189 protein-coding genes, 6 pseudogenes and 2 riboswitches (2 of these 197 only partly in view) are annotated in these 230686 nt (G+C 38.2%); of the genes and pseudogenes, 160 read left to right on the forward strand and 35 right to left on the reverse strand.

Going from position 1 to position 230686, the window contains the following annotated elements; all coding sequences use genetic code 11:
* The 8 genes from V179_RS0122185 to V179_RS0122220 all read left to right on the forward strand — a co-directional run.
* Positions 1-319, forward strand: the end of a protein-coding gene (locus V179_RS0122185; protein WP_028393409.1) for an acetyl-CoA C-acetyltransferase. It extends 866 nt beyond the left edge of the window; only the last 319 of its 1185 coding nucleotides appear in the window; its start codon lies beyond the left edge, outside the window; the stop codon is at positions 317-319.
* 39 nt (positions 320-358) lie between these two features.
* On the forward strand, positions 359-1210 hold the full coding sequence (locus V179_RS0122190) for a 3-hydroxybutyryl-CoA dehydrogenase (RefSeq protein WP_028393410.1): 852 nt from the start codon (positions 359-361) through the stop codon (positions 1208-1210).
* Positions 1211-1242: 32 nt separating this feature from the next.
* Complete coding sequence (locus tag V179_RS0122195; protein ID WP_028393411.1) at positions 1243-2373, forward strand: acyl-CoA dehydrogenase; 1131 nt, start codon at positions 1243-1245, stop codon at positions 2371-2373.
* An 11-nt stretch (positions 2374-2384) separates the two neighbouring features.
* The gene (locus tag V179_RS0122200; protein ID WP_028393412.1) at positions 2385-3524 is read left to right on the forward strand and encodes an acyl-CoA dehydrogenase; all 1140 of its coding nucleotides are present in this window, start codon (positions 2385-2387) and stop codon (positions 3522-3524) included.
* A 112-nt stretch (positions 3525-3636) separates the two neighbouring features.
* Entirely contained in the window at positions 3637-4287 is a 651-nt protein-coding gene (locus V179_RS0122205; protein WP_028393413.1) for a TetR/AcrR family transcriptional regulator, read from the forward strand.
* Between the two features lie 133 nt (positions 4288-4420).
* Positions 4421-7687, forward strand: coding sequence for a fused isobutyryl-CoA mutase/GTPase IcmF (icmF, locus tag V179_RS0122210; RefSeq protein ID WP_028393414.1), 3267 nt, complete (start codon positions 4421-4423; stop codon positions 7685-7687).
* Positions 7688-7925: 238 nt separating this feature from the next.
* Entirely contained in the window at positions 7926-8489 is a 564-nt protein-coding gene (rpoE, locus tag V179_RS0122215; RefSeq protein WP_028393415.1) for a DNA-directed RNA polymerase subunit delta, read from the forward strand.
* Between the two features lie 400 nt (positions 8490-8889).
* Positions 8890-10491, forward strand: coding sequence for a CTP synthase (locus V179_RS0122220; protein WP_028393416.1), 1602 nt, complete (start codon positions 8890-8892; stop codon positions 10489-10491).
* Between the two features lie 478 nt (positions 10492-10969).
* Here V179_RS0122220 and V179_RS0122225 read toward each other — a convergent pair whose 3' ends face one another.
* Positions 10970-11497 carry a DUF2529 domain-containing protein gene (locus V179_RS0122225; RefSeq protein WP_028393417.1) on the reverse strand — a complete coding sequence of 176 codons (528 nt, stop codon included), beginning with the start codon at positions 11495-11497 and terminating at the stop codon, positions 10970-10972.
* Positions 11498-12056: 559 nt separating this feature from the next.
* Here V179_RS0122225 and V179_RS0122235 point away from each other — a divergent pair.
* The 35 genes from V179_RS0122235 (at position 12057) to spoIID (ending at position 48657) form a co-directional block, all read left to right on the forward strand.
* Positions 12057-12428 carry a response regulator gene (locus V179_RS0122235; protein ID WP_028393418.1) on the forward strand — a complete coding sequence of 124 codons (372 nt, stop codon included), beginning with the start codon at positions 12057-12059 and terminating at the stop codon, positions 12426-12428.
* 277 nt (positions 12429-12705) lie between these two features.
* Positions 12706-13563: a class II fructose-bisphosphate aldolase gene (locus tag V179_RS0122240; RefSeq protein ID WP_028393419.1), complete on the forward strand. Its 858-nt coding sequence runs from the start codon at positions 12706-12708 to the stop codon at positions 13561-13563.
* 507 nt (positions 13564-14070) lie between these two features.
* Positions 14071-15357 carry a UDP-N-acetylglucosamine 1-carboxyvinyltransferase gene (locus V179_RS0122245; protein ID WP_028393420.1) on the forward strand — a complete coding sequence of 429 codons (1287 nt, stop codon included), beginning with the start codon at positions 14071-14073 and terminating at the stop codon, positions 15355-15357.
* 95 nt (positions 15358-15452) lie between these two features.
* Entirely contained in the window at positions 15453-16415 is a 963-nt protein-coding gene (gene glpX / locus V179_RS0122250; protein WP_028393421.1) for a class II fructose-bisphosphatase, read from the forward strand.
* A gap of 333 nt (positions 16416-16748) precedes the next feature.
* Positions 16749-18029: a transcription termination factor Rho gene (gene rho / locus V179_RS0122255; protein ID WP_028393422.1), complete on the forward strand. Its 1281-nt coding sequence runs from the start codon at positions 16749-16751 to the stop codon at positions 18027-18029.
* Positions 18030-18390: 361 nt separating this feature from the next.
* Positions 18391-18600 carry a 50S ribosomal protein L31 gene (rpmE, locus tag V179_RS0122260; RefSeq protein WP_028393423.1) on the forward strand — a complete coding sequence of 70 codons (210 nt, stop codon included), beginning with the start codon at positions 18391-18393 and terminating at the stop codon, positions 18598-18600.
* A gap of 219 nt (positions 18601-18819) precedes the next feature.
* Positions 18820-19437 (forward strand): thymidine kinase, encoded by a 618-nt coding sequence (locus tag V179_RS0122265; protein WP_028393424.1) that lies wholly within the window; start codon positions 18820-18822, stop codon positions 19435-19437.
* A 194-nt stretch (positions 19438-19631) separates the two neighbouring features.
* Entirely contained in the window at positions 19632-20054 is a 423-nt protein-coding gene (locus V179_RS0122270) for a hypothetical protein (protein ID WP_028393425.1), read from the forward strand.
* A 189-nt stretch (positions 20055-20243) separates the two neighbouring features.
* Positions 20244-21314 carry a peptide chain release factor 1 gene (gene prfA / locus V179_RS0122275; protein WP_028393426.1) on the forward strand — a complete coding sequence of 357 codons (1071 nt, stop codon included), beginning with the start codon at positions 20244-20246 and terminating at the stop codon, positions 21312-21314.
* The gene (gene prmC / locus V179_RS0122280; protein ID WP_028393427.1) at positions 21307-22170 is read left to right on the forward strand and encodes a peptide chain release factor N(5)-glutamine methyltransferase; all 864 of its coding nucleotides are present in this window, start codon (positions 21307-21309) and stop codon (positions 22168-22170) included. Before prfA ends, prmC begins: the two co-directional genes overlap by 8 nt.
* Positions 22171-22649: 479 nt before the next feature.
* Positions 22650-23669 (forward strand): stage II sporulation protein R, encoded by a 1020-nt coding sequence (gene spoIIR, locus V179_RS30275; RefSeq protein WP_028393428.1) that lies wholly within the window; start codon positions 22650-22652, stop codon positions 23667-23669.
* A gap of 459 nt (positions 23670-24128) precedes the next feature.
* Positions 24129-24563 (forward strand): GNAT family N-acetyltransferase, encoded by a 435-nt coding sequence (locus tag V179_RS0122290; protein WP_028393429.1) that lies wholly within the window; start codon positions 24129-24131, stop codon positions 24561-24563.
* 185 nt (positions 24564-24748) lie between these two features.
* Positions 24749-25795 (forward strand): L-threonylcarbamoyladenylate synthase, encoded by a 1047-nt coding sequence (locus tag V179_RS0122295; protein WP_028393430.1) that lies wholly within the window; start codon positions 24749-24751, stop codon positions 25793-25795.
* Between the two features lie 392 nt (positions 25796-26187).
* Positions 26188-26742 carry a manganese efflux pump MntP gene (locus V179_RS0122300; protein ID WP_028393431.1) on the forward strand — a complete coding sequence of 185 codons (555 nt, stop codon included), beginning with the start codon at positions 26188-26190 and terminating at the stop codon, positions 26740-26742.
* Between the two features lie 269 nt (positions 26743-27011).
* Positions 27012-27455 carry a low molecular weight protein arginine phosphatase gene (locus V179_RS0122305; RefSeq protein ID WP_028393432.1) on the forward strand — a complete coding sequence of 148 codons (444 nt, stop codon included), beginning with the start codon at positions 27012-27014 and terminating at the stop codon, positions 27453-27455.
* A 26-nt stretch (positions 27456-27481) separates the two neighbouring features.
* Positions 27482-28780, forward strand: coding sequence for a methyl-accepting chemotaxis protein (locus tag V179_RS0122310; RefSeq protein WP_028393433.1), 1299 nt, complete (start codon positions 27482-27484; stop codon positions 28778-28780).
* 79 nt (positions 28781-28859) lie between these two features.
* Complete coding sequence (rpiB, locus tag V179_RS0122315) at positions 28860-29306, forward strand: ribose 5-phosphate isomerase B (protein ID WP_028393434.1); 447 nt, start codon at positions 28860-28862, stop codon at positions 29304-29306.
* 21 nt (positions 29307-29327) lie between these two features.
* Positions 29328-29906, forward strand: coding sequence for a TIGR01440 family protein (locus V179_RS0122320; RefSeq protein WP_028393435.1), 579 nt, complete (start codon positions 29328-29330; stop codon positions 29904-29906).
* Between the two features lie 430 nt (positions 29907-30336).
* On the forward strand, positions 30337-31578 hold the full coding sequence (locus V179_RS0122325; RefSeq protein ID WP_028393436.1) for a serine hydroxymethyltransferase: 1242 nt from the start codon (positions 30337-30339) through the stop codon (positions 31576-31578).
* A 435-nt stretch (positions 31579-32013) separates the two neighbouring features.
* Entirely contained in the window at positions 32014-32643 is a 630-nt protein-coding gene (gene upp / locus V179_RS0122330) for a uracil phosphoribosyltransferase (RefSeq protein ID WP_028393437.1), read from the forward strand.
* A 20-nt stretch (positions 32644-32663) separates the two neighbouring features.
* The gene (gene wecB / locus V179_RS0122335; protein WP_028393438.1) at positions 32664-33818 is read left to right on the forward strand and encodes a non-hydrolyzing UDP-N-acetylglucosamine 2-epimerase; all 1155 of its coding nucleotides are present in this window, start codon (positions 32664-32666) and stop codon (positions 33816-33818) included.
* A 181-nt stretch (positions 33819-33999) separates the two neighbouring features.
* Positions 34000-36219, forward strand: a complete 2220-nt coding sequence (locus V179_RS0122340; protein ID WP_326929560.1) for a S8 family serine peptidase — start codon at positions 34000-34002, stop codon at positions 36217-36219.
* Between the two features lie 468 nt (positions 36220-36687).
* A complete protein-coding gene (locus tag V179_RS0122345; protein ID WP_028393440.1) occupies positions 36688-37056 on the forward strand; it encodes an ATP synthase subunit I in 369 nt (122 codons plus the stop codon).
* Positions 37057-37078: 22 nt separating this feature from the next.
* Positions 37079-37774 (forward strand): F0F1 ATP synthase subunit A, encoded by a 696-nt coding sequence (atpB, locus tag V179_RS0122350; RefSeq protein WP_028393441.1) that lies wholly within the window; start codon positions 37079-37081, stop codon positions 37772-37774.
* Between the two features lie 58 nt (positions 37775-37832).
* On the forward strand, positions 37833-38057 hold the full coding sequence (gene atpE / locus V179_RS0122355; protein WP_028393442.1) for a F0F1 ATP synthase subunit C: 225 nt from the start codon (positions 37833-37835) through the stop codon (positions 38055-38057).
* A gap of 197 nt (positions 38058-38254) precedes the next feature.
* Positions 38255-38776, forward strand: coding sequence for a F0F1 ATP synthase subunit B (gene atpF, locus V179_RS0122360; RefSeq protein ID WP_028393443.1), 522 nt, complete (start codon positions 38255-38257; stop codon positions 38774-38776).
* The gene (locus V179_RS0122365) at positions 38773-39309 is read left to right on the forward strand and encodes a F0F1 ATP synthase subunit delta (protein ID WP_028393444.1); all 537 of its coding nucleotides are present in this window, start codon (positions 38773-38775) and stop codon (positions 39307-39309) included. Before atpF ends, V179_RS0122365 begins: the two co-directional genes overlap by 4 nt.
* Before the next feature lie 24 nt (positions 39310-39333).
* Positions 39334-40842, forward strand: coding sequence for a F0F1 ATP synthase subunit alpha (gene atpA / locus V179_RS0122370; protein WP_028393445.1), 1509 nt, complete (start codon positions 39334-39336; stop codon positions 40840-40842).
* A 37-nt stretch (positions 40843-40879) separates the two neighbouring features.
* Positions 40880-41737, forward strand: a complete 858-nt coding sequence (locus tag V179_RS0122375) for a F0F1 ATP synthase subunit gamma (protein ID WP_028393446.1) — start codon at positions 40880-40882, stop codon at positions 41735-41737.
* Positions 41738-41910: 173 nt separating this feature from the next.
* Positions 41911-43308, forward strand: coding sequence for a F0F1 ATP synthase subunit beta (gene atpD / locus V179_RS0122380; RefSeq protein WP_028393447.1), 1398 nt, complete (start codon positions 41911-41913; stop codon positions 43306-43308).
* A gap of 24 nt (positions 43309-43332) precedes the next feature.
* Positions 43333-43734 (forward strand): F0F1 ATP synthase subunit epsilon, encoded by a 402-nt coding sequence (locus V179_RS0122385; RefSeq protein ID WP_028393448.1) that lies wholly within the window; start codon positions 43333-43335, stop codon positions 43732-43734.
* A gap of 712 nt (positions 43735-44446) precedes the next feature.
* On the forward strand, positions 44447-44686 hold the full coding sequence (locus tag V179_RS0122390) for a DUF1146 family protein (RefSeq protein ID WP_028393449.1): 240 nt from the start codon (positions 44447-44449) through the stop codon (positions 44684-44686).
* 106 nt (positions 44687-44792) lie between these two features.
* Positions 44793-45521 (forward strand): YwmB family TATA-box binding protein, encoded by a 729-nt coding sequence (locus tag V179_RS0122395; protein WP_034302421.1) that lies wholly within the window; start codon positions 44793-44795, stop codon positions 45519-45521.
* 32 nt (positions 45522-45553) lie between these two features.
* A complete protein-coding gene (murA, locus tag V179_RS0122400) occupies positions 45554-46858 on the forward strand; it encodes a UDP-N-acetylglucosamine 1-carboxyvinyltransferase (protein WP_028393451.1) in 1305 nt (434 codons plus the stop codon).
* A 776-nt stretch (positions 46859-47634) separates the two neighbouring features.
* Positions 47635-48657, forward strand: a complete 1023-nt coding sequence (gene spoIID / locus V179_RS0122405; RefSeq protein WP_220478593.1) for a stage II sporulation protein D — start codon at positions 47635-47637, stop codon at positions 48655-48657.
* Between the two features lie 100 nt (positions 48658-48757).
* On the opposite strand, the gene V179_RS0122410 is transcribed toward spoIID, so the two are convergent.
* Positions 48758-49195 carry a VanZ family protein gene (locus V179_RS0122410; RefSeq protein ID WP_028393453.1) on the reverse strand — a complete coding sequence of 146 codons (438 nt, stop codon included), beginning with the start codon at positions 49193-49195 and terminating at the stop codon, positions 48758-48760.
* A 392-nt stretch (positions 49196-49587) separates the two neighbouring features.
* Between V179_RS0122410 and V179_RS28515 the strand changes: the two genes are divergently transcribed.
* The 9 genes from V179_RS28515 to V179_RS0122455 all read left to right on the forward strand — a co-directional run bounded on the left by V179_RS28515 (position 49588) and on the right by V179_RS0122455 (position 57215).
* Entirely contained in the window at positions 49588-50442 is an 855-nt protein-coding gene (locus V179_RS28515; protein ID WP_034302324.1) for a M23 family metallopeptidase, read from the forward strand.
* A gap of 743 nt (positions 50443-51185) precedes the next feature.
* Positions 51186-51461, forward strand: coding sequence for a sporulation transcriptional regulator SpoIIID (gene spoIIID / locus V179_RS0122420; RefSeq protein WP_028393454.1), 276 nt, complete (start codon positions 51186-51188; stop codon positions 51459-51461).
* 342 nt (positions 51462-51803) lie between these two features.
* Positions 51804-52805: a rod shape-determining protein gene (gene mreB / locus V179_RS0122425; RefSeq protein ID WP_028393455.1), complete on the forward strand. Its 1002-nt coding sequence runs from the start codon at positions 51804-51806 to the stop codon at positions 52803-52805.
* Positions 52806-53171: 366 nt separating this feature from the next.
* Entirely contained in the window at positions 53172-54005 is an 834-nt protein-coding gene (locus V179_RS0122430) for a flagellar hook-basal body protein (RefSeq protein WP_028393456.1), read from the forward strand.
* Between the two features lie 28 nt (positions 54006-54033).
* Complete coding sequence (locus V179_RS0122435) at positions 54034-54873, forward strand: flagellar hook-basal body protein (RefSeq protein WP_220478596.1); 840 nt, start codon at positions 54034-54036, stop codon at positions 54871-54873.
* Positions 54874-55239: 366 nt separating this feature from the next.
* On the forward strand, positions 55240-55533 hold the full coding sequence (locus V179_RS0122440) for a DNA-directed RNA polymerase subunit beta (RefSeq protein ID WP_235179212.1): 294 nt from the start codon (positions 55240-55242) through the stop codon (positions 55531-55533).
* Between the two features lie 88 nt (positions 55534-55621).
* A complete protein-coding gene (gene fabZ / locus V179_RS0122445; protein WP_028393459.1) occupies positions 55622-56053 on the forward strand; it encodes a 3-hydroxyacyl-ACP dehydratase FabZ in 432 nt (143 codons plus the stop codon).
* Positions 56054-56220: 167 nt separating this feature from the next.
* Entirely contained in the window at positions 56221-56520 is a 300-nt protein-coding gene (locus tag V179_RS29310) for a hypothetical protein (protein ID WP_051405090.1), read from the forward strand.
* Positions 56521-56771: 251 nt separating this feature from the next.
* Complete coding sequence (locus V179_RS0122455; RefSeq protein ID WP_235179215.1) at positions 56772-57215, forward strand: hypothetical protein; 444 nt, start codon at positions 56772-56774, stop codon at positions 57213-57215.
* Between the two features lie 155 nt (positions 57216-57370).
* On the opposite strand, the gene V179_RS0122460 is transcribed toward V179_RS0122455, so the two are convergent.
* Positions 57371-57811 carry a YwpF family protein gene (locus V179_RS0122460; RefSeq protein ID WP_028393461.1) on the reverse strand — a complete coding sequence of 147 codons (441 nt, stop codon included), beginning with the start codon at positions 57809-57811 and terminating at the stop codon, positions 57371-57373.
* A gap of 277 nt (positions 57812-58088) precedes the next feature.
* Between V179_RS0122460 and ssb the strand changes: the two genes are divergently transcribed.
* The 7 genes from ssb to nikC all read left to right on the forward strand — a co-directional run bounded on the left by ssb (position 58089) and on the right by nikC (position 64809).
* The gene (ssb, locus tag V179_RS0122465) at positions 58089-58451 is read left to right on the forward strand and encodes a single-stranded DNA-binding protein (RefSeq protein WP_028393462.1); all 363 of its coding nucleotides are present in this window, start codon (positions 58089-58091) and stop codon (positions 58449-58451) included.
* A gap of 18 nt (positions 58452-58469) precedes the next feature.
* On the forward strand, positions 58470-58760 hold the full coding sequence (locus tag V179_RS0122470) for a hypothetical protein (RefSeq protein ID WP_028393463.1): 291 nt from the start codon (positions 58470-58472) through the stop codon (positions 58758-58760).
* Between the two features lie 308 nt (positions 58761-59068).
* Positions 59069-60079 carry an ABC transporter ATP-binding protein gene (locus V179_RS0122475; protein WP_028393464.1) on the forward strand — a complete coding sequence of 337 codons (1011 nt, stop codon included), beginning with the start codon at positions 59069-59071 and terminating at the stop codon, positions 60077-60079.
* A complete protein-coding gene (locus tag V179_RS0122480) occupies positions 60054-61022 on the forward strand; it encodes an ABC transporter ATP-binding protein (protein WP_028393465.1) in 969 nt (322 codons plus the stop codon). The genes V179_RS0122475 and V179_RS0122480 overlap by 26 nt, the downstream gene beginning before the upstream one ends.
* A 47-nt stretch (positions 61023-61069) precedes the next feature.
* Positions 61070-62674 (forward strand): ABC transporter substrate-binding protein, encoded by a 1605-nt coding sequence (locus tag V179_RS0122485; RefSeq protein ID WP_028393466.1) that lies wholly within the window; start codon positions 61070-61072, stop codon positions 62672-62674.
* A gap of 218 nt (positions 62675-62892) precedes the next feature.
* Positions 62893-63897, forward strand: a complete 1005-nt coding sequence (locus tag V179_RS0122490) for an ABC transporter permease (protein WP_028393467.1) — start codon at positions 62893-62895, stop codon at positions 63895-63897.
* Between the two features lie 12 nt (positions 63898-63909).
* Positions 63910-64809, forward strand: a complete 900-nt coding sequence (gene nikC, locus V179_RS0122495; protein ID WP_028393468.1) for a nickel transporter permease — start codon at positions 63910-63912, stop codon at positions 64807-64809.
* Between the two features lie 917 nt (positions 64810-65726).
* Here nikC and V179_RS31835 read toward each other — a convergent pair.
* Positions 65727-68711, reverse strand: a complete 2985-nt coding sequence (locus tag V179_RS31835; protein ID WP_028393470.1) for a DEAD/DEAH box helicase — start codon at positions 68709-68711, stop codon at positions 65727-65729.
* Positions 68704-70314, reverse strand: a complete 1611-nt coding sequence (locus tag V179_RS0122510) for an SWIM zinc finger family protein (protein WP_028393471.1) — start codon at positions 70312-70314, stop codon at positions 68704-68706. Before V179_RS0122510 ends, V179_RS31835 begins: the two co-directional genes overlap by 8 nt.
* A 205-nt stretch (positions 70315-70519) precedes the next feature.
* On the opposite strand from V179_RS0122510, the gene V179_RS28525 reads away from it, so the two are divergent.
* On the forward strand, positions 70520-71041 hold the full coding sequence (locus tag V179_RS28525; protein ID WP_051405091.1) for a transposase: 522 nt from the start codon (positions 70520-70522) through the stop codon (positions 71039-71041).
* 188 nt (positions 71042-71229) lie between these two features.
* Here V179_RS28525 and V179_RS0122520 read toward each other — a convergent pair whose 3' ends face one another.
* Positions 71230-72111 carry a helix-turn-helix domain-containing protein gene (locus V179_RS0122520; protein ID WP_028393472.1) on the reverse strand — a complete coding sequence of 294 codons (882 nt, stop codon included), beginning with the start codon at positions 72109-72111 and terminating at the stop codon, positions 71230-71232.
* A 197-nt stretch (positions 72112-72308) separates the two neighbouring features.
* On the opposite strand from V179_RS0122520, the gene V179_RS32095 reads away from it, so the two are divergent.
* From V179_RS32095 to V179_RS0122560, 9 genes are all read left to right on the forward strand, one after another.
* Entirely contained in the window at positions 72309-72434 is a 126-nt protein-coding gene (locus V179_RS32095; protein ID WP_268745213.1) for a hypothetical protein, read from the forward strand.
* 658 nt (positions 72435-73092) lie between these two features.
* Entirely contained in the window at positions 73093-73515 is a 423-nt protein-coding gene (locus tag V179_RS29315) for a hypothetical protein (RefSeq protein ID WP_051405092.1), read from the forward strand.
* Positions 73516-73545: 30 nt separating this feature from the next.
* Positions 73546-74532, forward strand: a complete 987-nt coding sequence (locus V179_RS28530; RefSeq protein ID WP_051405093.1) for a magnesium transporter CorA family protein — start codon at positions 73546-73548, stop codon at positions 74530-74532.
* 143 nt (positions 74533-74675) lie between these two features.
* Positions 74676-76685, forward strand: coding sequence for a penicillin-binding transpeptidase domain-containing protein (locus tag V179_RS0122535; RefSeq protein WP_028393473.1), 2010 nt, complete (start codon positions 74676-74678; stop codon positions 76683-76685).
* Positions 76686-76921: 236 nt separating this feature from the next.
* Positions 76922-78166, forward strand: coding sequence for a C40 family peptidase (locus tag V179_RS0122540; protein ID WP_051405094.1), 1245 nt, complete (start codon positions 76922-76924; stop codon positions 78164-78166).
* Between the two features lie 563 nt (positions 78167-78729).
* The gene (locus V179_RS0122545) at positions 78730-80154 is read left to right on the forward strand and encodes an N-acetylmuramoyl-L-alanine amidase (RefSeq protein ID WP_028393475.1); all 1425 of its coding nucleotides are present in this window, start codon (positions 78730-78732) and stop codon (positions 80152-80154) included.
* A 53-nt stretch (positions 80155-80207) separates the two neighbouring features.
* A complete protein-coding gene (locus V179_RS0122550; RefSeq protein ID WP_028393476.1) occupies positions 80208-82139 on the forward strand; it encodes a S8 family peptidase in 1932 nt (643 codons plus the stop codon).
* Positions 82140-82364: 225 nt separating this feature from the next.
* Positions 82365-83363 carry a C40 family peptidase gene (locus V179_RS0122555; protein ID WP_028393477.1) on the forward strand — a complete coding sequence of 333 codons (999 nt, stop codon included), beginning with the start codon at positions 82365-82367 and terminating at the stop codon, positions 83361-83363.
* A 256-nt stretch (positions 83364-83619) separates the two neighbouring features.
* Positions 83620-85644, forward strand: coding sequence for an S-layer homology domain-containing protein (locus V179_RS0122560; RefSeq protein WP_051405095.1), 2025 nt, complete (start codon positions 83620-83622; stop codon positions 85642-85644).
* Between the two features lie 317 nt (positions 85645-85961).
* Here V179_RS0122560 and murJ read toward each other — a convergent pair whose 3' ends face one another.
* From murJ to csaB, 3 genes are all read right to left on the reverse strand, one after another.
* Positions 85962-87485, reverse strand: coding sequence for a murein biosynthesis integral membrane protein MurJ (murJ, locus tag V179_RS0122565; RefSeq protein ID WP_028393479.1), 1524 nt, complete (start codon positions 87483-87485; stop codon positions 85962-85964).
* Between the two features lie 201 nt (positions 87486-87686).
* Positions 87687-88856 carry a glycosyltransferase family 4 protein gene (locus V179_RS0122575; RefSeq protein ID WP_028393481.1) on the reverse strand — a complete coding sequence of 390 codons (1170 nt, stop codon included), beginning with the start codon at positions 88854-88856 and terminating at the stop codon, positions 87687-87689.
* A gap of 18 nt (positions 88857-88874) precedes the next feature.
* A complete protein-coding gene (gene csaB / locus V179_RS0122580; protein WP_028393482.1) occupies positions 88875-89981 on the reverse strand; it encodes a polysaccharide pyruvyl transferase CsaB in 1107 nt (368 codons plus the stop codon).
* Between the two features lie 392 nt (positions 89982-90373).
* Here csaB and V179_RS0122585 point away from each other — a divergent pair, with 392 nt between their 5' ends.
* From V179_RS0122585 to V179_RS32560, 16 genes and pseudogenes are all read left to right on the forward strand, one after another.
* Positions 90374-91669, forward strand: coding sequence for a nucleotide sugar dehydrogenase (locus tag V179_RS0122585; RefSeq protein WP_028393483.1), 1296 nt, complete (start codon positions 90374-90376; stop codon positions 91667-91669).
* 14 nt (positions 91670-91683) lie between these two features.
* Positions 91684-92397, forward strand: coding sequence for a WecB/TagA/CpsF family glycosyltransferase (locus tag V179_RS0122590; RefSeq protein WP_028393484.1), 714 nt, complete (start codon positions 91684-91686; stop codon positions 92395-92397).
* A 99-nt stretch (positions 92398-92496) separates the two neighbouring features.
* Positions 92497-93618, forward strand: a complete 1122-nt coding sequence (locus tag V179_RS0122595; RefSeq protein ID WP_028393485.1) for a glycosyltransferase — start codon at positions 92497-92499, stop codon at positions 93616-93618.
* 200 nt (positions 93619-93818) lie between these two features.
* Positions 93819-95207 (forward strand): O-antigen ligase family protein, encoded by a 1389-nt coding sequence (locus V179_RS0122600; protein ID WP_028393486.1) that lies wholly within the window; start codon positions 93819-93821, stop codon positions 95205-95207.
* Positions 95208-95415: 208 nt separating this feature from the next.
* A pseudogene (locus V179_RS28540) lies at positions 95416-96426 on the forward strand (IS3 family transposase); the annotation flags it as partial.
* 524 nt (positions 96427-96950) lie between these two features.
* Positions 96951-99389, forward strand: coding sequence for an S-layer homology domain-containing protein (locus V179_RS0122615; protein WP_028393487.1), 2439 nt, complete (start codon positions 96951-96953; stop codon positions 99387-99389).
* A gap of 1357 nt (positions 99390-100746) precedes the next feature.
* Entirely contained in the window at positions 100747-102786 is a 2040-nt protein-coding gene (locus tag V179_RS0122625; protein ID WP_028393489.1) for an AAA family ATPase, read from the forward strand.
* Complete coding sequence (locus V179_RS0122630) at positions 102773-103699, forward strand: HNH endonuclease (RefSeq protein ID WP_028393490.1); 927 nt, start codon at positions 102773-102775, stop codon at positions 103697-103699. The genes V179_RS0122625 and V179_RS0122630 overlap by 14 nt, the downstream gene beginning before the upstream one ends.
* 655 nt (positions 103700-104354) lie before the next feature.
* Positions 104355-104702, forward strand: a complete 348-nt coding sequence (locus V179_RS0122635) for a DUF559 domain-containing protein (protein ID WP_161632357.1) — start codon at positions 104355-104357, stop codon at positions 104700-104702.
* A 337-nt stretch (positions 104703-105039) separates the two neighbouring features.
* Entirely contained in the window at positions 105040-105276 is a 237-nt protein-coding gene (locus tag V179_RS0122640) for a hypothetical protein (RefSeq protein ID WP_028393492.1), read from the forward strand.
* Between the two features lie 62 nt (positions 105277-105338).
* Positions 105339-107594 carry a transglycosylase domain-containing protein gene (locus V179_RS28545; RefSeq protein ID WP_034302430.1) on the forward strand — a complete coding sequence of 752 codons (2256 nt, stop codon included), beginning with the start codon at positions 105339-105341 and terminating at the stop codon, positions 107592-107594.
* Positions 107595-108274: 680 nt separating this feature from the next.
* Entirely contained in the window at positions 108275-108622 is a 348-nt protein-coding gene (locus V179_RS0122650) for a DUF485 domain-containing protein (RefSeq protein WP_028393493.1), read from the forward strand.
* Positions 108619-110145 carry a solute symporter family protein gene (locus V179_RS0122655; protein ID WP_028393494.1) on the forward strand — a complete coding sequence of 509 codons (1527 nt, stop codon included), beginning with the start codon at positions 108619-108621 and terminating at the stop codon, positions 110143-110145. The genes V179_RS0122650 and V179_RS0122655 overlap by 4 nt, the downstream gene beginning before the upstream one ends.
* Positions 110146-110631: 486 nt before the next feature.
* Entirely contained in the window at positions 110632-110880 is a 249-nt protein-coding gene (locus V179_RS32550; protein WP_407637273.1) for a YolD-like family protein, read from the forward strand.
* Positions 110881-111196: 316 nt separating this feature from the next.
* Positions 111197-111580, forward strand: a pseudogene (locus V179_RS32555) (PAS domain-containing protein); the annotation flags it as partial.
* A 207-nt stretch (positions 111581-111787) separates the two neighbouring features.
* A pseudogene (locus tag V179_RS32560) lies at positions 111788-112126 on the forward strand (methyl-accepting chemotaxis protein); the annotation flags it as partial.
* 640 nt (positions 112127-112766) lie between these two features.
* Here V179_RS32560 and V179_RS0122675 read toward each other — a convergent pair.
* Positions 112767-112979 (reverse strand): annotated as a pseudogene (locus tag V179_RS0122675) (IS110 family transposase); the annotation flags it as partial.
* A 302-nt stretch (positions 112980-113281) separates the two neighbouring features.
* On the opposite strand from V179_RS0122675, the gene V179_RS32100 reads away from it, so the two are divergent.
* Positions 113282-113416, forward strand: coding sequence for a hypothetical protein (locus V179_RS32100; RefSeq protein ID WP_268745215.1), 135 nt, complete (start codon positions 113282-113284; stop codon positions 113414-113416).
* 342 nt (positions 113417-113758) lie between these two features.
* On the opposite strand, the gene V179_RS0122685 is transcribed toward V179_RS32100, so the two are convergent.
* Positions 113759-114283 (reverse strand): tubby C-terminal domain-like protein, encoded by a 525-nt coding sequence (locus tag V179_RS0122685; protein WP_028393498.1) that lies wholly within the window; start codon positions 114281-114283, stop codon positions 113759-113761.
* 257 nt (positions 114284-114540) lie between these two features.
* Here V179_RS0122685 and V179_RS0122690 point away from each other — a divergent pair, with 257 nt between their 5' ends.
* Both V179_RS0122690 and V179_RS0122695 read left to right on the forward strand, forming a co-directional pair.
* The gene (locus tag V179_RS0122690) at positions 114541-114810 is read left to right on the forward strand and encodes a hypothetical protein (RefSeq protein WP_028393499.1); all 270 of its coding nucleotides are present in this window, start codon (positions 114541-114543) and stop codon (positions 114808-114810) included.
* 342 nt (positions 114811-115152) lie between these two features.
* Positions 115153-116757 carry an APC family permease gene (locus V179_RS0122695; protein WP_028393500.1) on the forward strand — a complete coding sequence of 535 codons (1605 nt, stop codon included), beginning with the start codon at positions 115153-115155 and terminating at the stop codon, positions 116755-116757.
* Between the two features lie 355 nt (positions 116758-117112).
* Here V179_RS0122695 and V179_RS28555 read toward each other — a convergent pair whose 3' ends face one another.
* Complete coding sequence (locus tag V179_RS28555; RefSeq protein WP_051405097.1) at positions 117113-117814, reverse strand: SGNH/GDSL hydrolase family protein; 702 nt, start codon at positions 117812-117814, stop codon at positions 117113-117115.
* 341 nt (positions 117815-118155) lie between these two features.
* On the opposite strand from V179_RS28555, the gene V179_RS29320 reads away from it, so the two are divergent.
* The 5 genes from V179_RS29320 (at position 118156) to V179_RS0122735 (ending at position 127204) form a co-directional block, all read left to right on the forward strand.
* Entirely contained in the window at positions 118156-119436 is a 1281-nt protein-coding gene (locus V179_RS29320; RefSeq protein WP_051405098.1) for an S-layer homology domain-containing protein, read from the forward strand.
* An 866-nt stretch (positions 119437-120302) separates the two neighbouring features.
* The gene (locus tag V179_RS0122715; RefSeq protein WP_028393501.1) at positions 120303-121568 is read left to right on the forward strand and encodes a polysaccharide deacetylase family protein; all 1266 of its coding nucleotides are present in this window, start codon (positions 120303-120305) and stop codon (positions 121566-121568) included.
* Positions 121569-121975: 407 nt separating this feature from the next.
* A complete protein-coding gene (locus V179_RS0122720) occupies positions 121976-124108 on the forward strand; it encodes a choice-of-anchor I family protein (RefSeq protein ID WP_028393502.1) in 2133 nt (710 codons plus the stop codon).
* Between the two features lie 262 nt (positions 124109-124370).
* On the forward strand, positions 124371-126038 hold the full coding sequence (locus tag V179_RS0122730; RefSeq protein ID WP_028393503.1) for a hypothetical protein: 1668 nt from the start codon (positions 124371-124373) through the stop codon (positions 126036-126038).
* A 260-nt stretch (positions 126039-126298) separates the two neighbouring features.
* Complete coding sequence (locus V179_RS0122735; protein ID WP_028393504.1) at positions 126299-127204, forward strand: S-layer homology domain-containing protein; 906 nt, start codon at positions 126299-126301, stop codon at positions 127202-127204.
* A gap of 151 nt (positions 127205-127355) precedes the next feature.
* Here V179_RS0122735 and V179_RS0122740 read toward each other — a convergent pair whose 3' ends face one another.
* A complete protein-coding gene (locus V179_RS0122740; RefSeq protein ID WP_161632358.1) occupies positions 127356-128366 on the reverse strand; it encodes a nuclease-related domain-containing protein in 1011 nt (336 codons plus the stop codon).
* 49 nt (positions 128367-128415) lie between these two features.
* Positions 128416-130569 carry a 5'-nucleotidase C-terminal domain-containing protein gene (locus tag V179_RS0122745; protein ID WP_034302333.1) on the reverse strand — a complete coding sequence of 718 codons (2154 nt, stop codon included), beginning with the start codon at positions 130567-130569 and terminating at the stop codon, positions 128416-128418.
* 274 nt (positions 130570-130843) lie between these two features.
* On the opposite strand from V179_RS0122745, the gene V179_RS0122750 reads away from it, so the two are divergent.
* Positions 130844-134359 (forward strand): S8 family peptidase, encoded by a 3516-nt coding sequence (locus V179_RS0122750; RefSeq protein ID WP_034302336.1) that lies wholly within the window; start codon positions 130844-130846, stop codon positions 134357-134359.
* Between the two features lie 449 nt (positions 134360-134808).
* Here V179_RS0122750 and V179_RS0122755 read toward each other — a convergent pair whose 3' ends face one another.
* The 3 genes from V179_RS0122755 to V179_RS0122765 all read right to left on the reverse strand — a co-directional run bounded on the left by V179_RS0122755 (position 134809) and on the right by V179_RS0122765 (position 139163).
* Positions 134809-136392 carry an S-layer homology domain-containing protein gene (locus V179_RS0122755; protein ID WP_028393508.1) on the reverse strand — a complete coding sequence of 528 codons (1584 nt, stop codon included), beginning with the start codon at positions 136390-136392 and terminating at the stop codon, positions 134809-134811.
* Positions 136393-136653: 261 nt separating this feature from the next.
* A complete protein-coding gene (locus V179_RS28565) occupies positions 136654-137709 on the reverse strand; it encodes a hypothetical protein (protein ID WP_051405099.1) in 1056 nt (351 codons plus the stop codon).
* Between the two features lie 11 nt (positions 137710-137720).
* The gene (locus V179_RS0122765; protein WP_028393509.1) at positions 137721-139163 is read right to left on the reverse strand and encodes an MBOAT family O-acyltransferase; all 1443 of its coding nucleotides are present in this window, start codon (positions 139161-139163) and stop codon (positions 137721-137723) included.
* Positions 139164-139619: 456 nt separating this feature from the next.
* Here V179_RS0122765 and V179_RS0122770 point away from each other — a divergent pair, with 456 nt between their 5' ends.
* Positions 139620-141119, forward strand: coding sequence for a phosphodiester glycosidase family protein (locus V179_RS0122770; protein ID WP_028393510.1), 1500 nt, complete (start codon positions 139620-139622; stop codon positions 141117-141119).
* Positions 141120-141227: 108 nt separating this feature from the next.
* Here the strand turns inward: V179_RS0122770 and V179_RS0122775 are convergent, their stop codons facing one another.
* Both V179_RS0122775 and secA2 read right to left on the reverse strand, forming a co-directional pair.
* Positions 141228-142115 carry an accessory Sec system S-layer assembly protein gene (locus V179_RS0122775; protein ID WP_028393511.1) on the reverse strand — a complete coding sequence of 296 codons (888 nt, stop codon included), beginning with the start codon at positions 142113-142115 and terminating at the stop codon, positions 141228-141230.
* 100 nt (positions 142116-142215) lie between these two features.
* Positions 142216-144570 (reverse strand): accessory Sec system translocase SecA2, encoded by a 2355-nt coding sequence (secA2, locus tag V179_RS0122780; RefSeq protein WP_028393512.1) that lies wholly within the window; start codon positions 144568-144570, stop codon positions 142216-142218.
* Positions 144571-144909: 339 nt separating this feature from the next.
* Between secA2 and V179_RS0122785 the strand changes: the two genes are divergently transcribed.
* Entirely contained in the window at positions 144910-145968 is a 1059-nt protein-coding gene (locus V179_RS0122785) for a glycosyltransferase family 4 protein (RefSeq protein WP_028393513.1), read from the forward strand.
* 268 nt (positions 145969-146236) lie between these two features.
* Here the strand turns inward: V179_RS0122785 and V179_RS0122790 are convergent, their stop codons facing one another.
* The gene (locus V179_RS0122790) at positions 146237-147253 is read right to left on the reverse strand and encodes an LCP family protein (protein ID WP_028393514.1); all 1017 of its coding nucleotides are present in this window, start codon (positions 147251-147253) and stop codon (positions 146237-146239) included.
* Between the two features lie 132 nt (positions 147254-147385).
* The gene (locus V179_RS0122795; protein WP_028393515.1) at positions 147386-148018 is read right to left on the reverse strand and encodes a YigZ family protein; all 633 of its coding nucleotides are present in this window, start codon (positions 148016-148018) and stop codon (positions 147386-147388) included.
* A 673-nt stretch (positions 148019-148691) separates the two neighbouring features.
* Between V179_RS0122795 and V179_RS0122800 the strand changes: the two genes are divergently transcribed.
* The 18 genes and pseudogenes from V179_RS0122800 (at position 148692) to V179_RS0122885 (ending at position 167441) form a co-directional block, all read left to right on the forward strand.
* The gene (locus tag V179_RS0122800; protein ID WP_028393516.1) at positions 148692-149831 is read left to right on the forward strand and encodes a sensor histidine kinase; all 1140 of its coding nucleotides are present in this window, start codon (positions 148692-148694) and stop codon (positions 149829-149831) included.
* Between the two features lie 53 nt (positions 149832-149884).
* The gene (locus V179_RS0122805) at positions 149885-150571 is read left to right on the forward strand and encodes a response regulator (RefSeq protein ID WP_028393517.1); all 687 of its coding nucleotides are present in this window, start codon (positions 149885-149887) and stop codon (positions 150569-150571) included.
* A 553-nt stretch (positions 150572-151124) separates the two neighbouring features.
* A complete protein-coding gene (locus V179_RS0122815) occupies positions 151125-151967 on the forward strand; it encodes a DegV family protein (protein WP_028393518.1) in 843 nt (280 codons plus the stop codon).
* Positions 151968-152420: 453 nt separating this feature from the next.
* Positions 152421-152509: riboswitch (cyclic di-GMP riboswitch) on the forward strand.
* A gap of 128 nt (positions 152510-152637) precedes the next feature.
* Positions 152638-154350, forward strand: coding sequence for a methyl-accepting chemotaxis protein (locus V179_RS0122820; RefSeq protein WP_051405100.1), 1713 nt, complete (start codon positions 152638-152640; stop codon positions 154348-154350).
* Between the two features lie 301 nt (positions 154351-154651).
* Positions 154652-157138 carry a sensor domain-containing protein gene (locus tag V179_RS28570; protein ID WP_051405101.1) on the forward strand — a complete coding sequence of 829 codons (2487 nt, stop codon included), beginning with the start codon at positions 154652-154654 and terminating at the stop codon, positions 157136-157138.
* Between the two features lie 155 nt (positions 157139-157293).
* The gene (locus V179_RS0122830; protein ID WP_034302340.1) at positions 157294-158694 is read left to right on the forward strand and encodes a DEAD/DEAH box helicase; all 1401 of its coding nucleotides are present in this window, start codon (positions 157294-157296) and stop codon (positions 158692-158694) included.
* Positions 158687-159403: a ComF family protein gene (locus V179_RS0122835; protein ID WP_028393521.1), complete on the forward strand. Its 717-nt coding sequence runs from the start codon at positions 158687-158689 to the stop codon at positions 159401-159403. Before V179_RS0122830 ends, V179_RS0122835 begins: the two co-directional genes overlap by 8 nt.
* 163 nt (positions 159404-159566) lie before the next feature.
* Positions 159567-159980, forward strand: coding sequence for a TIGR03826 family flagellar region protein (locus V179_RS0122840; RefSeq protein ID WP_028393522.1), 414 nt, complete (start codon positions 159567-159569; stop codon positions 159978-159980).
* 134 nt (positions 159981-160114) lie between these two features.
* Positions 160115-160381, forward strand: a complete 267-nt coding sequence (flgM, locus tag V179_RS0122845; protein WP_028393523.1) for a flagellar biosynthesis anti-sigma factor FlgM — start codon at positions 160115-160117, stop codon at positions 160379-160381.
* 21 nt (positions 160382-160402) lie between these two features.
* Positions 160403-160891 (forward strand): flagellar protein FlgN, encoded by a 489-nt coding sequence (locus V179_RS0122850; RefSeq protein WP_028393524.1) that lies wholly within the window; start codon positions 160403-160405, stop codon positions 160889-160891.
* A gap of 36 nt (positions 160892-160927) precedes the next feature.
* On the forward strand, positions 160928-162568 hold the full coding sequence (gene flgK / locus V179_RS0122855) for a flagellar hook-associated protein FlgK (protein WP_028393525.1): 1641 nt from the start codon (positions 160928-160930) through the stop codon (positions 162566-162568).
* 14 nt (positions 162569-162582) lie between these two features.
* Positions 162583-163485, forward strand: a complete 903-nt coding sequence (gene flgL, locus V179_RS0122860; RefSeq protein ID WP_028393526.1) for a flagellar hook-associated protein FlgL — start codon at positions 162583-162585, stop codon at positions 163483-163485.
* Positions 163486-163628: 143 nt separating this feature from the next.
* Positions 163629-164210 carry a DUF6470 family protein gene (locus tag V179_RS0122865; protein ID WP_028393527.1) on the forward strand — a complete coding sequence of 194 codons (582 nt, stop codon included), beginning with the start codon at positions 163629-163631 and terminating at the stop codon, positions 164208-164210.
* Complete coding sequence (gene fliW, locus V179_RS0122870; RefSeq protein WP_028393528.1) at positions 164211-164651, forward strand: flagellar assembly protein FliW; 441 nt, start codon at positions 164211-164213, stop codon at positions 164649-164651.
* Complete coding sequence (csrA, locus tag V179_RS0122875) at positions 164651-164881, forward strand: carbon storage regulator CsrA (protein WP_028393529.1); 231 nt, start codon at positions 164651-164653, stop codon at positions 164879-164881. The genes fliW and csrA overlap by 1 nt, the downstream gene beginning before the upstream one ends.
* A gap of 151 nt (positions 164882-165032) precedes the next feature.
* Positions 165033-165437: pseudogene (locus V179_RS32565) on the forward strand (flagellin N-terminal helical domain-containing protein); the annotation flags it as partial.
* 1020 nt (positions 165438-166457) lie between these two features.
* Positions 166458-166757: pseudogene (locus V179_RS32570) on the forward strand (flagellin); the annotation flags it as partial.
* A 444-nt stretch (positions 166758-167201) separates the two neighbouring features.
* The gene (locus tag V179_RS0122885) at positions 167202-167441 is read left to right on the forward strand and encodes a hypothetical protein (RefSeq protein ID WP_028393531.1); all 240 of its coding nucleotides are present in this window, start codon (positions 167202-167204) and stop codon (positions 167439-167441) included.
* A 224-nt stretch (positions 167442-167665) separates the two neighbouring features.
* Here V179_RS0122885 and V179_RS0122890 read toward each other — a convergent pair whose 3' ends face one another.
* From V179_RS0122890 to V179_RS0122925, 8 genes are all read right to left on the reverse strand, one after another.
* Entirely contained in the window at positions 167666-168592 is a 927-nt protein-coding gene (locus tag V179_RS0122890) for an aminopeptidase (RefSeq protein ID WP_028393532.1), read from the reverse strand.
* A gap of 62 nt (positions 168593-168654) precedes the next feature.
* On the reverse strand, positions 168655-169422 hold the full coding sequence (locus V179_RS0122895) for an IclR family transcriptional regulator (protein ID WP_028393533.1): 768 nt from the start codon (positions 169420-169422) through the stop codon (positions 168655-168657).
* A gap of 99 nt (positions 169423-169521) precedes the next feature.
* The gene (locus V179_RS0122900) at positions 169522-170790 is read right to left on the reverse strand and encodes a M20 family metallopeptidase (protein WP_028393534.1); all 1269 of its coding nucleotides are present in this window, start codon (positions 170788-170790) and stop codon (positions 169522-169524) included.
* Entirely contained in the window at positions 170791-171741 is a 951-nt protein-coding gene (locus V179_RS0122905) for a DUF1177 domain-containing protein (protein WP_028393535.1), read from the reverse strand.
* Between the two features lie 12 nt (positions 171742-171753).
* A complete protein-coding gene (locus V179_RS0122910) occupies positions 171754-172731 on the reverse strand; it encodes an ABC transporter ATP-binding protein (protein WP_028393536.1) in 978 nt (325 codons plus the stop codon).
* Positions 172706-173737: an ABC transporter ATP-binding protein gene (locus V179_RS0122915; protein WP_028393537.1), complete on the reverse strand. Its 1032-nt coding sequence runs from the start codon at positions 173735-173737 to the stop codon at positions 172706-172708. Before V179_RS0122915 ends, V179_RS0122910 begins: the two co-directional genes overlap by 26 nt.
* A gap of 18 nt (positions 173738-173755) precedes the next feature.
* The gene (locus V179_RS0122920; RefSeq protein ID WP_051405102.1) at positions 173756-174640 is read right to left on the reverse strand and encodes an ABC transporter permease; all 885 of its coding nucleotides are present in this window, start codon (positions 174638-174640) and stop codon (positions 173756-173758) included.
* Positions 174640-175599, reverse strand: coding sequence for an ABC transporter permease (locus tag V179_RS0122925; protein WP_028393539.1), 960 nt, complete (start codon positions 175597-175599; stop codon positions 174640-174642). The genes V179_RS0122920 and V179_RS0122925 overlap by 1 nt, the downstream gene beginning before the upstream one ends.
* A gap of 416 nt (positions 175600-176015) precedes the next feature.
* Here V179_RS0122925 and V179_RS0122930 point away from each other — a divergent pair, with 416 nt between their 5' ends.
* Positions 176016-177608: an ABC transporter substrate-binding protein gene (locus tag V179_RS0122930; protein WP_152534812.1), complete on the forward strand. Its 1593-nt coding sequence runs from the start codon at positions 176016-176018 to the stop codon at positions 177606-177608.
* Between the two features lie 190 nt (positions 177609-177798).
* On the opposite strand, the gene V179_RS0122935 is transcribed toward V179_RS0122930, so the two are convergent.
* Both V179_RS0122935 and V179_RS0122940 read right to left on the reverse strand, forming a co-directional pair.
* Positions 177799-178026 (reverse strand): hypothetical protein, encoded by a 228-nt coding sequence (locus tag V179_RS0122935; protein ID WP_028393541.1) that lies wholly within the window; start codon positions 178024-178026, stop codon positions 177799-177801.
* Positions 178027-178031: 5 nt separating this feature from the next.
* Complete coding sequence (locus V179_RS0122940) at positions 178032-178352, reverse strand: YbjQ family protein (protein ID WP_028393542.1); 321 nt, start codon at positions 178350-178352, stop codon at positions 178032-178034.
* A gap of 274 nt (positions 178353-178626) precedes the next feature.
* Here V179_RS0122940 and V179_RS0122945 point away from each other — a divergent pair, with 274 nt between their 5' ends.
* A complete protein-coding gene (locus V179_RS0122945; protein WP_028393543.1) occupies positions 178627-179007 on the forward strand; it encodes a hypothetical protein in 381 nt (126 codons plus the stop codon).
* 167 nt (positions 179008-179174) lie between these two features.
* Here V179_RS0122945 and mscL read toward each other — a convergent pair whose 3' ends face one another.
* On the reverse strand, positions 179175-179552 hold the full coding sequence (gene mscL / locus V179_RS0122950) for a large-conductance mechanosensitive channel protein MscL (RefSeq protein ID WP_028393544.1): 378 nt from the start codon (positions 179550-179552) through the stop codon (positions 179175-179177).
* Between the two features lie 227 nt (positions 179553-179779).
* Between mscL and V179_RS0122955 the strand changes: the two genes are divergently transcribed.
* From V179_RS0122955 to V179_RS30285, 11 genes are all read left to right on the forward strand, one after another.
* A complete protein-coding gene (locus V179_RS0122955; RefSeq protein WP_028393545.1) occupies positions 179780-181738 on the forward strand; it encodes a hypothetical protein in 1959 nt (652 codons plus the stop codon).
* On the forward strand, positions 181735-182034 hold the full coding sequence (locus V179_RS0122960; protein ID WP_028393546.1) for an EscU/YscU/HrcU family type III secretion system export apparatus switch protein: 300 nt from the start codon (positions 181735-181737) through the stop codon (positions 182032-182034). The genes V179_RS0122955 and V179_RS0122960 overlap by 4 nt, the downstream gene beginning before the upstream one ends.
* Before the next feature lie 27 nt (positions 182035-182061).
* Positions 182062-182499, forward strand: a complete 438-nt coding sequence (locus V179_RS0122965) for a YaaR family protein (protein ID WP_028393547.1) — start codon at positions 182062-182064, stop codon at positions 182497-182499.
* A 174-nt stretch (positions 182500-182673) separates the two neighbouring features.
* A complete protein-coding gene (gene flaG / locus V179_RS0122970; RefSeq protein WP_028393548.1) occupies positions 182674-183030 on the forward strand; it encodes a flagellar protein FlaG in 357 nt (118 codons plus the stop codon).
* Positions 183031-183042: 12 nt separating this feature from the next.
* On the forward strand, positions 183043-184494 hold the full coding sequence (locus V179_RS0122975) for a flagellar hook-associated protein 2 (protein ID WP_028393549.1): 1452 nt from the start codon (positions 183043-183045) through the stop codon (positions 184492-184494).
* Positions 184495-184521: 27 nt separating this feature from the next.
* The gene (gene fliS, locus V179_RS0122980; RefSeq protein WP_028393550.1) at positions 184522-184923 is read left to right on the forward strand and encodes a flagellar export chaperone FliS; all 402 of its coding nucleotides are present in this window, start codon (positions 184522-184524) and stop codon (positions 184921-184923) included.
* The gene (locus tag V179_RS28575; RefSeq protein ID WP_051405103.1) at positions 184923-185267 is read left to right on the forward strand and encodes a flagellar protein FliT; all 345 of its coding nucleotides are present in this window, start codon (positions 184923-184925) and stop codon (positions 185265-185267) included. Before fliS ends, V179_RS28575 begins: the two co-directional genes overlap by 1 nt.
* Before the next feature lie 802 nt (positions 185268-186069).
* Positions 186070-186624 carry a ribosome hibernation-promoting factor, HPF/YfiA family gene (gene hpf, locus V179_RS0123000; protein WP_028393552.1) on the forward strand — a complete coding sequence of 185 codons (555 nt, stop codon included), beginning with the start codon at positions 186070-186072 and terminating at the stop codon, positions 186622-186624.
* 720 nt (positions 186625-187344) lie between these two features.
* Entirely contained in the window at positions 187345-187914 is a 570-nt protein-coding gene (locus V179_RS0123005; protein ID WP_028393553.1) for a chromate transporter, read from the forward strand.
* Positions 187911-188441: a chromate transporter gene (locus tag V179_RS0123010; protein WP_028393554.1), complete on the forward strand. Its 531-nt coding sequence runs from the start codon at positions 187911-187913 to the stop codon at positions 188439-188441. Before V179_RS0123005 ends, V179_RS0123010 begins: the two co-directional genes overlap by 4 nt.
* Positions 188442-188973: 532 nt before the next feature.
* Positions 188974-189062, forward strand: a riboswitch (cyclic di-GMP riboswitch).
* Positions 189063-189090: 28 nt separating this feature from the next.
* Positions 189091-189237, forward strand: coding sequence for an anti-repressor SinI family protein (locus V179_RS30285; RefSeq protein WP_084552469.1), 147 nt, complete (start codon positions 189091-189093; stop codon positions 189235-189237).
* A 482-nt stretch (positions 189238-189719) separates the two neighbouring features.
* On the opposite strand, the gene V179_RS0123020 is transcribed toward V179_RS30285, so the two are convergent.
* Positions 189720-190043: a helix-turn-helix domain-containing protein gene (locus V179_RS0123020; protein ID WP_028393555.1), complete on the reverse strand. Its 324-nt coding sequence runs from the start codon at positions 190041-190043 to the stop codon at positions 189720-189722.
* Positions 190044-190305: 262 nt separating this feature from the next.
* On the opposite strand from V179_RS0123020, the gene secA reads away from it, so the two are divergent.
* The 12 genes from secA to V179_RS0123090 all read left to right on the forward strand — a co-directional run bounded on the left by secA (position 190306) and on the right by V179_RS0123090 (position 205635).
* Positions 190306-192816, forward strand: coding sequence for a preprotein translocase subunit SecA (secA, locus tag V179_RS0123025; protein WP_028393556.1), 2511 nt, complete (start codon positions 190306-190308; stop codon positions 192814-192816).
* A 357-nt stretch (positions 192817-193173) separates the two neighbouring features.
* A protein-coding gene (gene prfB / locus V179_RS0123030; protein ID WP_235179217.1) for a peptide chain release factor 2 occupies positions 193174-194272 on the forward strand; the annotation gives its coding sequence in 2 pieces (ribosomal slippage) (positions 193174-193236 and positions 193238-194272; 1098 coding nt in all).
* A gap of 847 nt (positions 194273-195119) precedes the next feature.
* On the forward strand, positions 195120-195983 hold the full coding sequence (locus V179_RS0123035) for a YitT family protein (protein ID WP_028393558.1): 864 nt from the start codon (positions 195120-195122) through the stop codon (positions 195981-195983).
* 50 nt (positions 195984-196033) lie between these two features.
* Positions 196034-196366 carry a cytochrome c551 gene (cccB, locus tag V179_RS0123040; protein WP_028393559.1) on the forward strand — a complete coding sequence of 111 codons (333 nt, stop codon included), beginning with the start codon at positions 196034-196036 and terminating at the stop codon, positions 196364-196366.
* Positions 196367-196649: 283 nt separating this feature from the next.
* Entirely contained in the window at positions 196650-197336 is a 687-nt protein-coding gene (gene ftsE, locus V179_RS0123045; protein WP_028393560.1) for a cell division ATP-binding protein FtsE, read from the forward strand.
* On the forward strand, positions 197326-198219 hold the full coding sequence (gene ftsX / locus V179_RS0123050; protein ID WP_028393561.1) for a permease-like cell division protein FtsX: 894 nt from the start codon (positions 197326-197328) through the stop codon (positions 198217-198219). The genes ftsE and ftsX overlap by 11 nt, the downstream gene beginning before the upstream one ends.
* Before the next feature lie 219 nt (positions 198220-198438).
* Positions 198439-199773 carry a murein hydrolase activator EnvC family protein gene (locus V179_RS0123055; RefSeq protein WP_028393562.1) on the forward strand — a complete coding sequence of 445 codons (1335 nt, stop codon included), beginning with the start codon at positions 198439-198441 and terminating at the stop codon, positions 199771-199773.
* A 348-nt stretch (positions 199774-200121) separates the two neighbouring features.
* On the forward strand, positions 200122-201591 hold the full coding sequence (locus V179_RS0123060; protein ID WP_034302347.1) for a S41 family peptidase: 1470 nt from the start codon (positions 200122-200124) through the stop codon (positions 201589-201591).
* 514 nt (positions 201592-202105) lie between these two features.
* A complete protein-coding gene (locus V179_RS0123075; protein WP_028393565.1) occupies positions 202106-203299 on the forward strand; it encodes a PDZ domain-containing protein in 1194 nt (397 codons plus the stop codon).
* A gap of 399 nt (positions 203300-203698) precedes the next feature.
* Positions 203699-204322: a bifunctional transcriptional activator/DNA repair enzyme AdaA gene (locus V179_RS0123080; RefSeq protein WP_028393566.1), complete on the forward strand. Its 624-nt coding sequence runs from the start codon at positions 203699-203701 to the stop codon at positions 204320-204322.
* A 1-nt stretch (position 204323) separates the two neighbouring features.
* Positions 204324-204857 carry a methylated-DNA--[protein]-cysteine S-methyltransferase gene (locus tag V179_RS0123085; protein ID WP_028393567.1) on the forward strand — a complete coding sequence of 178 codons (534 nt, stop codon included), beginning with the start codon at positions 204324-204326 and terminating at the stop codon, positions 204855-204857.
* Positions 204858-205230: 373 nt separating this feature from the next.
* The gene (locus V179_RS0123090; RefSeq protein ID WP_028393568.1) at positions 205231-205635 is read left to right on the forward strand and encodes a DUF1761 domain-containing protein; all 405 of its coding nucleotides are present in this window, start codon (positions 205231-205233) and stop codon (positions 205633-205635) included.
* Positions 205636-205868: 233 nt separating this feature from the next.
* Here the strand turns inward: V179_RS0123090 and V179_RS0123095 are convergent, their stop codons facing one another.
* Positions 205869-206537: an FHA domain-containing protein gene (locus tag V179_RS0123095; protein WP_028393569.1), complete on the reverse strand. Its 669-nt coding sequence runs from the start codon at positions 206535-206537 to the stop codon at positions 205869-205871.
* A gap of 390 nt (positions 206538-206927) precedes the next feature.
* Between V179_RS0123095 and V179_RS31210 the strand changes: the two genes are divergently transcribed.
* The 4 genes from V179_RS31210 to V179_RS28580 all read left to right on the forward strand — a co-directional run bounded on the left by V179_RS31210 (position 206928) and on the right by V179_RS28580 (position 209469).
* Positions 206928-207098: a hypothetical protein gene (locus V179_RS31210; protein ID WP_161632359.1), complete on the forward strand. Its 171-nt coding sequence runs from the start codon at positions 206928-206930 to the stop codon at positions 207096-207098.
* A 280-nt stretch (positions 207099-207378) separates the two neighbouring features.
* A complete protein-coding gene (locus V179_RS0123105; RefSeq protein WP_028393570.1) occupies positions 207379-208107 on the forward strand; it encodes a hypothetical protein in 729 nt (242 codons plus the stop codon).
* Between the two features lie 27 nt (positions 208108-208134).
* Positions 208135-208536 (forward strand): GntR family transcriptional regulator, encoded by a 402-nt coding sequence (locus V179_RS0123110; protein ID WP_028393571.1) that lies wholly within the window; start codon positions 208135-208137, stop codon positions 208534-208536.
* 3 nt (positions 208537-208539) lie between these two features.
* Complete coding sequence (locus V179_RS28580) at positions 208540-209469, forward strand: ABC transporter ATP-binding protein (RefSeq protein WP_051405104.1); 930 nt, start codon at positions 208540-208542, stop codon at positions 209467-209469.
* A gap of 75 nt (positions 209470-209544) precedes the next feature.
* Here the strand turns inward: V179_RS28580 and V179_RS0123120 are convergent, their stop codons facing one another.
* A complete protein-coding gene (locus tag V179_RS0123120; RefSeq protein ID WP_028393572.1) occupies positions 209545-210078 on the reverse strand; it encodes a YceI family protein in 534 nt (177 codons plus the stop codon).
* A gap of 247 nt (positions 210079-210325) precedes the next feature.
* On the opposite strand from V179_RS0123120, the gene V179_RS0123125 reads away from it, so the two are divergent.
* The 17 genes from V179_RS0123125 to hisF form a co-directional block, all read left to right on the forward strand.
* Positions 210326-211915 carry a catalase gene (locus V179_RS0123125; RefSeq protein ID WP_028393573.1) on the forward strand — a complete coding sequence of 530 codons (1590 nt, stop codon included), beginning with the start codon at positions 210326-210328 and terminating at the stop codon, positions 211913-211915.
* Positions 211916-212471: 556 nt separating this feature from the next.
* Positions 212472-212690 carry a CsbA family protein gene (locus V179_RS0123130; protein ID WP_028393574.1) on the forward strand — a complete coding sequence of 73 codons (219 nt, stop codon included), beginning with the start codon at positions 212472-212474 and terminating at the stop codon, positions 212688-212690.
* Positions 212691-213366: 676 nt separating this feature from the next.
* Entirely contained in the window at positions 213367-215346 is a 1980-nt protein-coding gene (gene uvrB, locus V179_RS0123135) for an excinuclease ABC subunit UvrB (RefSeq protein ID WP_028393575.1), read from the forward strand.
* A 7-nt stretch (positions 215347-215353) separates the two neighbouring features.
* On the forward strand, positions 215354-218227 hold the full coding sequence (gene uvrA, locus V179_RS0123140; protein ID WP_028393576.1) for an excinuclease ABC subunit UvrA: 2874 nt from the start codon (positions 215354-215356) through the stop codon (positions 218225-218227).
* Between the two features lie 909 nt (positions 218228-219136).
* Positions 219137-220237 (forward strand): DUF4097 family beta strand repeat-containing protein, encoded by a 1101-nt coding sequence (locus V179_RS0123145; RefSeq protein WP_028393577.1) that lies wholly within the window; start codon positions 219137-219139, stop codon positions 220235-220237.
* A 459-nt stretch (positions 220238-220696) separates the two neighbouring features.
* The gene (gene hprK, locus V179_RS0123150; RefSeq protein ID WP_028393578.1) at positions 220697-221632 is read left to right on the forward strand and encodes an HPr(Ser) kinase/phosphatase; all 936 of its coding nucleotides are present in this window, start codon (positions 220697-220699) and stop codon (positions 221630-221632) included.
* 83 nt (positions 221633-221715) lie between these two features.
* Complete coding sequence (gene lgt / locus V179_RS0123155) at positions 221716-222528, forward strand: prolipoprotein diacylglyceryl transferase (RefSeq protein ID WP_028393579.1); 813 nt, start codon at positions 221716-221718, stop codon at positions 222526-222528.
* A gap of 25 nt (positions 222529-222553) precedes the next feature.
* Positions 222554-223498 carry a nucleoside recognition domain-containing protein gene (locus V179_RS0123160; protein ID WP_028393580.1) on the forward strand — a complete coding sequence of 315 codons (945 nt, stop codon included), beginning with the start codon at positions 222554-222556 and terminating at the stop codon, positions 223496-223498.
* Positions 223488-224132: a pyrophosphatase PpaX gene (ppaX, locus tag V179_RS0123165; protein WP_028393581.1), complete on the forward strand. Its 645-nt coding sequence runs from the start codon at positions 223488-223490 to the stop codon at positions 224130-224132. Before V179_RS0123160 ends, ppaX begins: the two co-directional genes overlap by 11 nt.
* 5 nt (positions 224133-224137) lie before the next feature.
* Positions 224138-224647, forward strand: a complete 510-nt coding sequence (locus tag V179_RS0123170; protein ID WP_028393582.1) for an acyltransferase — start codon at positions 224138-224140, stop codon at positions 224645-224647.
* Positions 224648-225035: 388 nt separating this feature from the next.
* Entirely contained in the window at positions 225036-226217 is a 1182-nt protein-coding gene (locus tag V179_RS0123175) for an ATP phosphoribosyltransferase regulatory subunit (protein ID WP_028393583.1), read from the forward strand.
* 16 nt (positions 226218-226233) lie between these two features.
* Positions 226234-226839 carry an ATP phosphoribosyltransferase gene (gene hisG, locus V179_RS0123180; RefSeq protein ID WP_220478554.1) on the forward strand — a complete coding sequence of 202 codons (606 nt, stop codon included), beginning with the start codon at positions 226234-226236 and terminating at the stop codon, positions 226837-226839.
* Between the two features lie 12 nt (positions 226840-226851).
* Positions 226852-228117 (forward strand): histidinol dehydrogenase, encoded by a 1266-nt coding sequence (gene hisD / locus V179_RS0123185; protein ID WP_028393585.1) that lies wholly within the window; start codon positions 226852-226854, stop codon positions 228115-228117.
* Positions 228118-228219: 102 nt separating this feature from the next.
* Positions 228220-228807, forward strand: a complete 588-nt coding sequence (hisB, locus tag V179_RS0123190; RefSeq protein ID WP_028393586.1) for an imidazoleglycerol-phosphate dehydratase HisB — start codon at positions 228220-228222, stop codon at positions 228805-228807.
* Entirely contained in the window at positions 228808-229437 is a 630-nt protein-coding gene (gene hisH / locus V179_RS0123195; protein ID WP_028393587.1) for an imidazole glycerol phosphate synthase subunit HisH, read from the forward strand. It abuts the gene before it with no gap.
* Position 229438: 1 nt separating this feature from the next.
* Positions 229439-230173, forward strand: a complete 735-nt coding sequence (gene hisA / locus V179_RS0123200; RefSeq protein ID WP_028393588.1) for a 1-(5-phosphoribosyl)-5-[(5-phosphoribosylamino)methylideneamino]imidazole-4-carboxamide isomerase — start codon at positions 229439-229441, stop codon at positions 230171-230173.
* Positions 230174-230686: the 5' portion of an imidazole glycerol phosphate synthase subunit HisF gene (gene hisF / locus V179_RS0123205; RefSeq protein WP_028393589.1), read on the forward strand. It continues 246 nt past the right edge of the window; only the first 513 of its 759 coding nucleotides appear in the window; the start codon lies at positions 230174-230176; its stop codon lies off the right edge, out of view. It abuts the gene before it with no gap.

The following is a 230686-nucleotide window of genomic DNA, read 5'->3' on the forward strand; positions in this document are numbered from 1 at the left end:
TCCGAAAACCCCAGGTATCGTAATTAATGAATTATTGAGAAAAACTGGGAAATCACTTGATGAAATTGCATTGTTTGAAATTAATGAAGCATTTGCAGCGGTGGCGCTTGCTAGTAAGGAAATCGCCAAGGTGGATCCAACCAAAGTGAATGTAAATGGAGGGGCGATAGCACTTGGTCATCCTATAGGGGCAAGTGGTGCACGCATCGTCATTACACTTATGCATGAACTGAAACGACGCGGTGGTGGTCTAGGAATTGCTGCAATCTGCAGCGGCGGCGGTCAAGGAGATGCCATTTTAATAGAAGTGCCAAGATAAACGTGATGGAGTTTTCAATCGAGAAGAGGAGGAATAGCTGTGGACATTAACAAGGTAATGATCATTGGAGCTGGACAAATGGGCTCAGGAATTGCTCAAGTATGTGCGATGAACGGATATGAAGTGATCCTACATGATCTAAAACAGGACTTCGTGAATCGTGGAATTAAGGCGATCACGCAGAACTTGACTAAACAGGTGAAGAAAGAAAGGCTTACCGAGCAGGAAAAAACAGATACGCTTAAAAGACTAACCCCCTCCATTGATTTACAAAGCGCGGCTTCGGTTGATTTAGTCATAGAAGCAGCTGTTGAAAACATGGCAATTAAAGCATTGTTATTTGCTGAGCTTGATCAGATTGCACCTGTTCATACAATTCTAGCTAGCAACACATCCTCACTCCCCATTACCGAAATTGCAGCAGCGACCAGACGTCCCGAAAAAGTGATTGGCATGCATTTTATGAACCCTGTTCCAGTTATGAAACTTGTTGAAATCATCCGCGGCATAGCTACAGATGATGAAGTATATAGAACGATTGAAAAACTGGCTGTATCGCTAAAAAAGGTCCCAGTTGAAGTGAATGATTTTCCTGGATTCGTATCTAATCGAATTTTGATGCCGATGATCAATGAAGCCATTTATACATTATTTGAAGGAGTGGCCTCTAAGGAAGCGATTGATGATGTTATGAAATTAGGTATGAACCATCCGATGGGACCACTTACTCTCGCTGATTTTATCGGTTTAGATACATGTTTATCTATCATGGAGACGCTCCATAGTGGCTTCGGTGATGACAAATACCGCCCATGCCCCCTGCTTCGTAAGTATGTAAAAGCAGGATGGCTTGGTAAAAAGGCAGGACGTGGCTTTTATGAATATAGCTAACAAGTATTTAGTGATAGCTAGGAGGTGTGCGGATGAATTTTCTTTTTAATGAAGAGCAAGAAATGATGCGTAAAATGGTTCGTGATTTTACGGTAGCAGAGATTGCTCCCATTGTAGAAAGGATGGAGAGTGGTGAATTTCCCAGACAAGTGCTTCAAAAAATGGGGGAGCTTGGATTAATGGGGATTCCGATACCTGAACAATATGGCGGAGCTGAAATGGATTTTATTTCTTATATTATCGCCATTCATGAAATTTCCAAAGTAAGCCCAGCCTTAGGTGTTATTCTCTCTGTTCATACATCTGTTGGAACAAATCCAATCGTCTATTTTGGGAGCGAAGAGCAAAAGCAAAAATACGTTCCTATGCTTGCAACTGGAAAATATTTAGGCGCTTTTTGCTTATCAGAATCTAGTGCTGGATCTGATGCCGCCAACTTGAAATCAAAGGCAATAAGAGATGGTGATTTTTATAGATTGAATGGGTCGAAAGCATTTATCACAAATGGCGGAGAAGCAGATGTGTATATTGTTTTTGCTTCCACTAACCTAAAAGAGAGGAGTAAAGGGATTTCTGCTTTCATTGTGGAGAAAGACACACCAGGTTTAGTCATTGGCAAAGATGAACATAAAATGGGTCTCATGGGTTCACGAACCGTACAGCTTACATTTGAGGATATGAAGGTACCTGTTGCAAACCTATTAGGTAAGGAAGGGGATGGATTCAAAATTGCCTTGGCCAATTTAGAAGTAGGTCGAATTGGTATTGCAGCACAAGCACTAGGAATTGCTGAAGGGGCATTCGGTCATGCTTATGAATACGCCAAGGAACGTGTTCAATTCGGAAAATCAATTGCTGTACATCAAGGAGTCGGTTTCAAGCTTGCTGAAATGGGGACAGCAATTGAAGCGGCCAAATTATTAGTCTATCAAGCAGCCTATCTTCGTTCACACCGTTTATCTTGTGGCAAAGAAGCATCGATGGCTAAGCTATTCGCTTCAAAAACAGCAGTAGATGTGACGACGGAAGCCATTCAAGTGTTCGGTGGCTACGGCTATACGAAAGACTATCCGGTTGAGCGCTATTTTCGCGATGCAAAAGTGACAGAAATTTACGAAGGTACGAGTGAAATTCAAAAAATCGTCATTCACAAACATTTGTAGGGGGGAGTGGCATGCAGTTTAAATTAACTGATGAACATGAAATGATCAGAAAAATGGTTCGTGATTTTGCAAAAAAAGAAGTAGAACCGACTGCTGCAGAACGTGATGAAGAAGAAAGATTCGATCGAGAGTTGTTTGATAAAATGGCTGAATTAGGTTTGACCGGTATTCCATGGCCCGAAGAATATGGTGGAATCGGTAGCGATTATTTAGCCTATTGTATCGCAATTGAAGAACTTTCAAGAGTTTGTGCATCTACAGGTGTTACGTTATCCGCCCATACATCTCTTGCAGGATGGCCCATCTATTCATTCGGTACGGAAGAGCAAAAGCAGAAATATCTTCGTCCAATGGCAGAAGGAAAGAAAATTGGCGCATATGGTCTGACGGAACCTGGTGCTGGTTCGGATGCTGGAGGAATGCGCACGCAGGCTAGATTAGATGGGGATTATTATGTGTTAAATGGGTCCAAAATCTTCATCACAAATGGTGGGATTGCGGATACGTATATTGTCTTTGCTTTAACGGATCCTAAATCCAAACAAAAAGGTACGAGTGCGTTCATTATTGAAAAAGACTTTTCTGGTTTTAGCATAGGAAAAAAAGAGAGAAAATTAGGGATTCGTTCGTCACCAACTACTGAAATAATTTTTGAAGACTGCAAGGTTCCAAAAGATAACTTGCTAGGAAAAGAAGGGGAAGGGTTCAAAATTGCGATGATGACGCTAGATGGTGGTAGAAATGGAATAGCGGCACAAGCTGTCGGGATTGCTCAAGGAGCGCTCGATGCAGCTGTTGAATATGCAAAAGGGCGTGTCCAATTCGGAAAACCGATTGCAGCCCAACAAGGAGTTGGCTTTAAGCTTGCGGAAATGGCCACTAGTGTTGAGGCTGCTCGTCTCCTTACGTACCAGGCGGCTTGGCTTGAATCTGAAGGGTTTCCGTATGGAAAAGAATCTGCCATGTCGAAATTATTTGCAGGGGATACTGCAATGAAAGTTACAACCGAAGCAGTGCAAGTATTTGGTGGTTACGGCTATATGAAAGACTATCCTGTTGAACGCTATATGAGAGATGCGAAAATTACCCAGATTTATGAAGGTACTCAAGAAATTCAAAAACTTGTAATCTCAAGAATGCTCACAAAATAGAAGAAATACAAGGAGAATTCGGTTGAACACCGGACTTTTGGCATGAATTCAAAATCTGTTCTTAAGTTAACTTTTAACAATGGCCGGTGATGGTTTTTTAATGAGGTGAATTATGAAGAAAAGAGAAGTTCATGCATCTGTTAAAGATGAACAACTAATTATTATGAGGCGCAATCAAATTATTAAAGGAGCTGCCATACTTTTTAAAGAAAAGGGTTTTCACCGAACCACAACGAGAGAAATTGCTAAAGCTGCGGGGTTCAGCATTGGGACTCTTTATGAATATATTCGAACAAAAGAAGATGTGTTATATCTTGTTTGCGATTTCATCTATGATGAAGTGAAAGCTCGTCTACAAAAAGAGGTCAAACTAAATAATGGAACGATTGAAAGCTTGAAACTAACCATTGCTTATTTTTTTCAAGTAATGAATGATATGCAGGATGAAGTTCTTGTGATGTATCAAGAAGCGAAATCCTTATCAAAAGATGCTCTTGCCTATGTATTAAATAAAGAAATTGAAATGGTAAGGATGATTGAACTTGTCATTGAGCGTTGTGTGGAAAATGGTGAATTCAACTTACCAAAAGCACAAATCACTCTTTGTGCCCACAATATTTTCGTCCAAGGTCAAATGTGGGGTTTCAGAAGATGGGCATTACAACGATTATTTACATTGGAAGAATATATTGAATATCAGACAACGCTGGTTACTCAAGGATTCGCACAAAAAACGTCCATGAGTGTTTGCTCTAAAACCTAACGATGAAAAGGTTCAGGTTTTCAAACTGTATCACCTTATGAAGGTGGTGGTGCGGAGCTGATTTTGCGAAGCCCCGCCCCTTTTCAGCAAAATAAAGATGGATTACAACCTATTGCGATGAGGGGGAAGGCAAATGGGTACAATAGAGATTTATAGAGCAAAACATCCGATTCGTTTAGTGACAGCTTCAAGTTTGTTTGATGGACACGATGCAACGATTAATATCATGAGAAGAATTATGCAATCAAGCGGTGCGGAGGTTATTCATCTCGGTCATAATCGTTCGGTCGAGGAAGTAGTCAATGCAGCGATACAGGAGGATGTTCAGGGGATTGCTGTTACATCCTATCAAGGTGGTCATTTAGAATACTTTAAATACATGTATGATTTGTTGAAGGAAAAGGGGGCACCACATATTCGAATTTACGGTGGTGGAGGCGGAGTCATTATTCCCCGAGAAATCAAAGAACTTCATGATTATGGAATTTGTCATATATTTTCACCTGAAGACGGGAGAAGCCAAGGGCTTCAAGGAATGATTAATAAAATACTTAAAGAATGTGATTTTTCAACGATTCATTCTTCTTTGCCAGATCAATTTGACGAATTACTATCAGGGAACCCAGTAGCTGTTGCCAAGTACATTACACTTGCTGAGAACAGGATTGCAATGGATGATGAAGCAGCGGCATCGACAGACCGTGTTTTTGAACAAATTAAGACATCTAATAAACAGACGCCGGTTATTGGAATGACAGGAACAGGGGGAGCGGGGAAAAGCTCCTTAACCGATGAATTAATTCGTCGGTTCCTTAATGAAATACCTGAAAAGAGAGTAGCTGTTCTTTCTATTGACCCAACTAAACAGAAAACAGGTGGGGCCTTACTTGGTGATCGTATACGGATGAATGCAATATTCTCTAATCGCGTGTATATGCGAAGCCTTGCAACACGCCACTCCAAGACAGAGCTTTCTTTAGCCATCCGTGATGCTATTTCTGTAGTCAAGGCGGCTGGTTTTGATCTAGTCATCGTGGAAACGAGCGGAATTGGCCAAGGTGATGCAGAAATCGCTGAGGTTAGTGATGTTTCCCTTTATGTAATGACAAGTGAATTTGGAGCACCATCACAATTGGAGAAAATCGATATGATCGATTACGCTGATTTGGTCGTTATTAATAAATTTGAACGTAAAGGTTCAGAAGATGCCAAAAATCAGGTGCAAAAGCAATATCAACGAAGCCGGCTTCTTTTTGACCGCGACACGGAAGAGATGCCTGTTTATGGAACCATTGCTTCTCAATTTAATGACGTTGGGACAAATGCCTTATTTGCCGAATTAGTAGAAAAGGTAAATGAAAAAACAGGAACCTCATGGTCTACTACTTTCGCAAAACAGGCTAACGTGAAAAAGCAAAATATGATTATTCCAAACAATCGCCGTTATTATTTACGTGAAATCACAGATACAGTCCGGAATTACCACCGTCATACGGAAAAACAGGTGAAAGTAGCCCGTCGTTTATTTCAACTCGAGGGAGCTATGGATGCAGTGAGTCAAAAAGGGACAGAACAAACTGCTTGGAACATTCTTGAGGCATTGCGTGTGGAAACACAAGCTAAATTAACGGCAGAATCTAGAGAAATTCTTGCCGAATGGGATGATTTAAAAGAACATTATTCAGGAGAAAAGCTGACAACAAAAATACGAGATAAGGAAATTGTCACTGAACTACGCTCAAGAAGTTTATCAGGTTTATCGATTCCGAAAGTCTCATTACCTAAGTTTGTTGACTATGGAGAAATCCTTCGTTGGGTTTATTTAGAGAATATTCCTGGGAAGTTCCCCTATACTGCCGGAGTTTTCCCATTCAAACGACAGGGAGAGGATCCGAAACGTCAATTTGCCGGAGAAGGATCGCCTGATCGAACGAATCGCCGTTTTCACTATTTATCTAAAGATGATGACGCTAAAAGACTTAGCACAGCTTTTGATTCCGTTACTTTATATGGTGAAGACCCTGATCACCGCCCAGATATTTATGGGAAAGTAGGGGAGAGTGGGGTTAGCATTTGTACGTTAGATGATATGGTAAAGCTTTATCAAGGCTTTGATTTATGCCATCCATCTACATCGGTATCAATGACCATCAATGGTCCGGCTCCGATTATTTTAGCGATGTATTTAAACACAGCTATTGAACAACAAATTGCTTTAAAAGAAATCCAACTAAAAAGAATAGTAACGCAAGAAGAAATGGAACAGATCAAAGCATATACACTGCAAACGGTACGTGGAACAGTTCAAGCTGATATTTTAAAAGAAGATCAAGGTCAAAACACATGCATTTTCTCTACGGAATTTGCTTTAAGAATGATGGGAGATATCCAGGAATACTTTATTCGTCACAAAGTGAGAAATTATTATTCTGTCTCGATTTCCGGTTACCATATTGCAGAAGCTGGCGCCAATCCCATTTCACAATTAGCTTTTACATTGGCGAATGGCTTTACGTATGTAGAATACTATTTAAGCAGAGGCATGAAGATCGATGATTTTGCTCCGAATTTATCCTTTTTCTTCTCAAATGGATTGGATCCGGAATATACAGTAATCGGCAGGGTAGCAAGAAGAATCTGGGCGACGGTTATGCGTGATAAGTATGGAGCGAATGAACGAAGTCAGAAATTGAAATACCACGTCCAAACATCCGGTCGCTCTCTACATGCACAGGAAATTGATTTTAATGATATTCGCACGACTTTACAAGCACTGATGGCGCTCCAGGATAATTGCAATTCTTTACACACAAATGCCTATGATGAAGCGATTACAACACCTACTGAGGAATCGGTCCGCCGCGCTATGGCGATTCAAATGATTATTACTAGAGAATTTGGGCTGTCAAAAAGTGAAAATCCTCTTCAAGGGTCGTATATTATTGAAGAACTTACCGATTTAGTGGAAGAGGCCGTTCTTTTGGAATTTGACCGAATCGATGATCGTGGTGGTGTTCTTGGTGCGATGGAAACCCAATATCAACGTGGAAAAATTCAAGATGAATCGATGTATTATGAAATGAAGAAACATTCAGGTGAACTGCCGATTATTGGAGTGAATACCTATTTGAATCCTAATCCAAAAAGTGCAGAAGATCTTGATACAATGGAGCTAGCACGAGCTACTAAAGAAGAGAAAGAAGGGCAAATTGAGAATCTTCGAACTTTCCAAAAGCGCAACATCGATCGATATGCTGAGTCGATTCAACGATTGAAAGATTCGGCAATGAATGGAGAAAACATTTTTGCTGAACTGATGGAATGTGTGAAATATGCAAGTCTTGGACAAATAACCCGTGCCTTGTACGAGGTGGGTGGCCAATATCGAAGGAATATGTAAATCCTTCTTCAACTGAATTTAGTAGTTGCGGGGTCTGTCTCTTCGTTTTGGGACGTCCTCTTTTTTTTACAGACTTAAACATAGAATCTAAGATTCACTAGCATAAACGTCCTGATATTGTTTATAATGGATAGTATGTTTAGCAGGAATAGCAATGAAAGATGCAGAATCCTGTATGGATGTGTTTTGTTTGAAAAGACACTTACGGAGTGTTTGATATAGAAAGGAAGTGCCGAACTTGAGTTTACAATCATACTCAAAAGAAGAATTATTAGAAATGTCTTTGCTTGAACTCGCATATGAATTGCTTGTAGAAAAGAACGCACCTTTGTTATTTGATGATTTAGTAAATGAAATAGCTGCTTTGCAAGGCGTATCGAAAGAAGAAATTAGAAGTAAAATTCCGCAATTTTATACAGATTTAAATGTTAACGGTCGTTTTACTTGTCTAGGTGAAAATCGCTGGGGGTTAAAAACTTGGTATCCGGTTGATCAAATCGAAGATGAGGTTGTCCATGTCGTTAAGCCGAAAAAGAAAAAAGCTAAGAAAGCGTCAATCGTCGAGGATGATTTTGATGAGCTGGATGAGGAAGATTTGGACTTTGAAGATGATATAGAAGATCTAGATGAAGACGAGGATGATCTCCTTGATGATCCACTTGATGAGGATATTGATGATGACCTAGTCGAAGACGAGGATGAAGATGAGGACGACCTTAAAGACGCATTAATAGACGATGATGAATTTGAGTTGGATGAAGAAGAAGAAGAAGATTTTGACGATGAAGTAGAAAAAGAATAGGGATTCTCTTGACTTTTTCTAGCAGAATTTGTAGAATCATTTTGGGCTCCTTAAAAAAGGACAGGATGATAAAATATATCGCTCCCTTACATTCGTAAGCGGAGCGTTTTGTATTTATATTAGGAAAACGGAAGAGCTTTGTTAAAATTCAGGCTTAATTTGCTTGGAGGATTTAGGCTGCTTGCGTTCGACACAATGACAGGTTGAAAAATATAAAATTACTACCTGTGAAAAACAATGCTGCGTAAAATGATGGATTGCTGAATGAATCATTCAAATAAACATCATTTTTTTATTTTTTCATGGATTCATATAAATGGTCCTGTAATTAAAAGGAAATCTAAAAGAATGAGTTTTAGGATTTAAAAGAAAAATGGAAGAACTTGAAGGAGGATACAACATGACAAAGTATATTTTCGTAACAGGCGGTGTCGTTTCTTCGCTGGGTAAAGGGATTACGGCAGCTTCATTGGGACGATTATTGAAAAACAGAGGACTAAGTGTAACGATTCAAAAATTCGATCCGTATATCAATGTGGATCCAGGAACAATGAGCCCGTACCAACACGGTGAAGTATATGTAACGGATGATGGTGCGGAGGCTGATCTTGACTTAGGGCATTATGAGCGTTTTATTGATATAAATGTTGGTAAACACAGTAATGTGACAACAGGTAAAGTATATTCGACTGTTATTAGAAAAGAGCGTCGTGGCGATTATGAGGGTGGTACCGTACAAGTAATACCCCATATTACGAATGAAATCAAAGAACGTGCATTTTTAGCAGGAAAAGAATCAAATGCAGATGTAGTCATAACAGAAATCGGCGGAACTGTGGGCGATATCGAATCGCTGCCATTCCTTGAAGCTATTCGTCAAATCAAAAGTGACATCGGTCGTGATAATGTGATGTATATTCACTGCACGCTTGTTCCGTTTATTAAAGCAGCAGGAGAATTAAAAACAAAGCCAACTCAACATAGCGTAAAAGAATTACGTAGCCTTGGCATTCAACCAAACCTCATTGTGTGTCGTACGGAAATGCCGATTTCTCAAGATATGAAAGATAAGATTGCCTTATTTTGTGATATTGATAAAAAAGCAGTTATTGAATGTCAAGATGCGGACACTCTTTACTCCATTCCTTTATCGCTTCAAGCACAAAACATGGACCAAATTGTTTGTGACCACTTGAAATTAGATTGCAAAGAAGCTGACATGACCGAGTGGAAAGAGCTTGTTAAAAAAGTTACGTCACTATCAAAAACTACGAAGATCGCTCTTGTTGGGAAATACGTCGAGCTTCAAGATGCATATCTTTCAGTTGTTGAAGCATTAAAACATGCAGGATATGCGCATGATGCAGATGTTGAAATTGATTGGGTTAATGCTGAACATGTTACAAGAGAAAATGTAAAAGAACTATTAGGACATGCTGATGGGATACTTGTTCCTGGCGGGTTTGGTGATCGTGGTATTGAAGGGAAAATTGCGGCTACTGAATTTGCTCGTAATCAGAAAAAACCTTTCCTTGGTATTTGTTTAGGTATGCAGCTAGCTTCTGTTGAATTTGCTCGTAATGTGCTTGGTCTAAAAGGAGCACACTCAGCAGAAATTAATCAGGATACAGAGTATCCGATCATCGACCTATTGCCTGAACAAAAAGATGTGGAAGATTTAGGTGGTACATTACGTCTAGGGCTGTATCCATGTAAATTAGTAGAAGGTACAAAAGCCTTTGAAGCATATGGACAACAAGTGGTTTATGAACGTCACCGTCATCGTTATGAATTCAATAACCATTATCGCCAAGCTATGGAAGAGGCAGGTTTTGTCTTCTCAGGAACTAGCCCAGATGGTCGTCTTGTTGAAATCATTGAATTGAAAGATCACCCATGGTTTGTGGCTTCTCAATTCCATCCAGAATTCATTTCTCGTCCAAATCGTCCACAACCACTATTCCGTGATTTTGTGGAAATGTCATTAAAGCCTAATAAATAATACAAATAAACGAGGGTACCCATAATGTAAGGTTAGCAACGCCTCATACAGTTCAAATTAAACGTAAGAACCTTTGAACTGTGTGCGCGTGGACAGACCTTTTTGGGGTACCCTCGTTTTACTTATTGACTATGTTAAACCTCGTTGTTGATGTTGGCACTATGTTGGGAGCGGAAGGCGGCGTGAGGCTCCTGTTTAGAAAAGCGAATCACAGGGAAGATCTCACAGGCACACAGCACCGAGGAGGCTTCCGTCCGCAGGTTGAAAGAGAACGCCATACGTTCCAATCAACAGGCAAGTTTAACAGAGCCTACTTATTAAGAACCAACTTGCCGCAGCACGGCGCGTACTTAGACTGTGATTCATTGAACCTTAGTTCGTAGAGTCGATTGATCTATTCTGCACGGAGATATTATCGACTCTAGAACGGCTAACAATCAGTGGGGGATGAAGAAACCTCACTGATTGAAGTTTCACTTTATTCTTCGCTGTATTCCAAAAGAATTTCTTCCAGTGTTGTTTTAATTCCATAATAGGCAAATAAAGCGATCATTAAATGTGGAAAACCGACACGGTTTCCTGTTTCATCTGGGATTAACCCTCTTAGCAAACGTAAATTAATATGCACATCAGAATATTGTTCGATGGATTCTTCATCACAAACCAGAGAAGAAGCAATCGTTACAAAAGGAATCTGTTGGTCACGCAGCTTTTTAGCAAGCTGTAAAGCTGATTGGTCTGTGGTGTAACGCGTAAATAAGATCACGCGATCCGCCACGTTTAATGATGCATTATCAACAAAGGGCTTGGCGCATGGGAAAGGCTCTGCTCCGTGAAAAGCTTCTGAAAGAATGCCCTCCATCTCTTTGAAACCTTTGAGATAAATCGCACCATCACTAATAGCTGCTTGAGCGAGAAGTCTTCCTCCATCTTCAAAATTGAAGCTCTCTTCATCCATCATCTTTTTATATAATCCAGTTAACTGGGTGGAGAATATTTTTAACATGGATATTACTCCTTTCATTCACTATCTATACCTACTGAATGCATTTAATTATAAGGGAAAGCATTTTGATTGGAAAGGAAGCCGCTTTAGTAAATGGCGCTTTTCATTTAAGATATCCATGAGGACCCGTTTTAAAGCCAAACGAAGAATAGTTCTGGTTCTATAAACTGTATCACCTTATGAAGGTGGTGGTACAGAGCTGATTGTGCGAAACCCCGCCCCTTTTCCACAGAAATGTGGTATCAAGTACTTTAGGAGGATTGAATTATTCACTTTTTTAATTTACCATTTTTTTAAAATATAGTATTTTAATTTTGATGAATAGTTTACAATTGTAAAGTAAGAACCATATTTAGCATTAACTAACTTTAAACGAATCCTTCGAAGCTTTTGAATAGTGAAAAGGTAGCGATTGTAAATACTAAGATATAACTAGTCGAATCTACAGTAACAATAAAATGAAACTTCTATCATTGGAGTTCTTCAGACGATGGCTACTTTACATGTTGTGCGTTAGTCAAATAAGCATAAAAAATTTGTTTGAGAAAGAAGTGAGAGAATGGCAGGAAAGGTTCTTATTGTCGATGATCAATTTGGTATTAGGATATTATTGAATGAAGTGTTACATAAGGAAGGGTATGATACATTTCAGGCGGCGAATGGTTTACAAGCACTTGATATTGTTACGAATCATTCACCTGATTTGGTTCTTTTGGATATGAAAATCCCCGGGATGGACGGAATCGAAATACTAAAGCGCATGAAGCAAATAGATGCTGACATCCGTGTCATTATCATGACCGCTTATGGGGAGCTTGATATGATACAGGAGGCAAAGGACTTAGGGGCAATTACTCATTTTGCAAAACCATTTGATATAGACGATATTCGTAAAGCGGTACGTGAAAATATAATCATTCAATCTAATTAAAAAAATTCTTGGTTAATCATATGTTATTGCAGATTTTAAGTAAAAAAGCGATAAAATTGTAGTGATTTAACATCTAATAATTTGTGGAACCGCTTAATTTTTTGTAATAAAACTGAATATTCTACCGCACGCGGAATTTGTTGCTGTTTTTTGATTGTCTTGATATGCTTATAAAGGAAAAAGAGACATTCACATTCTTGAATATCTAGAAAAGTTTGTGGAAACCTCTAAGGAGTATTAGTAGTTAGAAGAACATTTACTGTAGGAGGAAATGATTATGCCTTTAGTTTCGATGAAAGAAATGCTTAACAAAGCTCTTGAAGGTAAATATGCAGTTGGGCAGTTTAATATTAATAACTTAGAATGGACTCAAGCTATTTTAGGTGCTGCTGAACAAGAAAAATCACCTGTTATTCTTGGAGTATCAGAAGGTGCTGCTCGTCACATGGGCGGATTTAAAACAGTCGTTATGATGGTTCAGGGCCTATTAGAAGATATGAAAATTACAGTACCAGTTGCAATCCATTTAGACCATGGTTCAAGTTTTGATAAATGTAAAGAAGCAATTGATGCTGGCTTTACATCTGTAATGATTGACGCTTCACACCACCCAATTGAAGAAAATATTGAAACAACGAAGAAAGTTGTTGAATATGCTCATTCTAAAAATGCTTCTGTTGAAGCAGAAGTTGGAACAGTTGGCGGTCAAGAAGATGACGTGATTGCAGAAGGTGTTATTTATGCTGATCCTAAAGAATGTGAAGATCTAGTTAAACAAACAGGTGTTGACTGCTTTGCTCCAGCTTTAGGTTCTGTACACGGTGAATACAAAGGTGAGCCAAACCTAGGATTCAAAGAAATGGGAGAAGTACGTGACTTAACACAAATTCCTTTAGTTCTTCATGGTGGAACTGGAATCCCAACAAAAGATATCCAACAAGCGATCTCTCTAGGAACATCTAAAATCAATGTAAATACAGAAAACCAAATTGCTTTTACAAAAGCTGTTCGTGAAGTATTGAACAACGATTCAAAAGTATATGATCCACGTAAATACATTGTACCTGGACGTGACGCAATTAAAGAAGTAGTTATTGGAAAAATTCGCGAATTCGGTTCTGCTGGACAAGCGTAAGTTATACTTTGAAGTAAACAAGGGTTTCTCTTCTATTTTACATTTTATGTGAAGTGGAAGAGAAACTCTTATTTTATTATTGGTGCTAAAAAAGTATGGATTGGTATTTAATGTTATTATTCCTGAATTTTAATAGGACTTTTTAGACGATCTCTTTTTAAAGAGTTGGAATTTTTTCCACTATCATATAAACTAGAGTGACAATGAAATTACACTTTAGGAGGGTTATTTCAGGAACGTAAAATATTGAAGTGCTAGGAACGATTCTTATATAAAAGGAGATCCGAAGCAAAATATCGGAATGAAAAGCAAAGGTGTAAACGCTTTCTAATAATGAAGCATTTTCGTTCTGGACTAGATCTATCCTTACAAAAAATTAATAAAATTTTGTACATGACTTTTGAATTTTTGTGCAAACTAGTAAAGTGAAAAATATATGTCTATAATGGTAAAATAACCCATTGTTCCTTTGGGTGAGATCTTCACCAGTTTAGAAGGGAGTTCGTTATGGAAAAACTTAAGATTGCGGGTGGGTACCCTTTACAAGGGAGCATTCGAGTAAGCGGAGCTAAGAATAGTGCCGTAGCCCTCATTCCTGCAACAATATTAGCTGATTCTACTGTTACCATTGAAGGGTTACCAGATATATCGGATGTACAAATGTTGAAAGCGCTCCTCGAGGAAATAGGAGGAGAGATTGATTTTCGCGATGGAGAGATGACTGTAGACCCATCAAGAATGGTTTCAATGCCATTGCCAAATGGTAGAGTAAAGAAATTACGTGCTTCTTATTATTTGATGGGGGCCATGCTTGGTAAATTCAAGAAGGCTGTTATCGGTTTGCCAGGTGGGTGTCATCTAGGGCCTCGTCCAATAGACCAGCATATTAAAGGATTTGAAGCACTCGGTGCCCAAGTTACAAATGAGCAAGGGGCGATTTATTTACGAGCGGATGAACTTCGTGGCGCAAAAATTTACTTGGATGTTGTGAGTGTAGGGGCAACGATTAATATTATGCTTGCAGCAGTGCTTGCGAAAGGTCGCACAACCATTGAAAATGCAGCTAAAGAGCCGGAAATCATTGATGTAGCGACATTATTGACAAATATGGGTGCGAAGATTAAAGGGGCAGGTACAGACGTTATTCGAATTGATGGCGTTGAAAAGCTAAACGGGTGCAGACATACCATTATTCCTGATCGAATTGAAGCAGGCACGTTTATGATAATGGCTGCAGCGGTTGGAAAAGGTATAATAATTGATAATGTCATAGCACAACATGTAGAATCTTTGATTGCTAAATTACGGGAAATGGGTGTAAATATAGAAACAGGAGATGATCAAATCTTCGTGTCCCCTGGATCATTTCCATTAAAGTCTGTCGATATTAAAACGCTCGTCTATCCTGGATTCCCCACAGACCTTCAACAGCCTTTTACTTCATTATTAACGAAAACAACTGGCTCAAGTATGGTTACAGACACGATTTACGGTGCGCGCTTTAAACATATTGATGAACTCCGTAGAATGAATGCAACCATTAAAGTTGAGGGACGTGCGGCCATAATTAACGGACCTGTTCAACTTCAAGGTGCGAAAGTAAAGGCAAGTGATTTGCGCGCTGGAGCAGCTCTTGTTATTGCTGGTCTTATGGCAGAAGGTATCACGGAAATAACAGGTCTTGAACATATCGACCGAGGCTACAGCCACCTTGTTGAGAAGTTATCAGGACTTGGTGCAACGATTTGGCGTGAGGAAATGACTATGGAAGAAATTGAACAGTTTAAAGAGTAACTACTTCCTTAATTTTCAATGTGTTACATCACTTGAATAATGTGTTATACTATTTTAAATAAATAACATGTTAGTAACACTAAGGGGGAAACGCAATGGAAAGAAGCTTATCAATGGAACTCGTTCGCGTGACAGAAGGAGCGGCATTGGAATCAGCCCGCTGGATGGGTAGAGGCTTGAAAATGGAAGCGGATGATGCAGCCACAACTGCGATGCGAGATGTATTTGATACCGTTCCGATGAAAGGGACAGTTGTCATCGGTGAAGGAGAGATGGATGAAGCTCCTATGCTATACATCGGGGAGAAGCTTGGGACAGGCTATGGACCTCGAGTAGATGTAGCGGTAGACCCTTTAGAAGGAACGAATATTGTTGCATCTGGTGGCTGGAATGCTCTTGCCGTTTTAGCAGTCGCAGATCATGGTAATTTACTACACGCGCCTGATATGTATATGGAAAAAATCGCTGTTGGTCCAGAAGCGGTTGGATTAATTGATATCAATGCCTCGGTTCTTGATAACTTAAAGGCTGTCGCAAAAGCGAAGAATAAAAACATTGAAGATGTTGTAGCAACGGTGTTAAACCGAGAGCGACATAGAAGAATTATTCAAGAATTACGTGATGCGGGAGCGAGAATTAAGTTAATTAATGATGGCGATGTAGCTGGAGCTATCAATACAGCATTTGATCATACTGGCGTTGATATTTTATTTGGAAGCGGTGGAGCACCTGAAGGCGTCATTTCAGCTGTTGCCTTAAAATGCCTTGGTGGAGAAATTCAAGGGAAACTGCTTCCGCAAAATGATGAAGAAGCTGAACGCTGTATGAAAATGGGGATTGATGTCAAAGCTGTGTTAAGAATGGAAGACCTTGTTCGTGGTGACGATGCAATATTTGCTGCAACAGGAGTCACGGATGGAGAATTATTAAAAGGTGTCCAATTCAAAGGAAATTATGGCGAAACTCATTCAGTTGTCATGCGAGCAAAATCCGGAACAGTCCGCTTTGTTGAAGGGCGTCATAGCTTGAAAAAGAAACCAAACTTAGTCATGCGTTAACCCATTCTACCTCGTGGATTTTAGAAATTCTTCAATAAAAGCGGGCGGTATTCACTGCTCGCTTTCTCTGTAAAAAAATTTAAGTTGATTAATTAAAATAAAGAAAGTACAATAAGGGTTGTTTTTATAAATAAAAATATTTTAGATTAAATCAACTGCTTTTTTAATACTCCTAATTTATGAGCCTTCTATATTATTCTTCTTTACAAGTAAAGATGTCATTCATTATCTTCTAGCAAAAAGGATACTCTCCCTATTGCCATTTATTAACCATTCATGTTATCTATGTATGATATGGATGTAACCGTTAATTATATAAAGTGTGGTGCCAAAATGAATTTAACTATTTCGAATTTAGAAAACATGAAATTAAAAGATTTGTACGAGCATGCTCGTGAGTACAAAGTATCGTATTACAGCAAGCTTTCCAAAAAAGAACTAATCTTTGCGATATTAAAAGCACAGGCTGAGCAAGATGGATTATTATTCATGGAAGGTGTGCTTGAAATTATCCCATCTGAGGGATTTGGCTTCTTACGTCCGATTAACTACTCACCAAGTTCTGAAGATATTTACATTTCCGCTTCACAAATTCGTCGGTTTGATCTAAGAAATGGTGATAAAGTATCAGGTAAAGTACGACCTCCAAAAGAAAATGAGCGTTATTATGGTTTGCTTCATGTTGAAGCAGTCAACGGTGACAACCCAGAATCAGCAAAAGAACGTGTGCATTTCCCTGGCTTGACTCCGTTGTATCCAGATCGCCAAGTCAAACTGGAAACGGTTCCGAAATACTTATCTACTCGAATTATGGATGTGCTTGCTCCTGTGGGGTTTGGTCAACGTGGTTTGATAGTTGCTCCGCCAAAAGCGGGTAAAACGATGCTAATTAAAGAAATTGCAAATTCAATTACAACGAATCACCCAGAAGCAGAATTAATTGTGCTTTTAATTGATGAGCGACCAGAAGAGGTAACTGATATTGAACGTTCAGTTGCTGGTGATGTAGTAAGCTCAACGTTTGATGAAGTACCTGAAAACCACATAAAAGTGGCAGAATTAGTTCTTGAACGCGCAATGCGACTTGTGGAACATAAACGCGATGTAATCATCCTGATGGATAGTATTACCCGTCTTGCCCGAGCTTATAACCTGGTGATTCCACCGAGTGGACGTACTCTTTCAGGTGGTATTGATCCGGCGGCATTCCATCGACCAAAGCGATTCTTCGGTGCAGCGCGTAATATTGAAGAAGGTGGAAGTTTGACCATTCTTGCAACGGCGCTTGTTGATACAGGTTCGCGTATGGATGATGTCATTTATGAAGAATTTAAAGGTACAGGAAATATGGAGCTTCATCTGGATCGTACTTTAGCTGAGAGAAGAATCTTCCCTGCGATTGATATTAGACGTTCTGGAACACGGAAGGAAGAATTGTTAATTCCGAAAGATCGCCTTGATAAGTTATGGGCAATCCGCAAAACAATGTCAGACTCACCGGATTTCGTAGAGAAATTCCTGAGACGTTTAAAGCAAACGAAGAGCAATGAAGAATTTTTTGGTAAGTTGGAAGAAGAAATGAAAAAAGGTTTGGCAGCATCTAAGCGTTCTTAAAAACTAGGCTATGTTAAATTTAGTTGTTGATTTTGGCACTATGTTGATGGAGCGGAAAGCGAACGCTTCTCGTTGCAATCAACAGGCAAGTTTAACAGAGCCAAATATTAAGCAGTGATTCAAATCGTCTAGGGGTTGCTAACTAGATGGGATACGTTAACATCAACGTTCCTAGGCGGATGTCTTGTTTTAGATGCAGATTACGTTGCTTTTAGTAAAATGTAACAAGTAGTTGCATATCTCGACTACAGTTGTTATAATAAGTGCATGTGTTTTTACAATTTATGTGAGGGTTACTTCTCTTCGCATTGAAGTTATAACTCTGTTTCAGAATGATTCAGGGCAGAAGGAGCTGAAAAGAATGAAAGCTGGAATCCATCCAAATTATAAACTTGCAAAAGTTATTTGCTCTTGCGGGAATACATTTGAAACTGGTTCAATCAAAGAAGAAATTAAAGTTGAGACTTGTTCAGAATGTCATCCATTCTACACTGGTCGTCAAAAATTCGCTGAAGCTGGCGGACGTGTTGACCGTTTCAACAAAAAATACGGTCTTAAATCACAACAATAGTAATAATGAAAACTTCCGAAACAGGCAAGTGCATGTCCTTGCCTGTTTTTTTTATCGTAAATTAATGGTATTTTTACTAAGATTGCCTGAAATAAGGCGTTATTATAAGAGTTGTTCAAGAAAGTAAATTAGGTTTTTAGACCAAGGATCAGGACGAATTGATAATGAGAAATTGGTCGGAAGAAAGGGTAATAGCTGGAAAGGGGAGTGACTGTTTCAATGTATGAAATGAAACAATCTGGCTGGATTGAGATGATTTGCGGTAGTATGTTTTCAGGGAAATCGGAGGAATTAATTAAAAGAGTCAGCCGAGCTCAATTTGCGAAACAGAGCATTGCTGTTTTCAAACCTGTTATTGATAATCGCTATGCGGAAGAAGCTGTTGTGTCTCATAATGGATCGTCTGTTATGGCAAAACCGATTTCGCATTCTACTGAGATTTTTAATTATCTCAATAAAAAAATAGATATTATTGCGATTGATGAGGTACAATTTTTTGATGAAGAAATTGTAGAAGTTGCCCAGCATCTTGCGGATAGCGGTTATCGGGTCATTTTAGCTGGATTGGATCAGGACTTTCGTGGCGAGCCATTCGGGTCTGTACCGGTTTTAATGGCATTAGCAGAGTCAGTCACGAAGCTTCAAGCTGTTTGCGCGGTTTGCGGATCAGCAGCAAGTAGAACTCAAAGGCTTGTCAATGGACTTCCAGCTGCCTATGATCAGCCGATCATACTCGTTGGAGCATCGGAAGCATATGAGCCTAGATGTAGACATCATCACATGGTGCCTGGAAAGTCAGAGAAGATGAAACGAATCGTCAAGAATTATGCAGAATAATGAAGAAATAATCCGAAGGGTCTGACCTTACACTCTATAGATCGTTTAAGTGCCATCTTCACGCCATAAACGATCTATAGTAGTTGTTTTTAGTCTGGCCCTTTTTCGTCATTTATTTTCGCCTATTTTTTGCGTTTAATATGGGAAGCCTATTATTAAGCCTTATAAGGGCGTGATTAAAAGGAGGGTTCCATATGAAAACAGTTTGGTCTTTCGTAATTATTGCGTTATTAACAGGGTGTAATGGTTTGACAAACAACGCAGGTGACAAAAATAATGTGAATGAAGATGCTTCAAGTAATCTGAAAAAGGTAACGAGTGATAGGGGGCACTATAGTAATCAGCCTGCTGATCAGTTGTTGAATACCCCATACAGTGTATCGAATACAGCCACTTCTGATGGCGCTGACATTGAGCATGCTCGTAAAACCGTTGAGGTAGAGACAGGTTATGAGGCAACGGGTGTCCAGGTAAATGGACTTTCAATGGTTGTGACCATTGAAGATCATGGGAAAATAAAAACAGAATCGGAATGGAAGAAGGAGAAGAAACGTATTTATCGTCTATTGAGTCAAGCTTTGCCGCGTTATCATATCGATGTAAAGCGAGAACATTAATGTAAGATTTCCGATTCAAGCATCCTTCATCCGATTGTCTTTGACGTTGATTATTATCCTATACTATAATTAACATGAAATGGATAGGCTGAAAGTTAAAGAGATAAATCAATGGATGGTGTGCTCCGTAACGAAAGGGTCAAATCCTTTTGTGGAACATCCTTCTTATGAAATTATGAGGTGAACAGAGTGTTTGATCGACTACAGGCAGTTGAGGATAGATATGAACGATTAAATGAATTATTAAGTGATCCTGCAGTGATCAATGATTCCAATAAGCTTAGAGAATACTCGAAGGAACAATCGGATATTCAAGATACCGCTATTACGTATAAGGAATATAAAGTAATTCGGGAACAATATCAAGAAGCGAAAGCGATGCTTGAGGAAAAGCTTGATGCAGATATGAAAGAAATGGTTAAAGAAGAGTTGAACGAACTTGAATCCAATATTGAGGAGTTGGAAGCTCGATTAAAAATTCTTCTTATTCCTAAAGATCCAAACGACAATAAGAACGTAATCATGGAAATTCGCGGTGCAGCTGGTGGGGATGAAGCAGCGTTATTTGCTGGAAGTCTATATCGGATGTATAGCCGTTATGCTGAGATGCAAGGTTGGAAAACGGAAGTTATTGAAGCGAATGCAACGGGGTTAGGCGGTTATAAGGAAATCATCTTTATGATTAATGGGAACGGTGCATATTCTAAATTGAAATTTGAAAATGGTGCACACCGTGTTCAACGAGTTCCTGAAACAGAGTCAGGTGGTCGAATTCATACGTCAACAGCTACGGTAGCTGTATTGCCTGAAACTGAAGAAGTTGAAATTGAAATCCATGAAAAAGATATACGGGTTGACACTTTTGCTTCTAGTGGACCTGGTGGACAAAGTGTAAATACAACGATGTCTGCTGTTCGATTAACGCATCTTCCTACCAATACGGTTGTTTCGTGTCAGGACGAAAAATCACAGATTAAAAATAAAGAAAAAGCTATGAAGGTTTTGCGTGCTCGTGTGTATGATAAAATTAATCGGGAAATTCAAGCTGAATACGATCAAAACCGTAAGTTGGCAGTTGGAACGGGCGACCGATCAGAGCGAATTCGAACATATAACTTCCCGCAAAATCGTGTGACAGATCATCGAATTGGTTTGACAATTCAGAAGCTTGATCAAATAGTAGAAGGTAAGCTTGATGATATAATTGATGCATTAATTGTAGAGGATCAATCCTCCAAGCTGCAAAATGCGGATGATTAAGTCGTTCAAAGTATATGAAGCCCTGAATTGGGCTTCTTCTTTTCTGATGGAGCATAATCGGGATAGGAATGCAGGGGAGATTTTACTGCAACATTACCTTGGAGTAAATCGATCACAGCTGCTTGCGAGATTACATGACGAACTTCCTGAACAAATAAGCTCGACATTCATACAATCTGTGGAAAAACATGCGAAGGGAACACCGGTTCAATATATGACTGGGTCTGAGGAGTTTTACGGCAGAACGTTTACGGTGAATGAAGAAGTTCTGATCCCTAGACCGGAAACAGAAGAATTAATTGAACATGCACTTTTGAAAATAAAAAAACTCTTTCCTGTAGAGCGACCGCTTGAGCTTGTGGATATTGGAACAGGAAGCGGTGCAATTGCTATTACGATGAAGCTTGAATGTCCCAAATTGCTTGTGACGGCTACAGATATCGCAAATCCATCATTGGAAGTTGCTAAGGCGAATGGAAAGGCTTTAGTGGCAGAGGTTGAGTGGGTCCAAGGAGATTTATTAAAGCCGTTTATTGCAAAGGGACAAACGTTTGATATTCTACTTTCCAACCCACCCTATATTCCAATTGCCGACAAAGCCACGATGTCAGTCGTTGTAACCGAGCATGAACCACATCGTGCCTTATTTGCGGGGGAGGATGGTTTAGAATTTTATCGTCGGTTTATGGAGGAGCTTCCTCTTGCTATGAAAAAACCAGGACTGATCGGCTTTGAATTTGGTGCAGGACAAGGAAGTGCTGTTGCTGAAATGTTGCAGAAAGCTTTCCCTGAAGCGTTGGTCAGTGTTGAATACGATATTAATGGCAAGGATCGTATGGTTTTTGCTGAACTTTAAGAAAAACAAAAGTAATGACTTTAAGTAGGAGGGCTCTAAAAGCGAGGATTCGAAGCGTCAGCCCCTTATCTATTCCTACCAATTTAAGACCAGCTTAGCGCCGTTTGGGTGTGAACTGGTCTTTTTTTGTATGAAGGACTGGGGGCGGGGCTTCGCGACTTACTAATATAGCCAATCTATTTATCCCGCATTAACGGGCAGTAACCCCTAACCTCAAGGCTGGGAGGAATCCGAGGAGCATGGGTGGGGGATGAAGAAAGCCCCGCTGATTTTATTGAGAAAGCATCCAAAATTCCGGTTCTGCACCGCCACCATTGAGATTAGGCGAGTGTAGCGTGCTACAGGATGTAACGTTATGTAGGACTATGATTCTAGTATACTTCTAAAATATTTAATAAAGGAATGCTTATTTTTTTAGATATATAGTTTAAGACAGCCCCTTTCTGGCGACACTATTTTTGTGAGGGGAGAGGAAGAAGATGAGAAAAAATTTAGCAATTATCTATCTTTTAATTTTAACAATTGGAACAATCGTTAGTTTATATATGCCTAAAGTGGCGGCAACAGTTGAGGAAACTGAAATGATACCTGATGAAGCGATTCGATTAAGGATTCTTGCTAACAGTGATTTAGAGGCAGATCAAGCAGTTAAGCGACTCATTCGTGATGAAGTAAATAAGGAAATAACGTTATGGGTTGAAGATTTAACATCCTTGGACGAAGCAAGAGCAATCATTTCGTCTAACATTCCAAAAATCGAGGAAATTGCAGAAAGAATAATAGCTGAAAAAGGTTTGGATCAAGCAGTTTCGGTGAAATTCGGTAAAGCTGAATTCCCAACAAAGTTGTATGGCCAATATTTATATCCGGCTGGCGAATACGAGGCAATTGTCGTTACACTTGGAGAGGGTGAAGGAGCTAATTGGTGGTGTGTATTATTTCCTCCCTTATGCTTTCTTGATTTTTCAAATGGAACAGCGGTAAGTCAGACGCCTTTTGAAGAGGGGATAGAAGAACCAGATGGTCCTGTTGAAAAAGAAATAGAGAGTTCAGTTAAGGAGAAAGAAGTAATAAAGGTTCCTGTTAAAGAGAAGGAAGAAACTGAGATTTCTTTTGAAGAGAAAAAAGGAATAGAGAGTTCAGTTAAGGAGAAAGAAGTAATAAAGGTTCCTGTTAAAGAGAAGGAAGAAACTGAGATTTCTTTTGAAGAGAAAAAAGAAACAGAGAGTTCAGTCGAGGAGAAAGAAGTAATAGAGAATCCTGTTGAAGAGAAAAAGGAAGCGGTGAGTTCGGTTGAGAAGAAAGAAGAAATCCAAACTCCGATCGATGTTCAAGTGGAATCACAGAGTCTTCTGGATGATAGAAAAGAATTAGAGGAGCGGTCTGTTTTAAATCGAGATCAAGTAGCTGTACAGCAGGAATCTGTCTACAATGGACAAGAAGAAGAGCCGATTATCGTAAAATCTTTTTTTGCAGAGCTATTCTCTCAGCTGTTTTGATAAATGAAGGACATGGGGACGGGGCTTTGCGACTTACTAATATAGCCAATCTACTTAGCGGGATATTACTGATTTTATCGAGAAAACATCCAAAATTCCGGCTCCGCCCCGCTACCATTGAAATTGGGCGAGTGTAGCATGCTTCATGATAGATCCTTCATGGTGAATGGTGGCGTTTTGTATGAAAGGATAGAGATGGTGCTTCCATAGCGTAAACAGTGTTGGTAATGAAACTACGCTAAACTCTTCTGTTATGGAAGTAGGTTTTGTTGCATATGAAATATCTATCTCGCATTAATGCTTATCTCTCCACTGATGGAAGTTTCATTTAATGTGGATAACTTGATTTTCTGACTGTATTTTGCGCAAATGGCCAAGTCGTTTTTGATTTTGTTCTTAATCGAAGTTCTAGTTTAGGTTTTCTATCATATACCTAGTAAAAACTAGAGGAGCGATTATATGGTAGCATTCTATCAAGTAAGTGAAATGGATATTCCAGAATTGGCACGGTTTTTATCGGAAGCTGATGTAGGAGAAGTAGATTTACAAATGTACTATCAGTATTTTATAGTCGCTAGACACGAAGAAGGTGAGATTGTAGGAACGATTGGATTAATCCCTATTAAGAATTCTGGCTTGCTAAGATCTTTTGTGGTTACACCTGATTTTCCTGCAGAAAAAATATCCGAGCTCATCCAATATATGTTGCTTGCGGCTAAAAGTCGCGAATTAGCGTCGATCTATCTTGTGACAGAGAAACAAAGTTCGCTCGCGTTTTTTGAAGCGTTTGGTTTTGAAAGAAAAGTGGACATCGAAGAAGAAATAAAAAGTTCTCCACATGTGGAAAAGTTAATCCAACAGAAAAATCGTTGGTTAATGCAGAAAATTCTTTGAATTCATCAACATATTCACAAAGTTATTCACAAATAAGCAAGCGTTATCCACAAATTGTGGATAACGCTTGTTTTATTTACAGTCATCTTTTATACTTTCAAAGTAACTTTTTAATAAAAGGTGAAATAATAAGAGTTTTTTTAAGAAAAATAGAACATAATGTAAAAAAGGCGAAGGTGTTAATGATGGAAACTAATTTGTGGGTAGTGGATAAAGATGTGGATAAGAAAAAGGGTTATCCACAGTTAGCAGAAGCAGCCCGTTTACTGGCAAATAATGAGGTTGTGGCTTTCCCAACTGAGACTGTTTATGGTTTAGGAGGAAATGCTAAAAGTGATGAAGCGGTGAAGAGAATATTTGAAGCGAAAGGCCGCCCTAATGATAACCCGTTAATCGTTCATGTCGCATCAATGGAACAGTTAAATGAAATCACGACAGAGATTTCTGAATTAGCAAAGACTTTAATTAAGAAATTCTGGCCAGGTCCTCTCACACTCATTCTTGAAAAAAAAGAAGGAGCTTTACCAAATAGTGTGACAGCGGGTTTGCGAACTGTAGGGGTCAGAATGCCAGATCATCCCGTTGCACTTGAAGTAATCCGTATGAGTGGTGTGCCGATTGCGGCTCCAAGTGCTAATACATCAGGAAAACCGAGCCCAACAACGGCGAAACACGTTTCGGATGACTTAAATGGGAGGATTGCTGGAATAGTCGATGGCGGCTCTACGGGTGTAGGAGTTGAATCGACTGTACTTGATTGTACAGTACCGGTACCTGTCATTCTTAGACCTGGTGGTGTAACAAAAGAAGAACTAGAAGCTGTTATTGGACCTATTAAGGAAGATGCATCGCTTAAAAATCAAGCAGTTACACCGAAGTCACCTGGAATGAAGTATACTCATTATGCGCCGGATGCACCGCTTATTTTAATCGATGGTAAACAGGGATTTTTCCAACAGATAATCGAGCAGTACCAAGCAGTAGGCAAGAAGGTTGCTGTTATGGTGCCAGAAGAGCACGAGCATGATTATCAAGCGGATTATCTCGTGTGTTCAGGTTCTCTGGCTAATTTACATTCAATTGCAGCGAAATTATATGATACATTACGGACATTCAACGATCTAGATGTAGATATTATTTTAGCTGAAGTGTATCCAGAGGCAGGTATAGGCCATGCTATTATGAACCGCTTGCTTAAAGCAGCAGGGCATCAACTAATCAAGGAAGAATAAAGTGAAACTTCAATTAGTGGGGTTTATCCCCACTGATTGTTAGTCTCGTTCTACTGTTACTAAGATCAAATGAATCACAGACTAAGTGTGCCGCGTCTATGTGTGTAAACTTTACGTCTGCTCGTGCATCGGTAAGTTCCACTGTATCTCACCAATCGGGCTTTTACGGGCGGTTGTCCCCTACCTACACTTCTTCGATTCTTCTAAGCCTCTCTTGACTTTCCGTTAATCCGGGATAATGGATTTGTACAGAAAGTGGTAACTACTTTGTTGTCTTATAAGATGTATAGTAGCTGTTCATTCTCTTTTCAACCCGCTTTCAGCTTTTGTGCTTCTAAGTTCTCTTGGACATGCATAACATGAAGTAGGCACGTCCGGGGGGGTAGGGGAAAGTGAGTATTGTTACGGGAGAGCTGGTCACTTTAATGCTAATGGCATTTGCATTGGGAATGGATGCCTTTTCTGTCGGGCTTGGCATGGGAATGTTTAAGTTAAGGCTTAAACAAATCTTATTCATTGGTTTGACAGTAGGTTTTTTTCATATATGGATGCCTCTGGCAGGTATGACAGCCGGTCGGTTTATTTCAGGACATTTTGGTGTGTTTGCTGTTTACGCTGGCGGAATATTACTTATCGTCCTCGGAATTCAGATGTGTATATCGGGAATACGAGGAGGAGATACCCCACTTCTTGCTCCAGTAGGGAAAGGGTTATTCATCTTTGCGATTAGTGTGAGCTTGGATAGCTTTTCTGTCGGTCTAACTTTAGGAATTTATGGAGCGAAAACACTACTGACGATTCTATGCTTTGGTATTGCGGCTACCTTGCTTACTTGGCTGGGGTTGTTAACAGGAAGGAAAATTCAAGGATTGCTCGGAGTTTACAGTGAAGTGCTGGGCGGAAGCATATTATGTGCTTTCGGTATAAAGCTTCTGCTTTCTTTTTAATCATGAATGATTGTACCGAAGTCAGAAAGGGTTGTTGAAATCTGGCTTTTTTTTGTTACCTCTTCTTTAATGAGACGACTTTTTGTGTAAGACTGTTCGCAATAGATATTAAATATCCCTTTGTCATCTCGAATAAAATGTCAAAATATTGTTCGAATTATCATGGACGTTGATAAGGAAGAAATGGTACTTTTATCATAGAGAATGCAGGAACAAGGTTTTAGAATTAAGAGTGGATCTCTATAATGAATTGGAGGAGGCGGAATTTAATGATTCGAATATTATTTGTTTGTACCGGGAATACATGCAGAAGCCCTATTGCGGAAGCGATACTAAAAGCCAAGCGACTGTCTGGGGTTGAAGTGAAATCGGCTGGTATATATGCTTCGGTAGGCCATCCAGCCTCATACCATGTACAAAATGTTTTATCTGATCAAAATATTCAACAAAATCATTCATCTACTCTATTAACGAAAACTGAATTGGATTGGGCTACATATATTTTTACGATGACAGAAGGACATAAAGCTATGATAGCATCTTCCTATCCACAATCTTCGGAAAAGACTTTTACATTGAAAGAATTTGTACTTGATGACCCGAATAACATGGATGTTTACGATCCATACGGGGGTTCGAGAGAAATGTACGAGGAAACTTTCATTGAGCTTCAAAGATTAATTGAAGGATTGATTGAGAGAATTGGTAGATAACCGAGGAGGAAGAGGGGGACAGGAAATTGGTTGAAAAAAGGAGATATAAGTTTGGCTTGCGAAAGAAAATTGTTATATTCATTACGATTTTAGCTCTTATTACCTATTCTACTAGCGGCGTTTTTCTTTATGGTCTGTACCCGCTCTTTTTTGATGAACAGTTCAACCGAACAACCTTTACGATTTTAACTCTGGCTGGCGGGATTTTTTGGTCGGCTCTACTCGGTTTTTTTGCAGCTGGATTTATAACGAAATCTCTGCAAAAACTTGAACAAGTTGCTTTAAAAGCGGCACACGGAGATATTTGTGAAGATGTTGAAATATCAAAAACGGATGATGAGATTCGTTCACTAGGCATTGCGTTTAACTATATGCTCTACAATTTAAGAGATATGGTAAAGAAAATTGATGAAAATTTTAAAGAAACGAATGCTAAAGTAGTTTCCATCTCAGCTGAATCATCGAAAGCTGCAGAACAGGCAGAAGCAATTGTAAGAACAATAGAAGAAATTTCACAAGGGGCGGAGAGTTCTGCCGTATCTATTCAGAATACAGCTGAAGCTATGGAAGACATTACTTTAATCGCTGAAGAAGTTCAAAATAAAGCAAACTCTTCTTCAGAAATAGCGCATATTATGGTAGCTGAGCTGACGAAAAGTAAAGATGTGATTCATTCGCTGGTGACAGGTATACAACAGCTCGCCGAAGAAAACCAAGAATCACTCAAAGGAGTAAAACGATTAGAGGAACATGCAAAAAAGGTGGAAAAAATCATTCAGCTTGTTGGGGATATAGCTGCCCAAACGAATTTACTTGCATTAAATGCTTCTATTGAGGCAGCTCGTGCTGGAGAGCAGGGCTTAGGCTTTGCGGTAGTAGCTGAGGAAGTTCGTCTATTGGCTGATCAAAGTGCCGAAGCTGTTCAAGGGATATCTGTTTTAATTCAGAATATCCAACTTGAGGTGCAGAGTGTTGTAAAACAAATAGACGTGCAGGTTATCTCTGCTAATAGAGGAGCACAAAAAGGAACAGAATCGAACGAGGCAATTGAAGAAATGACTAGAACAATTCATAATGTCGTAGAAGCTGTTCAAGATATTACAATACTCGTAAGCCGTCAAATGGAAGGTATCCAAGACACATCACACCAATCTCAAGAAGTAGCGGCCATTGCTGAAGAAACATCTGCTGGTGCAGAGGAGGTAACAGCCGCTACCCAAGATCAAACGAAAGTAATCGAAAATGTGGACCGGCTAGCGATTGAATTAAAAGAACAAGCAGAACAACTCAAACAGACGATCACTCGCTTTCGCGTAAGGGTCTGACCCCTCCGTTTCTTAAAGATTCTTTATCTTTTCATTCATTTGTGACACAATAAAATAAAAAATCCTGGGGAGGGTTACAATGAAAATAGCAATCACATCAGACCACGGTGGAACAGTAATCCGCGAAGAAATAAAAAAGTTAATGGACGAGCTTGGCATTCCTTATGATGATTTTGGCTGTACGTGTCAATCGTCTGTAGATTACCCGGATTACGCACTCCCTGTAGCGGAAAAGGTAGCAAATGGAGAATATGATAAAGGTATTTTGATTTGCGGAACTGGAATTGGTATGAGTATCGCTGCAAACAAGGTAAAGGGGATTCGTTGTGCGCTTGTGCATGACGTATATAGCGCGAAGTTGACTCGTCAGCACAATGATAGCAATATGCTTGCGATGGGAGAACGTGTCATTGGCCCAGGTCTTGCCCGTTCTATTGCTCAAGCATGGTTGACTGAAGAATTCGAAGGTGGTCGTCATGCGAATCGAATCGGAAAAATTTCTGAGTATGAGAACAAAAACGTATAATTCTGAAAGGAAGCGTATTTCATGGCATATGAAGAATTAGAGTTGATCAGAAGTCAATTCAGAACTTTGCTTGCAGAATTTCAACAAGTGGTAGGATTGTCAGAAAAGCAGATGCTTGTCATAGGTTGTAGCACAAGCGAAGTTATCGGCAAAAAGATTGGAACAGAAGGTACGCTAGATGTAGCAAATATGCTCTTCGCTGAATTACAATTATTTCAGAAAAAAACGGGAGTTCAACTTGCTTTTCAATGCTGTGAGCATCTAAATAGAGCACTCGTTTTAGATAAAGAGTATGCAGATTCACGAAGATATGAGGAAGTAGCAGTAGTTCCAATTAGAAAAGCTGGTGGAGCAATGGCTACAGCTGCATATCAGAAACTAGCAAATCCTGTGGTTGTTGAATATATTCAGGCAGATGCTGGCATTGATATTGGAGATACTTTTATCGGAATGCATCTTAAACATGTAGTAGTCCCGATTCGCTCCTCGGTAAAGGAAATTGGAAATGCACATGTCACACTCGCTACAACTCGACCAAAACTAATTGGCGGCGAACGTGCTGTCTATACTAATACTTCAGAAAACCAAAGCTGTTTATAAATTGAAACTTCCATCAGTGGGGGTTTTTTTCATCACCCACTGATGGTTAGCCCCGTTCTACTGTCGCTAAATCTTCGATAAAGCGACAGTACGAACCCGATAGGTTTAACTATACCTCTGCTTACGCATTGGTAAGTTTCACTTTATCTCACCAATCGGGGATTTACAGGCTGTTAAACCGGGATAAACCGAGTAAAGCTTCTCTTAAATGAGAAGTGTTTTTTTGTTAGAAATACGAATTACACGAACAATTTCCGAAAAAAAATACTTAATGTTCGATAAATCTAAATAGTTACACTTCCGCTTACTTATTGAACATGGTAAAATGAAAGAGATATTTTTCGAATTAGTAGTTAAGTAGATTAGATGTTGGTATCAACCATTAATCTGCGATACATACTGAAAATCACGTATTAAGAGGAGGATTACGATGAACCGTTTAGCGAATCAAGATGAGCAGGTTTTTAAAGCTATTCAAGAAGAATTAGGTCGCCAAAGAAGCAAGATTGAACTGATTGCTTCAGAGAACTTTGTCAGTGAAGCTGTTATGGAAGCCCAAGGCTCTGTACTCACGAATAAATATGCAGAAGGGTACCCGGGTAAACGCTACTATGGTGGATGTGAACATGTGGATGTTGTCGAAGATTTAGCTCGTGATCGCGCGAAAGAAATCTTTGGTGCCGAACATGTAAACGTTCAGCCGCATTCTGGTGCGCAAGCGAACATGGCTGTTTATTTCACGATTCTTGAGCCTGGAGACACGGTGCTTGGTATGAATCTTTCTCACGGAGGCCATTTAACGCACGGAAGCCCCGTGAACTTTAGTGGTGTTCAATACAATTTTGTTGAGTATGGTGTAGATCAAGAAAGCCATTTGATTAATTATGAAGATGTGCGTGAGAAGGCTCGTCAACACAAGCCGAAATTAATCGTCGCTGGAGCGAGCGCCTATCCGCGTGCTATTGATTTCAAACGCTTTAAAGAAATTGCTGATGAAGTTGGTGCGTATTTGATGGTCGACATGGCTCATATTGCTGGGCTAGTTGCAGCTGGGTTACATGAAAGTCCGGTCCCTTACGCTGATTTTGTTACAACAACGACTCATAAAACATTACGTGGACCTCGCGGTGGGATGATTCTTTGTAAAGAAGAATTTGCGAAAAAGATTGATAAATCAATCTTCCCAGGAATTCAAGGTGGGCCGTTAATGCATGTGATTGCGGCGAAAGCTGTTGCTTTTGGAGAAGCACTGCAAGCCGAATTCAAGGAATACGGAAAGCGAATTATTGAAAATGCACAACGCCTCGGTGACGCTTTGAAAAAAGAAGGAATCCAGCTTGTGTCAGATGGAACGGATAACCATTTACTATTGATTGATGTCCGTTCAGTTGGATTGACTGGTAAAGTGGCTGAAAAAGCGTTGGATGATATTGGAATCACAGTAAATAAAAATACAATTCCGTTCGATCCTGAAAGCCCATTTGTAACAAGTGGAGTTCGAATTGGGACTGCGGCAGTGACTTCCCGTGGATTTAGCTTAGAAGACATGGATGAAATTGCTTCAATTATTGGATTGGTTCTAAAAAATGTAGAAAACGAAGCAAAATTGGAAGAAGCGAAACAACGAGTGGAAGCTCTTTCTGGAAAATATACTTTATATCCATCTTTATAATCAATAAAGAGGCAGTCTAAAAGGGTCTGCCCTCACATGCTATACATCGTTTATCGTGTTCTCACGTCTACTAAACGATGTATAGCAGATGTGGGGGGAGGCCCTTCGTTATGACAGCTTCTTTTTTTAGCTTTGAACCATTTGCTAAAATCAGCTTGTGTGTATAAAGGATAAAGATCGCTTCACGGTACATGTTAAGAAATATGTCGACTTTAAAAATATGAACATGTGATTTCTTGATTCATAATTGCAGTTAGATATATTTTTCTGTAAAATGGTTAGAAGTGTGTTTTTTGTCGGAAAGACTTGCCGGCAAAAAGAAAAAAACGTCACTAGTCCTTAGTGCAGTGATCTATTAATTAAATGCAACATGATTACACTTCTATACTTTCAAAGTATAGAAAAATCCAGGAATAGAAATGGAGAGAACCTTTAATGGCAAAGGTATATGTATTCGATCATCCACTTATTCAACACAAGTTGGCTTTTATACGAGATGTTCAAACAGGAACGAAGGAATTTCGTGAGCTAGTAGATGAGGTAGCAACTTTAATGGCATTCGAAATTACTCGCGATATGCCGTTAAAAGAAGTAGAAATTGAAACGCCAGTAAGCAAGGCGAAAGTAAAAGTATTATCAGGTAAAAAACTTGGTATTATTCCTATTCTACGTGCAGGCATTGGTATGGTAGATGGAATCTTGAATTTGATTCCAGCTGCTAAAGTAGGACATGTTGGTCTATACCGTGATCCTGAAACATTGAAACCTGTAGAATATTATGTAAAACTCCCAAGCGATTTAGCGGAAAGAGAGTGCATAGTTGTTGATCCGATGTTGGCAACAGGTGGATCTGCAATTGAAGCGATTACGTCTATTAAGAAGCGAGGAGCAGTTAATATTAAATTTATGTGTTTAATTGCAGCTCCTGAAGGCGTTGAATTATTGAAGGAAGCACATCCGGATGTAGATATATACATTGCTGGACTTGATGAAAAGCTAAATGACCATGGTTATATCGTTCCTGGACTTGGAGATGCAGGAGATCGATTGTTCGGAACAAAATAAGATAAAACGAGGTGGTAATCATGTCAAAACCGATTAAGGTTATGACGATTTTTGGTACAAGGCCTGAAGCGATCAAGATGGCTCCATTAGTTCTTGAATTACAAAAACAACCGGAACATTTTGAATCGATTGTTACGGTTACAGCACAGCATCGACAAATGCTTGACCAAGTACTGGAAATTTTCTCGATTCAACCAGATCACGATTTGAATATTATGAAGGATCGCCAAACACTCATCGATGTAACGACAAGGGGACTCGAGGGTCTTGATGGAGTGATGAGGGAAGTGAAACCAGATATCGTTTTAGTCCACGGTGACACGACAACAACATTTGTGGCGAGCTTAGCTGCGTTTTATAATCAAATACCGGTTGGTCATGTGGAAGCAGGACTGCGGACATGGAACAAGTATTCACCTTTTCCTGAAGAAGCAAATCGTCAGCTAACAGGAGTGATTGCTGACTTGCATTTTTCTCCAACTGCAAAAGCAGCTGAGAATTTAACTAATGAAGGAAAAAGTGATGAATTCATATTCATTACAGGAAATACAGCCATTGATGCGCTAAAAACAACAGTGAGTGAGACGTATTCTCATCCAGTATTAGATAAAATTGGAGATAGTCGTCTCATCTTATTAACGGCTCATCGTCGTGAAAATCTAGGTGAACCGATGCGGAATATGTTCCGTGCAATTAAAAGGCTTATAGATGAACATGATGATGTACAGGTAATCTACCCTGTACACCTCAATCCAGTTGTCAGAGAGTTAGCAGCTGAAGTTCTTGGAAACGATCCACGCATTCATTTAATTGAACCATTAGATGTATTTGATTTTCACAACTTTGCTGCGAAATCATATTTAATCATGACCGATTCAGGTGGGGTACAAGAAGAAGCCCCTTCACTCGGTGTTCCAGTTCTAGTTTTACGAGATACAACAGAACGCCCTGAAGGAATTGAAGCAGGCACTCTTAAACTTGCTGGAACAGATGAAGATACGATCTATCATCTAGCAACTGAATTGTTAACGAATGAAGAAGCCTATCAACAAATGGCGAAGGCTCACAATCCTTATGGTGATGGACATACATCAGCAAGGATCGCGGAAGCCATTCGTTTTTACTTCAAACGGACTAATAAAGCTCCGGAAACATTTATTCCTGGAGGAAATTAGAACCTCAGAAAGATCTGATCTTGAACTCTATATACAGTATGAAATATTCACTGTGTATAGTAGTTGCGGGAACAGATCTTTTTTGATTCTACTATCTTAATCCCACTGCTAATAAAAAGGATTTCCCTCATATGCATAGACTTGAGCTTAAGTGAAACCATATGTGAAAGGGGTGTCGCTTTTGCTGAAAAAATACTTTTCTTTACTAATCATACTTATCCTTTTGTGTACAAGTGTAACGTCAGTAGCGGCAACAGAGCTACCGCCATTGCCAAAACAAACTGAATCCAAAAATATGACAGCAATTGTACTGTTGGAAAAACCTGTTTCTACTATTGATATTCAGACAATTTTAGCAAAATATTCATCGCTACAACTTAGGAAAATATATAAACACGCTATCGTCGGTTTTTCCGTCAAAGGTAAAAGAGAGGAGATTATGCAACTGAAAAAAGAGTATGCAATTTCTGCGATATCAGAAGTGTCGGTTTATCGTGTTCAAGCCGATTCAAGCATTCCTTTTATTGGGGCTGATCAAGCGAGGTCTTTTTTTGACGGCAAAAAACAAAGAATTACTGGAAAAGGGATCACGGTTGGAATTATTGATACTGGTATTGACTACACACATCCTGATTTACAAAAAGCGTATAAAGGAGGTCGTGATTTAGTTGATGGAGATCGAGATCCGATGGAAACAAAAGGACAAGGTGACCAATCGACCATACATGGTACCCATGTAGCAGGAATTATCGCAGCTAATGGAAAAATGAAAGGTGTAGCTCCAGAAGCTGATGTGATCGCATACCGTGCGCTTGGTCCAGGAGGGGCTGGCAATACTGAACAAGTATTAGGAGCAATCGAAGCTGCGATTGAAGATAAAGTGGATGTGCTTAATTTGTCATTAGGGAATGATGTAAATGGACCAGATTTGCCCATCTCAATAGCTTTGAATAAAGCGGTGGAGAGTGGAATCGTTGCGGTTACTTCAAATGGAAACTCAGGTCCAGCGGTCTGGACGGTTGGATCACCCGGTACAGCAGATAGAGCCATTTCTGTTGGAGCGTCGACACCTCCAATGATTATCCCATATATGAAAGTAGGGCTAGGGGCGAGGAAGAAAATGATTCAATTAATGCCTATGCAAGGTGCGAAACCTTGGGATCTTCACTTTACAGAAGAATTAATAGATGGAGGAATAGGTAGGATACATGATCTAAAACAAGTGAAAGGGAAAATAGCTCTGATTGAGAGAGGGAGTATATCATTTACTGAGAAAGTCATAAATGCCAAGAAATCAGGAGCGGTTGCCGTTATTATTTTTAACAATACTGAAGGGAACTTTAGCGGTAGCGTGACAAAAGGCTTGGGTATACCAGTCGTCTCTATATCGAAAAAGTCGGGAGAGTTGGTAAAAAGGCAGATTCGGTCTAAGCAGCGAAATGTGCATTTCATATATAAGAAGGAACAAGATCAGTTAGCGGATTTTAGTTCTAGAGGACCAGTTACAGTAAGTTGGAGTATTAAACCAGATCTATTAGCTCCAGGGGTGGCGATCAATAGTACAATCCCTTCAGGCTATTTAGAAATGCAAGGGACAAGTATGGCTTCTCCACATGTAGCTGGAGCAAGTGCACTCATCCTACAAGCTCATCCGGAATGGACACCGGAACAAGTGAAATCTGCCTTAATGAGTACATCTAAACCATTGCTAGATAAAGACGGGAAACTATATCGTACATTCGAACAAGGAGCGGGTCGCTTACGGATTGATCAGGCGTTAAAGGCAGATACGCTTCTCTACCCAAGTTCTCTTTCGTTTGGGATGTTCTCAAAGAAAGAAGGCATTCATGAACATGAAGAGAAGCTTGTCATTGAAAACACTAGCAAGGAGAAGAAGAATTACTCATTTCAGATTCCGATGAAAGAGAAGGGAATCACATGGGATTTACCAGCTTCCTTTTCGATTAATCCAGGAGAAAAGAAACAAGTCCACTTAGGATTACAAATAAACCCTGCACTTATGGAAACGGGAATTTATGATGGTTATTTAACACTGGTTGAAGGGGTAAAAGAAATTAGTCTGCCGTTTCTCTATGTGAAAGAGGAACCAAATTATCCAAGGGTAATGGGATTTGAATTTAGCGCTGGGGACCAAGAAGGAATGTATCGGTATGAAATGTATTTACCTCGTGGTGCTGATGAAGTCGGGATTGCTCTTTATGATCCAGACAATTTTCGTTTTATTGGATTTTTGGATTGGGCGAAACACGCTCCGCCGGGTTTACTAAAAAAGGAGTTAGCTAAAGATGAACTTCCTGTGCCAGGAATTTATACAGCAATTATCTTTGCAAGAAAATTTGGGAAGGAAGATCAAATAGAAACGACCATCATTATTGATTGAAAAAGGTGTTTTTTTAAAAGTCAACAAAAAGGTAAAATACAAATGTGAACAATTCGTTAACTATTACCGTTCTGTGACAAAATTCACGAACCACACATTGACATAACATGTTAGGCTATTGTATGCTAACTAAGGATGTAATTGGTAGGGGTTTCAATGTCTCAAGACGGTTTTTTTGTCTTGTTCTATCGGAGTATTAATCACATCCTCCACAAATTTCGACCGCAAGGATGCACAATATGCGTCAAAAATCGCAGCCGTATACGGCAGTGGCATAATTGTCAGCGATTCTTTCACAATTTGTCGGTTCATTGTATATTAGCATTTTTAATAAGAAGATGCCAAACCGAACGCCTGACACCAAGCCGTATTTTTTTCACAATCGGTTCTTCTCACTGGACATGCAATACATACGTTTGCGATGCTCCAAAAAAGTAAGGAAAATTTTCTCAGGAGATTAACGAAAAGATGCCAGAAATAAACATAGTTTTTAAAAGGCAGAGTAAATACATGGTCTATCTCTTGGCGGCTTTTGTATTAGGCTGGGGATTTACAAATTATCAAACTGTGTTTGGGGGGCTTTTGTTAGGAACTAGCCTAAGTTTGTACAATTTATGGCTAGTAAATCAAAAGATGAAAAAATTTGATCAAGCAATAACGGAAGGAAGAAAGGTTAAATCTCTCGGAACAATGACCAGATTTGCTTCAGCTGGTTTGGCCGTTATTATTGCACTTGAATACCCAGAACATTTTCATTTGATTAGTGTAGTATTGGGATTGATGACAGCTTATCTTGTCATTATTATAGATTTTATTATCCACATAAAACGTCGGTAGCAGGGAAGAGAGGTGAATATAGTTGAATCATGGGTCACCAACGGCTGATTTATTTGGCTTAACCTTTAACTTAAGTAATGTATTAATGATAACTGTAGCAAGTGTTATTGTTTTCATTATCGCTACACTTGGCTCTCGTAAACTTGCAATGAAGCCAACTGGTATGCAAAATTTTATGGAGTGGGTCATGGACTTTATAAAGAACATGATTAATAGTTCAATGGACTGGAAAACGGGCGGCCGTTTCCAACTGCTTGGAATGACATTGATTATGTATTTATTCGTATCGAATATGCTTGGTCTTCCATTTGCGATCACATATGATCATGAACTTTGGTGGAAATCACCGACAGCCGATCCTGTTGTAACTTTGACTTTAGCAGTCTTAGTTCTAAGTTTAGCGCACTATTATGGTATACAAATGAAAGGCTTCAAAGGATACTTGAAGGCATACAAAAACCCAATGACATTAATCGAAGAGTTCTCAAATACTCTGACACTCGGTTTACGTTTGTATGGTAATATATTTGCTGGTGAAGTATTGCTTGGTTTATTAGCAGGAACACTTGCTATGAGTAGTATTTGGGGTGCTCTTGGAGCCATCATTCCAACATTGGTATGGCAAGGATATAGTATTTTCGTAGGTGCAATTCAATCGTTTATTTTCGTTACGTTAACAATGGTTTATCTGTCTCATAAAGTCAGTTCAGACCATTAATTATAAGTTCATTAAGAACTAATTTGAAAAAACATATATCTCGAGGAGGAAATTAATAATGGTAGGTTCAGTAGGTCTTCTTGCAGCAGCAATCGCAATTGGTTTAGCAGCACTAGGTGCAGGTATTGGTAACGGTCTCATTGTTTCAAGAACAGTAGAAGGTATCGCTCGTCAACCGGAAGCTCGTGGAATGCTACAAACTACAATGTTTATCGGTGTAGGTCTAGTAGAAGCGATGCCAATTATTGCCGTAGTTATCGCGTTCATGGTATTAGGCCAATAATAGAATCATTAAAAAGTTCAAAAGTGGCGAAGTTCGTTTCATGTGAACCTTCGCCTTTCCTTTATGCCCATATTCAGTATGTATCATACAGCTAAAAGAAACTTTGTAAAAGTAAACATGGCTGTCTTAATTTAGGGTCTAACTCTTTTAAAGACAACTTTATTATAAGTGAAACTCGTGAAGGGAGTGAACCAAGCGTGTTAACAAGCGGTTTAGTATTGGGATTATCTATAAGCAAGTTTAACGGTGGAGATGCATTGTTCCAATTGATCATGTTTGTCATCTTGTTATTTTTGCTTAAAAAATATGCATTTGGTCCTCTAATGGGCATAATGACTCAACGTGAAGAGCATGTTGCATCTGAAATCAATGCTGCAGAAGCAAGCAGGTTAGAAGCAAGCAAATATTTAGAAGAGCAACGTGAATTATTAAAGCAATCGCGCGTAGAAGCTTCAAAGCTTATTGAAAACGCGAAACAACAAGGTGAGGCTCAACGTGAGGATATTATTATCCAAGCACGTACAGAAGCTGAACGCCTAAAAGAATCAGCAAAACGAGAAATCGTCCAAGAAAGGGAGAAGGCTATCGTTGCATTGCGCGAACAAGTCGCATCCTTATCTGTTTTAATTGCTTCTAAAGTTATTGAAAAAGAACTATCAGAAGCAGATCAAGAGAAACTAATTAATCATTATATTCAAGAGGCAGGAGAAGAGCGATGAGTGATGTTGCGGTAGCAAAGCGTTATTCTAGAGCTCTTTTCCAAATTGCACAAGAGCAAAACCTTCTTGATCAATTAGAAGAAGAGCTCACAGCAGTTAGAGAGGTCTTCAATTCTGATAAAGAACTTTTAGCCTTTCTAACACAGCCAAAAATTCCAGTTAAATCAAAGAAAGACGTAATTACACAAGCTTTTTCTAGTGTTTCTCTTCATGTTCAGAATACATTGCTCATTATGGTTGAACGTCATCGTACCGATTCAATCGCACAAATGGCGCTTGAATTTATCGAACTGGCTAATGAAGCGAAATCAGTAGCAGAAGCGACTGTATACACAGTTCGCCCACTGTCTGATCATGAGAGTGAAGCTGTGTCATCCGTATTCGCAGCCAAAGTGGGAAAACGGACACTGAAAATTACTAATATTGCGGACAAAAGCATTCTTGGCGGCATCAAACTCCGTGTTGGCAACCGTATTTTTGACGGAAGTGTTAATGGGAAGCTTGAGCGCCTTAGTAGACAACTATTAAGCTAATATTCACAGTTAGGGGTGAAATTCATGAGCATTAAAGCTGAAGAAATCAGTGCGCTGATAAAGGCGCAAATTGAAAACTATCAGTCTGAAATTAAAGTAAGCGACGTTGGTACTGTTATCTCTGTTGGGGACGGGATTGCACGCGTTCACGGTTTAGATAACGTTATGGCAGGAGAGCTCGTTGAATTCGCAAACGGTTCAATGGGACTATCTCAAAACCTTGAAGAGAACAACGTTGGTGTCGTTATTCTTGGACCATTTAAAGATATTCAAGAAGGCAGTGAAGTTCGTCGTACAGGACGAATTATGGAAGTACCAGTAGGTGAAGAATTAATTGGTCGTGTCGTGAATCCTTTAGGACAACCAGTCGATGGATTAGGTCCGATCAATACGACGCAAACTCGTCCAATTGAAAGCCCAGCTACAGGTGTAATGGATCGTAAATCTGTTCATGAACCGTTACAAACAGGTATTAAAGCGATTGATGCACTTGTACCGATTGGTCGTGGACAACGTGAGTTAATTATCGGAGATCGCCAAACAGGTAAAACAACTGTTGCAATTGATACGATTTTGAACCAAGCTGACCAAGATATGATTTGTATCTATGTAGCAATCGGCCAAAAAGAATCAACGGTACGTAATACAGTTGAAACATTCCGTAAGCATGGTGCGTTAGATTATACAATCGTTGTAACAGCATCTGCTTCACAGCCGGCTCCGTTATTATACTTGGCTCCTTATGCAGGTGTATCAATGGGTGAACATTTCATGTTCCAAGGCAAGCATGTGTTAATTGTATATGATGATCTTTCAAAACAAGCATCAGCTTACCGTGAACTGTCCTTGCTACTTCGCCGTCCACCAGGTCGTGAAGCATTCCCAGGAGACGTATTCTATTTGCACTCACGTTTACTTGAGCGTGCGGCGAAATTAAACGATACGTTAGGTGCTGGTTCTATTACTGCACTTCCATTTGTTGAAACTCAAGCAGGTGATATTTCTGCTTACATCCCAACAAACGTAATCTCTATTACGGATGGACAAATTTTCTTGCAGTCTGATTTATTCTTCTCTGGTGTACGCCCGGCAATTAACGCAGGTCTTTCTGTTTCTCGTGTTGGTGGATCCGCTCAAATTAAAGCGATGAAAAAGGTTGCTGGAACATTGCGTCTTGACCTTGCTTCTTACCGTGAGTTGGAAGCATTCACTCAATTCGGTTCTGATCTTGATAAATCAACGCAAGCTAAACTAAATCGTGGTGTACGTACAGTAGAGGTACTTAAACAAGATCTTAACAAGCCAATCAAAGTTGAAAAGCAAGTTATGATTCTGTTTGCTCTAACTCGTGGACACTTAGATGATATTCCTGTAAAAGATATTCTTCGTTTCGAAGAGGAGTACTATTTATTCTTAGATCGTTCTCACTCTGATTTATTAGATCACATCCGTACGACAGGTAATCTTCCTGAAGAGGATGCAATCGCAGCTGCTATCAAAGAATTCAAAAAGAATTTCGTAGCATCTGAATAATCGGTCTAATTAAATTTTACAAGGGTGGTGAGAATAAATGGCCTCTTTACGCGATATAAAGTCTCGTATTAACTCGACTAAAAAGACTAGCCAAATTACGAAAGCGATGCAAATGGTTTCTGCATCAAAATGGAACCGTGCTGAATCCAATGCGAAGAAGTATGTTCCATATATGGAGAAGATCCAGGAAGTCGTCATGAGTATTGCTAGCGGAAGCACTGACGCATCACATCCGATGCTTATGTCTAGACCAATTAAGAAAACTGGTTATATTGTCATTACCGCGGACAAAGGTTTGGCGGGTGCATACAACAGTAGTGTGCTTCGTCATGTCCTTAAAACGATTCAACAGCGCCACAAATCATCCGACGAATATGTCATCATTGCCATCGGGAAAGTTGGCCGTGATTTCTTTATCAATCGGAAAATGCATGTGGAGCTTGAAGTAACTGGCGTGCCTGACCAACCATCGTTTTCAGACATTAGTGATATTGCGAAATCAGCAGTGAATTTATTTCAAAATGAATTGTGTGACGAGTTATACATGTACTACAATCACTATGTTAGTGCCATCTCTCAAGAGGTAACTGAAAAGAAAATTCTGCCGCTTACAGATATTGAAACTTCAGGGACGTTAACTTCATATGAGTATGAACCAGACCCTGAAGCAATTCTTGAGGTTTTGCTACCTCAGTATGCAGAAAGTCTAATTTACGGTGCCTTACTAGATGGAAAAGCGAGTGAGCACTCAGCACGTATGACTGCAATGAAAAATGCTACAGATAATGCGAAAGAGATTATCGATTCTTTATCTTTGCAGTACAATCGTGCACGTCAAGCAGCGATCACGCAAGAAATTACCGAAATTGTCGGCGGAGCCGCTGCATTAGAATAACAAAAAAGTGTAAGGCGCCTATTTATCAGCTTATAACTTCTTAGCTGATGGCGCCTGAAGCTAGACTTCAAGAATGTTTAAAATAATAGACTTCGGGACCAGGTAAGCTAGACGATTGCTTCCTGTTCTATAATCATAGATAGTCGTCAAAAGTAATGACAGGAGGGAAAACGATGAATATTGGACGCGTTATTCAAGTTATGGGTCCGGTAGTTGACGTGAAGTTTGAAAACGGTCAATTGCCTAAGATCTATAATGCGTTAAGAATTGAAAACACATCATCTGGTACTGGTCTGACTCTTGAAGTTGCCTTACATTTAGGTGATGATTCAGTTCGTACCATTGCGATGTCTTCCACAGATGGATTGACACGTGGAGCAGAAGCTGTTGATACTGGAGCTCCGATTTCCGTACCTGTAGGAGATGCGACTTTGGGACGTGTTTTCAACGTATTAGGAGAGAACATTGATCTTGATGCACCAATATCTGCAGAGGTACGAAGAGATCCAATCCATAGACAAGCACCTACATTTGACCAACTTTCTACAGAGGTAGAAATTTTGGAAACGGGTATTAAAGTAGTAGATCTTCTTGCGCCTTATGTTAAGGGTGGAAAAATTGGTCTATTCGGTGGTGCTGGTGTAGGTAAAACCGTATTAATTCAAGAATTGATTAACAACATTGCCCAAGAGCATGGCGGTATTTCTGTATTCGCCGGCGTTGGTGAGCGTACTCGTGAAGGAAATGACCTTTTCCATGAAATGAGCGACTCTGGCGTTATTAAGAAAACAGCGATGGTATTCGGACAAATGAATGAGCCTCCTGGTGCACGTATGCGTGTTGCTTTATCTGGTTTAACTATGGCTGAATACTTCCGTGATGAACAAGGACAAGACGTATTGTTATTCATCGATAACATTTTCCGTTTTACTCAAGCAGGTTCTGAGGTTTCCGCCCTTCTTGGCCGTATGCCTTCAGCGGTTGGTTACCAGCCGACACTTGCAACGGAAATGGGTCAATTACAAGAACGTATTACATCAACAAACGTAGGATCAGTTACATCGATTCAAGCGATCTATGTACCTGCGGATGACTATACCGATCCAGCCCCAGCTACAACATTTGCTCACTTAGATTCAACAACGAATCTTGAGCGTAAATTGTCTGAAATGGGAATTTATCCAGCGGTTGATCCATTGGCATCTTCTTCTCGTGCTCTTAGCCCTGACATTGTAGGTGCTGAGCATTATGGTATAGCACGCCAAGTTCAAACTACATTGCAAAAATATAAAGAATTACAAGATATCATCGCCATCTTGGGGATGGATGAGCTGAACGAGGATGAGAAATTAGTTGTTGCTCGTGCTCGTAGAATTCAAAACTTCTTATCTCAGAACTTCCACGTGGCAGAACAATTCACTGGACAAAAGGGATCTTATGTACCGGTTAAAGAAACGGTTAAAGGCTTCAAGGAGATCCTTGAAGGGAAGTATGATGATCTTCCAGAAGATGCATTCCGTTTAGTAGGAAGAATTGAAGAAGTAGTTGAAAAAGCAAAACAAATGGCGTAATAAAGGGACCGAGGAGGGAATGAAATGAAGACGATAAAAGTCAGTGTTGTTACTCCCGATGGCCCAGTATATGATGCAGAAGTAGAAATGGTAAGCGCAAAGGCAAAAAGCGGGGAACTAGGAATCATGGCCGGCCATGTTCCTATGGTAGCTCCTCTTGATATAGCAGCTGTTCGTCTGAAAAACGAAGGTCGTACAGACTATATTGCCATTAATGGAGGCTTCTTGGAAGTTCGTCCAGACGTGGTTACGATTCTTGCTCAATCTGCAGAAAGAGCTGAAACTATCGATCTTGTCCGGGCACAATCAGCTAAAGAGCGTGCAGAAAAAAGATTGCGGGAAAACCCTGATTCAATCGATATCAAACGAGCTGAATTAGCTTTAAAGCGTGCAATCAACCGGATTAATATTGCAGAAACGAAATAAGACTGAATTAGAGGTTGTCTCAAGGATAGGGTCTGACTTCACACACGCTATACACCGTTTATTGTGTCCTGTACACGCCCTTTAAACGTTGTATAGGAAATGTGGGGTTTTGACCCTTTCGTCTTGGGACGGCTCTTTATTTTTAGAGCCTCAACATTATTATTTTTTTCTCTAGTATAATTTGGAGCTTATCTTTCTGAATTACCCATTCTTTAATAGGTAAAGAAGTGTAAGCGTTTTTTGACGAGCTTTGATTTAGAGAAATGGGTCTGCATTATCACCGTTTTGAAGGTATTGAGGTACGCATAACGACGAACAGGAACTAATTAATGACTCTAATAGGAATTTGTACTCCATAAATGGTAGGAAAGTAACTTTTTTTTAGGAGTACGAGAGTCTACGATTATATCAGTCATATTTTGTAAAAATCAAGATTTCTATCAAGGAGTTAATAGTGAACTATTTAAATTGATCTCCACATGAAGGAAAACCAGTTTTCTAGGTTGTTTTTGATGTCCTTAACTCGAAAAATAGAACTTGTTTTTGTAGCCATCGTTCTTAATAGAGCAAACCTTTCTTCTAAAAATAGAATGCTAGCTCCCACTTTTCTTTGAAGAATTAGAATTTTTTTGAGAATATTCCCTTTTAAATTCCAAGTTCCGAGCAGTTATGTGATATAATATGGATTGGGTGTTTTTAAGGAGGATTATGAATGTTTTCAGCATTTAGCCAACAGGCGTTGATTGGGATTGTTTCACACCTGTTTTTTATTGCCGTTACGTGGTGGGCTCTCCAAGCCTTAAATTTCGAGAAGATGTTAAAAGCAAATTCGGTACTAAAGGCAAGAGTTCTATATACACTTTTAACGGTTGCAATTGGATCAGCTGTAAGCAATTTCTTCTTAGATTACCTCTTTTATTCGCAACAACTCCCATATATGTTCAATCAGTAACACAACTGAATTAAGATATTGTCAATAACTGACGATACATTATAAGTATGTTCAACCTCCCAACCGGAAATGATGAAACTTAAGGGAGGGTTTCAAAGTGAAAAAGATGATAACATACATAATGTTTGTTGGTTTGATACTGATTGTACTTGGGAATAGTACAAGTGTAGCTAAGAACAAGCAAGATATAGAAAAAATAATCGAGCTGCTAGAAGCGAACATAAATATAGAAATTAGTGATTGGTCTGTATATGTAAGGGAAAAAACGTTGATGATTGACACTAGGAAAGATTTCAATAAAGAAGTGAAGAAACTTCAAAAAATATTTCCCGACTTTACTTGGACAATCACCACAGAAGATAAGAAATGGACAGCCACTGCGACATATGTGGATCCAAAAACTAATTTAACAGAATCGCTTCATTTAATGTCTTCACAAGAACAGTCTCATATTGTAAGCTATATGATTTATGAGGCTAAAGGGCATAGTTGGAATGCAAATTATTCCTCTTTTATTGAAGGAGATTTTCAAGACAGGAAAAAAGTCATATTTCGCGGGAAACCGTCAACTTTCACTTGTATTAAAGGGACATTCAATGATAATATTGATACGGTTTTATCCTCGAAATCTATTAGGCTACTAGATTTATTTCAGGCAGAGGAAATAGAAAGTGTAAAAGAGCCTCATTTTATTTCTATGTCTGCAAGATCTAACATGTTTACCGAAACATTGACACACGAATCTTTGAACTTGCAATTTGCTTTAAGAACAGATGGATTGGGCAAAAAAACAACCTTTGTAGTTGGCACACCCATCATTACGTTTGAATATTAATATAGAGAAATTGGACGCGGAGGGGAATACTCTTGGAAAAAATCATCGTCCGCGGCGGTAGAAAGCTTAGCGGGATTGTAAAAGTAGAGGGAGCAAAAAATGCCGTTTTGCCGGTTATCGCCGCAACACTATTGGCTAGTGATGGAAAAAGTATCATTAAGGACGTTCCAACGCTCTCCGATGTATATACAATTAATGAAGTATTGCGCAACTTGAATGCAGAGGTTGCCTTTGGTAATAATGAAGTTACTGTAGATGCATCTAGAGCACTATTAGATGAAGCACCTTTCGAATATGTTCGAAAAATGCGTGCTTCTGTATTGGTTATGGGTTCTTTACTAGCAAGAAATGGGCGTGCTCGTGTAGCGTTACCTGGTGGATGTGCAATCGGTTCGCGTCCTATCGACCAGCACCTAAAAGGCTTTGAAGCAATGGGTGCGAAAGTGAAAGTTGGAAATGGCTTTATAGAAGCAGAAGTGAATGGCCGACTCAAGGGGGCAAGAGTGTATCTTGATTTCCCAAGCGTAGGCGCAACTGAAAACATTATGATGGCTGCAACACTTGCAAAAGGTACAACTGTGCTTGAAAACGTTGCTAAAGAACCAGAAATTGTGGACCTTGCTAACTTCCTTAATAAAATGGGAGCAAAAGTTAAAGGGGCAGGAACAGGTACATTGAAAATTGAAGGTGTAGATAAGTTATACGGTGCTGAACATTCAATCATTCCAGACCGCGTTGAAGCAGGTACATTCATGGTAGCTGCTGCAATTACGGGTGGTAATGTCCTTGTCAAAGGAGCGGTTCCTGAACATCTCACCTCTTTGATTGCCAAGATGGAAGAAATGGGTGTTGAAATTTACGAAGAAAATGAAGGACTACGTGTAATTGGTCCCGATACTTTAAAGGCTGTTGATGTAAAAACAATGCCTCACCCAGGATTCCCGACTGACATGCAATCGCAAATGATGGCATTATTGTTGCGTGCAAAAGGAACAAGTATGATTACGGAAACGGTATTTGAAAATCGTTTCATGCATGTTGAAGAATTCCGCCGCATGAATGCTAATATCAAAATAGAAGGCAGATCGGTAATCATGAATGGACCATCTGATCTTCAAGGAGCAGAAGTAGCGGCAACAGATTTACGTGCTGCAGCAGCTCTTATTTTGACAGGCTTAGTTGCTGAAGGTGTAACACGTGTAACCGAACTGAAGCATCTTGATCGAGGCTATGTGGACTTCCACGGAAAATTAGCAGCTCTAGGAGCAGATGTAGAACGTGTAAACGACGAACATACAATTATAATTAATAATATTGCAGCAGATTTGAATGCATAATATATTATAGTGACTGGACTTTTAATATGAAGTCCAGTTTCTTTTTTGTTTTAGGCTCTTTTCGTAAAGATTGTTGTTTTTAGCAAGAAACCAATTCGAACAGATGTTGATCTTCGTTACAGGTGCGAGACTCCTGCGGGAAAAGCGTGTTGAGGGAGACCCCGCAAGTGCAAAGCACTGAGGAGGCTTCTGAGACCGCCCGCGGAAAGCGAGAACCTGCAACGGAAATCAACCCGGGTTATTAGTGTAAAAATGATTGAAAAGCAACAAAGTATGTGAAAACAGCCTTGTTTTAAGACTTGTGTTAAATATTGATCTACAGATGTATGATTCTCCCTACTTCTCTTGGGTTTCATCTACCTCATCCACCTAGTTGGTTTATTAGCTAAGTTACAAGATCAACTCCCCAATTTGATCAAAAAATCGATAGAAATTGAATAAAATGAAATTTCTATGTGAGGTCTTACTGTCGGTTTAGCGAGGAATAAAAGGACAAATTGTTTTTCCGTGTAAGAAGAAAAACAGTAAATAACTACGTGGTATCAGCAATTAACTAACTCCTGATAGTTTCAAATAAAGGTCATAATTGCTTGTCCAAACCCATATATTTGTCTTGAGAGAAGGGGAGGTGTGGGAACGGAGGAATCTCCCATTCGAAAGTTCTATCAGTGGGATCTAAGTTCCCGCTAATGGTTAGTTGAACCGGGATAAAGTGATTGAAGACTCGTTTCTACTCAATTCCCCTTTAAGAGCAGACAAAGGGAGGCCCAGAAATATTGAGAGCATGCAAACCGATTATCGCCCTATTTTTAACTGTAGCATTTGTTACACTTATGATTCCTGCATTACTTGTGCTTCCATTTTCCAAAGAAGACAAGGATGGTAAATTATCTGAGACCGTAGAGGAACCTATAGAAAATGTTAATACAACAGAGGTGCCAAGTGTGGATGTCGCTGTGTATCGATCTGTCGAACAAAAGATCCAAACGATTCCGTTAGAATCATACGTTGTCGGTGTGGTGGCTACAGAAATGTATGCAGATTTTGAATTAGAAGCATTGAAAGCTCAGTCACTGGCAGCGAGGACGTATATTGTGGATTTGTTGCTTGCTGATAATGTTGTGGGGGTACCGAAAGGAGCAGATGTTACAGATACGGAATTGCATCAGGTGTATTTAAATGATGCTGAGTTGAAAAAATCGTGGGGGTCAGATTATTCATGGAAAATTAAGAAGATAAAAGAAGCGGTAAATGCTACAAAAGGACAAATTTTAACGTATGGTGGAAAGCCAATCACTGCGACTTTCTTTTCAACTAGCAACGGATATACCGAGAATTCTGAGGATTATTGGAAAAGTTCTTACCCTTATTTAAAAAGTGTAGCAAGCCCTTGGGATAAGTCATCACCGAAGTTTTATAATAATGAAATGATATCAGTCGCTGATTTTCAAAAAAAATTAGGTGTAAAACTGCCTGCGGGAAATGAGATAGCCACGGTAAAGGCCCGGACAAAGGGGAACCGTATAAGCAAGGTGGTCATTGCAGGAAAAGAGCTAACTGGTAAGGAAGTTCGTGAAAGTTTAGGCCTCAAATCATCAGACTTTACCTTGAAGCGACAAGGTAAGAACATCATCGTTACAACGAAGGGTTCCGGTCATGGAGTAGGAATGAGCCAGTACGGTGCGAATGGTATGGCGATGGAAGGGAAAAAATATGATGAAATTGTAAAATACTATTATCAGGGTGTTCAGATTCAGACTTCAAACACGATATTGAATACAATCACAGCAAAAAAATGATGCTGTATTAATGCGGTTTTCCATGAAACAAGAGATGAGTTGAGCCAAAAATTAACATTGTCCATCACTACTATAAAAGAAGGTTGTCTCAAAGGTGAAGTCACCTTGATGAGACAGCCTTTCTTGTCATGTTTTCAATGATGGTCAGAAAACCGCGATGATGCTTGAAATAGTGATAGCGTACATGGAAATAAGCAGCTAACACGCCGATTACATCTTTAATTACATCAATAAGGCTTGCTGAGCGGGCAGGTATGAAGGATTGGTGTATTTCATCACAAATGCCATACAAACTCGCTAAAATGGCAGCAAGGATGCTCCAGGTGCTAGTTAATTTACCGTGGGCAGCAAGAGCGGCAGCAAACAACATATAAAGAATTGCAAATTCCACTAAATGAAGAGCTTCCTTGATGAAGTGATCGACAGAAGAGGATGGAAGATCGAGAATTAAATCATCAGGCTGACTAGACATATACCAAATAGCTCCCATATAAATAAACGGCAGAACCGTTAACAATACTTTCAAAGATTTTCGCATGTATTCAACTTCCTTTAGTATGTGCTTGTTGCCATTGTATCAAGAATTATCTTATTGGGAAAGAACAAAGCGCGAGCAACTTTAAAAATGCTGAATTGTGAGATTGCTACGCCCTTAATTTTACAAAACGGCACCACGCACCATGAAGGATCAATTCTAATTACAATGGTGGCGGTACGGGGCAGGATTTTGGGGTACTTTCTATAATATAATAAGTATAGTTGCTTATTAGACTTGCTCTATTAGAAAGTGTCAAAGCCCCGGATTTTATAACTTAAAAATTCCCATGCATAAAATAATCAAGTTAAACAAAAAATAAATCTAAAAAATAATTTGTAGCAGATGTATATAATTTCAGCAATCTGTTCAGAATGATTGCTGAGGTGATTAATATGAGAGAGGAAGAAAACAAACCAACTTCCAAAAAGTCCATTATCCGACGTATTCTGAATAAACGTTGGGCATTACCAGCAATTTATATCGCAAGTGCTGCATTGATTTTGGCGGGAGCCATCTGGGCACAGAACAGTTTTAATGATTCAGCTGACAAAACACCAGATAAAGAAGAGGCAGCTGGAATAGGCAATAACATGGAAGAGCCAGCCGTTGAAGTAAACAGCCATCTTGAAATCATCAACATGCCAGTCACGGATTCCCAACTCGCAGTCATTAAAAAAGAATTCTATGACAAAGACGCTGACAAAGAAAAACGTGCTGCTGCATTAGTCTTTTATAATAATCGTGTAATGCAAAACAAAGGACTGGATATCGCAGCTAAAGACGGTGGAGCATTTGATGTTGTAGCATCTTTAAGCGGGAAAGTAAGTAAAGTGAAAGAAGATTCATTGCTTGGTAATGAAGTAGAAATTGAACATGAAAATGGTGTAATTACTCGTTACCAATCCATTACAGACATTACAGTTGAGGTTGGAGACAAAGTGAAACAAGGTGCTGTAATTGCTAAAGCAGGTAGAAGTCTCTTGAATGAAGAGGCTGGAACGCATGTTCACTTTGAAATTCGCCAAAATGATGTTGCTTTAAATCCAAACGCTGTTTTCGGAAGTCAGTTGACATCCCTTGAAACAAAGGATGAAGCAGCTGATAAAAATCCAAGTAGTGTAAGTGAAGAAGAAGATGCATCGAATTCAGATTCTGAAGCAATTGAAAATCCAGCTGATTCAAAATCAAGTGACGATGATCATACTAAAGAAGATCCATCTGATTCTGAAAACACTGAAGAAGGCTGATAAAGTGAATGTTTTCATTGATTTTTAGTATGATTACTTATAAATGACTGAAGAAAATAATCAAAACAAAATGATACGCCCGTAAACAACTGAAAATTTGGTAAGAGAGATTGTCCTATAATAAAGGGTTAGCTCCACTTCTACTATATATTGTGTAAATAATAAACGATGTATAGAGATTGTGAAGTCAAGACTCAATTGGGCCAATCTCTTTTTGTATGTAGGACATGGGACGGGGCTTCGCGACTTACTAATATAGACAATCTAATTTGCAGATATACTTCCCCTTATTAAGAAAATACTTCAATATCCCGTAAGCACCGCCACTCTTAAGATTAGATGGGTGTAGCGTGCTTCATAATAAATCCTTCAAGGTAATGGTGACGTTTTACGCATTGCAGGATTTGTATGAACATCAACCTCGAAAAGTCACCTTTGATTTACAAAATCCCTTTGTTTTTGACAAATTTCTCGGGAAATAATTTTAGTAACAAGAATTAAATGTTAGAAAATTTAGATAAATATTTCCGGAAGCTGTTGAAATTGTGCATATATCCATTTCAATGCTAATAAACTGATACAAACCATACAAAGAGAGTGTTTGAGGTGAGTAGTCGTTTAAATCCAATGATAAATCCAGTTGAAGATATATGTATTGATAATTTCCGGGGCAACGGTTTTTTTAAACCAAAAGCGAATCTCATTTCACACTTCTCACATCCAATTTAGGGAGGTCGAGTGGTGTGCACGATTACATCAAAGAAAGAACTATCAAGATAGGAAAGTATATCGTGGAAACAAGAAAGACTGTTCGTGTCATTGCGAAGGAGTTTGGAGTATCCAAAAGTACAGTTCATAAAGATTTAACCGAGCGATTGCCTGAAATTAATCCTGAATTGGCCAATGAGGTGAAGGATATTTTGGATTATCATAAATCAATCCGTCATCTTCGAGGTGGAGAAGCAACAAAGTTGAAATATAAGCGGTCAGAGCGTGAAGAGGAAATATTGAAAAGATAGTTGTAAAAATAAAGTGAAACTTCAATCAGTGGGGGCTTCATCCCCCCTCCCTACATCTCTTTGATTTTTCTAAACCTCGAGGTGAGGGTACTGAGTTAATGCGGGATAAACCGGTATTTGTTAAATGATTCAGTTTCGGTGGTTTAAAAGGGAAATGCTGAGTAAAAAGTGTTACCTTTTAAGAACCATAGGAAGTGGAGATGATAACAAATACCGGTTTTTTGTTTTGTAAAAAAAATTCCCATTTCAAGGATATAGACCTACCTTCCACCTTGTCAATATGTTAAAATAAACAATTAGGAGTAAGTAGGCTTTTATGAGGATTCAAGGAGGATTTAAATCATGTTTGCTAGGGATATTGGAATAGATCTTGGAACAGCTAATGTGCTGATTCATGTCAAAGGTAAAGGAATTGTGTTAAATGAGCCATCGGTACTGGCAATCGATAAAAATACAAACCGTGTTTTGGCAGTCGGTGAAGAAGCTAGAAAGATGGTTGGTCGTACACCAGGAAACATCGTTGCGATTCGTCCATTAAAGGATGGAGTTATTGCTGATTTTGATGTAACAGAGTCGATGCTTAAGCATTTTATAAATAAGTTAAATGTTAAAGGGTTTTTATCGAAACCAAGAATTTTGATTTGCTGTCCAACAAATATCACGAGTGTTGAGCAAAAGGCAATTAAAGAGGCAGCTGAAAAAAGCGGTGGTAAGAAAATTTACCTAGAAGAAGAGCCAAAGGTGGCGGCAATTGGAGCTGGTATGGACATTTTTCAGCCGAGCGGAAATATGGTCGTTGATATTGGTGGGGGTACAACGGACATCGCAGTCCTGTCTATGGGAGATATTGTAACCTCCTCGTCCATCAAAATGGCTGGCGACAAATTTGATAATGAAATTTTAAATTACATAAAACGTAAATATAAGCTGCTAATTGGTGAAAGAACATCAGAAGACATCAAGATCCAAGTTGCAACTGTTTTTCCTGGATCTCGGAAGGAAGAAATTGATATCCGTGGACGTGATATGGTTTCTGGATTACCTAGAACCATTACTGTTTATTCTGAAGAAATTGAAGAGGCTTTACATGAACAAGTTTCTGTAATTGTCCAAGCCGCTAAGAGCGTTTTAGAACGTACACCACCTGAATTATCAGCAGATATCATTGACCGCGGTGTTATTCTTACAGGTGGCGGGGCCCTTCTGCATGGAATTGACTTATTACTTGCCGAAGAATTGAAAGTTCCAGTATTGGTCGCAGAGAATCCTATGGACTGTGTAGCAATTGGGACAGGAATTATGCTGGATAATATGGATAAATTACCACGCCATAAATTTGGTTAAACATAGAAGCGCACAAAAATGCGTCTCTGCACTTTGACAGGACTGAGATTTCTCGGTTCCTGTTTCTTATTCGAAATCCAGTTATAAAGCTACGAAGATTTTTTAACCAATTCCTTTACAATTGACAATTCTAAAGCCTCAAACAGTCCTACTATTAAGATACCTAGAAACTTTCCGATATATGAAATAGACATAAGAAGGACCAACTATTTAGAAAATTTATTTAGAGGGGATGTCCCAAGTAAAGAGTCAGACCCGCAACAACTAAATCCAGTATAAGATACGTGTATGAAATACTGCATACTGCCTTAGAGTGCGAGGTTAGACCCTTATGAGACACCCCCTTTCGTAATAGAGGTGATCAAGGTGTTCAGAGGATTTTACACAGCGGCATCTGGAATGCTTACTCAACAAAGACGTGCAGAAATGTTGACGAATAATTTATCCAATGCGAACACGCCTGGTTTTAAAACAGACCAAGCAAGCGTTAGGTCGTTCCCTGAAATGCTCATGCAAAGAATGGGCCAAAAGGCGACAACGCCAAACGGAAATATCAGTTTACCGATTCATTCACAGATAGGCACTCTTAGTACAGGTGTGTATATGCAAGAGGCAACGCCCCTGTATAAGCAAGGTGATATCCAAGAAACTGAACTATCGACTGATTTGGCTATTGTGAACGGGAACCTACCATTGAACCAGGAGAGTGGCAAGCCAGGCTCGCTTCTCTTTATTATCGAAAATAGTGAGGGAGAAGCGCGCTATACGAGAAATGGGAACTTTACATTGGATGGCGCGGGATACTTAACGACTGCAAGTGGAAATTATGTGCTAGATGATAATAGTAGCAGGATTCGCTTGAATAGCGAAAACTTCTCCATAAATGAAGAAGGCATGATCGTAGAAAACAACCAGACAGTGGCTCGCGTTGGCATTGCATTTGCTAGGGATCCATTCGAGCTGATTAAAGAGGGAGACGGATTATTCCGAACAGAAGGAGCAATGCTTGCTAGTGCTTATAACACTGCGGGTGTATCTTTTAATTTGAAACAGGGCTATTTGGAAGGGTCTAACGTCGACCAGGCGCAAACAATGACAGACATGCTTACTGCATATCGTACGTTTGAAGCGAATCAGAAAATTTTACAGGCATACGATAAAAGTATGGACAAGGCTGTCAATGAAATTGGTAGGCTCTAAAGAATAAGGGGGAAATCTAGTGAATCGCATGATGATTACATCAACTAACACACTCTCTCAGCTTCAGCTAAAATTGGATACGATTAGCAGTAATATTGCAAATGTGGATACTACAGGATATAAACGGAAAGAAGCGAATTTTACGGATTTACTTGTACAGCAATTCAATAATCAACCAGACGTATCTCGGGAAATCGGCCGATTGACACCAAACGGAATCCGCCAAGGAACGGGAGCTAAGCTAGGTCAAACACAGCTTAGCTTAACACAAGGTTCATTAAAAACGACGAATCGCAGCCTTGATGTCGCCCTTACAAAGCCGGATTTGTTTTTTAGTGTACGTGTTTCAGATCAAAGTGGAGAAAACATTCGTTACACACGTGATGGAGCCTTTTTTATGACACCTGTAAATGGAAATGATCAGCAAGTTATGCTTGTTACAGGTGCAGGAAATCCTGTTCTTGATGAGTTCAACCGTCCAATAGTGGTAAACGGGAATGTTACAGATGTTAGTATTTCTGAAAATGGACAGATTAAGGTAGAAACGAGCAATCGGGGAACACAATTTTTTGAGATGGGGATTGTGTCTGTTAAGAAACCGCAATTTATGGAACAGCTAGGCGGTAATTTATTAGCACTCCCTGCAAACTTTAACGAACTGAATGTGAATGTAGAAGATATTTTGACATCATTAACAGGTGGTTTACGCAACGAAATTTCTGTAACACAAGGAGCGTTGGAAAGCTCCAATGTAAATCTTTCTAAAGAAATGTCCAACCTAATAATGGTCCAGCGACAATATCAATTCCAATCTAGAGCGATTACAATGGCTGATCAAATGCAAGGATTAGTGAACAGTATTAGATAGAGAACAACCAACAATGAAAAAACCAACCTGCTGATAAATGAAACGACGATCATCATGACGTAAAGTGAAACTTCAATCAGTGGGAGGGCTACACCCACACTGATTGTTAGTCCGGTTCTAGTGTCGCTATCGCCAATACCTCCGCGCAGCGTAGGTAAGGCGACACTACGAACCCGATTCAACGAACTCAGACTAAAGTACGCCGCTTCCTGCAGAAACGTCTGAGTGACCCACATCCTGTGGGCCTCAACTAAACCTCTGCTCACGCATCGGTAAGTTTCACTGTATCTCACCAATCAGGCTTTAACGGGCATTATCCCCCACCTAAGCTTCTTCGATACCTCTTAGCCTTGAGGTGGGGATCTATTGCCCGATAAAGCGGGAAAAAAGGAGCTATTGTACACAAGCATGGAAGAAAAAACTTTAACCAGAGAAGATTTTAAACAGGAACAAGAAAATAAGGAACAGGCGAAACCGAAAATTCGTATTAGACTGTTACCACTTTGGTTCAGGGTATTACTTGTTACATTCTTGATTGTTGTATCAGTAGTCTCCGGAACCATTGTCGGTTACAGTATAATGGGTGGTGGAGAAATGGTTGATGTATTTAGCAAATCAACCTGGACTCACATTTTTGATTTAGTATACAGCGAAAAGTAGGAGGTTGATTTAGATCAACCATAAGGCACCACTGGCATGTAAAAATCGCCGTAAACCCTTAAGCTTTTCTTATAAGGAGGAACAAAGAATGCTTGATGTTAATCAAATCAAAGAAATTATTGCGCACCGCTATCCGTTTTTATTAGTGGATCGCATTATTGAAGTGGAAGATGGAAAACGTGCAGTAGGCTTAAAAAACGTTTCAGCGAATGAATCATTCTTTAATGGTCATTTTCCTGAGTACCCTGTTATGCCTGGTGTATTAATAGTAGAAGCACTTGCGCAAGTAGGAGCAGTGGCGATGCTTAAGCAGGAAGAGTATAGAGGAAGACTCGCCTTTTTTGCAGGAATTGATAATTGCCGTTTTAAGAGACAGGTCGTTCCAGGAGATCAATTAAAACTTGAAGTTGAAATCACTAGAATGCGTGGCTCCGTAGGCAAAGGAAGAGCAGTAGCTACTGTAGATGGCGAAATTGCCTGTGAAACAGATATCATGTTTGCTTTTGGGGATAAATCATAATTCTCGGGTAAAAAAGAGTACGGATAAACATTCCGTGCTCTTTTTTTATCCGCGAGAGGGTAACATGGAAAACTTTACCGTTTTAACGAACGAGAGAAATTCCCTTTTTCGGGTATTCTAAATAAGGACCATTAGAATATGGCTCACATCATAAGGAGGAATACAATATGATAAAAAAACGAATATTAGCATTACTAGGGTGCTCATTTTTATCAATAATGATGTTAGCAGGTTGTGCGACGAACGACAATAACAAACCTGCTCCTGAAAATGATAATACTCCTACGGATAACAATGTAAATAAACCCGGGAATAATGGTACTCCAGATTTGAACAAAGATGTAAACCCAAACGACAATAATCTTAAGAACGATGTGAAAGACGGAGTAGATCAAAATGACTTAAATGGAACAGATACGAATATCAATGGTAATACAGATATGAATAAGCATAAAGATAACAAATAGTTTTTATCCCGGTTTAACAGGCTGTAATACCCCCACCTCTATTATTGTGAGAGAATTAAGTAATAATAGGTGAGGGTAAATAGCCTGAAAATCTGATTGGTTCAACTAACCATCAGTGGGGTAAAAAGAAACCTACTAATAGAAGTTTCACTTTATTAAAACAGGCAGAAATTTCTGCCTGTTTTGTTTCGATTCTGTAATGAAAATAATTTAATTGTTATAAATCATTCCTTTTACCGGTGATATTTGATATGATTTTAGAAAGAGCAGAGGAGCTAAATGTAGGAGGTCCATTTTATAAAATGTTAAAAGATCTTTCACCAGGAGTAAAAATAAGTATAACTCGCTCTATTTCAATTGCTTTTGAGCAATATATGAACAAAATCAACTGGAATGAAAATCACTTTGATTATGAAGTTTTCATGGGTGAATGGAAAGAATACTTAAATAAATCAGCTACTTGGTATGATAAGGTAAGTGACGAAGTAAAAGCGAATTCGGAGTTTCATGAGGAATTAGCGGTGAAAATTACTGAGACGATTAATAAAATCCTTTCCGAAAAACCGAAGAAGGAACAAATGGAAGAGATAGAACGACTTCAAAAACTTACGAAAAACGAATATGATTATTCTTGCCGCGCGGAAGCTCGTTTTGTTATCGAGAAACTCTCAAAGGAATTGAAAAATTCCAAATAAGAAGTCATATTAACGCATCTTAATATCCTTTCGTAAATTCCCTCTGCCAACTTGAACGAGCCATAATGATACTTTGTATATGAAAAAAAGCAAAAGCAAAGAACTCTTCGCTTTTGCTTTTTTTCATTGACTTTTTTATAAGGGAAGTTTCATTTTTATGATTTCTTTGTAGTGATAAATGGGGGCTGAGAAATGATTTTTTCTTTGAATTGTTCAAGTAATTCCTCGCCGGAAATGCCTTTATCGATTAAATTTTCAAGTAATAGCTCGGCGTACTTACTGCGGGTTCTTTGCAGATGTCCTTCAAATACGATACTGACATGTCCTTCAACCTCTTTGATTGAACGGAGCACTGTGTCAAAAGCAGCAGGACCATTCTCTTTTTTTGTAATGACCGCTTGAACATTCACTTCTCCATTCAATAAAGGTAGTACATGCTGAATTTTATCGAAGTATGTTTTAGATAAAAAGGCTTCGAGGATCCACGTATTTAAATCATCTTCTTTATTAATAATCAATCCGTCTGTAAGTTCCACATTAAACAGTTCATTTCTTTCAGTTACAATTTGTAGTGAAATTAATTTGAATGATTTCATGTCATTCCTCCTTCTTGTGCGAAACTTTCCTTATTTTTGCTAATTATAACATACCTGAAAATGAGGAACGAATCATATCCTAAATTGAATTGCTTATAAAAAAATAAATAAATGTTGAAAAAATAAAGAAATTGCTGTGGAAGTACGTCGAAAATTGAATTATTGAAGGAGATATCAATAAGGATCAACAAAAAAGTATATCAAAATGCAATTTTCGTAATTTTTCTTTTACAATAATTTTACGTATGATGGTATCAAATAGAAAGGAGATGAGAAAGTGATTAATCAAGTAACTTTAGTCGGCCGATTAACCCGAGATCCTGATCTCCGCTATACAGCGGAAGGGAAGGCAGTCTCTACTATTGTATTAGCGGTAAACCGAAATTATCGTAATCAAGCCGGGGATTTCGATGCCGACTTTGTTCAATGTACGCTATGGCAAAAGACGGCCGAGAATACAGCGAATTATTGCCAAAAGGGTTCAGTTATCGGTATTACAGGAAGAATTCAAACAAGAAAATATGATAACCAAGAAGGAAAGAAAGTTTATGTAACAGAGGTAGTCGCAGAATCAGTAAGATTCCTTGGTCCAAAACCAGCAGCGAAACAGCAACCTGAATTTGAACATATTAAAGCATAATGGGTATTGAGGTGAAATATGACAATAAATAGCTTGCCATTTAGTGAGTTTTTAAAGGAAGACGATCAGACGATTTATCCATTTACAACTGCAACCCCGCACAACAACCATCAGCAAATAGAACGCATCGAACAGATTATGGGCGATTTAATTCGCTACATAGCAAAAACTCAAGCTAAAACTTCAAAAAATGAAAGTCATCTCACAGAAATAGAATCGCGCTTAAATCATTTTACCATGCAATATATCTATTTATCGGAACAATATGCAGTTCTACACCAACGGCTTGCTATTCTCGAGAATAAATAAACAATCCATGCTTAATTATATAGAAAAACCTTTTTTCATATATGTAAAAGGGCTACCAGTTTAGTAATCCCCGTAAGACAAACCCCTACTCTCCTCAAGAAATATGATAGATTCCTCTATTGAGCCTCGAAGATGGACTGCGATTTGCAGTCTTTTTTGTATTTTAGATCAGATTATTAAATTTCAAGTCGAAATATACGAATAATTAAAAATATTCTAAAATAAAGATTGTTATTTTTCAGAAAAAATGCAATAATTCAATTAATTGACTGGAAAAAATGTAATTTATTTATAAAGGAGGTAAATTGGTGGAATCTCCAATAATTGAAGTAACCAGTTTGCAGACAAGTTTTCAGACGGATGATGGGGAAGTTCCTGTCGTAAACTCCGTCAGTTTTCACATCAATCGAGGAGAAGTATTGGGGATTGTCGGCGAGTCAGGATGTGGAAAAAGCGTAACTTCCTTATCGATCATGGGACTTGTTCCCGCTAATACTAGTAAAGTCCAGGGGCAGATTCGATTTAAAGGAGAAAATCTTGCGACTGCATCTGAAGCGCGAATGAGGAAGATTCGTGGGAATGAAATCGCCATGATTTTTCAAGAGCCAATGACCAGTTTAAATCCATTATTTACGATAGGTGAACAATTAACTGAGTCGTTAAGAATACATAGGAAATGGAACAAAAAACAAGCAAGAGCGAGAGCCATAGAAATGATGAAACTGGTTGGTCTAGGAAGGGCAGAATCCTTAATGGATGAATATCCGCATCAACTCTCTGGAGGAATGAGACAAAGGGTTATGATTGCTATGGCGATGATTTGTGAGCCAGAACTTTTGATTGCGGATGAACCAACTACTGCACTTGATGTTACGATTCAAGCCCAGATTCTAGAATTAATGAAGAAATTGAATCAAGAAACGAAAACGGCAATTATGATGATTACTCATGATTTGGGTGTCGTTGCAGAAATGTGTCAACGAATGGTTGTCATGTACGCTGGGAAGATCGTCGAAGAAGGTGATGTTTCTGCTATTTTCCAAAATCCGAAGCATCCTTATACGGTTGGATTGATACAATCTGTTCCTGACATGCGTGAAAAAAAGGAAAGACTGTATTCAATACCAGGGCAGGTGCCTAAGCCAGGCAGCCAAAAGCTAGGTTGTCCATTTGCTCCGCGATGTTCGCATGTAATGGACCGTTGTCTAAGTGAAGCTCCTCCACTACAGCTATTCAATACTGGTCAAAAAGTGCGTTGTTGGCTATATGAAGACGGGAAAGGGGGAGACATCTATGACGCAGCCATTAGTTCAAGTTGAAAATCTGAAAATGCATTTTCCGATCAAAGGTGGAATTTTAGGAAAAACAATAGGCTCTGTGAAAGCCGTTGACGGCATTTCTTTTTCAATTAAAAAAGGGGAGACACTTGGACTCGTTGGTGAAAGCGGTTGCGGAAAATCGACGACGGGTCGGATGATTCTCAGACTCCTTGAGCCTAGTGAAGGAAGTATTTATTTTGAAGGAAAAGATCTTACAAAGCTTTCTACGAATGAAATGAGGAAAACGCGCAGTGAAATACAAATGGTTTTTCAAGATCCATTTGCTTCGTTAAATCCTCGTCATACCATTGGCAAAATATTAGAAGAACCGTTGATTGTTCATGGTGTGAAGAATAAGCAAGAAAGAAAACAACGGGTGCAAAAATTGTTAGAGGTCGTTGGTCTTAGTAGTTATCATGCCTCACGATATCCTCACCAATTTAGCGGTGGGCAACGTCAACGGATTGGAATAGCTAGGGCTCTTGCTATCAATCCCAAGCTGATTATCGCAGATGAGCCAGTTTCTGCTTTAGATGTATCCATTCAGTCACAAGTGTTGAATCTACTCCAAGACTTACAAAAGGAATATGGATTAACGTACCTATTCATTGCCCATGACCTTGGTGTTGTTCGACATATTAGTGATCGTGTAGGTGTCATGTACTTAGGGCAGTTAGTGGAAATATCAGAAAGTGAAGATCTATACCAAAATCCGCTCCACCCGTATACACAGGCGTTATTATCGGCGGTGCCTATTCCAGATGTAACGTACAAACAAGAGCGGGTCATTTTACAAGGCGATGTTCCGAGTCCTGTAAATCCGCCTAAGGGCTGCCCATTCCATACAAGATGTCCAAAAGCAATGGAGCAGTGTTCACATAAAAGGCCTGAATTAAAGGAACAAAAACAAGGTCATCACGTAGCTTGTCATCTTTATGACTAAGTTTACGTAGACATAAATGAGTAACAAAAATTAATGGGGGGAAAGTCATGAAAAAGACAAGCTGGATTGTATTCATTTGTATTCTTGCTCTTTCAACTGTGCTAGCTGGTTGTGGTAGCTCGAAAGAAAGCAGCTCAGGAAAAGGGAAGGAAGAAAGCGGAGGTACGCTTATTTATGGTCGAGGCGCAGACTCTACAGCACTTGACCCTGCGATAACGACAGAAGGGGAGTCGTTTATCGTTACAGAACAAATTTTTGAAACACTTGTCAAATACAAAGAAGATAGTACAGAAATTGAAGCAGGACTTGCTGAAACATGGGATGTTTCTGAAGATGGATTGACGTATACCTTCCATCTCCGTGACGGAATTAAGTTTCATGATGATACTGATTTTAATGCAGAAGCCGTTGTAAAGAACTTTCAACGCTGGGCGCAGAGTAAAGATGAGGCAAAATTTGCTTATTATGCATCGATGTTTGGCGGTTTTGAAGGGGACGAAGGGCATGTAATTAAAGAAGTGAAAGCGCAAGATGATCATACCGTTGTGTTTACACTAAACCGTCCGCAGGCTCCTTTCTTGAAAAACTTAGCCATGGGTATGTTTGCGATTGCAAGTCCCGAAGCTCTGGAGAAACATGGCGATGATTTTACGAAAAATCCTGTAGGAACTGGACCATTCGCCTTTAAATCATGGAAACCAGGCGATATGATTGAAGTTGTAAAAAATGATGATTACTGGCAAGATGGCCTTCCGAAATTAGATGGCGTTAAATTTAAAGTCATTAAAGATAACTCCGCTCGACTCAATGCATTAATTAAAGGGGAAATTGACTTAATGGACGGGCTTAACCCTAGTGATCTTGGCCAGGTAGAGGGAGACAGCAAGTTGCAGTTGTTCGAAAGACCATCTATGAACGTCGGTTACCTTGGTTTTAATGTGGAAAAAGCACCATTTGATAAAAAAGAAGTTCGTCAAGCTATCAGTCATTTAATTAATAAAGAAGAATTAATTAAGAGTTTCTATGAGGGTACTGCAGAGCCTGCAAAAAATCCATTGCCACCATCTGTTAGTGGCTATAACGATGACATTGTCGATTATGAATATAATGTGGACAAGGCAAAGGAATTATTAAAAGCTGCAGGGCTTGAAAATGGATTTGAAATGGATCTATGGGCAATGCCAGTTGCAAGACCGTACATGCCTGATGGGCAAAAAGTAGCGGTAGCGATTCAAGCTGCTTTGAAAGAGGTTAATATTACAGCAAATATCGTTACATTTGACTGGGGAACGTATATTGAAAAAGTACAAGCCGGCGAGGCTCCTGTCTTCATGCTTGGATGGAATGGAGATAACGGTGACGCGGATAACTTTATTTATACGCTTTTAGATAAAGATAACATCGGATCAAACAACTATTCACGGTACAGCAACGATGAATTGCATGAAATTTTAATCAAGGCCCAATCTAATCCTAATGAAGATGAGCGTATTGTGCTTTATAAACAAGCACAAGAAATTATTCATGAAGATGCACCTTGGGTTCCACTTGCACACTCTAAGCCACAGTTGGCAGGTATCAAAGAAGTGGAAGGATTTATTCCGCATCCAACCGGAACACAATCATTTATCAATGTATCTTTAGGAGAATAATAAGAGTTTAAAAGAATATGAGAAGTACGTTAAACAAGTGGGTGTCTCATAAGGGTCTAACCTCGCACTCTAAATCAGTATAGTGTTTCAAACACGTATCTTATACTGGTATTTATTTGTTGCGGGGCCTGACCCTTGCTTTGGGGACGCCTCCTTGTTTGTTGAAAGAAATATGAACGAGACGAATAGTCAGATGCCCAAAAGTTGAGGTGGTCATTTTGTTTTCTTTTACAGTTCGGCGTCTAGGTGCGTTAATTCCAGTCCTATTAGGTATGGCGTTTATTGTTTTCATGATGGTCCGTGCGATCCCGGGGAATCCAGCCCAGCTAATCTTAGGTCAACAGGCTTCGAAGGAAGCTGTTGCTGCTTTGACAAAGGAACTTGGATTGGATCAACCGTGGTACATACAATTTTTTGATTATTTAGGTGGCTTATTGAGCGGTGATTTAGGTGTTTCTTTAAAGACAAATACACCAATCGCAGAGGAAGTCTGGCCATATCTAGCCGCAACCATTGAACTTGCTGTCATTGCTATGATCATAGCGGTCGTTATCGGTGTGAACGCTGGAATCATATCAGCGTGGTTTCAAAATTCTTGGTTTGATTATATCGCAATGATTATCGCACTTATTGGGGTCTCTATGCCAATCTTTTGGTTAGGGTTAATGGAGCAATATATCGTGGCGATTAAATGGGATCTCTTACCTACTACAGGTCGAGATAATATCCGAGATCCGGTTGAAGCAATCACGAACTTATATTTACTTGACACCCTCCTACAAGGAAGATTCGATCAATTCTTTGAAGTGGTTCGCCATTTAATACTTCCAAGTATCGCGTTAGCAACCATTCCAATGGCCATTATAGCGAGGATGACACGTTCATCCATGCTAGAAGTGATGCGTTCAGACTTTATTCGAACAGCTCGAGCAAAAGGAATGAGAATGTTCTGGGTAGTGTATAAGCATTCTTTTAAAAATGCATTAATCCCGGTTGTGACGGTTATTGGTTTGCAGACAGGCTTGCTTCTTGGTGGGGCAATTTTGACAGAAACAATCTTCGGTTGGCCTGGTATTGGCACCTATATTTACGATGCTATTAACTATCGGGATTATCCAGTCGTTCAATCTGGGATTCTAGTGATTGCCTTTATCTTTGTGATCATAAATTTATGTGTCGATTTATTATATGCAGCAATCGATCCGAGAATTAAGTATAAGTAGGAGGGACGTGACATGGCAGAACTAATAAACAACAAAACTCCGCTCACGAGGCCACCGGTAGAAGATTCAGCCATTTCTCCATGGAAAGAAGGGTGGAGAAGCTTTAAAAAGAATAAGGTTGCTGTTATAGGATTGTTTATCGTTGTTTTTTTCATCTTGATGGCTCTGTTTGCAGATTTACTTGCACCTTATTCATATGAGACACAGAAACTAGCAGATAAGCATTTAGCCCCTTCCGCTGAGCATTGGTTTGGCACAGATGAATATGGGCGAGACATTCTCAGCCGAATTATTTTTGGAGCACGTCTATCGCTTTGGGTCGGTTTTATCTCTGTCGCCGGCTCCGTGATTGTAGGTCTCGTACTAGGTCTTCTTGCCGGCTATTATGGAAAATGGGTAGATATGATAATCTCGCGAATTTTTGATATTCTACTAGCATTTCCTAGTATCTTGTTGGCAATCGCGATTGTTGCCGCACTTGGGCCATCTCTTAGAAACGCTCTAATAGCCATTGCTATTATTAATGTGCCAACGTTCGGTAGGCTCGTTCGTTCAAGGGTGCTTTCGGTAAAAGAAGAAGAATACATCTCAGCAGCCAAGGCAATCGGTATGAAAGATGGTCGGATAATCTTTCAACATGTTCTTCCAAATTGTCTGGCGCCGATTATTGTACAAGGCACACTAGCGATTGCATCAGCGATCATCGAATGTGCAGCACTCGGATTTTTAGGATTAGGAGCTCAACCTCCAACTCCAGAATGGGGCCAAATGTTGGCGGAATCTCGAGCATATATTCTTCAAGCACCTTGGACCGTCCTGTTTCCAGGATTGGCCATCATGCTAACCGTGCTAGGCTTCAATTTAATGGGAGATGGATTACGAGACGCACTTGATCCACGAATGAAGAACTAAGTAGAAAGGTCAGCTAAATACGGCTGACTTTTTCTTTTCTCCATGTCGACTGGAATTCGAACTGAAACTTATTTTTGCACGTAATTTTTACCCTGGCGCACAAGTGAAGAACCCGGGCACGAAAAGAGTGTGTTCTGGCACGCAAATCACGAATTCGGCACGAAAAGAGTGTGTTCTGGCACGCAAATCACGAATCCGGCATGAAAAGGGTGTGTTTTGGCACGCAAATCACAATCCGGCATGAAAAGAGTTGTTCTGGCACGCAAATCACGAATCCGGTAGGAAAAGAGTGTGTTCTGGCACGCAAATCACGAATCCGGCACGAAAAGAGTGTGTTCTGGCCCGCAAATCACGAATCCGGCATGAAAAGGGTGTGTTTTGGCACGCAAATCACAATCCGGCATGAAAAGAGTGTGTTTTGGCCCGCAAATCACGAATCCGGCATGAAAGGAGTGTGTTCCGGCACGCAAATCACGAATCCGGCACGAAAAGAGTGTGTTCTGGCCCGCAAATCACGAATCCGGCATGAAAAGAGTGTGTTTTGGCACGAAAATCACGAATCCGGCATGAAAAGAGTGTTTTGGCTCGAAAATCACGAATCCGGCATGAAAAGAGGGTGTTCTGGCACGAAAATCTCGAATCTGGCATGAAAAGTGCACATATTGCGCGTAAATCTTAAGTTCCCGATCGTAATCAGGAAATGCAGTACCGGATGTTCTTTCTTTTTCTGGAGAATAGGGAAGATTTCTCTGACTTTAGTCAAAATGTTACATGAAAAAGAAGTGATTTAATCAGTAAAAGCAGCCTCAGAGTTTAAAAAGAGGCTGCTTTTTTAATAATAGGGTTAGAACCAGCAATTCGTAAATGCGTGCACTACGATATCCTGGTGAAATATGGAGTTCGTACCTATCAACACTTTAATGCAAGGAAACAAGATCTCGGATTTCATCTGTTGATAATTCGGTGATCCAATTGTCACTATTGATGATTTCATCGTTCAAAGCTTGCTTTTTATCAATCATCATATCAATCTTCTCTTCAAGAGTTCCAGTGCAAATGAGCTTATGAACATGGACGAAACGTTTTTGACCAATCCGGTATGCGCGATCGGTTGCCTGGTTCTCAACGGCAGGATTCCACCAGCGATCATAGTGAATCACATGATTAGCTGTGGTCAAGTTCAATCCAGTTCCACCCGCTTTTAGCGAAAGGATGAATATCGGAAATTCACCTGCTTGGAATCTGGCAATCATCGTGTCTCGCTGCGCTTTACTGGCACTGCCATTTAGGAAAGGTACTTCGATGTTATATCGCTTTTCTAGCAATTCTTTCATCATATTTCCCATTCCAATATATTGTGTGAAGATAAGACAGCTTTCCTGGTTTTCTTGAACTGCATCAACTAGCTCGGTTAGTTTTTCGAGTTTACCTGATCGTTTGCTTTTGGCCATGATTTCTGATGTAGCATCCTCTTTTAAGTACAAAGCAGGGTGGTTGCATAATTGCTTCAATTTGTTCAGCATCTTAAGAATAATACCCTTTTTCTCAAACGCTGATAACTTCTCAATGTCTGTAAAGGTATCTTTAATGAGTTGCTCATAGAGTGAAGCTTGTTCTGTTGTTAAAGGAACATATTCCTTTTGTTCCTGTTTATCAGGGAGATTGAGGGCAACATCTTTATCCTTTTTCGTTCTTCTTAATAGGAATGGTGAAATCAGGCGTTGCAACTCCTTCACTTTGTCTTTTTGATCTTCTCGTTCAATTGTCGCTACATATTTATCCGAGAATTGTTTGAGTGACCCGAGATACCCTTTGTTGATAAAATCAAAAATCGCCCATAATTCGCTTAAACGATTTTCCATTGGAGTACCGGTAAGAGCGATATGGTGGTTACCTTTAAACTTCCGAACAGAACGAGATTGTTTTGTTTGGGCATTTTTAATATTTTGCGCTTCATCAAGAATAATTGTATTCCAATAAATGGCTGCGAGTGCATCAAAATCATGATGAGTAATGCCGTATGAAGTTAACACGATATCGTATTTTGCGATTGTTTGAGCAAAGGTCTCGCCTTTCACACGATTTGCCCCATAATGCAGATACACCTTTAAATTTGGCGCGAACCGTTCAAGTTCCCGCTGCCAGTTTCCAAGCACGGATGTTGGACAAATAATGAGAGAGGCTTGAACAGGAATCGTTTCTTTTAAGGAATCCTGAATATCTTCAGTGGTGCTTCCTTCAACATCTTCATCATTTTCTTGTGTTTCAACAATAGCTTGAGGGACTGCAGCTACTTCTTGATCCGCCACTTCAATTGCAGAGTTGCTCTCCTTGTGTTGCTGTTCTTTTACATGCTGTAAGTAGGTGATCATTTGTACGGTTTTCCCAAGGCCCATATCATCTGCTAGACAGGCGCCAAAACCATGCTCCCTTAAGAATAGCAGCCAGCTCATACCTAGAGATTGATACGGTCTGAGCTCACCATGAAAGGTCTTAGGAGCAGGTAGAATCGGAATATTCTTCGTTTCACGTAAACGGCCGACCATTTTACGTAGCTCTTGATTTAGTTCAAATTGAATTTGCAACATTTGGTTGGTATCATCATCTTCCAATTCATCTTGTTCACTCATGAATTCCTGCTGTAGTAAGTCAGATAACTGTATGCCTTTGTCGTTGGCTGTTTCCATGAGTTCTTGAATTTGTTTGATGAAATGCGGATCTAGCTTGACCCATTGGCCACGGATAAAGACTAGGCGGCGTTTTTCATTTACGAGATTTTGGAATTCCGCTTCTGAAAGGTCTTCTCCATTCAGGGAAAACCTCCAGTCAAAGTCCATTAACGCTTGCAATCCGACGTATGAAGGCCCGCGGTTTGCAGAACTTTTTACTCTTGCTTTAACTTTTAGGGAGGATTCTTTTAGGGCCATCCACCATGAAGGAAGCAGGATTTCTGCTCCTAGAAATAACAGCTTCTCACTAGCGTCCGTTAAAAAATCCCAAGCTTCAGGTTCGCTTAACTCTTCTTTGAAACCATTCTTTGTATCGCTAAGCCATGGAATGACGGAAGCCCAGCGTTGAACAGTCTGTTTGATTTCACTTGCATATTTACTCCACCCACGTGGTAATCGTTTAGCGGGATAATCGATCACCACGTCTTCTTCTTTTTTTGAACGTAAAAAAGTAGTCAAATGCCAAGGACCGACTCCGTCTAATGGTTCTGTTAATTTCAGCCCAATTTCGAACGGTTTAGCATCTTCTTTCAACCCTAACCAAGCACTCCAGCTTTCCTCATCAAAAAAGGTTTGTAACTCGTCAGCTGAAAGTCGAGTGTCCTTTAACGCAGTAAGTGCCTCATCCCATTTGTTTTTTAGGGTAGAATAGCTGGAAAGGTAAGCGTTCGCTGCATCGTTATACCACGCCTCAATAAATGCTTTCTTCGTTTCTTCATTTTCAGCGTGAATATCGGTGTAGACCTTTTCCTCCCAAAAAGCAGGTACGAATTCCTCCAATACTTCCTCTGGTAATGTCCAACCCACCTGTTCGTTCTTCAAACTGGTAAAGTCAGGAACAGGTACACCCATTTCAATGGCTTCATGAAGGACAGGTGCTGCAGATAGACAGAGAGAAGAGAGTTCTGACCATTCCCAATCGATAAATGAGTTAAAGCCCTCTTTGGCAAATAAATTCAATAGGACCCATGCATTGACGATAAATACTGGAATCGTATCAATTGTATCAACAGTTAGTCTAGTGCCGTAGAAGCTTGCTTCGTCCCAAGAGAATAAGAGTCTGCGTACGGTTTCAGGGTTTACGTATATATTTTCTGGGGTGACGATGGCAATGGAGTATTTCCCACTTCCGATTGCTGCAATTTTTACTTTTAATGTTTTCCGGTTATCCATCGATTAGCTTACTCCTTTGCAGTTCTTCTTGAAAAGCCCGCAATCGTTTTGTGGAAAGAGAGATATAGTCCAAGTAATCCTCGAACACATTTTCCTGTTTCATCTTTTTATAAATCGTTCGCATTTTTTTCAAATACCGAATGGCTTGCTTGTAGGCAGCCCGATTTTTTAAAGAAACGGTTTGTTGTACGGCATGGTGATAGAGCGGCAGTATAATCTTAGGATCGCTCGCCACAACCGTTTTAATCATGTCTTGGCCGATTGCATCAATTGTTACGCCTGAATAAATGATTAAATCCGTCCACTTTTTATAGGATTGTTGCTCAAAAAGAAACATCGAGTATTCCCAATAGCTGTATGGGAGCGCTTCTCGGTAAAATTTTTCAAGTAAATCCAAACGTTTCAGTTGTGTGCAAGAAGCGTAAATAGGTTTCGCTAAGATGCGAACATGATCGTTACAAGCATAGTAATCCTTTATTTCACTTAAATAATCATGTAGATTACGGATAATAAATTCGATATAAGGTAGATTACGTTGATGTGTATCTTGGTCGGCAAATTGTTTCATCCAATCATATAGATAAGGACAATCGTTGGATGTAAGGTTTTTCAGCAATGGAATCGCTTTGTCATCTTGGTTATCTAGTATATAGAGGTGAATAGCAGCAATAAAGTGAGTGGAGCGCTCTATTTCACTCAATATAGATGTCGAAAGCGCCTGTTCGATTCGTTCCGATTCTACTTTTCGAGATGCTTTTTTCGAGAATAAATGGGTCCACAGTTCCCGATACAAATCGATTTTCTCAAATTGCAAGCCTTCATTGCCTCGTAATAGATCGATTGTATCTTCAGATAGATTACTTATAAATGAATCAAAAGCGAATGGTCGTGATCGGTTTGCTAAGCGATAGATCATTGAATGTAAAGAATCAAATAAATCCTCAGTTAGCTGGTAAAAGGCCCGAATAGTATACGGCTGATTTCGACGCTCATCCAACAGTTTGAATGTATGCAGTAAAGTGATCATGGACGTAATGAACTGATAAAGCAGCTTCCAATTCGAATCCATAGGAGCTTTGGACATAAGCGTTGATAAGTAATGCTGGATATGTCTTTCCATGACAAAGGAGTTCTCTGTAAATTGATCTTCGATTAATTCTGTGAAAGAATTTGTGGTGAATTTCTTCCAGTTATCATAACTTTGTTCGAACGGTGCTGATTCTTTAAGTAGGGTACTGGCAGGTTTAATCGGAAGTTTTGTTTGGGAGTTCGCCTCTTTTTCGCTTTGGGTCCAACCTATGACCCAATCGGCTGGACTAGCAATACTTGCGTATAAGTGAAAAAACACCGCAATTTTGTGTTTGCAGATCGATGAATTGTCACATGTACATTCAGATGCAACCCAAAATAGCATATCGAATTCAACCTCTTTTGGGGTTACATCTTGCACAATAGCATAAACCGAACTCTCTTCCTTCGAAGTCACCTTTACTAATCCCTGACGATAAAGAGCAAGCCCCTCACGAATCGTCAACTGATCCTCATCCACCGAAGGACGAAGCAGCCTAGCAAGCTCTTCCGCCAAAAACAACAAATCTTCCATACAGCACCTCCAAGGGGGTCAGACCCCATTTCCCAAAATAATAATTGTATAAAAAACGTTGATATCATAGTATTGAATCAAGGGTACTTAGGGGTCAGACCCCATTTCCCAAACTAGAAAGGATTGATATTGTATATGCCAAGAAAGAACAGGGTATGGTTTCCTGGCGCGATGTATCATATTACGTGTCGCGGAGGCCCGCAGGATGCGGGTCAGGACGGCGTTGCCACAGGACGTGGCGAAAGCCGTTCTTCCTTTTTTTTATGATGATATTGATCGTTTACGTTATTTGCATTATTTAGAAGAGACAAGAGTACAGTACTTTTTTTACTTGCATTCGTATTGTTTAATGACGAACCATCTCCATTTATTGTTGGAAACAAAAGAACATCCTACTGGAAATATTATGAGAAAGTTAAACTCACGCTATGCCATATCTTTTAATAAACGCCACAACCTCGACGGTCACGTATTTCAAGGACGTTATCATGCCGTAATGATCGAATCTCCCGAACACTTTACGAGCACTAGTCGCTATATTCATCTAAACCCCGTTAAAGCCAATATCGTCCAAAATCCTGAACATTATAAGTGGAGCAGCTATTCTGCCTATGCCAATGGAACCCCAAACCGACACATTACCACAACTGAAATCCTCCGTTACTTTCAAACCCCAGCTAACTACACCACCTATGTGCAGGGGTCAGACCCTATTTCCCAGAATTAATCTACAGCAATAACCCTAGTTGTAATAAGGGGTTGTTCATCATATATGAGGGGTCAGACCCCATTTCCCGAGTTCATCTTATCATTATACTTCATTTTGGAGTGAATTTTTAGGGGGGAGTTTTTAGTTTCGGTGTATTTGAATTATGTGAAAACCAGACCGCTTATTTCTCGGTCTGGCGGAAGAGATTAGAGGGTTTTCCAGTTATCTATTTTTTGCGAGATAAAAGAGATGAAGCGTGTGTCATTCTGGAGGTCGAAGATTAATTTTGCCTTTTCCATATATTTTTCAGCAAGAATAAGATCACCTAAGAGCTCGTAATTATAACCTGTATGGTAGTGAAGCTCACCTAATAAATAAAGATTACTTTTCTGAATGCACCATTGAATACCTTCGAGGCAGAAATTATTGGACTTTTCATAATCCTGCAGCCGAGTCAACGTTCGAGCAGTATTATAGTACAAACGTATTTTCACTGTATTATCAACTAAATAAGGAATAGTGTTAATGAAAGTATAAGCATCCTTATAGGTAGAAAGTGCTTGCTTGAATTGACCTTCTTCGAAGTAAATAACGCCGATACTTAACAATATTTCAATTTCCCGCTCAGAATGTACTTTATTCGAAGATTGGCTCAAAAGAATCGCATCTTTTAAAATATTAATAGACTTAACAGGATCGCGATATAATTCATAATGATAGATTCCCTTATGCCATAACAATAGTTGATAATTACGTTTATGTTGTTTGAATAACGGGTTGTTCTCCTCTGCACAAACGATGTCCCTGATCTCTTGATAATTCATCGTCCTTCTAGCATTTCTTAATTGATTCGTTACTTCTTTTACATAATCGAGGCGCGGTGTCATCCCCATATCGAAAAAATAGTTCACATCAACACCAAGCTTTTGGGAAATCAAGTATAGTGTCGAAGCATAGGGGAAAACATCCCCTTTTTCAAGTTTACTTATCTGTGCCTGTGTACAAATCCCTTCAGCAAGCTCTTCCTGTGAAAGTTTCATTTGTTTTCTAAGTTCTTTAATTTTATGTCCGATTTCTAAAAAATTCATACTAACCCCCTATGTAAATATGCCTAGAGTTATATTTTCATACAAATACGGAAGAAATCATGATAGTTTACATGGTTTCTCTAAATTAAAGCAGTGACAAGGCTAAATCCCAATTTTTAAGTATATGGTTAAATATAAATATAGAATTTATTTCTATATAAATCCAATAATTATTAAGAAAAAGGGAGGAAGTACCTATGAAAAAGAAGGTAGTTGGGATGATGTTTGCATTATTCATAGTAGCGGGCTTAGGCTTTATCGGTTATTCAACTGGAACTTCGGGAGGATCTGTAGGAACTTTCGAATTACCATCTGAATACTAATAATAAATGATAGATTAAAAGTTTGCTGGGGGTTGTCTCATACACTTAAATTTACTGTGTTTAGTTATGTGATGCGGGATCAGACCTTTTGTTTGGGACACTCCTTTTTTTCAGCTAAATGAAATGCCAATTTTGCATGTTTCTCTCAAGATTAGGTCATTTTTGATAGAAAATATTCCTATGGTTATATTTTGTACGAAAAAGGGATATAGAACTACTTAAATCACTAAAATTCGCCCAAAATGGCAAAATACGTCCGAAATTACAGTTTTATCTCTAATGAGAAAAATGTTTAAATGAAGTTGAGTGTTCGTTATGTTGCAAAAAACAACCATAATGAACAATTGTTCAGATTTTGTATTTAATTTGGAATTGTAATAGTATGATTCCTAAATTTCTGGAAACCCTCAGTTTCTAGTACCTAAGTATGAAGCGTCTTTCGGAAAAAGGACGTTTCCGTTGCCTGCAAACGGTTGTCTGTTTGCAGGGTTTTTTAATTTCTTAGGACAATTCATTTGAAGAACCCCAACTGTTCTTTGTAGCTACTCCCCAAAAACAACCTCTAGCACTGGAGCCTCAGCTTTCTTCCAACTGGTTTTGACCATCATGCCCCTGGGTACAGTAGATCATATAAGATGAATACTGGAGGGCAATCATTGTGGAAAAAAAAGAAGCGGACTTTCCTAAAGTGAATAAAGCAAAATTTCAATTTATCTTTCCATTCATGATAAAAGAAAATCAAATCGAGGAATTTGCCAATAAATTAATGGAAATGGAATTCTACTTCTTTGATTTAAATAATACAAAACAGCAACATGCCTATTATGGAGGAAGCAGTGTATCACATCGTTCACTTGAACGTTTTTTTCTGCCCAATCTAGAACCCATTTTATTTCCTCAAACATATAAAAGGAGAGAAAGCTTTCGCCGGTTTTCAAAACGTACCAATCTTGCATGCAAATTTTCCTCCAAGCATCTCGCAACAGATTTCATCATAGATTCCATCGATGTTTTCATCTGTCCATTCCATATTGGGTTGATCAATATTCGTGTCACTTTGCCTGAAGGTCTTTCCTATTGAGATGTTCTGCACTTTGGAGATACATTTCGAGTGCTAGAGCAAATTTTGAATGATGAAGAAAGTGCGAAAATAGGATGTGAAGAAAAGACCTATCGAGAGGTGAAGGATTTCATATTTAATGAAATGCTTCAAGGTATGAGACATTATATCGACGAAAACAAAATTCAAGCTACTTACATTGGTAGCCTGCCTTTTTTTGTTGATGAGCGGATGTACGTGATTGGGCAACTTTCCTTGACAGAAGATAGTGAGATTTCGAAAAAGAGTCTATATAGAGCAGGGGAACTAAACGGATACGATTCTAGTGGGAACTCTTATCTTGGTGCTTTGAATCTGGACTATATCGAACGGTATTATAAGTTACATGTTTATGATCGTTGGGGGGATGAGACCTATTATATAATTAGTGAGAATCATTTCGTTTGTTTAACAAAGGCATCTGGCAGCATTCAGAAGGAATTGATTAGTCAAATGTATGGTCAGTTGTTTTACTCGATGCTTCTCTGTTATTACTATAAAATCGTCCTATTAAAACTATCTCATCAGCATTCCATGATTGATATTGAGAAAGATCAATCTAGTACGGCATTACTGATCGTCATGATTGCGAATTTTTCTGCTAAATTTTATTTCCCTGTAGTGAATAGTACCACGACAGGAAAAGAAATCTTCCAGATGACAAAGGATATATTCCAAATTGAACGACTTTACCAAGATGTAAAGGAAACATTGTATGATTTGTATCAAAGTCAGGATAAACTTTCTGGAAAACGTCAAAATGCCTTGTTGCAAATCCTGACGATTTATACAGTGTTATCGGGGATTTTTGGAATGAATCTAGTCATTGAAGACGGAAAAGGGAATTTTTCGTGGAATAAATTTATGTCCTATACGCCATCTGAGTTTTTTGTATTTTTCGTGACAATGTCCGGCTTGGTCATCTCGCTAATTCTAGGTGTGTTTTTTCTCCAAAGTTGGATCAAGGAACATAAAAGACGGAATAATAAAATTTTCTAATAGAAGGGTGTCCCAAAGGTTTGACCTTTTCGTTATGGGGCAGTCTTTTCTTTTGTCACCACTCTTTCTAGCGGACCTAAGAAAAATATTTTATAATGAAAATAATGATAATTTAGACACACGATACATTCAAGGAGGAAAGAATGAAAAAAATTCTTTTTATTTCCATTTTATTTGTAATTCTATCGGGATGTTCTGATAAAGGTCCCGTGCCAGAAGATCGGTTCGCTGCATATGTGAAGCTATGGAATGAACAAAATTATGAAGAAATGTATAAGTATTTATCCTCAGAAGCTAAGAAAACGATAAATGAAAAGGATTTCACAGAACGGTATGAAAAAATATATCGGGATATTAAAGCTTCCAATTTAAAAATTGCATACAAAAAACCGAAAGAAACTACCAACGATAAGGAGCTGAAAGAGACTAAGTTACCTTTTTCCGTCAGCATGAATACAATGGCTGGTTCAGTAAAGTTTGACCATCAAGCAACACTTGTTAAAGAAGGGAAAGACGATAAAGAGAATTGGTATATAGATTGGAATACTACTTATATCTTTCCTGAGCTAGAAGAAGGAGACAAAGTGTCGATTACAACATATCCCGCTATTCGTGGAGAAATTGTCGATCGTAATGAGCAATACTTGGCGATGAACGGTTCTGTCGTGGAAGTGGGGATTGTTCCAGAAGAAATGGCGGATCCGAACGCAATTATTACCCAAACTTCTAAACTATTACATATGACAAAAGCTGAAGTAGAAAAAAAGCTAAATCAATCCTGGGTAAAGCCTAACTACTTTGTGCCACTTAAAAAAGTGGCCGTTGAAGATCCCGCATTAAAGGAAGCTCTTGCAAACATTCCATCGATTCATTTGAATGAAGTGGCAGGGCGTGTATACCCGTACAAAGAAGTAACCGCTCATCTGATTGGCTATATCGGTGAAATTACCGCTGAAGAGCTGAAAACATGGGAAAAGAAAGGCTACCGAGCAAACGATGTTATCGGCAAAAGGGGGCTTGAGCAAATCCTAGAAGAACGATTGAAAGGAAAACCAGGCGCTAAAATATCAGTTAACACGGAAAGAGGACAGGAAAAGATCATTGCTGAAAAGAAAGCAGAAGAAGGGGAAACGATCGCCCTAACGATCGATGCTGAGTTACAACAGCAAATTTTCGCCCAATACAAAGGGGAATCAGGCTCTGCAGTAGCGCTAAATCCGTTAACAGGAGAAACATTGGCACTTGTAAGCAGCCCATCGTTTGATCCGAACCAATACGTGCTTGGAATGACAGCGGCCCTGCAGGAAGCGTTGGAAAGTGATCCGAATAAGCCGCTGATTAATCGTTTTAGTGCAACCTTTTCCCCAGGCTCAACGATCAAAGGGCTCACCGCTTCGATTGCTATGAAAAATGGGATCAATCCAAACGAAGCGATTGAAATTAAAGGAAAGACGTGGAAGAAGTCTAATTGGAAAGATCACAGTATAACGAGGGTATCCACACCAGGTAAACCAATTAATATGACGGACGCATTAGTATATTCCGATAATATATACTTTGCCCAAAAAGCATTGCAACTTGGAACAGATAAATTTTCAAAAGGGTTGAAGGATTTTGGCTTTGATGAAAACATCCCGTTTGAATATGCGATTAAAGCTTCACAAATTGGGAAAATCGATTCAGAAGGCAGACTTGCTGACAGTGGCTACGGTCAGGGGCAAGTACTGATGAGTCCTTTGCATGTTGCGCTATCTTATACGACGTTTGTGAACGAAGGAAACATGATTGCGCCCAAGCTGTTTCTAGATGGCAATGATAAGCCAGCTTATTGGAAAGAAAATGTCATCTCGAAAGATCAAGCTACACAAATGACTAAAATGCTAACTCAAGTCGTGTCAAACCGTGCCGGATCTGCCCACTCACTTAGTGAGACAGGCATTCCACTTGCCGGGAAAACAGGAACGGCCGAAATAAAGCAAAGCAAAGAATCGACAGGTACTGAAAATGGTTGGTTTGTAGGCTACAACACAGATAATCCGAGGCTTCTGATGACTTGGATGATGGAAAACGTCAAAGGTAGAGGCGGCAGCCATCTTGTCGTTGATAAAATGAAGCCGGTCTGGGTTGACTATCTAAATGAGGTCCATGAATAAATCGGTGAAAAAATAAAAATGGAGAACCTTTATTCGTCTTTTCGTGCGAATAAAGGTTCTTTTTATTAGCGAAGAAAACATTATTCAGTTGTAGAAGTTTAGCAAGAATTGTATTGTAAATGATTTGTTCTACAAAATAAATCATTATTCACCCATTTGTAACAGAAATGTAATGATGTTTCCGACACAAAATTTGTTAAAATTAAGATTAATTACAAATTAAAGGATGGGGAATGATGAAGAAAACCCTTTACACGATGTCGACAGTCGCAGTGATATCCTCTATGATCGCACCAGCTGCTTTTGCTGATTCATATACAGTGAAACAAGGAGATAATTTACATAAAATTGCCCAAGCCAATAAAACGACCGTAGCAAAAATAAAAGAACTCAATAAGCTAGATTCGGATGTTATTTATGTGAATCAAGTCTTATTATTGGATCAGGCATCTACATCAAAAACAGTAAAAGCTGCATCACAACCAGCAGTTAATACAACGATACATACTGTCGTTTCTGGAGATAATTTAACGAAGATAGCGAATAAATATGGAATCACTCTCGGTGAATTGAAGAATATAAATAATCTTAGTTCTACCGTTATATATCCAGGAGATAGGCTGATTGTCTCTGATACAAAAGGTTCACCTGTAGTGGAAATGCCAATAACAGCCTCGAGCAAAGTTTCAAAAGGCCAATCATATACAGTGAAGAGCGGAGATAGTCTTTGGAAAATCGCTAATAGCACGAATACTACAGTCGCAAACTTGAAAACAATCAATAATCTTAAATCAGATACTCTATTACCAGGACAAGTCCTTCAAGTTGGAAAATCTATCGAAATGAATAGTAGCACGACGCCAACTGTAGACACTGCTGAACAAAGTGTTGCAAAACCAACTGAACCAAAGAACGGAAAATATACGGTAAAAGCTGGTGACACTTTAGCTAAAATCGCTTCCAAATACAGCATGACGTTTAATCAATTGAAAACGATGAATCAGTTAACTACTGATACGATTTATGTAGGACAAACCTTAATTATTGATAGTAGTTTAACAGTTTCGGAAACCCAAAATTCAGCCAAGCCAGATCAGGTTGCTAACAATGCGCAATCATCATCGGAATTAATCAGTATAGCAAAGGAACTAACCGGTACCCCTTACTCATGGGCAGGATCATCACCTAATGGTTTTGATTGCAGCGGTTTTATCTATTATGTATTAAAGAAAGCTGGCTACCAAGTTCCTCGCGTTTCAGCTGCGACGTATTTTGATATGGGAAAAAGTGTGAAGACACCTCAGCCTGGAGACTTAATTTTCTTCGATACAGCAACTAATAGCAAAGCGGTTATTTCACATATGGGAATCTATTTAGGAAATGATGAATTTATCCATGCAAGTTCAAGCCAGGGTGTAACGGTGACATCCATTCATAATTCATACTTTAAAAATAGAATTATGGGCTATAAGAGTTTGTAATGCATGAATACTAGACTTTCATTTAAGCCTTATAGCTAAATGTACCGTATCTTTTGTAGAATTTCTGAAGAAAATAATAGTACTCGATTTAAATAGGCCAAGCTTATTCTATTTAATGAATGCGCTTGGTCATTTTTATGGAATTTTACTAGACCTGTGCGATGTAGCAAAGAAGTTGGGTAGAATGACCTATCCAATAAATTGCATGCGGAGATTTTCTGTGCAATTATGAGTGGTGTTGATTCCATTTTTCAACATTTTCATCGGATTAATTTCCCAATCTATATAAAAAAAAGTGGAGAATAGCCGATAAGAATAGATAGGTATATAAAAACATTTTCAGCCTTATTAAAACTTAATAATCTCATGTTATTCAAGAATCCGCTTTTTTATTCAAAGGTTGTGTTCAAGAATCAATAATCAAATTTAACAGAACTTATTAAAAAAACGACAAAAAAATATTACTTTTGAATTATTTCGATAAGTATTCATTTTTTACAACTTGAAATATTGAGATGTATGTTAAAATGACTGGGAAAATAAAAGGAGGAAGACACAGTAGGATGAAGAAAACTAAATTGCTTCTCAGTATTGTTTTGATGCTTGGTCTTTGGTTGCCCTTAGGGAGTGCTAATGTACATGCTGACACTACCTTTAAGGATATTTCTGTGAATCATCGTGGATACAATGAAATTATGTATCTAGCAACGGGGTCGATTGTTAGTGGGTCATTAGATGGAAGGTTTCTTCCAAGTAATGTTGTGACGAGAGCTCAAGCAGCAGCGATGATTGGTAGGGCGTTAGAGCTAAATGGCCAACAGCGAAAAACAGAATTTAAAGATGTCGGATCTGGTAACTTTGCCTCTGGATATATACAATCTGCAGTAGATAAGACAATTCTCTCAGGTTATGGCGCGGGGATTTTTAGACCAGATGCTGTTGTTAACCGTGGAGAAATGGCTGTTATGATAAGTAAAGCCTTTGGTTATGAATTTGGAGGCTCCTTATCAGGTGCCGCAAATGCATTGATGAGCAGAGGAATTGCTCAAGGAATGTCAAATGGGTCATTTGGAGCGGATTATCAATTGACTCGATTGGATTTCTCGATATTTTTAGCTAGAGCAATTAATTACAAATTGCGTGTTAATCCTTCTGTCTTATTCCAAAATGAATTATTCGTAACAGCAAACTCATTAAATGTACGTTCTGGACCTTCTGCGCAATACTCCAATATTGCAACATTGGTAAAAGGCGAAAGTGTACAAACAGCATATAAAGTTGGTAACTGGATATACATAAAATCGGGGTCAAAAGAAGGCTTTGTTCATAGTTCTTATGTTAGTACCTCTGTGAACACACCTTCGCCGACACCTCCTTCACAAGAATCACCATTGGCAAGTAAAACAATTGTCATCGATCCAGGTCATGGTGGAAAAGACTCAGGTGCTGTCGGTTTTGGGCTCTATGAAAAAACCGCTGTACTTGATACGGCTCTAAAAGTTCGTGATTTGTTAAAGAAAACACCATTTGATGTACAGCTTACAAGAGACAAAGATGTATTCATCGAATTATCTGACAGAGTAGCTTTTGCCAATAAATTAAATGCGGATATTTTTGTCAGTATCCATGCGAATGCTGCCACTAGCAGTGCAACTGGAACAGAAACGTATTATTACAGTGCTGCTGCAACGAACACGAGAACTACAGAAAGTAAGAAATTAGCTAGTGCTATACAAGCAAGATTAGTAGAAGCCTGGAATCTAAGAGATCGTGGAGTAAAGAATGCTGGATACATCGTCATCAAGCAGACGGAAATGCCTGCAGTACTTGCAGAATTAGGCTTTATTACTAACGCTGATGATAATGCTAAATTAAAATCACCTGAATGGCGTCAAAAAGCCGCAAATGCAATTTACTTAGGAATATTGGATTATTATAAAGGGAATGGCTATGATGTTACGAAACTTTATAATATAGTAAATAAATAATGGAGGAGTCTTATAGGCTCCTTTTTTCTGTTTAATAAAGGAGGGAAGATGCGATGAAAAAGAATGTATGGTTAAGTACCTTGTCTTTTTTACTTTTTGTTTTACTCCCTGTCACTACTTTTGCAGAGCAAGAGTCAACAGGGGTTAGTCGGCAAAATGTAATGTTTAAAAATGAAATAGATTATGACTTATTACAAGAATTAGATTCGTCTATTATTTACGAGTATAAATCTATTGATGCGGTGACAATTAATCTATCAAATGACAAAATCATTCAATTAAAAAATTCTCCATCTGTGAAATCAGTATACGATGATAGGAGTGTTCAAGTCAGTTCTCAGAAAACCCCTTGGTCACATCAAAACCTGAATATCCCTAATAAAGCGCCAAGTGACTTAACGGGAGATGGAATCAAGATTGCTATTATCGATTCAGGGATTGACTCTACTCATCCTGATTTAAGTATAGCGGGTGGGGTATGTGTTTTAGATATTTCAGAAAAACCAGACGCATGTAAAAACTCTTATCGAGATGAATTCGGACACGGAACTCATGTTGCCGGAATTATCGGTGCACAGGATAACAATATAGGATATGTAGGTATTGCGCCAAAAGCAAAACTATACGCTGTAAAAGCTTTAAATGAGAAAGGAGAGGGCAGTAGTTCATCTCTCCTTGCTGGAATTGAGTGGTCTATTCAACATGGAATAGATATTATTAACTTAAGTTTAAATACCCCAGAGGAAGATCCGACAATGAAAGCTTTGCTAGACAAAGCCTATGAAAAGGGAATTCTTATCGTTGCAGCGGCTGGAAATGAGGGCAATATTACAGGAAAAGAACAAAATGTGCTATATCCCGCGAAGTTCTCAAGTGTAATCGCCGTTTCGGCAACGAATAAGAATAATAGAATTATTTCATATTCTTCAGTTGGGAAGGAAGTAGAATTATCTGCACCAGGCGATGCAATTGCTAGTACTTATCCAATTAGTATTAACAAAACAGGCTATGAAACACTGACAGGGACTTCAATGGCAGCACCTCATGTTACAGCACTAGCTGCACTTTATATGGAAAAGTATCCGAATTATACAAACAAACAAATACGTCAAAAACTTCAGGACAACGCGAAGGATCTCGGAGCCGTTGGGCGTGATGCATTGTATGGTTACGGCTTAGCGCAAGTAGATCGATCGTCTTTAAATGGTTTGGAAACGAAAGTCATAACAGAACAAAGCGTTGATGGTCAAATTACACTAACTATAACTTCTCTACCACTAGAAGCAGAAAGTTATAATCTATACCGTTTTGGCAGATTAATATTGGAAAATGAAACGTCTAATCTGATTGAGGATTATGGAAAAGAAGGTGAGGTTCACTATCAATTAGTTCCAGTATCAAGAGGGGGAGAGATGCTTGACCAAACATATACGTTTACAGTGAAGCTTCAAACTCCAATTATCTCAGACTTAAACAATGAAGCATGGTATACACGTAATGTGATGTACTTACACAAAAGTAAAATTATTCAGGGGAATCTAAATGGCCTAATTATGCCAAATAAGCTAGTAACAAGAGCTGAAGCAGTCAGTATGCTTGGCAGAGCCCTTGGCTATTCTCAGAATAAGTCAGCGACCGTGTTTAAAGATGTATCTGCTAAAAGCTTTGCATCCGGCTATATTCAACAGGCTTATGAGAAAGGAATTCTACAAGGCTTCCCAGATGGAACTTTCAGGCCGGACCAAAATGTGACTAGAGCAGAAATGGCTATTCTTTTGTCGAAAGCATATAAGTTATCAACTAGCTCTGCACTAACCTTCAAAGACGTTTCATCTAATGTAACAGGGAATCAAGCTATTAATCTTATAGCTACTGCTGGAATTACACAAGGGTATGAAGATGGCACCTTCCGTCCTTATGCCTTGATGAGTCGTTCGAATTATGCTGTATTTTTATCAAAAGCAAACAATTCTAAATTGAAATAGATGAACCTGAGGCTAGTTTCATAAGGTGCTAACGCACTTATGAGATCACCTCAGGTTTTTTGTGATATTCCCCTTCTATTCCCTAAATTACGACAACTATGCCAGTAAAATTATTTTGTAACACAAATGTAAAATAAATAGACAACAAAAATTGCTAAGATATGACTATAAGGGTTAAATTTCGCTAAAATACTTAAAAATTATAATGATATAAGAGGAGAGACAATGAAACGGATTTTTAGTAGTTTATTCATAATAGGATTATTATTCTCTCTGCTTCCAACTTTTAAAGTAGAGGCAGCTACTGAGAAAGATTTACTTAATATTGCTAAATCGCATATCGGTGTTCCATATTTAACGGGTGGAACGACTCCAAAAGGATTCGACTGTTCCGGTTTTTTAGTCTATGTTTTTAATAAGATTGGAGTTTCGGTACCAAGAACTGCAGCTGAACAAGCCACTGTTGGAAAAAGTGTAGACAAATCCGCATTACAACCAGGAGACCTAGTCTTTTTCAAAAATACAGTTTCAGGTAAATCTGGCGTGACGCATTCTGGAATTTATACAGGCGACAATTCATTTATTAGTGCAACGAGCAGCAAAGGAATTGCGATTGTATCATTAGATAATACATATTGGGCTCCCAAATATGCAGGAGCAAAGCGAATTTCATATTCAGCAAGTAATAGCACTACATTCAGTGACATAGACAAGGATTTCTTTGCAAAAGAAGCGATTCAGCAATTAAATGTGCAACAGGTGATTCAAGGCTTTGAAGACGGTACATTCCGCCCAAATGAATCCGTTACAAGAGAACAGGCAGCAGCGATAATTAACAGAGTATTAAAGAGAAAATCTGCTAGCCTATATTCATATAAAGATGTTGCGACTTCATCAAGATTCGCATCTGATATAGCTGCTATTAAAGAGTTAGGAGTTATTAATGGCTTTGAAGATGGTACATTCCGTCCTAAGGAAACAATGACTCGTGCACAGATGGCTATCATTGTTCAAAATGCCTTTAAGCTTGATAAAAAAATAACATATTCAGCTTCTAGTATTATGTATAGTGATGTACCGCCTAGCTACAGAGCATATAACGCTATCATGATTATGAAGAAAATCGATACAACATCAGGTTTCCAAACTCCAGTATACCGAACAGGAGATGACGCTACTCGCGCGTTCTTCTCAGCAGCGATTTATAATGCGATCAATTTATAATAATTTTATTCATAAAAGAGGATGACTTTTAAAGGTTTGACTTCGCACTCATTTACAGTATTAATGTGCCTTATCTTAAACTGTATTTAGTAGACGCGGGTCTGCCTTTTTTTTAGGTTGTTATACTAGCAAAAATTCATTTGTTAAAACTTGATAACTATGAAAATATAATTATATTATCAATATTGGTGTAATTTTGGTAAAATTACTATATTAATGTAAGTTGGAAAAAATAATGTAAGAAAGGAAGTTTAGTATGAAGAAAGTAATGGGGATCCTTCTAAGTCTTTTGCTAGTCGTTTCATTCCTACCGATCAACCAAGCAAAAGCAGCAGACGATCTAACTAATCACTCATTAGAATTCGAAATGCGAGAAATGATTAAACAAGGTGTTCTTTATGGTTACAAGAATGGAAAATATGCACCAAATGAAGATGTTTCGAGAGCGCAGTTTGCAGCCTTCATCTCTCGTGCACTTAAGCTCACAGGAGGAACGACTCAGTTTTCAGATGTTCCTGCGAATGCCCCCTTGGCAAGTGAGATCAATGCTGCAGTAGAAGCTGGTATTATCACAGGCTATCAAAATGGGAAATTTGGCCCAAATGACACAATCACAAGAGAACAAGCAGCCAATATGATTGATAAGTCGCTTTCATTTTTAAAGGTTCCACGTGAAAAAGGATCGCTGAATTTTACTGATGCAGATCTAATTACAAGCTCTATCTCACGAGCAGCCATTGCGAGTATGGTTTCACAAAATATTATTTTAGGTATTCCTAACTATACAAACACCAAGCCAAACGGCAGTTTCCGCTTTGATCCAAAAGGGACAACAACCCGTGCCCAAGCCGCTGCATTTATTTACAGAATGTTAACAGCTGCTGAAAACTATGAAAACGAGACTGATCCGGAACCATCACCTGGTCAAGACTCTTTCAAAATTGCTACCATTGATGCAAAAGGATCCATTACAGAAGGAACGAAGAATTATAGTACGCTAGATGAAGCGGATCGTGCCATTACGAATAATGCTAACCAGGTTATCACGTATAATGGCAAAATTGTAAAAATGACGAATGGAATCGTGGTTGCCAGTCCTTCTGTTGAACAAAACACGACAATCATTTACGAGTCCAACCTAAAAACAATTATTATGCCTGTAGATGCAGGAGCTAACGGATCGCCTCCAACTGAGTTGGAATACGTGACTTCAGATGAAAGCAAAATCACAGTCAAAGTAGCGGGAAGAACAGGATATGTAAAACATAATAATGCTTACCTTTTACCAAGTCAAATGGTGGGGGATAACCTCTCCTACTATTCTGTAAACGCAAATCGTGAACTAGTACACTACATTTATGATAATAATAAGAAATCATATGTGTCTTATGCAACTGGTGTTGCTCCATCTTTCTTAAAAGCAGGTGTGAAATATATTAGTTGGGATGGTAATACATTCAAAACAACATCTGGTACAGTAGTTGGGACAGCTTATCAATATTTTAATATGCTTTCTGTAAGAGCTGAGACCAAATATACGGCAGCTGAGCTTGATGCCTTTATCACACAAAGATTAGCAGAGCTTGAAGCTTTATATGTTAGTGATCCCAAAAAATATGTTAACTTCAAAGATGCAACTAAAATTAGCAAGCTGATCGGAATCGGTTCGCAATTGAAGGAAATTGAAAAAACGTATCATATAAATGCACTTCTCATATTGGGCATGGCAATACATGAAAGTAACTATGGTTTAAGTCCTCATGCGCAAAATTCAAACAATTTATTCGGAATTAGAGTATTTGATAGCAATCCATTGGACGGGGAAAAATACGCATCGGTGTACGACAGCATGTTAAGTCTCGTGACTAATTACTTAAACAAAAACTATGTACCAATTCCTGAAAACGGAAATATCTTATATCATAACGGTGCTTCACCAGGTAACAAATTCCGTGGAATTAACGTCAGATACGCATCTGACCCATATTGGGGCCAAAAAGTAGCTGGACATATGTACCGCATAGATCAAGCGCTTGGGGGAAAAGACTTTATCAACAACCCAACTCCATACACAATCGGCCTAACTGCACAATGGGTAAATGTTCGTGAAGGCGCTGGAACTTCATTTGCAATGCAATTCAAATATCCGAGTGAAGGCTATCCATTGATTATCGTTGGAACAGTGAATACGAACTGGTACAAAGTTTTATCAGATAGCAATAATGCAGAGTTTAGCTATTTACACACAGACTATGTGAATAAAGTAAATATCGCGAAGTAAAAGAAAGAGGCCGACACGGATGTTGTCGACCTCTTTTTGGGTTGTAGAAATGACAGGAATCTGGTTTCTTGCAATAGTTCAGGTTTGGATTAATTATTTAATATATGGATTAATTCTCTGAATTTCGGATTAATTATTGACAAGTTTGGATCAATTAAACTAGATTTCCGATAAATTATGTACAAATTGACTCATCAACATCGAATCCATCTCCATTATACATGCCTAATACCACGTATAAAGACCCCAAACCCACTCTTATCCACCAAAAAAAGCTCAACTCGCAATCTAATACACGAGTTGAACACGAATTTAAATTAAACGCCAGCCTTTTTCCTCTTCAATAAGTTCAATAACCTGTTAAAGCCTTGGCGGTAGAATACAAACAGTGAACAAGTATATAGGATTACACCAATTGGAACGAGTAATGTAAGCTGGAATAAGGAGTACCAGTTATGAATCGGTGTGTACTCTTTTAGTAGCCAAATTGGAGCCACCATGATAACCGTTGGTGGAATAATTCGTAATGTTAGTCCAATGAGTCGTCGCAATTCTGATTTCGGAAAATCTTTATAGACGACAATGGATGAAACAACTAGATAATAAATAGAAACGAGTGAGCTTGTGATCGCGAGTCCAACATAGCCATAACGGTCTACAATTAATAAGTTTAATACGAAATTGATAACAATTGTTGTGACACTAATTCGGAAGATGATAGCTGTTTTCCCTTGGGCATACATGGATTTTGATGTGATGAATTGAAGCCCTTGGGTGACGATCATCGGCAAGTAACAGACGAGAGCTAAATACGTTTTTTGCGTGTCATCGGCTGTGAATTTTCCGCCTTCATAGATGAAGGAAATGGCCGCATCACCGACAACGAGTAATCCTGCAGCAATTGGCATTAATGTGACAAGTGAAATCTCCATCCCCATGAAAACGGTTTGTTGAAATTTTTTAATATTGTCAACTTGTTCGGACAACAGTGTGAAAATGATTGCTGCAATCGTTGTTGCATAAATCGCATTCGGAATGCTGACTAAGAGTGACGAGTAGTTTAGATAGGTAACGGACCCATCACCTGTACCGAATGCAAATGATCTATTGACCTGTAAATTGATTTGACCAACAACAGAATTCAACAATGAAGGGATAATTAAGATTAGGAATGCTTTTCGGAATTCAACATCCACTTTTAAAGTGGGAGACCATGAAAATCCACTTTTAACTAAATAATAAAATTGAACGAAAATCCCAAGGATAATTCCGACGATAAAACCATATGCCAAACTGTAAATTCCCCATTGTTCTGAGAAGAAGATGGCGAAAACTGCCCCTGTTAAAGTGGCTAGGATTTTTGAAATTTGTGCTGGTACAAAGATTCGACGTCCTTGCAAATAGGATTCAAGTATTCCGTTTAAAGCAATGAAACTGATGAAAATAAAGAACAGTTGCGAAAGTTTAATCGTCATAATTTCAGCATCTGGATTCATGTTTGGGAAAATCAGAGGAATAAAATAAGGAGCCAACCAGAACGCAAATGCTGAAATCAATAGGAAAATTAGGACGGTCGTGTTCATGATGCCGTTGGCTGCTTTTTCCGCCAATTGTGATTCTGTCTTTTTATGCTTCACATAGAGTGGCAGGAAGACATTATTAAATCCGCCTGAAATCATCGCCAAAACAAGCGTGATGAATCCAAATGCGGCAAAATAAGCATCCGTATCAACGGATGCACCGAACTGTCGGGAAATAATACTTTCCCGCAGAAATCCGGATAGCTTCAAGAAAATTGCAAGTAAAGTGAGCCACACAGCTGTTTTTTTGAGTGTAGACATTATGAAACCCCTTTTTATAGCAAGAATGATAAGAAAAAGTAAGGCAGTACTAGCCGCCTTACTTCAGTATCTCACTTTTAACGGAATGAAGCATATCTTGATTACTAAATTTTGCAATAAAGATGGGAAACACCCCGCAAAAGCCTATTTTGTGCACCAAGCGATTAGTGATAAATATTGCTAACTAATCGCTGTCGGATTTTATTTCAATGCACTTTCATAGATTTCTAAATATTTTTTAGCCGCGGCAATATGTGAGTAGTCCTGTTCAATCTTTGCGCGGGCTTTATCTGCCATCTCTTGCCCCTTTTCAGGATTTTGCAATAGATAAGCAGTTGCTTCAGCAAGCTCTTCCACATTTTTTTCTTCTACTAATATACCGTCTTCGCCGTTAATGACGATTTCCTTCAAGCCACCGACAGCACAAGCTACAAGTGGAGAACCAGAGCCCATTGCTTCCAACGCGGAAATAGAAGTGGCTTCCTCTACACCTGCTGAATGGACACTTGGTACGAGCACGACATCAGACAAAGCATAATAATCTTTCACTGTATCGTGGGACACTGCCCCAAGCAACGTTACATGTTCTTCAAGCTTATGCTCAGCGACAATTTCTTTAATATTGGCTAACGCCTCTCCACTGCCTGCATAAATAAGTTGAGCATTTGGCACACTCTTTAATATTTGTGGTAGTGCAAGTGCTGGATAGATGACGCCGTTTTTCTTCGTCAATCTTCTCGGAACAAAAATTACCGGAGCCTCAACATCGACATTGTAAGTCTTACGCAATTCAGCCTTCTTTGTTTTGTTCGGCTCGAAGCCATGGATATCAATAAAATTACTGACTGCTGTACCTTGAACACCTGACAAGTCCTTCACATAATCACGAAGACGTTGATCAACCGTAATAATTTTTCTTGTACCTTGATACGCTTGGACCTCGATATCTTGCATAATTTTTGCTTCGGTACTGCCTTCGTCCATAGAGCCTTTACTAACAGATTCAAATGTCATATAACCATGTACCGTTGAAACGGTTGGAATGCCGCTTTCCAAGGCTGCGAGTGTGGTGAAAGGATCTTGGGCATTAATAATGTCATACTGCTTGTCTTTATTTTTTTCAATCAATGCTTTTAGGAATCTTTGACGCATCTTATGGCTCCAGATAATGCCTTTTCCTCTTTTTAATTTATTTAAAAGAAAGCTTGGACCTTGAGCTAATAACTTTCTTGATATGGGTGATACATCAGAAAACGACAATACATCCACTTCGTGGCCAAGTGCCTCAAGACCTGCTTGGAGGGTTGCAACATGTGTAGATAGTCCTCCTGCATGAGGGTAATCATAGGCGGTAGCAATTAAAATTTTCATGAATAGACTCCTCTAACGTTAGACTTGGAATTTTTCTTTCAGTAATTCAATATTGCGTAATGCTTCTGAGCGCATAGCTTGAGCATTAGTTGTAACAATCTCGCTGTAGTGAGCACGCTCATCTAATAGCTTCAAGGCGTTCGCTGTTAATTGCGGAACATCAATTTCATGTAAATCAGCGGAGTAATCCCACATCCCGCTTCGCTTTAATAAGCTTTCTACCTTTTTATCATAGCTGAAGCCGATATGTGGAATACCCATCAAAGTGGAGAAAATCAAGGCATGAAGTCTCATCCCGATAGTCATGTCACACTCTCCGATAAAATTTAAATACTGATTAGGCGTGAAGCCTGTTCCGAGCATTAAGGTTCGATCTGCCGACTTCATATGAGCCATTACTTGCTCGCTCGCCTTTTTATCATGATGACCTTCCATCGGAACGAAAACAGGAGTCACTCCTCGCTCTTCAATTAATGTATCAAGAATGGTAGCCATCTGCTCGAATTGTTGCACATGCTCGAACCAAGGGCGAACAGAAACAGCTACTAATTTCTCAGTACCTTTTAAAGGAAGAGACTGTATGCAGCGATTGTCTTCTTTCTTTTTAAATGCAAACACAATATCTGAAGTAACAACGGTTTCTGGTTTCTTAATCCCTAAATTCTCTAAATAATCCTTAGAGTACTGGTCACGAACAGTAATGAAGTCAGCAAGATTGGACAGTTTCATTAATATCTTGCCCCAGCGGGATGTAACGGGACCAATTCCTTGGGAAAAAAACATGACTTTCGTCCCGCATAGTTTTGCTAGCAAAACAATCAGTAAATAATAAGGAAGCGGACCAAAAAGGAATTTAGTCGGATAAGCATCTTGAAGCAAACCGCCACCGCCTGAAATTAATAAATCAGCGTCCTTAAGCGCTCTCACTTTTTCTTTAAATTGATGGCGCCAGCCTCGGTATACGCTCTTCACCTGGAAAGTATTAGCTGTTTGCTCGGGTGAAAGTGAGAAAACGGTAAGTTCTGGATGGTCCAAGCCTTCACGTAAGTTATCTATAATTGATTCAAGAATGGCTTCGTCACCAGTGTTGCCGAGACCATAGAAGCCTGAAATAACAATCTTCAAAAAGTTTTCCTCCTCTGTAGAGAATTACAGTAGTATGTAAAGAAGCTGGTTAATAGGAAACATCTTTCCAGTTAATCACCCATGTATTTTACCATTCATGCGCACACCTATCAATCTTATTAATGCAACTGCTCTGCACTTCTGATATACTATTTTAGAAATTAAAAGAAGTTTGACTTTATTCAGCAGAAGTTCCCTACTTCTAAATTTAAGGGATGAATGCAAAAAGAGTAAACCATTCAGTGGGGGTACAAACCCCGGTGAATAAAGCCGCAGGCCTATGCCACAATTTTTCAGAGGAAATTTTTCGAGCAAGCTCGAAAAAAATCGGGCGCAAATACGCCAAGGCGCATTTGATCATGAATTACTAAAATAAGTGAGGTCCTTGTCACATGGAAAAAATTTGTGTTATCGGATTAGGATATATTGGTTTACCAACTGCATCCGTATTTGCCAAGGCAGGATATGAAGTAGTTGGAATTGATGTAAATGAAAAAGTTGTAGATTCTTTAAATAAAGGGAAAATACACATAGAAGAAGTTGGGCTTCCAGAATTAGTGGAAGAAGTAGTGTCGAAAGGAAAGCTTAGGGCTTCTGTGACAGCAGAGAAAGCTGATGTTTTCATCATCGCGGTGCCAACACCGATTCACGATGACTATTCTGCGAATGTCGACTATGTGATTGATGCAACAAAGGGAATCGTGCCGTTTTTGGAGAAGGGGAGCGTCGTAATCGTCGAATCCACAATTCCGCCGCGGACGATTGATGATGTAGTGGCACCTATTATAAAAGAAGCCGGATTTGATCCGTTTAACGATGTATATCTTGCGCATTGTCCAGAACGTGTCCTTCCTGGAAGAATATTAATTGAATTAATCGAGAACACTCGTATTGTCGGAGGTCTTACACCAAAAGCAGCGAAGAAAGCAGCGGATGTATACCGTGCTGTCGTTACAGGAGATGTAATCGAAACAGAAGCTGTTACAGCAGAAATGTCTAAGCTAATGGAGAATACTTTCCGTGATGTAAACATCGCATTAGCCAATGAGCTTGCGAAGATTTCTGCACGCCTTGGGGTTAATGCACATCACGTAATTGAACTTGCAAATCGCCATCCACGCGTAAACATTCACTTGCCAGGACCTGGTGTTGGTGGTCACTGTTTAGCAGTTGACCCTTATTTCATTATTGAAAAGGCAAAAGAAGAGTCACCGCTAATTACAGAAAGCAGACGTATCAATAACTCAATGCCAGACTTTGTAGTTGAACAAATCGACAGAATGACTGCTGAATTGGACAAGCCTGCCCTTGCTATATGCGGCTTAACTTATAAAGGCAACATCGATGATATTCGTGAAAGTCCAGCTCTTGAAATTGCTGAAAAATTACGGAGAGATTCAAGATATGATGTACGAATTCATGATCCGCACGTGAGAGATGAACAAGTGTCATTCCCACTCGCTTCTTTTAAAGAAGCAACAAAAGATGCTCATTTACTTGTCATTCTCGTGGACCATAATGAATTTAAATCAGTGGATGAAAAGCTATTACTAGACAATATGAAAACACCAGTGATTTTCGATACGAGAAATTGCTTGAAAACTGCAGATGACACAAACTTAACAGTTTACCGTATTGGTGACTTAACGAAATTATCAGCGATTCAGGAAGAGCCTGTATCTGAATAATAAGGAAGATGAACATGAAAAAAGAAACATACTTCGGTGTTGATGTTTCACCATTAAACTACGAAGAAATTATTGTTGATCTACAAAAGAGAATGGAGCGGAATGAAAAGTCGACGATCATAGCCGTAAATCCAGAAAAAGTGATCAAAGCAGAGGAGAATGAAGAACTAAAACAGTTGATTAATTCATCTACGTACCAAATTCCGGATGGAATAGGTATCCTGCTTGCCTCTAAATTAAAAGGAGGTAGCATCTCTTCTCGGGTGACAGGTGTTGATATGATGGATCGACTCCTTCAGTTTGCTGCACAATCCGGATACAAGGTGTTCTTGTACGGAGCAAAAGAAGAAGTTGTCGTTAAGGCGAAGCAGAATATTGAAGCTAAATATCCGAATATTAACATATCCGGCTATGAAAATGGCTATGTCCAAGACGTAAACCTCGTCCTTGATAAAATCAATCAGGCGCAAGCGGATTTATTATTCGTCGCCATGGGAAGCCCAAAGCAGGAGCTCTGGATTAAAGAAAATATGAATAAGACAAATGTTCGAGTCTTTCAAGGTGTCGGAGGCAGTTTTGACGTGTTTGCTGGCCAAGTGAAACGTGCTCCGTTATTTTTTAGGAAATTTGGTATCGAATGGCTTTACCGATTGCTAAAGGAACCGAAGCGTCTAAAACGCCAGCTCGCCTTGCCGAAGTTCTTGATGAGAGTGTTGTTCTCTAAATAAGCACAAATGACCCTTTGGTGCAAAACGTACCAGAGGGGTTTTCTTGGGTTATGAACCGTTTCTTGCTAATAGAATGGAAGCCGTATCGGAGGTTTTTAAATGAAAGTTTTGCATGTAATCAGCGGTGGAGAAACTGGTGGTTCCCGTAAGCACGTCAATACATTGCTTAAGAAATTTCCAACAGAACAAGTCTGTCTGCTTGTTTTTCAGGAAGGGATCTTAGCAGAAGAAGCGAGACAAGCGGGCATCCGTGTTGAATTAATGAAACAGAGCTCACGCTATGACCTCTCTGTATTAAAGAAGTTGACAGGCTTCATTAACGAGGAAGAATTTGATATCGTCCATTCACACGGCCCAAGAGCTAACCTGTTTCTTTCACTCATCAAAAAGAACATGAAAGCAGTATGGGTGACAACGATACATAGTGATCCAAAGCTTGATTTCATGAAGGGTGGCGTCAAAGGTTTTCTTTTTACAAAGTTGAACTTGTCCACGCTTAAAAAGATTGATTATTTTTTCGCAGTTTCCGATCGTTTTAAAGCAAACTTAATGGAGCTCGGAATTAGTGGCGATAAGATTCAATCGATCTACAATGGGATAGATTTCATCGAGCCACTAAAGAGAGATACAGAAATGCGGCATAGCTTCAACTTGAAAAATGATGATTTAGTTCTCACGATGGTTGCCCGCCTTCATCCGATTAAAGGGCATGATCTGGTATTAAAAGCACTGAATAAGCTAAATAACCTGAAGATCCACCTTTTATTAGTGGGAGATGGTCCAATTAAAATGGAGATTGAACGTATGGTTCATGACCTAGGTTTGGACAAGCAAGTTCACTTCCTAGGCTTCAGGAAAGATGTGGACGAAATATATAGTATATCGGACGTTGCGTTGCTTGCATCACATAGTGAGAGTTTTCCACTCGCCTTATTAGAAGCGGCTAATCAAAAAAACCCAGTCCTTACAACTGATGTTGGTGGGGTAAGGCAGCTTGTGACAGATGAGCGATACGGTTGGGTGACGGATGTAAATGATGTAGAAGCGTATTGTGGAGCGATGCAGGAAGCTTATCAGCTACATATAGATAACAAACTACAAGAACGTGGTTTGAATCTATATGAGCATGCGAAAGCGAATTTTTCACTCGACCGATTATATGAATTAACGTGTAAAACCTATGAAAGTATATTGGATAAACAAAAGTTCACGATAAAGTAAAATGCAAGAAATATGCTTGGAAATTGAATGATTTCTATTGTTATTTACACTATCATCATGTAATGTTTAATAGGATATTTTGTTCCATATTTAATTGAAAAAAGGTTACTCAGCGTTGGGGATCACTTAATGTTAGTAAATTGGTGGAGTTAAGCATTTGCCTAAAGTGGCCCATTGCGAGTAAATGAGGGGAGACGAAGATGAATCAGAAGAACAGCCTGACGTATATTCTTGTGTTATTACACTTATTTTTAGTACCGCTCGTATATTTTAAAACAGATGTTGGGCCTTTGCCTTTATCCATAGAGATTATCTTAATTCCGTTATTGGTCATCATAGCGTTCTGGGAATATATGAAAGGAACCATTAAACTAAATAATGTTCCAGTTAAACCATTTGTTATTACCTTTGCCTTGTTTTTACTAGCATCACTTATATCATTAGTAAAAGCACAATCGCTCACACCGGCGATTATGGAAATTGCACGATTTATATCATATGTGTTCTTATTCTTAATTGTCGTGAAGGTTGATTTCTCAAAGAAGCAATACATCAACTTCGCAAAAGTGTTTGCCTTAGCAGCACTTATTGTTGGTGTCTACGGGATTTTAACGTATGTATTTAACTTCAAGCTAAACGTAGCTGGGTTATATGCCTTAAAAGAGGCGAAGGGACGGGTCTATTCAACGATCACCAATCCGAACTATTACTCAGCTTTCCTTAATTTCGTTATACCATCTTTATTGCTATTTGCAGTGGTCTATTTTAAGAATAAAAAAATACAGTTATTCTTCTTTGCATTCTATGGCATATACGTTGTCAACCTAATTTTAACGTACACAAGAGCTGCTTGGGTAACAATGGCGTGTGCACTCGTGTTAGTTATTATCATTATGCCGAAGAAATTCATTAAGAATATTTTTAAGCCGCATCTTTTAATAGCATCGATTGTTCTCTTTGCCGTTGTCATGTTCTTGCCAGATTTCCAATCAAGAACAAACTCAGCAATCTATGCGATCCAAACACTTGTATTCCCATCATCGCCAAACGTGTTACCTGGCGGCGATGATATTGATATAGCAGGCGATGAGCCATCTGATGAAGTGGATCTAGTAAAGAAAGAAGAAGAAGCAACAACAAACCGCGCAGTCGTTTCACGAACGACGCTTTGGAAAACCGGTTGGGTAATGTTTAAAGACAATCCAATCATCGGTGTCGGTACAGGGAACTACTTAGTCCGGTATAAGGAATACGTCACAAAATATCCAGATTTGAATATTGGACATGATGAATATTCCGTTCATAATTCATATTTGAAAGTCATGGCTGAATCAGGAACGATCGGTATCCTAGCCTTCCTAAGCATGTACGTGACATACTTCTTATACCTTGCTCGTTTGTATTTTAAACAAAATTTACTTGGACAGGTTGTGGCACTCGGCATATTCGCGGGAAGTGCGACATTCATGGTACAGAACCTTTCCAACAACCTAATCTTTATTCCACAGCTTAATATTATTTTCTGGATAATTGCAGGACTTACACTTGCATTCTTATATAAGAACAGTGAAAAGAGCAGCGATTATTGATGATAGAAAGTGACTCCAGAGTGAACTGCACCCCAATTGTTAGACACAACAACTAACAATTGGGGTGTATTTTTATGGGGAAATTTTCATTTGAAGATAAACTAAAGGTTTTAGAAATTATCTAAACGGGAAAGAATCCTATAGAGGCATAGGTAAACGAATAGGCATAGACCATAAATCTATCGGGACGTACTTAATTAGATGAATGAAAAAGGGACGTCCATTGGTGAAAAAAGTACGTAAGGAGAAACAAGCAGTAGAAGGTTCACAAGAAGCACTTTTAGAGGAAATTGAACGTTTAAAAATGGAGAATGCCTATTTAAAAAAGTGGAATGCTTTAGTTCAAAACAAGGAAAAAACACCAAACAAGACAAAGCACAAGTAGTCTATGAACTAAGGCATGAATTTTCGGTGAAAGAATTAGTGAAGCTAGCAGGAATTCCACGAAGTACATATTATTATTTGGTGAAGCAGTATGGAAAGTCTGATCCAGATACGGAACTAAAAAAACTAATTCAATCCATCTATAACGAACATGAAGGACGTTATGGCTATCGTCGTATTCGTAATAGATTGGAAAATAGTGGACAAAAAGTCAATCGTAAAAAAGTTCAACGAATCATGAAAGAACTAGGATTAAAATCTCTTGTCCGTACGAAGAAATATCGTTTGAATAAAGGAAAGACTAGCAAGATTGCGCCAAACATTTTAGATCGTTAATTTTAAGCAGAAAAGCCAAATCAGAAGTGGGTAACAGACATTACAGAGATTAAATTATTCGGGGGGAAACGCTATTTAACGCCTGTTTTAGATTTATTTAACGGTGAAATCATTACCTATACAATCGGATCTAGACCCACCTACTCCCTTGTTTCAGAGATGTTAGATAAGGCGTTTGAATGCTTATCTGAAGAGGAAGAGCTTCTAATGCATACCAATCAGGGCTGGCACTATCAAATGAAACAGTATAGCTTCTCTTTAAAAGAGCGAGGTATTACACAAAGCATCCTAAGGGCAACTGTTACAATAATTCCGTTATGGAGATTTTCTTTGGCATTATGAAATCAGAGTTTCTATATTTCAAAGAGTTTGAAGGTTTTGAACATTTTAAACTAGAACTGGAGAAATACATAAATATTATAACAATCAACGAATTAAGGCAAAATTAAAAGGCATGAGTCCGGTACAATACCGAACCCATGCCCAACAAGCTGTCTAATGAAATAATCGTGTCTAACTTTTTGGGGTCACTTTAAGAGGCAGTTTGCCTTTTGGGCTCTTTTTTTTAAAATTGAATACCTCCTTGTTTACGAAGAATCATACAAAAGTAGCATTTGGCCCTAAAACTATTAAATGATAACGTAATAGTGAAAAACCGACTTTATTACTAGATTAGATGACAAAAGAAGGTGGATTTTACAATTCTATAAATTTCCAAAAATAAACTCTACCAATTTTCTTTAATTGTGGTTATAATGTAAAAGTGTGGTAATCGTACTGTTACATAGTAAAAAGATGAACACATATTTAACAAAAATGAGAAATTTGTGAAAAAATAGTTGAAAAAATTGTTAGTTTTGGTAAAATAGAAACCAAGATTGTCTAATCTCTTAATCCATAATATTATTTGATTTCCAAATATTTCTATGATAGATTAAGAGTGGTTCAATTATTCTGTTTATTTCGATGTTTAATCATCGATAATATTAAATTTTTTTTTCAAAACGGGGAGGATTTTATTACATGGCTTACCAACCAAAGTCTTATCGTAAATTCGTTGCTACGGCAGCAACAGCTACTTTAGTAGCAGGAGCAATTGCTCCAATAGCATCTGCAGCATTCTCAGATGTATCAGATAAATATAAAGATGCAGTAGATTTCTTAGTTTCAAAAGGAGCAAACGGTATCACTGAAACATCATTCGGTGTAAACGAAGAGATTACTCGTGTTGATGCAGCTGTTCTAATTGTAAAAGTACTAGGTCTTGACATCGAAGCTGCACCAGCTTCTGGTTTCACTGATGTACCTGCACGTGCAGCTAAATACGTAAATGCTCTTAAAGCAGCTGGAATTACTAACGGTAAAACAGCTACTTCATTTGATGCAAGCAGCAAAATCACTCGTGGTGAATTAGCTGTATGGATCCAAAAAGGATTCGATCTTAAAGGTGATGGATCTGTAAACTTCACAGATGTTAGCGACCGTTACAAAGAAGCAGTTTCTGCTCTAGTAGCTAACAAAATCACTAACGGAACTGCAGCAGACAAATTCGGTACAACTCAAACTGCAAAACGCGGTGACTATGCAATCTTCTTATACAAAGCTGCAAACGACGTTACACCTGTTGCACCTGAAGTTAAAAGTGTAAGTGCGATTAACCATAAAGAGTTAAAATTAACTGGTGCTGCTTTAGATGTATTAAAAGCAGAGAACTTCAGTGTAGAAGGAAATAAAGTAGCTAATTATGAAGTTAGCGAAGATAAAACATCTGCTACAGTGACTTTCGAAAAATCATTTGAAAATGATAAAGAAGCTGTATTAAAGGTTACAGAAAAAGTTGAAGGTCAAGAAGATAAAGTAACTGAATTCAAGTTTACTTACTCTTTAAATGTAGCTTCAGTTGCAGTTAAAGATGTACGCATTGACGGAGCGAAAGACAAGCAATTCCTTTCATTTAATATTAATAATGAAAGCATTGCTGCTAACGTAGAACAGTTAAAAGCATCTGGCTATACAGTAGAATTCCAAACAACACAAGAAGTGCTTGTTGATGCTTCTACTGGTGAAATTGATGAATCTAAGGTAGCCCCTGCTGATAAGTTTGCATACAAAGTTGTGTTAACTAAAGGTGAAACTACAATCGAGTCTGAGCTTAAAGAAGTTAAAGTATTAGATTTTGATACTCATGTATCAAATATTGGTGAAACTAAGCTTAGTCAAGGTGATGTTAAAGTTACTAGCGGTAAAGTTTCTGTACAAGACGGAATAGTTGCTTTAGAAGTTAGCAAAGTTTCGGCTTTAAGTGGCGCAACAGTTGCTTCACCAACACTAACTTATAAATCTTCTAACCCTGCTGTAGCAACTATCGATGGAAGTGGAAACATCACTCCAATTAAGCCGGGATCAGTTGTATTCACAGTAACTTCTGATGATGCAAAAGTTGAAGTACCAGTGACAGTTGTATCTGGAGCTCGTGTAGCTACTACAGTTGCAACTAGCACAAACACTGTTAAATTATTCAATGGAAACACTGATAAAGTTGCTACAACTGTAACTGACCAATACGGTGATGAGTTTGAAGGCGATGTAGTAGTAACTTCTAAAAATACTGAAGTAACAAATGCAACTCCACAAACTGTTACTGTTGTAGATGGTAAAGTTGAATTTGACGTAGTACCAGTTGCAAGTGCAAAAGGTAGCACAACTCTTGAAATCAAGAACGCTGACTCTACAAAATTATTGAAAACTGTATCTGTACAAGTTTCAGATGACAGCACAGTTGCTAGCCGTAAAGTAGAGGTTGCAAATCCTGCTGCGGACTTTAAACTAGATGTAGTACACGGGTCTGATGATACTTCTGTAGATATTCTTTGGAACACTTACAATAAAGATGGTTTCAAAATTGGTTCTCAAGATCTTTCAACTTACACTGTAACTTCTTCTAACACAGCGGTTGCTACTGCTGATATTGGTTTAGATGACAAAACAGTTACTGTTACAGGTAAAAAAGCAGGTACTACAACTATCTCAATTAAAGAAGGTACAGTAACAAGAGCATCTGTTACAATTACTGTAGTAAACTCAACTCCAACTATCACTAATGTGAAATTTGAAGAGTTGAAAGACATTACAGCTGTTGGGGCATTAGCTGATGCTGTAGCATTAAAACCTGAAAAAATTACTTTAAGTGACAGCACTTATAAAGCTCAATTAGATACAAATGGTGATATTTACGTTGACCTTGATGAAAATGGCACAAAAGATCCTGAAGAAGTATTAGCTACTTTAGCAGTTAAATATTCTGGTACTTCATCAGATTGGACTACAGCTCCTGCTATTGCATCTGGTAGTGTTACTGGAACAGTTGCAGCAAGCGCTGAAGGAACTCTTGTAGTTTACGTGACAGCTACTGGAGAAGTTGTACCATTAGCAACAACTACAATTAACGTAAAAACAAACTAAGAATAGTTTAAAAGAGCCTAATAGAATACTATTAGGTTCTTTTAACATTTTAGCAAAGTAACTTATTTGATTGAACGGTTAGGTGTCAGTTACTACCTAAAGATTTCGCTTCTATCCTAAATGTTGGGTAGCAATACAATTTACAGTCAAAGATATTTGGATGCTAGGAAAAATCGAGGAATTTGGAAAAAAGAAGTAATATGCAGAAAGGCTTAAGGTTGATTGAAAGTGGAAAGATATATACCTTTAATAAAGTTAATAGCATTTTACTACTTCGGTATGTTCTTTATTAATTACTCGTTAACAAGTTGGTTTGCTCCACTCATACATAAGGATTCATCTTACTTGCAAGAGATACAATATCCAGAATTAATAACGATGAGTATTGCATTTGGATTGATAATTCCTACTACAGTCTTTGTATTAATGCATTATAATAAAAAAATTAACGATTATTTTAATGCTGTAATTATTGGTCTTGTAGCAACATGTATTCTAAGCCTCTTCTCATTTCTACTTTTGAACACCTTCTCCGAACTATTTATAATGTTTTTTTCTAAACCTAAGCTAATTTATTCTATCCAGTATATTCCCACAAGCATTGTATTTGTTGTAACGGTGAAGGACTTCTTAAATAGAATCAACTTAAATAAAGCTGATGACATTATATGCAAAATCGCAATCTCTTTATTTATTTGTTATATATTAATGCTAATATTTGATGAGAACGGAAATATCCTTAATAAGCTTAGTATGAGTTTCACATATGTTTCTATGGGAGCAATTTTACTCACTAAAATGAGGTCATAAAAGGAGTGATGAAACCATCCAATTTGTTTACTTATTAGAAGGTATTCCCCCTATTGGGGATTATTTACTAAAATAATAAACTAACGGGTTTAGTTCAAGAAGGGTTGCTACGCAATCCTTTTTTTTTTCGACTAACGTACAGATTTGGGGTAGCTGCTATAAAAATCTATCTAACTGTAATTGCCATTATATTATGGGCTCTATTTGTTTCGGCGCTAACCAAGTAATAACATCCCTTTTAACAAACGGGGGCTTTGGACTTTACATATTCAGCAATTGGGCGCTCTCCTTGAAAAAGGGTAACGCTCTTTTACATATAAGATCCATTTTGTGGAATAAATCTTATTATGTCAATGGATTCAGCTTTAAAGAAGTAATTCAAATAAATTTCACAATCAAGGAAATTACAGTAAGTTAATATATGATGAGATTATTAAAATATAATTGAAAGATTTAAAATTATTGTCGAAATAACAAAGGGTGCGCCATATAGTCTTATTTTAGATTGTTGCAATAGTAACTAAAAAAGAGTTTGGGGGAGAAATGGATGGAGTTGGTTTATGCATGGATGGAAAAATTTAGAAACTATAAAGACGTTGAACTACATTTTAGTGAAAAATTTATAATAAAATTCGATAAATCCAATAAAAGCATTAAAATAACACCAAACAAAACTCATATCACAATTTATCCGGAGTATATAACCAATATTAATGCTATAGTAGGTAAAAACGGCGTGGGTAAAACAAATTTATTAGATGTATTAGGACTAAGAACTAACGATAGGAATAAAAATAACGCTGAATTTGAAGTAAAATACAAAAAAAAGAAAGGCCCCTTTCGAATACCAGGTGATGTTGAAGCTGAAATTAAACATTCAATTTATTTTTTCATCTACTATATGGGCAAAGATGATAATGATCAAGATTTATTTTGCTTTGAGGGCAATGATATTGATAGTTTTCAAAGCATTATAAAATTTGAATCTGGATTAGATATTGCCTATTGGAGGAGTAAATATTGGTTTGCATTAATATGCAATTATAGAGAGGAAATGTTAATACATAGATATGATTTAAATGATAGGCTGGGAGAATATAGAACAGAAGGTATGAGATATTATGGAGATAACAAAAGGGAACAGGATAAACTTGTCATAATATCACTCCGTGAAAATCTCAACGATAAATATTATGATTATAGTTCTACTAAACCAGAAGATGATTACAGAATTTCTGTTCCAAGAAGAAATGCATACTTTCAATCAAAATTATTAGCTATGAAGGTACAAATGCTATATAAACAATTGCAAAAACCTAAAAGGCTTATGTTTCAAAATGATAAATATACCCTGAAAATCAGTTATAACAGTTATTTTTTAACTGATGGTATCAATGATGAAAACAAACTGGTGATGCAATTTTCATATAATGAACTTAATGGAAGAGAAAAGGAAGTATGTAAAGTTCTCGAATCCTTTGTACAGTACTTTTTTAGTTCTATTAATAATATTGAAAATAGTGAGATAAAGGTGAACAAAGAAGAACTATTACCTGAAATTAATGTAAAAAGAAAGTCTTTGAAAGGTTATAAGGATTATTATTTTAATATTATAAAAAGAATATCTGATAGTTACATTAAAGATGAGGACGGCACTCAGCATGTTTTAAAATGCTATACGGCTTTAGCTGACGAATTGTCCATGAACAAAAGTTTTAAATTTCACAAGGATTATATAAGTATAGATATTACAAAACAAGTAAGTATGAATAAACTTTTACGAGTTATTGACGTAACTGTTGACGAAAAAGCAAAGAGTGAAATTAATGAAATGTTTACTGTGTTTGGTGGTTTCTTTGATAATTCAATTGAGAATCTAAGTGACGGTGAAACTGCATATTTAGGATTTTTTGCTTCACTTTATGAGCAGGTTTCTCTACTTACACCTACTAAAGAAAAATATATTATTTTATTAGATGAACCAGAGGAAAGAATGCATCCTGAACTAACAAGAAATTTTATAAATGAGTTGGTACTCTTTTTAAAGGATTTAAGTGAGGATAAAAAGAAATTTCAAGTTATTATTTCAACACATTCTCCATTTATTTTATCTGACATTCAATCTAACAGTATTATCTATTTAGAAAAGGATAGCACTGGTTATTGTAAGCCAGTAAAAAGACTACTTAATACTTTCGGGGCCAATATCCACACTCTTCTAAAAGATGGATTCTTTATGTCTTCTACAATGGGAGAGTTTGCAACTAATAAAATAAAAGAAGTTATTTCATCAATTAATGATAGCAAAATTGAAGATGTGACTGAGGAACAAAAAAATGAGTGGTTATATATTATTAATTCTATCGGTGAGCCATTGATACAAAACAGAATTATGAAAATGTTTAACGATAAATTTCTATTAAACTATACTGATTTATATAATGAAAATTTAAAACTGAAAGGGAAGCTAAAAAAATATGAAGAACCAAGAAGGATTTCAGACACATTTGAAGTTTTAATGAAACAAATAGAAAAACTCCAAATACATGTAAATGAATTAGAGGAAAAACAGAATGATAAAGATTGAAATTGATGACAATATTAAGGAATTAATTCAAACAGAACATTTTAAAGATAATAGAAAAAGTATTAAATCCATTATTGAAGATGTAAATGGAATATCAAAATATAAAAATTTACAAGACTACTTTTCTGATGAATCCGGAAGCATCGATGAAAAGAAACTTAAAAAGTTAATTATTGGAAACAAAAGTGATTTAATTGAAATTATTAAAACTATTGGTGAAATCCCATTGGAAAAAAAGGATCGATTTGATAAATTATATACAAATTTCACCAATAGAATTTGGTCAAAATCACTTCTGGAAAAATTAAATGTTAGAGTTTGTCCATACTGTAACAGGCAGTATACATTTACTTTAGCAAACGAAGGGATTCGACCTCAATTTGACCATTTTTTTCCCAAGAGTCGTTTTTCTTATTTGTCGGTTTCTTTGTATAATTTGATACCTAGTTGCAGTATTTGTAATTCTAAAAAGCATGATTTAAATACTTACGAACATGATTTGTATTATCCTTATGAGGATGAATTCGGGAGTGATGTAGTTTTCCAAACAAGTCCTATTAATAATGATTTTTTATACTGGACAGGGGCAAGTAACAGTTTTGATATAAAGGTGATATGTAAAGATGAAAAGCAAAAATGTAAGGTTGAAAATCAAAATCAATACTTGAAAATTGAGTTATTATATAAAGAGCATAAAGATTATGTTAGGGATATTATTCGGAATGCAGTTATATATAATGATAGTAGAATTGATGAATTGTTAGAGGAGTTCCCTGATTTGTTTCAGTCAAAAAGTGAAGTGATTAATTCAATATTTATGAGTAATATTGAAAAGGGAAGTTGGGATAAGCGGCCTCTATCGAAGTTAACACATGACATATATGAAGAGTTTAAAATAATTTCTAGTAAATAATAATGTTATATGAATAACATGTAAAAAGATGATTAAATCAAATCTTTACTGATTCAAGTAACTGTGGTCTTCCCCTAACAAGGTTTAAGTAATAATATTCTACAAATGACCGCATTTCTTCAAAAAAATATTAGTAAATATCTTCCATAATCGGGCGCGATTGTTGAACAAGAAGTAAAGGGGGGATACATATTAGTCATGTATAATATGTTTCACTCTTTTTTTTTGACTTTTTAGGAAATATATCTTGATAAAGTTTAAAACTACATTTGGAGTTATCTCATTCAATTGAGGTAGCTGTCTACTTCAAAAATTCAATCCACGGTTAAATCATCCTATTTTTATAGGATGATTCGTTTATTTTTGAGGGTGGTAGATTCATTTTAGACAAAAGGAAAGGGCATATACGATGAGAATAAAAGAATCAAAAAAGAAAGGCATGCCAAATAAGCCTTTCTATTAAGGTTTTTAAAAAATAGATAGTGAGGTGTTAAGCTACTTTTTTGTAAGTATGATAAAGGCCGTTTAAGACAGGTGTCGCATCCAATTATGTTTTCTCTACTGATGTCGGAATATACACCGGTGAAGCAATGGGTGTCTTACCATTGATTCCTTGATGCGTTCGGTCGGTGTTGTAGTAGTCGTGGATGTATTCGTGAAACAGGTTTTTGGTTTCACAGAAAATGGTTACCAACTAGATATAGAAGGCATTAAAGAAGTTGATGTATATATCCTCAATTTGAATATTGTTATTGAATATGACAGTCTCTATTATCATGAAAACCGTGAAAAAATAGATAGTTCTAAAACAGAGTCATTAGTTGAACACGGTTATAAAGTAATTCGACTGCGAGAGCAAGGATTGCCTCTTATTAAAGGTTCAATAAATATTACCTTTAAACTGGGTTCAAATTCATATTTAGAAAGGCAAACAATTCTTTCACTTTTAAGTTTATACATAAAGAATTATCTCTTTCCGAAAATACATATAAGAAAATATTGAACTTGGATATAGATACTTATCGCGATCAATTAAATATAGTAAAACAGGTACCGCCTGTAAAACGAAGTCAAACTCCTTTTAAGAGATTTAGATCCTTATGCTAAATTTTAAAGGAGATTGTGATATTATGTACTTAAAGTAAAGAAGCAGGTTTGTTGAATAGGAATGAGTTGCTGCGGCAGCTCTTTTTTATTTTTGGTTTAAACTAACACCCAATAATCCCCAATAAAGTTAAGGGTTCTTACGAAGCTATATAAATAGGATCAAGTAAATTAACATCCAACTGTAGATTTATAGAGCTTGATCAACTTTGTAAGTTTTAAATGGAGGAGTTAGTATGAAGGAATTTATAGTTTGTTATACCTTAGAGGATGTTATTAAACGAGAAAGAATAATGAAAAAGGCAGATATTAGTAAGGAACAAGTTATACAAGAAATAGTAGAAAAGATTGAACAGCGCAAATACTTTCTTACGAAAGGTGAGCATGGGGATTATTGGATCAATCGTTCTTCAATCCATTATATAGGAGTTCATGAAAAAGATGACCCGAAATTTAATCACATTAAACTATAATATCGACACAGGCTTTTTAACTTATATTAACTTTAATTATCTTTATATGGGAGAGAATATGAATGTCTGAAGAAGCGTATCAATCTCGTGAGGAACGAAAAAAAGCGGAAAAAACAAACCAAAATAAACAAAGAAGTATTGGTATACTGAAAAAAGGATCGTTGTTTAAAAAAATGGTCATTGTCTGTTTGGTACTCGGTCTTGTTTCAACAGGAGCAGGAGCCATTACGTTCGCTTCAATGATTATGGGTACACCTACCTTAGATTCTTCTAAGCTAGTGGACCCGCTTTCTACTAAATTTTATGATAAAGACGGAAACTTCCTTTATGAATACGGGAGGGAAAAACGGACAAAAATTACGTACAATCAAGTGCCAAAAGTGTTGGAACATGCCTTTATTGCCACCGAGGATTCCCATTTTTACGAACATTTTGGGATCGACCTCAAACGGACAGCCAAGGCGATTTTCGTGAACGTAACCGGGGATTTCGGATCTCAGGGAGGTAGTACGATTACTCAGCAAGTCATTAAAAATTCTTTTCTGTCTCCAGAGAAAACACTGAAACGTAAAGTGCAAGAATGGGACTTAGCGTATCAGTTGGAAAAAAAGTATTCCAAGCAGGACATTTTAATGATGTATTTAAACAAAATCTACCTTGGAAACCGCTCTTACGGAGTGGCTGCCGCAGCTAAGAATTATTACGGTATTGAGTCCGATGATTTGAAAAAAATGACGCTTGCGCAGGCGGCGATGATAGCCGGACTGACACAGAGTCCGAACAATTATGATCCAACTATACCGGAAAACAAAGAAGCAGCCACGAAGCGCCGTCACATCGTATTAAGCTCGATGCATCGAGATGGCTATATCACGGAAAAACAAATGAAGGAAGCAGAAAAAGTTCCTGTAACAGAAGGTCTCGTACAAAAAAATACGCAACAGAGCATGCGATATGAAGCATTTTTGGATGCTGCTGTAAAAGAAGTAAAGGGAAAATTGAAGGATGTTGACATCAACACGGACGGATTATCTATTTATACTACATTGGATCCAAAAGCTCAGGATTATGCTGACAGAATGCTGAGCACAGATGAAATTATTGCTTATCCAAATCCAAATTTTCAAGGAGCCTTTGTCTTTTTAGATACAAAATCGGGTGAAGTTAGGGCGATTGGAAGCGGGAGAAACGAATTTAAAGCAGGATTTCTAGGACACAACTTTGCAATCGAGATGAAACGTCAACCTGGCTCCATATTTAAGCCTATTTTTGATTATGGACCTGCGATTGAACATTTAAAATGGTCCACTGGTCATTTAATCCATGACCAGAAGACATCGTATTCAACTGGTCAACCTATTTCTAACTGGGACCGTAAATACCACGGAATCATACCTATACGGACAGCATTACAATACTCTTACAATATTCCTGCTTTACTCACAATGAGAGAGGTAGGGATGGAAAAGGCAAAGAATTTTGCAGAGCAACTCGGCATTACTTTTAAGAATAATCAGGTATATGAATCATACTCAATCGGAAGCAATACCGTTAATCCTTTGGATATGGCTGGAGCTTTTAGTGCTTTTGGAAATGGAGGGGTATACACTCAACCACATTTTGTCCAAAAAGTTATTTTCCCTGATGACAAAGAGGTTAGCTTTGCCCAGGAATCAAAACGAGTGATGCAGGATTACACTGCCTATATGGTAACTGATATGTTACGCACAGTCGTAAATGCTGGGACAGGAACAACTGCAAATGTTTCTGGACTGGATGTTGCCGGGAAAACAGGTACAACCAATTTTGACGAAAAAACTCGAGCTAAATATGGATACCCAAGCACAGCTACAAATGATAGCTGGTTTGCAGGGTATACACCACAATACACCATGGCTGTTTGGACGGGTTACACTCAAAACGGACAGGGTAACTATATGAGTGGAAATACGACGAAAATCTCACAGTTAATGTTTAAAGCAATGATGGAAGCTTTCGGAACGGACACAGCAAATTTTCAGCAACCAGAAAGTGTCTACAGAGTGAATAATGAACTTTATATAAAAGGAATTGATTCTGCAGAAGTTCCGCCTAAGCCCGACAAAGTAATAATTCATCCTAATAATGGCGGAAATAAAGAAGGAAAGAAACTCAAAAAAGAAGAAAAGAAATTGAAAAAAGAGGAAGAGAAGAGTCAAAAAAAGGAAGACAAATTGAAGAAAGAGGAAAAGAAGAGTCGAAAAAAGGAAGAGAAATTGAAAAAAGAGGAAGAGAAGCGTCTAAAAAAGGAAGAGGAAAAGAAACAAAAGCATGATTAGATAGATATTTTTTTCTTACTATTGTTCCATTTCAATAATAGACCTTATAATACGAAAAGGCACGATTGTGGCATAGATATTAGATTTTTAAACGCCTTTATTGTTACATTCATGGGTTCTTATTTAGTAATTGTGAAAAAACTAAACAACTTTATTTTTACACCGTCCACGTTTGCGGACGGTGTAATGCGTTTTTTCAGCTTCAAAATTAAACAACTTTATTATCATTAAACAGGTTAACCCTGCATCACATTCTTTAGGATATGACTTGATTTTTATTAATTAGGACCTTATGTATTTTAAATCAAATGAACAGTTAAGGCTTTCTTGTATTTCGTTTCGTTGTAGCGTTTCTCAGACATCATCTAAGTGATTTTTGAATGGTTTTGTAGAGAAAAAGTTATGTTTTAACTTTCGAATAGGTTTTCACTTAGCTTTTATGATTGCTAATTTAAGATATTGTAATTGATTACGAGCCTAGTACATCTTTTGGGGCGCCTTAAAGGGTCTGCTCATAGACTGTAAGGCAGCAGAGAACGCTACCTAACATTCTATACCGCTTTGAATGTTCTGGAATTCTTTTCTTTGTCGGGATAAATGGTGAATTATCTATTGATTAATAGCTGATATTTTCTTAGAATAGACATATGCACCATAATATTCCAGATGGAGGTAATAGAATGAATAGTATTGCTAAGGATATCCAAGCTGAGAAAAAAAGTTATGATTTTGAAAAAATTGCTGAAAGTCAAGATTTTAAAAGCTTGATGGAATCAAAGAAAAAGTTTCTCATACCAATAACTGTATTCTTCCTAGTATTCTATTTTATGTTACCAATTCTTACTTCCTTTACGACAATTCTAAACAGACCTGCTATTGGTTCAATTACATGGACATGGGTTTATGCATTTGCACAATTTGTTATGACTTGGATACTTTGCATAATCTATGTCAAAAAAGCAGGTAAGTTCGACCACCTTGCCGAACAAATCATTGAAAATGAAGAGAATCATGGGGAAAAATTATGAGTACAACTGCCTTGGTATTATTTATTCTTATCGTTGGAATGACTCTTGTTATCACCTATTGGGCTGCAAAACGAACGAAAACAACGAGTGAGTTTTATACAGCGGGTGGTGGCTTAACAGGATGGCAAAATGGACTTGCAATTGCAGGTGATTACTTATCAGCTGCCTCATTTTTAGGGATTGCAGGTGCAATTGCTCTTTTTGGTTTTGATGGATTTTTCTACTCAATTGGTTATTTAGTTGCCTATCTTGTTGTGCTTTATATTGTCGCAGAGCCGTTAAGAAATCTAGGGAAATATACAATTGCTGATATGATTAATGCTAGATTTGAGCAAAAGAAAGTTCGGGCAGTTGCTGCGCTCAGTACGATTACGATTGTTATTTTTTATATGATTGCTCAACTAGTTGGAGCTGGAGCGCTTATTCAGCTTTTACTAGGAATTGATTATTGGTTGGCGGTTTTACTTGTTGGTGTAATGATGACAATTTACGTATTATTTGGTGGAATGACTGCGACTAGCTGGGTACAAATTATTAAAGCTGTGCTTCTGATGGTAGGTACTGTTGTCATTTCGTTTTTAGTGTTAGCTAAGTTCGATTTTAATATTTTAAAGATGTTTAATGATATGAAAGCGCTAACGCCGCTAGGAGAGGAATATTTAAATCCAGGTGTAAAATATACCAATGGAATTGATACGTTGTCAATGATGGCAGCACTTGTCCTGGGAACCGCTGGCTTACCGCATATTTTAATGCGATTCTTCACGGTGAAAGATGCTAAGACCGCAAGAAGCTCTGTTGTCACAGCAACATGGGTAGTCGGGATATTCTATATTTTAACGATTTTCCTTGGCTTTGGAGCAGCAGCATTTGTTGGTTCACAAGACATTATCAGCGCCAATGCTGCCGGTAATATGGCTGCCCCACTTCTAGCTCAAGCACTTGGCGGAGATTTTCTGATGTCATTTGTTTCTGCTGTTGCTTTTGCAACGATTCTAGCTGTAGTGGCCGGACTTGTTTTATCAGGAGCATCTGCTTTTGCTCATGATATTTACGGGCAAATTATTAAAAAGGGAAAGATTTCGGAAAAAGAGCAAATGGTTGCTGCTCGTTATGCATCAATTGGAGTAGCTATTTTTTCTATTATTCTCGCTCTTTTTGCACAGACTTTAAACGTTGCATTTCTTGTTTCTATCGCTTTCTGTGTTGCAGCAAGTGCAAACTTACCTGTTATAATTTATACGATATACTGGAAAAAGTTTAATACGGCAGGAGCGATTACCGGGATATTGTCAGGTTTGATTACTGCGTTAGTGCTTGTAGCGATAAGTCCAAGTGTGTTGAATCCTGAGCCTGGTGTTGCGATTCTTGTAGGAAACCCAATCTTTCCGCTTACAAATCCAGCGATTATCTCCATTCCAGCAGGCTTCCTCGGTGCTTTTATTGGAACAGTTGTGTCAAATAAACGAGATGAGAAGAAGTATGCAGAAGTCATGGTGAGGGCGAATACTGGAGTGAAATAGTTGGGTATATATGTGAATATTATTTCTTAGTGATATTAAAAAATTTAGGTGAATAAAAGTTAAAAGCCGATACTATTTTTAGATAGGTATCGGCTTTTGGCATTGAATGAAATCGATCATGATTTACAAAAGTCAGTATACTTCTAGGTTAGGCGGGTGCACTCTCAACCACCTTTTTGATATCCGCTTAGCTCAAGAGAATAGTACATAAAAGCATTATTTGAAAGTTTCTCCTAAATTTCGTCTACTCAGAAAAATATTGAAATTGTAAAATGATAAAACTATTTCTATGGCATCTGGCTCCGGTCTAAATGGCTCGATAACCACGTTATATAAAGAAAGGAAAAGCGCCATTCTTAACATTCCGTAGGTTCCTGTGTCCATTTGCCTAACGGCCGATCCGTACCACTCTGAAGATCAAAATCACTGGAAACTTCCTACTTCGCATCGCTCTTAAGATTAAAGAACGCTCGGACCAAAGGGGTTATCCTTCTTTGTTCTTCTAATTGTAATCGGCCAGAGCATGGACAGTCCTTAAAAGATGCTTTGGTGGATGAACATCGGATAAAACAACCCATACTCGATGAACAAGAATTAGAAGCTATAGGACGAACCATTAGTGAAGCTATGGAATTTAATACACCTGTTACATTTAATCTTTTTAATAATAGTTTCGTACAACAACTAACTGGAACTACTCGTTACATAAATAATTTAAATAGCCAAATTATATAGATGTTGATGGTAACATCCATCACATACTTTTTAAAAATATCATTAGCGTGCAAGAAGCATAGATGTGGATTTAAAATAAAGTCACGATGTTTATAAAAAAGATGCGATGTTTGCAAAAAAAGTTACGATGCTTTGCCTCTTTAGATGTTATCTAAAGGGTTGTTCCGCAATCGGGCCATTTTCTTGAATATGAAGGGATCCTATTTTTTGAATTTTCGGTTTGTTCCCCAATGAAAATATGACATAAGACCTAATATTCAGTATAATTGTGGTAGAAATTAAAAAACATTTGAAAAAAATAGGAGATTAACATATGATGATTGACTATCTTTCAAAACCTACTAGTACACAGATATTAAATCAAAATTCTGTACTTGCTGCTTTAGAAACATCATTAGCAATGATTGAATTTGATCCTTATGGAAAGGTACTTTGGGCAAATCATAATTTTGCACAGGTGATGGGCTATAGAGCCGAAGAACTGCCTAATAAATATCATCGTCAATTCTGCACTTATGAATTCGTACAAAGTTTAGAGTATAATACTTTCTGGGAAAATCTCCGAACTGGAAAAACTTTTCAACAAAAAATTCAAAGAGTAACGAAACAAGGAAAGAGGATATGGCTTGAAGCAACATATACACCCGTTTTTGATGAAAGTGGAGTAATTCAAGCAGTAATAAAAGTGGCTACCGATATTACGGCTCGTGAAGATGGAATAGATAAGGTTACACGCGATTTACAACAAATGGCAGAGGGTTTAAAAGAACGTGCGGAGAAAGGAATTAGCCGTAGTCATGAGGTTGCATCTACAATAATAAAAATTGTTGAACAAACTAACAAAAACATGGAAGTTTTACAAACGCTTAAAACTCAAACTGAAGCCATTCGTGGTATAGTGAAAACCATCGATGATATTGCCTCGCAAACTAATTTATTAGCTCTGAATGCGGCAATTCAAGCAGCCCACGCTGGTGAGCATGGACGTGCCTTTAACGTTGTTGCAGGAGAAGTTCGAAAGTTAGCCAATCAAGCTAAGGTAGCAACTCAAGAGGTACAATCTAATGTGAAAAATATAAATGAACAAGTACAAAATATTAGTTTAGGAACAGAACGTTCAGAAAAATCGATTTCTGAAAGCCAGAATCGTATTGAACAAGCAGTACGTGAATTTATTGAGATTGGTGAATCAGCCCGTCAGCTTGATATACAAGCAAAATCTTTAGTGGATCAGCTACAAGGATAATGTTAGCCAAGGTTAGAATCATTAAAGTTACTTTTTACTTCAAATACTCGGCATGTTAAATTAGTGTCGCAATTGAGCACAATTCCAAAATGAGTATAATTCTTATTTTTTCCAGTAGAGTTCTTCCGCAATCGGGCCCTTTTATGTAATAAGGATTATCGTCCTTATTACATAAAAGGGCCTATTAATTGAACACAACTCTTAAAGTAAACAAAGTATACATGTTAGAATTTAAGTGGAATCTTGAAGAAATGTTCTTAAACATTGAACCAGATTAGTTGAAGAAAGAAAAAAATTTTATAAATAAATGGGAATGGAAAAGGAAAAATGAATGGATAAGATAAAACTCTATTTAAAATATCGGAAAAAATCATATTTTTTAAAAGCGATACTTTTTATTTCACTTTTTATTATTGTTATCTTAATATTTGGACCTCCAAAGTATTATGTTGTGCCTATTTTATCAATGATAACAGTTTTCGGTATTTCAGAATTTAGAGAATATAAATGGTGGAAAAAAGTAAAGTATTGATTATGTAACTTAATTAAATTGATTAATAGAAATTAATCGTTATTCAATAAAACCAGCTAATAGTTTGTCAATATTTTTCAATAAAAACTTAAAATATTTCATGAAGCCTTTCAAGATTTTTAAACGGTTAATCCATTGTATTAATCTAGCAAAACCATCTTCATTATTTTCAAAAGTTAAAGGGTCACCTATAACAATTCCACGGAAGTTAACAGCACGAGCAACGTGAAACTGTTGTGCTATATCAATTCCGACAATAAGATGTCTGATCGGAATTCTTTCTATTAGTTGATTTAGTTTGTCTTGCATTTTAAACTTCATAGTAGAGTTCCTCCTAAAGATTTTGAGTTAGAGTGGTGTCTATACTCATATCTTGCTGAGGAGCTCTATTTTTTAACGGCAATAATATTAAACAATCTTCATTTAGGAGTATAAATACAAATATTTGCACTTGATAGGAGAATGTTAAAATATATAAATAAATTAAGAAAAACGACGAAATTACGAGAAAAAGATATATAATGTTCGCTTACATTGTCGTTGTTTTCGTTTTCATCAGCTTTGTAAAAAGGTATCCAATGTTGAATAATAAAGACATAACATATTGGAAGGGGATATCTTAAATGAAAAAATTTATAAAGTTAGTAGTTGAAGCAGCAGAATTACACGGAAAAGCTCAACCAGAATACGCTTATTTTATGAAGAATATAAAAGGACAAAATAAGGATGGTTATAATGAATTTATCTTGTCAATTTAATCAAAGTGATCCAGCAACCGATTCTCAAGTGTGAAAAGAGAATCGGTTTTTTTATTTCTTTTAAAGGCAACAATTAAGATCAATGAGTTTAAAGATTAGGTATTATTACCTTAGAAAACAATTTTGGTGAATTTAACCCCTTAATATATAAGGTTTGTACGATATCCCATTAGTCTTTATCAAACCTTTTCTACCTTAAACATCCCTGGAAGTAAGGTTATCGGCGAGTTAGTAACATTGGAAGAAGCTAAGATCGTGTTCAGAGAAATTATTGAAGACTACTTAGAATAGGATAAATATTATATTGAACTAACTGGTGCTTTAACCGATCACAGATTTATTTTAGGCACCATAATAATAAAACGTATGATATAGAACTGCAGCAAGAGCTGCGAATTCCTGAGTTGTTGCTTTTATAATAATGGTATCAGATTCCAAAGAAATATCGTACTTAATGGGCATTGAAACAGTAGCAACCTGTTGATTGTCATATTTTAAGTAACCGGAACTTGTATAGTCCTTTTCAAAATAATATTCGTGGCTATCAAGTCTAAACGAGTACGCCTTTTCAATTAATTGAACTCTATGGGGGACAATCTGCACTATTTGTGAGGATGAATGTTCGATCAATTTATAGCGAATTCCAGGGAATACACAGTCTATAGTATAAAGAGGTTTTGTATACTCATTTGCAATTTTATAACAATAAGGTATGCCATAGCGTAATGACCCATTAACGATACGGGCAAGGAATCTATGTTGCTGTTTTCGCATTTCGAAAACAGTTTTACTATGTTCATTTATTATCGGCATTATTGTTGAAATATGTACATTACCCCTAGGTACTTGATAAGTAAAACGTTCCATAGTGTTCCTCCAAATCATTCAATTCATCATTTATCATAATATAACAAATATGTATTATTGAAAGCTATTTGTATTGGTACCTTTTTCTTCCTCAATCGGGCGCGTTTATTTAGGAACGCGCCTTTTTGTTTTAGGGCCATATTGATGAGGAACGCATTCTCGTATTCATATATAATAATTGTGGCTGTAATGGAACACTTAAATAAAAGGTGCAATTTAGTTGAAAGAGAAACCCAAATCAGGAGAGATGTTTGTGAATGAATATATATATGTTGGTAATAAGTTCATTACTTTTTTTATTTATTGCAGGAAATGCTTTTTATGTTGCTTTTAAAATATATGAAGAAGATGACGATTTTACTTTTAATACTTTAACTTGGATTGAATTGATATTTAGTGTTCTATTATTAATTTCTGAAAAATTTGCTCCAAAGACATATCATATTGTAATCTTTAAAATTTTTTCATTTTTATTTGGAATATTCTTTTTAGGTTTAACAGTTTTATTATGGATCCTTTTCACTTAATACAAATTCCTCTGCTTCTGATTTAGTAACAGATAGAGCTGAAACTGGTAATAAATCAGCTGCACTGCATCATACTATACTTAACTGTTCAGGAGATTAGTCCTCTTTCCCTATGAACGGTTATTTTTTGTTCAAAATTAGTAATAGTGTTCCTCGAAAAACAATTGGGATCAATCAATATACTAATAATTTAGAATTTTCGTAAGATTGTATTTTCTTTTTTCTCTATAGATGCTAATATTATGACAACTTATCATTTATTGATAATCTATCTGAACTACTAAGAGGCAATTTACATAAAAACTAGTATACAACCTAAAAAAATAAGGGGGTAATTTGTTTATGAGTGCCAGTGAATCAAGTACTGCTAAAGTTTTACAAAGTCCGAGTCCACCACCAGGTTCCCAATCTGAATTGCAAAGAACATTAACTTGGAAGGATGCTTTTTGGTTTTCAAGTGGGGTACCAGCACTATTATTATTTTCAATTGGATCTATCGCAGCCACTGTTGGGAATATCTCCTGGTTAGTTTGGACATTATCAATTTCCATGGGGCTTCTCCAGGCATTTACTTATGCTGAAATTGCCGGCTTGTTTCCTAATAAATCCGGAGGGGCATCTGTATACGGAGCAATGGCTTGGGTAAGGTATTCAAAATTTGCCGCTGCCATATCCGTCTGGTGTAACTGGCTAGCGTGGACTCCTGTACTAGCTCTTGGGACTTCGCTAGCTGCGTCATATGTTTTAAATAACTTTTTTGCTGGATCAGTTCTTACAACTTGGCAATTTACACTATTAAATTTAGAATGGATTCGACCAGATCTAACAATGCGTATTAATGGCGGTTTCATTGTTGCGGTTCTGTTTCTTTTCGCAATGTTTGGTATACAAAACTTAGGTGTCCTAAAGGCCGCACGTTTCCAAAAAATAGTAGCAATTATCGCACTTTTACCACTTATTTTAGTTGGAGTTATTCCACTATTTACGCATGGGATTGATTTGAAAAATCTATTACCAATGAATCCGCTTTCAGGTTCGTGGGATATGGCTGGATTTCAATTATTGTTTGGTGGAATGTTCCTAGCTGCTTGGTCAACGTATGCTTTTGAAACTGCAATTTGTTATACAAGTGAATTTAAAAATCCTAAAAAAGACACATTTAAAGCAATTATATCCGCTGGTTTATTGTGTTTCTTCATGTTTACACTTGTTCCATTCTCCTTTCAAAATGCGCTAGGACTAAAGGGATTGTTAGATCCTTCAGTCGTTAGTGGTGAAGGAGTTGGGGGTGCAATGGCCCTTATGGTAGGGGGTGGAGTAGTCGTAGGGGTTATCATTATCCTATTGTTAATCCTATCTCTATTACTAGCTATTATGACCTCAATGGGTGGAGCTTCCCGTACACTCTATCAAGCCTCTGTTGATGGATGGTTACCAAAATCTTTATCAAAAGTTAATAAAAATGGAGCACCTTCTCGAGCTATGTGGGCGGGTATCGTCTTAAACATTTTCTTACTCACGTTGTCAGATTACACATTTGTCCTTGCAATATCCAATGTAAATTACTTGCTATTCAATTTCCTTAATCTTAATTCGGGATGGATTCATCGATTGGATCGACCAAATTGGTCTCGACCATTTAAAGCACCAAATTGGCTTTTAATAACAAATGTAGTGTTTGCATTTGTTAATATTACATTCTTAGGATTTGGTGCTGATATTTGGGGACCAGGCACTCTATGGGCCGGTTTAATTAGTGCGGGGATTGTCATTCCATTGTTTGTCTATAGACATTATGTAACTGACAAAGGTCAATTCCAGGAAGGAATGTTGGATGGTGCCGATGGTGCTAGTGGTAATACTGAAAAAAGAGCCGGTATTTGGCCTTATGTAGCAATAGGTGCAGGGATTGTAGTTATGTTGATTGCTCATAGTATAGCTAAATAAATAACAGGGTGCCAGGCACCATCCAGAAATTTGGGAAAATAAAAGTCAGAGAGCTATTTATTTAGCTTTCTGACTTTTTTTATTAGTTGTTGATTGTTGTTGCCTCAGATAAATAACGATGGGTAATATTGTATCCTACGTTATTCCATCTCATTCACATTTTGTGTTTTTACCCCTGGCATTTTTTTGTACATATATAAAATAGTCGTTTAATTTTGAAAAGAAAGTGATTAGGGAAGGAAAAGAGAAAAACGATGAAAAAGAGAAACGGGAAGAAAGCTCATTTAATAGCAATCTTCCCGCTTCTCTTTTTCTGGTTCCCTGTTTGGTATATAGCATAATAATTCTATATTAGTTACCTTGCCAAGTAATAATTAATGGAATAAGTCATCATACTATGCCCTTTTGGAGTCCAATGAAACCCATCTGGTGCAATTAAGCCACTTGCAACAAGTTGAGCATCTGAACCTGCTCCCCCACCTGCTTTAATCCAAGCGTTTGCATAATGGTCTACAAGTTGAACGTTTTGTGTTTTCGCGACTTTTCGAATAATCTCGTTATAGCCGTTCAGCCATATTCGTATTCCACCTTTATCCGCATACAAGTGTTTTTTATCTGGGTACTTATTGTAGTAAAGTGTTTGTTGTACTGGTAGGCTAGTCATTAACAAGACTTTAATATTTCTAGCTTTTAATTGAGTGACCATGCTCGTAATATTTTGTTCAAACGTAACTTTATCAACTTGTGGCTTACCATTGTTCAATAATAAACCATCATTTTGACCGAACATAATCGAGACACTCGTAGGTTTCTTAGCCAATACATCAGTAGTGAAACGTTTCATTGCTTGATTCGTGTCATTTCCACTTATTCCTGCATTTATTGCACCAGTTTGAATGACCCATCGTGTATTTAAGTCGTATCCGTATTGTGTGAAATACGTCCCAGCAGTATTGCTGTCTCCAAACCCAACGAATCCAGCTGCATCTGCTTTAATAGATCCAACCGAGAATAAAAGAATAGATGCAACAATAAGGCACATCACCATTTTTTTCATTTTTCCACCCCTATCTTATCAATACTATTTTCTCATAAATAGTTATATTTTGGAAGGGGTTATATGCTAGATATTAACTACTCATGAAGAAACAGGGTGTCAAAGGTATAGCGCTAAATATCTTCTTGATCGGTGTGCCACTCTCCCATCCGAGATAGAACAAATCTATAAATATTTAGCCAAGAAGTAAAGATGAACAATGAATCTGGATAAGCTTGAAAAGATCATACCGCAAATATATTTTTAAAATTCGGAATTTACTTAAAATTAATTTTCGTATAAAATAAGTACTTAGGCTCATATAATTCTAGAATGCAAGATGAAAAGGAGAGTGAGAGTAATTGATTAAAAATTGTAAAAAGAGAGCATGGAGCTTGGTACTTGTCTTTGCTTTACTAGTGGGATTGGTGGCTCCTTCTGCCTCAGCGAATGGTGTTGAAACCATACGTTATTTATCGTTAGGGGATTCATTAGCTGCTGGTATGACGCCCGAAAAAGGAATTAGTAGTGGTTATTCTGATATGACTGCTGACTATTTGAAAGGGAAAAACTCGTTGGCTACATACTCTAAAGAATTTGCTGTTCCAGGTTACACTACGCAAAACGTATTGGATGATTTAACGGTGAAATCAGAATTAAGAGAAGCTGTTAAACAGGCCAATTTAATTACCATATCTGCCGGAGCGAATGATTTATTGAAAATTGCAAAGCTTGACGCAGAGAAAAATATCCTCATCCTAGATCCTGCTGCTGTTAAATCTACTCTTCAAACTCTTGCTAAGAACTACACGATGATTCTACAAACAATTAAAGAGCTTAATCCAAATGCTTCTGTATACGTCATGGGTTATTATTATCCATTTCCATACCTTTCTGATGCACAAAAGCCGCAACTTATTGAATTGACAAAAACTCTTAATCAAACGATCCAACTAACAATTTCCGAGGGTGCTACATTTGTTCAAGTTTATGATAAATTTGGCGATGATACTAAGAAATACCTTCCGAATCCTGAGAATATTCATCCTAATCAAGAGGGATACAAATTAATGAGTGATGCATTAATAGAAATGATAGCCAAACCTAAACCTACCGCAAATGATCTTCCGAAGGGACATTGGGCCGAAAAGGAATTAAATATGCTTTTGGCAAATAAAATACTGAATGTCGATGAAAGAGGAAATATTTACCCTGAGAAGCCGATTACAAGAGCAGAAGTGGCTGGAATCTTGTATAACAGCATTCCAATGACTAAATCAATCCCTGCCAACCCTGGGTATAAGGATGTACCAGAAACTCATCCTGCATATATGGCTATTGCAAAACTTACAGAAGCAGGAGTTTTTACGAAAGCTGAATATTTCAATCCCAATGCACCGTTAACTCGTGTTCAATTAGCTAAGGTTATTGGTACTGCGTTTCAATTAAAAGGTGACAGTTCAGCTCCTACTTACAAAGATACCACTGCATCCTACTGGGGAACACCATATATAAACGCCATGACAACGAACAAAATTATGTTGGGGTATAAAAATGGTAAATTCGGTGTGAATGATTCGACTAATCGAGCCCAGTTTGCGGTTGTATTAGCAAGGGTTCAAGCATTAAAAGCTAATAAATAATGTTGAATGGTGAATGTAGTCACTACTCGAGGATCGTTAGACAAATAAAGCTAGAAATTTCGATTTTTTCTCTAACTTTTCAAATGAAAGAACAATTTAACTTGAATGATATTTTATGCATAATATTAAAGTTCCGTGGAGAAATCTGTGGGGCTTTTTTCTTTTGTTGTAAAGATAGAGCGGGTTGTTAGGTTTTAGGTTCCGCAGAGACTCCTCTATCGAAGTGACGATCACAGATGATTGATCGATGAGAGTTATTCAAAAACAAAATCTCCGACCAAACGAAAACTATCTATTAATTGTTCACGTAAAATGGGAGTCTTGCATGGTAAATAAATGACAATATGAATCACCTTGGAAGGAACAGTGAACTAGATTCGGAAGCAAGGGTTTAGTAACACCCAAATCTCGGTGAAAGATTTATTAAAAAAGGAGAATTAGATATTAAAAGAAATGATTAGTTCTCCTAATGTGTTTTTCGTAGCTGTTGGTTGATTAAACGGATAAATTCCAGTTAATAACCTACATAAATCAGTAATGAGTGGAACTTCCTGTAAGTAAGGGGTGCATCTACATGGTCATTCATTTGCGAGTTAAACATCCCGCAAAAGGAGCACATGCTAAGGTTAAAGAGAATAATATGAATGGGTATTTCGACGAGGCATCAACTAACTACAGTTGATGCTATTTTTGTGTAATTATATCTACTTTTAGAGAAAATAAACCTAATTTTTAGAAAGGAATTGAAAATATATACCATTTAGATGGTATAATTTCATAGGTAATATATACTGCATAAAACATAAAAAGGAATTTATAGGGATAATAATTAATTCACTTTTTATTAGAAGGGACAAAGATTCGCATTGCATAAATTAGTTAGGAGTTTCATCATAGTAGCAATTGTCACAGGAATTTGTTGTTTTACTAGCCAAGCTGCTGCTAATACGAGTTATATAGAAGTTGTTAAGGATACGCCTGTTTATAGTTTTATAGGAAGTGAGAAGATTGAAGTTGGCTCACTAGTGTCTGGGCAGAAGTTTGTTATTGTTTCATCAGATGCAAATTATTATTATATTAAATTTGGCAATGGCAATGGCTATATCAAGAAGACAGATGTGAAGACCGTTTCAGCATCTAAAGAACAAGTTTTAGATATTGTTAATAAAACTGTAAATTCCACTTTTATTACAAAACGGAAAACGGTTATTTACGACAATATGGACAAAAGCAGGAGATCTATCGGGGTCATCAATAGAAATATTCGATATCCTTATCTTTCAAAAAACAAAGATTGGTACCGAGTTCAAATCGGCGGGGAAATGGGATTCGTTCCATCCGCTAGTGTGAATGAAGATCCAGGTATTCCAGTATTAATGTATCATCATATGCTCGTTCAACCAGAATTAACTGAATTCAAAGGTAATAATATGGTCGTACGCGTATCAGACTTTGAACAGCAAATGAACTATTTAAAGAAAAGCGGGTATCGTACTATTTCAATAAACGATTTAGAAAATTATTTGTTGCACGACATGAATCTAACTGGAACAACGGTTGTGATTACGTTTGATGATGGATACTTATCAACTGTTACAGAAGCCTATCCTATTCTGAAAAAAAATAATTTCAAGGCGACGCAGTTTATCATTGGCTGTAGGACTAATGCATACGCAAAGCCTTGGGATGAAAATACGCTTCAATATGTAGGCTTTAATGAAATGAAATTAACTACAGATGTATACGACTATCAACACCATACTTACTGTATGCATTTAAGAGAACCGATTTCGCTTATTCCCTTTCTTATTAGTAAAACCTATGATGAAGTGTATCAAGATACTGAAAAAGGCAAGATTCATATTGGACAAGTTTATGATGACCCTACACATATTCAATACTTAGCTTACCCATGGGGACAATACGATAAAGAAACAATCAGTGCAATAAGTAAAGCAGGAATCAAGCTCGCTTTCACCACTGAAACTGGTAATGTCAAACTAGGAGATAATCCTTATGCATTGAAAAGACAAGGTGTCGCACCAAGACATAGCTTGAATGATTTCATTAATAAATTAAATGGGACGTATAAAGATCCTTTAGTAAATCCGATTAAATCTTGGGACGAATGAAGAATGACCAAACATACTGCGAAACGATGAACTGTGGAGAGAAATCTCCGCAGTTCTTTTAAGTTAATTGGAAAATATCCATATCAAGCATGGATGGTAAGTTTACTAACTTTTGAGTATTTTATTAAAATGCAATTAATAACCGCTAATAGTACTTCTTATCCTGAAGTATATAAAGTCCAAAGAATCCTTAATATATCAAGATTAGTAGTGTCAAGTAGTTACTGAAGGTGAAGGAACTACTGGATTCACATTTGACAATCTACTTAAGAAGAGGATCACCGAATTATGGAATATGTTTTTAGTCAGATTTATCTGAAGTTTACAAAACTAAAGATTCACTTAATATCACCTTAACAAAATTCTATTAAACTATTACAAAATAGGAAAAGGATGGTACATAATTAATGTCGAAATATATTAATTCAAAATCACTATTTGCTTTAAGTATGGCGGGAGCGGTAGTGGTAGCACCTTCAAATTTGGTTGACGCGGCAGATCACGAGTATAAGCTATCATTAGATGCACGTTATGATTCAGGTGTTCAAAACGCAGATGGTGGAACAACGGAAATTGTTTCGTATAATAAACATAATCATTCTACATATGTAGTAAATGGCAAGACGAAAAAGGTAGAGGCTATTTCATTGAAATATAGTGATAAATCTGCCCTTGCATTAAAACCATTTCTATCAATTGATATTGCTGAACTATTAAAGGCCGTTGATGCAAATTTCCAATATGGCGATTTAACAAGTATTGCTGTTCACCCAAATGAAAATGTGATTGCTGTGTCTGTACAAGCTGAAGGGTATAATGATTATGGATACGCAGTGTTTTTAACGGGTGATGGGAAATTGTTAAATGCCGTGAAGGTTGGTGCACAACCGGATAACATTACTTTTTCTCCTGATGGTACAAAAGCCTTAACGGCAAATGAAGGAGAACCTCGTGGTGGATATGGGGCGAATATTGTCGATCCACAAGGTACGATTTCTGTCATAGATGTTTCAAAAGGCTTTAAAAATACAAAAACTGAAACCATCACTTTCGAAGCCTATGATAGCGCAGAGAAGCGTGCGGGACTTGTAAAAAAACAAGTGATTTTAAAGAAAGATACGGCACCTTCCGTTGATCTAGAACCTGAATATATTGCAGTTAGTGATGATAGTAAATATGCATATGTAACATTACAGGAAAATAATGCAATTGCGAAAATCAACCTTACTTCTAGTGAAGTCGTTTCCATTGATGGACTAGGATTTAAAGATTTTAGTGTGAAAGGCAATGAGATCGATTTACGCAAAGATAAACAAATCAAAATTCAAAACGAAAACTACTTCGGTATTTATATGCCTGACGGAATGACGACATATAGTGTAAATGGGAAAAACTATCTTGTCACTGCCAATGAAGGCGATGCCCGTGAATGGGGCGAGGAAGATACGGAGAGCTTCCACCTAAATGAAATCGAAAAAGAAGTAGATGGCAATGAAATTGTCTTCTACGATACTACTGATTATGATGGTTTTGAGTCAGGGAATGAATACATTTTTGGTGGACGCTCATTCTCGATCATTGACGCAGATACAATGGAAGTCGTGTATGATAGCGGTAGTGATTTTGAACGAATTACAGCACAATTTTACCCTGAATACTTCAATTCCAGTAATGATAATGTGAAGCTAGATAATAGAAGCGGTAAAAAAGGACCTGAACCGGAAGATGTGAAAGTAGGGAAAATCGGTGATGAGATCTTTGCATTTATCGGTTTAGAACGTATTGGTGGAGTAATGATGTACAATGTTACAGATCCATCCAATGTTAAATTTGTTGATTACTTAAATTTACGTGACTTTAGTGAAGATATTGCTGGTGATGTTTCACCAGAAGGATTAGCTTTTGTGCCAGGTAGCAATGCTCAATTAGTTGTCGGTCATGAAGTAAGTGGAACAGTGACCGTATTGAATCTACTTGCCGAAGAGGAGAAAGCACCAGAAATTACAGTAAACTTTAAAGATATTGAAAAACATTGGGCAAAAGATTCAATTATCACAGTAACAAAAGCAGGATTATTTAGTGGTGTAACTGAACAAACATTCGCACCTAATAAAAGCTTTACAAGAGGACAAGCTGCGGTTGTATTAAATCGATTAGCTGGTGGCGTAAAAGCGTCAACAAATCCAACATATAAGGATGTAAATTCTTCTTCTCCGTTTGCGAACGGAATTGCTTGGGCAACTGAAAAACAAATCATTAAAGGGGTCAATCAGACAACATTTGCTCCTAATAAATCGATTACTAGAGAAGAGTTTGCTCTTGCGATTTACAATTACTTAGTACAAAATGGTCAAAGTTTTGATGTAAGTAAAACGACCGTTTACAAAGATGATAAAAAGATGAATGCAGATACAAAACAAGCTGTATATGCATTACAATCAAAGGGCTTAATGTTAGGAAGTAGCGGAAGCTTTCATCCAAAACAATCTTTAACTCGTGCAGAAGCTTCAACTGTATTAGCCCAATTAATTGAAAAATAAGATTCCATTTCGCTCTGCCTGTTTGATAGAAGGCAGAGCTTTTTATTTTGCTGTTGGTAATTGCTTGGGTGAATTCTTATAGCCCAGAAACGAGAAAGACAAATGTAAGAGGGGAGATATGGTGAGTAATGTAAGCCTAGGTGATGAATCTTCAATATCCAAAAAGAAGCATAAAGTAAAAGGTGAAATCCTTGGTGGTGCTTGAAAATCCTGTTTTTGTTATAATATGTATCAATGTCTTGTGAGGGTTTGGGAGGGTATTATGAAAAAAAGGCTAGTACTTATTTGTATAGTGTTTATACTATTTATTTTCTTTTTGCTAATATATGTTGGCAAAATGAAACAAGATGCTGTTGAGACGAATAACTCAATAGAATTGAAGTTACCTAGTAGCTTAAAATCTGTGAAAATAGAGGTAAATGAAGCAGATATGACGTTAAGCTATGATAAAAAAACGGAGTTCAAACATATATCGTCTACCGATTATCAGTATATATACGATATTTCCAAACAAAATCAATCGGTCGGTTCTTTGAACGTTACATTCAGAGAATTGGATAACGGGGATGTTTTTGTTTTTACAAAAATACATAACACAAGTAAAGCTGAGTATCGGGCATCGGTACAGCTACCATTTGCAGATTCAGTATCACATCATGAAATCCGTTATGATGAATATGGAGAAGTGAAGAGAGAACATAATAATACATTTGGGACCGATCCATCCTCACATCCGATAGGAATGTTAGAAGTGCAAAAAAGTGACAAGTCCTTTCAATCAGCAATGATCAGTAAAAATTACACTTCTTATAATAGAGAGAAGACGTATTCGAATGGGCAAAAGTCAACCGTTCGGGAATTTATTGAAGAATGGGAAAGCTACAAGATATCGGCAGGGAAAGATGAAGTTTTATTAAGAACAAATCTAAAAGTTCCAGGAGCGGCAATTTCTGAAAACTGGATTTTGTTAGCGAATGATCAATTATTTAAAGATCGTAAAAACATCGATCATTGGTTTACGAAAAGTATTCAGGAATATACAACGATTAATAAATGGTTGACTGCAGATGGAGTGTATTCGAAACTTCCTTGGTCTGTAGACCCTGGCTTTAAAATGGCGTTTGGTAGGAATTTGGGTAATATTCAGGGGAGTAAGTACTTAGATGAGTATAAGAAGACAAATGAAAGGTATTTTTATGATTTAGTCTTCAATTCTGTTGCAGATTTGGATGTGTTTTCAGATGGTGCGGTTACAGCGGGGGACGTACCTGTTTTTAAAACGGAGTACACGAGTTCATGGTTGAAAAATGCTTATGGTACGACTGCTCCATATATCGATACAAGGCATAATGAGAACGTGGCATTATTTTTAAAGAATACGGGTGAATTATTTGCTATCCCTAAGCTTGCTTCAGCTAATCAGAAATACGCCGATTTTTTAGTTGATCAGAAAAGTATTGGGAATGTCATCAGAATAAATGATGCGGGATATTTAATCGCAGACTACTATGCTGAAGGAAGTAAGAAAACTCATGTTTCCTTGAACCACGCTCTTGGCGAAATGCGTTTTCTTATTGAAACTTATCAGCAGACAAAAGATAAGCGTTATTATGATACGGCCATGGCAATCAAGCAGGGGATTGAAGCTTTATATCCCGACTGGATTAGAGAAGATCGAGATTTATGGTATCAAATAAACGGGGAAATGATCTTTAATGGAAGAGATTATCCGTGGTTGACATTAGTCGATCTTCTTTTGAGTCAGGAGCTTTTTGCAGAAATAGGCATGGATAGAAGTGAAATTTTCGATAAAATGATTGAATCGAAATTATTATATCTTAAAAGCATGAAACAACCACTGAGAGCCGATATTTTAGAACTAATTCAGGGGCAAGGGTTTAGTTACCCTACATTTGTTAAAGAGGATTAAAAGGTGTGAAAACTGTTAGATCGAACATATCCACTTGGCATCACCTTATTAAAGGCTGATGCCATTTTTTGTGATTTAAAATATAGATGGGAGTAGTGAGGACAAGTCTGAAAATATATTTCAAAAATGGTAATAATTTCACTCTATTCCAAATTGATAATCACTGGTACAATCACATTACAAACATATTACAAGATTGTAACGAATCTGTATGGTTTGAGAAATGATAGTTTTATAGGATTGAAAGGGGAATGAGTTGAATGTTTAAGTCTTTTAAGAAGTACATAATAGCTGCTGCGACAATTGCTTTAGTTGCAACGGCTGCAACGCCTGCTCACGCAGAATCTAATTATGAGCCAAGCTATTCGTTTACGGATGTAGGTTCACGTTATGCAGAAGCAGTTGATTTCTTATATACAGTAGGGATTATTAATGGGGTTTCTCCGACTAAGTTTGGTACAAGTCAAAATTTAACTCGAGGCGATGCAGCGGTCATTCTTGCTAATACATTAGAGCTAGATACAAAGAGCGCTCCGAATGCAGGATTTAAAGATACATTTCCACGTATTGCAGGCTCAGTTAACGCACTTGTAGAAGCCGGGATTGTTTCTGGTGTGACGGCAGACCGTTATGAACCAACGAAACCATTAACACGCGGTGCAATGGCGAAGTTTTTGAATCTTAGCTTTGATCTATCTGAATATGCAATTGAAACTCCTTTTACAGATGTAGGTGGGGTATTTAAGGAGCATATTGAAGCACTTTACGGATCTGGTATTGCTGCTGGTAAGACGGCTACAAGCTATGGTACAGTACAAAATATTACACGTGGTGATTTTGCTAATCTGTTATACAATTCTATTATGTTTAGTTTAGAAGGAGAATATAGTAGCATCGTATCAGCGGATTTAATTGATTCCAAAACAATGCGTATTCACTTTTCAGAAGCTGTGCCTGAAGATTATACAGCAGCAGATTTGACTGATTATTTATTTGTTATTGCTGAATTGGAAGATGGCAAGTATGTAACTTCCGCAGCGAAAAATGGAGTCCTTTCTAAGGACCGTATGTCTTTAACTTTTACACATACTGATTTTGCTGGGCAAGCAGGTACAATCTATATCGATGATCTTGAGTTACCATTCAACTACAAGACTAATAAATAATAGCAAAGACAAGCGTTCCGAGAGTACGGAATGCTTGTCTTTTTTTAATCTGATTTCGCTGATAATTAATCCAGAAATCTGATAATTAATCGAAAACCCTACATAATTAATCCCAAAATCAAATAATTAATCGAAAACCCCATATACCATACTATTCCTCATCAAACGTAAGCTGATATACCCGCCCTTTCGTTGTCCCATAATGATTGAGGTTCATAGAAGTAAGTAGTTTGGAAGCAATTGATGTAGAGGGGAGAATGAGGAAGTCCCGGAGTGCTTGATTCGTTATCGTAGGCTGTATGAGGAGAGCGTAATCTTTTAAAGCGGAAATATGGGCATCTTTGGATGAAAAGGAGCAACTCATACAAACCCACTTTCCGCGAAATCGATTCATTGGTAGTGCAGAACATTGTGGGCAATGGCAGCCCTTGTAGAGTGAGTCCGCGTGTATACCAAATCGATCAAGTATATTAGGATCATATGGTTCATCTTGTTTCATAAGCAATCGTGATATTCTACGGAGATCTTTATTCGTAAAAATAACTTGTTGATTCTTATCACTTAAATGATCGACTTTACTAGGGATGTGGATACTATGTATTACGATTCTCTTTGTAAGAGAATCATTCGGAGCGGTCTTTATTAAGGTGTATGGATTAGTAATCGCTACAATACACTCTATCGGTGGAATGGATTGTATCTTGTTCCTCTTAAGCCAAAGTTTTAATTGAAGCTTTTGTCTTTCAACTTGCGGAATTGGATTGGGAAAAGTATCCTCTTTCCCATTAGGAAGTGTTCGTGTAAGTTGGCTATGAGTAGAATCGAAATGTAGAGTACCCGAGTAATTTTTTGCGTCAACAATTAAGAAAAAACGAGGGGTCAGAATGAGGGTATCAATTTGAAAGTAATAGTTTTCGCCTAATATTCTTACATTATGCAGGATGAGGTGGCCCGTATTTGAGATAAAACTTAAATGATAATCTAGGGACTGCTCGCCATTATAGCCAGCTTGATTTTTGGAAATTTCGGCTTGTATCTCCAATTTTTTTGGATGATCAAACGGTAATCGTCTATTTAAAGCCTGCAATTTCTGAAGGTAGATTGGTAAAATCCGTTGCTTAACGACCATATACGTTGCTCCTATTAAGTATTCTTGTAACACCAAAACAACTCCCGGGCATATAAATTCCCGGGAGGAGAAATTGAACGATTTATTTCGCAGCAGAAACATCAATAATGCGGCCTTCTACTTTAGGGTCTACAGTCTCGAACGTTTTTAAGTAGTTAATAAACATTTGGTAATCCGTGAAACCAGGCTCACTCACACGACCATCAGCATATGCTTTAGCGAATGTATCGAATCCGTCTCCACCTTTAGCCGTGAAAATATTCGTTGCAACGATGTAGGACTCATCGTTTTGAAGAGGAGAAAGCTTACCGTCTTCACCTTTAATATTTACCTCCACAACTCGGTTACCTGCTTTTTTACTACTATCATATTTAAATGTCATGCCTGAAACATGCAGGAAGCCTCCAGATGCCTCAGGTGCTTGGCTTACACTGTGTTCTAGCGCTTCAATAATTTCAGATCCTTTTAGGTTCATGATACCTAAAGTGTTTCCAAATGGCATAACAGTTAGGACTTCCCCTATCGTTATATCACCTGCATCAATAGACTCGCGAATCCCGCCACCATTTGTCATGGCAATGACTGTATCAGGGTTAATCGTTTTTGCAGTGCTTAACATGCCATCCGTAATCAAGTTTCCTAGGTTTGTTTCACTTGTACGAACTGAATTACGTGCTCCATTCAATGGTTCAACAGCTGTGACTCCAATAGACTCCGCCTGAATTTCGGCGATTTTATCTGCATACGGTTTTAGGGCAATCGCTGTTGTTGGATCTTCAGCGCGTTCTTTCACACTTAATAATTTACCTGCTTGTCCGATTACTTTACCATTTTTATCGAATTTCACATCAAGTGTTCCTACATAATTATTATACTCGCCCGTTTGAACGATAATCGTTGGCTCGGCTTTACCTTCCGAAACGACTGTCGGTTTTTCTAATACAGTGTGGGAATGACCACCGATGATTACATCAATACCATCAACTTGTTTTGCAAGCTCTAAATCATTATCGAATTCAATATTATCATTGTATCCGAGATGTGTAACGGCAACAATTTTATTAATCCCTAACTCTTTAAAAGCTTTAACGGAATTTTTCGCTTCTTCAATATAGTTTTTAAAGGAGATATCTTTAGGACTTGAAATTTCTACTGTTTCTGCAGTTGTTAAGCCGAAGATTCCGACTTTTTCTCCGTTTACTTCTTTAATGATTCCGTTATAAATTTTTCCGTCTTCTGGATTGTCAGAATATGTTCCGATTTCTTGCAAGCCATCAAATAATTTGTCGCTAGAGAAGTCCACATTGGCACTTACGAATGGGAATTTCGCCTCTTTTATAAAATCGACAAGCCATTGATGACCTTCATTACTAGAACCTTGGTCAAATTCATGGTTTCCGAATGTCATGACATCATAACCTATATCATTCATGAACTTTAATTCAGCTTTGCCTTGGAATTCGTTAAAATACAGTGTGCCAGTCATTACATCTCCAGCATCGATCAACAATGGTTCCGACTTTCTGACACGAACTTCATTAATTGTAGTAGCTCTCTTCGCTACTAATTCCACATGGGAGTGTGTGTCATTTGTATGCATGAGTGATAGTTTATAGGCTTCATCATCCAAACCAGTTACAGATGCTGACTTTTGAAGAAAGATTGAGAAATCACCACGAGTAGCTAGTTTAGTAGTTCCAAATGAAGTTTTGGAAGTACCTTCAGAAATTTTATTAGAAATTAAAGTTTCAATTGCTGTTTGATAACGTTCTGAAACATCAGTGAAGTTAAGATTTGTTTTTCCAGTCAGTTCAAAGCCTTTTTGAATCCAAATGGCTAATTCTCCGCGAGTAATAGGACTGTTAGGATCAAAACTAGTGGCAGTTTTTCCTGCAGTAACTCCAATTGCTTTTAATGCATTGACTGCTTGAACCGCACGAGCTGGTACATCAGTAAATCCAGAATTAGGAGCGTGCTCTGTATTCAGTTCGAGAACATTTGATAGAAGTATCGCTGCGTCAGCTCGTGTAATGAATTTCTGAGTACCGAAAGAAGTATTGGTAATACCCTTAGCTCCTTTAGATACAACATAATCAATCGCTTCTTTATAACGTTTAGAAACGTCTGTAAATTCAGGGGTTGCAGCATTAGAAGTTGGTGACAAGGCAACTGTAATCAGTGTTGCTGCAGCTGCTGTCGCTATAAATTGACGATATGATTTTGTTCTGTAGCTCATATTTCAAACCTCACTTTTCCTAAACATTATTTTCGACCATACGTAAAAGAGTTTGACATGTGTAGTTTATAATAAATTTTGCCTTAATAACATCTACTAATTTAATATTTTTGAAAAATTTACAGGAAATTAACAATATAAAGGGATATCAAGTACCTGTTGAAAGATGTGCAACTTTATTCTAAATAGTATGTACATTAATTTAGGATTATATTTCCAAAATAGGATAAAACATATATAATTACAATGATAAGATTGTAAAGGGGGAAACGAGTTGAAGTCAATTTATAGAAAGATAGCGGCGGTGGGCTTGAGTGCTATATTACTAGCTTCTTTTGCTGCGCCTAATGCATTTGCAGTCGAAAGTAACTCTATTCAATCAGCGAGTATAACATCTATTGGTAAAGGCAAAACGTCTAATGAGAAAGAAAAGCAGCAGCAGTTCAGTGAGGATCGTTTAATTATTAAATATACTAAACCATTAACAGCTACTGAACATCGAAAAGCTGGGGCATCTGTTATTCAACAATTTCCAAAATTAAATTATGCCGTAGTTAAAGTAAAAGATAAGAAAAACATCCACAAAGTCATTCAATATTATCAAAAAAACAGCAAAGTTCAATTAGTGACTGCCAGCGTATTGTACAAGTCATTTGGTACGGTTGATCCGAAAGTAATCGATCAATATCATTTGTCTATGCTAAATGTGGATAAAGCGCAATCGCTTGCAGGGAAGAACCCTGTAACAGTTGCTGTTATTGACACGGGTATTGATAGAAAGCATCCTGATTTGAAAAATACATTACTACCTGGTTACAATGCCGTTGATCCTTTAAGTCAGCCCTTTGCGGACTCACATGGTACTCACGTAGCTGGAATTATTGCAGCGAATAAAGACAACGGGATTGGTGGATATGGTATCGCACCGAATGTGAAAATTCTCCCAATTGATGTATTCGATGGGTGGTTTGCTACTGATTATTCAATAGCGGAGGGCATCCTTTATGCAGTTGAACATGGAGCGAAAGTAATCAATATGAGCCTTGGTGGTCCTTTACCATCACCATTGATTGAAGAAGCCGTGAACAAGGCAATTGAAAAAGGTGTCGTCATTGTTGCTGCTGCGGGGAATGACGGAGCAGACTATGCGAATTATCCGGCATCCTATGAAGGAGTAATTAGTGTTGGTGCGGTTGATCAAAACAAGAAATTAACCAATTACTCTACATACGGAGCATCTGTTGATGTTGTAGCACCGGGGCATGAAGTGTACAGTACAGTCTATGATTTTATCAAACCATCAAGCTTCACTAAAATGAGCGGGACATCAATGGCTTCTCCAGTTGTTGCGGGAGCTGCTGCTTTGCTGCTATCTAAATATCCTAATTTAACTCCGACACAGGTAGAATATATTTTAGAACAAACTGCATCGGACCTTGGAGATAAAGGATATGATTTAAAGTATGGAAATGGCTTGGTGAATATTGTTTCGGCATTGCAATTTAATCCGAAGAACATTCCAACTTTTGTGAAAGAAAATTGGACAAAGAATGAAATTATTAAATCAGCCAAGACAGTAGATATGAGCAAAAGACAAGTAATAGCAGGTGAAATTACAAAGCCATTTGAGCAAAAATGGATCCAATTCAAAGTTGAAAAAGGGGACTACATCCAAACGGTTCTTAAAGGAGTAGAACTCTATGATTACAAAATGATGATTCATTTATATGGCGATAAAAATCAAGTAGAAAAAATTGATGTGAATACAGTAGGTGCAGGAAAAACGGAAGGAAAGCTAGTACAGGCTCCATTTAGTGGAACTGTGGCAATTGGTGTTAAGGATGTAAATGGCAACTATAGTTCAGCTACTTCTAAGCGTTCGAACTATTCATTAACTGTTGAAACTGCGAAAACATTGCCTGAGGACGATTCGTCTATTGAAGAGATGATTAAGATTGATAGTTTACCATATCAATCAAATGGTCGTCATACTTTTACAGGTGACAAAGAGGATAATGATTACTTTACCTTTGAAATAGAAAGTGAAAAAGCAGTAAAAATTAATCTAACAGGTATCCCAGGTATTAAACCAAACCTAAGTGTGTATAAAGTGGATGACATCTTTCCTCCAGATGAAGAAGATCAACTAACTGATGAAGAAAAAGCAGAGATGCTAAGGTTAATATTAGAAGATGAAGAATATAATGATCCATATGCGTATTCGAACAGTGGGGCAGCAGGGGACGCAGTAGAGCTTAGCTTCGCAGCGCAGCCAGGTACATATATTCTAAAAGCTAGTAATAAACCGACGAATTATTTTGGGATTATCGAATTGATTTCTATGCTGTTAGTGGGTCAAACATTTGATCAATCTGAAGCAATAGAGCAATCTCTGATTCCTTATCAAGTGAAAATTGATACGAAGACGCTTCCTTTGGATGAGGACAACTATCCAACAATTGGAGATGAAAGGATCGTTAATGAGGATACTCCAGAATCAGAAGAAATTGTAGCTAATATCCGTGCAGCCGTGCAATCAGCTGCTGATCCGTACATTGAAGAGCAAAATGCTTTTGTCCAAAGTCAATTGGACGCAGCGATCCCATACAAAATCGGTACATCAACATCTGCATTTTTACAGAGTAATAGTGATGTTGACTTATTCCTAGTGAAACCGGAACAAACAGCGATTATTGAGTTGGGTCTGAAAAATATTGAAAATAAAACTCCATTAGTAGAAATTTATCAAGTAGTGGAAGATAAATCAAATAAGGAAGAACCGATGCTTAATTTGGTTTATATAGGCGACAATACGAATTGGAGTGGCTTCACGATTGCTGTTAAAGAAAAGAGTTACACCGGTGTTAAAAAGGGAGAAAGATATATCATTGCCGTTCAAAATAATTACTACAATGAAATCTCAGGTATTTCATTTGAGCCTTACGAGTTAACTACAAAGGCTATTGTTCATAATCCTCAAGATCAATACGAAGACAATGATTCTTTCGAACAAGTGAAGGATTTACCGGGCGCTTCCTTTACTGGAAACTTTGCTCTGCCAAACGATATTGATGTTTTTTATTATAAAGCCACACAAACGGGCATCAAAGGGGTTTCGGTAAAATCAAAACCAATTACAAATGCAATGAAAAAGGCATATCCAGAGGAATTATTGGGCCAATATGCTGGAGTTGTCACCATTGTTGAAGACCGAAATAATAACCGAAAACTTGATGATAATGAGTTTGGAAATGCTACTTATATTGATAAGGGGAATTATGGCTCAATTTATGGATCTGTTAACTTGAAAAAAGGCCATAACTATTTTATTTTAACAGAAGGTTATTTTATGGATATGCTACCATTCTCAATGGTTCCGTACACATTTACTTTTGCCGATGCAATAACGAAGGATGAAGATGCTAATTCGGTAGTAAAGAATCAAACTCCTTCAAAACCCTTAAAATTGATAAAAGATAAGAAATCTTTGCTTCGAACAGCAAAAGGCTATTTCAATGCTGGCGTTCCAAACGGTGATTCGGATTGGTATGAACATACCCTTACGAAAGATAGTACAGGTGTTATAAAACTGGCTGGAGGGCAAACGACGGACGGAGTAATATCTGTCTATCAAAATGGTAAATTAGTTGCACAAGCTGATTACTATGGTATGGGAGATGAGGAAGCACTATACCTAAGCCTGAAAAAAGGGAAATACTATATTGAAGTGAAAGATAGCCACGGCAATGCAAGTACAGATCCGTATACGCTTAAATTGTATATGAATTAATAGATATAGATAATAACAGTTTGAATTAGGTATGGGTTCAGTATTTTACTGGACTCATACTTTTTTTAGGTGTGCCCGGCATGGGTGTAATCTCTAATTGGAACAAACTTAGGTGCTTCCTATGAGCCTGTTATTCTTGCACGTGCCTGTAACACAAGATGGATGTTCATATAATGAGTTCTCACTCAGCCACAGCTAATATTTAATGTGTACTGCCGATTCCCCCTTTGGAAACAATTAATTTTAAAGCTGAAACTTCGTCTGATATCTTTAGCATCATTTCCTTGTTGGAGAAAAGGTTTTTGGTAATCTGTATAGTTTCTCACGCTTATCTTTAGCAATAAAATCCACTTTGAGACACATTATATCCTCAGAGAGCGTCGTACACATAGAAAAAGGTGCATATTCCCATTGACTTTAGTCGGTGGGAATATGCACCTTTTATTGTTTTATTCTCCAAATTTAAAGCGTTCTAACAAAATGGATTCTGTTTTGGAACCTTCGTGTTTAAATTTGGTAAATGCATAAAGTTCTTCTGTTTCCTCTACATAAACCAGACGATCGATCTTGCCATAGGCGCGCAAAGTAGAAGTGGGATCCAATGTATTGTATTTATAAATGGAAATCTGTTCTGAGCGATCAGCCAGATACATGTCCTTTCCTGCATCATTAAACGTCATCGTTGTAAATGGAGTGGCCAGCTTGCCAAGAGGAGCTAGATCTTCAGAAGGAACGTTGCTTGATGCGTATGCTGTCCCATTTCCATTATAAATAACCTTGCCGTCATGGGACATTTGGGCATATCCCCTCGATTTACTGGTGTCAAAGAATCGGGGTACCATGGTTTCCTTCTTGATTTTACCTTCTATTAAGCTGAATATTTCCATTTTACCGGTATAATGCGAACTATGAACCGTATAAATTTTGTTCTGTGTTGGTGATAGTTCAATCAATTGTTCCGGAAAGAGATTTGCAGATGATAATTGTTCTGACGTTTGCCAGTTATACGTATGTATCTCTGAATTAATACCTTGGTCGGAGCCAGATGAAATTATCAGTGTTTCTGCATCATCCACAGCGATGTCAAAAGGATCGATGTTTACATTTACTTCTTTCAGGAAAGAAAGATTTTCAGCATCGTACACATTGATGAGTCCTTTTTGCATCTCCATGAAGTTATAGGGACTTCTTGCTTGGATTTGTTGTGTAACAAAAATTTTGCCGTTTTTAATCACGAGCTTCTCGGCAGGATGTCTCAGTTTCACAACCTTTTTGGACTTTGTTTCCAGGTTTAGCATGATAAGTGATTTTGATTTCCCATCAATATAGTAAACAATCGGCTTATCCGGATTTTTCACTAGATCTACGATTGTTGATTCTACTGTCAGATCCACGATAGAATGTGCTGGTTTTCCAGTGGATGGACGGAAATTCGGCTTCATGATTCGCGCAAGGAATGCTGAAAATTGTGCACGATCAATCGGCTGCGTTGGGCGAAATGTTCCATCATTATACCCAACGGTAATATTGTTTGCTGCCAATGATGAGATGGATGAGGATGCCCAGTAGTCTGTGCGGACGTCTTTGAAACCAGGCTCATACACACCTTCCAGTTTAAATGCGTTTCCGATCACTCTAGCCATTTCAGCACGAGTGATATTCCCGGTTGGATCGAAATGCGTTTTGCTTTTCCCATTAATAATCCCTGCACCCGAGGCAACTGCAATTTCTTTATAGCCGAAACTAGTTTGCTTTACATCATAGAATCCTGGATCTTTTATGTACATATCTGACTCTGGCATGCCAATGGAACGCATAATCATCACAACCGCTTGTGCACGCGTAAGTTTCACGGATGGACGGAATGTTCCATCTAAATAGCCACTGATCACTTTTAACTCAGTCAAATAGTCAATCTCTTTCTTAAAACTCGAAACATCTTGGAATCCAGCAGCTTTGGCTGATCCAGTTGGAATAACAAATATGACAAGACACAATGATATAGCCATCAAGATATGTAATAACCTTTTCAATGAAATCTCCCTCTCTCTTTAAATTCTATTCATTATAGCGACAGAACCTATCTTTTACTCGTATCTAATGTCCTATATTTAATGATACCTCCAAGTTGGCAATTATCAATAAAAATGTAAAAAATAAGTGAACGCCAACTGAAGTGAAAGTAAGTATTGGAAATAATAATGGATTTAAGTCAATTTTTTATTAATGGCCTGCTCATAAAAAAACGGACCTAATTGTGTTTAACAATCAGGTCCGTCAGTTAGGTCTCTTTTTTAATGGAGACTATTATGAATATTACTAGCTTTTGATTCAACGTATTTTAGATGATCCTTAAGGTTTTCTTTTGATACATATTGACCAAAATCCTCGGGAACGCCTTCGTTTGATCCATCAATTCGATGAGCAATCAATGTACCAATTTCAGGATAAAAATGATGACCATCGAAATAATTGTTAATGTCATTTGTAACAGTATTAGGATACATAAAATTATAAACTCCGCCAAACACATCGATTACTTCTGTGAGCCAACGCTCGTAGTAAGGCAACAGACCTTGATCCACCAACTCCTTAAATAATGGAGTCGAAATTGGAGTCATAAAGATGATAAATTCTGTATTTGGGTAGGCAGCCTTTAAATTTAATAATACCTGTTTAATATTAGGATTATAATCGTAAGAGCTACCATAAAATTCATCACGGAACTTATCAATTTTTTCCTTCGTTTGCTCAATCGTTAATTTTGAATCAACCCGCATTGCGTCGGCAACATTGTCTCGATTATAAGTTCTTTCTTCCATCGGCACATTATTTTTGGACATTTTATAAGTCTCATACGAATACTTCAATAAATCATATGAGAGTAGATTTTTGTAACGATAGAAGGGCTCATTCAATGTCTCGATATATTTATCTAAATTTCCGTTAAATGAGCTTTCACTTTTACTCGTTTTAAAGAAGTCCATTCCGATAATAACCCGTTTAAACGGTTTTCCATTTTGTTTTGTAGCATACTCAAGAAAAGGGGCATACTCCCGCACGGAAAGGTTACTTGCTGAAAAATTATAAACATTCATCCCTTTAAAGTCATGTTGATTAATATAAGTAGAGCGACTGCTGCCAAGAAGAAGCGTATCATAATCAAAAGGTTGAAAATGCATAGCGTTTGGCTTTTGTTGCCGTTCATCTATAACGGTTTGTACATCATTGTACGTATTTTTATGACCAAACGTCCACATAGGATCAATAAAATAAATGAAGGAAGCAGAACTACCAACAAATAGTACAATAATAGTCATAATAATAATTACAAATTTTTTGTATGACATAGGCATTCACCCTAAAAGTTAAAGTATAGAAATGCAGATACTTGTTGTAACTGGAATACTGAGTAAATAATTAATGCAGAGATATAGATTGCCGAAATCCAATTTGGTTTTAAGTGATCTTTGAAATACATCGAATTTTTCGCGAACACAGAAATAAGAAAAGCAACAAGCAATATACCAACTACCCAAAAGAAGTTTTCATCCAAAGTAAAATCATAATATGGAATGTTTAATTGGTTGAAAAAGGTGTGTTGGAGATCTGTAGGAAGTACACGTCCATTCAAACCAATCATACTTCTTAAAACCATAATAGCATCATGTACGGAAGGAGCTCTGAAGAAAACCCAAGCCGCATTCACAAAATGGAAAGTAATAAACCAAGCTAGGAGCTTCGGTAATTTGAATCCTGCTTGTCCCCAAAGTCTATTAATTACACTTGCAATGCCATGCATTAATCCCCAGATGATAAATGTCCACCCAGCACCGTGCCAAACTCCACTCACAAAAAACACAATCATAATATTTATATATGTTCGTACTAGACCTTTGCGGTTTCCACCGAGAGGGACGTAGATGTAACGTGTCAAGAAGTTCGAAAGAGTCATATGCCATCTTCTCCAGAAATCTTGAATACTTAATGCTTTATAAGGAGAGTTGAAGTTAATAGGCAGTCTAATATTGAATAGTAAAGCAGCACCAATTGCCATATCAGAATATCCGCTAAAATCGAAATAGAGCTGGAATGTATAAGATAAAGAAGTTATCCAGGAATCGACCATAGTAAGAGTAGCAGGATTACTATAGCCAGCATTGGCTATCTCGGCAAAAATATCTGCAATTCCTACCTTTTTAAACAAACCGATACCAAAAACGAATAGCCCAGTAGCAATATTTTTAGCATTTATTTTCCTGTTCTCTTTGTTTTCGAATTGAGCCATCACGTCGCCATGCTGAACAATGGGTCCAGCGATTAATTGTGGGAAAAAGCTTACAAATAAACCATAATTCAAAGGATGGTAATTCCTGGTTTCGCCATGATAGGAGTCTACTAGATAAGGGATTTTTTGAAATGTATAAAAACTAATCGCTAGCGGAAGAATAAGATTCATCACACGATAATCTGTATCAAATACTGCATTTACATTTGTAATAAAGAAGTCGTAATATTTGAAATATCCCAATAAACCTACATTAAATAAAATACCTATTGTTAGTAGTGCTTTTTTCTTCATTGGCTGTTTCATTTTTCCTAGGGTTGTACCAATAATGTAGTTCACAATTAAGGAAAAAAGTAGTAAAGGAAGGTAAATTGGGTTCCACCAACCATAAAAGAACAAGGATGAAAGGAGTAACCAAACCTTTGAAAGTGTAAAGTTTACTTTATTTAAAGAGAAATAACCGATAAAAACGATTGGTAAAAACAAAAAGATAAACTCGAATGAATTAAATATCAAGGGATCACCTCATCAGGCAGCTAAAGTTATTGAAAAATCTTAATAAATCATACTATATATAATTCTATGATACAACAATACATTTTTTAGGGGATTTATAGGATTAATAATGGTAAATATAGGGTACATACGGTAATATATGCATTATAAGAAAAATTTTCATATTTCTCTTGAAATATATTCCTAATATGATAATCTATATATAAGTAATAAAATTCCGTTTTGTGTTGAAAATAAAGGGATATGGTTGGTCTTTGTCTAAAAAGCTACCTGCTAAATGAATTTAGCAGGTAGCTTTTTTTGTGCTGGAAAATAGTAGATCACCTAAATAGAAGGGAAATGTTACATACTACTATCTTAATAGAATATAATGACTTGGAAAAATTATGTATTCGTCTATAATAGATTATAGTATTTACCAGATTAATGTAATTTTATAATGAAAGGATGGTTTTTTTGAGGCGTTATAGAAATGTATGTATTTTGTTTCTTCTACTGACTTTCACGATGTTATTCGTTGGCGCTAACTATAGTTATGCAAAGACTGCTATGTTATCACCAGGTGCTCAGATTAGGTATGAAACTACGACTGTAGCTAAGAAGAAACAAGCGGTTCATGTACTTAATTTAAATCTTACTAATCCAAACATAACAATTGAGATGGGATATAATGACCCGCTCAATACGTGGAAAAACGTTCCTGCATTTGCGAAAGCAAACACATATGATCAACATCATGTAATAGGTGCTGTGAATGCTTCGTTGTTCCATATGAGAGATAGCAAGCTACCTATGTATCTATTAGCTCAAAATAAGCAAATTATTAATTTGGGATCTGAAAGAGAGGTAGAAGATACGGGATTCATGTCTGTTCCAGCTGCATTTGGAATGGATGAAAGTGGGAAGGCGATCATTGATCGTTATAATATCCAAGCTTCTTTCAGTTATCAAGGGAATACATATCCATTAAGCGGTTTTAATCGGCCGCGAGGTGAAAATGAAAGTGTGCTTTTCACATCCTCATTCCGTTACCCGAATACGCGAACGAATTCAACTGGGTATGAAGTAATAGCTGAGAACACGTCAAAGGATATTAATAAGAGTATTGGCTTTGGTGAGTCTGTAACAGCTCGAATTGTGGGTATAAGACCATATGGTGAAAAATCGAGTGCCATGATACCGAAAGATGGTTTTGTCATTTCGACACAAGGGATGGCAGTAGATCAAGTTCGGAATATGAAGATAGGTGACGAGATTGCTTTAACCATTGATATTGATGAAAAATGGCAGAATGCAAAGTTCATGCTCGCTAGTGGTCCTTTATTAGTTCAAGAAGGTAAAGCAAATCTTACCATTGATACGTCAACAGCTAAAGCGAAAACTAGAAGAGCAAGAACAGCGATTACTGTTGATGATACTGGTACTAGAGTATACATGGTTACAGTAGATAATACGAAAGGCAACCCTGGTATGACTCTAAAAGAGTTTGCTAATTATTTAGTCAGTCTTGGTGTATATCAAGCAATTAATCTAGATGGTGGTGGCTCTACTACGATGGCAATTAGAAATCCGGGCAGTCGCTATGCTGGTCTTATTAACAGTCCATCTGATGGAAAAATGCGCCCAGTTTCAACCGTTTTACAGGCAATTAGTACTGCTCCCTATGGACCTCCTGCAAAGATTACAGTCAAAAAAACAAAGGCAAGTACATTGAAACCTGGAGATTCAACTGATTTTGTTGTTACGTCTGTCCTCGATTCTTACAATAACTTGCTACCAATATACAAAACTGGTGTTAAAATTGTACCGGATCCTTCAATTAATCAGATTGGCAAAATGTCCGGGAATAAATTTATAGCTACTCAACCGGGTACTGGATTTGTGACAGTGAATTATGCCAGTGTTTCTGTAAAGGTGCCTGTGACAGTAGAGGCTAAATCAACAAAGAAAAAATAATATAGAGAAAGAGGGTACCCTATCAGGGGTCTGACTCCCACGCACAGCAACTATACTAGATATAGCATTGTGGGGTCTGACACCTTAACTTGGGTCACCCTCTTTCTGTTATGACTGAACCGGTTTACACGACCAAGTCGATAAGTCCATGTCTGCTTTTAAAACCATCGCTGCTGGAAAAATAAATGTCCAAGGTTTGGTTGTGTTTGCTTTAATTTCTAAATCGTCTAATGAAAAACCGCCTTTAGCAACGACTTCCTTAGAAGCATCAATCATTTCTAATGGAAGCTTTTCAATTTTAACGTTTTTATTATGTCCATTACGAATTAAAATGGTGACATGAAGGTCGCCGTTCTCTGATTTTTTCGCTTGTAAGCCTAAGAAGTTCACTTCACCTTCACGAGGAGGATCGATTTGTTCGACATACTTTTTTAGTTTTTTGCGCTCAGCTTCTGGTAGCCCTTTTTCCCAAGATTCAGCAAGATCCAGTCTGTGCTTAGCTTTAAGTTCAAAAGCAATTGTCCAGTTTTTCGTTGAGAAGTCTTTTTTCAAAACTGTGTCAGCGGGGAAAACGAACATCCAAGGGCGGCTGCTTCTAGCAGGAAGTTCCCCAAGTACACTCATATCGAAGGAATGACTAGCAATTGTTTCTTTATTTTCATCCAAAAGCAATAGTTTAACTTCTTCGAAGGTGATCGCTTTATTTAAGCTGTTGCGAACAAAGGCAATCGCAGCGACTTCATTGTTTTCAGGTCGTAATTCAATACCAGATAATGAGATTTGATTCGGTTTCAATGGAGCAAGCTCATTGTTTAGGAATCGATATACATAGTTTTGTTCGCTTGATAGATTCCACTCTGGATGAATGGATAATTCAGTAATAATTTCCTCATCTGTCTGAACATCCGTTTCATTTAATAGATCGCCAGAAGAAATAATAGAATCTTTTCCTTCTTTTTTAAGTTTGTTAATCTTTTTTTTGAAAATCGACACCATATTTATCTAACTCCTTATAATGTAAAGACGTACCCTGAATCAGTATGTAATGTTTCATACATTTATCGGATTCTGTATTAGCTACTATTGGGATGGATTTTTAAGCTTCTACTTGGTCATTAACCATTTGAACGAAATGCGCGATCTTCACAGCCATAGCCATTTCAATTGAATTAAACGTATACGTAAATAACTCAAGTCCTTCTTTTTGGTAGAGGCGTAAAGGGTCCTCTTGTTGATATTGGCGTAGTCCAATGCCTTCTTTTAGACGGGCCATATTTTCTAAGTGTTGAATCCATTCGGTATCGATTACTTGTAATAGCCAGATTTTCAACGTTTGGAAGAATGCTGGAGTTGTTTCGATACTTGCAAAATATGTTCCTAGGTTATACTCAATGGATTTTTCTATTTCTTTCTTATTCTGAATAGAGTCTGAAAGAGTTATAGGATAGCCAGGTAGAAATTCATTAATTTTTGCAGTCAACTCATTAATATGCCACTCTTCAGGTGCAGTCTCCTCTGAGCAAAACTGGTCAATTACGTTCTGTATGGCATTTCGAACATGTGATTCTAGTTGACTATCAATGTTATCGGCTTCCATGATCCGATTGCGCAATTGATAAATAATATTTCGTTGTTCGTTACTAACATCATCTAATTTTAAATTGTATTCTCGCATAGAATAGTGGGACCCTTCGACAATCCGCTGAACACGATCCACGAATTCACCGATTTTTTTAAAGGTGATGAGGCCTGTGTTATCAGATGTAAACTTTTTCTCAAGCTTTTCTAGGTCTTCTGCGGCAAATCGATTAATCATATCATCTTCTAGTGAAATATAGAATTGTGAGGAACCAGGGTCACCTTGACGTCCAGCGCGTCCACGCAATTGGTTGTCTACTCGTCTACTTTCATGTTTTTCTGTGCCAATTACGTGCAAACCGCCAAGCTCAGCAACGCCTTCTCCAAGTAGAATGTCGGTTCCCCGCCCGGCCATATTGGTAGCGATTGTAATTTGGCCTTGTTGTCCAGCCATAGCAATCAATTCTACTTCTTGTTCCACACTTTTGGCATTAAGTAAGTTAAAAGGCAGGTTCTCTTCCTCTAAATAGGAAGCAACTTTTTCGGATTGTAGAATAGAGGTTGTCCCGATTAAGATAGGTTGACCAGTTGCATGCACTCGTTTTACTTCTTCGGCAACTTTTTGGTATTTCTGGTCTAGTGTCTTAAAAATAACATCTTGATGATCCACACGGATTTTGTCCCGATTGGTTGGAATTTGAATCACGTCCATGCCGTACACATTTTGAAATTCTTTTTCTTCGGTTTTGGCCGTACCTGTCATTCCGGATAGCTTCGTATACATTCTGAAGTAGTTCTGAATCGTAACAGAAGCTTGTGTTTTATTTTCTTCTGTAATTTCAAGGCCTTCTTTCGCTTCAATCGCTTGGTGCAACCCATCGCTTAACGATCGACCTTCCATGACGCGACCAGTGAAGATATCAACTAGCAAGATCTTTCCGTCTTTGATAATATAATCGACATCTTTTTCAAACATGACATGGGCACGAACGGCTTGAATGACATAATGAAAAAGCGTTTGATGCTCAAGATCATAAAGATTATCGATGCCAAATGCTTTTTCAACTTTCTCGATACCATCATCGGTTAAGCTTGTTGCTTTCGTTTCTGGATCAAATGTATAATCTTCTTCTTTCTTAAAGCGTTTCGCAAGACGAGAAGCAATATGTTGCAAATCGCTGTTAGAATGTGATTTTCCAGCGATAATTAATGGCGTTTTTGCTTCGTCTACGAGTACGCTGTCTACTTCATCAATGATGGCATAATGAAGGGGTCTTTGACTTTTATCTGCAATACTAACAGCCATATTATCGCGTAAGTAATCAAACCCGAATTCCGTACCCACTCCGTACGTAATATCCGCAAGGTAGGCCGCTTTCTTTTCATTCGGCTGCATATTTGGTACATTTAAACCGACCGTTAATCCGAGGAATTCATGAATTTGCCCAATTTTTTCCCGATCTCGAGTGGCTAAGTAATCATTGACAGTAATGACATGAACGCCTTTGCCTTCAAGAGCACGTAAATAGCTTGGAAGGGAAGCAACTAGTGTTTTTCCTTCTCCCGTGGCCATTTCTGCGATATTTCCTTCCGTTAAGACAAGTCCGCCGATCATTTGGACATCAAAATGCCTCATCCCAAGTACTCGTTTTGATGCTTCTCGAACTACAGCAAAGGCATCTAATTTGATGTCATCAATCGTATGCCCGTTTGTTAAATCATCTTTAAATTGGGTCGTCATTTCTTTAAGCTGTTCATCGGAATATTGAATATATTTTGGCTCTAATGCATTAATTTCATCCACCATTTTATAATATTTAGTAAGTCTTTTTTGATTTGTATCTCCAAAGGTGTTTTTCAGAAAGGACAACATGTAAAACGCTCCTTAACTAGCATAAATTCTTTCTTTCAAGTAATAATATTACCAAAAATAAGAGGTATTTGCTATACATAGTAAAAGTCTGTAAAATTTAACAATTAACCGTTTGTATTTATCAAGTAGAGCAAGGTAATATCATATTAGATAAAAATAGTTTGTAAGTTTATTAGAATTCTAGTATCATATTTGATGATATCAGTTTTTGTTGATTGGACTAGGAAAAAAGAGAATAGCGTCAGGTGACCATTTGCTGAACTACCAAATAAATGAAATGTACCGATCTGCTCATTCTTTAATCTTAATTTGGATATGATATTTCTAAGGAGGTACTCCATGGTTTACCTTGCCTTGTTACTATGCTTTGTGGCATCTATTATCATTACACCGCTTGTTAAGAAATTTGCCATTAAGATTGGTGCGACTGACAAGCCTAATTATCGTAAAGTTCATCAGAAAGTTATGCCCCGTCTTGGCGGATTGGCAATTTATATTAGTTTTCTCATCGGTTGGGTTTTTCTAAGACCTACGGATGACTTATCAACAATCCCACTTCTTGTTGGGGGATTAATCATTATTATTACTGGATTTTTCGACGATTTATTCGAATTATCCGCTAAATTAAAATTTCTCGCTCAAATAGTTGCAGCAGGCATTGTCGTTATTGGCGGCGTTCAGGTAGATTATATTAACTTGCCTTTTGGTGGCGAGCTTCATTTTGGAATACTTGCTATACCTTTAACGATTATTTGGGTCGTTGGTATAACAAATGCAATTAATTTGATTGACGGCCTTGATGGACTTGCAGCTGGTGTTTCATCGATTGCATTAATTACCATCTCAGGAATGGCGATTCTAAAAGGTGATATATATGTAACGAGCGTTGCTCTCATCCTTTTAGGTAGCACACTTGGGTTTTTGTTTTACAATTTCCATCCGGCGAAAATCTTTATGGGTGATACAGGAGCGTTATTCTTAGGATATATGATTGCAGTTCTTTCCCTTATGGGATTCAAGAATGTCACAATGATTTCATTGATCGTACCAGTTATTATCCTCGGAGTTCCAATTTCTGATACATTTTTTGCGATTATTCGTCGAATTAAACACAAGAAGCCGTTATCAGCACCAGATAAATCACATCTGCATCACTGCTTACTTGAAGTAGGTTTTTCACATAGACAAACAGTATTACTCATTTATGCAATGGCTGCATGTTGCGGATTATCTGCTTTTATATTTTCGATGGCTACGTCTTGGGGCGCGATTTTAATAGGTCTTGTGCTCTTGCTTGCTGTTGAAGTTATTGTAGAAAAAATAGGTTTGATCGGTAAGGAATACCAACCTTTATTGCGATTCATCAATGCAAAAAATGATCAAATGAAAGATCGTTAATGTAAAACCTCTCTAATATGGAGAGGTTTTTTTACTTTTTTTAGTGTTATAAGATTTTGGATCAATTATTGCATTTTATATTTATTCTTTGTTAATTTGGGTTAATTTATGAAATTTCCTCTCAAATATTCTAATAAACGGATAAAACAACCTAGTTAAACCGAGTCGGCTTGAAATAAAACTACTTATGAGAGTATCGTTTAAAAAAACATTGTGAATATAATCAAAAAACAGCTGCACCCTATATGGTACAACTGTAATTTATTCATTATTCATCATCGTGTGAAAGGCTGCCAACGCTTTTTCTGTTCGTTAACCCTAAATGTTTTCTCAATAAATTTTGTGTTTCTGTCAGCTTATCTTTATCAAGGTTGAAGACGTATGAGTTATTTTCTCTACCGTCTGTACCTTCGAGTTGAAGGGTATCAATTGTCAGGTCATTTTTAGCGGTAGCGTACTCAACAAATGTTTTCATTTCATTAAAGGTCAAGTTCGTTTTCATATTTCCACCGACCGCTTCGATTATATCAGGATATTTCGTTACAGCGTGAATAGTTGTTGCCTTTTTTATCATAGCTTGAATAATTTCTTGTTGCCGTTGCCCTCGTAAAAGATCGCTATCTTGCTTACGTGTACGGGCAAGTGCTAATGCTTCTTCACCATTCAAGGTTTGCAAGCCAGGTTCAAGGTGAATCGCGTTATGTTGATCTTCAGCGTTTTTCTCATTCAATTCATAAGGAACTTCGACTTCGATTCCGTCAAGAGCATTGACAATATCTATGAATGCATAGAAGTTCATACGCACATAATAATCGACTGGAATATCAAGAAGGTTTTCAACGGTTTCAACGGTGACCTTGGGACCGCCATATGCATGTGCATGTGTAATCTTTGTGTAACGATCTTTTTTAGGGACGTACACATAAGAATCTCGTGGAATACTTAATAATTTTATCGATTTATCTTTTTGATTGAAAGTAGCCAGTATTAAAGCATCTGAGCGTGTGGACTCTTCATACTTTCTAGAATCACTATCATCTACACCAATAAATAGAATGGATGTATTGTCTACCTCTGGATTGACCTTCGCTTCACGCTTAGATGAGAGGCCAATTGATTCAAAAGACTTATCAATGGCAGAAGCGGCTTTATTGTACAAGTACGCTCCATAGGCAGTGCCAGTGATAGTTAGTAATAAAAGCGGAACCAAGAACCATGCAACAAGTTTTTTGCGTTTCTTCTTGCGCCTTCTTTTGGTAACTCTGTACATGCGTTGGTTTGACATTTTTCTTTCTCCTTCATGGGCAGAATCCAGACTGATATATCTATGAAACTATACTCTACAACATTCTACATTTTTTTTACTGTTTCGTAAAATAAATATTATAGGTAGTAGAAAGCCGTTTTAGGAAATGGATTATTTATCTCGTTCGAGGTACAGCTGTTCCCCTTCTTCCATCCGACTTTGTCCATTAGTCAATTCTGTCATCCAAGCTGTAAAGGCATCCTTTCCAGACTTTTCTACATATGTTTCAATGATTACATTTTCAAGGTAATGTATTTCTTTTACTTCATAAATAGACGATCGCAGCTCATTTTCCAGTTTGCCAAGCCAGGTGTAATCGATATGAGTAGCCATTACCTGCATGAGCTTTCTTTCGACAATCCCAGTTGCGTCAATTCCTTCTGATGTTGACTTACTGTAGGCACGAATCAAGCCGCCTGCTCCCAGCTTGATGCCGCCAAAATATCGAGTAACAACGACTGTCGTATCTTTTAGACTCTTTTTTTTCAATACTTCAAGAATAGGGACGCCAGCTGTACCGCTTGGTTCACCATCGTCAAGTGCCTTTTGGATTTGATCATGCTCGCCAATTAAGTAGGCAGAACAGTTATGTGTAGCATCTTTGTGTAATTTTTTGATATGTTGAATGAAGGCCTGGGCTTCTTCTTCTGTTTCTGTACGGGCAATATGAGAAATGAAGCGGGACTTATCAATGATGATTTCATGTATGCCATTGCCTTTTACAGTTAGGTAGGATTGTAGCATAATAGCTCCTTTCTTTTTAAAAAATAGTAGTTTGATTTATAAAAAGATAATGTTTAATTTTTTTAAAAGAGTGTAAGGCTTTTCTTTATTATAAGGCTTTCGCCATATTGCTGCAATTTTCGATGGGCACGTGTTTGTACGATAGTATTAAGTATGTAGTTATTTTTTCTTAAAAGTCATACGATAGTAAGGTGTGTAAAGAAATTTTAATATTAGGCTGTTTTCTTCATGGTATAATAAGGTCTATTGTTCTATAACATTTTTCTGTACTAGATGATGAGATTATGCTTAAAAGAATATTTTGTTTGAAAAAGCAAGCTTGAAATTTCTAGAGGAAAAATTGGGACGTTTGAAGCTTAGGGCTACAAGGGATGTAATTATAATTCCTTATGCGGTAAACCTATTTTTAGGTATAATGGATTCATTCACCGTTTGCTTATACTGGCTAGAATGGCTTAGGATAATAATATAGAGTCGGAAAGTCAAACGGCATATATAGGATATGAATGAACAATGGCTAAAGGGCGAGTTACGTGCGATTTGTGCGACAATAGACCTTGGCAATTACTACTAAGAAGCGAATACTTTTATTCAATAAAGTGAAAATCCGTCAATTGGCGTTGATGTAAGAGATAAACCAACCAAAAGGCTGGATGTAATCGGAGGAATCTAAATGTCCTTGAAAAAAATGGATGTAAAAGCTTTGGACATGATAGTTGAAACGATGATCACGACTGTTGGAGACAGCAAAGTTGAAATATTTGAAATTAAAGAGCAATGCCTTCGTGATTTTGAAGAGATAACGAAGGAGCTTGAAGAAGTGAAAATCCGGGTTGCCATCGTGATCGAAGAATGCGATGTGCTCGAAAAAAAGGCTAAATTATCGAGAAAACGTCTTTCGGAAGTGAGCAAGTATTTCAATGATTTTTCTGAACAACAAGTTCGTGATGCTTATGAGGTTGCTCATAAGTTACAAGCGGATTTACAGATGAACAGTCAAATGGAGAAACAATTGCGGCTACGTAGGGATGATTTAGAAAGAAGGTTGCGTGGGCTTGAACAGACGATTGATCGAGCAGAGCATCTTGTTTCACAAATTTCGGTTGTTTTGAATTATTTAACGAGTGATTTGAAGCAAGTGGGTGCCGTGCTTGAGGATGCGAAACGCAAACAAGACTTTGGCTTGAAAATCATTGAGGCGCAGGAAGAAGAGCGCAAGAAGCTTTCTCGTGAAATTCATGATGGACCGGCACAAATGCTGGCAAATGTCATGATGCGGTCAGACTTAATTGACCGAATTTATCGCGAACGAGGCGGTGATGAAGCGATCATAGAAATTCGGAACTTGAAGGTAATGGTCAGAAATGCACTTTATGAGGTGCGCCGAATTATTTATGATTTACGTCCAATGGCACTCGATGATCTAGGGTTAATACCTACTTTAAGAAAATACCTGCAAACGACCGAAGATTACAACCATGGTATAAACATGACATTTATAAATTTAGGTGAGGAAAAAAGACTGCCGTCTGATATGGAAGTCGCGCTATTCCGTCTCGTGCAAGAATCCATTCAAAATGCGTTGAAGCATGCAAAACCGAAAAGCATCCAAGTCAAGCTTTCGATGACGAAAGAAATGGTCATTGTCATGGTGAAGGATGATGGTATTGGCTTTGATTCTGATGTTCAAAAAGCAGGATCATTTGGATTAATGGGGATGAGGGAACGTGTCGAGCTTCTTGAAGGCGAAATGATGATAGATTCCCATCAAGGTGTTGGAACACTCGTATCAATAAAAGTCCCACTTAAATAAATGATTAGATAGAAAAAATTTGGTAATGGTACAAAGACAAGGGGGAAGCACGATTGAAAACAAGTATTATTATTATAGACGACCATCAGCTTTTTCGTGAAGGTGTAAAAAAAATTCTAGAATTTGAACCTGCATTTGATGTAGTTGCAGAAGGGGACGACGGTTGTGAGGCGATGAATTTAGTAGAAACTCACCGTCCTGATGTAGTCATCATGGATATTAATATGCCACAACTAAATGGTGTGGAGGCAACTAGATTACTCATTGAGCGTTTCCCAGATATGAAGATTATCATTCTATCGATTCATGATGATGAGAACTATGTAACCCATGCACTGCAGACTGGGGCACAAGGTTATTTATTAAAAGAAATGGACGCAGATGCGCTAGTAGAAGCTGTAAAAGTAGTGGCAGACGGCGGATCGTACCTGCATCCGAAAGTTACCCACAATCTAGTAAAAGAGTATCGTCGAATTGCTATTGAACAAATGGAAGAAAGAGAATCTTCTTTATATATACCTGAAATCAGAAAACCGCTTCATTTATTAACGCGTCGGGAATGTGAAGTGCTTCAGCTTTTAGCAGATGGTCAAAGTAACCGTGGAATCGGTGAAACGCTGTTCATCAGTGAAAAAACTGTAAAAAACCACGTCAGCAATATTTTGCAAAAAATGAATGTCAATGACCGTACGCAAGCTGTTATTTCAGCAATTAAAAACGGTTGGGTTGAAGTAAAATAAATAAATGATTGGATGTCCACAGCTGAAATGTTGGAGGAAGCCAACGAAAATCGTCTAGCTTGATCGATGTTACAACGATTAAGGCTGGGCGATTTTTATTTGAAGGACATGGGGCGGGTCTTCGCGATTTAATAATATAGCCAATCTACTTAACGGTTATACTAATATTATTGAAAAGCTGTCCAAAATCTGGCTTCGCACCGCCACCATTGTGATTAGGTGAGTGTAGCGTGTTATAATGATTGATCTTCATGTGAAAGGTGACGTAATAACCTTGTAGGAGTTTTGCATGCAATGGATTCAGAAGGAAACTATACGTATAATCGAGTTCCTGTGATCCAAAATTCAAGTACTACGCTCTGGAATAAAGGTCTCGCGATTCGAGATCTGGCTTTCACGCGACGTGAATGAGGTCTTGCGATCCAAATCCAAGGGCTCCTTTCCGACTTTCTATTAAAAGTACCGCAAGATTTATGATGCAAATAGAGGGATTTTCAGATAAAATGGTGATTATGTTTAAATGAGAATAATGAAATAAGGATGGTAGTGTTTTATGAAAACGGCAGTTGTTACGGATAGTACGGCCTATATTCCGGAACATATACGTAAACAATTTCATATACATATGGTTCCGCTTCAAGTTGTGATCGGCAATGAGACATATCGGGAAGAAATTGATATAACAGCGGATAAATTTTACGATGTGGTTAAAACACAGGATAAGCTTCCGACAACTTCTCAGCCGCCAACAGGTTTATTTGTCGAGAAGTATGAGGAATTAGCGCAAGAGTATGAGGCAGTTGTGAGTATCCATTTATCAAGTGGGATTAGTGGGACGTATCAAGGGGCGGTTAGTGCAGGAGAGATGGTTGAAAGTCTAGATGTGCACGGCTTTGATTCGGAAATCAGCTGTTATGTTCAAGCTTTCTTTGTTCTTGAAGCAGCGAAGATGGCCTTAGATGGAAAAGGGCCAGACGATATTCTTGCTCGATTGAACGTCATCAAGCAATCCGTACGTGCCTATTTTATGGTGGATGACTTGGCACATTTGCAGCGTGGCGGACGTTTGAGCAGTGCCCAGGCGTTGATTGGCAGCCTCCTTCAAGTCAAACCAATCCTCCATTTTGTAGACAAAGTGATCGTTCCTTTTGAAAAAATCCGTACCCGGAAAAAAGCGATGAAACGAATTGCTGATCTACTCGGTCAAGATGTGGCTCAAGGCGGCACGTATAAAGCAGTCATTATCCATGCAAAACGAGAAGCAGAAGCGAAAGAATGGCAAAAAGAACTCAAAACACAATATCCGAATGTTGAATTCGATATCAGCTATTTCGGACCAGTTATTGGCACACATCTTGGCGAAGGCTCCATGGCGATGGGCTGGTACAAGGTTTAAGAACGTCTGACCTCTGTTGGGGTGGGCGTTTTTTTGTTAGTTTAGTTAGGACTTTAGTATGTGATCCATTATCTATGACGAACCGAAAAGACTTGCTTTGGCGCGTAAATCAGGAATCCGGCACGAAAAGAGCTCGCTCCGGCACGCAAATTTCAAATCCGGCACGAAAAGTGCTTATTCCGGCACGCAATTTGGAAATGTGGCACGTAAATTTCTGTTTCCAGCATCTCGGGCACAGGCCGCCCTAGTTTTTACGTGAAATAAGCTCGATTTGGGTCTTCGAGTAATCGAATGAATACGTAGTCGATTAATTCTTGATATTTTTAGAGTTGTATCGGATCGCGCTATTACATTTTACCTAGTACGAAAGAATCGGATAGAAATCTATTATTTTAATAGTGGTCATGGTATAATTTCGAAGCATCAATCAATATGGAAGATTAAACTTATCTTTCTAGAAAATAGCAAACTTCATCGAAAGGGGAGGACGCAAAGCCATGGGTCTAAAGTCACTTGTGTACAAGGATCGCCAGGTTGCCGAGAGGATAGGTAAAATGTACTGAATGTTTATAGCATTTTTGATCCTAAATGTGTGCAGGTGTAACTGGACTCTTTCTTTTTATAGTTTAAGCAAAAAATATTTGAAGATTAGGAAAAAGGAGTAGGAATGATGGGTTTACGTAATGCTGCAATTGGTAGGAAACTGTTCGTACTAATACTTAGTTCTTTCATCATCTTTGGTGTAATCGGTGGAACTGGATACTACTATATGAATCAAATGAATAAAAAATCAGATCAAATGTACTGGGATGCTTTGCTTCCGGTAAAATGGCAAGGTCAAATTCGCATAAACACACGGGCGATCGATAATAGTACACTTGAGATGTTGCTTACATCTGATATAAAAAAGAAACAGGATTTAAAAGAACAAATTGACGCGCTAAAGAAGGACAATGAAACGTTGATACAGGCGTTAGATAAAAGTCTGATATCTGAATCTGAGGTGGAACATCTATCTCAATTTAAGAAAGAGTATCAGAAATATGTAAATGCGGTTGAAGACGTATACAATGTTGTACTGTCAGGCGATAAAGATTTTTTAGGCTATGCTAAATATCAGCAGGAGGTACAGCCAGCACGAGAAAAATCCAATTCATTACTGAATGAAATAGGCGAATATTTTGAGAGTTATGCGGACGAATTAGGTAAAAGTATTACAGAGAGCAGTCATGACAGTAATAATATCGTTATTAGCATGATTCTTCTGTTTATTGTGATAAAAGGTGTACTTGGATTTATTATAACGCGGATGATTACCAATCCGATTAAAGAAATTGAAACACTAATGGGAAATGCGCAAAATGGGGATTTAACCGTTGCGGGGAGTTATCAATCCAAAGATGAAATTGGTCGGTTGACTCATTCTTTTAATAATATGATGGTAAAGTTGCGCGAGTTGATGGCACAAGTAAACATAACTTCTGAACAAGTAGCCGCTGCCTCTGAGGAATTAACGGCAAGTTCAGAAGAGTCGAGTAAAGCAAGTGAACAAATTGCCAATACCATTCAAGAAGTGGCACATGGAGCAGATCAGCAGGTGAAAAACACTGAGGAAAGTTCAAAGGTTGTAAAAGAAATGGCGCTAAGTATTCAACAGATTGCTTCCCATGCTCATAATATATCTGCCAATTCGGTAGAAACATCACAAAAAGCGCTGGAAGGGAACGAAGCAATTCAAACGACAATTGAACAAATGAATTCGATTCATTTGACCGTTACGCAATTATCACAAATTGTCAAAGGGCTAGGTGAACGGTCAAAAGAGATTGGCAACATTATTGAAGCAATTACAAGCATTGCCTCGCAGACAAATTTACTCGCATTAAATGCGGCAATCGAGTCGGCAAGAGCAGGAGAACATGGCAGAGGGTTTGCTGTAGTAGCGGATGAAGTACGTAAATTAGCAGAACAGTCCGCTGAATCGGCTCAGAATATTTCCGAACTCATCACATTAATACAAGATGAGACAAATCTTGCTGTTCAATCGATGGACCAAACAACTAGTGAAGTGACCGGCGGAATTAGTGTAGTAAATAAAGCTGGGGAATCTTTTGCGCAAATTCGTTATTCTGTCGATGAAATATCTGCCCAGCTCCAGGAAGTGTCTGCTGCTTCCCAACAGCTTTCAGCGGGATCTGAACAAGTCTTACAATCCGAAAAACGATTAGCAGAAATTGCCGAAGCAGCTGCTTCAGGAACACAAAATGTAGCGGCGGCAACAGAGGAACAACTGGCATCAATGGAAGAAATCTCATCATCCGCTGCCACACTCTCTCATATGGCTGAAGAATTACAAGAGCAAATTGGCAGATTTAAAGTGTAATAAGAACTTTCAAGAAGGGTCTGACCCCATACGCTATATATTGTTTATTGTGTCATGTTCACGTCTTAAACGGTATTTAGTAGTTGCGGGGTCTGACCCTTTCATTATGGAAAGCTACGATCTTGTTGTTGTATAAGAAATCATTTAGGTCAAAAGTGTGGTATTATTAACAAATAAAAACATAAAAGGTAGAATCTATTTTTTGTAATCATAGTTGTGATTTATCTTTTTTTTATGGAAATCGTAAGTCCACCTATTTATAGAAATCATTCATCAAATTTAAATGAGAGGGATTATTGAGATGAATAAGTCTTTTCAGGGGGAAACTAAGGAAAAAAGAATGAATGAAATGACCAGAGAAGAAGACTTTCATTCTCTAATTATCGATCACCTGAACGCTGTTATCAAATTGGATGTCAGTGGGAATCTCTTAAACTGTAACAAAGCATTTGCACAACAGTTTGGTTATACGGAACAAGACTTCAATGAATCATTTATAGAGTCGTTTATTCAAGATTATACATATGAACAAAAAAAGTATGTTGAAGATGCTTTTTTAGGGAAAACAAATCGGTTTAATGCTTTAGTTGTTGGCAAAAATGGCGATACTCGCTATACAAATATTACCCTTCTTCCGATAGTTACTTCTGAAGGCATGGAAGTGTATATGATCATAAAAAATATGACTTTTTTAAAGGAGCAGGAAAGAGAGTTACTTCTGTGCAAAGAAAACTTTAATACGATTGGAGAAATTGGCAATATCGGGAGTTTTCATTACGAAATAAAGAGCGATCGCACGTTTTTTTCGAAACAAAAACGATTGATTCTTGGTATTAGTGAAGAGGAAGAATTTTCACCATCATATAAGCAAATTCTCGAGTTTGTCCATCCTGATGATCATCCTAAACTTGAAATTGCCTTCCAGCAAACTTTATTTAACAATGGCAGTGCTCATTTTGAATGTAGAGTTGTGAGAAGAGATCAAGCCATTCGTCATGTGTATGTACAAATAGAAGTCCTTTTTGACGAAATAGGTCTACCAGTTCGTGTAATTGGCTTCATTCAAGATATTACGAAAAGTAAAACAATAGAGTCCAAGCTTATGGAAAAAGAAAAGCAGTTTTCTCGAATTTATAATAACCTTGATGTTGGGGTCTGTTCTGTAAATATGCAGACTGGGCAAATCATTCTTTGGACGCAAGGAATTGAACAAATCTGCGGCTATCTAGCTGCTGAAGTGGAAAATAATACTGAATGGACAACCATCGTTCATCCTGAAGATTTGTTGCCATTTGTGGATCTATACCATGAGTTAGCAAAAGGAAACGCCCTTCGTCATCAATACCGTATCATCCATAAGAACGGTGACATTAAGTGGATACAACAATATATGATCCCTACTTTAGATGGTAGCGGAACATTTATTCAATTAGACAGCCTTATTACAGATATTACAGAGCAACATCTGTTACATGAAAAAGTGAAACATATTTCTTATCATGATCATTTAACCCAACTGCCAAACCGAAGAAAATTTAATAAAAAAATAAAACGATTTGCTAGAGAGTACGCGAATAGCGATAAGAAGTTTGCTGTGATGATCATTGATATTGATCATTTTAAATATATCAATGATACAATCGGTTACCCAAGTGGTGATGAATTATTAGTTCAATTTGCTGCTCGTCTTGCTTCTCTATTACCAGAAAATGATCAACTTGCTCGTCTCGGAGGCGATGAGTTTGGTGTTCTAGTCATTAATTTGGACTCGATTGAAACACTTGAAATGATCTCAAATCAAATTATCGATGGGTTAATCGAGCCGTTTTTGATAGACGGTTATGAATTATATGTCACTGTAAGTATTGGGATTAGTGTTTTTCCAGACAATGGGATAGATAGCTCGGACTTATTAAGCAATGCCGATATTGCATTAAACACAGCTGAGAAACAAGGTGAAAGTAAGTATAATATTATATCTCGATCAAGCAGTCTCGAGTCCTATAAATCATATAGCTTAGGCCGGGACTTAAGGAAGGCAATAGAAAATAACGAAATGACGTTGCATTTTCAGCCTCGAGTCGAAAGTTGTACAGGTGAAATGATGAGTGCCGAAGCTCTAATTCGTTGGAATCATCCAGAGTGGGGACTCATCTCACCGATGGAATTCCTGCCAATTGCTGAAGGAAACGGCTTAATTGTTCATATTGATAATTGGGTTTTAAAAGAAGTATGTAAACAGATAAGAAAATGGAAAGATGCTCAGCTAGCAACGGTGCCGATTTCGATTAATATTTCCGCTGTCCATTTTATGAAACGAGATTGGCTTCAAATGATAGAGAGAACGATTCAAGAAGCGGGAATTCAGCCAAGCGATATCGAATTTGAAATGACCGAAAGCTCTTGTTTGCACAATAAAGAAGTAGTGAAGAACACGATGAATTCATTAAAGGAAATGGGAATCACCATCTCTTTAGATGACTTTGGTACCGGATATTCTTCTCTATTTTATTTAACTCAATTTCCGTTTGACGTGATTAAAATTGATAAATCATTCATCCAAAATATGATTCATAGCGATCAAGATATGTTTATCGCAAAATCGATTATTTATTTAGCAAAAGGCTTGCAAATAAAGGTGGTCGCTGAAGGGGTAGAGACGCTACAGCAATTAAATCTGCTCAAAAAAGAAGAATGCCATCAAATTCAAGGCTATTTATTTAGTCGACCTGTTCCAAATGAGGAATTTAAAGCACTTTTGCAAAAAAGAATCCTCCAGCCGAATTAATGGAGAAAGGGTTTGACCTCGCACTCTAAATCAGTATGTAGTGTTTTATGCCTTATTTTATATTGTATTTTTGTTGTTGCGGTGTCTGACCCTTCTGATTATTTATTGAGTAGCGAATATAGAGATGATGTAAAATAAATAGGAGGTTTTTTTCGATGATTTCCCCTCACACTACCACTCCATATTCCCCCCATCTGCAGTACCACTTATCGGGTCGATTACTGCTAGCTGCTGAAATTCCTTTTCCCTCTGAATTGCTTACGGAACATATGCAAGCAGGTTATGTTGCTGCAAAAGTTGGTGTCATCCGTGAGAATGGCAAATATCAATGTTCACGCTGTAGTAATCGTCATCAACAGTTGTTTTACACGTTTCCTTGTAGCCTTTGTCAAAAAAACTGCACGTATTGTCGTTCCTGCATCATGATGGGGCGTGTAAGTGAATGTACGGAGCTTTACTCATGGACCGGACCTGAACTCCGTTTTTCGATTCCCCCTCAAGTAATGGCTTGGGGTGGCACACTTTCTGACGGGCAAAAAACGGCTTCTGACAGAGTGATTGCGGCGGTTGAACAAAATGAAGAGGTCCTCGTATGGGCCGTTTGCGGAGCTGGGAAAACGGAGGTGTTGTTTAAAGGAATTGACACCGCGATCTCAAGCGGTCAACGGGTTTGTATTTGCACACCAAGGACCGATGTCGTGCTTGAACTGGCTCCGCGACTTAAACAGGCGTTTCCAAATGTGGGCGTCGCGGCTCTATATGGAGGTAGTGAAGACCGTCATGTGGCTGCACCGCTTACTGTATCCACGACCCATCAGCTCTACCGTTTTGCCAATGCCTTTGATACGATCATTATTGACGAAGTCGATGCTTTTCCGTACTCTATGGACACATCCCTTCAGCAAGCAGTAGAGAAAGCAAAAAAACAAACCTCATCTACGATCTATTTAACCGCCACACCATCACGACAAATGCAGAATGCTTATCGAAAAGGGACACTTCAAGCGGTGACGATTCCAGCACGATACCACAGGAAGCCGATTCCAGTACCAACGATGAAATGGAGCGGCAATTGGCAAAAGCAGTTTCAGAAAAAGCAAATTCCTCTACAAATTCAATCCTGGGTTCGCGATCGGATTGAACGCAATATCCCCATTCTCTTATTTTTCCCAAGTATTAAAGTGATGAAAGCAAGCTTGTCTCTGTTTCAAAACATCGAACCCCGTCTGCTTGCTGTTCATTCAGAAGATCCTGAGCGGAAAGAAAAGGTCACGCTGCTTCGTAATCGGGATGTTCCCGGTTTGCTGACAACAACAATTTTGGAACGTGGTGTGACGATTCCTAAATTGGATGTCGCGGTCATTGGCGCGGAGCATCAAGTGTTTTCTGAAAGTGCCCTTGTTCAGATCGCCGGCAGAGTAGGAAGAAGTGCGGACCATCCGACCGGGAATATTACGTTTTTTCATTATGGCAAAAGTGAGGAAATGGTAAAAGCTGTTTTGCATATTGAAAATATGAATCGTGAGGCAGGTAAGCGAGGGTTGCTTGATGTTTGATCTATCTATCTTAAAACCACGACTCTGTCTGCTTTGTGATCAAGAAATAAACCAAAAGATATCATGGATGAGTTTGTTAATGCAGGAACAGGAGACGTCAGTCTGTGCGGACTGTTTCGCTAAATTTGATCCGATTAGCGGCGAGTTATGCCAAATATGCTCACGAGTTTTGTCAGCAGAGTTTCGAAGAGGTTCGCATTGCTTAGATTGCTACCGTTGGGAACAGGATCCAGATTGGCAAGGATTTTTAACGGAAAATCAGTCGCTGTTTCATTATAATGACTTTATGAAAGAAACAATTGCCAAATTCAAATATCGTGGTGACTATGCTCTCGCTGAAGTTTTTTCCCATTTTATAAAGGATGCGTTGCTTACATTAGCATTTGATTGTGTTACTGTGATTCCTTTAAGTAGAGAACGGCTGTTGGAACGGGGCTTTAATCAAGCAGAAGCGTTAGCTATTACTGCAGGTCAAACATGCATCCAGCCACTTACGAGAATTCATTCCGAAAAACAATCAAAGAAATCTCGCCGCGACAGGATTAATTTGCCGCAAGTTTTTCAGATCACCGATCCCGAACTGGTAGCAGGAAAGAAAATCCTACTAATTGATGATATTTACACAACTGGCTCAACATTAAGACATGCTGCCAAAGTGCTCAAGCTTGCAGGGGCAACTGAAATAAGATCACTCACGCTCGCCAGATAGAGATTTTTCTGTGGAAAAGGGGATGCCAGTTGAGGTCACTTTTTTAATTGTCGGGTTGGGATTAGTTGCTAAAGGATGTTTTTTGTAAACCCCTTAATATTTAACCGATTTCAGTCGATATAATAGTCAAAGAGTGCAGGTTTCCTGAAAGGGGATTAGCAAGATGGAGTTAACGAATTGTGCAAATTGCAATACATTGTTCGTGAAATCAAATTTTCGTGACGTATGTGATGTCTGTTTTAAAGAAGAAGAAGCTAAATTTGATATCGTCTATAAATATATTCGCAAAGCTGCCAACCGTACCGCAACGATGCAGCAAGTCGTCGACGGAACTGGTGTCGAAGAAGAACTTTTGATTAAATTTGTCAAAAAAGGTAGGTTGCGTTTGTCGCAATTTCCGAATCTCGGCTATCCATGTGAAAAATGTGGCACAATGATTAAAGAAGGAAGAATCTGTGGGAATTGCACAAACTCGATTCGTGCTGATTTGGCAGAGGTAGAAAAAGAAGAACAACGTAAACGGGAAATCGCTGAACGTGATCACCTAAGTGCCTATTATAGCAGAATGGAAGAATAGGGTACTATAATTAAAAGACAACATTCGACAAATACATGAAAAGATTGTCAATTGAAACAAATAAAAAAAACGAAAAGCTAACCGATAATAGTAAAAAAGGGAGTCAATAAAAAGCCGAAAGTGAGGATTGCGAGATGAAGATTAATCAGTTTGGACCATCGGGAATGAACCCGTATAATCGTCAACAACAAAAAGTAGATAGTGCAAAGATCTCTTCCGCTAAAACAACGGACAAGATTGAAATATCCTCCACAGCCAAAGAACTTCAGCAAACATCCCGGATTCATTTAGAAAGACAAAAAAAGGTAGATCAATTGAAAGCGCAATACGAAGCGGGCAATTATAAATTGAATGCTGAAGATACAGCGAAAAGCATTTTGAATTACTATTTTAAGAAATAAGGAAGGTAAGGAGGGATCAGTATGCCTACTGAAAAGATCATTACTGTATTAGACAAACTGATAAAGCTGCATAAAGGCTTATATGAACTAGCATCAAGAAAAACGGAGATCATTAAACGTAGTGATATGGATGCCCTCACTGCCTTGCTGAATGAAGAACAGAAGTACGTGAAGGCGATTGAGATGATTGATCGGGAAAGAGAAGCTACTGTTCACGAGTTTTTAATGGCTAGAAGTCCCGGAATGGCAAAAGCGACATTAACAGAAATCATCGAAATGGTCGATGGTCCTGAAAAACAGGAACTTGTACGTTTGCGAGCGGAGCTTAACGATGAAGTGAGCCATCTGAAAGAAAAAAACTCTCTGAACCAGCAGCTCATCTACCAATCTTTACAGTATGTCAATCTATCACTCGATATGTTACGGCCGAGGCCGCAAGAATACAATTATGAAAAGCCAATTCAAAATAAAAACCGCCAAGCGAAAAGCATATTTGATTCGCAGGCATAATTAAACGATATTTTAATAGAAATGGAGGTCTAAATCATGATCTCAACCTTTATGGGTCTTGAAACGGCTAAAAGGGGTTTGAATACTTCGCAAAGCGCTTTATATACAATGTCACAAAACGTTGCAAACGCTAATACACCAGGGTATACCCGGCAGCGCGTTAATTTTGCTCAAACTACAGCTTTCCCTACACCAGGAATGAACAGCCCAATGGTAGCGGGGCAACTTGGTACAGGTGTGCAGGCGGAGTCGGTACAAAGGGTGCGCGAAAGCTTTCTTGATGTACAATTCCGAAATCAGGCAAACAAAGTAGGCTATTACGGTACGCTTAGTGATTCTCTTGTTAAGATGGAGGGAATCATGAACGAACCGACAGAAACCGGCTTGCAAGCAACTCTCGACAAGTTTTGGAAATCATTGCAGGACTTATCTACCAATACAGAAAACTCAGGTGCTCGCTCAGTTGTAGCAGCAGGTGGTCAGATGGTTGCTGACACTTTGAATTATTACTATAACTCTTTAATGAGTGTACAGAAGGATATCGGTAATCAAATTACAGTTAAGGAACAGGAGATTAACTCGATTCTTGAGAATATTAGTGAAGTTAATCGCCAAATTAGTGAAGTAGAGCCAAATGGCTTCTTGCCAAACGACTTATATGACAAACGCGATGCGCTAGTAGACAGTCTGTCACAGTTGGTAAACATTAAAGTCACAAACGTAACTCCAACTGATTATGGGAATGCAAAGCCGATTGCAGAAGGTCTTTATAATATTGAAATGATTACGAAGGATGGACAATCATATACCCCACCTGTGAATCTTGTAAGCGTGAATAAATCAGGAATTCTTGGGATTAACAAGGTGAAAGTATCTTACGATCAAAATACAATGCCAAAGATGGTTGAAGGCGTGCAGTTTGGAGATAGGCTCGTAAAAGATACTAATTTTTCGGGACAGCTTGCTGGGCTAATTGAGAGTTATGGTTATTTGAAGACGGATGGAGTTACTACTACTGTAGTTGGACGCTTTCCAGATATGCTTCAGAAGCTTAATAATATGACAGAAGCATTTATGAATGAGTTCAATGCGATTCATAGACGAGGTTTTGCATTAAATGAAGAAACTGATATAGCTGCTGATGGAACAATTATCAAAAAAGCGGGTAATGAAAAAGATTTCTTTGAAATTATAGCAGGCAAGCATCCAGCAGAGGGCATTAAAGTACGCGATGAAATTTTAAAGGACCCAACTTTGATTGCTGCGGGTGGAAAGAGCGGTGCATCAGCGGATAATGAAAATGCGCAAAAATTAGCGGACTTGAAGAAAGTAGATTTTAATCAATATACGTATCTAATGGAAGATGACCCTTTAAATCCAGGTGAAAAGAAAAAATTGCCTCCAGGATTAAATGGAAGTCTGGATTCATTTTATTCAGGACTTATTGGGGCAATGGGAGTGGATTCACAAGGAGCAGAAAAAAACTATTCGAATTCCACAATTTTAGCCAATTCAGTAGATTATAACCGTCAATCAGTAAGTGCCGTTTCACTCGATGAAGAAATGACAGACATGATTCGATTCCAACAGGCCTATAATGCTTCATCTAGAGTGATTAATATGATGGATGAAATGCTTGATAAAATTGTTAATGGTTTAGGAACTGGCGGCAGATAAGGAGGGAAACAATAATGCGCGTAACACAATCAATGCTTTCTAATAATATGCTTCGTAACTTAAGCTCAAGCTATGATCGATTAGGAAAGCTTCAGGAACAAATTTCATCACAAAAGAAATTTACAAAGCCTTCCGATGATCCCGTGTCTGCAATGATGGGAATGACTTATCGTACGGATGTGAGTCGAATAGAGCAGTTTACTCGTAACATTGGTGAAGCCGAAAACTGGATTGACAGTACCGACGATGCTTTGGATCAGGCAACTAGTGCTCTTCAGCGAATTCGAGAATTAACAGTCAAAGCGAGTAACGGAACATATGAAGAGAAACAACGTGAAAGCATTGCAGCCGAAATTAAAGAATTAAAGGATCATCTGATTACGATTGGCGATACGCAAATTGGCGGGAAGTATATCTTTAATGGACAAAATACCAATATTAAGCCATCGCAGTCTGACGCAACAAAGGATCCTATCAATAATCCTGATGGGAATATTGTATACGGAAGTGCTGCGATTGAAATTGAGGTGTTTTCTGGCATTAAAATTCAAATTAATACAGATGCCTCTAGTACATTCGGTGATGCCCTTAAAAGTGATGGAAGTATTCAAAAAATCATTGACGCACTTGAAAATAATGATCCCAATATTGGCGATTTATTAGATGATATAGATGGAACAATCGATTCGTTCTTAACCACTCGCTCACAAGTGGGCGCCAGACAAAATCGTATCGAACTAATGACTGAACGATTAGGCCAACAAGAAATCTTTGCGAAAAAAGTCATGTCTAAGAATGAAGATATTGACATCGAAAAAGCAATCATGGACTTAACGACACAAGAAAGCATCCATAGTGCCGCATTAAGTGTAGGCTCACGGGTTATTCAGCCATCGTTAATTGATTTTCTAAGATAAGGATGCCTAAAAAGGGTCTGACCTCGCACCCCATACACAGTAGTGTTACCTACACTTAAATTATACTGTATAGGGAAGTTGCGAGATCTGGCCCTTTGGTTGTTTTGTTGGCCCAACCTTTTTCTTTTTAAGGAGTAGAGACTATGCAACTACCACAGATCAGGTTACAGTCCAATTTTATTAGGACAGGTTTAGATATAAAGGAGGCTGTCCAAAAAATTGAACAGCCTTCAGCAATCCAGTCGATTGAACAACCTAAGGCGATACTGGAAATTCAAACAACACCTGGAAAACTTTCCATAGACCAGACAAAAGCGAGAGAAGATATGGATTTAAAGAATTTATCAAAGCGTGTGGAAGAATTTGCACAGCTTGGTTATCAAGATTGGCTGGATGGAATGGCAAGAAGAGCAAGCCAAGGTCAAGAACTTAGACATATTGAAAAAAGTGGCAATGCAATCGCATCTCTTGCAAAGCAAAACGGTTCAAAGCCTCAGAAGCAATTTAATGTTGGTTGGATTCCATCGCACTTTAGTGTTCAAATTGACTATCAGCCTGCAGAAGTAAATATTGAAGCTACCCCTCAAAAACCAATTATTCAAGCAGAGACGCAAAAACCAATTCATGAATACACACCTGGAGATGTAAATGTTGAGGTACTAGAAAAAAATTCACTGGATATTGACTTTATTAATCTATATCCAGAAGTGACGGGGGGAAAATAAATGAAAGTACAAACAAAATTTCATGGTGAAGTAGAAATAGAAGAAAAAGATCTTTTTACATTTGAAACTGGGATACCAGGCTTTATTGATGAGAAGAAGTTTGCCTTGCTTCCATTAAAGGGGACACCCTTTATCGTTTTACAATCCATGAAAACAATGGAAGTAGCATTTATCATAAGCAGTCCATTTGAATCCTTCCAGAACTATGAAGTGAAGGTATCACAAGATGTATTATCGGACTTAAAAATTGAATCAGAAAAAGATGTTTCTATATATGTCATATTAACGGTAAGAGATCCGTTCAACGAAACAACTGCGAATCTTCAGGCACCGATTGTTTTGAATATAAGCAATCAATTAGGAAAGCAGTTCATTATGAATTCTAGTAACTACTCCATCCGTGAATTACTTATTCCTTCTACAGAACAGGAGGAGAAATGATGCTCGTTTTAACTAGAAAACTCAATGAATCGATAATGATTGGCAATGATATTGAGATCACAATCTTAGCAGTTGAAGGTGAACAAATTAAACTCGGCATAAACGCTCCGAAACAGGTTGAGATTCATCGGAAGGAAATTTATCTGTCCATTCAACAAGAGAATAATGAAGCGATAAATACAAAATCAACTCTGCTTTCAAATTTAAGTGACTATTTTAAGAAAAAGTAGAGAAAAAAGTTATCAATTCTATTAACTATTAAATTTAAGTGACGATATTACTAATAGAGCGTTGGAAGGTGACACAGGCGGCCGACTTGATCACCCTTCAACGCCAAATCCCACAAGGACGTGGAACTTAAAACTCAAGGAGGAAACAAACATGATTATCAATCATAATATCGCAGCACTAAACACACATCGTCAATTATCAAGCGCTTCAGGTGCACAATCTAAATCAATGGAGAAACTAGCATCAGGTCTTCGTATTAACCGTGCTGGAGATGATGCAGCAGGTCTAGCGATCTCTGAAAAAATGCGTGGACAAATTCGTGGGTTGGATCAAGCTTCTAAAAACTCACAAGATGGTATCTCAATGATTCAAACGGCTGAAGGTGCATTAAACGAAACACATGACATCCTTCAACGTATGCGTGAACTTGCAAACCAAGCAGCAAACGATACAAACGTTGGTGTTGACCGTAATGAAATCCAAAAAGAAATCAACCAATTATCTTCTGAGATTAACCGTATTGGTAACACTACTGAGTTCAATACACAAAGCCTTTTAAAAGGTGATGGCAAAGCAAACTTAGCTGAAACTGGTAAGACTACGAATGCTAATTTAACTGGTGGTACAGTAAACACTACACAGGCTACTCAGACTGTAACTATTGGTGCTGCTGCAACAAATGGGCAAACAGCAGAATTTACATTAAATGGTCAGAAGATAACTTTGACATTTGCTACGAATAATGCATCTGACCAAACAAAAGATGGTAAGGCTTTTGATGTTACAGGGAACAGTGCAACAATTTATTTAAATAATACTGTTGGTGGTACTCCAGTTGCTCAAGATGAGACAAACACTGCAGCAGCAATTGCAAATGCCTTAAAAGAAGTAATTGCAAAAAATGATACATTAAAAGGTAACTTTAGTGTTGATGGCACAACAGCAGATGAAATAACTGTAGCTGCTACAGCAACAGGTTTATACAAAGGAGCAGAAGGCAATATCGCGGCTTCTGGTGGAACAATTAATGGTGCAAATTCAGGAACAGCGGATGTAGGTCTAACTACAGAAGTAAAAGCTACTGCTGCAGATGTAGTTGATTTCTCTGGAGCTACAACTGCAGCTTTAGCACAGGAATTTGTCGGTAAAGGATTTACAGTAGGGGACAAGCAAATTGAATTTTATAATGCTGATAAAGGTGCATACACAGGTAAGGGAATAGGTGTTAATATTAGCGGTGTTACAAATGCAGCTGGGATGGTACAAGCTGTAATTGACCAAGCTGGCCCTCAAGTAAAAGATGTAGTATTTTCTGCAGGAACTGCTGGTAAACTTTCTGTAACAGCTGCTGTTGGCGGTAAAGCTGGAAATGATATTCGTGTTACTGATGGTGGTACTCAAGAGAAATTTACTGCTAATTTCCAAGTAGGTGCAAATAAAGGTCAATCAATGACTATTGAAATTGCAGATATGCGTTCTGATGCATTAGGTATTACTGGTAAAGCAGGAGATGATGGTTTCACAGCTTCAAACACAGTAACTGATGGTACAAGTAATAATACAAAAGAAGCTGCACTAGATGTTTCAACTCATGAGGCTGCATCTTCAGCAATTAAAGTTATTAATGATGCGATTGAAAAAGTATCAGCACAACGTTCTAATCTTGGTGCATTCCAAAACCGTTTAGAACACACAATCAACAACTTAAACACATCTTCTGAAAACCTAACTGCTGCGGAATCTCGTATCCGTGACGTAGACATGGCGAAAGAAATGATGGAACAAACGAAGAACTCTATTCTCTCTCAAGCAGCACAAGCAATGTTGGCTCAATCAAATCAAATGCCTCAAGGAGTTTTACAACTCTTGAGATAATGATTTAAGGGCGTCTTATCTGGTAACGGGTAAGAGTATAACTGGGTGAATTGCTGGAACTTCCTAAAGCCTCATCAACCACAACGTAACTGGAAACGGTAAGCGTGAAGGTGTGAAAATGATGAGGATGAAACAATGGATAATCAGCAGCCAAGCTCCTGTGAGGAAACTCTGGAGAAGGTTCAACGACTAGAGAACACGGTCTAAGGCAAAAAGCTATGACTATGAATCTCGTAGGGCAGCAATAGCTGTTCGAAGTGCCCAGCTCCATGAAAAATATGGATGAAGATATAGTCTATTCTGTAATCGAAAGATACAGTCGCAAAGCAAGCGAACCAACAACCACAAGGAGTTCTTCAACTTCTTCGTTAATTTTAGATATGAAAGGGGCTCTAGATTTTCTAGGGTCTCTTTTCGTATGATATTGTTTGATTGGAGGATCTTATGGATAAAGAGGAGTGGGAACGTAAACAGTTCCTTGAAGAGCAGCTTGAATGGTGTATAAAACAAGACCAAATATTAGAAAAGATAGAAATGAGGCTTCGCGAAATGAAAATAATCGTTCAAACTACTCTAGATTATGAACTTACAGTGGTAGAAGTTGAACGATTGAATGGTCAACTAAATGAATTGAAAAGTGAGGTTCATTTTTTAGAAAAACAACTACACTCTGTTGTCCATTAGTCAGGAGGAAGTTAGTGACTATGAATTAAAGCAGGATCCATAACATTGATATCAGTGGCATTACGCTTTGCATATCTTGTAACTGCACGGCTTTAACATTAATCAAGGAGTATTCGGGTGCTGCAATGAATCGTAAATCTATTCAACAGAAAACCCCAGGAAAATCTTCTCCTAGGGCATCAACGAATTTCTAAAATAATAAAATATAAAATCAAAAATAAGTCCTAAAAAATCTGTTTACCATCAATATAAACAACAGGCTCCTTAATCACACAATCGATGTGAACGCCTGCTTCTGTTACTCCGCCAAAGGATTTGTTGCTGCCAAAGGCAATATGAACAGTGCCAAACACCTTTTCATCCTCTAACACATTGCCAGTTAGTCTGGCTTTTTTGTTTGTGCCAATGCCGAATTCTGCAATGGTTCTTCCAGGACCATCTCCTAACAGCTCCAACAGTTGTCTGCCCTTTTCACCATGTGCATTAATGAGTCTGCCATTTTCGATTACTAGTGTGACAGGTTCCGTTAATACACCGATTCCTGCGATAGAGCCGTCAATGTTGATCGTTCCATTTGCAGAGCTTTCGAGAGGAGCTATATAGCTTTCTCCGGAAGGGAGGTTGCCAGATTCGCCCTTGTTGCGGAAAACGCCTGTGCTTGGAATGGCTTTTCTACCTTTGATGGAGAAGGATAGGGTTTGGCCGTCCTTCATAATGTCTACTTGTTCACCTTCTTCAAGGATGTCACAGTATTGGGCGGTTAGCTGTTCCACCTCTGAATAATCTGCCAAGATCGCACCTTCTTCAAGCATATCTAATGTGAGGCCAGGCATGGTCGCAATACGTGCGCCGCCCGCTGAAGCTTCTTTTCTAGCCTTTGTATGGGTAAGGGAGTGTTCGGTAATACAAAGGACAATATCAGCAGCTTTCATCGCTTCACTGACGATTTTCGGTGGTTCTTCACCAGATTTCGATCGAGGTGCCATTTTGATTAACATTGTTTCATTGCCTAAATCAGTTCCAGCTTGGGAAAAGATTTCGCCAATTTCATGTAAGGAAGAATCAGTTACGATTAAAATCTGTTCATCTTGTTTAATATGTAAATTGTGAAGGAGAACAGATTTGGCTACGTCAATATATCTTTGCAAGATGGATCGATCTCCTTTTCTATATTCTGATATCATTTTAGTCAGATGGATGTTCTCTTAAATTGTTAAGCTCTAATTTTCAATGGGAATTTGTAGATGACATCGGCTAATTTTACTTTTGCCTTTTCCAAAAGCGAGATAAATTCATTTCTTTTCTCTTCTGTCATTCTATAAATCGGTCCGGATATCGTTAATGAGCCTATGATTTTGTGATGTTGGTCGAATACAGGGACCGCAATAGCGATGATATCTGGTGTGTATTCACCTTCACTAACTGCCCAACCTTGTTGTCTGATTTTTTCTAAGTCTCTTTTAATCTCTTCGGGATTTGTCATTGTTTTTTCTGTATACTGCTTTAACTCGTTCCTTGTTAAATAGCTGTTGATAAATTCTTCCGACATAAAGGCTAGAATGGAACGGTAGGAAGCGCCAACATACAAGGGGGCTCGACTGCCGACTGTTACAGAGAACTTTATTTTGTTATCAGGCTCAATCGCCTCAAAAGTAACAGCTTCATCCTTATCTAGAAGAGTAAGGAACACAGATTCCTCGGTTTGCTGAAATAGTTCTTCTAAAATCGGATGGATGAATTCCTTTACATTTAATCGATCATACATGGCCATGCCGAGCTCCCATGCTGCAAAACCTAAGGAGTATTTTTTGGTGGTTGGGTCTTTTTGTAAAAAATTACGTGATTCAAAGGTTTCAAGAATGCGATAAATTTTCGCATGATCCAGTTGCATTTTTTGAGCGAGTTCACTGCCGCTCCATTCTGGCTCGTCCTTTGTAAACATCTGAATAACTGTTAGTGCTACGTCAACTGTTTTTAGCATGGAATCCCCCTATCAATCATGAAACTCAGAACATTATCCCTATCATACCAAATATTTCTGATAGAAAGAGATTGCCTGAGTTTCAATTAAAAAGAATTGTTAATTTGAGTAGAGAAAATCAATGATTGCCGCAACGTACACTTTGGCGCAAGTAATGATTTGTTCTGTTTTTACTCTCTCATTATAGCCATGAATGGTCGGTAAGTAAGCTGGACCATATTGGAGTACAGGGATATTGTATTCTCTAAAGTGACGGGCATCACTGCTTGCCCACTGCATCACTCCGTATGCTTCATCTCCAGTTACGAATGTAATATTATCTGTGATCGCTTTACATACAGGGTCATTTGCATCTGTGGAATTGGCTTCACTTCTAAAGCCAAATCGTCTTAATTCATATTGAATGCCTAGAGCATCTAATTTTTCTGTTAAAAAGGAGGTCACTTCTTGTTGGGTAATCCCAAATGGTAAGCGACAGTCCACTTGAACTTTACAACTTTCAGGGATGACATTTGCTTTCGTGCCACCTTCAATTGTGCCAATATTGCACGTAATTCTTTCGAAAACATCGATATATGGTAATCGCTCTGTTTCCACTTCACGCATATAACGATGCGTTACCTCAATTAATGGTTTCACTTCTTCAGGAAGTTCAATTTGGATATCCCACACTTTCTGAATTTCTAAAAGTGCCTTCACCATATCACTAATCGCGTTATGACCGGCTAGTGGAGATAAACTTCCGTGTCCCGGTTGACCGTATACTTCAAGTTCAAACCAATAAGAACCTTTTTGACCGATCGTCGGATTTCTTGGAGAGGAGGGCTCAGCAATTAAACAGCCATCACCCTTCACAAGTCCTTTTTCTAACAGCCATGGTACACCAAACTCTCCGCCGGTTTCTTCATCAGGGACAATGACAAGTGATAATTGACCAGGAAGCTCGATATTCATTCGCTTAAGCAGGGTAGTAGCAAAGATTAATCCTGAAAGACCAGCTTTCATGTCACTAGCACCTCGTCCTAACATCCAGCCATCTTTGATTTCTCCGCAGAATGGGTCAAAGTCCCATTTAGATCGGTCTCCAGCAGGAACGACGTCGGTATGTCCGCAGAAGATTAGGTTTTTACCTTGGTCTTGATTGCCAATCGTTGAAATGAGATTGTACATTTTATCAGCTGATTCATGCCAATCTACAGCAATATCAAATTTAGTTAAATAATCTGTAATAAATTGGCTGATTTCTGTGGAATCACCTGGTGGATTTTCACTTGGAATTTGGATGAGCGCACTGCATAACTCCAATAATTCATCTTTTCTCGCTTCTACTTCGTCTATTAATCGTTGTTTTAATTGTGTAGTGTCCAATTATTTCACAACCCCTTGTTTTCCTAATGTTTGTAGATGATCCATTTTTCCATATAAGTTTTCTAACAGATTAAATTCTTCTTCATTATAGAAAGAGCATTTATTGTCACCGTAAACTTTAGCGACTTCAATGACGAATCGAACGACTTGTTCAACGTCCGTTAAGTGTGTAGCACCCGTTCCGCAACCTGCAACAGCTGTTTGGGTCGTAATTGCTACGCCGATAACAGGGCTAGTTGTGGCAACAGCTGGCTGAAGGATACTATTGATATGGAAAACACCATTTCCATAAGGAGTAATATCCTGCGTTGTGATCGGTAATGTCACAGGTAGTGTGCCAGTAGATTGTGTATAAACGTGCAGTAAATCATCGCTTATTTTTAGAATATAACCTTCTTTAACGGTTGGTGTAATCGCAAAACCTTTGTGATTTAGGATTGCATTTCCTTTTGTTGTATCAATAGATAAAATCGCGTCCATTTCCTTTGTAACCTCATGTTGATTCATCGTAAAAATGTCAACTGGTGAATTCATAAATGGAACTGGTTCGTGTGGTAAAGTTGGTGCTGTTGGACAAATATGTGTTGTAATAATGACATCGCCGATAAGCTGATCGCCTTTTTTCGTCATGTCCAATAGTTTAGCTGCAGCAGATACAGCAGAAAGTGCGCCGTCTCCATCAGAAACAAACCCAGTCATTTCAGGTCGTGCACCAATGCCACCAAGGCGTCCAATGATTCCTAAAGTAGGGGCTTGGCCACCTTTGGATTTCCCATCTTTACCTGGGATCGTAATTTTAACGAAATCAGTAGAACCGAGTTCACCATGGACAGTTTCTACCGTGATGTTTCCATCACCCTTGATATTACTTAAATAATTTTTAACATCTTCACCTGTTACGTACTGACTATCTAATAATTCATAAAGTTCGATGACATGTTTGAATGACATTTTTTTCTCCTCCTAGTTTTCTTTAAGTAAATGACATGATGCGATATGACCATTGCCTGTATCCAGTAACTGAGGGATCTTCGTTGAACAAATATCCATCATAAATGGGCATCGTTCATGGAAATGACATCCTGTGGGTGGATGAATTGGGTTTGGAATCGCGTCTTTTAAAATAATTCGTTCTTTGTTATCGTGTGGACTTTCTTTCGGGATTGCAGATAATAAGGCTTTTGTATAAGGATGTTTAGGATTTTCATATATTTCCTTATACGTACCCATTTCGACGATTTTTCCTAAATACATAACGGCAATACGATCACACATATAACGGACGACATTTAAATCGTGTGAGATAAAAATATAGGTAAGATTATATTCTCGTTGTAACTCTTTCAATAAGTTAATCACTTGGGCTTGAACAGAAACATCTAGAGCGGAAACCGGTTCATCGCAGATAATAATATCCGGATTTAGTACTAAAGCTCTTGCGATATTAATTCTCTGGCGTTGTCCGCCTGAAAATTCATAAGGATATCGTTTAGCGTGATAATGGCTTAAACCAACAATCTCTAATAATTCTAGAACACGCTTTTTTTGTGAGGCTTTGTCACCAATTCGATGTATAACTAAAGGCTCTGCAATCAGCTCGCCGACCGTTTTTCTTGGGTCTAATGAGGCGTACGGATCTTGGAATACCATTTGAATGGATTTACGAGTTTCCCGTAGTTTCTTCGCATCCATTCCAATTAAATTTTCTCCCCGAAACTCAACCGTGCCGCTAGAAGGGGAGATAAGCTGATTCACTAGACGAGCCATTGTTGATTTTCCGCAACCAGATTCACCCACAACACCAAGTGTTTCACCAGGCATGACGTCAAAGCTAACACCGTCAACAGCTTTGACACTTTGATTAGACTTTTTAAATGGAATAGGGCTGTCTATAGGAAAATACTTTCTTAAATCTCTAACTTTTAACAACGGCTCTGACATGAGTAGATCTCTCCTTTCTATTTAATCGTGTTTCTTTCGTTTGAAAATGGCATGCAACAAAATGCTTTTCTTTTACTTCAACCATTTCAGGAGCTTTGGAAAAACAGATGTCTCTCGCGTAGGAACATCGTGGTGCAAATGGGCATCCTTTAATCTCTTGTCTTAAATCTGGTGGACTACCTGGAATGGTTGTCAGCATTTCATGATCTTCGACGCTTTCTGTTATTTGTGAATCGAGTAGTCCCCATGTGTAAGGGTGCATGGGTTGATCGTGAATTTCTTCGACGGTTCCGTATTCAATCACATTACCTGCATACATAACAAGTACTTTGTGACAGATTTCCCAAACGACTCCTAGGTCGTGAGTAATCATAATAATGGACGTGTTGAATTCATCCTGCAATTTCTTCATTAATTCTAATATTTGAGCTTGAACGGTTACATCCAATGCAGTTGTAGGTTCATCAGCAATTAACAGTTTTGGATTACATGAGAGAGCAATAGCAATCATTACTCGCTGACGCATCCCACCGGAAAACTCATGCGGGTACATATTTAATCGTTTTTCTGGCGCTGGAATTCCAACTAACTGCAACATTTGAATGGCTTTTTGTTTCGCTTCTTTTTTAGAAACTTTTTGATGGAGTTTAATAGACTCCATAATTTGATCGCCAACTGAAAAAACAGGATTAAGACTTGTTAAAGGATCTTGGAAAATCATTGAAATATCATTCCCGCGAATATCTCTCATTTCTTTATCTGATAACGTTAATAAATCTTTGCCTTCAAAAAGAATTTTCCCTCCTGAAATGTTTCCAGGTGGAGTTGGGATTAATCGCAGTAAGGATGTTGCTGTAACACTTTTACCAGAGCCAGACTCGCCGACGATCCCAATGTTTTCTTTTCTATTTAATGTAAAGCTGACACCATTTACGGCTTTTGTCACTGTAGAACCGGATTTAAATTGAACTTCTAAATTCTCGACCTTTAGTAATTCATTCGACATAGGGGACACCTCCTATAATTAAACTTTCATTTTTGGATCAAGAGCATCCCTTAGTCCATCACCAAAAAGATTAATGCCGACAACGGTAATTAAGATAGCTAAACCAGGAATCGTAGCCATATGAGGATTTAATACTAGAAAATTCTTTCCGTCTTGAAGCATGCTACCCCAAGAGGCTGTCGGTGGCTGAACGCCTAAACCTAAAAAGCTTAATGAGGCTTCTGAAATAATGGCACCTGCAATGCTCATTGTGGCATAGACAATTAATGGTGCAATGCTATTTGGTAGTACATGATGGAAGATAATCCGGCTATGTTTTGCTCCTAGTGATCTAGTCACTTCGATATATTCAGACTGTTTCACACTTAGCACTTGGCCGCGGACGACTCTTGCAAATCCGGGGATGTTTCCGATACCGATGGCAATAATGACATTCATTAGTCCTTGTCCAAGAACACTCATCAATGTAATAGCGAGTAAGATAAACGGAAACGCAGATAGTCCATCCATAATGCGCATGATGATCGAATCGAATTTACCGCCAAAATAACCAGCAATAACACCTAAGAGAGAACCGATCACAGCGCCGAATAAAACAGCTCCGAGTCCAACCAGAATGGAAATTCTAGCTCCGTATACTAATCTACTAAAAATATCTCTACCATAATTATCCGTCCCTAATAAATGGCCTTCTGCTCCTATTCCTAACAGTGTTTTCGTTACATTCATTTTGTCAGGAGAATGCGTGGCAATAACAGGGGCAAAGATAGCCGTTAAGATGAGCAACAACATGATGAACAACCCAAAGGCAGCAAAACGATTTCGAATCAATTTTCTGAATAAAGAACGTTCATTTGTTTCAACCACATCGGTCGTTTGTAAAATTGCTTGGCTTTCTGCCATTAGTTCGTACCTCCTTTACCGTATTTGATTCTTGGATTAACGACTTTATATGAGATATCAACGAGCAGGTTGACGACTACATAAATCAATGCAATGAAGATGACCATGTTTTGGACAACTACAAAGTCTCTTTTTCCAATCGCATCAATAATTAATAATCCAATACCTGGCCAACTAAAGATCGTCTCTGTTAAAACAGCTCCCCCTAACATAGATGAAATTTGCAGGCCTAATACGGTAAGTAATGGAGTTAAGGCATTTTTAAAAGCATGCTTGCAAATGACAAAAAATTCATGTAACCCTTTTGAGCGTGCTGTCTTTACATAATCTTGTGAAATGACTTCCAACATGCTAGATCTTGTGATTCTAGCAAACTGTGCTGTTGGGATGGTGGCTAAGGCAATACTAGGCAAGATTAAATGGCTAATAAAGTCACCTATTCCTTCATCCATTGATCCCATTCCTGTAGCAGGGAACCAGCCTAAATTGACACTAAAGAATAATACAAGCATGATTCCGAGCCAGAAAATCGGCATGGAAACACCCATTAGCGAAAAGGTTGTAAAAGCATAATCGAAAATTGAATTTTGCTTTCTAGCGGCAATAATGCCAGCTGGTACACCGACTATAATAGCAATGAGCAGGGCACTAGCAGCTAGTATGACGGTATTCGGAAAACGTTCCATAATCAAATCGATGATTGGCATATTATAAGTTAGCGAGTTTCCTAAATCCCCTTGAAGTAAATTACCTATATAGTCAAAAAATTGAATATATAATGGGTCGTTTAATCCTAATTTTTCTGTTAAAGCTTCTATTTCTGCTGCACTAGCTTGGGGTCCAAGCATTACAGCTGCAGGATTCCCCGGAAGCATTCGGGTGATTAAAAAAATAATAATCGCAACAATCAATAAAGTAGGTATCATATTAAGAATTCTACCTAAAATATACTTTCCCATTCACGCTACCCCCTCTAAATTTATTCACTATTTGAAATATTAACTTACTATTTGAATAAAACATAGTTTATCATTTGATTAATTTTTTGTAAATAAGTGCTTATTAGCAATAATTTTTATTTTCTAATTAATCGAAAAATAGTATTTACATGTTTGTAATATTTGTGGTAGATTTGTATTCAATATATGAATACGTAATTCAATATTTAAAAAGACTTTCTTCGATAGGTAACCATCTTATCTCTATTGAAGGAAAGTCATATTTTGGTTGATTGATTTTTCTTCGAGCCTACAGCGAAGAAAAATCTTTTTGCACTTATCGGATCTTACGTCTATGAAAATAGACTTCTTGTTGAGGGGGTCCGTTAAGTAAAAATATAAAAATAATACAAGGAGGTTTTACAATCGTGAAGAAAATGAAGCATGTAGTATTATTACTTACTCTTATTTCTATTGCTTTAGTGATTAGTGCTTGTGGTGGAGCGTCACAAGATAAAGGTTCAGAAAATAGTAAAAATACTAATACTGAACCTAAAAGTGGTGGAGTCCTAAAGGTTGGACTTGCCTCAAATCCTAATACGTTAGATCCTATTAAATATACAGGGGCGTATGAGTCACAGATTATGAGATCGGTCGGCGACACTCTTCTTGTATATAACCAAGATTTAAGTGATTTCTCACCGTCATTAGCAACGGAATGGACTCCTTCAGAAGATATGAAGTCTTATACGTTTAAGCTAAGAGATGACGTCTATTTCCAACCAGGAAAATATCAAGATGGTCGAAAAATGTCGGCTGAAGATGTGAAATATAGCTTAGAACGTTCTGCTAAAGAATCTGCTCTAGGTCGTTTAGATGGCGTTGAAAGTGTTGAAGTAACGGGGGAATCAGAAGTAGTTGTCCACTTAACAGCACCAAACGCTTCTTTTTTAGCAATGCTAACAGATGTTGGGAATATTATTATTCCTAAAGAGGAAGTAGAAGGTTGGGGTGACCAATTCGGGGCTAATCTAGTAGGAACGGGTCCATTCCAATTTAAAAATTGGCAAACAGACCAAAAAGTCGAATTGGTTCGTCATGATAAATACTGGGGTGAAAAACCATATCTTGATGGTGTCACGTATCAAATTATTAAAGACCCGAACATGATGACAAATGCTCTTCGTTCTGGCGATATTGATATAGCGACAGACATTAAAGGTCAAAACCGTCAAGTTATCGAACAAGATCAAAACCTTGAGTTATTATCAGAACCAGGATTGGCTATTGATTATCTTGATTTAAATAATATGAGTGGTCCAACAGCGGATCCAAAAGTAAGAGAAGCGATCTATAAAGCAACAAATGTAGAGGAAATTGTAAAAGGTGTAAACCAATGGGGCGGCGGTACAGTTTCTTATGCGCCAATTCCAAAAGGGTCTTGGGCATATAGTGAAGAATTAGAAAAACTAAAGCCAGAAAATAATCCTACTGAAGCGAAGAAGATTTTAGCGGAAACCGATTATGCGAATGGATTTAAAACAGAGCTTTACGTATTAGAATCACGCGTTCCATATGCAACGATTTTCCAAGCACAAATGAAAGAAAACTTAAATATTGACGTTGATATTAAAGTGACAGAATGGGGAACACTTAGTGATATTGCTGCTAAAGGAAAAGCGCCAATGTATATTGGAGGCTGGTCATGGTATCCAGATCCATTCTTCTTCCTAAATAAAACATTCCATTCGAATCAAATTGGTTCACTTGGTAACGGTAAAGGATACAATAATCCAGAAGTGGATGCGTTGTTAGACAAAGCCCTTTCAGACACAGTCGAACAAGGAGAAAGAGCGAAGTTATACCAAGAAGCAATCAAAATTATCATGAGCGAATATCCACGTGTTGAGCTTGATAATCTTGATCAAACAGCTGCAGTTACGAAACATGTTCAAGGGTTTGCGGTATCTGCAGATGGTACAATCAATATCGTAAAACCAAACGGTACAAATGTATGGTTGAGTAACTAATATGAGAAAAGGGAGTCCCTAAAGTGAAGGTGTCAGACCCATCAGCAATATATCTAGCCAGATTTGAGTTTCAAGTAATCTAGATGTAATGCTGTGTGTGGGAGTTAGAACCTTTTTGGGGCTCCCCTTTTTTTATACGTACATAGTACTCCATAAAAAACATCCCATTATCTTAGAGAAAAGGGATGTTTCATTCTTCTTCCTTATAAAACCGCTCGCCTGTTTCCGGATGAAAGTATACAACTAGCTTTTTCTTCGTAGTCGGATCGATCGATACTTCTTTCGTGCGGATGAAGCCGTCAGGGACGTTTTTTCCGTGTTTTGTTTTAAAGCGGCGGTCCCAAATCAACCAGGAGCCAATAATGATGATGATGAGAATGATTAATTGCACACCATAAAAGCTGAGAACCCATTCCACTTGTTTTATTCCCGTTCTGCGATGACGGCTGTTCCGTACGCAACAATTTCACTCATATTTTGACCGATTTCTCCAGAATCAAAGCGCATCATGATGATTGCATTTGCTCCCATCACCTTCGCATTTTCCACCATTCGATCCATCGCTTGTTTACGGGCGTCTTCTAGCATTTCTGTATATTGATTAATTTCTCCGCCTATAAGTCCTTTTAAAGAAGCAACGATGTCTTTACCGATCCCTCTTGCTCGTACCGTTAAGCCGAATACAGGTCCTTTAATTTCTGTTACTTTGTAGTTGGCGATATTTTCTGTCGTTACAATGATCATGTTACATGCACCTCATTTTAAGAAAAGTTTATACATTATACCTTTATTCTACAGTTTTATTTATATGCCCGCCATCTTTAAGGTGAATTAAACCACTATTAAAAAAGGAAACTAGAACATTTAGATAAACATTTTTTACATGACTACGCTATGAAATTTCAAAAACAAGGTAAAACAGTGTATAACAAAAGGGTGTGAAAAAAGTTTTGGATACAAAGAACTATTTAGAATATTTCCGAGGTACCCGTATATGATGTAGTAGGGGGTGGGAATGATGGGAATTAAATTGATGAAAATCGGTGTCGTGTATTTTTTGATAGGCATTTTATTCGGATTGTACATGTCTGCAACACACGAGTTTGCATTAAAAACGGTCCATGTTCACCTTAATATGTTAGGGTGGATGTCGCTATCATTGGCTGGTATTTTTTATCATCTTTTTCCTCAGCTTGCTCAAACAACATCGGCAAAAGTTCATTTCTGGTTGCACAATATTGGTTTACCAATCATGATGATTTGTATTGCTTTAGCGATTTATGACGTAGGTGGCGAAGTATTCTTCCCGATTGCTACGATTGGGGGAGTAGTCACCGTTATCGGGGTGTGCTTCTTTGGGTATAATGTGTTGAAACATTTAAAGGTGGAGAGTAAATAAGTGAAACTTATTCACTAATATTAAGCTGAACTTCAGAGTTGATATCTTTTTAGGGTCTGACCTCGCACGCTAAATCAGTATGTAGTGTCTTGTACACATATCTTTTACTGTATTTAGTTGTTGCGGGGTCTGACCCTTGTCCGTGTCACTTAATAATAAGCAATGTTTTACATCGTTTCTCTTTGATTTGCTTTAAGGAGATCACGGATTTCTGTCAATAGCTCTTCTTCTTTTGTCATGGATGGGGGAGCTTCCTTGACTTTTTTCTCGCGTATGTAAAGTTTATTGAACAGCTTAATAAATAAGAAAATCGAAAAAGCTACTATGATAAAGTCAACGATCGTTTGAATAAAGATTCCATATTTTACTGCTTTATAAGATAAATCAGTGAAATCAATTACACCGAGCAAAAGGCTAATTAATGGCATGATGATGTCATTAACGAGTGAGGTAACAATTTTACCGAAAGCTGCACCGAGAATAACCCCGATTGCTAGGTCAATCACATTCCCACGCATCGCAAATTCTTTAAATTCCTTAATCATTTTAGATAACTCCTTTGTAAAAAGAATAAAAGAAATATATCATGTTTCGCATGATGATAACATGATATTGGTGAAATTAGTAAATAAGACTTACTTTAATTAGGTGGAAAAATAAGAGGGGTTTTTAAGGATGATATGTTTCCTTTTTGGCAAATTACTAGATTGTAAAAAAAATTTCATTTCTGCCGATACAATAAGTAAGTGAATGCGAGCGGAGTGTGATAGGTATGCAAATTCTTCAAAATGCTAATCTTCTATTACAAAATATTAGTGGGAAATCGGCAAAGTTACATGTCGGGGATATAGTACAAGTGACAGTGAAAGAACGGTTAAGTGATCAAGAAGCTGTTGTTTCTGTGAATGGGAAACTATTTACGGTGAAATTTGAAGGAGAAATCCCGAGTGAAAACCGTATTTCGATTGAAATTACAGGAAAGACAAATGAAGGCTCATTTCTAGTACGAGTTTCCGAACGAGATGCTAGTGAAACAAATATGCAGCAAAAAAACATTCAAGAACAACCTAAACAGCCATTAACTGATGCTGTAAAAGTGTTTACTGACAAAGGAATTGTTGTGACAAAAGAAAATCTTGCTGCTCTTAAAAAATATTTGAATAATGATAGCGGAACAATTGACCAAAAAATGGCGACATTAAAGATTATTGCGGACAAACAAATCCCGATAACTGATCTAAGTCTGAAATCTGTTCATGAAGCATTACATGGCCCGGCCATTTCTGATACATTATTTTCGATTTTGGATAAGATGGATGCCCCAGTACAAGAGAATATGCCCCAACCTAATGCAGACGATAAGATATCTGCCCCGGCTTTATCGAAAAATCTAGCAAACGAGTTGAGTGCTAATCAAAAAGCCAATGAGGATTTTTTAACAACCGTTCAGCCTGCAAATCGTCAACCAATAGAGGCTTCTAATCCTAATCATGCAGAAGGCGAGATATCTCCTGTCATCTCAGAAATGGAAACGAACACGAATCAAATCTCAGAAACAGACAATTACTTAATAAATGAAGCTGTTCAAAGTTTAAAAGTAGATTCAAAGAACGTCATTGTGACGGAAATAACAGAAAAAATGGCGCAAATGGCTATCGATTTTAAAAAAATACGTCAAGAGATTGGTAGAAACTTAGATACAATCACAAAAATGGTTGAACACCGACATGTACAGCCAGCGAATGTTCAGCAAATTATGGAGTCGACGATCCATAAACTAGATAAAGCAATTTTACAGAGCGATTTCCTTTTATATGCGGATATGGGGACGGAAAAAAAGCTGTTATCAGCAAGCTCTCAATTAGCAGAAGCGAAGAAATTTCTTGAACACGGTGAATATGCTAAGGCACACCAAATTGTTAAAGAAGTGAAAGCCAATGTAGAATCGATCATTTTCAAGCCATCGGACGTAAAAATAAAACATATGATTACGGATAAGTTTCAAATTGAATCACAGTCTTCGACAAAACAAGTCGCCAATTTGATTCACCAAACGGTTCAACCGTTTACTGAAACGGGTTCATCATCAAGAACCGTATACGAAATGGTTCGTAAGCTTGGGTTAACGCATGAAACGGAAACGGCTGTTACGTTGATGAATAAGTCTGGCCATCAAGAACCGAATCAAAATAATGAGAACTTGAAAGTAGCTCTATTGCGGCTTATACGGGGGGAGGATGTCAAACCGCATGTACAGCAGCAGGCTGAGCAAGCCGTCCAGCACATCACAGGGCAGCAGCTACTTAATAAACCGGATTCTTCTGGACTGCAAAATTTATTTTTCCAGCTACCGTATTTAATCGATAAACAAGTGGAAAATGTAAAGATTTATCTAAATTCACGCAAAAATGGCGAGAAGGTCGATTGGGAAAATTGCCAATTAATTTTTTCTCTTGAAACAAAGAAGCTAGGTGAAATCGGCGTTGTCCTAACGGCGGCTAATCGCAAGGTCGGCCTCTCTTTTAAAAGTGATAAGGAAGAGCTCCAAAGGATTGTGAGCGATATGACTGAAGTGACGAAAGAACGCTTTGCTGATATTGGGTATCAATTGAATGCAATCGGCGTTAAACCGGCAGAACTTAAAGAAGAAAATAGGGCTGCTAAGCCAATTGTGAAACCGGAAAGCCGAGAAGCATTGCAAAAAGAGAAAGGTTTTGATTTTTCAATATGAGGCAAACACAGTATTTTCATCCGAAAAAAGTCCGGACCATGAATGGACCAACTGCTGCGGTGATAAAATATGATAACAATCAAGAGGTAGCGCCAACGATTATTGCCCAAGGATCGGGACAAGTTGCCAAAAGGATTATTGAGTTAGCGCAACAGAACAATATTCATATGCAGGAAGATGAATCGTTAATCGGCACATTGCTCAATATTGATCTTGGAGAATCCGTTCCACCACAGCTCTATGCAGCTATTGCGGAGATTTTGCTTTTATTAGAAGAAATCGAGAAAAAATACTAGATTTGCTTACAAGAAAAGGTGATATATATGGATGTTCAACGAGTAACAAGAACCACACCTTCTAAGCTGGCATCAGTGCAGGAAGTTGCAAAAGGCTCCATCCAGTTTCAATCTGTGATGGATAAGAAACGTCATGAAATAAATTATGAGCGATTAACGAAGAAAGTAGCGGAACTTGAAATACAGGGAAACAAACTCGCGGAAAACAGCACGGTCGATAATCTCCGTAAATATAAACGAATGATTAAAGACTTCATGGATGATGCTGTAAAAAATGGGCTTGAACTTCAGGAACAACGTGGTTTCAATCATAGAGGTTCTACGAAAATTTATAAGCTTGTTAAAGAAGTGGACAAGAAAGTGATTGAGCTTACGAATGAAGTACTTGAAAAAGAGAAAAATGGTTCGAACATTCTCAACCTTGTTGGTGAGATTAAAGGCATGTTGATCAATATTTATACATGAATAAGAAAGGGTCAGACCTTGCTACTATATTATACTGTTCAAATGAAGCGTAAGTATATTTTGAAACTGTTAGGTAGCGTACGAGGTCAGACCCTTTTTGCTTGTAAAACCCTAAAATTTCTTGAAATTACTCCGATATATAAGATAACTATATGATTATTGGAGGCAAATGTGATGTTGAAGGGTCTTTCTACGAATGTCCTTTCCTCGCAACTTAGAACAGCCATCTCAGAAGGAGTCAGTTCTTATTATCAAAGAGAAATAGATGCGATTACTAATAGTAGAGTAATAGAAGTGAATGAGCCTTCTAAAAAACAGATTCAGGACATTATTGAAAGCTTGAATAAGTTTATGAAGCCTACTCATACTTCTGTTCGGTTTGAATTTCATGAAAAATTAAATGAGTATTATGTAAAGGTTGTCGATGATGAGACCGATGAAACCGTTCGTGAAATTCCGCCGAAAAAATTATTAGATTTCTATGCAGCCATGACGGAGTTTATCGGTATGATTGTCGATGAAAAAATATAAGTAGGTGATGAAGTGGTACGTGTTAGTGGACTTGCAAGTGGAATGGATATAGATGAACTCGTTAAAAGTATGATGCAGGCAGAACGGATACCGATGGATAAATTAACCCAGAAGAAACAGTATACAGAGTGGCAGCGGGACGACTATCGGTCGATGAATACAGCGTTGTTAGAGCTTGATCGGCTTATTACTGATGGAGTTGGGATGCAAAAATCATTTAATAAGAAAACAGTGACAGTTTCAAATCCTGATACCTTGTCGGTTAGAAATATTAATTCTACGACGGATTTTTCAGGGACGATAGAAGTAGAGAAGTTGGCAACTGCTGCAAATATGATAAGTACCGAAAAGGCAGGGATTAAGGATCCTACAGTGACGCTTAGTGGAAGCTTTGTCAATAAATCAATAACAATAACAGCAATTAATAAGGATGGAGTCCTAGAAGCATCTAAACCGATTACATTTGAAGCTACAGATACTCTGGATAGTTTTATTGCTAAAATTAATAGTCAATCCAATGTTACAGTATTTTATGATAAAGTTTCAGAGAAATTCTCTTTTACCGCAAAAAACACGGGCGATGGGGAGATTGTTTTGTCAGGAGATGAAATCGTTAATGATCTCCTGAAAATGGAAGGCGTAACAGTAAACCGAGGTGTAGATGCAATATTAAAATATAACGGTCTTGTAATTAATAGACCTTCTAACACTTTCACAATCAACGGTGCAGAAATAACCCTAAAAAAGGTAACGACAGATCCAGTAACCTTTTCATCAACCGCCGATGTCGATGCAATCCTAGATACAGTCACAAAGTTCGTTGAAAAATACAATGAAGTGATTGAAAAGATTAAAAATAAAACCAATGAAACGAAGTATCGCTCTTTCGCTCCTTTGACTGCTGAACAAAAGAAGGAACTGACGGAAGATGAAGTCAAGCTTTGGGAAGAAAAGGCGAAGAGCGGAACGTTAAAAAATGATTCTACCCTTAAGAGTCTATTAACAACGATGAGGTCTTCTTTATATACTTCAGTAAGTGGAGTAGCTGGGGTTAATGCACTTGCAGCGATTGGCATTTCGACAACGAGTAATTATTTGGATGGTGGAAAGTTAACGATTAATGAAGATAAGCTTCGTGCTGCCATTGCAGAAGACCCAAATGCGATTTATCAATTATTTATGGCGAATGGTGAAAAGCAAGGCGAACAAGGTTTAGCCCGCCGCTTAAGAAGCGATCTTAAAACAGCTATGACAACCATTACGGAAAAAGCCGGTAAAGCGAGTTCTGTTAATAACACCTTTACAATAGGTAAGCTTCTTAACAATTTAGATTCGAGAATTTCTACATTTGAAGCGAAATTAACGAAACTTGAATCCCGTTATTATAGTCAGTTTACTGCTATGGAGAAAGCCATTCAAAAAGCAAACAGTCAAAGTGCTTCATTAATGCAATACTTTAGTTAAACCAAGTTAGAAAGGAAGGTCATACATATGGCTATCAATAATCCATATCAATCCTACCAACAAAATTCTGTGAATACTGCGTCTCCTGGCGAACTGACTTTAATGCTGTATAATGGCTGCTTGAAGTTCATAACACTCGGCAAGAAGGGCATGACAGAAGGGAATATTGAAGAGAAAAATAAAAACCTCCTAAAAGCACAAAATATCATTCATGAGTTAATGGTCACATTAAATATGGATGTCGCTGTGTCTAAAGATATGATGGCTCTCTACGATTTCATGAATCGTCGTCTCATTGAAGCGAATACGAAAAATGATCTTGGGGCGATTGAAGAAGTGGAGGGACTGGTTAAGGAATTCCGCGATACGTGGAAAGAAGCGATTCAAATGAACCGAAAAAATCAGTTTACCCAAAGTGGGCAGGTATAATGTCGCTTCAGAAATTCAATAATTGTACGATCGAATTGCTATCGATCTTAAACCGTCAAGAATTAGAAGATCGTGATGATAAAATCAAGCGGATTATCGAGCTGCTCGATGAGCGGGAAGAATGGATTCATCTTATCAATCCGCCTTTCACCGAACAAGAATTACAATTAGGACGCCAAGTAGTTCTTCTCAATCAACAGGTTGATAAGTTATTGCTGTTGCATAAACAAGCGATTCAGCGAGATATTAGACAGCTGAATGAAAAGAAGCAGACGTCGTCTAGGTATTCAAATCCTTACGAGAATCTCTTAGTTGATGGGGTTTTTTACGATAAAAAAAATTAAGCGGTGAATAAAAAGGGGGCTCATAAATGTCAGACCTCATACTCTTGCAGGATCTGACACTTAGGGGCACTCTTTTTTCTGTGAAAAGGGTCGACTTCGCAAAATTAGCTCCGCACTGCCTCTTTCATCTTTGGGGTGGCAGCAGAAATTCACGAATGTTTTTACGAATGTAATTGTGAAATCGATCACGAATAATCGTAGAATCCTGCTAGGCTTGTATAGAAACAAGATCCGGTTTTACGAGTAATAAGGAATTTTTACATTGTTGACAATCAATGTTTGTGAGCGGTTTAAACTTAATCTTTCTTCTATCTTTTCTGCTATGTTCAAAATAACAATATTGTCTATTACACTCACAATATTTCTGTGTTTTAACTAAATGAATATGACCATCTATTTCTACAGTAGGTACATATAATTGATTCATCATTCCTTTGAAACCTCCATACTCGTTCCTTTCATTAATTAGATAATTCTTTATTAATTCTCCTAATATAGGTATATTTATAGTTATAATATGTAATATTATTACTTTATTTCCCTTTTGAGATACTAGTTACTATATACCTTATGATCAATTTTATCAAGAGTGATATAAGTATATAGAATTATCTAAACTTTTAATGCTCTACAGTATTAATTTTATGTAAAGATTGTTATAATAAAGATGGATACGAACCCCACTATTAATCCAATTTTCTATAGTTTCTTCATGAACTTGGCAAAACTATTTGTTTGTGAAGGAAATGCATAGGGTATCGTAGAACTATATCATATAGTTTTTAGAAGGAGGACTCACTTTATGGACTATAATATTCGTGGTGAAAACATTGAGGTAACTCCAGCAATACGGGAATATGTAGAGAAAAAGATTGGAAAATTGGAACGGTATTTTAGCAATTCACCGGATGCAACGGCAATGGTGAATTTACGAGTGAATCATAATACATCTAAAGTGGAAGTAACGATCCCAATGACGAATTTGGTGCTCCGTGCAGAAGAGGAAAATGCTGATATGTATGCAGCCATTGACTTGATTTCTGACAAATTGGAACGGCAAATTCGTAAACATAAAACAAAAGTAAACCGAAAATTCCGTGGTACAAATACGAATGCAGCTGATGTTTTTCCAGTGTTTGAGGATAAAAACAATGCACCGATTGAAGAAGACGAACTTGAATTAGAGGTTGTCCGCAATAAGCGTTTTGACTTGAAACCAATGGATAGTGAAGAAGCGATCTTGCAAATGAATATGCTTGGTCATAGCTTTTTCGTCTATACGAATTCAGATACAAATACGACAAATGTTGTGTACCGTCGTAAGGATGGCCGCTATGGTTTGATTGAACCAAGCTAAATAAAATAAGTTAAATTATACAAGGCCTGATTCTTTCTTAGGAGAGAATCAGGCCTGTTATGTTTAATAAAAGTTATATGATTTAGGTATCATCTGTCGGGATTTAGCAGTAAGCATCCGATGTATTCCAAGGCACTAAACAAATACGGAGAAATTTCTGTATAATATAAAGATAAATACTAGATTTAAGTCTTAATGGAATTTTAACATCATCTGTATCCTTAATAATATATTGGTAGAATATAATCAAAAAGTAATATCTATTTTGATTTTGTAGCCCTCCCTATCAATTGATAAGACAGGGCATGTATCCGTAGTGCTGTGGAATAAAGTTCTTGAGTAGAATATTATCGGTTTTAGGCTACTAAAGTGGGGGAAAAGAATATTTCATTAAAATCTTAGTCATGATAATAATTGTTCCTTGATTATCCCCTATGTCTGATACATACGAATTTGGGTAGTTAGTGAGGCGTAATGTATAAAATGACGTTAACTTGAATGTGAAAACTACATTTGTAGGATTAGAGGAGAAAATACAGTTTGAATCTTCACTCCAGAATCATATCAGTAGCATAGAACATTAAATTGAAATTTCTCTAGATAATGTTGGATTTAAATGAAGAGAACTATTTAACCTATTATTCCATCAACAGTGTGCCAATGGTTCATACAGAGTAGTCCATGATAAAGATAGATTATTAGAAGTAGGTGTAGTGAAATATGAAGCAATTAAATATTTTTATGGCATTTTTTAGAGTTGGCATGCTTGGTTTCGGCGGAGGTCCTGCTGCGATTCCTCTTGTGCAAAAAGAGGTAGTTGAGAAATATAAGTGGATGAATAATGAAGATTTTGGCGATGTCTTGGCGCTTGGAAATGCGCTGCCGGGTCCGATTGCGCCTAAGCTAGCAGGCTATATTGGGTACCGTGTTGGCGGTTTTTGGGGCTTGCTTAATGGTGTGTTTGCATCTTGTGTTCCCACCATACTTTTAATGATTTTGCTTTTGAAAAGCTTGAATGCTTATAAAAATCAAGCGTGGGTGACAGGGATGTCACAAGCAGTCGTTCCTGTTGTCGCTGTGATGCTGCTAACTATGACTTTAGACTTTTTAAAAAAATCAGGTTCATCCAGTATCGGCTGGCTGTGGACGATTGTCTTCGTTTTGCTCGGGTTTGTGTTTATGGAACTGTTAAATGTGCATCCAGCTATTATCATTTTTTCCCTGCTCATTGGGGCACTATTGAAGAGAGGCCCTGTATCTGAACCTAATAAGGAGGCGGGAAAGTCATGATTTATTTGCAGATTTTCTGGGCTTTTTTTATATCAGGTATTCTCGGCTACGGTGGTGGTCCGGCATCCATTCCGTTAATTGAAAAGGAGGTCGTCGACAGATACGGTTGGTTTACTGTTCATGAATTCAGTGATGTGATTGCTCTTGGGAATGCACTCCCAGGCCCAATTGCTACCAAAATGGCAGGCTATATTGGATTTGAACAGGCTGGCATACTGGGCGCGATTATTGGGGTATTCGCTTCAGTCGCTCCTTCTCTCATTTTAATGCTTGGTCTACTCAGTATTTTAAAGCGTCACAAAGAATCCCCTCGAGTGAAAAGGATGACAGTCGTCGTTCGTCCAATCATTGCTGTCTTGCTAGGGATGATGGCTTATGATTTCTTTTTCACTGCATATGAAGGAATCGGATGGATTCAGACATTAGTAATTGGGATTATTAGTTATTTTTTATTGGGTAAATTGAAGGTTCATCCTGCCTATGTAATCGCAATAGCGTTAGTATATGGAGCTTTTTTTCTTGGTTGAAAAAGCTCCTTTGATGTTTTACAAGGATATTTCATTTTATGATCCAATTCTTATAAGCATCCATCTAATGAATTTGCTATACATAAAAAACTTAATGACTTAAAAAATAAAGATAATAGTGGGATTTTGAATATAAGTATTGTATTTAATGATGCAAACGATAAATACTAATCCCCTGTGAAACTAGATGGGGACAACAACGGACTTTTAAGGTAGTTAATTAGAAGTCTCCCATTATGATGAAGGATGTTTGTTTAAGTTTTGGACAATATTTGACGAACCAAAAGTGTAAAAACAAGAGACATAGTCGAAAAGGTCTAGATCATATGTCATGAATATTGATAAGGTAAATATAATATATTTACATAAAAATTCTTTCAATCATATATTTCCTAATTTGTTCTAGTTGAAAAAATGTAGAATTTAGTCGTAATATGTAAAAAAATAAGGTAAAATATTTAAATTTAATAGCATAAAATTACATAAAATATACCAAAAATTCTGTATAATCAAAGAAAATAGAAAATTCATACACAGAAAAAGGCAAACCTATTGAAAAATAGGGACGCAAAGTCGCGGGTCTAAGGTATTATATTGTGCTATGATGGCTGGACTGCCTGAAATACATAGTATTTTAGGAGGGAATGGGTTGGCAGATCTAATAGTTGATGAAGAATGGATTGAGCTAATGGTACAAGCTAAGGTACTTGGATTGACTAAAGAGGAAGTCCTTCGTTTCTTTGAGCAAAAAGCAACAGAAAATAAAAAAGATGAACCAACCTATCATACGATTTAAACGTATAAACCCCTTAAACAAACTGGTTTTTTACGAAAGTCCAGTTCGTTTAAGGGGTTTGTTTTGTTTATGGACACGGGGCGGGGCTCCGCGACGAACTAATATAGCCATCTACTTAGCAGAGATACGTATTTTATTAAGAAAGTACTTCGAAATCCTGCTCCGCACCTCCACCGTTATGATTAGGTGAGTTTAGCGTGCTACAAAATAGATCCTTCATGGCACCGGTGGCGTTATAATGCCATATTACACTTAGTAAGACGGACATGGGGCGGGGCTTCGAAACTTAATAATATAGATCATCTACTTTGTAAATATACATACTTTATTAAGAATGTACTTCAAAATCAGGATCTGCACCACCACCATTGTGATTAGCCGAGTGTAGCGTGCTTCAAGGGATATCGTACATAGTAATTGGTGGTATTTTAACGTCATTCTGGATTTGTAAAGAGATAAAAATGGGATCATCCATACTCCAATCACTCTTCTTGCTTTAATCTCCATTTGTTAAATTCAATGAATTCACGGAATTGATCTTTGGATACACCGGATTTCATTGCCTCTTGAACAATATTCATCCATTCTGCGTCAAGCCCATCTTTGACAGGTTCATCGTGAAGGAGAGAATCAACAGGAATTTGCAGCACTAAGGCGATTTTTTCAAGAAACTGGATAGATGGGTTCGTTTGAAGGTTTCTCTCAAGGGAGCTTAAATAGGACTTGGCGACTCCCGCTTTTTCAGCAAGTTCTGTCATGGACATTCTATTTTCTTGTCTCAGTTTTTTTACGCGATCACCGATCATGTTATCTCACCTCAAAACTTTTCTGCAGATATTTTCATGCGTAAGGCTGTTAATACTCATTTTAACGTTTTCACGGTATTAAATCTATAAATTTTCATAATATCGTGAAGTTGTACCTGCACTTTATACATGGTAATATTAAGGGTGCACCTATTTAATATGAAATAAAATGGATATATTAATCTTTGATCTAGTGTTAATTAAATCTAAAATATATTTTCTTTTTTAATAAAGACTTCTATATAAAGAGGAGCGTTATTGAATGCTTAATATTTTAAATAAAGTGTTTGACCCGAATAAACGAGAAGTGAAGCGTCTTGAGAAGCTGGCTGATCAAATTGAAATGCTAGCGGATAAAACAGCTTCGTTATCAGATGAAGAACTGCGTGGGAAAACAGAAGAATTCAAAGAGCGTTACCAAAAAGGCGAAACGGTCGATGATTTGCTTGTTGAGGCATTCGCGACGATTCGTGAAGGAGCAAGAAGAGCATTAGGAATGTATCCATTCCGCGTACAGCTAATGGGGGGGATTTCCCTTCATGATGGTAATATTTCTGAAATGAAAACCGGGGAAGGGAAAACGTTGACTTCCACTCTTCCTGTCTATTTAAACGCGATTACTGGGAAAGGCGTTCATGTCGTTACTGTCAATGAATACTTAGCAAGCCGTGATGCGGAAGAAATGGGCAAGCTGTATGAGTTCATGGGAATGACGGTTGGGTTGAACCTGAACGGCATGTCTAAGGAAGAGAAGCAAGAAGCGTACAGTGCTGATATTACGTATAGTACGAATAATGAGCTAGGTTTCGATTATTTACGGGATAATATGGTTCTATATAAAGAGCAAATGGTACAACGACCTTTACATTTTGCTGTTATCGATGAAGTGGATTCAATCTTGATTGATGAGGCACGTACACCATTAATTATTTCAGGTTCGGCACAAAAATCAGCTCAGTTATATATCCAAGCGAATGCTTTCGTTCGTACGCTTACGTTAGACAAGCATTATACGTATGATGAAAAAACAAAAGGGGTTCAGCTGACGGAAGAAGGAATTAACCGTTCGGAAGCGGCATTTAATATCGAAAATTTATTTGATATTAATCATGTTGTTTTGAATCATCATATTAATCAAGCGTTAAAAGCGCATGTAAGCATGCATCTTGATGTCGACTATGTCGTGCAAGAAGGCGAAATCGTCATTGTTGACCAGTTCACTGGGCGTTTAATGAAAGGTCGCCGCTATAGTGATGGACTCCATCAGGCTATTGAAGCGAAAGAAGGCTTGGAGATTCAAAATGAAAGCATGACACTTGCAACAATTACCTTCCAAAACTATTTCCGAATGTATGAAAAACTTTCCGGGATGACGGGTACAGCCAAAACGGAAGAAGAAGAATTCCGTAATATTTATAATATGAATGTTATTGTAATTCCAACGAACCGTGAAATTATTCGGGATGACCGCGCTGATTTAATCTATGCGTCGATGGATGGGAAATTCCGTGCCGTAGTCGAAGAGATTGCGGAGCGGCATACTAAAGGACAACCAGTTCTAGTTGGTACAGTAGCGATTGAAACGTCTGAGATTATTTCAAAGTATTTATCTAGAAAAGGGATTCCGCATAATGTGTTGAATGCGAAAAATCATGGACGAGAAGCTGAAATTATTGCGAATGCTGGTGAACAAGGCGCCGTGACCATAGCGACGAATATGGCTGGTCGTGGTACGGATATCAAACTCGGCGAAGGTGTGAAAGAACTAGGCGGTCTTGTGGTGCTCGGTACGGAGCGACATGAAAGTCGTCGAATTGATAACCAGCTTCGTGGACGTTCTGGACGTCAAGGAGATCCAGGTATGACACAATTCTATCTATCCATGGAAGATGAATTGATGCGTCGCTTCGGATCGGACAATATGAAAGCGATGATGGCGCGGCTTGGGATGGATGATACGCAGCCAATCCAAAGTAAAATGGTATCCCGTGCTGTGGAATCCGCTCAGAAGCGCGTTGAAGGCAATAACTTCGATGCACGTAAACAGCTTCTTCAATATGATGATGTGTTGCGTCAACAACGTGAAATCATTTATAAGCAACGTTTTGATGTGTTGGATAGTGAGAACTTACGCGATATCGTCGAGAATATGCTTGAAGCAAGCATTCAACGTAATATTGCTCATTTTGCCCCAAGTCCGGATGGTGAAGAATGGAACTATCAAGGCTTAATCGATTTTGTTCACGGCAATCTGTTCGATGAGGGTGAAGTAACAGAAGCTGATCTAACTGGCAAAGATGAAGCGGAAGTAGCAGATTTCATCCTTGCGAAAGTGAAAGAACAGTATGATATAAAAGAAGAGCAATTGTCACCTGAACAAATGCGTGAGTTTGAAAAGGTCATCGTTTTACGTGCAGTGGACAGTAAATGGATGAATCATATTGATGCGATGGAACAATTACGTCAAGGGATCCATCTTCGTGCATATGGTCAAATTGATCCATTGCGTGAATATCAGCAAGAAGGCTTTGCGATGTTCGAGGATATGGTCATGGCCATTGAAGATGACGTTGCGAAATATATTATGAAGTCAGAAATCCGCAATAATCTAGAACGTCAGGAAGTTATCCAAGGACATGCTGTCAATCCGAAAGAAGGCCCAGAAGAGGTGAAGAAAAAACCGCTTCGTAAATCGCCTGAAATCGGCAGAAATACACCTTGTCCATGCGGAAGTGGCAAAAAGTATAAAAACTGTCACGGAAATGTAGAGTAAATAGGAAAAGGGGGCGGTTTAGTCAATGGTTACCGTCTCTTTTTCCATTCGTGTAACAAAACTCCTATGGCGTTAAAACGATACCATTTACCATGAAGGATTAATCAGGTATCAAGCTGCACTCACCTCATCACAATGGTGGCGGTGCGGAGCCGGAATTTTGAGGTATTTTCTATAATAAAAAGAAGTATACCAGCTAAGAAGATTGGCTAGATTAGTAAGTCGCGGAGACCCGTCCCCATGTCCTTCATACAAACAAGAAGGAAACATGAAATACAGTTTGCGAATCCGTCTTTTTTTGCATATAGTTGTAGAGACTGATTACGTTTTTTTGAAAATAATTAAGAGGTGAATAGTATGGAATTAGCAGAAATTAGAAATGAGCTTGAGAAAACAGCTAAGAAATTAGTGGACTTTAGGGGGTCTCTTTGACTTAGAAGAGAAGGAAGCCCGTATAGCTGAGTTAGATAATATTATGTCCGATCCAGTGTTTTGGAACGATCAGCAAAAAGCACAAGTTGTTATTAATGAAGCGAATGGATTGAAGGATCAAGTCAATCAATTAGCTGAACTGAATGAATCATATGAAAATCTTGAATTGACTTATGAGCTTGTAAAAGAAGAAAACGACGAAGAGCTACTAGCAGACCTTGAAGTGGAAATCGTCGAGCTTTCTAAACATATGAATGAATACGAACTTCAAATGTTACTAAGTGAAGAATATGATAAAAATAATGCCATTCTTGAGCTTCATCCAGGAGCTGGCGGTACTGAATCTCAGGATTGGGGCTCCATGCTTCTGCGTATGTATACTCGTTGGGGTGAAAAAAGAGGCTTTAAGGTAGAAACGATCGACTATCTGCCTGGAGACGAAGCTGGTATTAAAAGTGTGACTCTTCTTTTCAAAGGACATAACGCTTATGGCTATTTGAAAGCAGAAAAAGGGGTTCACCGTCTTGTTCGTATTTCTCCTTTCGATTCATCGGGCCGCCGCCACACTTCTTTCGTTTCTTGTGAAGTCATGCCGGAATTTGATGAGACCATTGAAGTGGAAATTCGTACAGAAGATTTAAAAGTAGATACGTATCGAGCAACCGGTGCTGGCGGTCAGCATATTAATACGACGGATTCTGCTGTCAGGATTACACATATTCCAACAGGTGTTGTAGTCACATGTCAATCTGAACGTTCACAAATCAAAAACCGTGCTCAAGCGATGAACTTCCTAAAAGCAAAACTATATCAACGCGAACTCGAGCAGCAACAAGCAGAATTGGATGAAATCCGCGGCGAACAAAAGGAAATCGGCTGGGGAAGCCAAATCCGATCTTACGTATTCCACCCATACTCGATGGTGAAAGATCACCGTACTAGTACGGAAACCGGAAACGTGCAAGCGGTCATGGATGGAGATATTGACGCATTCATCGATGCCTATCTGCGCTCAAAATTATAAGATTCAATAGATGATGGTCCATTAAACAGTGCAAACTGTTTAGTGGACCTTTTTTTATTTGAAATGGATATTTATTGTTCACTTTATTCCCCACTTTTGTGTTGCTGAGAGATTTATTGGATTATGTGCATAGCTTTCGTGAAATCTTATGATTAATTTCCCTGACATTGCAAAAACTAAGAAAGATCTGTAGCACAATAGTTGTTCAGCGTATACATTGAATGGAATTGGGTTCGCAGAGTCACATATTTGGACAGTAAGCCCCACCTCTATGTGCAGAATGAAGAAACCCCCACTGATTGAAGTTTCACTTTATCCGGCATTAACGGGCAGTAAGCCCCCCACCTCATGGCTAAGAGGAATCGAAGAAGTGTAGGTGGGGGACAACTGCTCGTAAAAGCCCGATTGGTTCAGCTAACAATCAGTGGAAAACCCCCACTGATTGAAGTTTCACTTTATCCGGCATTAACGGGCAGTAAGCCCCCCACCTCATGGCTAAGAGGAATTGAAGAAGTGTAGTGGGGGACAACTGCTCGTAAAAGCCCGATTGGTTCAGCTAACAATCAGTGGAAAACCCTCACTGATTGAAGTTTCACTTTATCCGGCATTAACGGGCAGTAAGCCCCCACCTCATGGCTAAGAGGAATCGAAGAAGTGTAGGTGGAGGACAACTGCCCGTAAAAGCCCGATTGGTTCAGCTAACAATCAGTGGAAAACCCCCACTGATTGAAGTTTCACTTTATCCGAATACCATTTACATGGGTCAGATCCCGGTGCTATACTACTTTGAACGATTTGAATCGTAAACAAAAGCGTGGGCAAAGAGGTTGAAGGGAGTACCCGTTAAATGAGAAAAAGATATCGAGAACCGAAGCATCCAGTGATTGAGAAATTGAGTGAGTATGGACTTGTAATCGTGGGGGCAGCCATCATTGCGATTGCATTTAACGTCTTCCTTTTACCGAATCAAATTGCTTCGGGTGGGGTTAGTGGAATTAGTACGATATTGACTGATATATTCGGCTTTGAACCCGCATATGTGCAGTGGGCATTCAATATTCCGTTGTTTATTAGTGGCCTGTTCTTGTTAGGCATGCAATTTGGAGCAAAATCATTAGTCGGCACATTGATCTTGCCATTAATCGTCTTTTTGACAAAAGATTGGGATCCTTGGACAAATGATGCACTGCTCGGTTCAATTTGTGGTGGAATTGGGGTTGGTTTAGGTTTAGGCATTGTTTTTAGAGGAAAGGCATCAACGGGTGGTACAGATCTTGCGGCTCAAATTATCCATAAATATACGAATCTGTCCTTAGGAACTTGTGTAGCGTTAATTGACGGACTAATTGTGTTGAGTGCAGCGATTGTTTTTGACATTGAAAAAGGGTTGTATGCATTAATTGGCTTATACGTGACAAGTAAAACGATTGATATTATTCAAGTAGGTCTAAGGCGCTCTAAAATGGCAATGATCATTACGAATCATGAAGAAGAAGTGAGACATGAAATTATCCATGTACTAGACCGAGGTGTTACTAGATTATCGGGTCAGGGAGGATATACAGATGATTCACGACCGATCCTCATGTGTGTGATTGATCAATCGGAATTCACCAATTTGAAACAATTAGTAAAAGACGTTGATCCGAAAGCTTTTGTCGTCGTCATGGATGCTGCTGAGGTGTTAGGGGAGGGTTTTAAACACGCGTAACACTGGTATAATATTGGTGATGTGGATTATTTAACTAAGGGGGCATTTTAGTGAATAAAAAATTGATTACATTATTGCTAGGAACGACGCTTGCTCTTGCTGCGTGTGGGTCGAATGACAACGCCAACAAACCAACAAATGAAGGTGGGACCACGACAACGTCTGCAGGTGAAGCAGATCAGATTTATAAAAACAAATGTTCAAGCTGTCATGGTGCGAATCTTGAAGGGGCATTTGGTCCTGAACTTAAGGCTATCGGCTCGACACTTTCTAAAGAAGATATTGAAACAATCATTAAAGAAGGAAAGGGCGGCATGCCAGCTAAACTTATTAAAGAAGACCAAGCTGCAATTGTTGCTGAATGGTTATCTGAAAAAAAATAACAACATAATGAATGACGTCTTGCTTAGGTGCAGGACGTTTTTTTGTTGTTTTTACACCCATTAGCTGTTAAAATTGGGAATTTACATTGAAATGAAACTGTAACATTTTTTATTACGGATTTGACAAACTTTGATGGTATAATGGCTTTTGTACAAACAACAGGATTGTTTCCTGTGGTTTTTTCGGTTTTTTTTAGAGAATTTGTCGAAATAAGATTTGTAAAACACGTTCATTGATTCTTTTGTTTTCTGGAAATAAAAAGCTAGTTAGGTGGTTATTTATATGATAGAAATGACAGACGTCTATAAAACATATTCGAACGGCGTCGTTGCTATAAACGGAATCAACGTCAAAATAAAAGCTGGAGAATTTGTCTATGTAGTAGGCCCGAGTGGTGCGGGGAAATCTACTTTTATCAAAATGATGTATCGGGAAGAGTCTCCGACAACTGGAAATATCGTTGTAAATGGAGTGAGCTTGCCGAAGATTAGAAATACGAAGGTACCAATTTTCCGTCGTAATATCGGCGTAGTGTTCCAAGATTTCAAGCTATTGCCAACTTTGACGGTTTACGAAAACGTTGCGTTTGCGATGGAAGTGATTGAGAAGACTCCTGATGAAATTAAAAAGCGGGTTATGGAAGTATTGGATCTTGTTGGCTTGAAGCACAAAGTACGGATGTTGCCTACTGAACTATCAGGTGGGGAACAACAGCGTGTTTCAATTGCCCGTTCAATCGTCAACTCGCCTAAAGTAGTGATTGCTGATGAACCAACAGGAAACCTTGACCCAGAAACATCATGGGAAATTATGAATATCTTCGAAGAAATAAATAAGAGTGGTACAACCATGGTTATGGCGACCCACAACAAAGACATTGTTAATAATATGAAACATCGTGTAATCGCCATTGAAAATGGGAAAATTGCCCGCGATGATATGCGAGGTGAATACGGATATGAAGCTTAATACATTGCAACGGCACTTTCGCGAAAGTGGTAAAAGTTTGCTCAGAAATGGCTGGATGACCTTTGCTTCTGTAAGTGCTGTAACGGTAACATTGCTTTTAGTTGGTGTGTTTTTAGTCATTATGATGAACTTGAACCATATCGCAACTAATGTAGAAAATGATGTTGAAATACGGGTACATATCGACCCGGCTGCAACTTTAGAAAATCAAAAAACACTGGACGCGAAAATTAAGAAAATCGCCAAAGTCGATTCAGTCTTATATTCTCCAAAAGAAAAAGAGCTGACGAATATGATTGAAGGTATGGGGGAGAACGGCGAGGCCTTTAAATTATTTGAGCAAGATAATCCGCTTCGAGATGTATTGGTTGTGAAAACAAAGACTCCTCAAGATGTAAGCCAGGTTTCTAAGAAAATTGAAACCTTTGAATATGTTCAGACTGTTAAATATGGCAAAGAATATGTAGATAATTTATTCAATGTAGTAAATATTGCGCGAAATATTGGCGTCGTCTTGATTATCGGATTATTGTTTACGGCGATGTTCCTGATCTCTAATACTATTAAAATTACGATTATGGCAAGAAGAAAAGAAATTGAGATTATGAGATTAGTTGGCGCAACGAATAATTTTATCCGCTGGCCATTCTTCCTTGAAGGTTTATGGCTAGGTGTGTTGGGTTCCGTAATCCCAATTGGATTAATTGGAGTATTCTACTCGAATCTATTTAAATACGTTTCACCGAAAATTAACATTCCATTTTTCGAATTGCTACCATTAAGTCCATTTATTTATCAGATTTCAGCGATTCTTATTCTATTAGGTGGACTAATTGGAATTTGGGGCAGTTTGATGTCTGTGCGTAAGTTTTTAAAGGTATAAGAGGTTATTCAAAAACTCGGGTAAAAATAGCTTGGAAATTGCATCAAAGCTCGTTAATGACCTTCTGTGTTGCACGCCATGACGCGCAACACAGAAGTCAGTACATACTGTGCAAGTCCGATTTTAACCTAATCTAATACGTACCAAAACAGAGAATCCTAGCTAAATAGAGCAGAAGATATCAAAGTCTAAGGGAGAGAAGAAAGGGGAACTGGGGAAGTGCATAGAAATAGAATCATCACGATGAGTGCAACGATCATACTAGGACTTGGAAGCCTTTTAGCTGTGCCAAGTGCGTATGCAGAATCATTGCAAGAGATGAAAGATAAGAAATCAACGATTCAGGAAAAACGTACGGATGTTCAATCGGATATTCATAAAACAGAATCTAAAATTAAACATTTAGAATCTCAGCAGTTAACAGTTGAAGAACAGCTCGATCAGCTTGAAAAAGACATGACTGCAAATGAGAATAAAATAATAGAGAAGACGGCTGAAATTAACAAGACGAATGCTGAAATTGAATCATTAAAAGCAGAGATTGTCGTGTTGAAAGATCGAATTGCGAAACGAAATGAGCTTTTGAAGGAACGTGCGGTGTCTTATCAAGTGAGCGGCGGCAATTTGAACTATTTAGAAGTTCTTCTTGGTGCTTCAAGTTTCAGTGAATTTATTGATAGAGTGAGCGCTGTTGCTACAATCGTCGAAGCTGATCAGGATATTATTAAACAGCATGAGCAAGATAAAAAAAGTCTGGAAGAAGCACAATCCGCTGTTGAAAAGAAGAAATCCGATTTAGAAAAAATGCTAGCTGAATTGCAGGAAATTAAGCAACAGCTTCAAGTACAAAAGAAAAAGCAAGAAGTGTTATTAGCTGAACTTCATAAACAAAAAGAGCATGCAGAACATGATATGGTAGGACTTGAAGAAGAAGCGGTCAATCTTAAAGCCCAGGAAACGGCTATTGCACAAGCGATTCAGCTTGAACAAAAACGTCTTGCTGATGCTGAAGCAGCGAGAAAGAAAGCGGCTGAGGCAGCCGCCGCAGCAGCTGCTGCTAAGGCAAAACAAGCTTCAAGTTCAAGTTCAGGTTCAACTTCAAGTTCAACTTCAAGTTCAAGTTCAAATGAGGTCGTAAGTGCTCCAGCCGTTTCGTCTGGTACGTTTACTCGTCCAAGTGCGGGATATGTTTCATCTGGATTTGGCGGACGCTGGGGGAAATCGCATAACGGGATTGATATTGCTGCAAGTGGTACAGTGCCTGTTATTGCAACGGCAGATGGAGTCGTAATACGAGCGTATAAGTCCAGCTCATACGGCAATGTAGTCATGGTTTCACATTCCATCAACGGTCAAACTTTCACAAGTGTATATGCACATCTAAACTCGATGAGTGTAAGTGCTGGACAAGTTGTTTCAAAAGGCCAGCAAGTTGGATATATGGGGAATACCGGTCACTCATATGGGCAACATCTTCATTTCGAACTACATAAGGGTGCTTGGAATGCAGCGAAATCGAATGCTGTGAATCCATTAAACTATGTTTCTATGTAATGCAATGATAACTGAATAATGAAAGCCGAAACGAGGCTGTCCGATGACGAAAGGTCAGATCCCACATCTACTATATATCGTTTATATAGAGTGAGGTCAGACTATGTTGGGACAGCTTCGTTTTTTTCGTGCGCATATCTTGTCCTTTTTTTTCATATATTGTGATATAACCTTTGTTATCCCGCTTTAACGGAAAGTAATACCCCCACCTCAAGGCTAAGAGGAATTGAAGAAGCTAAGTGGGGGGATAACTGCCCGTAAAAGCCCGATTGGTTTAACTAACAATCAGCGAGGATGAAGAAAACCCCACTGATTGAAGTTTCACTTTATAGAAAGGGATTGGCTTATATGAAAATAAGGATAGCGAAGAAGTGGACGCTTCCTGTAACGATGGTAGCATCATTAACGATCGGGGCAGCTGGCGGAGGATATGTTGCAAATCCAAATAGCGGGGTTCATCAATATTTGTGGGGCAATAAAGAGGAACATCCAGGTGAGGAGCGGGCCGCGTACGGTAATACAGAGTGGGCGAAGGTAGAGCGAGCTTATGATTTAATTTATCAACGGTATGTAGAAGAAGTGGAAGATACACAATTGGTGGAAGGGGCAATACAGGGAATGCTTTCAACCTTAAAAGATCCGTATACCGTCTATATGGATAAGGAAACAGCAAAGCAATTCGATGATGCACTTGATTCATCCTTTGACGGAATTGGAACTGAAATCGGTATGGAAGATCATAAACTCATCATTATTTCACCTTATAAAGATTCTCCTGCCGAAAAGGCTGGATTGAAGCCGAGAGACCAGATCATTAGCATCGATGGTGATTCGATTGAAGGGATGAATCTAAATGAAGCACAGTTGAAAATACGTGGTAAAAAAGGGACTGTTGTAAATCTTGAAATTAAGCGACAAGGTGTGACAAATCCAATCAAAATGGCGATCACTCGTGATGAAATTCCTCTTGATACCGTATTTTCAAGTGTGAAAAAAGAGAATGACAAAAAGATTGGCTATATTGAAATCACTTCTTTTTCCCAAAATACAGCGACTGATTTTAAAGAACAGTTAAAAGAGCTTGAGAAAGAAAAAATCAGTGCTTTAATCATAGATGTTCGTGGCAACCCGGGTGGTTTCTTGACAAGTGTGGAGAGTATTCTTGGTGAAATACTGCCGAAAGACAAGCCATATTTGCAAATTGAATATCGTTCTGGACAAACAAAAGAAGTATTTAGTGGGAATGAAAAGAAAAAAGACTATCCAATTGCTATTTTGACCGATAAAGGCAGTGCATCAGCTTCAGAGATTTTGGCTGGTGCTATGCAAGAGGTTGGTGGATATCCGCTTATTGGCGAGACGACTTTCGGTAAAGGTACAGTGCAGCAGGCGATTCCAATGGGAGATGGTAGTAATATTAAAATTACCTTATATAAATGGCTGACGCCCAATGGCAATTGGATTCATCAAAAAGGAATAGCGCCGACAATCGAAGTCCATCAACCTTCCTATTTCAATGTTCATCCATTGACTGCTGAGAAGATATTGAAACGAGATATGAACAATGAACAAATAAAAAATGCACAAGAAATTCTAACTTCATTAGGGTATAGTACCGGTAGAGTGGATGGGTATTATGATGAAAAAACTGAAATAGCTGTCAGAGCGTTTCAAAATACAAATGACTTAACAGTGAGCGGTAATATTAACAGCAAAACAGCCGCAGCATTAGAGGAAGTCGTTGCAAAAAAGAAAAAAGATGAGAAAAATGATTTGCAGCTTCGTACAGCTTTAAAATTAATGGCAAGGCACCAATAATAACGGGTAGCCCGGCTTCGGCCGGGCTATTCTCTGTGGAAAAGTGGCGGGGCTTACCTAAAATCAGCTCCACTGCCACCTTCATAAAGTGATACAGTATATAGAACCTGAACCTTATTCATCGTTGGTGAAGGAGCAGGTGTTCATAGATGGTTGGTGTGGTAGGAAAATATATGGTACGAACTTATTATGGTTACAAGGCTGAATCTAAAAAAATATTGATAGGTTCATGATGACTTTTCTACGTATTCATAGGCAGGAAGGCGATATATTTGGTAGAATAGGAGAAAGTGTAAAAAAAATTACAAATCCTTTTTCTGTGGAAAAAGGGCGGGGCTTAGCAAAATCAGCTCCGCACCGCCACCTTCATGAGGTGATACAGTTTTTAGCATCTGAACCTTTTCCGTCGCATGAGTTGGGATCAGACGCTTCATGGATGTTTTTTTTATAAACATTTCGGGTCAGAAGCCGTTTTTAACATATTATTAAGGAAGATAGAAAGGTTGCGGGTATAGTGATAGTGGATTGGATAGCTGCTTGTTGGCAAGGGATTGGCCTGTTTTTTGTGCATCCTGTTTTTTATGTGTCGATCATTCTTAGCCTGTTCGTCGGCTACTTTCGGGTGAAAAAGGAAAGACATGATTTTACGATTCGAATTAATGGTCTATTTCAGGAGCTTCGTCAGCTATTGCCTTTAGGGATTTGTCTAGGTGTAGTTCTTTCTATTTTAACGATGGGCTCTGGTCTCGTTATTCCGTTTGCTGCCATTGCTTTAATGAGCGCATTTACGATTTTGTTGTCATTGACGTTTCAGATACGCTTGCTTTCGCCAGCCTATATCGTTGGTCTTTCCTTCTTGGCGATTGTTTTTCTGGCAGGAAGAAAAGTAGACATACCTATGCTTTCAGCAGGTTTTCAAAATCTAGACAAGGCTGTGTATCCAGGTTTAGCTGTATTACTCGGTTTGTTGTTATTGGCTGAAGGAATATTGATTAGTAATGGTGGTAGTAAACGACCATCTCCCAATTTGGTCGTATCGAAGCGAGGTCAAGTAGTTGGTACATATAAAGCGAGAAAAATTTGGTTGCTACCGTTATTTATTCTTGTTCCAGGAGGCGAGTTAGCAGCACCGATTGACTGGTATCCTGTGTTTACGGTGGGCGAGCTTCATTTTACTCCGCTTGCGATTCCAATGCTAATCGGGTTTGCCAAAACCGTCCAAGGAAGCCTGCCCCAAATGGCAATACGAACAGAAGGAAGAAAAGTTACTTTCCTTGCTGTCATTGTCACAACGCTTGCCGTATGGGGTAACTGGTACCCATACCTTTCTATTGGGGCAGTTGTTCTTGCAATGCTGGGTCGTGAATGGATTCACTATTTTTCCAAGATGCAAGATCGTAAGCTTCCGTTCTACTTCTCCCAAAGTAAGCTCGGTGTCAAAATTCTTGGCGTGATTCCACATACTCCAGCGGATAAGATGGGCTTGGAAATGGGAGACATCATTTCGAAAATGAATGGATTACAAGTGAGCAATGAACATGAATTTTACAGGGCATTACAAAAAAACCGCGCACATTGTAAGATGGAAGTTATCGGCCATAACGGGCAAATTCGTTTCGTTCAACGTGCCCTTTTTGAAGGTGAGCACCACGAGTTAGGGATTCTTTTTATTGAAGAAGGACGAAAAGACCGTAGCCGGGTGGTTTAGATTTGAATTATGAACAAAAACCAGCTATTTCAGCGTAATGAATAGCTGGTTTTTTCGTGATCAGCACGGTGAAAAATCAAATTAGTGATTGGAACAAGCGACACTATATATGATCTAATAGAGGACGCCCCATAAATAAAAGGTAGCATAGGCTTTGCCACGTGGCTGATAAATCAATATTCTACTAAAAATTTTTCTGCTCCCTCATAACTCCCTGTACCCTGCAGTAGTTCTTTCATCAGTTTTCCTTCTGCAATTGTAATCCTCCATTCCGTATAAATATGTAGTTTAAGTTGTAACACGAAAATTACATAACTTATTTCACTATCTTGCTTTTACATTCTTAAAATCATAAGTTCCGTTTTAATGATGGGTATAATGGAAAGAGAGGTGAGGGAAATGACAAACAGAATCCATGATAGCCTTCAGGACGATCATCATTTGAAAGGTGAGGAATCTATGACAGCTGAAAAATGGCAGGCCATTATCGACAATGATGCAACATACAATGATCAATTTTTCTATGCAGTGAAGACGACTGGAATATTCTGTAGACCGTCATGCAAATCACGCGTTCCTAAAAAAGAAAATGTCTGTATTTTTCAGAATGCTGAGCAAGCACTACGGGCAAATTTTCGACCGTGTAAACGATGTAAACCAACTGGGGAGCGATTGCCAGATAGCGAATGGGTCGCTCTAATTACAGAATACATTGAAAAGAATTATATGGAAAAGCTGACTCTCGAAACGCTAGCTGATATGAGCCATGGGAGCCCTTATCATATGCATCGCACTTTTAAAAAGGTGAAAGGGATCACACCAATAGAATTTATCCAACAAATCAGGATAAACCAGGCAGAAAAGTATTTGCTCCATTCAGATCGAACGATTGCTGATATCGCAATGTCTGTAGGGATGCCGAACACGCCCTATTTTATAACATTATTTAAAAAGAAAACCGGACATACACCGAAAGAATATCGCAAATTAGCGAATAAGGTACATAAATCGGAGGGGATGTAAAATGGCAATAAAAAATAAAACGACGATTTATTGGACATTGCTGAAAGACAAGGATTGGAGTATTTATCTGGCTGCAACTTCGAAGGGACTTGTGTTTGTAGGCTCACAGAATCGGCCGTTTGAGGAATTATCCGTTTGGGCAGAGCGACGTTTTCCGGGAAGTTCTCTTGTTGAAGATGAAGAAAAGCTTCAACCATACTCGGCTGAACTAATCGAATATTTTGAAGGGAAAAGGAAGAGCTTTACTATTCCATTTGATTATAACGGAACTGAATTTCAGCTTGCTGTGTGGAAAGCACTCTGTGAGATTCCGTATGGGCAAACAAAATCCTACTCTGACATCGCGAATTATATCGAGAGACCAGCCGCTGTTCGAGCGGTGGGAGCAGCTATTGGAGCAAATCCCGTGTTAATTACGGTCCCATGTCATCGTGTAGTAGGCAAGAACGGATCGCTGACAGGCTATCGAGGTGGTTTGGAAATGAAAACTCAGCTTCTAGATATGGAACGTCAAGGTTCAGCCGACAATGAATGATGATCGTTATGATTAAAGCAGGGGGACTATCATGAAAAGTGAATTTTTCAACATCATTTGTAAAGGCTGTTTTCACATACTTTGTTGCTTTTCAATCATTTTTACACTAATAATCCGGGTTGATTTCCGTTGCAGGTACTCGCTTTCCGCGGGCGGTCTCAGAAGCCTCCTCAGTGCTTTGCACTTGCGGGGTCTCCCTCAACACGCTTTTCCCGCAGGAGTCTCGCACCTGTAACGAAGATCAACATCTGTTCGAATTGGTTTCTTGCTAAAAACAACAATCTTTACGAAAAAAGCCTTTGTAAAAGACGAAATTTTAGATGTCATTCCCCAGCAACCATTATATAATGAACAAAAAAGGAGGTGCTAAATTGTGGATTTAACTCAAGTGAATTATCTCGCGGTACTCATAACAACAATGATTACAATGGTACTGGGATTTTTGTGGTATTCACCCGTTTTATTTGGAAATACGTGGCTGAATCAAATTGGACTGAAAAAAGAGGAAATGTCAGGGGGGAGCCCGCTCACATATATTCTGACAGCATTAACTGCTTTAGTAGGATCCTTCGTACTAGCCTTGCTATTAACAATGATGAAAGAAACAACAATGATGTCGGGAATGATTGTTGGGTTGCTAATAGGGGTTAGTATCTCTGTGAAAATCGGCATGAATTTCTTGTTCGAGAGTAGAACAATCGGTCTATATTTCATTACGATTGGATACCATCTTGTGACGTACCTCATTGCTGGCATCATCATTGGTGCGATGCAATAACTTGTAGGAAAGTTGAAAAAACGCCATTGCCCTCAAGCTTCTACATAGATGAATAAAAAAATGAGCAGAGGATAAGGGTTTTCATGTGAAATCCTCGATCCTCTATGCAAATTAGAGGGGGGTGTCTCCTAAAGCAAAGGGATAGACCTAACACACCAACTAAAGACAGTACAAGGTATATGAAATACTACATACCAATTTAAAGTACGAGATCAGATCCTTATGGGAGAGGCTTATACCATTTCTTCTAAGTAATAGCCTTTATTTTTAATGGATTTAATAGTGTAGTGATGGCCAACTTTCTTACGTACTCGATAAATCAATGAGGAAATTTCTTCATCCGTTACGAGAGAATCTGACGCGATGTTACGCTCAGGCCAAACGGTCTGGATAATTTCTTCCTTTGTCGCAATATTGCCGATATGATTAAATAAAAGCTTAAAGCAGGTAAATTCTTTATGAGCCATTTTAATCAACTCTTTTTTTATTTGGATTGTTTGCATCGAATCATTGAGCACCGTTTTACCCGTGTTCGTTCGTTCCCCAACATAAAATTCTATCGTATCGTCATTATTTTTTTCAATCTGGAATTCAATCAGCCCACTAATTAACGTGAGTGAATCGCCTTCCTTGAATCGATATGATTTAAAGGGAGTTAATTTTTGACCATTTAATTCGGTACCGTGCTTGCTTTGCAAGTCCTCGATAAAAATTAAGCCATTTTGCAAGTAAATTTTACAATGTCGTCGAGAAACCAGCTTATTAAAAATAGGAAAGTCGATTTTTTCCTGGTTATTTGAGCGACCAACTATCATCTCACTATTTCCTTGCAGGTATTTAAAATTTGCAATTGTTTCCATTCCGATGGATTTTAATAAAACTTTGTATGATTGACTATTCACCAACGATCCCTCCTAATAAGATATCGGAAGCTCATTGAACGAGCATACTCCATCTTATTTTCTTAAAGAAAACAGAATATTCTATAAAATGTTAGAAAAATGTGATGTTTGTTACATGGTGCTCAGAAGCTCACCTATGTATAATTAAATAAATTATATTATAGTAGATTACAACTTTCTTTGAAAGGTCGTTAAGATAGAAATTTGAAAGGAATCGATTCATATGGCGTTAAAATTTCTTAGTGAAGTAAGTGGTTTAATTTTAATATGTAGCACAATCTTTTACATTTTAGTCCCGCAACCAATCACGACAATTATCTTCGCTGTAACGTGTATTCTATTTCTAACTGCAACCGTTTTTTCTAAAAATTAAACTTGGAGATTGTGTACATGATGGGAATGGAAGCGAAAAAAGGATTAAGGATTATGTTTATCGTTATTTGTTTTCTTTTGACGTTTTTATTAGTGAGACTTGCCTTTATGCAATTGATTTTGGACAAAGAACATTATGATAGATTAAGATTTTCAGAAATTGAATCTACTAGTAGTTTCGATAAATAGTCTGAGAATATTAGGAAAAGTGGTCAATCAATTTTTGAGGTAAAACCATCATTTGAATAAGTTATGATCTAACAGTTTGTAGGTGATCTGCAGGCTGTTTTTTATTTGGCCGTTAAAAGAAAGGAATTAAGCACTTGCAACTTTGTGAAACAAATATTTGGATAATGAAACACAAAAATTGATTTTTTTAACAATTGGTATTGTCAAAGTGTAAATATTATCATATAGTGTGTATATAGATATAAACACTATTACACTTAGAGAGAGGAAGGGTTCTATTATGAGTCATTCAAAACAGGCATTATGGCTCGCTTGGTTTGAAATAAAAAAGTCGATTGGAAAAGTCATCTTGCTAATGATTTTCATGTTTCTCCCATTTACAGCATTCTTGATTACCTCTTTGCACGACTACTTGGAAAAAAATATCGTGATGTTTGATTATATCTTTTTACTTGCATTTGCATTAGCCGCTGCCTGGGTACGACCAAAAGGGTTTCAACTAGATAAATTGACTGACGGAATGTATGGCTCCCCATTCTTTGTATTTTTGAATCAACTGCCTATTCAGAAGGATGTTTTAGTGAAAAGTAGATTTATTGTTTATTTTGTCTACTCTGTTCCATTCCAGCTCCTATTGCTTGTATTGCTTTATGCCTTCTCACCAGAACTAAGAGCATTTATGCCATGGTACTCGTATCTAGTGTTTTCAATTATTTGGCTGAGTTTTAATGCATATTGGGGTCTTGTTTATCCTGTAGCAGACGCAGGGGAAAAAGCAACCACCACCACCGTTGCGTTTTCGAGTATTTTGTTAGTCATAGTAGGTATGTTTGTTCCACTCATTATTGCAGTGTATACAAATTACGGAATTGTGGGTTGGACGATGTTTGCAGCAAAGCAGTGGCCAATCATTTCGTCCGCACTTTCCATAATTGCTGCACTTTATGGTCTGTCTTATTGGAAACATTCTATGAAAAAGAGAATAGATCGTAACGATTATTTCAATTAACTTGTTACAACAGGAAGGAGGAACACGATGGAGCTTCCGATTCGACTTTCTAAAGAATCACGTGTGCCGATTTATCATCAAATTGAAGCACAAATCAAAACACTCATTACGAGCGGACATCTGGCTGCAGGCTCATTATTGCCTTCCATTCGTGCACTCTCAAAAGATCTTGAAATCAGTGTTATTACGATAAGACGTGCCTATCAAGATCTTGAATACCAGGGTTTCATCAAAACCGTTCAAGGAAAAGGGACATTTGTTGCAGAGGTTGCGGAATCGATGAAAGAGAAGATTAAAGTTTCTGTGGTATATGAAGCCATGGCAAACGGAGTGGAAACTGCACTTCAACATGAATATAGCTTCGAAGAAATTGAAGGGATTTTTCAACAAATCCTTTCAATGAAAAAAAACAAGAAGAAGGAGGAATAGAAGATGCAACCATGGTTGGAAATGAAGGGGTTGAAGAAGAAGATTGATGACTTTCAACTTGGACCGATAGATTTGACCGTTCAACCAGGAACAATTACAGCCCTTGTTGGGAATAATGGAGCAGGGAAAAGTACACTTTTGAAGACCATGATGAACTTAGTAAAACCTGAAGAGGGGGTAATCCATCTTTTTGGAAAAGAGCTTGATCAATATGAAGATCATTGGAATCAGCGTATTGCTTATCAGCCCCAGTCGCTAATTGGGTGTAATGCGTTCAATGGAAAAGAGTTGATGACGTTCATCTCAAAGTGGTATCCGAAATGGGATCAAAACTTATTTATGCATCTTGTTGATTTGTTTGATATTCCGATAATGAAACGGTACGGTAAGCTGTCACCTGGTGTAAGACAGAAACTTAATCTTGCCCTATCCCTATCAAGAGATACCGAGATTATGGTCCTAGATGAACCGACTGCTCAAATGGATATACCGGCTAAACAAATGCTGATGGACGTGTTAGTTGAATGGATGGAACGGGAAGACAAAGCCTTAATTATTGCCACCCACCAAGTGGAGGACATTCGTAAACTCGCAGACTATGTGGTCATTATGAAGAACGGGAAAATGATCGGACAATTTTTAAAAGAAGAACTAACGACACAATACAAGCGCTACTGGATGGAACAGCCGCTCTCATTTGAATTTGTACCAGGAGAAATTACTCGCAAAGGTGATCGATTGATTACAACTAGTCGTTCTAACGAAGCGGAGCGTTATTTTTTACAAGAAAAACTGACATGGATTGAATCCGAGTCAATGGAGCTAGAAGAAATTATTACTGTATTGCTGGGAGATCATGGGGAACGAAATTTTGATAGGCAAAATGGCCATTTTGATCGTGCGGAAAAAATACAACACCTCAAGAAAGACTAAAATGATTGAGATAGTAGGAAAGATTGAGAAAGACCTTCCGTGTTACAGGAAGGTCTTTTCTCGTGAATAAAATAATTAAGCTTGCTTCACAGCTTGAATGTCAAAGTTTAATGTGATTTGGTCGCCAACAAGTACGCCACCAGTTTCAAGGGCAGTATTCCAAGTTAAGCCGTAATCACTGCGTTTCACTTTACCAGATCCGCTAAATCCTGCTTTATCATTGCCCCATGGATCTTTTGCTTCACCTTCAAATGTAACTTGGAATGTTTCTTCACGAGTAACGCCGTGCAATGATACATCTCCGGTAAGTTCATATTCATTATCCCCAGTTTTGGTGATTTTTTTCGATGTAACCGTTAATGTTGGATATGTTTCAACATCAAAAAAGTCAGCAGAACGAAGGTGATTATCACGGTCTTCGCTTCGTGTATCAACACTTGCAACATCGACTGTGAAAGTGATATTTGCCGTTGTTAAATCGGCTGGATCAGCTTCGATTGCTGCATCGAATTGATTGAAAGAACCTTTCACTTTAGAAATCATCATATGTTTAACAGAGAATGCTACTTCACTATGGCTTACGTCAATTGCCCACTTCGTTTTTGTCATGAGAAAATTCCTCCCCAATATATTATCGTGAAATTATATGCCTTTAATTCGAGATAACTTAATACAAGATAAATTATAAATTCAAATTATTGGATTGTCAATGGGATTTACAAAAAACTTACAAATCCTTCAAATTAAATCTTTACTATGAAAATAAAAAAGGGTTTTTATAAAAATATCATAACTTGGAATTATTTACTGGTAAAAGGGGAAGGTAGATAGTAGTTCATTTTTGAGGAGGAAGAGTGTGGGAAACAATCAATCAAATGATCCAAATCAAACGGAAGATGTCTTAACGAATCGTCAAGGGCACCCAGTAACGAATAATCAAAGTATGAGAACGGTTGGCAATCGTGGACCGACGACATTAGAAAATTATGATTTCATTGAGAAAATAAGCCACTTTGACAGGGAGAGAATTCCAGAACGGGTCGTACATGGTCGTGGTGCCGGTGCTCATGGCTATTTTGAAGCATATGGAAAAGCGGGAGATGAACCTGTTTCGAAGTATACTCGAGCTAAGCTTTTCCAAGAGGCAGGAAAACAAACGCCTGTTTTTGTTCGCTTTTCTACAGTGATCCATGGAACACATTCTCCGGAAACATTACGTGACCCACGCGGCTTTGCGGTGAAGTTTTATACCGAAGATGGCAATTGGGATTTGGTTGGGAACAATTTGAAAATCTTCTTTATTCGTGATGCGATTAAATTTCCCGATATGATTCATGCTTTTAAGCCAGATCCAATTACGAATATACAGGATAATGAACGATTTTTTGATTTTTGCTGTAATTCACCAGAATCCTTTCACATGGTCACCTTCGTCTTCTCACCTTGGGGGATTCCAGCGAATTATCGCATGATGCAAGGGTCAGGGGTTAATACGTATAAGTGGGTGAACAGTGAGGGTGAAGCTGTTCTTGTCAAATACCATTGGGAACCTAAACAAGGGATAAAAAATTTAAAGCAAAAAGAAGCAGAAGAAATTCAAGCGAAGAACTTCAACCACGCTACCCAGGACTTGTATGAGGCAATTGAAAACGGTGAATATCCTGAATGGGAGCTGCTTGTCCAAGTGATGAGCGATGACGATCATCCTGAATTGGATTTTGATCCGTTAGATGATACGAAGTTATGGCCTGAAGACCAGTTCCCGTGGCTTGCGGTTGGGAAAATGGTGCTGAACAAAAATCCAGAAGATTATTTTACTGAAGTAGAGCAGGCCGCATTTGGAACAGGTGTCTTGGTAGATGGTCTTGATTTTTCGGACGATAAGATGCTTCAGGGCAGAACATTCTCCTACTCTGATACGCAGCGTCATCGTGTCGGCGCTAACTATTTACAGCTGCCCATTAATGCACCTAAGAAAAGGGTAGCGACAAATCAACGCGGTGGTCAAATGCAATATCGAGTGGATCTAGGCGGAAATCAGAACCCGCATATCAATTACGAACCTTCCCTTCTTGGCGGCTTGAAAGAAGCGAAGCAAGAAGGCAAAGAATATACCCCTTATATTGAAGGGAAATTAGTGAGAGAATCCATTGATCGCCAAAACAATACGAAACAAGCCGGTGAAACGTATCGCATGTTTGAGGACTGGGAGAAGGATGAACTAATCTCTAACCTTGTTTCAGGACTTGCACCAGTAGACAGTCGAATCCAAGCCAAAATGATTGCATTGGCGGAAGAAGCAGATGAAGAATACGGCCGCCGTCTACGAGAAGGCTTGGCAAATGCGCCAAAAGGTGGATCGAGTCAAAAGCCTCTTGGCAATAAAGATGGAGAAAAGGCTCCCGAACAAGCAATTGAAAAGGGACATGACGCAGAGCCTTACTAATGCGGACAGACTAAGACATATTGTTCAAGGTTCATCCCCATTAACGGACAGTACCCCTTACTGATTGATTCACTTTATAGTTTTGCCTACATCTAGTTTTGAACTGAAACTCTTAAGGGTCAGACTGTGCACTTTAAATCAGTATGTCGTGTTTTATACACGTTACTTTACTGTATTTAGTTGTTGCAGTGTCTGACCCTTTCTTTTGGAGCACTCCTTTTTTAAATTTTTGGCTATGTTGAAGCGCGTTGTTGATTGGAACGAACGCCATACGTTCCAATCAACAGGCAAGTTTTACAGAGTCTAATTTGTAAATATCATTTATTTGCAATGAATCCCGCATGAATGGGCAGTACAACTCCACTTCAAGGTTTAGGGGAATCGAAGAAGCATAGGTGGGGGGTTGAAGAAAACCCCACTGGTTGAAGTTTCATTTTATCAAGCGGTTTAAATCGTAAACAAATGGATTTTATCTGATAAATGAATTAAACTGAAACTACTTAATTAGTAAATGGGCTTTGCTGTAAATTACAGTGGACTGTAAGGAGATGGAAGAATGGTTAAGTTTTTATCTGCTCTAATCGTTCCCGGCTTACTTGTTATCTTATTTTCAAGAGTGACGTTTAATCGTTATGTCGGACTTGCATTGACGGTTGCATTAATTGCAGCATCGGCATATAAAGGTTACACACATACATGGATTTTAATTATCATAGATGCGTTTTCATTAACAGTCGGTTTTTGGTATTCAACGAAAATGTTAAAACGAATATAGCATGAAGGAAGAATAGTATACTGCAATCTTCAATATTATTTCTATTATTCTATCTACATAAACACATGGTGCAAATCGAGCCATGTGTTTTTTGTAATGGCTAATCTCTCTGATAGTAGAGCTTTTAGTTGACTACATTTACATTTTCCTTTTTGTATGAAGACATGGGGACGGGGCTGCGCGACTTATTAATATAGCCTATCTACTACATTTATGCATACTTTTTTAAGTAAATCCGGATCCGCACCGCCACCATTGTGATTAGGCGTGTGTAGCGTGCTATAGGATGAATTCTAAATGCTGAATATTGGAATTTAAGCGCCGTATTCGTTTTGTATTGTCGAAAATCTGTCGAATGAACGTTCGCTTATTATTGGTTTCTTCGTTGTCCTTTGTGGTAGAATGTGTATAGAATGCTTCAATAAAGGGCTATAAATAGATATGAATGTTTTAGACAAAAGCCTAACGGTGAAAGTAGATAAATCCATAATAGACAAGAAATATTTATCCCGCTTTAACGGGCAGTAAACCCCCACCCAAGGCTTAGAGGAATCGAGGAAGCTTAGGTTGGGGGATAACTGCCCGTAAAAGCCCGATTGGTTCAAAGACAATCAGTGGGGGATGAAGAAAACGCCCACTGATTGAAGTTGCACTTTATAGAATGGAGGATTGCTTAGTGAAGGATCAATTTGAGATAGTCTCCAATTATTCGCCACAAGGAGATCAGCCTGCTGCCATTAAGGAATTAGTAGAAGGAATTGAAAGTGAGAAACGGTATCAGACATTGCTAGGGGCAACTGGAACGGGAAAAACATTTACCATTTCAAATGTCATTAAAGAAGTTAATAAGCCAACATTAGTCATTGCTCATAACAAGACGCTCGCAGGGCAATTGTATAGTGAGTTCAAGGAATTTTTCCCGAATAACGCTGTCGGCTATTTTGTTAGTTACTATGATTACTATCAACCAGAAGCCTATGTTCCATCTACGGATACATATATTGAAAAAGATGCGAGCATTAATGATGAAATTGACAAACTGCGTCACTCGGCTACATCTGCGCTATTTGAACGTCAAGACGTCATTATTATCGCTAGTGTCTCATGTATTTTCGGTCTCGGTTCTCCAGAAGAATATCGAGAAATGGTTGTCTCCCTCCGCACAGGTATGGAGATTGATCGAAATAAACTGCTACATAAATTAGTAGATATTCAATATGAACGAAATGATATAGACTTCCACCGTGGGACTTTCCGAGTACGGGGGGATGTGGTTGAGATATTCCCAGCTTCTCGTGATGAACACTGTGTTCGTGTGGAGTTTTTTGGTGATGAAATCGATCGAATACGGGAAGTGGATGCGTTAACGGGAGAAATTACGGCTGAACGGGATCATATTGCGATATTCCCAGCTTCCCATTTCGTTACACGTGAAGAGAAAATGAAGGTAGCGATTGATAATATAGAGAAAGAACTAGAAGAATGGTTAGTCGTGCTGCGCAATGAAGATAAACTGTTAGAAGCTCAACGCCTGGAACAGCGTACAAGGTATGATCTGGAAATGATGCGTGAAATGGGATTTTGTTCAGGGATTGAGAACTATTCTAGACATTTAACATTGAAGCCTCCTGGGGCAACACCTTATACATTGATTGACTATTTCCCTAAGGATTTTCTACTTGTTATTGATGAATCACATGTTACTTTGCCGCAAATCCGCGGAATGTATAACGGAGATCAGGCGAGGAAGCAAGTGCTGGTGGATCATGGTTTCAGGATGCCTTCTGCCAAGGATAACAGACCGCTTCGATTCGAAGAGTTTGAGGAGAAAGTCCATCAAGCCGTTTTTGTATCCGCTACGCCGGGACCGTTTGAATTGGAACATACACCTGAAATGGTTGAGCAAATTATTAGACCGACTGGTTTATTAGACCCGAATATTGAAGTGAGACCAATTGAGGGTCAAATTGATGACTTAATCGGTGAAATTCAGGATCGAATCAAACGAAACGAGCGCGTACTTATCACAACTTTGACGAAAAAAATGTCTGAAGATTTAACGGATTATTTAAAAGAAATTGGAATTAAGGTTCAGTACCTCCATTCTGAGGTAAAGACTTTAGAACGAATTGAAATTATTCGTGAACTACGAATGGGCAAATATGATGTACTAGTCGGAATTAACTTGTTACGAGAAGGTCTCGACATTCCTGAAGTATCATTGGTTGCGATATTGGATGCCGATAAAGAAGGATTCTTGCGTTCTGAGCGTTCGCTTATCCAAACGATTGGCCGTGCCGCTCGGAATTCCAATGGTCATGTAATTATGTATGCGGATCGCATAACGAATTCGATGGAATTGGCCATTAGTGAAACTAAGCGGCGCCGAGAAATTCAAGAGCAGTATAATAAAGAACATAATATTACTCCAAAAACTATTCAAAAAGAGGTTCGTGGTTCCATTCGCGTGACTCATGCAGCAGAAGATACGGAGACATATGATGTAGCACCTAGTTTCACTAAAATGACGAAACAGGAGCGAGAGCAACTAATTATGAACACGGAGAAGGAAATGAAAGAAGCAGCTAAAGCCCTCGATTTCGAACGGGCAGCACAGCTTCGTGATCTTTTAATCGAGCTGAAAGTGGAAGGGTGACAAGACAATGGCATTGGAAAAAATCACGGTTATTGGCGCTAGAGCCAATAACCTAAAGAATATTGACGTCACAATCCCCAGAGACAAGCTTGTCGTCCTTACGGGATTGTCGGGATCAGGGAAGTCATCGCTTGCATTTGATACGATATATGCGGAAGGGCAACGGCGCTATGTTGAGTCGCTTTCTGCTTACGCCAGACAATTTTTAGGACAAATGGATAAGCCAGATGTGGATTCAATTGAAGGCCTTTCACCGGCCATATCAATCGATCAGAAAACTACAAGCCGTAATCCGCGTTCAACAGTTGGAACTGTAACGGAAATCTACGATTATTTACGTTTACTTTACGCACGAATCGGTAGACCAACATGTCCTAATCACGGCATTGAAATATCCTCACAAACGATTGAACAAATGGTGGACCGGATTTTAGAATACCCTGAACGGACAAAAATGCAAGTCCTTGCGCCCGTTGTCTCAGGAAGAAAAGGGACACACACCAAAGTGTTGGAAGATATTAAAAAGCAAGGATATGTCAGAGTTCGCGTAGATGGCGAGATTTTAGACGTAGGGGAAGACATCATTCTTGAAAAAAATAAGAAACACTCGATTGAGGTCATTATCGACCGTATCGTTATTAAAGATGGGATAGCAGCGCGCCTTGCAGACTCAATGGAAAGTGCTTTAAAGCTAGGTGACGGAAAAGTATTGATAGATATTAATGGGGAAGAGGAGCTTTTGTTTAGTGAACATCATGCTTGCCCTTATTGTGGGTTCTCTGTAGAAGAACTGGAGCCGCGCATGTTTTCTTTTAACAGCCCATTTGGTGCCTGTCCAGATTGCGACGGCCTTGGTACGAAACTTGAAGTCGATCAACAGCTCGTCATTCCAAATGATGAATTAACGTTAAACCAAAATGCGCTTGCGCCTTGGGAATCAACTAGTTCGCAATATTATCCCCAACTATTGAAAGCTATAGCTGATCATTATGGAATTGATATGGATATACCAGTTAAAGACCTATCGACAGGTTTGTTGGATAAGATTTTATATGGTTCTGGAAAAGAAAAAATTTACTTCCGTTATGAAAATGACTACGGTAGATTGCACGAAAGCTATATCGCTTTCGAAGGTGTTTTGAATAACGTGGAACGTCGCTTTAAAGAAACAAGTTCAGACTATGTCCGCGATCAGATGGAAAAGTATATGGCTCAACATGCTTGTCCAACGTGTAAAGGACAAAGACTGAAGAAGGAAAGCCTATCTGTTCTCATCCAAAACAAAACGATTAGTGAAACAACTGCTTATTCGATTGAAGAGGCCGTCCAGTTTTTCGAACATCTGGATTTATCAGAAAAAGAACAAGCAATTGCTCAATTAATTTTGCGTGAAATTCAAGAGCGGTTAGGTTTTCTTGCCAATGTTGGCTTGGAATATTTAACTTTAAGCAGAGCGGCAGGAACGCTATCTGGTGGGGAGGCTCAGCGAATCAGGCTAGCCACTCAGATTGGCTCCCGTTTAACGGGTGTTCTATATATTTTGGATGAACCATCAATCGGTCTCCATCAAAGAGACAATGATCGTCTTATTGAAACACTGAAGAATATGCGTGAAATTGGCAATACGCTGATCGTAGTTGAACATGACGAAGATACGATGCTTGCTGCAGATTATTTGATTGATGTAGGACCAGGAGCAGGAGCACACGGAGGGAAAATTGTTTCTGCAGGTACGCCACAGGAAGTCATGAATGATCCTGATTCATTAACTGGGCAGTATTTGTCAGGGAAAAAATTTATTCCGTTACCACTAGAACGTCGTAAAAGTGATGGTCGTTATATTGAAATCAAAGGAGCGAAAGAAAACAATCTCAAAAATGTGAATGTGAAATTTCCCCTTGGTACATTTACAGCTGTTACTGGTGTCTCGGGTTCTGGGAAAAGTACGTTAGTTAATGAGATTCTACATAAATCATTAGCACAAAAACTGAACCGTGCAAAAGCTCGTCCGGGCTCTTTTCGGGAAATCAAAGGTGTTGATCATCTTGATAAGGTCATCGATATTGATCAGTCACCAATTGGAAGAACGCCGCGTTCAAACCCCGCTACATATACAGGGGCATTTGATGATATTCGGGATGTGTTTGCCACAACGAATGAAGCGAAAATTCGCGGCTATAAAAAAGGTCGTTTTAGTTTTAATGTCAAAGGTGGTCGCTGTGAAGCTTGTCGTGGCGATGGAATCATTAAAATTGAAATGCATTTCTTACCTGATGTGTACGTGCCTTGTGAAGTGTGTCATGGAAAGCGGTATAATCGTGAAACATTGGAAGTGAAATATAAAGGCAAAAATATTGCTGATATTCTAGAGTTGACGGTAGAAGAAGCGGTTGAATTTTTTGAGAATATCCCAAAAATCAATAGAAAACTCCAAACAATTCAAGATGTTGGCTTGGGTTATATTAAACTTGGTCAGCCAGCAACCACACTTTCCGGTGGAGAAGCACAGCGGGTAAAGTTAGCTTCTGAACTTCATCGTCGTTCAAATGGCCGTTCCTTCTATATTCTTGATGAACCAACAACGGGTCTTCATGTTGATGATATCGCAAGGCTTCTTGAAGTCCTTCAGCGCCTCGTTGAAAACGGTGATACTGTTCTTGTCATCGAACATAATCTAGATGTCATTAAATCCGCTGATTATTTGGTCGACCTTGGTCCTGAGGGTGGAGATAAAGGCGGAACGATTATCGCAACAGGTACACCTGAACAAATCGCTGAGGCAGAAGGGTCTTATACAGGAAAATATCTAAAACCTATTCTTGAAAGAGACCGTATCAGAATGGAAAAGAGAATCAAAGAAAAAGAGCATGAACATGTATAAGGATGTCCGATAAAGTGAAACTTCAATCAGTGGGGATTTTCCACTGATTGTTAGTCCCGTTCTACTGTCGCTAAGATCTTCGCTTCCGCTACGATCAATCGACAGTACGAACCCAATTGGTTCAACTAAACCGCTGAAGAACCCAGCGGTAAGTTTCACTGTATCTCACCAATCGGGCTTTTACGGGCAGTTGACCCCCACTTGGGTGGGGGTCAACTGCCCGTTAATGCGGGATAATGCAAGGGTCAGACTGAGCAACTCACATACAGTTAAAATGAAGTGAAAGTAACACAAAAACTGTAAAGTGAGTGCTAGGTCAGACCCTTTTTGGGTATCGTTGAATCATAATAAGAAGAATTTTGTAGAATAGCGCTTAATCAAATGATTGATTAAATGGAGTGTGGAAATGTAGTCTCTAATGACATCTGATGTGAAATTAGATGTTTTTTATGTCGTTTGAAATTGTCGAATGTATAGTAGAGGTTTCGGAAATGTTTGAAGTCTTGTTTTTTGTCCTTAATCAATCGATTGATTAAAATGGAGGAGACAAAGTATTGCAAGGGATATATGAGGTATAAATTGGTGAATATTTTGACGGTCTGAAAGGATGAGCTTTGCAGAAATTTACGATAACACGGCTTAATCAAACGATTGATTAAAATGGATGCAAACCTGCATTTCTATGGACATACTGCGTTAGATTCGCTGATTATTATGTCGTTTGAAATTATTGGAGTTAAATTTTGTAAGTGATGAAACTTTCATGAATAGTAGGCGTATTAATAAGTAAGTGTGCTTTTATTTTTTTGGACTCAAAATACTAACTCATTGCTTCCATAACATTCACAATAAGAGAGAAAATCGAGAAAACCCTGTGAAAAAAATAGATTGAAATTGGAGGGAAAAGGAATGAATGAAGAAAAAAAGCGAATTCTACAAATGGTTCAAGATGGGAAACTATCTACGGATGAAGCTTTAAAGATTTTAGAAGAACTAGATCAGGCGAGTAAAGAATCGGAGAAGAAAGAACAAGTACTAGTCAATGAATTATCGACAGTTGTTCTTGATAAAGAAGGTACCGATAAACAACAAGATTATTTTAATAAAAAAATCAGCTCTTCCAAAGAGAAAATCTTTGATTTCGTAGAGAGTGCCGTGAAAAAAATCAAAGAATCGGATTTAGATCTCAATTTTGGTACTTCGCATGAGATTTCACATATTTTTACCCATGATCAAACGCCCCTTAAAGAAATTGAGATAGATATTGCAAATGGCAAGACGAAAGTAATCCCGTGGTCGAATAATGAAATTAGAATTGAATGTCAAGCGAAGGTTTATCGTGGCGCGATGCAGGATGAAGCAAGAGAAGCGCTATTAAAAGAAGTCCATTTTTTAGTAGAAGATGAAAAATTACGTTTCCATTTATTGCAGAAATTTATAAAAGCGGATGTCACTTTGTACATCCCTAATAAAGAGTATGAAGAAGTGTATATCCGTATGTTTAACGGTTCTATCTCTGGAGAGTCTTTAAAAGCAGATCATTTTAAAGTGAAGACTGCCAATGGAAAAATAGCCATTGAAGACGTGACAGGAAAAAAACTAAATGCTGAAACGGGAAATGGGAATATATCGATACGTCAAGCAACTATAGAAAAAATCGAAACAGAAACATTAAATGGTTCGATACATGTAGATGGAATCTATAAAAATCTTGATGCTCAATCATTTTCTGGTCAAGTGACTTGCCGTGTGGATGAACAAAATTGTGAGTATATTTCAGCCAAAACAGTGACTGGAAAGCTTGATGTAATCTTGCCTACAGGAATGTCAGTAGAAGGTGAGTTGAAATCGAATCTTGGTAACTTCAATGTAAACTTAGATGGCATTCAAATTATTGAAGAGAAAAATGATGTCATTCAAAAAGTGTTGAGATTTAAGACGACAAAGGATGTTGTTCCAGTTCTACACTTGTTTGCTGATACGAAAACTGGTGGCATTTCAGTATCGTAAAGATTTATCCAGCATTAACTGCCCGTAAAAACAAACCCGATTGGAACTTGCCTCTTGTGGTTTTCAAAGGCGAATTTGCGCCCATAGAATGTGGGCTGCAGACGAAGACATAGGATGCGGTGTACTTAGTCTTTGATTTGTTGGATCTTAGCAACACTAACAATCAGTGGGGATGAAGAACACTGAAGATTGAAGTTTCACTTTATTACGGTTAAAAAGGAAACAAGAGGATGTCCCAAGGGTAGGCCACGCGCTATATACACTGTTCAAAGTGGTACTTACGTTTATTTGAACTGTATATGTCGCTAAGGGTCAACCCTTTTCAATAAGGGACATCCTCTTTGTATTTTTGTAATTGAGTGATTTTACAAAAGCTTTGTTTGGATATTAGTAGAAAAATGCTAAAATAAAGATTACCTTTATAAGAGAAATAATTTAACTCCAAGGGAGGCTAACAATATGGCAAAAGTACGTGTGAAAGATTTGATAGATACATTCAATCTTGAATTAGTCAGTGGAGAAGAGGGGATTAATCGTCCTATTATAACAAGTGACCTTTCTCGGCCTGGTTTAGAAATTGCAGGTTTTTTTGATTTTTATCCCGCAGAGAGAATACAGCTACTTGGAATGACAGAGATGTCTTTCTTTGAAAAGCTAAGTGCGCCTGAAAGAACGAGCAGAATGGAAAACCTATGTCGGGATATTACACCTGGAATTATTATTAGCCGTGCACATGAGGTTCCAGAAGAGTTAATTATTGCGTCTGAACAACAGTCGGTCCCGGTGATGCGATCCAGTATGAAAACAACCCGGCTATTTAGTCACTTAACTAATTTTCTGGAAAGTAAACTTGCTCCGACAACAGCTGTCCATGGGGTATTGATAGATATTTATGGAGTCGGCGTGATGATCACTGGAAAAAGTGGAGTTGGTAAAAGTGAGACCGCGCTTGAGCTAGTAAAACGAGGCCATCGTTTAGTTGCGGATGATTGTGTGGAGATTCGTCAGGAAGATCAGGATACCCTAGTTGGTAATGCTCCTGAACTGATTGAGCATTTATTGGAAATTCGCGGACTGGGTATTATTAATGTAATGACCTTGTTTGGAGCAGGTGCCGTAAGAAGCAATAAGAAAATTTCACTCGTTATCAATCTAGAGCTATGGGAAAAAAATAAGCAATATGATCGGGTCGGTCTTGATGAGGAAAAAGTGAAAATCATTGATACTGAAGTGACGAAATTAACGGTTCCTGTTCGACCAGGAAGAAACTTAGCAGTTATTATAGAGGTGGCTGCGATGAACTTCCGTTTGAAAAGAATGGGCGTCAATGCAGCGGAAATCTTCTCAAGCCGGTTGAACAATACTATTTCTGGGGGCGGGCACGAAGAATTTTAAGTGATCCTTCATCCAAGTAAAGGTTATTCGATGAAATCAGTAATTTTAATGAAAATTTCTTAGAATAGAAAAGAGGGAATGTGATGGAGCAAGATATACAGCCGTTAAATCCTATTGCTTTTGATTTAGGTTTTCTGGAAGTGCATTGGTATGGAATCATTATCGGAGTTGGTGTTCTTCTAGGTTTGTTTATTGCCACTAAGGAAGCGGACAGAAGAGGAATTGGTAAGGAAACTTTTGTCGATATGATCCTGTTTGCTGTTCCAATAGCGATTATTAGTGCTCGAATTTATTATGTCATTTTTCAATGGGATTATTATTCGCAAAATCCGGGCCAAATCATTCAAATTTGGAACGGTGGAATCGCTATTCACGGTGCAATTATCGGTGCAGTTTTAACCGCTATTGTTTTTTCGAAAGTTAGAAAACTATCGTTTTGGAAGCTTGTAGATGTAGCTGCTCCTAGCCTTTTATTAGGGCAAGCTATTGGGCGTTGGGGGAATTTTATGAATCAGGAAGCGCATGGCGGTGAAGTGACGCGTGCCTTTTTAGAAAATCTCCATCTACCTAATTTTATTATTAATCAAATGTACATAGAGGGGACTTATTATCATCCGACATTTTTATATGAGTCGCTTTGGAACTTATTGGGTGTAGCGGTATTACTAATATTAAGAAGGTCGAATTTGCGCAGAGGAGAGATCTTTTTAAGCTATGTCATTTGGTATTCAGTCGGCCGATATTTCATTGAAGGCTTGCGGACGGACAGCTTAATGTTGACAGAAACACTACGAATTGCTCAAGTTATTTCCATTGTATTAATTGTAGTGGCGATCGTTCTTTGGGTTTACAGAAGGGTTCGGGGCTACTCCGATAAAAAATACTTAGAGGCATAATGAGCGAATTGGGGGTGAGGAGGTAGTGATTGGCCATTCGGTGAAAAAGGGATTACTGGTAGGATTACAAACTACTTGGACACTTGGTAAAGTGATTTTTCCGGTTACATTGATTGTATCCGTTCTTCAATATACACCGGTTTTACAATGGATCATCGATTTCATTGCTCCTTTTATGAATATGATTGGATTGCCGGGTGAAGCTGCAATTCCTCTTGTATTAGGTAATTTTTTAAACTTGTATGCAGGAATTGCTGGGATTTTAACACTTGATTTATCGGTGAAAGAAGTTTTCATTGTTGCTATCATGTTATCGTTTAGTCACAATTTATTTATTGAATCTGGTGTTGCAGTGAAGGTCGGTGTAAAGCTTTGGGTTATTTTAACAGTTAGAATCGGCTTAGCTTTATTGGCTGCTGTTATGATTAATCTAGTTTGGCATGGTGGATCAGAGCTTGCCAAATACGGGTTTGTTAGTCCTGCTACAGCGGAAATTAACGGTGTATGGGCGATTTTACTGAATGGATTGGAACGGGCTGCATCTGGGGTAGTACAATTAGCTTTCATTGTTATTCCATTAATGATTATTATGCAGATTATGAAAGATTTGAAGTGGTTGGATGTTATGTCGAAAGCTTTGGCACCATTTACAAAAATTCTCGGAATGAAGCCTAATACATCGATGACGATGGTGGCAGGTCTCACTATCGGATTGGCGTATGGTGCTGGTGTCATGATCCAAGCTGCTAAAGAAGACAATGTAAGTAAAAAAGATATGACGCTTGCTTTTATTTTTCTAGTGGCGTGTCATGCTGTAGTTGAAGATACATTAATCTTTATTCCGCTTGGGATTCCGGTTTGGCCGTTGTTGGTTATCAGGCTTACAACAGCCATACTGTTAACGATGATTATCGGGATGATTTGGAATCGATCGGAGTTTTCACAAAGGAAGGAAGCATATGAACAGTAATATTACAACTTTGTTATTTGATTTAGACGGAACATTAATTAACACCAATGAATTAATCGTTGCTTCATTTTTGGATACATTAAATCATTATTATCCTGACCGCTATAAACGTGAGGATGTTATTCCTTTTAATGGTCCGCCGCTAATTGATACATTTCATAGTATTGATCCAAACCGTGCAGAAGAGATGGTGACTCATTATCGAAAGCATAACTGGGAACATCATGATTTGTTAGTCACGGAGTTTGACGAGGTTTATGAAACAGTAAAAACGTTGAAGGAGAGCGGCTATAAATTAGCGATTGTTTCAACAAAAATCCATGCTGTTGTGATGAAGGGCTTGCAGTTGACAAAGCTGGATGAATTTTTTGATGTGATTGTTACACTAGATCATGTGAAAAAAGCAAAACCGGATCCAGAGCCAGTTCAGCAGGCATTGGCTTTATTAGGTTCGTCGCCTGAAGAATCGATCATGATTGGAGATAACTATCATGATATATTGTCTGGACAAAATGCCGGGACAAAAACAGCAGGAGTAGCTTGGTCGGCAAAAGGCAGAGAGCATCTTGAGCAGTACAATCCCGATTATATTCTCGAGAAGATGTCAGATTTAATCACGATTTTAGAGGGGTAAGCCTTATGAGGCGAACAACAAGGTACCCGGTAGAAGATGCAAACTCACTTTGGCATGTCTATAAAACGGTTCCTTTTTGGAAAGTTGTGAAGAATTTTAGCGTGATTCAGATTGCTAGATACACACCTTTCTTAGGAATGAAAAACTGGTTGTATCGAGTTTTTTTGAGAATGAAGGTTGGCGATCAAACTTCATTTGCACTTATGGTTATGCTGGATTGTATGTTTCCTGAAAAAATTACAGTCGGTAGAAATTCAGTTATTGGCTATAACACAACCATATTAGCACATGAATACTTAATTAAGGAATATCGACTTGGGGAAGTTGTGATTGGCAATGAAGTCCTAATCGGTGCTAATTCAACGATTCTACCAGGTGTTGTCATTGGCGATGGGGCGATTGTGTCGGCAGGTACACTTGTGCATAAAGACGTACCGGAAGGCGCATTTGTTGGCGGGAACCCTATGCGCATCATTTATACGAAAGAAGAAAGAGCGAAGCAATTGGAAATTTGAATCGAATAGATAACTAATATCCAAGGACCAGACCTTGCACACTACACAGTTCAAAGTGGAATAACCACTCCATTTGAACTACAAATAGTGAGTGCAAGGTCTGGTCTTTTTATTATGGGAAATGGGGTCTGACCCCTGCGGGAAAGTGCACAAACCTATGATTTATATGGGGGATTTGGCATGTGAGGGAAGTTGGGAAATAGGGTCTGACCCTAAAATATTATGCTTGACGTGGTGCTATTTGGAAGGTAGAATATTGATAACTTCAATTCGGTAGTATGGTAGTGAACTAAAGTATTTTGTTTTATCTGTATTTTCAGATGTTTTATTTTGGGTGGTTATGCGAAAATGAATAAGAGTGGAGATAATTCTTAAAGGATGTGTTGATGTGACCAAGCCGTTTATGTTTGAAAAGCCATTAGGCATGCGAGATACGCTTCCCTTGTTATATGAAACGAAAGCATCGGTAAGAAATCGCATGAGTGTTGAGATTAAAAGGTGGGGGTATCAATTTATCGAAACACCTACTTTGGAATATTATGAAACAATCGGAGAGGCTTCAGCGATCTTAGATCAGCAGTTGTTTAAATTGCTGGATCAGCAAGGGCATGCCCTTGTTCTTAGACCGGATATGACTACACCAATTGCCCGAGTTGCAGCATCTAAGCTATTAAAGCAGCAAATCCCACTCCGCCTTGCATATTCAGCCAATGTGTACCGGGCTCAGCAAAGAGAAGGTGGTCGCCCTGCGGAGTTTGAACAGATAGGGATCGAACTGATCGGTAATCCATCAATTAGTGCTGATGCAGAAATCATTTCATTGCTTGTAGATGTGCTAAAAGCTACAGGTCTAAAAGATTTCAAAATAGCAATTGGACATATTGGTTTTCTACAGGAATTATTCATTAGTATTTTAGGAAATGAAGAACGAGCAGCGGTATTACGAAAATATTTATATGAAAAAAACTATGTTGGCTATCGTGAGCATGTGAAATCATTGCCTTTATCGTCGATTGACAAGCAGCGATTAATTGATTTCGTTAGCTTAAGAGGTGAGGAGAATACATTAAGTCAGGCTGCTACTTTGCTTGAGCGTGAAACAGGAAGAGAAACTCTGCAAGATTTGAAAGAGTTGGCCGTGCAATTAAAGGAATTTGGAATCGAGGAGTTTATCACTTTTGACTTAACGCTAGTCAGTCATATGAGTTATTACACAGGTACACTTTTCGAAGTATATGCTAATCAAGTCGGTTCCCCAATAGGCAACGGAGGCCGATATGACAGCTTGCTTGAAAAATTCGGTTGGAACACATCTGCCACCGGATTTGCCATCCGAATGGATCGCTTAACCGAAGCGTTGGGAGAAATAAAAGAAACAGAAACTACGGTATGTGTCGTATTCAGTCCAGAACGGAGAAAAGAAGCGTTAATATTTGCTAAGGAAAAGCGTGAACAAGGGATTAACGTAACGATTCAAGAAATTAACGCATTAGAGAACGTTGATGCATTTACTAAGGCGTTTCATGAGGTTCATTTGTATATCGGAAATGGAGGTGTAAGAAGTGAATAGCTTTCTAACCATTGCGATGCCTAAAGGCAGAATTTTTGAAGAAGCGGCAGATTTATTACGCAAAGCAGACTTCCGACTCCCTCCAGAATTTGATGATTCTCGAAAACTCATTTTAGAAGTAGAAGAAGAGAATTTACGATTTATTTTAGCAAAACCAATGGATGTGGTCACCTATGTGGAGCATGGTGTTGCGGATGTCGGAATTGCAGGGAAAGATGTTATGTTGGAGGAAGAACGGGATGTCTATGAATTGCTGGATTTGAAAATAAGTACTTGCTATTTAGCGGTAGCTGGACTTCCCAATACAAAAATTAGTGATATTACGCCGAAAATAGCCAGTAAATATCCAAACGTAGCTTCCAGTTATTTTCGTGAACAAGGTGAACAAGTAGAAATTATTAAGTTGAACGGATCGATTGAACTAGCACCTTTAATTGGTCTCGCGGAAAGAATTGTTGACATTGTGTCGACGGGCCAAACTTTAAAGGAAAATGGCCTTGTGGAATATGCAAAAATTGCCGATGTGACATCGAGATTAATTGCAAATCCTGTGAGCTATCGAATTAAAGAAAAGAGAATTTCGGAAATTGTTGATCGGCTTGCAAAAATAGTAAATCAGTGAGGAGGTGGAGTGATGAAGATAGAGCGTTTTACAGAAGGGACCTCATTAAAGCGTTCGGTAGATTCAGGAACGGCTGACCAACGTAAGGCGGTACAAGAGATCATCTATGAAGTTAGAAAATCTGGAGATGAAGCGGTTGCTCGCTATACAGAGCAATTTGACCGAGTAAAGCTTGAACAATTTGCCGTTTCAATCGAGGAAATAGATGGAGCGGCAAATGAACTAAGCGCTTATGAGAGATCGATCATTGAAGAAGCAGCGGTAAATATTCGTTCCTTTCATGAAAAGCAGTTAAAAAATTCGTGGATTTCTACAGATGAATCAGGAACAATGCTTGGACAAAAACTAACTGCAATTGATGCAGTCGGTGTGTACGTACCAGGGGGAACTGCTGCGTATCCGTCATCGGTATTGATGAATGTGATTCCAGCAAAGGTAGCTGGTGTCGAACGCATCGTAATGGTGTCTCCTCCAGGCAAGGATGGTAAACTGTCAAATTCGGTTTTGGCAGCTGCAAAAATTGCTGGTGTTACAGAAATCTACCGAATTGGTGGAGCGCAAGCAGTTGCGGCACTTGCATATGGCACGGAAACAATAGCAAAGGTCGATAAAATTGTTGGACCAGGAAATATCTACGTAGCGTTAGCAAAGAGAGAAGTGTTTGGAGATGTAGCGATCGATATGATTGCTGGACCAAGTGAGATTGCAGTCCTCGCTGATGAAACAGCCATTGCCGCAGAAGTAGCAGCAGATTTACTGTCACAAGCAGAGCATGATCCGAGAGCTTGCAGCGTGTTGGTCACTATAGATGAGACCTTAGCTAATGAGGTAGCAAAAGAAGTAGAAAAGCAGTTGGCGATGCTTCCGAGACGAGAGATTGCTGCAGCGTCTATTCGGGATTATGGGAAGATTATTGTGTGCGAGGATATGAATCAGGCCATTCAAGCGGTTAATACACTAGCACCAGAGCATCTTGAAATTATCACGAAAGATCCACTTGAAGTAATGGCTCAAGTACGCCATGCTGGCGCTATTTTCTTAGGAAGATACAGTACGGAGCCAGTCGGTGACTACTTTGCTGGACCAAACCATGTACTTCCGACAAATGGCACTGCCCGTTTTTCAAGTCCGTTAAATGTGGATGATTTTCAGAAAAAATCAAGCATCATCATGTACAGTCAAACGGCCTTTAGGAAAAATGCAGAAAAAATTGCAGCCTTCGCACGACTTGAAGGCCTCGAAGCCCATGCCAGAGCTGTGGAATCACGTGGGAAATAGGGTCTGACCCCTAAATGAATCACTTAAAGCGTTAATCTATCAAGGTTTATACAAGGAAAATAAATTTGGGAAATGGGGTCTGACCCCTAGGAGGAGGTTCGTATGGAGCGTGTTGGTAGTGTTGTGAGGAAGACTGGTGAGACGGATGTGAAGCTTGCGTTTACGGTGGATGGTGAGGGAATATCTCGAATTGAAACAGGTGTGCCATTTATGACACATATGTTGGATTTATTTACGAAGCACGGTCATTTTGATTTGACGGTTGATGCACAGGGAGATATTGAGGTAGATGATCATCATACGACAGAGGATATTGGGATCTGTCTTGGCCAAGCGTTGATTGAAGCCCTAGGTGACAAGCGTGGAATTAAACGTTACGGAAATGCATTTGTGCCTATGGATGAGGCGCTGGCGCAGGTTGTTGTTGATCTTAGCAACCGTCCGCATCTAGAATTTCGTGCCGAGTTTCCATCACAGAAGGTTGGCACATTTGATACCGAGCTTGTTCATGAGTTTCTTTGGAAATTGGCACTTGAAGCTCGTATGAATCTGCACGTAATTGTTCATTACGGTCAAAATACGCACCATATCATCGAGGCGATATTCAAAGCCCTCGGTAGAGCTCTTGATGAAGCAACGACAATCGATCCACGTGTTAAAGGCATTCCATCAACGAAAGGGTTGTTATAAATGATTGGCATTGTCGATTACGGCATGGGGAATTTGTTCAGTGTTAGTAAAGCACTCGAACGGTTACAAACAGAGTTTATTATTTCAGATGATCCTGCCGAACTGGCAAAAGCCGATGGAATCATTTTACCAGGAGTTGGTTCGTTCAGGGATGCAATGATGTTACTCGAGCGTAAGAAATTAGCTACTTTTCTAAAAAATCACGTAGATAACGGTGGATTTTTATTAGGAATTTGTCTAGGAATGCAATTACTATTCGAGGAAAGTGAAGAAAATGGACCTGCAAAGGGTCTGTCACTTCTACCAGGTAAAGTCGTACGGTTTTCTGGTAGAGATTCGAAAAATAATGCTTATAAAGTTCCGCATATGGGCTGGAACAAGCTAACTTTTTACAATCATTCTCCTCTTTTAAAAGGACTTGAAGAGGATTATGTATATTTCGTTCATTCATACTTCGTGGTGACAAATGAAACGGAGGTAGTGGCTGCATCTGCTAAATATGATGTGGACGTGCCGGCGATCGTCGCGAAGGATAATGTTTTCGGTATGCAGTTTCACCCGGAAAAAAGCGGTTCGATGGGGATGTCCCTATTAAAAAATTACTTGTCACTAGTGAAGGGGAGGCAATAATATGTCTAATTTCACAATTTACCCTGCCATTGATATGCGCGGTGGGAAATGTGTCCGTTTAATTCAAGGTGATTACAATCAAGAAACCGTGTATGGCGATTCTCCGTTTGACATGGCAAAAAGCTTCGCCGATCAAGGAGCAGAATGGATACATATGGTTGATCTCGATGGAGCAAAGGCAGGGAGTAGAATCAATGATTCATATGTGATTCAAGCAGCGCAAAAGCTCGGAGCTAGCATACAAATTGGTGGTGGAATCAGGACTGAAGCAGACGTAGTCCACTATCTCGAAGGTGGAGTTGAACGAGTCATCCTCGGTAGTGCAGCTGTTTCTGACCCGGAATTCACCAAAGCTATGCTTAGTAAATATGGCAAGCATATTGCAATCGGCATCGATGCAAAAGACGGTAAAGTCGCAACGCACGGCTGGCTCCAAACATCAGAAACAACAGCGATCGACCTCGGCAAGGCTTTAGCCGATTGCGGGGCAGAAGTGTTTATCGTTACAGACATTGCAACAGATGGCATGCTTTCTGGTCCAAATGTGGAAGGAATTGTTGCAATGGCAGAAGCAACTGGTAAAGGCGTTATTGCTTCGGGTGGTATAAGCAGCCTACAAGACCTTATCACATTAAAGGAATATCAAGCTCATGGGGTTATTGGAGCTATTGTTGGCAAAGCGATCTATACAAATCGATTCACAGTCAAGGAAGCATTAGAAAAGGTGGGAGATTAAATGCTGACTAAACGTATTATTCCGTGTCTGGACGTGAAAGAAGGCAGAGTGGTGAAAGGCGTTCAGTTCGTATCTTTACGAGATGCAGGAGATCCGGTCGAACTTGCTGCGTTCTATGACCAAGAAGGAGCCGACGAACTAGTATTCCTTGATATTTCTGCTTCACATGAAGGACGGGAAACAATGGTTGATGTGGTAAGGGCTGTTGCTGGAAGTCTGGCTATCCCATTTACTGTTGGCGGCGGCATTAATTCTTTAGAAGATATGAAACGAATTCTTCGGGCAGGAGCGGATAAAGTGTCACTAAACACATCGGCCGTCCTACGTCCGGAATTAATTACAGAAGGAGCAGATTACTTCGGTTCACAATGTATCGTAGTCGCTGTTGATGCGCGTTGGGACGAAACGCTCGGTTCTTGGCGTGTCTATACACATGGAGGCAGACGAGCGACAGATTGGGAAGTCATTGCTTGGGTAAAAGAAGCGGTAAACCGAGGCGCTGGGGAAATCCTT

Source organism: Bacillus cihuensis (genome assembly GCF_000504145.1).
GTDB lineage: Bacteria > Bacillota > Bacilli > Bacillales > DSM-1321 > Peribacillus > Peribacillus huizhouensis.

What these genes read in the sequence shown, in the direction of transcription:
- V179_RS0122195 (WP_028393411.1), top strand. Translation starts at nt 1,243, where the DNA reads ATGAATTTTCTTTTTAATGAAGAGCAAGAAATGATGCGTAAAATGGTT.
- V179_RS0122200 (WP_028393412.1), top strand. Translation starts at nt 2,385, where the DNA reads ATGCAGTTTAAATTAACTGATGAACATGAAATGATCAGAAAAATGGTT.
- V179_RS0122205 (WP_028393413.1), top strand. Translation starts at nt 3,637, where the DNA reads ATGAAGAAAAGAGAAGTTCATGCATCTGTTAAAGATGAACAACTAATT.
- icmF (WP_028393414.1), top strand. Translation starts at nt 4,421, where the DNA reads ATGGGTACAATAGAGATTTATAGAGCAAAACATCCGATTCGTTTAGTG.
- V179_RS0122220 (WP_028393416.1), top strand. Translation starts at nt 8,890, where the DNA reads ATGACAAAGTATATTTTCGTAACAGGCGGTGTCGTTTCTTCGCTGGGT.
- V179_RS0122225 (WP_028393417.1), bottom strand. Translation starts at nt 11,497, where the DNA reads ATGTTAAAAATATTCTCCACCCAGTTAACTGGATTATATAAAAAGATG.
- V179_RS0122235 (WP_028393418.1), top strand. Translation starts at nt 12,057, where the DNA reads ATGGCAGGAAAGGTTCTTATTGTCGATGATCAATTTGGTATTAGGATA.
- V179_RS0122240 (WP_028393419.1), top strand. Translation starts at nt 12,706, where the DNA reads ATGCCTTTAGTTTCGATGAAAGAAATGCTTAACAAAGCTCTTGAAGGT.
- V179_RS0122245 (WP_028393420.1), top strand. Translation starts at nt 14,071, where the DNA reads ATGGAAAAACTTAAGATTGCGGGTGGGTACCCTTTACAAGGGAGCATT.
- glpX (WP_028393421.1), top strand. Translation starts at nt 15,453, where the DNA reads ATGGAAAGAAGCTTATCAATGGAACTCGTTCGCGTGACAGAAGGAGCG.
- rho (WP_028393422.1), top strand. Translation starts at nt 16,749, where the DNA reads ATGAATTTAACTATTTCGAATTTAGAAAACATGAAATTAAAAGATTTG.
- rpmE (WP_028393423.1), top strand. Translation starts at nt 18,391, where the DNA reads ATGAAAGCTGGAATCCATCCAAATTATAAACTTGCAAAAGTTATTTGC.
- V179_RS0122265 (WP_028393424.1), top strand. Translation starts at nt 18,820, where the DNA reads ATGTATGAAATGAAACAATCTGGCTGGATTGAGATGATTTGCGGTAGT.
- V179_RS0122270 (WP_028393425.1), top strand. Translation starts at nt 19,632, where the DNA reads ATGAAAACAGTTTGGTCTTTCGTAATTATTGCGTTATTAACAGGGTGT.
- prmC (WP_028393427.1), top strand. Translation starts at nt 21,307, where the DNA reads ATGATTAAGTCGTTCAAAGTATATGAAGCCCTGAATTGGGCTTCTTCT.
- spoIIR (WP_028393428.1), top strand. Translation starts at nt 22,650, where the DNA reads ATGAGAAAAAATTTAGCAATTATCTATCTTTTAATTTTAACAATTGGA.
- V179_RS0122290 (WP_028393429.1), top strand. Translation starts at nt 24,129, where the DNA reads ATGGTAGCATTCTATCAAGTAAGTGAAATGGATATTCCAGAATTGGCA.
- V179_RS0122295 (WP_028393430.1), top strand. Translation starts at nt 24,749, where the DNA reads ATGGAAACTAATTTGTGGGTAGTGGATAAAGATGTGGATAAGAAAAAG.
- V179_RS0122305 (WP_028393432.1), top strand. Translation starts at nt 27,012, where the DNA reads ATGATTCGAATATTATTTGTTTGTACCGGGAATACATGCAGAAGCCCT.
- rpiB (WP_028393434.1), top strand. Translation starts at nt 28,860, where the DNA reads ATGAAAATAGCAATCACATCAGACCACGGTGGAACAGTAATCCGCGAA.
- V179_RS0122320 (WP_028393435.1), top strand. Translation starts at nt 29,328, where the DNA reads ATGGCATATGAAGAATTAGAGTTGATCAGAAGTCAATTCAGAACTTTG.
- V179_RS0122325 (WP_028393436.1), top strand. Translation starts at nt 30,337, where the DNA reads ATGAACCGTTTAGCGAATCAAGATGAGCAGGTTTTTAAAGCTATTCAA.
- upp (WP_028393437.1), top strand. Translation starts at nt 32,014, where the DNA reads ATGGCAAAGGTATATGTATTCGATCATCCACTTATTCAACACAAGTTG.
- wecB (WP_028393438.1), top strand. Translation starts at nt 32,664, where the DNA reads ATGTCAAAACCGATTAAGGTTATGACGATTTTTGGTACAAGGCCTGAA.
- V179_RS0122345 (WP_028393440.1), top strand. Translation starts at nt 36,688, where the DNA reads ATGCCAGAAATAAACATAGTTTTTAAAAGGCAGAGTAAATACATGGTC.
- atpE (WP_028393442.1), top strand. Translation starts at nt 37,833, where the DNA reads ATGGTAGGTTCAGTAGGTCTTCTTGCAGCAGCAATCGCAATTGGTTTA.
- V179_RS0122365 (WP_028393444.1), top strand. Translation starts at nt 38,773, where the DNA reads ATGAGTGATGTTGCGGTAGCAAAGCGTTATTCTAGAGCTCTTTTCCAA.
- atpA (WP_028393445.1), top strand. Translation starts at nt 39,334, where the DNA reads ATGAGCATTAAAGCTGAAGAAATCAGTGCGCTGATAAAGGCGCAAATT.
- V179_RS0122375 (WP_028393446.1), top strand. Translation starts at nt 40,880, where the DNA reads ATGGCCTCTTTACGCGATATAAAGTCTCGTATTAACTCGACTAAAAAG.
- atpD (WP_028393447.1), top strand. Translation starts at nt 41,911, where the DNA reads ATGAATATTGGACGCGTTATTCAAGTTATGGGTCCGGTAGTTGACGTG.
- V179_RS0122385 (WP_028393448.1), top strand. Translation starts at nt 43,333, where the DNA reads ATGAAGACGATAAAAGTCAGTGTTGTTACTCCCGATGGCCCAGTATAT.
- V179_RS0122390 (WP_028393449.1), top strand. Translation starts at nt 44,447, where the DNA reads ATGTTTTCAGCATTTAGCCAACAGGCGTTGATTGGGATTGTTTCACAC.
- V179_RS0122395 (WP_034302421.1), top strand. Translation starts at nt 44,793, where the DNA reads ATGATAACATACATAATGTTTGTTGGTTTGATACTGATTGTACTTGGG.
- V179_RS0122410 (WP_028393453.1), bottom strand. Translation starts at nt 49,195, where the DNA reads ATGCGAAAATCTTTGAAAGTATTGTTAACGGTTCTGCCGTTTATTTAT.
- V179_RS28515 (WP_034302324.1), top strand. Translation starts at nt 49,588, where the DNA reads ATGAGAGAGGAAGAAAACAAACCAACTTCCAAAAAGTCCATTATCCGA.
- mreB (WP_028393455.1), top strand. Translation starts at nt 51,804, where the DNA reads ATGTTTGCTAGGGATATTGGAATAGATCTTGGAACAGCTAATGTGCTG.
- V179_RS0122435 (WP_220478596.1), top strand. Translation starts at nt 54,034, where the DNA reads ATGATGATTACATCAACTAACACACTCTCTCAGCTTCAGCTAAAATTG.
- fabZ (WP_028393459.1), top strand. Translation starts at nt 55,622, where the DNA reads ATGCTTGATGTTAATCAAATCAAAGAAATTATTGCGCACCGCTATCCG.
- V179_RS29310 (WP_051405090.1), top strand. Translation starts at nt 56,221, where the DNA reads ATGATAAAAAAACGAATATTAGCATTACTAGGGTGCTCATTTTTATCA.
- V179_RS0122455 (WP_235179215.1), top strand. Translation starts at nt 56,772, where the DNA reads ATGATTTTAGAAAGAGCAGAGGAGCTAAATGTAGGAGGTCCATTTTAT.
- V179_RS0122460 (WP_028393461.1), bottom strand. Translation starts at nt 57,811, where the DNA reads ATGAAATCATTCAAATTAATTTCACTACAAATTGTAACTGAAAGAAAT.
- V179_RS0122470 (WP_028393463.1), top strand. Translation starts at nt 58,470, where the DNA reads ATGACAATAAATAGCTTGCCATTTAGTGAGTTTTTAAAGGAAGACGAT.
- V179_RS0122480 (WP_028393465.1), top strand. Translation starts at nt 60,054, where the DNA reads ATGACGCAGCCATTAGTTCAAGTTGAAAATCTGAAAATGCATTTTCCG.
- V179_RS0122485 (WP_028393466.1), top strand. Translation starts at nt 61,070, where the DNA reads ATGAAAAAGACAAGCTGGATTGTATTCATTTGTATTCTTGCTCTTTCA.
- nikC (WP_028393468.1), top strand. Translation starts at nt 63,910, where the DNA reads ATGGCAGAACTAATAAACAACAAAACTCCGCTCACGAGGCCACCGGTA.
- V179_RS31835 (WP_028393470.1), bottom strand. Translation starts at nt 68,711, where the DNA reads ATGGATAACCGGAAAACATTAAAAGTAAAAATTGCAGCAATCGGAAGT.
- V179_RS0122510 (WP_028393471.1), bottom strand. Translation starts at nt 70,314, where the DNA reads ATGGAAGATTTGTTGTTTTTGGCGGAAGAGCTTGCTAGGCTGCTTCGT.
- V179_RS28525 (WP_051405091.1), top strand. Translation starts at nt 70,520, where the DNA reads ATGCGGGTCAGGACGGCGTTGCCACAGGACGTGGCGAAAGCCGTTCTT.
- V179_RS0122520 (WP_028393472.1), bottom strand. Translation starts at nt 72,111, where the DNA reads ATGAATTTTTTAGAAATCGGACATAAAATTAAAGAACTTAGAAAACAA.
- V179_RS32095 (WP_268745213.1), top strand. Translation starts at nt 72,309, where the DNA reads ATGAAAAAGAAGGTAGTTGGGATGATGTTTGCATTATTCATAGTAGCG.
- V179_RS0122535 (WP_028393473.1), top strand. Translation starts at nt 74,676, where the DNA reads ATGAAAAAAATTCTTTTTATTTCCATTTTATTTGTAATTCTATCGGGA.
- V179_RS0122540 (WP_051405094.1), top strand. Translation starts at nt 76,922, where the DNA reads ATGAAGAAAACCCTTTACACGATGTCGACAGTCGCAGTGATATCCTCT.
- V179_RS0122545 (WP_028393475.1), top strand. Translation starts at nt 78,730, where the DNA reads ATGAAGAAAACTAAATTGCTTCTCAGTATTGTTTTGATGCTTGGTCTT.
- V179_RS0122550 (WP_028393476.1), top strand. Translation starts at nt 80,208, where the DNA reads ATGAAAAAGAATGTATGGTTAAGTACCTTGTCTTTTTTACTTTTTGTT.
- V179_RS0122555 (WP_028393477.1), top strand. Translation starts at nt 82,365, where the DNA reads ATGAAACGGATTTTTAGTAGTTTATTCATAATAGGATTATTATTCTCT.
- V179_RS0122560 (WP_051405095.1), top strand. Translation starts at nt 83,620, where the DNA reads ATGAAGAAAGTAATGGGGATCCTTCTAAGTCTTTTGCTAGTCGTTTCA.
- murJ (WP_028393479.1), bottom strand. Translation starts at nt 87,485, where the DNA reads ATGTCTACACTCAAAAAAACAGCTGTGTGGCTCACTTTACTTGCAATT.
- V179_RS0122575 (WP_028393481.1), bottom strand. Translation starts at nt 88,856, where the DNA reads ATGAAAATTTTAATTGCTACCGCCTATGATTACCCTCATGCAGGAGGA.
- V179_RS0122585 (WP_028393483.1), top strand. Translation starts at nt 90,374, where the DNA reads ATGGAAAAAATTTGTGTTATCGGATTAGGATATATTGGTTTACCAACT.
- V179_RS0122590 (WP_028393484.1), top strand. Translation starts at nt 91,684, where the DNA reads ATGAAAAAAGAAACATACTTCGGTGTTGATGTTTCACCATTAAACTAC.
- V179_RS0122595 (WP_028393485.1), top strand. Translation starts at nt 92,497, where the DNA reads ATGAAAGTTTTGCATGTAATCAGCGGTGGAGAAACTGGTGGTTCCCGT.
- V179_RS0122600 (WP_028393486.1), top strand. Translation starts at nt 93,819, where the DNA reads ATGAATCAGAAGAACAGCCTGACGTATATTCTTGTGTTATTACACTTA.
- V179_RS0122615 (WP_028393487.1), top strand. Translation starts at nt 96,951, where the DNA reads ATGGCTTACCAACCAAAGTCTTATCGTAAATTCGTTGCTACGGCAGCA.
- V179_RS0122625 (WP_028393489.1), top strand. Translation starts at nt 100,747, where the DNA reads ATGGAGTTGGTTTATGCATGGATGGAAAAATTTAGAAACTATAAAGAC.
- V179_RS0122630 (WP_028393490.1), top strand. Translation starts at nt 102,773, where the DNA reads ATGATAAAGATTGAAATTGATGACAATATTAAGGAATTAATTCAAACA.
- V179_RS0122640 (WP_028393492.1), top strand. Translation starts at nt 105,040, where the DNA reads ATGAAGGAATTTATAGTTTGTTATACCTTAGAGGATGTTATTAAACGA.
- V179_RS28545 (WP_034302430.1), top strand. Translation starts at nt 105,339, where the DNA reads ATGTCTGAAGAAGCGTATCAATCTCGTGAGGAACGAAAAAAAGCGGAA.
- V179_RS0122650 (WP_028393493.1), top strand. Translation starts at nt 108,275, where the DNA reads ATGAATAGTATTGCTAAGGATATCCAAGCTGAGAAAAAAAGTTATGAT.
- V179_RS0122655 (WP_028393494.1), top strand. Translation starts at nt 108,619, where the DNA reads ATGAGTACAACTGCCTTGGTATTATTTATTCTTATCGTTGGAATGACT.
- V179_RS32100 (WP_268745215.1), top strand. Translation starts at nt 113,282, where the DNA reads ATGAAAAAATTTATAAAGTTAGTAGTTGAAGCAGCAGAATTACACGGA.
- V179_RS0122685 (WP_028393498.1), bottom strand. Translation starts at nt 114,283, where the DNA reads ATGGAACGTTTTACTTATCAAGTACCTAGGGGTAATGTACATATTTCA.
- V179_RS0122690 (WP_028393499.1), top strand. Translation starts at nt 114,541, where the DNA reads ATGAATATATATATGTTGGTAATAAGTTCATTACTTTTTTTATTTATT.
- V179_RS0122695 (WP_028393500.1), top strand. Translation starts at nt 115,153, where the DNA reads ATGAGTGCCAGTGAATCAAGTACTGCTAAAGTTTTACAAAGTCCGAGT.
- V179_RS28555 (WP_051405097.1), bottom strand. Translation starts at nt 117,814, where the DNA reads ATGAAAAAAATGGTGATGTGCCTTATTGTTGCATCTATTCTTTTATTC.
- V179_RS0122720 (WP_028393502.1), top strand. Translation starts at nt 121,976, where the DNA reads ATGTCGAAATATATTAATTCAAAATCACTATTTGCTTTAAGTATGGCG.
- V179_RS0122730 (WP_028393503.1), top strand. Translation starts at nt 124,371, where the DNA reads ATGAAAAAAAGGCTAGTACTTATTTGTATAGTGTTTATACTATTTATT.
- V179_RS0122735 (WP_028393504.1), top strand. Translation starts at nt 126,299, where the DNA reads ATGTTTAAGTCTTTTAAGAAGTACATAATAGCTGCTGCGACAATTGCT.
- V179_RS0122745 (WP_034302333.1), bottom strand. Translation starts at nt 130,569, where the DNA reads ATGAGCTACAGAACAAAATCATATCGTCAATTTATAGCGACAGCAGCT.
- V179_RS28565 (WP_051405099.1), bottom strand. Translation starts at nt 137,709, where the DNA reads ATGTCATACAAAAAATTTGTAATTATTATTATGACTATTATTGTACTA.
- V179_RS0122775 (WP_028393511.1), bottom strand. Translation starts at nt 142,115, where the DNA reads ATGGTGTCGATTTTCAAAAAAAAGATTAACAAACTTAAAAAAGAAGGA.
- secA2 (WP_028393512.1), bottom strand. Translation starts at nt 144,570, where the DNA reads ATGTTGTCCTTTCTGAAAAACACCTTTGGAGATACAAATCAAAAAAGA.
- V179_RS0122785 (WP_028393513.1), top strand. Translation starts at nt 144,910, where the DNA reads ATGGTTTACCTTGCCTTGTTACTATGCTTTGTGGCATCTATTATCATT.
- V179_RS0122790 (WP_028393514.1), bottom strand. Translation starts at nt 147,253, where the DNA reads ATGTCAAACCAACGCATGTACAGAGTTACCAAAAGAAGGCGCAAGAAG.
- V179_RS0122795 (WP_028393515.1), bottom strand. Translation starts at nt 148,018, where the DNA reads ATGCTACAATCCTACCTAACTGTAAAAGGCAATGGCATACATGAAATC.
- V179_RS0122800 (WP_028393516.1), top strand. Translation starts at nt 148,692, where the DNA reads ATGTCCTTGAAAAAAATGGATGTAAAAGCTTTGGACATGATAGTTGAA.
- V179_RS0122815 (WP_028393518.1), top strand. Translation starts at nt 151,125, where the DNA reads ATGAAAACGGCAGTTGTTACGGATAGTACGGCCTATATTCCGGAACAT.
- V179_RS0122820 (WP_051405100.1), top strand. Translation starts at nt 152,638, where the DNA reads ATGGGTTTACGTAATGCTGCAATTGGTAGGAAACTGTTCGTACTAATA.
- V179_RS28570 (WP_051405101.1), top strand. Translation starts at nt 154,652, where the DNA reads ATGAATAAGTCTTTTCAGGGGGAAACTAAGGAAAAAAGAATGAATGAA.
- V179_RS0122830 (WP_034302340.1), top strand. Translation starts at nt 157,294, where the DNA reads ATGATTTCCCCTCACACTACCACTCCATATTCCCCCCATCTGCAGTAC.
- V179_RS0122835 (WP_028393521.1), top strand. Translation starts at nt 158,687, where the DNA reads ATGTTTGATCTATCTATCTTAAAACCACGACTCTGTCTGCTTTGTGAT.
- V179_RS0122840 (WP_028393522.1), top strand. Translation starts at nt 159,567, where the DNA reads ATGGAGTTAACGAATTGTGCAAATTGCAATACATTGTTCGTGAAATCA.
- flgM (WP_028393523.1), top strand. Translation starts at nt 160,115, where the DNA reads ATGAAGATTAATCAGTTTGGACCATCGGGAATGAACCCGTATAATCGT.
- V179_RS0122850 (WP_028393524.1), top strand. Translation starts at nt 160,403, where the DNA reads ATGCCTACTGAAAAGATCATTACTGTATTAGACAAACTGATAAAGCTG.
- flgK (WP_028393525.1), top strand. Translation starts at nt 160,928, where the DNA reads ATGATCTCAACCTTTATGGGTCTTGAAACGGCTAAAAGGGGTTTGAAT.
- flgL (WP_028393526.1), top strand. Translation starts at nt 162,583, where the DNA reads ATGCGCGTAACACAATCAATGCTTTCTAATAATATGCTTCGTAACTTA.
- V179_RS0122865 (WP_028393527.1), top strand. Translation starts at nt 163,629, where the DNA reads ATGCAACTACCACAGATCAGGTTACAGTCCAATTTTATTAGGACAGGT.
- fliW (WP_028393528.1), top strand. Translation starts at nt 164,211, where the DNA reads ATGAAAGTACAAACAAAATTTCATGGTGAAGTAGAAATAGAAGAAAAA.
- csrA (WP_028393529.1), top strand. Translation starts at nt 164,651, where the DNA reads ATGCTCGTTTTAACTAGAAAACTCAATGAATCGATAATGATTGGCAAT.
- V179_RS0122885 (WP_028393531.1), top strand. Translation starts at nt 167,202, where the DNA reads ATGGATAAAGAGGAGTGGGAACGTAAACAGTTCCTTGAAGAGCAGCTT.
- V179_RS0122895 (WP_028393533.1), bottom strand. Translation starts at nt 169,422, where the DNA reads ATGCTAAAAACAGTTGACGTAGCACTAACAGTTATTCAGATGTTTACA.
- V179_RS0122905 (WP_028393535.1), bottom strand. Translation starts at nt 171,741, where the DNA reads ATGTCATTCAAACATGTCATCGAACTTTATGAATTATTAGATAGTCAG.
- V179_RS0122910 (WP_028393536.1), bottom strand. Translation starts at nt 172,731, where the DNA reads ATGTCAGAGCCGTTGTTAAAAGTTAGAGATTTAAGAAAGTATTTTCCT.
- V179_RS0122915 (WP_028393537.1), bottom strand. Translation starts at nt 173,737, where the DNA reads ATGTCGAATGAATTACTAAAGGTCGAGAATTTAGAAGTTCAATTTAAA.
- V179_RS0122920 (WP_051405102.1), bottom strand. Translation starts at nt 174,640, where the DNA reads ATGGCAGAAAGCCAAGCAATTTTACAAACGACCGATGTGGTTGAAACA.
- V179_RS0122925 (WP_028393539.1), bottom strand. Translation starts at nt 175,599, where the DNA reads ATGGGAAAGTATATTTTAGGTAGAATTCTTAATATGATACCTACTTTA.
- V179_RS0122930 (WP_152534812.1), top strand. Translation starts at nt 176,016, where the DNA reads ATGAAGCATGTAGTATTATTACTTACTCTTATTTCTATTGCTTTAGTG.
- V179_RS0122940 (WP_028393542.1), bottom strand. Translation starts at nt 178,352, where the DNA reads ATGATCATTGTAACGACAGAAAATATCGCCAACTACAAAGTAACAGAA.
- V179_RS0122945 (WP_028393543.1), top strand. Translation starts at nt 178,627, where the DNA reads ATGGGAATTAAATTGATGAAAATCGGTGTCGTGTATTTTTTGATAGGC.
- mscL (WP_028393544.1), bottom strand. Translation starts at nt 179,552, where the DNA reads ATGATTAAGGAATTTAAAGAATTTGCGATGCGTGGGAATGTGATTGAC.
- V179_RS0122955 (WP_028393545.1), top strand. Translation starts at nt 179,780, where the DNA reads ATGCAAATTCTTCAAAATGCTAATCTTCTATTACAAAATATTAGTGGG.
- V179_RS0122960 (WP_028393546.1), top strand. Translation starts at nt 181,735, where the DNA reads ATGAGGCAAACACAGTATTTTCATCCGAAAAAAGTCCGGACCATGAAT.
- V179_RS0122965 (WP_028393547.1), top strand. Translation starts at nt 182,062, where the DNA reads ATGGATGTTCAACGAGTAACAAGAACCACACCTTCTAAGCTGGCATCA.
- flaG (WP_028393548.1), top strand. Translation starts at nt 182,674, where the DNA reads ATGTTGAAGGGTCTTTCTACGAATGTCCTTTCCTCGCAACTTAGAACA.
- fliS (WP_028393550.1), top strand. Translation starts at nt 184,522, where the DNA reads ATGGCTATCAATAATCCATATCAATCCTACCAACAAAATTCTGTGAAT.
- V179_RS28575 (WP_051405103.1), top strand. Translation starts at nt 184,923, where the DNA reads ATGTCGCTTCAGAAATTCAATAATTGTACGATCGAATTGCTATCGATC.
- hpf (WP_028393552.1), top strand. Translation starts at nt 186,070, where the DNA reads ATGGACTATAATATTCGTGGTGAAAACATTGAGGTAACTCCAGCAATA.
- V179_RS0123005 (WP_028393553.1), top strand. Translation starts at nt 187,345, where the DNA reads ATGAAGCAATTAAATATTTTTATGGCATTTTTTAGAGTTGGCATGCTT.
- V179_RS0123010 (WP_028393554.1), top strand. Translation starts at nt 187,911, where the DNA reads ATGATTTATTTGCAGATTTTCTGGGCTTTTTTTATATCAGGTATTCTC.
- V179_RS0123020 (WP_028393555.1), bottom strand. Translation starts at nt 190,043, where the DNA reads ATGATCGGTGATCGCGTAAAAAAACTGAGACAAGAAAATAGAATGTCC.
- secA (WP_028393556.1), top strand. Translation starts at nt 190,306, where the DNA reads ATGCTTAATATTTTAAATAAAGTGTTTGACCCGAATAAACGAGAAGTG.
- V179_RS0123035 (WP_028393558.1), top strand. Translation starts at nt 195,120, where the DNA reads ATGAGAAAAAGATATCGAGAACCGAAGCATCCAGTGATTGAGAAATTG.
- ftsE (WP_028393560.1), top strand. Translation starts at nt 196,650, where the DNA reads ATGATAGAAATGACAGACGTCTATAAAACATATTCGAACGGCGTCGTT.
- ftsX (WP_028393561.1), top strand. Translation starts at nt 197,326, where the DNA reads ATGAAGCTTAATACATTGCAACGGCACTTTCGCGAAAGTGGTAAAAGT.
- V179_RS0123060 (WP_034302347.1), top strand. Translation starts at nt 200,122, where the DNA reads ATGAAAATAAGGATAGCGAAGAAGTGGACGCTTCCTGTAACGATGGTA.
- V179_RS0123080 (WP_028393566.1), top strand. Translation starts at nt 203,699, where the DNA reads ATGACAAACAGAATCCATGATAGCCTTCAGGACGATCATCATTTGAAA.
- V179_RS0123085 (WP_028393567.1), top strand. Translation starts at nt 204,324, where the DNA reads ATGGCAATAAAAAATAAAACGACGATTTATTGGACATTGCTGAAAGAC.
- V179_RS31210 (WP_161632359.1), top strand. Translation starts at nt 206,928, where the DNA reads ATGATGGGAATGGAAGCGAAAAAAGGATTAAGGATTATGTTTATCGTT.
- V179_RS0123105 (WP_028393570.1), top strand. Translation starts at nt 207,379, where the DNA reads ATGAGTCATTCAAAACAGGCATTATGGCTCGCTTGGTTTGAAATAAAA.
- V179_RS0123110 (WP_028393571.1), top strand. Translation starts at nt 208,135, where the DNA reads ATGGAGCTTCCGATTCGACTTTCTAAAGAATCACGTGTGCCGATTTAT.
- V179_RS28580 (WP_051405104.1), top strand. Translation starts at nt 208,540, where the DNA reads ATGCAACCATGGTTGGAAATGAAGGGGTTGAAGAAGAAGATTGATGAC.
- V179_RS0123120 (WP_028393572.1), bottom strand. Translation starts at nt 210,078, where the DNA reads ATGACAAAAACGAAGTGGGCAATTGACGTAAGCCATAGTGAAGTAGCA.
- V179_RS0123130 (WP_028393574.1), top strand. Translation starts at nt 212,472, where the DNA reads ATGGTTAAGTTTTTATCTGCTCTAATCGTTCCCGGCTTACTTGTTATC.
- uvrA (WP_028393576.1), top strand. Translation starts at nt 215,354, where the DNA reads ATGGCATTGGAAAAAATCACGGTTATTGGCGCTAGAGCCAATAACCTA.
- V179_RS0123145 (WP_028393577.1), top strand. Translation starts at nt 219,137, where the DNA reads ATGAATGAAGAAAAAAAGCGAATTCTACAAATGGTTCAAGATGGGAAA.
- hprK (WP_028393578.1), top strand. Translation starts at nt 220,697, where the DNA reads ATGGCAAAAGTACGTGTGAAAGATTTGATAGATACATTCAATCTTGAA.
- lgt (WP_028393579.1), top strand. Translation starts at nt 221,716, where the DNA reads ATGGAGCAAGATATACAGCCGTTAAATCCTATTGCTTTTGATTTAGGT.
- ppaX (WP_028393581.1), top strand. Translation starts at nt 223,488, where the DNA reads ATGAACAGTAATATTACAACTTTGTTATTTGATTTAGACGGAACATTA.
- V179_RS0123170 (WP_028393582.1), top strand. Translation starts at nt 224,138, where the DNA reads ATGAGGCGAACAACAAGGTACCCGGTAGAAGATGCAAACTCACTTTGG.
- hisG (WP_220478554.1), top strand. Translation starts at nt 226,234, where the DNA reads ATGCCTAAAGGCAGAATTTTTGAAGAAGCGGCAGATTTATTACGCAAA.
- hisD (WP_028393585.1), top strand. Translation starts at nt 226,852, where the DNA reads ATGAAGATAGAGCGTTTTACAGAAGGGACCTCATTAAAGCGTTCGGTA.
- hisB (WP_028393586.1), top strand. Translation starts at nt 228,220, where the DNA reads ATGGAGCGTGTTGGTAGTGTTGTGAGGAAGACTGGTGAGACGGATGTG.
- hisH (WP_028393587.1), top strand. Translation starts at nt 228,808, where the DNA reads ATGATTGGCATTGTCGATTACGGCATGGGGAATTTGTTCAGTGTTAGT.
- hisA (WP_028393588.1), top strand. Translation starts at nt 229,439, where the DNA reads ATGTCTAATTTCACAATTTACCCTGCCATTGATATGCGCGGTGGGAAA.